Raw genomic sequence first — 230686 nt, forward strand, 5'->3', positions numbered from 1 at the left:
ACCCACGTCTTCTGCGCCGGCACCGACCTCGACCTGAAGCCTTTCACCGTCGCGGTCGCCTACGGTTACCAGTACTACGAGAACAGGAACAAGAACAACGCCATCTACGGCGTTCCCGGCGTCGCCGCCACCTCCGCCAACGGCAAATACCAAAGCGACGCCCACCTCGTGGCCGTCTCGCTGGGGTACAAGTTTTAGCCATCGGCAAGCCAGGATGCATGAAAAAGGCCTCTTCCGGAATGGAAGAGGCCTTTTTTAGATTGCTTCTTTGTGGGAAGTTTCCCCTCGCCCTCCGGGAGAGGGGGGCCGGAGGCCGGGTGAAGGCGCTGGCAGCTGCGACGATCCGCCCAAGCGGCAGAACATGGTCTACTTCTTCGCGAACCTAGGGTCCAGCGTGCGCGCCAGGTCGTCGTAGGCGACCAGGGCCTTGATCTGCGGAGCTGTCTTCTTCACCGTGGCGTCGAAGAGCTGCAGCTTGCCGTTGAAGACCTGCGCCTTGTTCCTGAGCGAGGTGGTGCTTTCGGCGAGGAAGCTCTTCTCGGCCTTCTCGTCGCTCTTCAGGAAGGACTTCGCCTTGCTGAGCGCCTCGTCGCCGGAACCCACGTAGTGGTTCACGCTCTCAAGAAAGGAGAGCGAGGAGGCGGAAAGCTGGGAGGTGGTGGTGAGCCGGTCCTGCACCTCGGTCATCCCCTTCAAAAGGTCCTGGTCGGCGAAACGCACCAGGTCGGAGACCTCCTGGTTGTAGGTCGGCTTGTTCGGGTCCAGCGCGTCGGCCCGGGACAGGAACTGCTGCGAGGTCCCCAGGTACTTGTTGATGGAGACCGAAGCTGCGCCGAGGGAGACCGCGGAGTCGGAGACGAACTTGGTGAAGAGCGAGGCCTGCCCGGCATAGGGAATCGGGAAGAACTTGACGAAACGGGCGGCGACGGAACTCGCCTGGATGTACTTTGAGTACCCCGCCACGTGGCCGGACATCCACTTCACGTAGCTCTCGAACTCCGCCATGGACTGGCGCTGGGCGCGCACGTCGGCGGTGATCTCCTTGAGCTTTTTGGAGTTGCGGACGGCAAGGTCGGTCGAACTGATGCTGCAGCTCTCCAGGGTCTTGATCTTCTCCTGCAGGAGCGCGTTCTCCTTGGCGAGAGCGGCGATGGCGGCAGCCTGGTCGGGGGCAGTCGCGGCGACAGGCGCCGGGATGGCCTGGACGGGAGGTGCCGTGTCGGCGGCATGGGCAAGCGGCGCTGCAATGCAGGCGGAAAGAAACGAAAGGGTGACAAGGGTGCGGATCTGCACGGGTAAACTCCTAAATTCTTTATGTCGGGCCGCAGGAAAGATACAACAATCGCCCCCGCGAGACAAGGCAAAAGAGCTGGAAGCCGCGCCTGCCGGGCCTTGGCGCAGGAAACGAAAAAAGGCCGCGCCTTGCGGCACGGCCCGGTCGGGTCGGTCTCCCCTCCCCTACTTTTCCTTGAAGGTGATGCGGTAGCTGAACCCCTTCGGGTCGTACCAGTCGAGCACCTTGCCGCCAACCTCAGCGTAGGGGTAGCCGAAGGTGTTGAGCGGCGCGCCGGCCTGCTGCGGGTTGAGCACCACGTCGCGCCCGGAGGCGATCTTGAAGCGGTACGGGTCGATGCCGCCCCAGAAGTAGTCACGGTATTCGCGGGTCTTGGCGTCCTTCAACTCGAGCTTTTCCACCAGCATGGCCTTTCTCACGTCGGCCGGGTCAACCGGCACCCACCCGGTGCCCGGGAGGAAGAACTCGACCCAGCAGTGCTGCCAGGTGGTGATGTCCTCCTCAGCCTTCTTGCCAAGGCGCAGGCCGAACACCTCGCGCGCCGGGACCCCGGCCGCACGCGCCAGCGCGATATAGACCGAAGAGATGTCGGTGCACTTGCCGCCGGGCTTTTTCAGCAGCTCGCAGACGTCGCCCTTGCCGCACCCCACGGTGGCCGGGTCGCGGTACATGTTCTCGCAGGCCCAGTCGTAGATCGCCTTCGCCTTCTCGAGAACCGTGGTCTTGCCCTTCACGATGCCCTCCGCCAGTTTCTTCACCTCGCCATCCACCGGCCCCAGCGAGGTCGGCTTCAGGTACTCGGCGTAGTCGGCCTTGTTCCACGCGGGTTCCTTTGCGGCAAGATCCTTGATCCGCTGCTCCTCGCGCTGCACGGTGAAGCTGTAGACCAGCTTCCGGCTCTTGGCGTCCTTGTCCCACTGCGCGTACAGGATGGGGGTACCGTTGGCCTGGTCGGTGTAGACCGCCGAGGTGGCGAAATCGCCGCTCACCTTGACGTCGGTCACCTTCTGATTCGCGTCGGAGACCGCGTAGGGGATCCAGAGCCTGGTCTCCTTGCCCGCCTCCTGCTTTGATAGATCGACCTCTACGCTCACCTGGCCGCTGCGGCTTTTGGCCCAGGCGGCAGGGGTGAGGCAGAGGGAAAACGCCAGCATCGTCAACAACAACCTCTTCATTCGTGCTCCTTTGTTTCCTGAAGTGATGGGATAAGAAACAGCTTCTACAGCTGCGATTTTACTACGGGGAAGCCGGCTTCCTTCCACTCGGCCAGGATGGCCTGGAAGATGGAGGGGTAGGCGAGCTTCATCAGCTTGCGGTAGGCCGAATAGCTGCGTCCGCCGCTGTTGCAGTAGACGATGATCCCCTTTTCCTTGGGGAGCACGCCGGACTTGGCGGCGAAGGTCTCAGCGGGGATGTTGATCGCCCCCTCGATGTGCCCCTCGGCGAACTCGAATTCGTCACGCACGTCCACGAGAACATAGGCGTCCTTTTTCTCCGCCAGGATCTCTTTGAGCTTGGCCGGGGAAAACTTGGTGGTCTCGATCTTCTTGGCGTATTCCGCGCCGGCCACGATCGGGTACCCTTTTTCCTCCCAGACGGGGAAGCCGTCGGGGTAGATGACCAGGTTGGTGTATCCGGCCTCCTTGGCCTTCGCGGCGACCTTCTTGCTCTTGCCGCACTTGACCCCGTTGCAGTAGAAGACGATCAACGCCCCCTTGTCCTTGGGGAGCAGCGCGATGTGCTTGTCGAACTCCTTGTCCGGGATGCTGATCGCGCTCACCAGGTGGGCCACCTGGTATTCGTCGCTGGTGCGGGCGTCAACCAGGGTGAACGCTCTTTTCTCTTCCAGCATGTCCCTCAAAGCCTCGCTGGAGACGGTTTTGAACTCGGCCTCCGCGGCAAAGAGCGGCATCGCTGCAGTCAAAACCAGAAAAAGCGCCAGCAGTGAAAGGACCGACGTGCCGATGAAACGGGTAAAGCTTTTCATGGTGACCTCCATTTGATTGAAATGACATGACAGAATCGACGTGGTACCCGCAGTCGTCGAACAGTTCCGCGTGCCGCGCCCCTCTCAAGGGCGCCCTCCCCGCCTGGTCCCTATCACCTCCAGGAACGCCTCGATGCGCACCTTCAGCTGCTCCGTGTCGGATTCGGAATAGTCGGTTTCGATCTGCAGGAAAGGAACCTGCGCCGTCTCCTGCAGGTGGCGCTTGACGGTGAACGATTCGACGTTGTAGGTATGGCACCCCTGCCAGGTAAGATCGATCACCCCGTCCGCCTGGAACTCCTGCACCAGCTTTTCCAGCAGCTGCAGGCGCCCGGTGTTGGGCGACATGCACGAACAGGGGACGCGCAGGTACTTTTCCGCGATGGAGCGCAGCAGGTCGTTGCCTGGCAAGACGGGGTCCACCTTCTTGTAAGCACCGCAACTCTCGAAGCAGACCACGCTCCCCCCCAGTTCCTCGACCAGGCGCACGACCTTTTCCGACCCGATCCCCACCGGCACGCCGGTCAGCAGGATGCGCGGGGTCCGGGTAGTGAAGGGAGAAAAGCCGTTATCGCTCAGCCCGGTCAGTTCCGCGGTCAGGCGGTCGATGAGCCCGATGGCCTCCCGCTTGTCCACGGTGAAGCCGCGGTTGTGCAAAACGGTCAGCAGGTCCATCCCCGAGATCGGGGCCGGCTTGCGTTTCAAAAGGTCCTGCAGGGCCTTGAGCGAGCGCCGCTCCTCGTTCAAAAGCAGCACCGCCGCGGCCAGTTTCTCAGGGGTGATCTTCACATCGAACGCCTGCTCCAGGCGCCTTATCAGGCGTTTGAGCTCAAGGACCCAGTATTCCAGCGCCGCCTCGTCCTGCACCTGCGGCAGCTGCATCAGGTGCAGCGGTTTCATCCGGCCCAGCAGCTCGTACATCTTCTTCTTGCCGTCGCAGGTGGTTTCGGCGAGCAAGAGGTCGGAGAAATGGAAGAAGGGACAGGTGTCGGTGAGCGCGAAACCGTAGCTGGACTTGATCAGCGGGCAAAGCGAACGCGGCAGCACCTTTTCCGCAGCGGGGATGGGCGTCGCGCTGGTGCCGCACAGCGATACCGGGATGGCACCGGCGGCGACGATCAGTTCGACCGGCGAGAACAGACAGTAGGTGCCGACCACCTTCCTGCCGCGGTCCTTGGCAACCTTGAGCGCGATGGCGTTTCGTTCCCTGAGGCCGGCGATCTCGTCGAAGCTGGCACAGATTTCCCTCATGCCTCGAACCCCATGATGGCGGCGCCCAACGCGCCGACCATCTGCGGCGCGTGCGGAACCCACATGTCGACACCGAGGCTCGCGCCTATGGCGCTGCAGAGTTCGCGGTTCAGTGCTACGCCGCCGCTGAAGGTGACCCGGTGCGACAGGGTGACTTTCCCGGCCAGCCCCTGGATCCTCCCGGCGATGGAATGAAAGATACCGGCTGCGATGCTCCCTTTGTCAGCCCCGCGGGCCAGCAGGCCGATCACCTCTGACTCGGCGAAAACGGCGCACATGCTGGAGATCTGTGCCGGCGTCGCGCCGACGGCGAGCTGCCCCAGCTGTTCCAGGGATACGTCGAGCACGCCGGCCATGACCTGCAGGAAACGCCCGGTACCGGCGGCACACTTGTCGTTCATGGCGAACTCTGCCACCCGTCCATGTTCATCGACGCTGATCACCTTGCTGTCCTGTCCGCCGATATCGATCACGCTGCGGGTTTCCGGATAAAGGAAGTGGGCTCCGCGGGCGTGGCAGGTGATCTCGGTGACTTTCCTGTCGAAGATGGGGAGGGAGACCCGGCCGTAGCCGGTCCCGACGATGCTGTGCACGTCGCCTTCGGCGATGCCTGCGCAGTCAAGCGCCTGGCGAAAAGCCTCGAGCCCCGCGGCCTTGGGGTCCCACCCCGTGGGAACCACGATGCTGGCGCGGATCTCTCCATCGAAGAGAACCGCTTTTGTCCCTGTCGAGCCTATGTCGATTCCTGCTGCAACCATATATGTGTCTCGCTGAAATGAGATGCCGGAAAAAAGCGGGAGATGTGGGAAAGGCTCTGACATGAATAACTAATTGACCGGCCGGAGTCAAATTGATAAATTCGATGAAATAAATAACAATGATCGCAATTCTTAATAGGAGGGGCGGTGAACCTGAAACAACTGGAGGTCTTCATCAAGGTTGCGGAAAGCGGCAGTTTTTCAAAGGGAGCCGAAGCCACCTTCATAACCCAGTCCACGGTAAGCCAGCACATCTCCGCCCTCGAGAGCGAATTCGGGATGAAACTTCTCGATCGCACCGGCAAGGGTGCCCTTCCCACCGAAGGAGGCAAGATCCTTTTGGACCGTGCGCGCAAACTGGTGGAGTACGCGAAAGAGATCCCGGTTGCGCTGGCGCGCTTCAAGGGGATCGAGGAAGCGGAACTGAACATCGCGGGGAGCAGCATACCGGGTGAATACATGATCCCGGCCGCCCTCCCCCTCCTGATCAGCCGTTTCCCCGGCGTGACCATCGTGCTGAGGCAGGGTGACAGCCGCGACGTACTCGGAAAGCTCATATCCGAGGAGGTGGAGTTTGGCGTGGTGGGCGGGCGTTTCGAGGAGGAGGCGCTTGAATTCGTCCCCTTTGCCGAGGACGAGCTGGTGCTGATAGCTCCCTACGGGCACCGCTGGGACCGGAAGAGCGCGATCAGCAAAGAAGAACTCCTTGGTGAGCCCGTGGTGCTGCGGGAAACCGGTTCCGGAACCGGCAAGGCCACGGCCCAGGCCTTGCGCGAGGCAGGGATCGATCCCGGCAGGTTGCGGGTGGCGGCGCACCTTGGGAGCAACGAGGCGGTGAAGCGTGCCGTCATCGCCGGGATTGGAGTCTCGTTCGTCTCGGCGGTGTCGGTGCAGTACGAGCTGGAACAGGGGACGCTGATCCAGGTTCCGGTTACCGGGGTCTCCATCAAGCGGCAGTTCTACCTGGCCAGCCGCAAAGGACGGGAGCTGTCACCGGCCGCCGTTGCCTTCAGGACGATCATGATGGAGATGTACAAGGCACCGAGCGATTAACAAATCTGTAGGGGCGAATAATCATTCGCCCAAAGGGGGGAAAGCTCTGCCGGCTACGGTAATCTTCTCCGTGGCAACGCCCTCACCCTCCCCCTCCCACGGAGGGGGAGGGGATCCTGACGTTGAAATTAATCGTCCACCGACGACCGCTGTCTCTTCCGCGCCGAAACCGCCTTCTTGTCGGAAAGCCGTTTCTCCTTCGCGCCACGCGGCACCTTGGTTGCGACCCGTTTCTTTCTTTTCTGCTCGCGCCGGCGCAAAAGCTCGGCCAGACGCTCCAGGGCCTTCTCCCTGTTTTGCGTCTGTGACCGGCTCTCGCTGGCCTGGGCAACGATACCCGTCGGGAGGTGCCGCACCCGCACCGCCGAGTCAGTCGTGTTCCGATGCTGCCCCCCCGGCCCCGAGGCCCGGTAAAACTCAATTTTTATTTCCGATTCTTTTATCTCTATCATTTCCCTTGTCCTCGTCATCTCAAAACCCGGTCACTATACCACGACGGCAGCGTACTCCATAGGATTGCCACTCTCATCCATGGCGCACAACCGATACTTACCTGTACAGGTACGGCGCTGAACGTCATGCCGAGTCGCCCCTGATCGAGATACCGCTGTTGATGTGACCAGTAATATTTGATACATTGACCCCTTCCGACATCCACAGCTGCCAAAAGGAGAAATTCCCATGCCCGTCATCACCATTGATCTCGGCACCATCGAGAACAAAGAGAAAAAGGGTCAACTGGTGCAGGCTTTGACCGAAGCCGCCAGTTCGGTCACCCAGATCCCGCCTGAGAAGTTCATCGTCTTCATCAAGGAAATGGAGAGGGAGAACATAGGGGTCGGCGGCAAACTGCTGTCGGACATCCTCAAGTAAAGGTCCAGGAGGCCATATGAAGAAGAGTTTGGGCAAAGGAACCCACGCCATGCCGACCCCGGTCTGGCTGGTGGGAAGTTACGACCAGGCGGGTAAGCCGAACCTGGCCACGGTCGCGTGGGGCGGCGTCTGCAGTTCCGATCCCGCTGCAGTGACCATTTCCCTGCGCAAGTCCCGCTACAGCTACGACTCGATCCTCAGGCACGGCGCCTTCACGGTCAACATCCCGTCGCAGGCGTTCGCGGTTGCGGCCGACTACGCAGGGATCGCCTCCGGGAAGAACGAGAACAAGTTCGCCCAGGCGGGACTTACCGCCGTGAAGAGCGACCTGGTCGATGCCCCGTACGTCGCGGAATTCCCGCTCGTCATCGAGTGCCGCCTGCTGCAGACGGTGGAAATCGGAGTGCATACCCAGTTCATCGGCGAGATCGTCGATGTGAAGGCCGATGAATCCGTTCTCGACGCCAACGGCCTTCCCGACCCGGCCAAGGTGCTGCCGCTCATCTACAGCCCGACCAACCGCATCTACTACGCCCTGGGGGAGCCGGTGGGAAAGGGTTTCGACATCGGGAAACAGTTGATGAAGTAACTGGATGGTTTCCGCTGCTACGGTATAATCGTTCCCGTCATTAAACCAAGAGGTGCTGGTCCCACCCTGACCGCCGGGAGACCCGCACCGGGGACGACCATGGACGACGAGACCTTCAAGAACGAGGTACTGGACCGGCTGCAACAGATCATGGATATGCTCGCCGGTCTCCTACCGGAGGCGTGCATCGAAGACCCGGAGGAAGCACCCGTGTCACCCGCCGCCCCACAGGTAAGCGACACCTACGGCATCCGCCAGGAACTGCAGGACGACTACGATTGCGCCCTGGAGAAATGGAAGCTGGAACACGGCAGCACCTGAACACGGTGCCGCAACTCACACCCCTGCCGGTGCATCCCGAGCGTGACATGCGCCGGGTGCACCGGCCTTTCTTTTTGGCCCTCACCCTATCCCCTCACGCTCCGCCCTTCCACAAACCGCGCCTCGAACAACAGGGTCACCCTCCTCAACGGCTCGTCCAGAAAGCGCAGCGCCTCCTGCGCGATATGCACCGGGACCCCGCCGTAGTACGCCTGCGCGATGCCGCCGGTGATACATGCCAGCGTGTCCGAATCCCCCCCAAGCGAGACGGCGAGGCGCAGGGCGCTTTCGAAATCCTCCGAATCGAAGAAGGCGGCCAGCGCCTGGGGGACTGTCCCCTGGCAGGAGACGTCGAAGCGGTAACCGGGGCGGATCTCGTCGCAGCTCTTCGTGAGATCATATCCGAAGCGGCCGGTGATGAAGCTGCGCATCTCCTCTTTGGTGGCGCCGGTACGCCCGAGGTAGACCGCCGCAGCCGCGGCCTGCGCACCTCTCACCCCCTCCGGGTGCCCGTGGGTCGGGAGGGTGAATTCCTCGGCCTTACGCAGCACCTCTTCCAGGGAATCAAAGGCCCAGGCCGCCGGGGCGATGCGCATCGCGGCGCCGTTGCCCCAGCTTTGGTAAGGGGCGGCCTCTTTGCTTGCGGCCCAGCGCGTGAAGTTCTTGCCGTACCCGGCCTCCGGGTAGCTGCGGTAGTAACGCCGCATCACCGCGGCATAGGGGGCGCCGCTCATGATCGCCTCGGCCAGCGCCACCGTAAGCACGGTGTCATCGGTAAAGCGGCAGCTCTCCTGGAACAGGGGGAATTCGGTCGTCTTTATGTTGCTCCATTCGTAGATGGAGCCGACGATGTCGCCGGTCAGCGCTCCAAGCATGTCACCCCCCTATCCCTCGCGCCGTGGTTTTGGTATCATCACCTGCCATGAACTACCTTTTCCATCTCTATCTATCCGGCGATGATCCCGCCATCCTCACCGGCAACTTCATGGGCGATTTCGTCAAGGGGCCCCTCGCGGACCGGTTTCCCGAGCGCCTGCGCCAGGGGCTCGAACTGCACCGGCGCATCGATTCCTTCGCCCAGGGGCATGCCTGCTTCACCAGCAGCCGCCTGCGCATCGCGCCGGAGTTCGGACTTTACCGCGGCATCCTCGTCGACCTGTATTACGACCACTTCCTCTCCCGCGGGTGGCGGCAGTGGCACGACGAACCGTTGCCGGAGTACCTCAGGCGCGCCAGGAGCATCGTCGAGGGAAACCGGGACCTGCTCCCCGAGCCCATGCGGAGACTGGTTCCGGTGATCTTCGAGGAGATGATCCCCTCCTACCTCACCTCAGACGGCGTGGCCGGCGCCCTGGAGCGGATGTCCAGGCGCGTACGCCGGTCCAATCCCCTCGCCGGCGGCGGCAGGGAGCTTACCCGCAACTACCACGCATTGCAAGAGGATTTCCTCGGTTTCCTCCCTGATGTACGCCGGTACGCGAGGGAGTTTTTGCGGGGGTGACCCCGCTTTGTTTCCCGCATGTTTCAATCAGCAAAGCGGCGCCACTCTGTTTCATTTTGTGCCGATTGTCACAGTCCCCACCACGCTCTATCATCTCCAGACCGGCTTTACAGGTGATCCTTTAACGAGCTCATGCTGTGACAGTACTCCAAGAAGAAGCTCCTGCTGCAAAAAATCACATGAACAGTCACCAAATCAGCACAATCCCCTTGAATAGAAACGCATCACGCGGTAAATTAGAGCGCTGTATTTAGACGCCGGACCTGGAGAAAACAGATAGAGACCGTCCACCTGCTCATCTTCGCCCTCGATGGCCAACGCTACGCCTTGAAGCTTGACCAGGTCACCAGGGTCATCAGGGCTGCGGCGCTCACCCCGGTCCCCCACGCCCCCGACATCGTTCTCGGCGTTCTCGACCTGCAAGGCGAGGTCATTCCCGTCATAAATCTGAGAAGACGTTTCCGGCTGCCGGAACGGAACATCGGTTGCGAGGATCAGTTCGTCGTGGCGCGAACCGGCAGACTCGCCCTGGCGCTCCACGTCGACGCGACGGAGGGTGTGTGCGAGCTGGCTGCCGGGGCGCTCCTGCCAGCGGACGACATCGTGCCGGGGACCGGATATCTCGCCGGCGTCACGAGGACCGCGGACGGCCTGGTGCTGATCCACGACCTCGACACCCTGCTCTTCCCCGACGAAGAGGCGCAGATCCGTGCCGTCCTGGAAAAGGGATAGCGTGAGCGAGGACCAGCATAACCATTGCCTGCGCAGTTTCTCCCGGTTCATCGCCATGAACATGGGACTGCACTTTCCCGAACGGCGCTTTCCGGAACTGGCCCAAAAGATGGCCGCTCTGGGACGCGAGTCCGGGTTCGTCGATCTGGACCACTACCTGTACCAGCTCATGGCCGCCCCGCTCTCCAGTGAACAGCTTAAAGCCTTAAGCGGGGCCTTGACCATCGGCGAAACCTACTTCCTGCGCGATCCAAAGAGCTACCGCGTGCTCGAAGAGCGGGTGCTCCCCGCGCTCATCGCGGCCCGACGCCGCGGCGGCAAGACCCTCAAGATCTGGAGCGCCGGCTGTTCCACCGGAGAGGAGCCCTACTCCATCGCCATCATCCTGACCCGGCTGTTGCGGGACCCCGGTGAATGGAAGATCACGCTCCTTGGAACCGACATCAACGAGGAAGCACTGGAGCGCGCCCGCAGAGGGGTGTACGGCAAATGGTCCTTCCGCAACGCCCCGGAATGGCTCATGGAATACTTCACTCCTCTTGGGGACGGCCAGTTCGAGATAATCCCGCGCATCCGGCAGATGGTGCAGTTCGGGCAACTGAACCTGGCCGGAGACGCGGCCGGAGCCGGTTCACTCACCAGCGGCATGGACGTCATCTTCTGCCGCAATGTGATGCTCTACTTCCATGCGGATCAGATCGAAAAGACGGTGGCCCGTTTGCACGGTGCACTCAAGCAGGGGGGGTGGCTTTTCGTCGGCCCGACCGAAGTGGACCACCAGAAGCTGAGCGGATTCAGCTGCCACCACTTCGACGGCGCCGTGCTTTTGAGAAAAGGGGAACCGCGACGCAAAAGCGTGCGCCCGGCGGTCCTTCCCGGCCCCGGGGAAGCGTTCGCTGCCGCGCCGAGCCCGGCCGCGCCCCCGGCGACCGGCGTCCCCCAGGCCCGATATACCGCCGGCGCCCCCGTACCGCCGGCGGATCAGCTCCCGGCAAGCGTCGAGCAGGCCCGCGCCGCGTACCGCGCGGGTGAGTACCTGGAGGCCGCCCGTCTTTCCCTGTCGGCGCCGCACCTCGCCGAATGCCTCACCCTGGCGGCGCGCTGCTACGCGAACCTCGGCCGCTACCAGGAGGCGCGTGAGCAGTGCGAAAAGGCCCTGCAGCTGGAGCGCCTGGACGCGCACAGCCACTACCTTTTTTCCATGATACTGGAGCAGCTGGGTGACGCGGAGGGTGCGGAGGCGTCGTTGAAGCGTGCGCTCTACCTGGACCACGACTACCTGCTCGCCTACTTCGCACTGGGGAACCTCTGCCGCAAGCGCGGTGAGATCCGGGAGGCCGAGCAGAGTTTCGCCAACGCCCTGCGCCTTCTGCAGCGCTACGATCCGGCCGAGGTCCTGCCGGAGGCCGAAGGGATCACGGCGGGGATGCTGTCACAGCTGATCAAGGGGATGAATGCCGGTTTGAGCCACAGGTAAGGCCGGCCGCACAACTAGTTTCAGGAGAAGGCGGATGTCGGTGAAGAGTTCGAGCATAGATTGGGCCCTCCTGCTCAAGCGCCAGGAGGCCGCCTTCGCAGCGACGGGTGCGCCCTCACGCGACCCGGAGCGCGAGCAGGCGCTGCTCGAGGAGCGGGCGCGCCTTTTAAGGCAGAGACCCGGGGGGGGCACGCACGCGACCGGCATCCACTGCCTGGAATTCCTCCTCTCCGGCGAACGCTACGCCATCGAACTTCCCTATGTCGCGGCGACCCTGCCGCTTACCGATTTCACGCCGCTTTTCTGCGCGCCTCCTTTCGTACTGGGGGTCACCAACCTGCGCGGACGCATCATTTCCATCGTCGACCTGCGCCGTTTTTTCGAGCTGCCGGCCCTTGGCCTGTCCGACCTCAACCGGGTGATCGTGGTCAGCGGCGATGAAATGGAATTCGGAGTCTTGGCCGACCGCATCGTCGGCACGACCTCGGTCCCGGCCGGAGACTTTCTCCCCACGCCCGACACCTTCACCGGCCCCAGGGAGGAATTTGTCGCCGGTGTCACCGCCGACCGCCTCGCCCTGCTCGACATGGGACGGATACTCGCCGACCCGAGGATGGTTGTGCACGAAGAAGTGGGGTAGGACAACAGCTCTCAACTCAACCTCAACCTGATTCTTAGGGGGTTCCATGCTGAACAACATGAAGATCCGTACCCGACTGGTTGCCGGCTTTTCCGTGCTGGTACTGTTCCTGATCCTGATCGGGGGGCTCTCCCTGAAAAACATCGCCGCCGAAGGCGACCTTCTGAGCGAGTTTTACGAGCACCCGTTCACCGTCACCAACGCCATCCACCAGGTGGACAGCAATATCGTGCGCATGCACCGCGACATGAAGGACGTCGTGCTCTACGCCCACGACTCGGCCGACCTGGAAAGCTCCCTCCTCGACATCGACAACTGCGAGCATACAGTCTACCAGCAGCTTGCAGTGGCCCGCGAAAAGTTCCTCGGCGAGAAGGGGAAGATCGACCAGATCAAGGAGTCCATGGACCAGTGGAAGGAGGTCCGGTCCCGGACGATCGCATTGGTGCGGCAGGGCAAGATAAATGAGGCCGTCGCGTTTCACAAGACCTACGCGCGCCGCACGGTTGCCAAGATCGACGCCCAGGTCAACGACGTACTCAAGTTCTCCTTTGGCAAAGCCCAGTCCTTCGCCCAGGAGTCCCGGCGCAACCAGAGTTCCACCTTCGCCATCACCGCCATCCTCGTCGCCCTCGCCGGCATTCTCGCCGCCGTCATCGCCTTCGCCATCACCGGGTCCATCACCACCCCGCTCAACGACGCCGTGCAGGCCGCAGAGCGACTGGCCCAGGGTGACGTCTCCGTGGAGATCGGCAGTGGTTCCGCCGACGAGCTGGGACAGCTTCTGAGGGCGATGGGCAAGGTGGTGCACGCCCTGCGCGGCGTCGGGGAGACCGCCAACCGGATCGCCCTGGGCGACCTGGACGTCGACGTGGTGCTTCTGTCCGAGCGCGACGTGTTCGGCTCCGCCTTGCGCAACATGGTGGCCTCGCTCAACAGCCTCGCCGAAAACGCCGACCGCATCGCTTCGGGGGATCTGACCATCGAGGTGCTCCCCGCCTCACCCAAGGATCGGCTGGGGAACTCGTTCCGGGTCATGACCTGCAACCTTAGGGAGCTCACCGAGGAGATCGCCCAAGTCGTCAACGTCCTCGCCGGGTCAGCCGCCGAGATCATGACCACCGTGAGCGAGCTCGCCTCCAGCTCGGCCCAGACCGCCACCTCCATCTCCGAGACCAACGCCACCGTGCAGGAGATCCGCCAGACCACCGACCTCACCTCCCAGAAGTCGCGCCAGGTGTACGAGGGCGCCCACCGCTCGGCCCAGATCGCCCGCACCGGAAGGGAATCCGTTAACAGCGCCATAGACGGCATGCAGGGGATCGACGAGCGCATGGGCTTCATCGCCGAGCGCATCGTCAACCTCTCCGAACAGAGCCAGGCCATAGGCGAGATCATCGCCACGGTCGCCGACCTCGCCGAGCAGTCAAACCTCCTGGCGGTGAACGCCGCCATCGAGGCGGCCAAGGCGGGGGAACACGGCAAGGGGTTCGCCGTCGTCGCGCAGGAGGTGAAGAACCTGGCCACCCAGTCCAAGCAGGCCACCTCCCAGGTCAGAAACATCATCGGCCAGATCCAGAAAGCGACCACGGCGGCGGTCCTCGCCACCGAACAGGGAAGCAAGGCGGTCGAGGCGGGCGTGAAACAGTCAAGCGAAGCCGGCGAGTCCATCCGACAGCTCGCCGCCAGCATCGAGGAATCCTCCAACGCCACCCTGCAGATCGTCACATCCACCCAGGAGCAGGCCATCGGCATGGACCAGATCGCCATCGCCATCCAGAGCATCAACCAGGCCAGCGACCAGAACGTCGAAGGGTCGCGCCAGATCGAGGCCGCCGCCCGCAACCTCTACGAGCTGAACCAGAAGCTGCAGCAGCTGGTCAGCGGCTACAAGGTGGCGTGATGACCAGGACCGCTGCAAACGTGGGGCCCTCGCGGCATGCTTGACAGCGACGCCCTGCTCAAAGAACTCCTGGCGACCTTCGAACTGGAGGCGCGGGAGCACCTCGGGGAACTCTCCTCCCTGCTCCTCTCGCTGGAGCGCGAGACGGAGGCGGCAGGACGCAACCCCCTGCTGGAGGCGATCTTCCGTCGCGTGCACACCCTGAAGGGGGCCGCGCACGCGGTGAACTTCCCGGACGTCGCCCTCGCGTGCCAGCGCCTCGAGGACGTGCTCGCCGGTCTCAAGCGTGGCGACCTCGCGCTCGGGCTGGAGCAGTTTGACTCGCTCCACGCCAGCGTCAACGCACTGAGCGACGGGCTGTTCCGGGGGCTGTCGGCTGCGGCGGCGCTGCCGGCGCCTTCCCCGGAAGAGTCCCCTCCCCTCCCCGCACCTCCCACCCGGGCGGTGCCGCACGAGGCGCCGGAGGTCACGGTCTCCCAGCGGCGGCAGGTGGCAACGCCTGTCCAGCCACGCCCCACCCCCCCTCCCCCGGCCCGGGTGCCGGGGGTAAACCTGCCGCGCCGCCCCCCGCGGCCACGCGCCCGCAGGGGGACGAGACGGTCCGTGTCTCGGCACGATTGCTGGAAGAGCTTCTCTTGCAGTCAGAAGAGCTGGTTTCCGCCAAGCTCTCCGCGTCGGCCCTCCACGAAGAGCTGGCGGCCGCCGCCGCCGAGCTCGCCCAGCGCCATGGTGAGCGCAGCCGCGCGCACGAGACCGCCCGACGCGGCGTGAAGGGAGCCGGGGGGCGGGAGGCCGCGCTCTGCGTCCTGCTGGAGCAGAGCTGCCACGCCGAGCGGCAACTGGAAGGGCGCCTGCGCCTCCTGGAAAAGAGCGCCGACAAGCACCTGAGGTCGCTGCAGTCCATGCTCGACCCTCTTCTCGAGGAGATGAAGAAGCTGCAGCTCCTTCCCGGCGCCACCGTCTGCGAACCGTTCGCGAAGCTCGTGCGGGATCTGTCACGCGAGTTGGGCAAGGAGGCGGATTTCACCTGTCTGGGGGGGGAGGTCGAACTCGACCGCCGCATCCTCGCCGAACTCAGGGAGCCGCTCCTGCACCTGGTACGGAACATGGTTGACCACGGCATAGAGGAGCCGCGGGAGCGAGAGGCCGCAGGGAAGCCTGCCAGGGGGTCCATCCGCGCCGAGATAAGGCTTCAGGATGCCAACCGCGCCGAGCTTATCCTCGAGGATGACGGCCGCGGCATCGACATCGACCGGGTGAAGGCTGCCGCTCTGCGGCTGGAGACGGCCCCGGCGGACCTTCTGGAGCGGATGTCCGACCACGACGCGCTGCAGCTCGTCTTCGAAAGCGGCCTCTCCACCAGCACGTCCGTCGGGAGCGTCTCCGGGCGGGGTGTCGGACTTGCCATCGTGCGCCAGTCGCTCGAGCGCCTCGGGGGGCACGTGACCGTCTCCAGCACGCCCGGCGCCGGGACCGCGTTCCGGCTCGTGTTTCCCCTCTCCTTCGCCCGGATGCGCGGGTTGCTGGTGCAGGTGAGCGGTCGTGACTGCGTGATTCCGGCCGCCAGCGTAGAGCTGAGCGCGAGGGTGGCGCCCGACGGGGTGAAGCGGGTGGAGAACCGCGACACGGTGCTCGTGAACGGCGAGCTGGTGGCGCTGGTTTCGCTGGGGCGGATCCTCGAGGTGCCACGCAGCGCGCCGGGACCGGAGCAGGGGCCCTGCTTCGTGGTGCTGCACGCCGGCGAGAAGAGGATCGCGTTCGCCGTGGACCAGGTGCTGGGGGTCCAGGAGATCCTGGTCAAGCCGCTGGGACGGCAGCTGTCGAGGGTCCGCAACGTGGCAGGTGCCACCATCCTCGGCAATGGGCGGGTGGTGCCTGTTCTCAACGTGGCCGACCTGTTCCGCTCGGCGCTCCTCGTTGATGCCCCAGCGCTCCCCTCCCCCACCCCCGTCGCGCAGGCGCGGCAAGTCTCGGTGCTCGTGGCCGAGGACTCCATCACCTCGCGCACGCTGTTGAAGAACATACTGGAATCGGCCGGCTACGATGTGCGCACCGCCGTGGACGGAATGGACGCGCTCTCCCAGCTCAGGGCCGGGTCCTGCGACGTGGTCGTCTCCGACATAGAAATGCCGCGCATGGACGGTTTCCAGCTCACCGCGGCGATACGCGCCGACGCGAAACTCTCGGCTCTTCCGGTAATCCTGGTGACCGGGCTCGAATCGCGCGGCGACCGGGAGCGGGGCATCGACGTAGGCGCCAGCGCCTACCTTGTGAAGAGCAGCTTCGATCAGGCCAACCTGATCGAGGTTATTCAAAAACTTAGCTGACGAGGAAGCATGTGATCAGAGTGCTGGTGGTTGAGGATTCCAAAACGGTGCAGCGCGCGCTGGTGGCCGCCTTCGAGGCCGATCCCGGGATCGAGGTGATCGCTACGGCGGAGACCGGCGAGGAGGCCGTCGAGGCCGCGAGGACCCTGCGCCCCGACCTGATAACCATGGACATCAACCTCCCCGGCATGGACGGCTTCGACGCCACCCGGGCCATCATGTCCAGCTGGCCCGTCCCCATCGTCATCGTCACCGGGAAGATGAACCCGAGGGATTCCGCCACACTGTTCCGGGTGATGGAGGCCGGAGCCCTCATGGTTCTCTCCAAGCCGGACCCGGTGGGGACGCCGGGGTACCAGGCCTCGGTGGACAACCTGGTCCGCCACCTGAAACTGATGGCCGAGATCAAGGTGGTGCGACGCACCTTCCCGTCCGGCAAGGTCCCCCCCCGCACCGACCGGCCGGTCCCCCTTCCCCCGGTGCATCCGGTCAAGGTGGTGGCGATCGGCGCCTCGACGGGAGGGCCGCCCCTCTTGCGCCAGATCCTCGCCGCGCTCCCCCCCCGCTTCCCCGCCGCGGTCGTGGTGGTGCAGCACATGGCGGTCGGTTTCACCGAGAATTTCGTGCACTGGCTGAACCGCAGCTCCACGCTCCCTGTAGAACTCGGCACCGACGGAGCGCAGTTGATCCCCGGCCAGGTCTACGTGGCGCCGGACAACTGCCACATGGAGGTGACCCCTTCCGGGAGGCTCCTCCTCACCGACGCCCCCCCGGAGTACGGGGTGCGCCCCTCGGTCTCGGCGCTGTTCCGGTCGGTGGCGCAAAGTTACGGCCGTCAGGCCATGGGGGTGCTCCTCACCGGCATGGGGAAGGATGGTGCGCTGGAGCTGAAGGCGATACGCGGGCGCGGCGGCATCACGGTCGCCCAGGACCGGGAAAGCTCCATGGTCTTCGGAATGCCGGGAGAGGCGATAGAGATCGACGCGGCCCAGCACGTACTGCCGCCGGTGGGGATTATCGAACTGTTACGCAGTGTGAACAGCAAGGGCGCGAGCGCCGTCTCAAGTTAAGGAACGAACGTGATGGAGATCGAAAACACGGCTGCTTTCACGCGGCACCACATACTGATCGTCGACGACAGCCCGACTCAGGCGAAACTATTGGAACAGATGCTGGCCGAACAGGGGTACCGGGTGCTGTGCGCCCGAAACGGCAGCGACGCGCTGGAGACGATCCGGTCCGCGCGCCCCGACCTGGTGATCAGCGACATCCTGATGCCGGAGATGGACGGCTTCGAGCTCTGCCGCAGGGTCCGGCAGATGCCGGAGGCGGGGCAGCTTCCGATCATCCTGCTCACCCACCTGAACGACCCGGCAGACGTCTTGCACAGCCTCGAGGTCGGCGCTGACTACTTCGTCTCCAAGCCCTACAGCCGCAAGCTCCTCCTCTCCCGTATCCGCGCGGTGCTCGAAGGGGAACGGCTGTGCCGCCAGGGGGAGGCCGAGGGTGAGGTGTCCGTTGGCTACCGCGGGAGACAGTACCGGGTCCACGCCGATTGCGCGCATACCCTGGAACTGCTTTTGGCGACCTACGAGATGGCCGCAGAAAAAAACCAGGAACTCCTCGGGGCGCAGGCCCTTCTCTCCAAACTGAACCGTGAACTGGAGCAGCGGGTTCTGGAGCGCACGGCGGCGCTCACCCAGGAGACGGCGGAGCGCCTGCAGGCGCTGGAGGAGCTGCGCAAGAAGGACGAAGTGCTCATGCAGCAAAGCCGGCAGGCCGCCATGGGGGAGATGATCGGCAACATCGCACACCAGTGGCGCCAGCCCCTCAACGCCGTCGGGCTCCTGGTCCAGGACCTGACCCTCTCCTACGAGTACGGCAACTTCACCCGGGAGTACCTCGAGTCCAGCACCGGCAAGATCATGCAGATGATCCGGCACATGTCCCAGACCATCGACGACTTCCGGAACTTCTTCACACCGGACAAGGAAAAGACCGAGTTTCACCTGGAGAAGGTGCTGCGGCGCACCCTGGCGCTGGTAGACGGCAGCCTCAACGACAAGGGGATAATCATAGAGCTGGAGGCGGGTGAGGTCCCCCCCGTGACCGGCCACCCCAACGAGTTTTCACAGGTTCTTTTGAACATCATCAACAACGCCATGGACGCCTTCTGCGAGAGGAAGGTACGGGCGCCACGGGTGAAGGTTACCCTTTCCAGCCACGACAAGAAGGCCGTGGTCACCATCGCCGACAACGCGGGGGGGATCCCCGACGGAGTCATCGGCCGCATCTTCGAGCCCTACTTCACCACCAAGGAGCAGGGCAAGGGGACCGGCATCGGCCTCTTCATGGCCAAGAACATCGTGGAAAAGAGCATGAACGGCTCCCTGACCGTCCGCAACACAGGGGAAGGCGCCGAGTTCAGGATAGAGGTTTGACATGACGACTGCGGCACCAGGTAGCGGATTCAAGTTGTTATACGTCGAGGACGACGACATCACCCGGCAGACGGTGCTCACCCTTTTGGAGCGGCGTTTCCCTGGGCTTGCCATCCAGGCGGCCCACAACGGAAAGGAGGCGATGGAGCTCTACGGCACCTTCGCACCCGACCTCATAGTCACTGACATCAAGATGCCGGTGATGAGCGGGATCGAGATGGCGCGCCGGCTCCTGGAGCGCAAGCCTTCCCTGCCGGTCATCGTCACCAGCGCACACAGCGACATGGAGTTCCTGCTGGAATCGATAGAGCTGGGTATCGCGCGCTACGTGCTGAAACCGATCGACAGCGGCAAGCTTTTCGCCTCGATCGACGCCTGTCTCACCACCTTGTCACTGGAGCGGGAGCTGCAGGAACAGCAGGCGTTCGTGCGCAAGCTGTCGCGCGCCGTGCAGCAAAGCCCGACCTCCATCGTCATCACCGATCCCCAGGGGATTGTCGAATACGTGAACCCGAAGTTCCGCGCATTCACCGGAGCCGCCGAACCTGAACCGCTGGGGCGCCCACTGGCCGCGCTCCTTCCAAACGGAGAGGAAATCTGGGCCCGCGTCAAGGCCGGCGGCACCTGGCACGGCGAGGTGGAAGGAGTGGGGAGGGACGGCCTCCCCTTTTACCAGTCGAGCTCGGTATCGCCGGTAATGGACGAGAGCGGCGCGATCGCCAACTTCGTTGCGGTCCAGGAGGACATCACGGAGCGGGTGCGCAACGAGCGGGAAATTGAACAGTTGAACCTGAGCCTCTCCGCCCGCGCCGAGGAACTGGAGATCGCCAACCGCGACCTTGAAGGTTTCAGCTACACCGTCTCCCACGACCTGCGCACGCCGCTCACCAATATCAACGGCTACTGCCAGGTCATCCTGGAGCTCTACGGCGCGACGCTCGAGGAGGGGTGCAAGGAGTTCATCAACGTCATCCTCAACGAGACCATCAGCATGAACCAGCTGATCAGGACCCTCCTGGAGTTCTCCCGGGTCACCCGCGCCGAAATGGCGAAATCCCCGGTAAACCTGAGCGAGATGGCGACGCTTATCGCGGCGGCGCGGCAGCTTGCCGCCCCCGGGCGCAAGATCTGCTTCACCATAGAGCCGGACCTGGACGCCTACGGCGACCCGGACCTCTTGAAGGTGGTACTGGAAAACCTCATTTCCAACGCATGCAAGTATTCCGGCAAAAGGGAGCAGGCAGTCATCGAATTCCGCCGCATGGAGCGCGACGGGGAAGCGGTGTACCTGGTGCGGGACAACGGGGCGGGGTTCGACATGTCGCAGGCGGACCGGCTCTTCAGCCCGTTCCAGCGTCTCCATTCCGAACGCGAGTTCAACGGCTTCGGCGTGGGACTGGCGACGGTCCAGCGCATCATACAGCGCCACGGCGGGCGCGTGTGGGCCGAGGGCGAGGTCGACCAAGGGGCGTGCTTCTACTTCACCCTTCCCGGGCCGCAGCCAAAGTGACGGCGGTCATGGGAGTTTCTACTGTTAGCGGGAGGTTTCAGCGGTGAAAGCAATAAACAAGCATTCGCAACGGATTTTACTGGTCGACGACGAGGTATTGATCCTGGAGGGGTGCCGCGCCTGCCTCAGCAACGCCGGCTGGAGTGACGTCATCGTCGAAAGCGACAGCCGCCTGGTGTTGCCGCTACTTGAGAGGGAAGAGGTCGACGTCATCGTGCTCGATTTGCGCATGCCCAACATCACCGGGCTGGAGCTGCTGCCGCAGATCGTGAAGCAGCACCCGGAAATCAAGGTCATCGTCGCCACGGCCAGCAACGAGGTAGAGACGGTGGTGAACTGCATGAAGGAAGGCGCCTTCGACTACATGGTGAAGCCGATCGACGTAAAACGGCTGCTTACCTCGGTGAAAAAGGCGCTGGAAATGCGCAGCCTCGCCAAGGAGCTCACCGCGCTGAAAAACTACATGTTCACCGACCGCCTGGACCACCCGGAGGCCTTCGCGGGGATCGTCACCGGCAACAAGGCGATGCGCGCGGTGTTCCAGTACCTGGAAGTCATCGCCGGGACCAGGCAGCCGGTCACCATCACCGGCGAGACCGGCACCGGAAAGGAGCTGATCGCCCGCGCCATCCACGACCTGAGCGGCTGCAGCGGCGACTACGTCGCCCTGAACGTGGCGGGCCTTGACGACAACATGTTCTCCGACACCCTGTTCGGCCACCGCAAGGGGGCCTTTACCGGCGCCGACCAGGCGAGGGACGGGCTGATCACGCGCGCCGCTGGGGGGACGCTCTTTCTCGACGAGATCGGGGACCTGAACGAGATGTCGCAGATCAAACTGCTCAGGCTTTTGCAGGAACAGGAGTATTACCCGGTGGGGTCCGACTTCGTCAAGAAGAGCGACGCCCGCATCGTGCTGGCCACCAACCGTAACCTTCAGGAGATGATCAAGCAGGGAAAGTTCAGAAACGATCTATACTACCGGCTGTGCGGGCACCGGGTGCACCTCCCTCCCCTGCGCGAACGGCGCGACGACATCCCGCTCCTTCTGGACCACTTCCTGGAAAAGGTGTCCGCGCGCCTGGGCAAGAAGAAGCCGACCCCGCCCCCCGAGCTGGCGGTGATGCTCACGCTGTACCCGTTTCCGGGCAATATCCGCGAGATGGAGGCCCTGGTTTCGGACGCCGTCCTGCGGCACACGTCCGGCGTGCTCTCCATGGAAACGTTCCGGGAGGTGATCGGGAACGAGCGCCCCGCCTCCAACGGCGCCGCAGCGGCCGGCCAGGCCGGTGACGAAAACCCGCTCTGCGGCATCTTCGGACATTTTCCGACCATCGACGAAGTCGAGCAGTACATGATAAACGAGGCGATGAAGATGGCGAAAGGGAACCAGGGACTGGCCGGCAAGATCCTCGGCATGGGGCGTCAGACCCTCAACAAGCGTCTCAAGACCCAGCCCTCATCCTAAAGGGCGACGCGAACAGAGTCTGAAGCGGGCAGAACCTGACAGGGGCTCACATGGGCAGAGCCTGACGCGCGCGGAACGCGACACGAGCAGAGCCTGACAAGAGCATCAACAACAAAACCGCCTGGAGCAGCTTGCCCCGGCGGTTTTTCATATCATCCCTCCCGTGAGGGATTTCCCCCTCTCCCCCTGGGAGAGGGTGCCCGCAGGGCGGGTGAGGGCCTTGCCACGAAGAGAGACCCTTGCCGAAGCGCGCCCTCGCCCCCCTCTCTCCCCGCAAAGAGGTAAGCAGTCAGGAGAGCTGGCGGTGTTCCCTCAGCTTCCTGCGTTGAAGTGTTTCGCCACGATCCCCTGGGCGAGGTCCATAGACGAGGTGAATGCGGGAGAAATGGGGTTGAGCACGTGCAGCGTCGCCCCATCGGCCACCACCAGGAAGTCCATCACCAGCTGTTTCGTGTCCCAGTCCACGAGTTGCGGCCGGATTCCCACCTTGGAGGCCGCAACCACGTCCCCGGGCTTGAGTTCCTTGACCAGCCGGGCGGCGTCCTTGAAGAAAACGGAGGGGATGTATTTGGCGGGCTCGGTGAGCGCCACGTTGCGGAAGGACTTGTTGGTCAGAAAGAGCACCAGGTCCTGGAACGCGATGGAGAAGGCCTCGGAATCGATCCCCTTGACGATGCCGTAGTTCTCCCTTCCGAAAGCGGGAATCGCCGTAGGCCCTAGGTAGACGTCGCCGTGCACGCTGCGGGTGAAATGGACGCCGAGAAACGGATTGCGGATGTCCGGGACCGGATAGATGCTGGAATTGACCGTGTAGGGGGCGTCTTTTTTGAGGAGCCGGTACACCCCCTTGAAGGGGATCAGGCGGTAGTTTTCTCCGACCCCGAAGAACCCCGCCACCTTGTTGCAGTACGCCCCCGCCGCGTTGACGAACCTGTTGAAGCGGATCTCCCCCTTGGTCGTGAGAGCCACCCCGCTTCCCTTGAGGCCGGTCATGCGGCACCCCATGACGAAGGTCACCCTGCCGCTCTCTTCGAGGTCCTTTTTCAGGCTCTTCAGCACCGCCTTCGGGTCGACCACGGCGGTGTAGTGGGAGAAGAGCGCCCGTTCCACGGTGCGGGCATTGGGCTCTATGGACGCGAGCTGATGTTGGTCGATCATGTCCACCTTGGCGCCGTTGGCGGTAGCGCGGCGGAACAGTTCGTCCAGCACCGGCAGTTCCGCCTGCGTGCGGGTCACGATCACCTTGCCGTTTTCCAGAAGTGGCAGCCCCTTCTCCTTGCAGTAGGCGCGCATCAGGAAGTTTCCGTTCAGGCAGGACTTTGCCTTGAGGCTGTCCGGCGAATAGTAGATCCCTGCGTGCAGCACGCCGGAGTTGCGGCCCGAGGCGTGCACCCCAAGCTCCGCCTCCTTCTCGATGATCACGATGTCGCCGTGCCCGGTCCTCACCAGTTCCCGCGCGATGGTAAGACCGATGATGCCAGCCCCGACGATCAGTATCTCCGCCTTGGTGTCGATGCTCATAGTGCCTCCGGATCTGCGGACTGGCTCCGCAGGTGCCTGTCCCTCTTAAAACCGAAAATCATTTGTAACGCAAAGCCGCAAAGACGCAAAGAAACGACAGGGGCCTTGCTTGCCCTAAAAGGTTTTCTTAGCGTCTTAGCGTCTTTGCGTTAAAAAATAGGTTTTACGGTGTTGTAGTTCTTATTGCCATTGCACGACGATTAGTGTCAGCATCTCGATGCTCGTATCAGAGACCTTTTTGTCACTTTAAAAACCGAAAATCATTTGTAACGCAAAGCCGCAAAGACGCAAAGAAACGACTGGATCCTTGCTTGTCCTAAAAAGGTTTTCTTAGCGTCTTTGCGTCTTTGCGTTAAAAATAAGTTTTACGGTGTTGTAGTTCTTATTGTCATTGCACGACGATTAGTGTCAGCATCTCGATGCTCGTATCAGAGACCTTTTTGTCACTTTAAAAACCGAAAAACATTTGTAACGCAAAGCCGCAAAGACGCAAAGAAACGACTGGATCCTTGCTTGTCCTAAAAAGGTTTTCTTAGCGTCTTTGCGTCTTTGCGTTAAAAATAGGGTTTACGGTGTTGTAGTTCTTATTGTCATTGCACGACGATTAGTGTCAGCATCTCGATGCTCGTATCAGAGACCTTTTTGTCACTTTAAAAACCGAAAAACATTTGTAACGCAAAGCCGCAAAGACGCAAAGAAACGACTGGATCCTTGCTTGTCCTAAAAAGGTTTTCTTAGCGTCTTTGCGCCTTTGCGTTAAAAAATAGGGTTTTACGGCTTCTAGCCTGTTTTTGTATCTCTTATTGCCATTCCACCTTGGTGTCTTTGCGTTGAAAGGCTTGGCCGCTATTCACGTACCGAGAACCTTGCATAGGCGTCGCAACGCATGATCTGCACCGCACCGGTGTTGCCGCGGGGATAGATCTCCCGCGCCAGGTAGGCAAGCTCCTCCGACTCCACGTCCGCGGGGACGTCGCGCCACCAGGCCTTGCTTCCCCCCTGCGACCCGTCACTCCAGCGGTACCCCCTCTCCTTGAGGACGTCCTTCTTGTCGAACGGAGCGGACACCGCGAAGATGCGGGAGGTCACTTCGTGGGCGCGTTTCAAGAGCGCCTGAAAGATCGATGCGCCGCTCACCGGCAGGCGCTCAAGCAACAGCCCCAGCACCCCCTCGGCGTCGTCCAGGGCGCGATGCGCGTTGATGGTGAGGGCGCCGGTCTTGAACAGGAGGAACTCCAGGGTGCGCGAAGAGAGGCGTTCGGCGCTCCAGTCGATCTGGCAGACGGTACAGGCCCAGGGGAGTTTCACGAAGGCGGGAAAGCGGGTCTCCACGAACTTGCGGTCAAAGGCGGCGTTGTGCGCGATGACCAGGTCGGATTTCTCCGCCAGGGCGTTGACAAAGGCATCGTCGAAGGCCTGGCCACGCACCATGTCGTCGGAGATGCCGGTTATCTCCTGTACCTCGGGAGGGATGGCGAAGCCGGGATCCTCGAAACCGGAATAGCGGTCGGTGATGCGGAAGATCTCGCCGCTGTCGGCGTCGAACTCGAAGGCAACGATTCCCAGTTCGATGACCTTGTCCTGCTTGTGATTCAAACCGGTGGTCTCCGTGTCGAGGCAAAGAGCGACCTTGGCGTGACCAGGGCCGGGGCGACCGAGCCTCGCATCGCGCGCCAGGTTCAAACGGCGCAACACCTGGAAATCCCCTGTGGAATGAAGGGCCGCAATGGCGACTTCTATCTCCAGCGGGTTCATCGGGCCCCCTTTTTGCTTCACAGCCATGTCGTCACCTTGTGCCTTTGGGTATGCACCGGGAAAAGATTGCGGCTGGCAGGCCATCCCGGTAGTCGGGCACGATATCACAGACTTAGCATGACAGGCAACAGTGAGCATTCAGGGGTGGAGAAAAACCGCCAGCCATGGTGCGCCGGGGGCGGCCCCGCTGCATGCAAAGGATAAACGAATGGACGAACTGAACAACTTTCTGGAGGCACACACGGAGATGGGGCTGATCGGCTGGGTGCACCAGGCCGAGGCGGCGCGCCGATTTGGCATCACCGTACATCAGGCGGAACGCGCCATCCTTGAGATGGGCCTGCTCCCGGCGCGTTACCAGCGTAACTGTGGCACCGCGTCCGTCGAGGGGCAGCTCGTACTGCACGGCAGCCGGGTCGCTGTGATAGGATGCGGCGGGCTGGGAGGCTACGTGGTGGAGCAACTGGCGCGGCTGGGAGTCGGCACTATCGTTGCCGTCGATCCCGATGTCTTCGAGGAACATAACCTCAACCGGCAGCTCCTCAGCAGCATCGAGGGGCTTGGGGCACCAAAAGCCGCGGCCGCCGCGCAGCGCGTCGCGGCGATAAACCCCGCGGTAACCGTCGTGCCGGTGCAGGACGCATTTTGCCCGGAGAACGCAAGCGTGCTTCTAGCCGGAAGCCGGGTGGCCGTTGACGCCCTCGACAGCGTGCAGACCCGGCTGGAACTGGCGGACGCCTGCAACAGATTACAGCTTCCACTGGTCCACGGCGCCATCGCCGGCTGGTACGGCCAGGTCGCCACGCAACTGCCGGGACACGCAACGGTTCGTCATATCTACAGCTCCTGGACCTCAGGTGCCGGGGTGGAGCGCGAACTGGGTAATCCCTCATTCACCCCCGCTGCCGTTGCCGGCGTCCAGACGGCCGAGGTGTGCAAACTGCTGCTCGGCCTGGAGCACCCCCTCTCGGGACGCAAGCTGCTGCTTGACCTGCTGCACATGGACATGGACCACTTCACCCTCCCCGCCTAGCCTTACCCCGCGCCGCAGACCGGATGTGCCGATGCATCCTTGATGCAGCGCCGCATCCGGTCTGCGGCGCCACAGCACTTCATTCGACGGCGCATGTCGACCGAATTCCCTCTGAAAACCCACGCCGTGAGCGGCGGGACTTCCATCCTGCCGCCCCCCCGGCCTCCCATGCCGCCGTGCGGGCAGGATGCGCGTCTGCATCACCCGATTCCGGCAAGGTAAGCGGAGCGGAGGGCGCGCCGTGGGCGCCCAAACAGCCGCTCCCCCCCTGACGCCCCTTCCAGGATGGTAAAACGCACGGTCCTACGCCGTGTTACACGCCTAACCACCGGGACCGGGCGCACGCTCCTCCGCCTATCCTTCAGCGGCGAAGAAGCGTGGCACAACCTGTGCTACCAGCAGGGCGCCGACGAAAGGGGCGCAGTCGCACGGATTCAGCTTCGGATCCGACAGCGCCCCCCCGATGCATCCAATCTTCGAGAGACGAATACGGGGTGAATATGAATCTTTACATGGGAAAGATGCTGGTGGTAGATCTAAGCGCTGAGTCGGTTACGACTGAGCCGTTGCGAGCCGAGTGGCTCCGTGAGTACTGGGGTGCGTGGGGGCTGGCGCTAGCCTACTACACCGATGCAGTCTCGCCCGAGGTCGATCCCCTCGCGCCGGAAAACGCCGTGGTCATCATGACCGCCCCCCTGTGCGGGACCCTGGTGCCGCTCGCCTCCCGCATGTGCCTGGTCTCCAAGTCGCCGCACACCGGGACCATTTTTGAGTCAAACGTGGGGGGATCCTTCGGCCCCGAGCTGAAGTACGCCGGTTACGACGGCATCATCATCAAGGGACGCGCCAGCTCCCCCGTCTTCCTGAAGATAGACGATGACCGGGTCAGCATCGAGTGCGCCGAGCACATGGCGGGCCAGGGGATCTTCGAGACCGAGAAACTGATGGAGGCGGCCATGGGCGCCCACGGCGCCAAGACCCTCGCCATCGGACCGGCCGCCGAGAACCTGATCACCTACAGCATGATCGGCTCCGAGTCCTACCGCCAGTTCGGCCGCGGCGGGACCGGCGCCCTCTTCGGGAGCAAGAACCTGAAAGGCATCGTCTGCCGCGGCACCGGCGGCGTCCGGGTTGCCGACATGGCCAGGTTCCTGGAGCGCACCGACCACTACACGAAGAACGACCTCCTTTGCGACGACAACCTCTGGGCCAAGACCGACGGCACCCCCATCCTGGTGGAGGTAACCAACGAAATGGGGATCCATCCCACCCGCAACTACACCAAGGGCTTCAACGGCAGGAAAGACCGGCTGAACTCCGACGCCATCCAGGCCGCCAAGCTCGGCAACCGCGCCTGCGCCTCCTGTCCCATGGCCTGCGGCAAGTTCACCCGCGTCAACTCGGCCGAGATCGAAGGGCCTGAGTACGAGACGCTCTGCCTGGGAGGATCCAACTGCGAGGTGCACGACCTCGAGGCGGTGATCCGCTTCAACCGCCTGTGCGACGACCTGGGACTCGACACCATGACCTGCGGCAGCACCATAAGCCTCGCCATGGAGATGACCGAGAACGGCGTCCACGACTTCAAGCTCCGCTTCGGGCAGGTGGACGAGTACCTCAAGGTCGTCTACGAGATCGCCACCCTCTCCACCGAGCGCGGCCGCGACCTGGCCAAAGGGGCGAAGCACCTGGCCGCCAAGTACGGCGCGGAAGACCTCAGCATGGAGGTGAAAGGGCTCGAGATGCCCGCCTACGAGCCGCGCGGCAACTTCGGCATGGGGATCGCCTACGCCACGAGCGAGCGTGGCGCCTGCCACCTGCGCGCGTTCCCCATCTTCGCCACCGATCCGCACGACATCGACGCGCTGGTCTCCGACGTGGTCGATGCGCAGAACGCCAACTCGATCAAGTGGTCGCTCGGCTTCTGCGACTTCTGGGGCACGATCAACACGACCATCGAGGCGGACCTCATGTCGGCAGGGCTGGGCGAGGCGGTGAGCGCCGAGGAACTGGACCAGGCCGGCGAGCGGATCTGGACCCTGAGCCGGCTCTTCAACCTGGCGGCCGGCTTCACGGCGGCGGACGATACGCTGCCCAAGAAGATCATGGAGCGCCCGCTTGAGGCGGGGCGCCACGAAGGGCGCGTTTTCAGCCGTCCCGACCTCGCCCGGGCCATTCAGTCCTACTACCAGCTGCGCGACTGGAGCGCCAAGGGGATCCCGTCGTCTCGCAAGCTGGCCGCCCTCGGCCTCGACAAAAAGACCTTATAGGAGACCTGACCTTGAAAAAAGAACTCTTCGCCAACCCGGACCTCTGCACCGGCTGCAACAGGTGCACCATCGCCTGCTCCGCAAAGAATGAAGGCGTCTTTCAACCAAGCAAGGCCAGGCTGCGCGTCACCAACTTCCCGCTGCGCGGCTTCTCGGTGCCGAACGTCTGCTTCCAGTGCCCCAAGGCCAACTGCCTGGAAGCCTGCCCCAACGACGCGATGTTTCGCGGGGCGGACGGGGTGGTCCGCCTGAACCGCGATCTCTGTTCCGGGTGCGGCAACTGCGTGAACGCCTGCCCCTACGGCATGGTCGAGCAAAACGCCAAGGGGATCCCCTACAAGTGCGACCTGTGTGACGGCGATCCCGCATGCGTCAAGGAGTGCCATGCGGAGGCACTGGTGCACGCCGCCGGGGACGCCGCACTGTTCCAGCTCAAGGCGGCGCAGATGAAAACGAGGCCCCAGTCGGGCACACCGCTCGAGAAGCGGCACAAGGTCGCCCAAACGATAAAAAGAAATTCCAGAGGCTAATCCTGCGGCGCGGAATGCAGTATCAAGCGCTCTACACCAGATGCTTCACCCGAAGCGACAAGGAGATTCAATAATGATGAGAGATGTAGCGTATGCGAAAAGCGAAGCCCAGAGGATGCTGAACCTGCTCATGACCCCGGAGCACGAGGTTCCTGCGGCCGAGCGCGAGAAGATCGAGCAGGAGACCGTGGAGAACTTCGTCAACCACATCAACAAGGGGTGGCTCAAGTACAGAAAATCGATGACCGAGGCCGGCGACTACGCCTCCGTCGAGTGGACCGGACAGGGCTCCATCCTCACCGACACCCGCGGCCGCGAGTTCATCGACATCCTGGGCGGCTTCGGCCTCTACTCAGCCGGGATCAGGCATCCCAAGATCGTCGCCGCCGCCAAGGCCCAGCTCGACCGCAGCCCCCAGTACAGCCAGGAGATGCTCGACCCGCTGCGCGCCCACCTGGGCAAGGTGCTCGCCCACCTGCTCCCCGGCGACATCCAGTACGGCTTCTTCATCAACTCCGGCACCGAGGCGGTGGACGGCGCCATGAAGCTCGCCAAGCTCTACACCGGCAAGGCAGGCTTCATCTCCACCGAGCGCGCCTTCCACGGCAAGACCCTTGGGCCGCTGACCCTCATGGGCAAGGCGATGTACCGCGAGCCGCTTCTGCCGCTTCTGGGCAACGTGCGCCACGTTCCTTACGGCGACGCCGCGGCGGTCGAGAAGGCAATCGTGTCTGCGCACCAGGTGGGTGACGGCATCGCCGCCATGATTGCCGAGCCGATCCAGGGCGAGGCCGGCGCCATCATCCCGCCGGACGATTACTGGCCGAAACTGCGCGAGATCTGCGACAAGTACGGCGTGCTCCTGATCGCCGACGAGGTGCAGACCGGTCTCGGGCGCACCGGCACCCTCTTCGGGGTGGACCACTGGAACGTGACCCCGGACATCATCTGCCTGGGCAAGGCCCTGGGGGGGGGCGTCATCCCCTGCTCCGGCTTCTTTGCCAGCAAGAAGGTGTGGGAATGCATGGAGCCGAACCCCTTCATGCACTCCACCACCACCGGCGGCAACCCGATCGCCTGCGCCGCGGCTTTGGCCTACATCAACGTGATGCTGGAAGAGGATCTGCCGCGCCAGGCGCGCGAGAAAGGGGAGTACATCGTCTCGAAGCTGGAGGGTCTGAAGGCGAAGTACCCGCAGGTCCTGAAAGAAGTGCGCGGCAAGGGGCTCCTGATCGGCATGGACTTCCCGACCGACGAGATGGGTTGGCAGGTCGCCTCCGGCATGTTCACCCGCCGCGTGCTGACCGCCGGCACCTTCATAAACGCGAAGAGCATCAGGATCGAGCCCGCCCTGACCATCGGCTACGACCTCATCGACGAGATGCTGGTCAGGCTCGAAGACGTCTTCAAGAGCATCGCCGGCAAGGCCTAGCCGATCCCTTGGGGGGACGAGGCTCCAGCGTCCTCGTCTCCCCGAAGATTTCTCGAACAACCGGTGCAGCCGGCGCTGTAGCCGACGCAACGATGCGCTGCCACTCGCGTCGCCCCCTTTGCGAAGGGGGGACAGGGGGGATTTGCATTCCATGACAAAACAATGAGAAGGGGGGTGTCGCTCACGCGCGCCCCCCTTCTTCGGTAACAGCGCAGCACCGGCCGTTTACCGCAACCACTTAAACCTCTGCCTTAAAGGTGAACCACCATGCTTTCCGTACTCTTCGGCCTCGCGACCGCCTTCTGCTGGGGAACCTGCGACTTCATAGGCGGGACCAGCAGTCGCCGCACCGGCGCCTTCTTCATGACCCTCGCAACCATCGCCTCAGGCCTCGCCATGCTGATCCCGGTTGCCTTGATGGTGCGGGAGACGCCGCCGACTGCAGCGGGATGGGCGCTCAACATGATTGCCGGCGGCTTCGACGCCCTTGGGATCCTCCTGCTGTACCGGTCCATGAAGCTCGGAAGGCTGAGCCTCGCAGCCCCCCTTTCCGCGCTCACAGCCGCCACCATTCCGGTCATCGTGGGGATGGCGACCCAGGGCGTTCCGGACCGGAAGGTGGTCCTCGGCCTGGCGCTGGTACTGGCCTCGGTCTGGTTGTTATGCCGCGAGCAGTCGGAGGGGCCGGCGGAGCCCCTAAGGCCCGTTCACGTCTGGCTACCGCTACTTTCCGGGAGCTGCCTTGGGCTCTTCCTGGTCCTCATGCATAGCGCGAGCAGCGGAGCCGTGCTCTGGCCGATGGTTGCGGTCCGCTGCGGCGGCGTCCTGGTGCTGCTGCTGTTTCTGGCTGCGGGCAGACAGGGGGGAGGCGACTGGGGCGCACTCCCCTGGAGAATGGTCCTCCTCAACGCCTTTCTTGACGTTTGCGGCAACGGATTTTATATCATGGCCGGGCATTCGGGACGGATGGACGTGGCCGCGGTGCTCAGTTCGCTGTTTCCGGGGGCCACCGTTTTTCTGGCCTGGCTGATTCTCAAGGAGAGGGTTTCCATGGTGCAGTTAGGGGGGGTCGCGACGGCGCTGGCAGCAATCGCGCTATTGACCTGAGGGGTCTAGGCATCATCCGCCGGAGACCAGCGGGAACAGTGCCAGGGTGTCGCCGTCCTTCAGCACGTGGTCGAGCGTCGCCGGCGCGCCGTTTATGAGGACCACGCCGGGGCCCGGATCGGCGAATTTCAGTTCGGCGATGCCGGTCCGTACCGAGGTTCCCGGGGCGTACTCGCGTACGGAGACCTTGAACCTGCCGATGCGGTAGTGGGCAAAAAGCTTTACGGTTACCTTCATGAGCGCTCCGGATGCTAAAGTGCAGCCGGCGGGAAAACCCCGCCGGCTGCGGTTCAAGCTACCCCCTCAACTCCTGCAGGGACTCCTCCATGATGGACATGCCGCGCTCGAGCTCGGCGTCGGTGATTACCAGCGGCATCAGGGTCCTGATCACGTTGCCGTGGTTGCCGCAGGAAAGAACCACCAGCCCTTTCTGGTAGCAGAGGTTGACCAGCTTTTTCGCCTCCGCCGCTGCCGGCTCCTTGCTCTCCCGGTCGCGCACCAGCTCCAGCGCCAGCATCGGCCCCTTGCCGCGCACCTCGCCGATGATCTCGTGGCGCTTTTGCATCTCGTCGAAGCGGGCGCGCATCTTGACGCCGAGTTCCTCGGCGCGCGCAAGCAGGCCGTCCTCGGTGAATATCTCCAGTACCGCCCGCGCCGCGGCCAACGCGATGGGATTCCCTCCGTAGGTCCCTCCGAGCCCACCTACGTGCGGCGCGCTCATTACCTCTGACTTCCCGGTTACGGCGGAGATCGGGAGTCCCCCTCCCAGGCTCTTGGCGGTGGTGACCAGGTCGGGGACCACATCCCAGTGATCGATGGCAAACAGCTTGCCGGTGCGCCCCATACCGGTCTGCACCTCGTCGATGATCAGCATGATCCCGTGTTTGTCGCAGATCTCGCGCAGCCTGGGGAAGTATTCGGGCGGCGGCGTGACGAAGCCACCCTCCCCCTGGATCGGCTCAGCGATGACGGCGGCAGTCTTCTCTGCGGCGACGTGGCTTATGAAGAATTCCTCCAGGTGCTCGGCACAAGCCGTGTTGCAACTGGGGTGCTTGAGCCCGAACGGGCAGCGGTAGCAGTAAGCGAAGGGCATCCGGTAGATTTCCGGCGCGAACGGGCCGAAACCTAGTTTGTACGGCTTCACCTTGCTGGTGAGGGTCATGGTGAGGTTGGTCCGTCCGTGAAAGCCGTTCTCGAAGGCGATCACCGAGGGGCGTCCGGTGGCGTGGCGCGCGATCTTGATGGCGTTCTCCACCGCCTCCGCGCCGGAGTTGAGGAAGATGGTCATCTTGTCCCCGTCGCCCGGCGCCAGCCCGTTCAACCTCGCCGCGAGGTCGATGTACAGGTCGTAGGGAACGATGTGGAAGCAGGTGTGCAGGAACTTTTCGGCTTGGTCCTTCACGGCGGCGACGACCTTCGGATGGCAGTGCCCGACGTTGGCGACGCCGATCCCACCGGCGAAGTCGATCAGCTCGCGACCTTCCGTATCCACGATAATGGCACCGCGGGCCTCCTTGACGAAGGACGGGGACAAGATGCTCACACCGGGCGGTACATGCTTGTTGCGCAACGCTTGCGACACTTCTGTGGTTCTCATCGATTCTGGCTCCTTTGACTGAAGTAGATTGCATGCGCGCCCGGTGCATGCGGCCGGGCACCAGGTAACCTGCGTTATCAAGGAACGTACCAAACATCTGCCGCCTCTTTTCACCCCTGCTTTTCCCCTTTTTCCCCCACCTTGCGTCGCATGGCCCATCCCCTCCCCTGCCAACTCTCCCATTAGCCGGCACCGGGTGATGCCCCGCTGCATCCCGGATGCGAATCCGCATCACCCCCGGCATCACGGTGAGCATCCTCTCAGGCTGCCCCAGAGGTTCAAGGGAGGAAAACCGGGGGCTCGACGAACGGGCCGACTCCCCCTCCAGCGTGGTCCGACGCAGCAAGTGTGCACTATTCTCACCCGGAGCCTTCCCCGTATACGGAATAGGCGCGGATCGTGAATATATCGGGGCGCGGCATTCCTTCTTGCATTTTTGATGCAGCTATGCATTTATTGGCACACCACGGCATCTAAACCGCCGTGGCAGGAGATCCAGATGACCATCATGGCCGATTTCGTGGGCGAAAACGCCCCGACCCCCGAGCAGACCCACCAGGACGCTTTTAATGCAGCGCAGTACAACGCCATGGGCGACGGCATCATCTCGGTAGACACATCCGGAACCGTGCTCCTGTCGGACCGGGTGAGCCGGGTGAGCCTCGACATCTACCCCGGGAGTTCGCTGAGCGGTCAGTACCCGTCGCTTTGGGGCAAGGTGGTCGAAACCATGCGCGACCGCAGGCCGCGCTTCGAGCTGTCGGTCCAGAGGGGCGAAACGAGCTTTTTGGTTACGGTGAGCCCGGTCATGGTCGACGACGAGGTCTCCGGCGCCATCTGCGTCTTCGTGGAGAACACCGATCTCGAAATCATGACCAGGCAGTTGCGCTCGTTCCGGGAACTGACCAAGGAACTGGCGGCCATCATCGACTCCTCTTCCGAAGGGCTCTGGGTCTTCGACGGCTACGGCGTGGTGCTGCGCATCAACCCGGCCGCCGAGCGCAACAACCGGGTCAAGAAGGAAGTGGTGGTCGGCCTGACCGCGCGCGAACTGATCGAGCAGGGGTACATGGAGCGCTCGCCTGCCCTGGAGGTGCTCGGGTCGAAGTGCGTGGTCAACATGCTGGTCAACGAGGGGAACAGGAAGCTGATCGTCACCGGCACGCCGGTTTTCGGCGACGAGGGGGGCATCATCAGGGTGGTGGTCTCGGAGCGGGACATCACCGAGATCGACAAGCTGCAGCGAGAGCTGGAGGACCAGGAGGCCATCAAGGGGCAGTTCTGGCACCACATGCTGGAGCAGCAGCAGGCCGAACTCGCCTCCCAGACCATCATCGCCAAGAGCCCGCGCATGATCACCGCCCTGCGCCAGGCGGTCAAGGTGAGCTCCGCCGACTCGACCGTGCTGATCCATGGCGAATCCGGCGTCGGCAAGGGGCTCTTTGCCGACCTGATCCACAAGAATTCGAGCCGCAGCGCCAAGCCCATCATCAAGCTCAACTGCGGCGCCATCCCGGAATCCCTCATCGAGTCCGAACTCTTCGGGCACGAGCGCGGTGCCTTCACCGGCGCCCAGACGGCCAAGCCCGGCTACCTCGAACTCGCAGACAACGGCATCCTCTTCCTGGACGAGATCGCCGAACTCCCGCTGGCGTCCCAGGTGAAGCTTTTGCGCTTTCTCGAGGACGGGCGGGTGACCAGGCTCGGCGGCACCACCGGTCGGACCGTCGACGTGCGCATCATCGCCGCCACCCACCGGGACCTGGAGAAGATGGTGGTGGAAAAGACCTTCCGCCTCGACCTCTACTACCGCCTCAACGTGATCCCGCTCTACATCCCCGCGCTGCGCGAACGCCAGGAATGCCTGTTGCCGCTCATCCGCCACTACATCGACTATTTCAGCCAGAAGGTCGGCAAGCAGAAGCGGCTGGCGCGCGCCGCCCTCGACGCCCTGCTCGCCTACGGCTATCCCGGCAACGTGCGGGAACTGATGAACCTGTGCGAGCGGCTGGTGGTCATGTCCGAGACCGAGGTGATCGACCTGCAGGACCTCCCCAAGCAGCTTTTCGGCAACGTCGAGGAAAAGCCCCTGTCGCAGTCCGAGCAGACCCTGCCGGTGTGGCCCGGGGACATGACACTGGAGCAGATCCTGGAAAGCGTGGAACGCTCCCTGTTGAGCGACGCCATGAAGGAGCACGGCAACCAGTACCGGATCGCGGAGTCACTGGGGATCAACCAGTCCACCGTGGCCCGCAAGCTCAAGAAGTACGGCATTTCCTAGCTCCCCACCGCCCTCTTCCCCACCGTGGCGGATGCCTCGCCGCATCCATGATTCCAATATGCATCAAACGGGGGTTGTTGACAGTCGTCTCGCCCCCTCGCCCGCCACCACGCAACGCCCACCGCCCCCCCTCTCGCACGCCTAACGCCTCCAAATCACCACTCAGACGACATTTTTTCCGGATTCCCCGGGTCACAGGCGCGGATCGCCGCGCTCCGTATACGCATCTGGCACACCTCGTGCTGATCATCCCGCCCAACAGTCTTTCATTAGTAATTTGCAGATGCAGGGCAGTCATAAAAAACTGTTGCACTTACCCAAAGGAGGAAGAAATGAGCAAAAGCGGTTTATTGGCAGCAGCGTTGGTACTCATGTTAGGCTCGGCGGTAATGGCGGCGGACGGCGATCCGCACGCGAAGGGGGAGGCGCCGGCCCTTCCGCCCGGGCCCAAGGTGAACGGCGACGTGTATATCGGGGTCATGAACAAATACCTGTTCCGCGGCAACCAGCTGAACGCCAACAGCTCCTTCGTCACCCAGGGGGGGATGGATCTTACCTACAACTCCTTCACCTTCAGCTACTGGTTCAACAACCAGAACCGCGCCAACGGGTATGCCAAGGCGAAGACCACCGAGAACGACGCCATCATCAACTACGCGCTCCCCGAGCTTTTGAAGGACGTCACCATCAACGTGGGTGCCCAGTACTTCTCGCTCGACGCAGCCGAGGATACCGCCGAGTTCTACGCGCGGGCGACCTACAACACCCTGCTCAACCCGACGCTTGGGATCTACTGGGACTTCCTGGAGGCGCGCAACGACGGTCTCTTCTATACCGCCTCGGTCTCCCAACCCGTCCCCATTATCCAGGACAAGCTGACCCTTAACCTGGGGGCACTCGTCTCCTACAACCAGCACAACCCCAGTGCCGCCTACACCGACCTAGATTCCCGCAGCGGTATCTACAGCGACTGGCACAACTACGAGCTTTCCGCCACCCTCGACTACAAGGTGTTGGACAACGTGACCGTCACCCCCTCCTACACCTTTTCCGACAACCTGAGCAGCAACGCCAAAGACGTCGGCATCGGCGCGAAGAACTGCTACGGCATCAAGGCCATGCTCTCCTTCTAAGCCGCTCCCCAATCCCGCAGGGGGTACTCCCCCCCCTGCCCTCACCTATCCCTGCCCTCACCTATCCCTGCCCTCACCTATCCCTGCCCTCACCTATCCCTGCCCTCACCTATCCCTGCCCTCACCTATCCCTGCCCTCACCTATCCCTGTCGACACCCCGGATGCAAACCCGCAGCTAAGATGCGGGAATGCATCTACCGCTCCCCCCATGGGCACCCGTCCATACCCCAACCGCAGCGCCACCAGGAACTCCGTAAAAAAAATTACTCTATCCGTGCCACCTCATTTCGCCCTCCGCGTATACAAAATGTGGTTTTATATCAGCCGTATACCCAAAAACCTTCAAGCTCCCCGGCAGTTGCATGCCACCATCCCGCCCCACTCCGGGACGAAACTCGTTTCGACGTGGCATGTCACGTGCAAAATTAGAATGCGATATCAGATCGCATTCTGCAGCTCAAAGGAGATTCAGTGATGATGAGAGACGTAGCGTACGCACAAAGCGAAGCCCAGAGGATGCTGAACCTGCTCCTGACCCCGGAGCACGAGGTTCCTGCGGCCGAGCGCGAGAAGATCGAGCAGGAGACCGTGGAGAATTTCGTCAACCACATCAACAAGGGGTGGCTCAAGTACAGAAAATCGATGACCGAGGCCGGCGACTACGCCTCCGTCGAGTGGACCGGACAGGGCTCCATCCTCACCGACACCCGCGGCCGCGAGTTCATCGACATCCTGGGCGGCTTCGGCCTCTACTCCGCCGGGATCAGGCATCCCAAGATCGTCGCCGCCGCTAAGGCCCAGCTCGACCGCAGCCCCCAGTACAGCCAGGAGATGCTCGACCCGCTGCGCGCCCACCTGGGCAAGGTGCTCGCCCACCTGCTCCCCGGCGACATCCAGTACGGCTTCTTCATCAACTCCGGCACCGAGGCGGTGGACGGCGCCATGAAGCTCGCCAAGCTCTACACCGGCAAGGCAGGCTTCATCTCCACCGAGCGCGCCTTCCACGGCAAGACCCTTGGGCCGCTGACCCTCATGGGCAAGGCGATGTACCGCGAGCCGCTTCTGCCGCTTCTGGGCAACGTGCGCCACGTTCCTTACGGCGACGCCGCGGCGGTCGAGAGGGCAATCGTGTCGGCACACCAGGTGGGTGACGGCATCGCCGCCATGATTGCCGAGCCGATCCAGGGCGAGGCCGGCGCCATCATCCCGCCGGACGATTACTGGCCGAAACTGCGCGAGATCTGCGACAAGTACGGCGTGCTCCTGATCGCCGACGAGGTGCAGACCGGTCTCGGGCGCACCGGCACCCTCTTCGGGGTGGACCACTGGAACGTGACCCCGGACATCATCTGCCTGGGCAAGGCCCTGGGGGGCGGCGTCATCCCCTGCTCCGGCTTCTTTGCCAGCAAGAAGGTGTGGGAATGCATGGAGCCGAACCCCTTCATGCACTCCACCACCACCGGCGGCAACCCGATCGCCTGCGCCGCGGCTTTGGCCTACATCAACGTGATGCTGGAAGAGGATCTGCCGCGCCAGGCGCGCGAGAAAGGGGAGTACATCGTCTCGAAGCTGGAGGGTCTGAAGGCGAAGTACCCGCAGGTCCTGAAAGAAGTGCGCGGCAAGGGGCTCCTGATCGGCATGGATTTCCCGACCGACGAGATGGGTTGGCAGGTCGCCTCCGGCATGTTCACCCGCCGCGTCCTGACCGCCGGCACCTTCATCAACGCGAAGAGCATCAGGATCGAGCCCGCCCTGACCATCGGCTACGACCTCATCGACGAGATGCTGGTCAGGCTCGAAGACGTCTTCAAGAGCATCGCCAAGGAGCAATGATCAACTGCCGCGGCCGGGAGCTTCCCGCCGCGGTTTTTTTATAGGCAGAAGATACGGTAAATGTTATTTAATCCCATTGAACGGAGAACCCTATGACAGATCAAGTTAAAGAAGTGCATCTGTTGGAAACTGGATTTGAATCGTTCGACGACGGCGGCCTTAAACGCGGGCTCAAGGACCGCCACGTCATGATGATCGCCCTGGGGGGCATCATCGGCTCTGCTTTCTTCCTCGGTACCGGTTCCATCGTCAAGGACGTCGGCCCCTCCGCCTTCATCACCTACGCCTTTGGCGGCCTCATCGTCTACCTCGTCATGATCGCCCTGGGCGAGCTTGCCGTCGCCATCCCCATCTCGGGCTCCTTCGTCACCTACGCCTCCGAATTCATCTCCCCCTCCTGGGCGGCCGGGGTCGGTTGGAGCTACGTCTTCAACTGGATGGCCTACATACCCGCGGAATGTATCGCGGGGGGCATCATCATGAAGACCTTCGTGCCCGGCACCAGCGAATGGATGTGGGCCGTCCTCTTCGGCATCATCATCACGGTGGTCAACATCTCCCATGTCGAGGCCTTCGGCGAGATCGAGTTCTGGCTCTCCATCGTAAAGGTCATGGCCATCGTCGTCTTCTGCGTCGTCGCCGTCCTCATCTACTTCAACGTGATCCCGAACCAGCACCCGGCCGGCATGGGCACAACCTACCTCACCGGCAACGGCGGCATATTCCCCAACGGCGGCTTCGTGCTGCTGACCACCATGGTCATGCTGCTCGTCAACTTCCAGGGGGTCGAGATCATCGGGCTCACCGCGGGTGAGGCGAAAGATCCCAGCAAGACCATCCCCACCGCCGTGCGCAGCATCACCATCAGGGTCATCATGCTGTTCATGGTCCCGGTATTCCTGCTGGTCACCATCTTCCCGTGGGCCAATGCCGGCGTGGAGGGGGGCTCCGTCTTCGCTGCTGCCCTTGAGCAGTACGGCCTGCATTGGGCGGCCGGCCTCTTCAGTTTCGTCGTCCTCACCGCGGCCCTTTCGTGCGCCAATTCCGGCCTCTACTCCACGGTCCGCGTCACCTGGGCCATGGCGCGCGAAGGGATGGCGCCGAAGTTCCTGGGCGCCCTGAACAAGCACCAGGTTCCGGGCAACGCGGCCCTCTTCGTCATCGCCGGCGTATGGTTCTTCCTGGCGGGCTCCTACTTCTTCGCAGCCTCCAAGGTATTCGTCGCCCTTCTCTCCATCTCCGGCTTCACCGGAACCATCGCCTGGATCTCCATCATCTGGTCCCAGATGAACTTCCGCAAGCGCCTGGTGGCCAATGGCTACAGCACCAAGGATCTCAAGTACGTGGCGCCCGGCTTCCCCTACCTCGCGCACCTGGGCATCTGGGGCATGGTCGGCTGCCTGGCCTTTACCGCCTTCAACGAGAGCCTGCGCATCGGCTTCTACGCCGGGGTTCCCCTGCTGATCCTGCCGATCGTCATCCACAAGATGCGCAAGGTCGACCACGAGTTGCTGGCCAAGCTGCACAGCAAGGTACGTTTCGACGACCTCTTCAAGCCGCGCAACGCCTGCGCCGTAGACTACGCCGCCGCCGAGACCGAATAACGCTGCGCAACTAACAGCGGCAGCGAAAAAAAAGGGGCCTCCCAAACGAGAGGCCCCTTTTCCATGCTCGCGCCAGCAATCCAGCGGACCGGCGGATGTGCTTCCCCGCAGTAACAGCAATGGACATACGTCCCCCCCCTTTGCGAAGGGGGGACAGGGGGGATTTGCTGCGTCACATCTAGGGATGCCGCTCCGCATCAGGAAATGCAACCGGGCATGAATCAGCCAAAAACAAAACTGACGTGTTTACGGCAACTTGAAAAACAGCACGGACCGATACATCCAGCTTCACCCTCAGCAAACCGCACAGGATGCTCCAGCATGCATGACCGCATCACGTTCAGAACGCGCCACGTGCAACCCGGCTGCCGCATCCCAATTGCCGCGCCCAGGTGCAACGATCAAAGGCACACAACTTCGGCGACTTAGCGAACGCCACGGTATCACAACATCACGGCCTTCTCTCCCCTCTTTCACCAGCCAAGATGGCACACCTTATGCTGTTTACACAAACGGCCACCCGGGTCCCGGTATCTTCAGCCCGGATCCAGGTGCGCGCAACGCCAGGCATCAAGATGGCAGAGCTGCCATTTCATCCCGGCCACTGGCCGTACTAGGGGAGTTACCGATGGATATTGTTGATGACCGCATCTCGGGAAAGGTACAGCGGGTCATGAAGCAGAGCCGCTCTCTCGCCGACCGGAACCTCGCATGGATTCACTCGCGAATCCATCCCTACTTCTTCATCACCATGCAGGAGGAGATCGACGCGATCGCCATCCTTGCCAGCGGGCTGCACAACCTGTCCCGCAACCGCCGCATGATCCTCGCCGACCGCGACCGGATGCTGATCCAGGCGGTGCTCAACCGCCCCGGTTCGCTCTACGAGACGCTGCGCACCCTCAAGGAACGCGAGATCTCCTACGCCCATTTCGCCGTCTCCAATGGCCCGCTCCCCGACTCGGAGCACCACCTCGAGCTGCAGCGCTTCGAATTCGACAGAAAGAGCCCGCAGGAGGTGAGCGCAAGCAAGGACAAGGCTCCCACCGCCATCAGGCGCCGCATCGCGGCAGCCCTCAAGCGCGACTATCCCGGCTTCGACCACAAGAGGCTCGACTACCTCCTCAACATACTCTGGATCAACAACCAGGACTACGTGCGCATCTCTCCTGCCACGCGCGTGGCGCGCACGCTCACGCTGTTCCAGCACACCAGGAACAACGGCGGGGTCTACCTCGACGCCGAGCCGGCAAACACCGGCGAAACCAGGCTCATGTTCGCGGTCGGGAACCCGCCCCAGCGCGACTTCCTGCAGCAGATCATGGAGGTGTTCAACCGCCTCGAGGTGAGCGTGAAGAGGGCCTACTGCCTCACCATCAGCAACGAGATCCACCCCTATTTCCTCGGCAACTTCTACGTGACCACACGCGACGGCTCCGAGGTCACCCGGGGGTCGGAGCTCTTTCTGCGGCTGCAGAGCGAGCTCTACAACACCCAGATTCTCTCCACCGCCTCACCCTCCTACGCCGAGCTCGTGGTCAAGGGGGTGATGAGCGGCGAGGACGCGCTCCTGGTGAACGCCATGATCGGCTTTTGCCACACCAACCTGGCGCACACCCATCCGGACAGCTTCGACCTGGAAGGGATCATGCGCGCCTTCCACAACCACCCCGACATCGCCCAGCAACTGGTGAAGCTGTTCCGCGCCCGCTTCGATCCGGCCGTATCCGACCGCGAGGCGCAGTACGCCGCGGTGCTGGAGGAGACCACGCGGGTCGTGGACAGCTACAACACCGGGCACGGCTTTTTGGACGAGTTCCGGCGCAGCATCTTCCGCTGCGCGCTCCTCTTCATCCGCTACACGCTGAAGACCAACTTCTACGTGCTGGAGAAAAGCGCCCTCGCCTTCCGCCTGGACCCCGGTTACATGTCAGAGCTGGAGCCTAAGTTCTCCGCCGACCTCCCCCCCGAGCGCCCGTTCCGCATCACCTACTTCCACGCCCGCTACGGGCTCGGCTACCACATAGGCTTCTCGGACATCGCCCGCGGCGGCTGGCGCACGCTGATCACCAACGGCCGCGACGACTACGTGACCTGCGCCAACTCCCTCTTCCGCGAGAACTACGTGCTCGCTCACACCCAGCACCTGAAGAACAAGGACATCTACGAGGGGGGGTCCAAGATGGTGGTCGTGCTGGACGCGGCGGGAATCCATGACCGCGACCTGGTCACCCAGCGCCTGTACAAGCTGCAGTACACGCTGATCAACGCCTTCCTCGACATCTTCGTCACCGATAAGGGAAAAGCCAAGGACCCGCGCGTGGTCGACTACTACGGCGAGGACGAGCCCATCGAACTCGGTCCGGACGAGAACATGCACGACGCCATGGTCGAGTTGGTAGCTGCCCAGTCGGTGCGTCGCGGCTACCTTCTCGGCATCGGGATCATGTCCAGCAAGAAGGTGGGGATCAATCACAAGGAGTACGGCGTCACCTCGGCGGGGGTGATCCGGTTCGCCGAGATCACCATGGCCGAACTCGGGATCGACATGCACCGCGACCCGTTCTCGGTGAAGTTCACCGGCGGCCCCAACGGCGACGTGGCCGGCAACTCCATGCGCCTTCTGCTGGAGCGCTGTCCCAAGGTGGCGATCCGGCTCATCATCGACGGCACCGGCGCGCTCTACGACCCGGCCGGGGCCGACCGCGACGCCCTGGGGAGGGTCGTGCTGCAGTCCGACATCGATGCCTTCGACGCCGGCGCCCTGCATCACGGCGGCTTCATCCTCTACCGCAACCGGACCCGGCGCGAGGGGATGAAGGAGCTCTACTGCAAGGTCGTGCGGGACCAGGATGGGCTCAAGGAGTTCTGGATCTCCAACGACGACTTCTACCGCGAATACAACTCGCTGGTCTTCACCGTGGCGGCGGACCTCTTCATCCCCGCCGGCGGCAGGCCCGAAACCGTCCGCGAACACGACTGCGGCCGCTTCTTCGCCGAGGACGGCACCCCGCTCACCCGCGTCATCGTGGAGGGGGCCAACTCCTTCATCACCCCCAAGGCGAGGGTCGAGCTGCAGCGGCGCGGCATCGTTTTGATGCGCGACGCCTCCGCCAACAAGTGCGGGGTCATCTCCTCATCCTACGAGATCATCGCCAACCTGCTCCTGTCCGAGAAGGAGTTCCTGGAACAGAAGGAGCCCTACGTCCGCGACGTGATCCGGATCCTGAACAAGAGGGCCGAGGACGAGGCTCGGCTCATCTTCCGCCGCCACCGGGAGGCGGGGGGCGCTCAGCTCTTCACCGAGATCTCGGACGCCATCAGCACGGAGATCAACGCCCAGTACGCGACGCTGTTCAACTTCTTCCAGAAGCACCCGCAGTTGTGCGACCGGCCGCTGTACCGAAAGGCGATTCTCGCTCACCTGCCCGGCATGCTTGCCGACAAACCGGGGTACCGGATGCGGACCAAGGGACTGCCCCCCAAGTACAAGTTCGCCATCCTCTCCAGCGAGATCGCCTCATCCATGGTCTACCGCGGCGAAAAGGAGAGCGACGGCTACCGGGAACTCCTGGAGGCCCACCTGAAACGGCTGTCGGCCTGACAACGCCGGGGGTGGCAACATGCACATCAATACATCGAAATGAGGTAAAGAGATGAGATTTACCACCACTACGCCGGGGAGCGACCCGTCCGCAGTGCTCTACAACCGCTGCACGGTCTCCCTCGGGGACGGCGCCATTACCATGGAAGAGATACCCTGCCGCAACCTCGAAGAGGTGCTGGGAGGTTTCGGAAGATCCTTCCAGATGCTGGCCGAGCGGCCGGTGCAACAGGTATACACGCCGGAGAACCCGCTCATCCTCAACACGGGGCTCCTGACCGGCAGCAACGTGATGACCGGGCTGCGCAGCTACTTTTCCGCCTACAGCCCGCTCAAGGAGTCCCGCAAAGGGCTTCCCGCCGCCATGTGGTCCGCCGCAAGCGGCAAGTTCGGCAGCAAACTGAAGTGGACCGGGATCGACGAGGTGGTCTTCGAGGGGCGCGCCGAGGAACCGGTCTACGCCGTCTTCCGCGCCGGAGAAAACGGGCCGGAAGCGGAACTGAAACCGGCCGGACACCTGCTCGGACTCAGCAGCCACGACAAGATCATGGCACTGCAAAAGGAGTATCCGGAAGCGCATTTCGCCGCCATCGGCCCGGCCGGTGAACACTACCAACAGGTGCTGATGGGCGCAGTCGCGCTCAGCACCGAAAACCAGCTGAAGTCGGGCGAGGACAAGTGCCGCTTTGCCGGTCGCGGCGGCATGGGGAGCCTGATGGGGTACAAGAACCTGATCGCCGTCGTGGCGCAGAGCGAGGACCGGCTCCCGCCGGTCGGCGTCGAGATGAGGGACGTGAACCGGGACGTGGTGAAGGGAGGGGGTTCCAACAGGTTCCAGCCCCTGGCGCAGGGGGGGGGCGGCGGGACCTGGGCCAATCTCGAGGTGCTGGACGTCTTCAAGGCGGTGCCGGAAAACAACTTCCGCTCCATAGCAGGCAAGCGAATCGAGGGGCTTTACCGCGACAGCGTGGAAGAGTCGCTCCACGTGCGCAGCGAAGCATGCTTTCGCTGCGGGGTGCGCTGCCACAACAACCTCTACCGCAAGAACGCGGACGGGAGCGCCGGGGATTTCGTCGCCAAGTTCGACTTCGAGCCGCTGAACCTCTTCGGCACCAACCTGGGGATTCACGACGGGGAGAAGGTCGCCGAGCTGATCCGGCTGTGCGACAACCTCGCCATGGACGCCATCTCCCTGGGCACCACCATAGCCTACGTACTCGACTACAACGCGCGCCACCCCGGGAACACCATCCTGAACGGGGCCACCTTCGGCGATTATGACAAGGTGCGCGAACTGGTGCTCGCCACCGGTACCGGCAGCTGCGACCTCATCGGCCACGGCGTGCAGCGGCTCTCCACAAGGCTTGGCGAGACTGGCTACGCCATGCAGGTGAAGGGGCTGGAACTCCCGGCCTACCTCCCGGAAACCAACCCCGGTTACGCCTTCGCCATCGCCGGCGGACACATGTCCATGGGGACCCACATGATGGTCGCCCGGGAGGGAAAAGTCGGCATGGACGAATGGGTGCAGGCGATCACGCAGCAGGGGCTGCTCCAAGTCGGCTACGACATGATCGGACTGTGCAAGTTCGTGGGGCTGGGTCTTGGGCACGATTTCGTGGTGCGGGCGGTAAAGGCCGCGACCGGCCTGGAGATCACTTCCGCGGAGATCGTCGCGGCGGTGCGCCGCGCCTACCTCAGGGGACTCGCCTTGGAGCTGAACCAGGGGTACCAGGACGACGAATACACCCTCCCGCAGCAGGTCTTCAGCGAAGCGAACCCGACCATCACCCTGCCTCGATTCGTCACGCGGGAGTTCCTGGACGAGATGAAGAAGCGGGTATGGGATGCATTCAAACCGGAAATGGCGGGACTTTTACCTGAGCCGGACGGGAAAACATAGAAAGAGAGGAGGGACGATGATAACTGAAATGAAGACGTCCTACCGGGTGGTGTCCGATGCGCGGCTGGCAGAACTCAGGGGGCGCGAGGACAGGCTCTTTCACGAGCGTACGCCCGCGTCCAGGAAGACCTTCGAGCGCGCCCACGAAATGCTCCTGAACGGGGTGCCTATGCCGTGGATGGGGGACTGGGGCACCTCCCATCCGATATTCGTAAAGCAGGCGCAAGGGAACAGGATCAGCGACATCGACGGCAACGAGTACCTCGACTTCTGCCTGGGGGACACCGGGGCCATGTTCGGCCATTCCCCCGAGCCGACCGCGGCGGCGGTGGCCGACCAGGTGCGAAACGGGATCACCACGATGCTGCCGTCGGAGAGCGCCCTCGCCATCGGCAGCGAGCTCGGTCGCCGGTTCGGCCTCCCCTTCTGGCAGGTCGCCATGACCGCCACCGAGGCGAACCGCTACGTCCTCAGGATTTGCCGCGCGCTCACCGGCAGGCACAAGGTCCTCGTCATGAACGAGTGCTACCACGGTTCCATCGACGAAACCCTGCCGCACATAGGCCCGACCGGAAAGCTGGAACTCCGCTCCGATTTCGACATGAACCCGGGGGTCCCCAAGGACGCGCTGACCCGCGTGGTCGAATTCAACGACATTGCCGCACTGGAAAGGGAGCTGGCCCACGGCGACGTGGCCTGCGTCCTCGCCGAGCCGATCATGACCAACTGCGGCATGGTGCTTCCGGCCGAAGGGTACCACGATGCGCTCAGGGCGCTTTGCACAAGGTACGGCAGCATCCTGGTCATCGACGAGACCCACACCCTCTCCACGGGCCCCGGCGGCTACACGGCGGCCTACGGCCTCAAGCCGGATTTCGTCACGCTCGGCAAATCCATCGCCGGCGGCATCCCGGTTGCTGTGTACGGGTTCACCAAGGAGATCGCGGACCGGATCAACGCCTCCTTCGGCAAAAAGAGCGTCTCCGACCCGATGGGGATAGGTGGGACCCTCTCCGGCAACATGTTCGCCATCCGGGCCATGGAGGCGACCCTGACGCACGTGGCCACCGACGATGCCTTCGGGCGGATGATCGCCGGGCAAAACAGGCTTTCGGACGGGCTCGACGCGGCGCTGAAAAGGCACGACATCCCCTGGAGCGTCACCAGAAGCGGCGCCCGTTGCGAACTGCAGTTCATGCCGCGCCTGCCCAAAAACGGCTCCGAGGCGAAGGCCCATTTCGACTGGGAGCTCATATACTACACCCACCTCTACCTGGCCAACCGCGGCGTGCTCATCACCCCGTTCCACAACATGATGCTGGTCCCCCCCATGGCGACCGACGCCCAGATCGACACCCTGGTACAGGTCTGGGGCGACTGCATGGCGGAACTGTCCGCCCGCTAGGGCGCGTTGGCGACAAAAAAAGGGCTCGCATTGCGCGAGCCCTTTCCTTTTGCTGATCACCTATTCCCCAGCCTACCCCAAATGCTTTTCCCTGAGGGCGACCTTGTTGATCTTGCCTACGCTGGTCTTGTCGATGGCGTCGACGAGTTTCACCTTGACCAGCACGACCTGCTTGCTGACCACCCCCTTGTCGGCGTATTCCCTGACGTAATGGGCCAGCTCCTTCTCGGAAATCTTCACCGAAGGCTTGGCGACCACCAGGGCCAGGGGGCGCTCGCCCCATTTCTCGTCGGCCTTGCCGATGACGGCGACCTCGGCAACCGCCGGATGGTGGGCGATTATATCCTCAAGCTCCAGCGAGGAAACCCACTCCCCCGCCACCTTGATGACGTCCTTGCTCCGGTCGGTGATGCGCAGGTAGCCCAACTCGTCGCGCACCGCGACATCGCCGGTGTGCAGGTACCCCCCTTCCCAGAGCCGCTCGGATGCCTTGTGGTCCTTCAAGTATCCCTGGGTGAGCCAGGGGGAGCGGACCACGACGTTGCCGGCGCTGACGCCGTCACGCGGCAGTTCCTGCAGGTCTGCATCGACCACGCGCAGGTCCACCAGCGGCAGGGTGAGGCCGGTCTTGCAGCGGATCTCGGCCTGCTCGGCATGCGACAGCTCCAGCATGGCCGGAGTGAGCTGCGAGACGGTCAATATCGGACAGGTCTCGGACATGCCGTAGCCGGTGAAGACGTCGATTCCCATCCTGAGCGCCTCGACGCAGAGGTTGCGCGACATCGCCGCGCCGCCGATGATGAGCTTCCAGCCGCGCAGGTCCATGCCTTCGGCGTGGGGGTGCTTCAGCATCATGTGCAGGATGGTCGGGACGCAGTGGGAGAAGGTGGCCCCTTCCCGCGCCTTTAATTCGAGCAGGGTCTCGGGCATATAGCGCCCCGGGTAGACCTGCTTCAGCCCCAGCATGGTGGCGACGTAAGGAAGTCCCCAGGCGTGAACGTGGAACATGGGGGTGATCGGCATGTAGACGTCGTCCCGGTGCAGACAGGCGTGCGCGGTGGCCGAGCCGAGCGTCACCATGAGCCCCATGGTGTGCAGCACGAGCTGGCGGTGGCTGAAGTACACCCCCTTGGGCATCCCCGTGGTCCCGGTGGTGTAGAAGGTGGTGGCACGGGTGTTCTCGTCCAGGTCGGGGAAGTCGAAGGAGGGGGATGCCTGCGCCAGCAACTCCTCATATTCGCCAGCGAAGGGGACGGTGCCGTCATGCTTTTGCCGGTCGTCCGAGAGGAGGACATAGGTGCGCACGTTGTCGATCCTGCCGCGGATCTGCTCCATGATAGGAAGGAATTCCGCGTTCACCAGCATCACGTCGTCCTCGGCATGGTCGATGGTGTACAGGATCTGTTCAGGCGACAGGCGCACGTTGATGGTGTGCAGCACCGCGCCGATCATGGGCACCGCGAAGAAGAGTTCGAGGTAGCGGTGGCTGTCCCAGTCCATGACCGCGACCGTCTGCCCGGGACGGACCCCGAGGCTGGTCAGCATGTTCGCCACCCGCCCTACCCTCTCCCTGAGTTGCCGGTAGTTGCCGCGATAGAGGTCGCGGTAGACGATCTCCTGGTCCGGGTTGTCGACCACGGGGTAGAGGAGCATGTTTTTGATCAGCAGCGGGTAGTCGTAAGCGGACGGGGTACGCGGGATAAGCAAATCACTCATCTATAGCCTCCTCTTTGAAGCGATGGTTGTACTTTTAATTCATGCCCGATCAGGAAACCCTCTGGCAGTCATCCAGGAAACTCTGCAAAACGTCCTCCTCGACCCCGGCCAAGGCGGCGATCCGGGACAGGCGCGGGAACGACCATGACGTGCGCCCCTCGGCCAGACGCTGACCGCCGGCGGCATCGTAGATCGCCATGACCACCTCCGCCTCCGGGGGATCGAACTTGAGCACCTGTCCGACCACGCGAAGCTCGGTTTCTGTGGGCACCGGCTTCAGAAAGCGGACGCTGATCTCACGAGTGACGCCCAGCCTGCCGTGGCGTGCGAAAAGCGCATATGCCGCCGCCTCGTCCATGAGCGCGGAGATGATCCCCCCGTGCACCATGCCGTCGAACCCGCAGTAGCTGGCGGGAACAGTGGTCAGGCAGGCGACACCGTCGGAAGTGTGGTGGAAGCGAAGCCCCAGGCCGTGGGGGTGCCCCTCGGAGCAGACAAAACAGGAACCGGGCCAGCGTCCCTGTACCGGCGGCAGGTTAAGAACGGACGCATGATGGTCCGCGTTACAGCACTCCTTCATCGATCCCTCCTGAAGATAAACGTGGTCCTGTGGATCTCAGCACCTCATGCAGCGGACATTTCCCTTTTCGCCCCAGCGGCGCAGTGCCTGGTTCAGTTGCTCCATCCCCTCTGCCATCGACCTGGCAAGGGCGAAACGAAACAGGGGCGCCAGCATCCCGCAAAACTCGGATTCCAGCCGGACCTTAAGACGCTCGTGATCAACAAGCTCGAGGCTGCAGGAAAAGGTCCAGGAAAGAAAAAACCGCCCCCCAAAGGTACTGCGCCACGACAGCACCCCTCCCCCTATAGTGACCAGGGTCGCCTGCACGGCGAAAGGATCTATCCCGGGGAGATGGACCACGAGTTCGTGGGCGCCTCCTACCGTCCCGGGTCCGGCAAACTTCGGGAACAGGGGATTCCACTGCGGATAAAGGGCAAAGTCGCTAAGGAGTTCCCACACCCTCTCCCTGGTCGTCTGCAGAACTGTTTCGGAATGGATAGGTTTCATGCAGCCTCTGAACCAGTCAAGTCACAAGACCTGCAACTTTACTATTTTTCGGCACCGGATGCCATATTTGTTTGTATACAAAGGGCAAAAAGTTTGGACTGGGCAAACAAAAAGCCGCCCATTTGGGCGGCTTTCGTGGAAACATTCTTTGAGCAGGCACTACCTTTGGAAGATGGATCCTTTTTCGATCTGGTTCTTGCGAATTTCGTATTCCTTCCTGTTGATCCTGCCTGCCCTGTAGTCATCCTCCACCTGCTGCATCTGCCGGTGGGCACTGTACTCGTAAGCGCCAACGCCTACCGCCGCGCCGCCCAGGGCACCGCCGACCGCGCTCCCTTCACGGGAGGCACACCCGGAGGCGAACGCACTCAACACCATGCTGATAAATAGAAGTATCCTTTTCATCTTGCACTCCTTTGGTCGTAGAATCTGGCATACCGCCCAAACCAGCATAGCACAAAGTTAAAATTTTCACATCCAATCCTGTTTAGGGCTCCTTCCCGGCAGGAGGTAGCTCTGGTGCCAGTGTGCTCACCCCGTTCTTCAGCGAGCATCAATAAGAGAGGCAGCCCGATGCCAAGGGTCGCATAGATGATGTGGAAGACAAAGGAAACGCCCATGAGGGCCCGGGCGGCGAGGAGGTTGTCCATGATGCCTCCGATTTAAAGGTTAAAAACCTTTTAAGTGTCCCGATCGGAGAGGCGTTGTCAAGAAACGGTCGCGGGCGTACCGCATCAATCTTTTTTTTCTTGCGCGCTGAAAAAATCATGGCAACATTAACGCACGCCAATCAATTCAAATCCTGAAAAGGAGGACGCCAATGCCTCATAACGACCTTCCGCACGCGGAGATGGTAGCGAAGTCAGAAGAGGTACGTCAGGTGCTGACGCCGGAACTGTACGCCTACCTTATCTCACTAATTCCGACACCGGACCGGTATGCCGCCCTGCACACCCGGTTTGAGTCCAGTCTCACGGGCTATTTGAAAGGCATCCCGGAACAGGTGAAGGAGTGTGAAGAGGCGCGTGTCGAACTGAACCAGGCTATCACAGTCATCAACGGGTTCAGTAAAGCGGTAAGCCCCATAGACCCCACCGTGATGAACAAATTCAACGTTGCCCCGAAACCGGCAACAACCGCAGCGGCCGCTCCCTTGGTAGCTGCAGAGGACTTCAAGATCCACTTTGACAAACAAGGACAGCCTTACAGTTCGGTTTCCAAGCTTGCAGGAGCCAAAGGGTACGAAGTATGGTTCTGCGAAAGTGACCCCAGCATCGAGAGCAACTGGAATTTTCTGACCTGGTCTACGAATTGCCAAGGAATCTACCTGACCGGGTTGAACAGGACTAAAACCAACTACCTGAGGCTTAGGGGCAAGCGAGGCAATTCCCTGGGCCCGTGGTCCAACTTGGTGGTTTTACCATCCGTCTGATTTGCCTCCTCCCCCCTGGTTTGCCGCCAGGGGGGAGGCTGCACGTCCAACGTCACCTCCCTTCTCTCTCCGTAAAGAACAAACGAACATTCCCCTGATAGAAGTCAGTCCTAACCGCTTTGAGGCCAGATCACCAGCCAGCCTTCCCCCCGTGCTCCCCCACCAACAACGTCCTTATCGGCGGAAATCAAATCAGTGCTGGATTCGTTGAATTGGGATCAGATTGGTCGACTCAGAATGAGATGCGCCGAATTTGAACGACATTCGTTGAATTGGAACGGGATTCTTCGAATCTGAATCAGATTCGTCGAATTGGAACGGGATTCTTCGAATTGGAACGGGATTCGTCGAATTTGAACGGGATTCGTCGAATTTGAACGGGATTCGTCGAATTGGAACGGGATTCGTCGAATTTGAAACGGGATTCGTCGAATTGGAACGGGATTCGTCGAATCTGAACGAGATTCGTCGAATTGGAACGAGATTCGTCGAATCTGAACGGGATCCGTCGAATTGGAGCGGGATTCGTCGAATTGGAACGGGATTCGTCGAATCTGAACGAGATTCGTCGAATTGGAACGAGATTCGTCGAATCTGAACGGGATCCGTCGAATTGGAGCGGGATTCGTCGAATTTCAACTGGATTCCACGCACCTGAGCCAGACTCGCCTTTACCGGACGATTCGCGGCAGATACACTCAAAGAATAAAGTGTCCCAAATCATTCGACATATGTCCCTCGGGCCACTGGCAGGACCTGAAGCAATTGATGATAATATCGCCATATCGACTAAAGGAGGCAACAGATGAAGTTCATGCAGGTTCGCAACGACACAGCCAGGATCGAATACGGCGGCAAGAGATTTCTGATCGACCCGGTTTTCGCGGATAAAGGCGCATACCCGGCCTTCGCGGGAACGGTCAACGGGCATCTGCGCAACCCGCTGGTGGACCTGCCGGTTCCCGTGGAGACGCTGCTCGATGTTGACGCCGTTATCGTCACCCACACCCATCTCGACCACTGGGATGATGCCGCGAAAAATCAAATACCGAAGCAGATGCCGGTCTTCGCGCAGAACGAAAAAGATGCCGCAGGACTCCGGGGGGCTGGCTTTACCGACGTCACCGTTATCACAGAGCAAACCGATTTCGCCGGCATCACTCTCATAAAAACATCCGGACAGCATGGCAGCGACGCGGCCATGGCGAAACTGGGAGATCGTTTGGGAGAGGTATGCGGAGTGCTCTTCCGTCATCCCGACGAGAACCCCCTCTATCTCGCCGGCGACACCGTCTGGAACCGGCATGTGGCTGACGCACTGCGGGAGTACAAGCCGGGCGTTATCGTCCTGAACTGCGGGGATGCCCAGATTATCGGGATCGGCTCCATAATCATGGGGAAGGAGGACGTATATGAAGTCTGGAAAGCAGCGCCGGACGCCACCATCATAGCAAGCCACATGGAGGCCATGAACCACGCGGTGCTGTCACGTAAAGAATTGCGTGACTTCCTGAAGGAAAATGGCATGATGCAGCGAGTGCTGGTGCCTGAGGACGGAGAGACCTGCGAGTTGTAAGCCGTGTCAGGCGCGGTTAATCTGGGAGCAGTGCGAGAGGATCACATGTCGGTTCCGTCTGTTGCAGTCGTCGCCATCAACCACTTCAGCCCCTTTCACTTCTCGGTGCCGTGCATCATCTTCGGCGACATTCTGCCCGGTCAGAAGCTCTTCGATCTAAAGATCTGCGCGGGTGAACCGGGCCCGCTGCACTCGCGCCAGGGTTTCAGCATCGAGACCTCCTTCGGGCTGGAAGCCCTGGAGCAGGCCGACATCGTCATCGTCCCCTACTGGCGCGATCCCGCAGAGAGGCCCAACCAGGGATTGCTCGACGCCCTTAGGGCTGCCTACAAGCGGGGCGCGCTAGTGGTGGGACTCTGCCTGGGGACCTATGTACTTGCCTATGCCGGTTTGCTCGATCAGCGCCGGGCTGGTACCCACTGGGAGTTCGAGCAGGACTTCGTCAGCCGCTTCCCGAACGTGCAGTTGGACACCAACGCCCTCTACGTCGAGGACGACAGGTTAGTGACCTCAGCCGGAACCGCGGCAGGTCTCGACTGCTGTCTGTACCTGGTGCACAGGGAGCATGGCCGGGCCATCGCCAACAAGGTGGCCAGGCGCATGGTCATCCCGCCGCACCGCGAGGGGGGGCAGGCGCAGTTCATAGAGCAGCCCGTCCCCCTTTCCACCCGCGACGCCAACGTCAACAAACTGCTCGAGTATCTGCGGAACAACCTCGGCAAGGCGTACAGCCTGGACGAGTTGGCCGATCACAGCCTGATGAGTCGCCGTACCTTCACGCGGCACTTCCAGAAGGCCACCGGCATGTCGTCGGCGCCTGGCTCATGAGCGAGCGCCTGCAGCGGAGCCAGGAGTTGTTGGAGACTACCGGCCACTCCATAGAAACAATAGCCGAGTTGGTCGGCTTCCAGTCCGCCGCTTACCTGCGCCAACACTTCCGGGCGAGGTTCAACGTCACCCCCACCGAATGGCGCAAAACCTTCCAGTCCGCCAGCCTCAATGCCTGACGTTGCAACGTTTCCTGGTCTCTAAGTAGGTACTTCGGAGGATCCGGCACCAACCGAACTGCTGCCACAAAGCACTGCACGAGCCCCAGCGTCCCCCCCCTTTAGCGAAGGGGGGACAGGGAGGATTTGTCTTACACCAGACCTTAAAATGAAAGCAGGTAACCCCATGTTCATAGGTCACTTCGCCGTCGGCCTTGGCGCCAAAGCAGCAGCCCCCAAGACATCGTTAGGCACCCTCTTTCTGGCATCCCAGTTCGTGGACCTACTCTGGCCCACCCTGCTCCTGTTGGGTTTCGAGCGAGTCCACATCGCCCCAGGCATTACCAGTGTCACTCCCCTCGATTTCGAATGGTATCCCATCTCCCACAGCTTGTTGGCCGTCACCGGCTGGGCGGTGCTTGTCGCCCTGGTTTACCAGGCAGCAAGAAAGTATACCCCTGGCGCGATTGTCTTGGGCTTGGCCGTCCTGAGTCACTGGTTCCTGGATCTCGTGGTACACCGTCCCGACCTGCCGCTTGTTCCCGGCGGCAGTATGAAAGTAGGCATGAACCTTTGGAACTCCCTGGCCGGGACCTTTATTGTCGAAATGGGACTCTTTGCTGTTGGGCTGGTGCTCTATCTGAGGAAGACCAACGCGAGGGATGCCGTCGGCAGGTGGGGACTATGGGCGCTGATAGTTTTGCTGATGGGTATTTACTTGGGCAACCTCTTCGGCCCTCCCCCACCCAGCGTCGCTGCCATCGCCTGGGTAGGTCAGTCCCAATGGTTGCTCGTCCTGTGGGGCTACTGGGTGGACAGGCACAGAACGGCGATCGAGCCAGCGCTTCGAAGTGCTTACACCTAATCGCCATCGAGATTGCAACCTTGCAAGCCCTGACCCCAGACTCCCACAGTCTTAACCGGATTCGAGTGGTTCCAGTAGCACAAACCAAAATAGCCTCGCGGCGGGAACCGAAAGGCTATTTAGGTGGAATAAAGAGATTATGGGTTACATCATTGATTGCGCACTTTCCAACATTGCAAGCTTGGCCTCAGTTTCCTTATTCCCAAGTCGCCATCAAGGTTTCACCAAGATAGGCTACTGAGATCGGTCCAATGGCAGAGATAATGTGGTCGCTGTTGAGTTTCCTCTCTGCACCGTCTTCATGACCGATGCAGTCACGAAGTCAGGCGACGATCCCCAGTATCATTGGGAGGCCTGCCCCACTTTCGGCTGGTTTACTGTTACCCCTGCCACCTTGCGCTGCAGCCAACTGCAATATTTTTCTTCAACCAGCCTGAACGCACGCGCTGCTCCGCTTGACTTGGTGAAATGGTGTATGGAGAAATCAGCGTCATCGAAAACTGCCTCTTCGACAGTGCCTGATTGTCTGTTCTCGAAGCGATTGGCTATGCTCAGGAATGCTCTTGGGTTTGAGCTGGAGGTAAAGGCCCCGGTCATTGCGGCAACTGCGGTGCTCAGCGCCCAGTATGGGTCATGAGTCCCCACATACACTTTGGTAAGGGAGCTATCAATCACTAAATCGGAGTCAGATGGCACATTTTCACCTACAGTCAATACAAGCCCAGATTGCGTCAAGCATTTTGAGATAGTTTCTTTCACGACATCGGCAGGTGGATTGGTTGAGACGTGATCCGTTTGCATTGTCCCTGTTGTAAGTAAATAGGTACCATCTTCCAATTTGGGAGTTCGAGCTACATCCACCAGCGGTCTGAGGTGAACCTTGCCGGTCAGCTTTACTACTGGCTTAAGATCATCATCGATAGGCTTCAGGGTGGTCTTTACGATGCAACCCGAAAGGGTTTGACTAACAGCTAGCAAGGTAACGAGAAGAAAATACAGCCTCATTGTAGACTCCTTTTTGTTAGCGTTTCTCATAATATAAAAGCAACATTCACCACAGTCACGCTTTAAATTGGTGCCGCCATTAGTTTGATTTCAGCTGCATCCCCACCGGCTGATGTAATTTTGAATTTAAAACCGGCAACTTCTACAGTTGAAGTCTTGTTAAGGTCCACTTCTATCGCTTCAACGTAAACAGGTTTTTCTGCATCTCCATCATAATTTTTGAACAGGAAAGACACAACAGCCCCCGCAGCTCCAGTGTACCAAAGGGATGACTTCTTTAGATTCAAGTATCCTCTCTCAAGCTTGAAGTCACCTTCGTTATTGAGTATCTTGTAAAAAATATGATCTTTCATTTGATCCATTTCCGTACGGTCTACATAAGATCTCAAAGCGTATGGTTTCAGTGTACTTTTTTCAAAAAAGAAAATAGTGTCCTGGATATTATAGGATTGATAAACCGAGGAAATTAAAGCAGTCGAAGGTAACATGCTTGAACCTCCTTGCTTTAAAATGCCATTCGAGTTCAAGCTTGGAGTGTCATTCATTACTTTTTCAGCTGAGGACATCAAAGCATTACCCTTGGCCCCGACTGTGACAACCTTGCCTAGTATGCCCCCCCCAACTAAGCCGGTCCCAACCCCACCAGCGGTGTCTATAGCAGCATTGTTAACCTTCTTTGCCATTTCCGGACTTAAACCGGAACCGACCCCACCACCGGTAGAAAACGACTGCCCTTTCGAGGTACCAGTAATCGCCGAATTGAGAGCACGTTCCCCTGCATATTGTGCTGCTGAGCCAATCAAAGACGACATAAATCCTGGTGAATCCGACTGCTTGATTTGCTTTGGCCGGTATCCGTCAAGGGGCCATCCAACATAATTCCCTTCATCTGTCAAAGCAACTATTTGGAACTTTGAACCCTGTTTAACCGGATGGTACAAACTTTTGAAGACCGTATCGACGTCAGGCTTGTATAATTGCTCAGCTTTGATAAGTACAATGTACTTGCTGTTATGCATCAGAACTTTCTCAGTTCCTCTATCAAGGCGGTAATTCTTGCCAACTTCCAAAGATGTATTTTCTGTATTAGTTGCAGAATATGGTGTGGCATGGATTGTAGAACAAGCAACAACTGGAATAACACACAAACACAACAATACAAAATGCAGTAATCTTTTCACTTGACCCTCCTCCTGGATAGCACATGCAGACTCGGCATCTGCATGACATAGTAGACAGCTAACGACTTCACGAGTACGGCGTCCGTGGTCAGACCCACGGTGCAATTATTTCCAATTTGCATTTGGGGGAAATTAACAGGCTGACATCCCTGAGCTTCAAGCAATCCGTTTCGCCCCCCTGCCCCTCATTATGAGTAGCAACCCTCATAAAAAAACGCCCCTCAAAACTCTGCTCCTAGCAGAGTTCCAACGGGCGCTTAAATTTCCGCTTCTTCGGTAACCGGCAATCCATTAAGCAAATGGACCCTTTGGTTTTGCGTCACCAGATTACTCTGGTTTTGCTCTTATCGGTAGCAGCCCTGGATTTTCGCTGTATAAAAAAACGGTCATTTTTATATCCCAATAATCACCAACAAAGCAAATATTTTTTATATAGAAACAACATTATTTTTGCGTCCCAGTGGGACGTCCGTGAAATCCTGACTAAGTCAACTGCTGCGCAGGATTTGAGGGACGTCGCCGCAAGGTGGCCCGGCGCATGGTCATCCCGCCGCACCGCGAGGGGGGGCAGGCGCAGTTCATAGAGCAGCCCGTCCCCCTTTCCACCCGCGACACCAACGTCAACAAACTGCTCGATTGTCTGCGGAACAACCTGGACAAGGCGTACAGCCTCGACGATCTCGCCGATTACAGCCTGATGAGTCGTCGTACCTTCACGCGGCACTTCCAGAAAGCCACCGGCATGTCAGTCGGCGCCTGGTTCATGAGCGAGCGCCTGCAGCGGAGCCAGGAGTTGTTGGAGACTACCAGCCACTCCATAAAAACAATAGCCGAGCTAGTCGGTTTCCAATCTGCCGCATCGTTGCGTCAGCACTTCCGCGCCCGGTTCAACGTCACCCCCACCGAATGGCGCAAAACCTTCCAAACCGGCTGCCTCGGTGCCTGATATTCGTATCACAGGCGTTTAATCCCTCATGACGTTCCCCTCTTTGGAGAGAAAAAGGGGACAGGCTACTTTTCCTTCTTTGGGCACTTATTGCATGCAGTGCTGATTCGTGCCGGAGTTAGTGTAATTCAATCAACGGAAAAGCCATAATGGGATGGTCCAGGGATTCCTCCGCAAGCGTTATTCCTTTGTAAAAGTAGCCTGTCCCCTTTTCTCCATGGCTATACCCGGGTCCGACTGATTCAGTTGACTTCTTTCAGCAAATCAGCCATATCAACAACACGACCCTTTTCACAATTTTGCACCCAACATCAGGATGAAACGATGACCACTCAATCGCCAAACGACCCGCTCCACGGCGTCACTTTGAAGATGATTCTCACCGAATTGGTGGAGGAACTCGGCTGGGAAGAGTTGGGAAGGCGAATCGACATTCGCTGCTTTACCCACACCCCCAGCATTTCCTCCAGCCTCAAATTTTTAAGAAGGACGCCTTGGGCCAGAGAAAAGGTCGAGGAGATGTATCTGAGGTTGAAGATGTAGAGGGTAACACCGCCTCCCTTTCAACGTTCACCTTCCAGCCCTACCCGCCCCTCCGGAGGGAAAGGTGACAGGCTACTTTTCAATTTGCAGCTGCCAGAACCCATAAAGTAGCCTGTCCCCTTTTGTCTGACTAAATCAGCTGCTGCGCAGGATTTCAGGGACGTCCCTCTGATATCCTTTCTTAACGGCCAAGATGGTTCTTAAATAACTTTGTAAAGGCATAATTGTTATCGAAAAAATTCTGTCCTGGGCAACCAGTGAGTTGGTGTGGGGATTGCGGTGTGTGGAGCAAAGAAAAAGCAATTTCATACATTAGAAGGAACATAAACCAGCAGTGCGCGTAGGTTTTTATGCTTGCATAACTACTTCTGAATGGGGCAATAGATTTTGCGTGAGCACGATCGTTCCTAAAAGCGTAACCAAGTCCACTCAGAAGGAAAAATACCAGATCGTCTGGAGTTAATTTGACTGAGCCCCCTGCGAGAGCAACCTGCTCGCGATGCAATATTTTACGTAACAGTGATGCTCCATTACGCCGTTGTGTCGTGTCTGCATAATCATAGCAGACTGATAGATGAGCCAGTGCAGTCTGAAGGGCAGTGCTAATTACTGGTGGATTACCATTGGCAAATAAAAGTCTTTTCGAATAAGACGTTAAATTGTTATGAGTTCCAGGTGCAAATGTATATGGGCCTGACTCAATTATTCTTTTAAGCAGATACTCACATGTTTGGATTGGAATATTTTCTATAAGATTATATAAGCCTGAAGCTGCATTACTGTTGCTGTTAAAATATGGACTTAAGACGTTTGCTGCAACGCTCCGCATTGAATTAGTGATGTTGCCATTGCCAAAGGATGTCGTAGCTAGATATTCGAAAGCACGCCACGTCCAATCAAAGGCATGGTCAGGTCGGCTAGGTAAGCTGTCTATGGCATCTAACAAGTATGAAATAACAATATGAATATCTTTGTTAGTGGTAGGTGGTATCTGATAAGGGAAAAATAGCTGGTTGGTTTCAAACTGTTCGAGTCGTTTCCTAAAATCAACCTCAGCTCGAAAATCCTGTAATTTTGGCCAATGATTGAAGTGATCAATTCTTAACTGCTTAGCCACTGACAAGCTCCTCCGATTTACACATATTTCGAATCGACCAACGCCTCAAGGCGCGCGACCTGTCTGTTGACGCCGAATGTTGGACCTTCAGTGAAAGGACCGTGCGGGACGTTGTTGTTATATTGACATTTGATAGTGACGGTTACCAACGTCCCCTCGGTGCCCCTACATCGGCAAGACCGTCATCCATCCGCCCCCCCCTATCGTATCTTCTGTTTCTAATTTTGTATGTCGGCAAACAGGAGCTAACTGTTTATCGCTTTGTGCAACTGGGCCTACGACGATGCGCCAGACGCTGTCGTGCAGCAGCCTGGTGTGAGCCAAAACGACCATCAATCTCTGCTAAAGTCTCGCACGCACCATACGCATCTATTTGTATCATGGCTTCAAAAATAGCAACACCCGATTGACGTGACGTTCCTCCCAGGCGATGAAGGGTAAGTGCAAGGTCAGTTAGCTGTGGCGCCGCAATTGCCGTCCCAGTCCGAATGTCTCCTAGCTCACTCCGCCAAGCCACTATAAGCTTCTCAGCTATGGTGGCAATAAGCTCGTCTTCATGCGGGAGTAGCGCTTGAAGACGCTCCACAACAAAGCTAGAGGGGGCGGCAGTCATGTCGCAGTTATCGTCGGCCAAAGCACGAAGGAGTCTGACAGTAAACTCATCTGGGACAAAGTCGTCAACCAGTCTAAAAACGTCCATAACCGCAGCAACAAGGTCCTTGCTGGCCCCTTTTAATAACGCAACAAGTGTCTCTGTTGACTTGAGACGCAGCGGCGCTTCAGTCCAAAGGTTTACAGAGGCGTAGGCAAGACCAATCTTTGCGCTTTCAGTGCCAACAACTATAATCTCCTCACGTGCGCACTCCCACCTTGGCGTACCTTTCGCTGTGGCAACCAAACCCACAAGTTCACCATACGCGCGTTGCAAAAAAGCACGGTCTGATTTGCTCCAGTCAATAATAAGGTCGAAGACAAGTTGGTCGTCCCATCGCTGCGCATGAGCAAGAAAGAAGACGGCATCTCGAGTAGCGAGGATCTCGGGGAAATAATTAAAGAGTTTACGAAGGAAGGCTGACACTCCCTCTGGCGTCGATCCGCCAGCATTGTTAAGGCAATGCAGAAGTCCTTTCCAAACCTTTGGATTCGTTTCCCGCGATAAATGGTCATTGAGTATGGAAAGGTAACGATCCCGCCCCTCTTCTTTCCTGCTAAGAAGTATCGAAGCGAGCGCCGAGAGCGAATTGTAATTACCGCCAGGGAGAAACGAGGTGTTACCGTAGCCCCAAAGGATGCTTCCGTCGCTGAGTTCCTCGTCTTTGAGAGCAGAATGTACTTTGAGTTCCTCGTTGTCAGTGCCCTCCTCCTGAGAGGGATGAAGGCTAAGCCATTCGATAAGTATATCTATCACATCATGACTGATGTAGCCCTTCCTGTTAGCAATTTTTTCTAGAGCTCGTGCCGCAGAGTCCCTGAAATCTTCAGACTTAAATCCTCGATCATGCAGATCACGAAAAGCGTCTAATAAACCTTTGTCATTCTGCGCATCCTCGGCCATCGCGTCAAGCGCGTAACCGGCGGCTCGCTCTTGCTGGAGCGGCTCGAACTGCTCCATCAGGCGCATTGCTCTGGCAGGATAAGTTTTGGCAAACTCTGCGAAAGCACGGGACAACTGAATATTGCCGCCTCGCATCCAATGCGTCGGATGATCCCAATGCGTCTTATCAGGAATCTCCCGGAAAATTTTAAGTATGTCCCGATCTTTGGCCTTAGCCATTGCGGATGAGTCCATAGGGGATCCTATACAGCAGACTTCACCCCTTTTAAAGGATCGACCGAACCGGTCGCCTAACGCTCGTTGTTCATTAGCCACTAACTCACGATTCTCAGGCGCCAGCCTGTCTAGCCCTACGGCTTCAAGAAGTTCCTTTTTGGATGCTCGAACAACATCTAAAAATGTTTTTCGTTGACTCGGCTCGTGGAGGTGATCTGGAGCGCTGGGCTTGTAACTACGCACTGACTCCTGAAAGCGGGTGATCTCGTCGGTCGACCAATGTGGTGTACAGGCGGACACAAGGTGGACAGTTGTGCTCCTATGGCCGTAGGAATTGCCGAGTTGGAATCGACGCTGGTCAGAAAGCAGCCAATCTAGAGCCCTCGATGCTAACACGCCTGCAGCTACTTCATAACCACGTGCAATCAACTGTTGCACAGCCAATATCTCAAGAGTGGAATTTTCGTCAGCCCACTCTAAAAAAGTTTCCGGCATTTCTTTCGCGAGTGTCTCGACAGCGATTTGCAGTGCCATCATCACCGGTTTTTCACGCGTTGGTGATTGAGGGCTCAGGCCTAACTCGACCTCCAGAATGTACCTTCCGGGGTAAACAAAATTGTCATCACTGCTGCAGCTATAGCCAAGGATTTCTGAAAAAACAGCGACGTACCACGACCAGACATGCTCCAGAAACAGGGACGGAACAGTTTCTGATAGAGATGGAATGTCGCCCCATTCCATCGTTTCGAGCAGACCCTCTAATGCCTTCAGTCGTGGACGGAGGACGTATTCGTACTCCACAGACTTCTCAGACTTAGATGGAGGTGGTTCCGGCTTGCCTTGCGCCTCAACAAGGAGAAAATCAAGTTTTGCACGCACCAAGCGCAGGGCTATAACGGGCTGGGTAACCGCAAGTGTCATCGCAGTATGCTCCACAGCCCATACGGAGATTGGAGCACGCTTAAGGGCAGTAATCGCAAGCTCTTCAACTTCGTCACTCCATTGTGGGCATCCCTGCACCGTCATCCACGTGAAATTGTCCTTCGCCGGGTAGGGCAACCAGCGGTCCTTGATGAGGCGAACAACCTGGTCACAATGGGTGTTCCAGTTTAAAGCAAGAATCCGGCTAGCTTGACCGGCTTCTGGATCTGTGCCAGACATTGCATCCCAAATCGCGGTTGATGCAAAATGGCTGAACCATCCTGTTCCGCTGCCGATAGCCTTGAGCCCAAATATGCGAAGGTCAGGGGAGTTCATCACATCTGACATAAACCTCTTTTCAGCCTGTTGTGGCTGGTTTACTTGCCCAAGGAATTCGATCAAAAGGAGACGGAGATGGCGTCGGAGATCCTTTGTCATCCAAATTTCGGTTAGTTCTCGTACATACGACGTAACTTCTGCCTCTCGCAGATAGTTTAATGCCGACCAAAGTTTTGCTCTGACAAACAGCGAATCCTGGCGCTCTTGAACATAGGTCGAGAGTAACCCCGTGTTTCTAACAAAGGACCTGGCCAGCACGTAATCGAAGACTGTCTGATGACTGAAGGCTACACTGAGGCTATTCTCCGATCTAACAAGGAATCCTAGAGCTTCCAAGCGATTCAGCGAGTTTAGACGGTTATCAAAGCGTGAAGCAGCTAGCCAAAGAGACTCTTCCTCCGCCATTTGACCTGCAAGGTCTGAAGCTAGCAGGATAAGTGGCTCGCTATCATCGGCTGACGCTATCCTATCATGCCACAACTGCTCTAGCATTGCCTGATAAGTACTGAAGGGCTCTGTTCTCCCAGCCCCCACCAGACCGATGAAAGTCTTTAAAGCCTGCGGAATGCGTACGACATCCCGTGCGCTCTCAGGCCATGTATCAGAATCAATACCAACCTCAGCAAGACGCTCCTTCACTTCATGCCAAGGTGGGAGGGACAACCTCACTGCTTCTGCTTCAATGGTACGCAGTCTGACGTCATGATTAAATTCAAAGGTTCGGGCAGAAAGGATAACATGAATATTCGTAACATTGCTGATCCGACGGACTAGGTTGAGAAGGACGTTCAATCGTCCGCTTCGAAGGTCTAGCTGGCTTGCAAGCGCGTCCAATTGGTCAATCAAAACGTAAACGGGCTGCAGCGCTGCTAAGCGAAGGACCAGATCGCTAGGAAGCGCCGGTAAATTTAACTCCCGTTGTAAGTCGAGTTCGGTTCGCACCTCGGTCGAAATAAAATCCGCCTTCAGTGCGAATACGGTCGCACCTTGTCCCAGTAGTTCAGATGTAATTTTAGAAAGCAGAGCCGACTTACCCGATCCTGGTTCGCCAAGGAGGACAGTAGAACTCGTGTCAAGCTGAAAACGGGTTTCGATATTTTCCCGCTCGGGTCTCTCAATCCACCTTCCGTTAGGAAGAGTTTTTTCCCAAGCTAGAAGATCAACAGAAGCTGTGGCCAGAGCGACTTTTGCCTTATCCGCTTCTCCGACCGATTCAATAGATGTCGCCCCTAGAAGGAAAACTCCGCTCTCCGATGCGACTTCACGGAGCGTGGCCAGGTTCATGCTTCCGAGGTCACTTTCACGGACGCTCATGACGAGCCGAACAGAGCCGACATCAACGCGCACAAGGGTCAGCTTCTCGTCGTCAAACGCTACCTTGAGACGCTCGACAACAGCATCGACTTTCTCCTTCGGCCAATCCTCAATCGACCCAGCAAAGTTGAACACGAAGTCTGTACGACTCTCTGCAGGACCATGCCCGTCATAATTCTGCTCATTTCCCGTTGTTTTCGTATCCTCAACTGAGGGATTTCCCTGTGTAGGAACCTTACTCCGAAACGAAAGGATGCTGAAGGCAAAGGCAGCCGCATGGGCGGCCGCGATGGGTTGATGCATCTTGTCATTTGCTTGATCCTTGCCGGCACACATATCCGAGATACCGCGGACAATAATGGCTGAAGCGTTCTCATGGTGGGCAGCATTCATGACGCCCCAGCCTTCCATCTCAACAGCACCGCAATCATTGAAATGCACTCGCAGCCAGGCAAAGCGCGGAGATTTATCACCAGCAACTACTTCCTCACCCGAAACAATACCCTTAACAACAGCTGACGGGGGGAATTCGCAGGGATAGCAGTTCTTGTCTGGTAGACTTGTTCCAACAGGAGGCCGCACCAGGTCCCACCATTCATCATCATAGATGAGCCCTTGGGCAGCTGTCAGGAGTTCTCGTGCGGAGGGTAGGCCATGCGGCCTGCTGAACGTTTCATTATCTCCAACTTTCGCAGCATGCCCATTGTAGACATAATCACCGACAACGACGCTGCCGATAGGGATATCTTCTTTCAAAGACCCGGCTACTCCAACAAACATAACAGCATGGAAGCTTCCAAATTCCTGGAACGCCTTGCCCGTAACTAGGCCTGCGTCACTATTGCCCTGCGATGTAATCGCATGTACGACAAGCCAATCCCCAGCTGGATCGGAAAAATAACCATACTCATAAAGCGCGCCTTTCTCCCCGACGAGTCTTTCAGGTTTGGCTAAGTGAGCTTTCACAGCTCGGCTTTCGCAAACAACCGTCGTTAGAATGAGTGCGCGTCGCGGGTGGTCGCGAAATTCTATTTTGATATCGGCTGGAGTTTGAAATGCCATTTTTCCCCTATGAGGTGCAGCGTCATTTGACGATCGTATTAAATGAGATCTTTCATTTAAATATCAGAAAATCACTGTAAGGGCTACGGAATACCGCCGCCCCCAATATTACAATACACCAGTTCAAAGGACAGGTTCTGGTGCCTTGTAGTACAAGGGGGACACGCATAAGATTATAAGTTTCTCGGAAGGCTCGACAGCCGCCCCTCAACCAACCACTTCCATCAATCTTATACGTGCACTGCCTACTCCTAGCTCTTCTCGGGTCTTATATATCAGAGTGACGCCCCTGAAATCCTGACTAAGTCAGCTGCTGCGCAGGATTTCAGGGACGTCCCTCTGCCTCCTGGATCGGCCATTGCCGTCTCTGGGCCGAGTTGCTTCACATCTTTCGTTACTTGACAGATCTGGAAACAGGTTGGCAGTACCACACAACCTGACTAAATCCCCCATCTGACGAAGTTGCAATCGGGATAATGGCGGCAAACAGCCGCTTCTTGCCCCTGTCTTTGTCCTGACAGTGTTCTAATTCTTCTCATCGGCTGCCCACAGAGCTCACATCGACCTAGATCCTTTCCTCCAATCCCATCTATCCTGCGGTCTTGCAACCAACGTCCTACATCTTTTCGTCGGTATGCTAAATACGCTCCTACAATCGAGATAAACGGGCCAATCATCCAGGCTTGTCCCTTAATCATTCCGACCTCCTACAACCACTCCCTATGCCCCCCTGTATCTCTTACGCCTTCGGTAGCGCCGCCTGCTTATTCACCAGCGCGGTGAGATCGACGCCGGGCAACAGCCGGCTTAACTGGCCCATCAGGCCGTCTCCTGCATTGCCGCCGCCGGTTACCAGGACGTCGGGGACTATCTTGATCTTCCCTTCCTGGATGGCTGCGGCGATCAGTTCGACGATCTTGATCTGCTTGATGGCTTCCTCGCCGATAGCTTCCTGCTGCTTGTTGTAAGCCTGGGCGGTCGCCTCACCGATGGCGGCGATCTTGGAGGCCTCGCCATCGCCTATGGCCTTCAACCGCTTCCCTTCACCTGCCCCTTCCAGCGCTTTGGACTCTGCGTTGCCTTCGGCCAACGTGATCATCTCGGCTTTCTTTTGGGTCGCCACCTTCACGGCGATCTCCGACGCCACCAGGGTCGGCTGCTGGTCGGCGGTTGCACGCATCTTCTCCATCTCGGTGCGCTCCGCCTGACTCTTCTGCTCCATCTTGTACATCTCCTGCTGCTGCTCGGCGATGATCCTCTTGGTCTGGGTCTGCATCAGATCCTCGGGGAGCTTGATCTGGCAGATCAACACGGAGACACACTCAACGTGATACTTCTCCAGGTCGATCCGGGCGCGGGTTTCGGCCTTGGCCTGCTCTTCGGAGCGGCTCTGCAGGAAGTTCATGGCGGAGGCGGTGGAAGCCTGATTGCGGAAGGAGGAGTCGATCATTGGATGGATGACGTGCTGGATCAGGTTGTCGATGGAGCCCACTTTGGCCACCATGTAAGGGGCCTGGTCCGGACGGACGCGGATGACTACCTTGACGGAGACCTGGATCGGGAAACCGTCCTTGGAGATGACGGTCAACTGGTCGAAACGGGTGTCTTCCTGGTCGTCCCAGTCGATGGTGATGTTGGTGGTGTCGATGATGTAGGCCATGAAGGCGCGACGGTTGAGATAGTAGCGTCCCGGTCCGGCCACTTCTTCCTGGATGCCGCGGAACCCCTTGGGGACGACGTACTTCTCCTTCCCCTCTTCTTCCGAGGCGCCGGTCTGGGACGAGCCGAGACGTTTCTTCATCTCTTCGGTCGGATCTTCCCCCACGTTGGATACGATGACTCCGACCTGCCCTCGCTCGACTACGGCCACGTCGTCGATGGCGACACTGAACATGAGCGGGTTGATGTAATAGGTTCCGGGCCTCAGCACGTCGAGCTGCGGGCCGCGCTGGCCGTGCTTCAACAGGAAGGCGGAGCCATCCTGGTAGTCGTTATGCCCGGTGATGGGCGACGCCACGTATTCGCGCTCGGGGAGCGGAATGCCGTCGAGGGCGGTGACCAGACCGATCTTGTTCGCCTCGACTACAGCCGCCGGCGCCACCTGGATGTTGAAAAGGTTCAGGTTGATACGGTAGGTACCCGGGAGCAGCACGTCGATCTGCGGCCCTTTCTGGCCGCCGTTTTTGAGGAAGGCTTCGCCGTTCTCATAGTTGGAGTGCCCCGCCACGCTCTGGGCCAGGAGACGTCCCATGGGGATGGGAGCACCGTCCTGAGCGGTGACCATGCCGACCTCCCCTTTCGCGATGATCACGGCCTCGGCCTTGGTCACCTTGAAGAGGTTGGGATGGATGCGGTACACGCCCGGCGGCAGGATCTCGGTCTGCGGGCCCTTCTGCCCGCCGTTTATGATGAAGTCCTGGCCGGACTGAAAGGAGTTGTGGCCGGAAACCACGGCGGCGAAGATGCGCCCGGCGGGAATGGCCGAACCGTCGGCCGACTCCACCAGTCCGATCTCGCCGTCCCCGATCTTGGTCGCGGAACTCTTGGTCACCTTGAACAGATAGGGGTTGATGCGGTAATTGCCCGGAGGGATGATCTCGATCTGCGGGCCTTTCTGGCCGCCGTTGTTGATGAAGGCGTCTCCGTTTTGGAACGAGGCATGCCCTTCCACCGCCTGGGCGAAGATCCTTCCCTCGGGGATGGCGACGCCGTCCACCGACTCTACGATGCCGATCTCGGAGTCCTTGATCTCGGTCACGTTCCCCTTGGTCAGCTTGAAGAGATAGGGGTTGATGCGGTACTTGCCCGGAGGGAGCACCTCGATCTGCGGTCCCTTCTGGCCACCGTTTCGGATGAAGGCTTCGCCGTCCTGGAATGAGTTATGGCCGGCGACGACGGCGGCGAAGATGCGTCCCGACGGGATGGATGTGCCGTCCACCGATTCGATCAGGCCGATCTCGTTTTCGAGGATCTCGGTGAAGACGCTTTTGGTTGCCTTGTAGATGAACGGGATGAGGAAGTGCAGTCCCGGGCCGAGGGTACGGGCCTGGATACCGACTTCGTTCCCCAGGGCCACGACCCGCCCCTGGGGCATCTTGCTGCCGAACCAGCGCCGCTCGATGAGGGCGATCTCGTTGCCGCCGACGATAACCACCGAGTTCCAGAGCAGAATGACGAGAGCGGCGAAGGCGAGAAGGTAGAGATAGTGATTACCAATCCAGATGAAGATGTTTGCGGGGTCGGACATGGTGCCTCCTGGTGGATGTGCCGCGTTAGTTGTGACGGCGGTAGCGGGTAAAGCCCGGCTGCGATAAGCGTGTGCCCATTAAAAAAGCCGCCAGTGCGGGTACGTTGCACTGGCGGCTTCAAAATTGAACGGGTTTCCTCTTCATGCTGTCATGCTACCCTCTTAGAAGATTCGGTACAGGCTTTAATTTATACTCCCAGTTGCGCCTCGGCGTCAATGAGAATGGGTCAAGGTAGGGAAAATCCCGATATTCCGACTCAGATAACCCAAAGAAAGGCAAATCCCCCCTGCCCCCTCGGAGAACTTTGGTTCTCCCGAAGCGCTTCGTGGCGACATCCTACTGGCTTCCAAAAGGGTTTGGAGGAACTGCAAAATAAGGTATGACTGGCGGAAGAAGGAGGCACTTGCGGGGACAAAGAAAAAGGGCAGAAAAGGGGACAGGCTACTTTTCCTTTTTTGAGCACTGCTTGCAGAATGGGTCAAGGCGGTGATTTTTGTTGTTGCGGGAAGAGTTTTTGTGATGGGGCAAAATGTCGCTGGGCGGCGGACCGGGCCATCCTCTCATCTTAGCTGTCGCGTTCGGCGCAGCAAGGCAACAACACGCTGAACGTACTCCCCTTGTCCGGCTCACTATTGACACGGATTGCCCCTTTGTGACCGCGCACTATGCCTTGTACTGCAGGAAGCCCCAATCCCCTCCCGGTAAACTTGGTGGAAAAGAACGGGTCAAAAATCTTCTCTTGCGTCTCTTTGTTCATGCCACAGCCGGTGTCTCTTATCTCCAGCAGCACATACCGCCCTTCCGGAACGGCGCCACCAAACCCGCCATCATCCAGGCAGTGCCGGTCGCAATCCCGCCAACTGGTAGACACGGTGATGGTTCCAGGCTGATCTCCAATGGACTCGGAGGCGTTGAGCACCAGATTCGTGACGATCTGGGATATCTGGCTGGCATCTGCTTCCATCAGAGGAATCGGCTTGGTCAGATTCAATATGAGTTCCGCCTTGGATGTGATGGAGGACATCAGGACGCGCCCCTGTTTCTCGATAACCCCATTCAGGTCAACCGACTCGACGACGAATTTCCCTTTGCCCGAGTAGGCCAGCATCTGTCTGGCGAGGTCAGCGGCTTTCTCTGCAGATTTCTCGATCCGCTTCAGGTTTTCCCGAACGGAGGAACCGATATCCGCCTGCAATAGTGCAAGTTCGGCATTGCCAATTATGGCTGTGAGAATATTGTTGAAGTCGTGTGCGATGCCTCCAGCCAGAATCCCCAGGCTTTCCATCCTCCTGGCGTCCTGCAGCTGACGTTCAAGCTTCAGGTGCTCTTCCTGGGCCATTTTACGTTCTGTTGTTTCCAGCAGGGAGAACACCAGCCCTATGACGTTACCTGTGGAGTCGCGAACAGGGATAAGCGACCAGTCCCAGTACGTCACGCCCCGCTCTGGCTGATCGGGAAATTCGAAAGGCCGCTCCTTGATGTACGCCGGTATGCCGGTGTCGCGCACCTGACGAAAAAGCGCTTCTACTTCGCCCCCCGGGTAGAGAGAAAAGTGGTTCCTGCCGACCATCTCTTCCGGCCTCAGCCGGCAGGTGGCGGCATACGCGCTGTTGACGGCCACGAAGTTGAAATCCAAATCGAGGTAGACCAGACAAACATCGGTCGCGTTTATAATTTCCATCATCATCGCATGTTGACGCTCAGCCTCATCCTGCACCTTTTTCAGCTCAGTGACATCGACTCCCAGGCCGCCAACGAACCTTTTTCCTGCGGCATCCTTGAACAGGAACTTGGTGGTAAGCCACCAGGATGTCATCCCTGTCGCGTCCACTACGGGCTCTATGGTTTCCAGCGAAGTCCCGCTGGCAAGGACCTGGTGATCGTGGATGCGAAATACTTCAGCAAGATCCTGCGGCCACAGTTCGTAGTCTGTCTTGCCGTACCAGTTTTTCGATTCTGCGGCAAACCTTTTACAGAAGGTATCATTTCGGAACACGTGCCGACCATCCTCATCCTTCATCCAGGAGACGATGGAATTATTGCTGAGATATGACTGCAGCAAGCGTTCCGATGCCCTGGATTCCGCTTCAGCCTGCAACCGCTTGCGGCGATTCCACACCAGGAAGACGATCAGGGCGCCCTCCCCCGCCATCAACAGGATGGCGATGCCAATGTACCCCCAGTACTGTTCCCAAAATCCCGGACGGTAGTTGATGAGAACGCTGCCTTTAGGGAGTCGGGATTTGTCCACCCCCCAGCGCCGTATTTCATTCCAGTCAAACATCGGAGCGTGCTTCAGAAAACTGACCTCTTTCACGTAACCTGCTTTGCCGGCTATGAGTTCCCCGGCAAGGCGGGCAGTCTCCTCTCCAAGTTTTCCAAAAGAGAGGAGATCACCGCCGACGATACCTGAGCCCAGTAGCGAGTCGTAGAGACCGAATACCGGTGATTTTGAGGCACGGGAAATGTCGGACACACCAGCTGTCGGGAGATAGCTGTTTCCACTGGAGTCCTTTGTCAGTCTGGTATAAAGGATGATGGTATGGTCGCGCCTCTTTCCAACCTCCTGTAAAATCCCGGGCAAGGAATTGTTTGTCAAATAGCGAACGGAAAGCGTCCCTGTGAAATTTTTCAGCGCATCCTGCGCGGCCTCCAGGTAGGGTGCATCGTCCATCGTCGGGCCTGACACGACAATGATCTCCTTGGTATCTGGAAGCAGCGCCAAGGCATAGCGGAGAGTGTGCAATGCATCGAGGCTGTAGACGAGCTGTATGACCTTTCGTCCCAGGCCAGGCGGCGTTTCCGTCTCTTTCGGAACCACAGCCACCATCGGTACGCCGCGAAAAAGGTCCTTCCCTTCCGACTTCATGAAGTTCCACGCATCCCCATGAAACACGACTATCGAATCGAATTTCGTGCCGGAATATTTACGGCTCAGAAACCTGGCAAGTTCTCGCGGGTACGCAGGGTCAGGGTGACGCTGAAGATCGAGGTACTCCTGGTACTGATCAGCATCATCAAAGCCTGCTTTTTTCAATGCCGGCAGCAATCCGTTATTGATGATTTGGTGGGCATGGAGCTGGCTGACTCTGCCATATATGATGAGAACTTTTGGCGGATGCGGGGCTTGTTCGTTATAGGCAGAAGCCTGGTGAATCCCCAGTACGAGCAGAATTAAAACGGAAGGCAGAAGGCGGCATAATGGGGAGTGGAAAAAGACAGGGAAATACAAGGGATGTTTGTGCATCTCGCTGGTCATGACAAAGCCCCCCTTTGTACGTGATCTACTATAGCATTTGAGAGTTGCGCGGCAACCGAGCAATGGCACACAGCTATAAAAGCAGAGCGATCCTGGGGTCCTTTGAGAGTACGCGTAAGCTGAGAGTAAGAAAGTTGAAGCCCCACAAATGGCTGCCTGAAGGCCTGCATATTGTGACAAGGTGGGACGGCACGGTGCCGGATCATTGTGTGGGGAGGAGGCGACGGGAGTCGCCAGGGGGGGGAGAGCGGAAAACGAAACAGCCCCCCGGCAAGAACCGGGAGGCTGTTTTTTTAATGGTGGCGGTGCAGGGACTTGAACCCCGGACAACACGGATATGAGCCGTGTGCTCTAACCAGCTGAGCTACACCGCCGAGCTCTATAATGTAATAATGTCAGATACCTACTGCAGTCTCAAGGACTCTTTCGCGCCGCCTCAAGAGACACTCTTTATATTCTAGAGCGCATTTTTTGTCAATAAAAAACTGTGCTAAAACTTTTTCATCTGTATCATCCACAACAACGATGCAATCTACTTCACGATATCCAGAAGCTCGACCTCGAATACCAGTGTCGCATTAGGGGGAATCATCCCGGCACCACGTTGGGCATAAGCAAGGTCGGGAGGACAGACCAACTGGGCCTTCCCACCAACCTTCATCTTCTGCAAACCTTCGGTCCAACACTTGATCACCTGGTTCACACTAAATTCCGCAGGAGCACCCGACTTATATGAGTTGTCGAATTCCTTGCCGTCGACAAGAGTACCGCGATAGTGCACCTTCACCTTGTCGGTAGCTGTTGGGCTCGCACCGGTCCCTTCCTTGAGCGGCTTATAGATGAGACCGGAGGGAGTCTTCACTGCGCCTTTCTCACTCGCGGCCTTCTCGATGAATTCCTGGGATTTCGCAGCAAGCTTATCGCTCTGTGCGGCACGGCGGGCTGTTATCAGTTGCTGAGCTTTCACCCCGTACGGGGCGATGTCAAAACTCGGGGCCTTCCTTTCAATTCCATCCTTAAGCCCTTTCAGCACCTGGTCGGTCTCATCCTGGGACATATCGATCCCGCCAAGCTGCCGGGAGAGGAACTGTCCAACCGCATAAAATGTTTTCTGTTCGTCCGCTTTCTTCTCGTCGGCCGCATAGGCGGGCAGTGCGAATAGTGCTACTAATGCAATGATCAAAAGTCTGCTCATGGTACTCCTCCTGTAATGTTTTTCACGAAGGTACAACTATACCAGCATTCGCATGGTGTGCACCTGACACTTTCACAGATCAACAAACGAAAAACAGCACCCCGATCGAGGTGCTGTTTGTTGTGACTGTGGAGAGAGGGTTACTTCTTTGCCTTGGGTGCAGTTGTCTTTGCCTTGGCGGCTTTGGGGGCCGCTGCGGTCTTTGCCGGCGCCTTGGCTGCCTTTGCGGGTGCCTTGGCGGGCTTGGCTGCCTTGGCGGGCTTCACCGGCTTGGCGACGCCTTCTTTCTTGGCCTCTATGTTGGCCATGCGAACTTCACGGGCCTTGGCAAGGTTATCGGCCAGACCACGGTCCTGAGCCATCTTGCGGCGCGCCTCGGAATAGCTTTTCGCGGAAAGCGCCTGTTTGCTGGAGATGCCGAACTGCTTCTTGTAGGCACCGGGTTTCATGCCGTGGGCGGTGCTCAGGTGACGCGCGAGGGTCTTGAACCCACCCTTGCCGCAGATGAGGCAGACAACTTCATTCTTCTTGAAAGCCTCCTTGACTGAGACAGAAGAACGCGTTTCTTCTACACCTTCGATAGCCTGCCCGGCTTCGAGGTTTTTGAGTGCTGCATGAACCTTGGCTATTTCCGCAAGAAGCTCGTCCGATGTCATCGGCGTGCTGGAGGCGTGCGATGAGACGAGTTGTGCCGCTATTTCCACCAATGTCGCCATTAATCATCCTCCTTGGTATATGATGGACTGATTAATAGCAGAGACAAAAATATTGTCAATAATAAAGTACAAATAATGTTGGTCCTAACTTTGTATTTCTACATGCTTGATGTTAGGTTTGACGTTCGAAGAGTACATCAAGGAAGGTAACAGCAGATGAAATGATCGAAGAGGCAACAACGGTAAACTATCGGCAAGGGTCTCCGGTGAAGAAGCTATTACGAAGGACTGTGTTCAAAATAGATCATGGCCGTAATAAGCTGCACGCCCCGCGCCTAGAAGCGCGGTATCCTCGTTGAGGATCACGTGCACCGGGATCGACTGTACCAGGGGGCTCAGCCTCCCTTTGGCTGTGAAGGCGACCATGAAGGTGGCGCCTTTGAGCAGGTCAAGGATCTTCGGAGCGATGCCGCCCCCAAGGTAGACCCCGCCGGTGGCTAGAAACCTGAGCGCAGCGTTGCCAGCCTCGGCGCCGTAGACGCCGATGAAGAGTTCGACCGCCTTGACGCACATCGGGCAGCTCCCCTTGAGAGCGGCCTTGGTAATGACGGCGGGGGGATCCTCGCTCCCCATGGCCTGGACGACGCCGGGCTGCTCGCTGAAGTGGCGCCTGTCACGAAGGAAACGGTAGATGTCGTGCAGACCTGGGCCAGAAAGCACCCGTTCGTAGCTCACGCGGCCGTGCTTTGCCTGCAGGTACAGTAACAGTTCCGTTTCGAGGTCGTTACGCGCGGCGAAATCGGCGTGACCAGCCTCGGAGGGAAGCGGCCGGTGGGTGTCGCCGTCCCAATAGGCGAGCGATTCGCCAAGGCCGGTCCCGGCGGAAACGACGGCGATGGTTCCCTGAGGATGGGGGGTGCCGGGGTTGAGGGTGAAGAGGTCCTCCTGTTTCAACGCGGCGATGCCGTAAGTGTTGGCCTCGAGATCGTTGATCAGTCGGACATGGGAGAGCCCCAGGGTCTGGGCGAGGTCGGTGCTTTCGATGGTCCATGGCAGGTTCGGGGTGCGTACGCGCCCTTCGATGATGGGTCCGGCGATCCCGAGGCAGGCGCGCTCGGCCACGAGGCCATGCTGCAGGGCGAAGTGGCGCAGTATGTCGGTAAGGCTGCCGTGCGCGGAGCTTTTGTACTGCGCCTGAGCGAGCACGGTGAGACCGGCGGCGTCCGCCTCGAAGTACGCAAGCCGCGTGGAAGTCCCTCCAACATCTCCCGCCAGGATCAGCATACCGCCTCCTTCCGGCTCGGCACCGGCCACGCCTGAGAATACCAGCCGCGCTCGACTGGCGCTACTTGATGCCGCCCGTGTCTTCGCTCCGTGGCTTCACGATCAGGCGTGATCACCGCCATCTCCGCCACTGTCCACTTGCCACAAAGAGAAATCCGGGTGAGACGGCCAGGGACGAAATGACAACGGCCGGCAGAGCCCTCACCCGCCCTTCGGGCACCCTCTCCCGGAGGGAGAGGGGCTAGAGAAAGCAACCCTATCCCCGGGGCCGGCAGAGCCCTCACCCGCCCTTCGGGCACCCTCTCCCGGGGGGAGAGGGGACTCAAGGAAAATCATCGAAGATCACCCGCCGGACGCCCTCTCCCGGGGGGAGAGGGGACTAGAGGAAAGCAACCACTCGGGCACCCTCTCCCGGAGGGAGAGGGACTAGGGTAAATCATCGAAGATCGACCACGCTTTTGGCGACCTGCGCGCTCAACGCGGAGAGGGCCCGGCTGAAAGCGTCGGCGACGGCATCGTAGTCGGAACCGGTCACCTTCTCACGAATCTCGCCCCGCCCTTCCCTTCTGGCTGCTCCGGGGCCGCGCACCACCCAACTTGCCTCCACGGTGACGCTGTCACCGGGTACCGCTTCCAGGCGGACGATGTCCACCAGCACGCGGTATTGCGCGGCGGCGCCGGAAACCTGGTCATAGGCGAAGACGCGGCTCGATCCAAGCGCACCCCCCAGGTCCTTGGCCAAAAGACGCGGCATCTCGTTTTTCAGGGGCTCGGCCCAGCGATGGGACTCCAAAACGGCCACGCGGTTAGGCGCAAGGCGCACCACCAGTTGCGGCCGGTTCACCAGTTCGGGGATGGTCACCGGGCCGACGGCGACCGCGCTGGAGAAGGTTTGCTGCACGGCACTGGCGGGTGTTGCCGGAGTGAGGGTGTAAAAGCTGACCCGGGGCGACCTGCTGCAGGCGGAGCAAGAAAGCACGGCAGCTATGATTACCAGGGCGGATGTCCTGCGCATGGTCATTTTTCCTCCTTCTTGCCGCGAATCAGCGCTTCGGGGTGCTGCTCGAGGTAATCCCCGAGCACCCGCAGCGACTGGGCCGCCCGGGACACTTCGCGCATGGTGTCGCGCAGGTCGACCTGCACCGGCGCATCGGCGGAGAGGACCTGGCTGGCGCCTCCCAGGGTGCCTCTCGCCTCGGTCAGGGTCTTTCTGACGTCCTCCAGTGTGGTCCTGGTATCGGTCAGGACCGACTTCGCTTCCGGCACCAGGGAGCGGTCCATGTTCTTCAGAAGCTGATCGGCGCTTTTCAGTGTGTCATCCAGGCTCCGCAGGGTGCGTCCGGCATCCCCGGTGAGTTTCTCAAGGGGGAGCTTCTCTATCTTCTGGACGATCTCGATCAGGTTCTTCTGCAGCTTCTCCATGGAGCCGGGGACGGTCGGGAAGCGCGGCGGCGAGGCGTTCCAGTCGATTTTCGATGGACGCGCGCCGGGGACGAAATCGAGGGCGACGTAGAGCTGGCCGGTCAACAGGCTCCCGCTCTTGATCTGGGCCCGGAATCCGTGCGATACCAGGTCGTCGAGGAGTCTGCGTGTCTGCGCACCGCCGGAAGGGGGGAGTTTACCGTCGCTGCCCCGGTGCAGCAGGGTAAGAAGGTGTTCGGGGTAGAACTGGATCTCAACCGGCACCGTGAAATCCCTGCGGGAGGGGTCCAGCGCGACGTCGATGTTGGTGACCTCACCGACGGTTACCCCGCGCAAATCGACCGGCGCGCCGACGGCGAGCCCCCGGACCGACTCGCCGAACATGAGTACGAATTTTTCGGAGGCGGCGGCGTTCTTCAGTGCCTCGTCGCGGGTGCCGTAGAGGGTGTACGCGGTGTTGGCGGGGGCCGCCTGGCTTTCGGAGGCGTTCGGGGACTGCTCGAAGGAGATGCCACCCAAAAGGACGGCCAGCATCGATTCCGTGTTCAGCTTCACGCCGCCCGGTGTCACGGTGAGGTCGACGCCGCTGGCATGCCAGAAGAAGGTGTTGGTGGTGACGAAGCGGTCGTACGGGGAACGGATGAACACCCTGACCGAGACCCCCTTGCCGTCGCTGTCCAGATCGGTGGCGATGACCTGCCCCACCTGCATGCGGCGGAAAAATACCGGCGAACCGGTGTAGAGCGAGCCGACGTCCTCGGTGTGCAGCACGTACTGGCGCCCGGGAACGTCCATGGAGACCGCCGGCGGGGATTCCAGCCCGACGAACTGGTCACGCGGTTCGGTGGATGTGCCCGCCTCGACTCCTATGTAGGAGCCCCCCAGAAGCGTGGTGAGGCCGGTGACGTTGCCGCCGGAGATGCGGGCGCGCACCACCCAGAAGCGGGTGTCCTTGACCATGAGCCCCTTGGCGTCCTTGGAGACCTCGGCGGTCACGACAACGTGGGAGCGGTCGTTGGAGATGGCGATGGACTTCACCTCGCCGATCATGACGTCCTTGTACTTGAGCTTGGTCTTCCCCGCTTCCAGCCCCTCGCCGGTCTTGAAGGAGATGGTGATGGTCTCGCCGCGGTCGATCCAGGCCTTCGCAGCGATGGAAAGGCCGATGATGGCGGCGACGATGGGGATGATCCAGACCAGCTGTATCGAGAAGCGGCGTCTGGGTTCGCTGACCGCTTCCGGCACGTCCTGCATATCGTCTTGTCTGTCAGTCATGAAACTCCTCTTTCTGCAGCGGGTCCCAAATCAGGCGCGGTTCGAACTCCATGGTCGCGAACATGGTGAGGACCACCACGGCGCCGAAGGCGACCGCCGCTGGACCCGCCTTTACCGTGGCCATGGAGCCCAGTTGCACCAGCGCCGCCAGCAGGGTCACCACGTAGATGTCGAGCATGGACCAGCGCCCCACCGCCTCCACCAGACGGTACAGGCGGGTACGCTGACGCGGGTTCCAGGTGGAGCGCCGCTGCACGGAAATGAGCAGCAGGGTCAGTGAAAACAGTTTGAGCAAAGGGATGGCCACGCTCGCTATGAATACGATGACCGCGATCATCCAGGAGCCGGTCTTCCAAAGGTGCACCACCCCGCTTACGATGGTGTCCTTCCGGTAGGTGATCAGGGAACCGGTCTCCATCATGATGAGGGCGTTGGCCGGGATATAGAGTATGTACGAGGCGATCACGAGCGCCCAGCAGCGCTGCACGCTCCCGGGCCTGCGGAAATGAAGCCTCGCCCCGCAGCGCGGGCAATGCGCCACGCGTCCGTTGCCGGTGCGCCGGGAGACGAGCTGGCAGACATGGCAGGAGCACAGGCCGCGCGCCGCGGCGATGGGAGCGCCGGCCGTCACTGCGGGGCCTGCTCTTTCCACCTCGCGTCCATCTGCCCCCATATGTCGCGCGCGTTAAAGGAAGCGGCAGCGGCGGCAAGGAGCAGGGTAAGGACGGCGAAGGACCAAAGGGCCATGCCGGGAATGACCCGGAAGTTATGGGTCAGTTTCACCAGCGAAACCAGCACCCCGAGCATGAGTACCTCGACCATGCCCCAGGGTTCGATGAACTGGAGGACGCGCATGAAAAGCGGATAGCTGGGCGGCACCTTGCCAAGCTTCAGCGGGAGCAAAAGATAGGTTATGGAGACGAGTTCCACGGCGGGAGCCACCATCGCGGTGAGGAACACGAGAAGCGAGATACTCCGCATCCCCTGGTCCCACAGGGAGAGGACGGCCCCGAACAGGGTGATGGCGCTGCGGTCTCCCTGCACCTCTATGCTGAAGATGGGGAACACGTTGGCGCCCAGGAACACCATGGCGGCGGCCAGGGTATAGGCGAGAGTCCGGTCGACGCTGTCGGTGGCGTTGCGGTACAAGACCGCCCCGCAGCGCGGGCAACTGGCATAGCAGCCGGGATTCAACTGTATGTCGCGCTGCAGCAGATCGCATTCATGGCAGGCGATGAGTTGTGCGGTTCTATCGGTCATCAGGAGAAGAGCTCCCTGTTTCAGGGGGACTGTGCCTTAAAGGGGACAGCCACCTGGCGGAGCCAGTCCCCTTCAGTCAAAATGACAGATGAAAACATACCACATTTGCGGCCTGAAATTAAATCAGCCGCCCAGGAAGTCTCCCAAGCGGCTGATTGAAATGGTCGGTGCGACTGGATTCGAACCAGCGACCACTAGACCCCCAGTCTAGTGCGCTACCAGGCTGCGCTACGCACCGATTAAACCTGATAATTACAACTGATCCCTCAAACTGGTCAGTTCCAGCTTCACGTCATGAAGCAGCGCGGCGAGCGCTTCGCTGGAAAGGTCAGATTTCCGGTACTTTTTCTTTTGTCCCAGACGCTTTCTTGCTCCCTCTATGGTGAGCTTTTCCGCGTACAGAAGTTCTTTTATTTCCGCTACCAGCTCCACGTCCTTCCTGGTGTAGAGCCTCTGGCCGCTGCTGCTTTTCCTGGGTGCCAGCGAGGAGAACTCGGTCTCCCAGAAGCGAAGCACCGAGGTGGGGAGTCCCGTCAGGGCGGAAACCTCGCCGATCCTCAGGTAGTGCTTGTCCGGGATCCCGGTAATCATGACTACTGGCTGTTGATCGCGCTCTTGAGAACCTGGCTCGGCTTGAAGGTGAGGATCTTGCGAGCCACGATAGTGATCTCCTCGCCGGTCTGCGGGTTCCTGCCACGACGATCGGACTTCTCTTTCACTACGAAGTTGCCGAAGCCGGCAATCTTAATTTTGTCGCCTTCTTCAAGAGTGGACTTAATCAGGTCGAAGACCGTCTCAACGAGTTCGGCGGATTCTTTTTTGGAGAAACCGACCTTCTCATAAATTTTTTCTACGATGTCCGCTTTGGTCATAATCCCCTCAACAGGTGAAGCATTTCAGTGTGTTCTCAACAGCGGCTTAATCTAATACCATAGCGTTTTCGATTTCGCAACCGTTTTTATCTGAACGAAACATTTAATTTTTTCTGCAGTGCATCGATGACCCGCTGGTGCAGACGAGTTACTTCGTCGTCGGTCAAGGTCCTTTCCTTGGAACCATAACGGACGCGAACGGCCACACTCTTTTCATGAGCGGCGATGTTGCCACCCATGTAAAGATCGAATATCTCCACCCCCTCCAGCTCGGGCGCCTTGGTGCCGTTGACGCAGGAAATCACGTCGGCGACCGGGAGCTCCCTGGGGAGCAGCATGGCGATGTCGCGGAAGGTGGAGGGGAAACGCGAAGGCACCTGGGCCGCCCCCTGCTTCTTGCGGCAGGAAAGCAGCGCCTCGAAGTTGAGTTCGAGGTAGTACAGCGGTGTGGAGATGCCGTAGTTCTCCTGCACCGTCGGGTGCAGTTCACCCAGGGAGCCGAGCACCTTCTTGCCGCTGAGGATGCGGCAGGCCTTCCCCGGGTGGTAGTACGGGTCGAGCTCGTCGGTGCTGAAGTTCACGCCACCCACGTTCAGTTCGCCGAGGATGTTTTCCGCGATCCCCTTCACGTCGAAGAAGTCGATCTCGTCCTTCCCCTGGTTCCACCCTTCCAGATCGCGCCTGCCGGTGAGCAGCGCGGAAACGTAGAGCGGCTCCCGGGGGAGTTCCTCCCCCTCCACGGGGAGATAGATGCGGCGCATCTCGAAGATGCGCAGGTTCAGCGTGCGGAAGCTGATGTTCTTGACCGCCGTTTCCAAAAGCCCCGGCAGCATGGTGGTGCGCATGACCGAGAGCTCGTCGGAGATCGGGTTCAGAAGCACCATCCCGTTGCTGCGCGGGTCCTCCTGCGGGAGCAGGATCTTTTCGCACGAGGAAGGGGCCACGAAGCTGTAGTTGATCACCTCGTTGAGCCCGTGGGCGACCAGGAGGTCTTTCACCTTGGCGGCGAGCCGCTGGGCGTCGGAGGGAAGGTCGGAGAAGACCGAGGCCTGCGGGAGGGTCGCGGGGACCTTCTCGAAGCCGTTCATGCGCACCACTTCCTCGACCAGGTCGATCTCGCGCTCCAGGTCGACCCTGAACAGCGGCACCTTGACCCGGAACACGCCCGGTTCGGCCTGGGTCACCTCGAATTCGAGGCGCTTGAAGATCTCTTCCACTTCAGCCGCGGTGAGCGAGAGGCCGGAAACGGCGTTGATGCGGGCAAGACGGGCGCCGATCACGCGCGGCTCGACCGGCGCGGGGTAGACATCGATGACGCCCTTGGCCACCTTGCCGCCGGAAAGCTCGGCGATGAGCTGCGCGGCCCGGTCGAGGGCGCGGGTGAGTCCGGCGATGTCGGCGCCGCGCTCGAAGCGGTGCGAGGACTCGGTGTGGATCCCCAGGCGCTTGGAGGTCTTGCGGATGGCGGAGGGGTTGAAGTAGGCGCTCTCCAGGAGCACCTCGGTGGTCCCCTCCCCTATCTCGGAGTTGCCCCCCCCCATGATGCCGGCCAGCGCCACGGCTTTCTCGCCGTCGCGGATGGTGAGGTCGTTCGCGGTCAGCTCGCGCTCCTGCCCGTCCAGCGTGCCGAATTTCTCACCCTCCCCTGCAGCGGCGACCACGATCTTGCCGCCGGCGAGGAGCTTGAAGTCGAAGGCGTGCAGCGGGTGCCCGTACTCGAGAAGCACGTAGTTGGTCACGTCGACGATGTTGTTGATGGAGCGGATGCCGGCGGCCATGAGCCGGTTGGCGAGCCAGGCGGGGGATTCCGCCAGGGTGCAGCCGGTGATGTGGCGCGCGGTGTAGCGCGGGCAGAGTTCCGGCGCGAGGATCTCGACGCTGGCGATCCCCCCGATGGGGGCGCCGGTCTCGTTCACCTCGAGCCCCGGGTAGTGGACCTTCGTGCCGAGCTTCGCGGCAATCTCGCGGGCGACACCGACCACGCTCAGGCAGTCGGCGCGGTTGGGCGTGAGGCCGATCTCGAAGATGACGTCCTTGGTGCCGAGCGCGTCGAAAAGGGGCGTGCCGATCTTGAAATCCTCGGGAAGGATCATGATGCCGGAGGACTCGGCGGAGAGTGCCAGTTCCTTCTCCGAGCAGAGCATGCCGCAGGACTCCTCACCGCGGATCTTGGAGCGCTTGATCTTGAAGTCTCCGGGAAGCGTGGCGCCGATCTGGGCCAGGGCGACCTTGTCGCCCGCCTTGAAGTTCTGCGCGCCGCAGACCACGTCGAGGATCTCCTTGCCGTTGTCGACCTTGCACAGGGAGAGCTTGTCGGCGTTGGGGTGCTGGTTTTTTTCCACCACCTGGGCCACCACCACGTCGTCCATGCCGCCGCCCACCTCTTCCATCCTCTCCACTTCGAGGCCGAGCATGGTGAGCAGGTGCGACAGTTCCGCAGCCGGCAGGTCGCAATCGACGAATTCTTTCAACCAGTTATAGGTAACTATCATATGAGTTCCTTCAATTGGAAAATCAATTAACAGGGATAAAAGGGATGCAGGGGATAAAGGCTAAAAGCTCAAAGGTTTAAAGCTCTTGTTTATATCCCTTTTATCCCCTTTATCCCTGTTCAATGCCTTTTAAAACTGCTTCAGGAACCTGAGGTCGTTCTCGAAGAGCAGCCGCATGTCGGCGATGCCGTACTTAAGCATCGCGATCCTCTCGATCCCCATGCCGAAGGCGAACCCGGTGTACTGCTCGGAGTCGTAGCCGACGTGACGGTAGACCTCCGGGTCGACCATGCCGGAACCGAGGATCTCGAGCCAGCCGGTCTCCTTGCAGACCCGGCACCCCTTGCCGCGGCAGATGACGCAGGCGATATCCACTTCCGCGGAGGGTTCGGTGAAGGGGAAGAAGGAAGGACGCAGCCTCACGCCGATGTCCTTGCCAAAGAGCTGGCTGATGAACAGGGTCAGGATACCCTTCAGGTCGGCGAAGGTGATCCCCTTGTCGACCATGAGCCCCTCGATCTGGTGGAACATGGGTGAATGGGTGGCGTCGGAGTCGCAACGGTACACGGTGCCGGGAGCGATGATGCGCACCGGCGGCGGCTGCTTCAGCATGGTGCGGATCTGCACCGGGGAGGTGTGGGTCCGCAGGAGAACGCTCTCGCCGAAGTAGAAGGTGTCCTGCATGTCGCGCGCGGGGTGATCCTTGGGAAGGTTCAGCGCCTCGAAGTTGTAGAAATCGAGCTCGATCTCGGGGCCTTCGGCGACGGCGAAGCCGAGCGCTGCGAAGATGGAGCAGATCTCCTCGGTGACCAGGGTGATCGGGTGCTTGGAGCCCAGAGGGCGCTTGCGCCCCGGAAGGGTCACGTCGATCTTCTCGGCGGCGAGCCTCTGCGCCTTGGCAGCCTCGCGCACCGCGACGCTGCGCGCGTCGAGCGCCTCCTCGAGCTTCGCCTTCACGGTGTTCACCACCTGGCCCACCAGCGGCCGCTCTTCGGGGGAAAGCCCCCCCAGCCCCTTCATGATGCCGGTCAGCGCGCCCTTCTTGCCCAGGTACTTGACCCTCAGTTCCTGCAGCCCCTCTTCAGTGGAGGCCTGACCCAGCTCGGAGAGAGCCTCTTGTAAAAGTGCTTCCAGTTTATCCTTCATCGCAATCGCCCTATTGCGGAAAAAAAAAGAAATGGGACATCGCTATCCCATTTCTTCTTTATGCCCGCGGTATGTATTAAAATTTTGCTTTTGCTGCCGCCGCGATAGCTGCGAAACCTTTCGGGTCGGAAACGGCCAGGTCGGCCATCACTTTCCTGTCGATCTCGACGTTGGCAAGCTTGAGACCGTGGATCAGTTTGCTGTAGGAGAGGCCGTTGATCCTCGCCGCTGCGTTGATCCTGGTGATCCAGAGAGCCCTGAAGTCCCTCTTTTTCACCCTTCTGTCCCTGAACGCGTAGTTCAGCGCGCGGTCCACCGCTTCGGTGGCGCTCCTGAACAATTTGCTCCTTGCGCCGCGGTAGCCCTTGGCAAGTTTCAACACCTTGTTTCTTCTCTGTCTCGCTTTAAAACCGCGCTTTACTCTTGGCATACGAACTCCTTCTGGTTTTTAAATTAGCCGGATCCGCAAGGGGAGACGTTTCCTCACGGTTCTCGGACTTCGGCAAACCAGGGACTAGGGCTGGGGGCTGGGGGCTGGCAACATCACAGCGTACTTCGCACCGCCTCGTCCTATTCCTTGGTCATATGTGTTATTCAGTCTCCGGTCCTAGTTCCCGGTTACCAGGTTTAACTAGCCCCTAGTCCCTAGTCCCTGGCCCCGGTTACTTATAGGGGATGAGGCAGCAGATGTTCTTGTGATCGGAAGCCGCTACGATGCCGCTCTTGCGGAGGTTGCGCTTGGTCTTCCTGGTCTTGGAGGTCAGGATGTGGCTGGTGAAGGCGTGAGCCATCTTGATTTTGCCTGTGCCGGTCTTGCTGAAACGCTTGGCGGCGCCCCTATGGGTCTTCATTTTAGGCATTGTTTTACTACTCCTTTGTGGTGGTGTTTATTTTTTCACTTTGGGGGCGACGATCATGAACATGCTGCGCCCTTCCATTTTCTGCCTCACCTCGACGAGCGCGATGTCGGCAAGCTCTGCTGCGACTTTTTCCAGGGCGGCCATGCCGAGTTCCTGGTGCGTGATTTCGCGCCCGCGGAAAACGACGGTGATCTTCGCCTTGTTCCCTTCTTCGAGGAAGCGGCGTACGTGCTTTACCTTGAACTCCAGGTCGTGCGTGTCTGTCTTCGGGCGAAGTTTGACCTCTTTGAGCTCGACCTGCACCTGTTTCTTCTTTGCCTCGGCCAGCTTCTTGGCCTGCTGGTATTTGAACTTGCCGTAATCCATGATACGGCAGACAGGGGGGACGGCTGTCGGCGAAACCTCTACCAGATCCAGTTGCAGACTCTCAGCCAACGCCAGAGCCTCGCGAAGCGGAAGAATACCAAGCTGCTCACTATCGGCACCTACTACCCTTACCTCTTTGGCCCTGATGGTCTGATTGATGTTGACTGTAGGTTTAGCTATGACGCCACCTCCTATTTGTAGGTTTTGACTTCGTTTTCTATGAACGCGATGAACTGCTCGGGGGTCATCGCATCGAGGTTCTTGCCGTCGCGGAAACGGGGTGCGAGCAGGCCACCTTCGACCTCTTTGTCCCCCACGACGAGCATGTACGGTATCTTCTGCAGCTGGGCTTCGCGGATCTTGAAGCCGAGCTTCTCGTTTCTGAAATCCTTCTGTACCCTGACGCCTGCGGCGCGCAGCTTGTCGAACGCTGCCTGGGCGTACGGTATCTGATTGTCGGTAACCGTGAGAACGGTCGCCTGCACAGGTGCCAGCCAAGTCGGGAAGTTTCCGGCGAAGTGCTCGATGAGGACACCGATGAAGCGTTCGATGGCACCAAGAATAACCCTGTGCACCATGACGGGACGCTTTTTCTCACCGTCAGCGTCCACATAGGTGAGGTCAAAACGCTCCGGAAGGGTAAAATCGCACTGGATAGTAGCACATTGCCATCTTCTGTCAAGTGCGTCGCGCAGCTTGATATCGATCTTGGGGCCGTAGAAGGCGCCGTCCCCCTCGTTGATCTCGTAGGGGCGGCCGGAATCTTTCAGGGCGCTCAGGAGCGCGCTGGTGGCGAGTTCCCACGCGTCGTCGGAGCCGATCGACTTTTCGGGACGGGTGGAAAGCTCCATCTCGAACTCGAAACCGAAGATCCCCATCACCTCGGTGACGAACTGGATGACACCCTTGATCTCGGCGTCGAGCTGGTCCGGGGTGCACAGGATGTGCGCGTCGTCCTGGGTGAAGCCGCGCACGCGCAGAAGCCCGTGCAGAACGCCTGCCCTCTCGTGACGATGCACGGTGCCCAGCTCGAAGTAACGCAGCGGCAGGTCACGGTAGGAGCGGAGCTGCGAACGGTAGATCATCATGTGGGCCAGGCAGTTCATCGGCTTGACGCCGTACCCCTGCTCGTCCACGGTGGTGAAGTACATGTTCTCGCGGTAGTTCTCGTAGTGACCGGAACGCTGCCAGAGCTCGGTCTTCAGGATCTGGGGACCGAGAACGATGTCGTAGCCGCGCTTCAGGTGTTCCTTGCGCTCGAAGTCCTCGAGGATGGTGCGCAGCATGGCCCCTTTGGGGTGCCAGATCACCAGGCCCGCGCCGACCTCGTCGTTGAAGGAGAAGAGATCGAGCTCCTTGCCGAGTTTCCTGTGGTCGCGCTTCTTGGCTTCCTCGATCCGCTCCAGGTAGGCTTCCAGTTCCTTCTTGTCGGCGAAGGCGGTGCCGTAGACGCGCTGCAGCATGGCGCGCTTCTCGTCGCCGCGCCAGTAGGCGCCGGCGATGGAGGTGAGCTTGAACGCCTTGCAGAAGGAGGTCTTGGGGAGGTGCGGGCCGCGGCAGAGGTCGGCGAAGTCGCCCTGGGTGTAGAGGGAGACCTGGTCGGCGCCGAGATCCTCGATCAATTCGACCTTGTAATCCTCACCCATCTTCCTGAACAGCTCGATCGCCTCGGCGCTGGAGAGCTCGGAACGCTCGATCTTCAGATCGGCCTTGGCGAGCTCGCGCATCTTGGCCTCGATCTTCTCGAGGTCCTCCGGGGTGAAAGGATGATCGACATCGAAGTCGTAGTAGAAACCGGTCTCGATGGCGGGACCGATGGTCACTTTCGCCTGCGGGAACAGCGCCTTGACGGCCTGGGCCATGAGGTGCGAAGTGGAGTGCCTGATGATCTCCAGCGCCTCGGGGCTCTTCTCGGTGATGATCTCGACCTTCGCGCCGTCGGCGAGCGTGGTGTTCAGGTCAACCAGGTTGCCGTCGATCTTGCCGGCGATGGCAGCCTTGGCGAGACCCGCTCCGATGGAAGCGGCCAGATCGAAGATGGAGGAGCCTGCTGGCAAGGGCCTTTGGGAACCGTCCGGAAGCGTGACCTTAATCTCGTTCATGCAAGACCCCTTTGTGGAAAACTGGTGACAAAACAGAAAGAGGCATCGAAACTCGATGCCTCCGTCGAACCTCGTACTGAAGGTCTCTTTTGATTGGTAGGCGCGGGCGGTTTCGAACCGCCGACCCCTAGCGTGTCGAGCTAGTGCTCTACCCCTGAGCTACGCGCCTGTTTTGTTGCTGCTTCGTGGAACTCGGACTTTGTACCAATTCGGCATTTCAAAGTCAAGGATTTTGTTTCGTGCACATGAATTTTTCTCATTGGAGAGTTGCGGTGTCCGGCTCACTCCGCCCTAAGCATCTGAATTAGCGTCCGTGCCACCTCCGCGGGATCGGCGTCGATACAGCTCCCCTGGTGGTCACAGGGGGGGATGGTTCCCCATGCGGCGCAGGGGGCGCAGGGAAGCGAGGAGGCGAAGAAGCGGTGACCATCCCCCTTCGGGGCCCATTTCGCCGGGTCGCTCGGGCCGAAGAGCGACAGGGCCGGCGTGCCGAGACCGGCCGCTATGTGCAAGAGTCCCGAGTCCCCGGTAAGGAGAACCTTGGCGGCTCCGATCACAGCCGCGGTCTCGACGAGGCTCGTCCGGCCGGCAAGGTTGACCGCTCCGGTCGCCCGTGCGATGGCGTCGGCGACGTCATCATCATCGTTGCCGCCAACGACGACCACCGCGTGTCCCGCCAGGGCCACCGACGCCGCCACCTGACGGAACCGCGCCCCCCCCCACTCCTTGCGCGGCACGCTCGCACCAGGAAAAATCGCCGCGAACGGCTGTTCCCCGAGGCGGGCCAACAGGTGCGAGGCACGCTCCCGCGCCGCGGGGGGCAGCTCCAGAAACGGGACGTCAAGCCCGGCCGGCGCCTCGATCCCAAGCGGAGCCAGCAGCCTGAAGAAGGAAAAGGGCTCGTACTCCTTCATGTCGTAGGGGACGGGATCGGAGAAGAGCCGCTTGCGCTCGTTGGTGGCGAAGCCGATGGAGCGTCGGGCGCGGACCAGGCGCGCGACCAGGGCGGAAAGCCGGTACCACTGTTCGGTGTCGATGACCAGGTCATAGCGGCCGCGCAGGACGGCGCGCAGTTCCCCCGGCTCGTCGTAGCGGTACACGGCATGGAGCCCGGGGCAGAAGTCGAAGGCGGCGGCGTTTCTTTTCTCGGCGAGGATCTCGATCCGGCATGAGGGGTAGGCCCCCTGCAGGGCGCGCAGCGCCGGAATGAGCAGGATGGCGTCGCCGATGCCGCCGGGGCGGATGACGAGCACGGAGCCGGGTGCCGCTGCCGTGGCCGGCTTTTTCCTGCGCGGGAGCAGCCGGACGAGGAGCGGACCGGCAAGCGAGTCGAAGCGTTTCAGATCTTTTGCCTGCACAACAGCTCTCCTTTTGATGTAGTGAGCATCAACGGATGCGCCGCATATCTATACAAAAAAAGGGAACGGGTGGCAACAAAAGAGAACACCCGCTGTAGGGGCGAATAAATATTCGCCCAGCGATGATGAACAAGCGGAGGTCGCTGCTCTTGTGAAAACGAAGGAGATCACCATCGAGGGGTAACAGTTACCGACCCTTGTAGGGGCGAATAAATATTCGCCCAGCGATGATGAACAAGGGGAGGTCGCCGCTCTTGTGAAAACGGAGGAGATCACCATCGAGGGGTAACAGTTACCACCCCTTGTAGGGGCGAATAAATATTCGCCCAGCGATGATGAACGAGGGGAGGTCGCTGCTCTCGCGGAAACTTCCCCGATAACGGTGAGGGGTGTGAGAAAGGCGAAGGATGCAGATCCGGATCCTAGCGCCCGGGCAGCTCCAGCTCCTTCATCTTCCTGTAGAGGGTGTTGCGCGCTATCCCCAGTGCCTTCGCGGCCTCGGTGATGTTGCCGTCGTACTGCGCCAGCGCCTCCTTGATGGTCTCTGCCTCGGAGTCCTTCAGGGCGTTCAGCGGCGGTACGATCTTCTTCTTGCGCATCACGGCCAGGAGGTTCGACTGGGCCTGGCGCAGGGAGGCGAGCATCCCGTTCAACTCGTCGGCCCCCAGCCGCTCCAGACAGTCACAGCTTCTGCACTGCTCGACAAGGTCGGTGGCGGCCGGCAGCGGCCCGGCATCTGCATAACGCTGGGCCGGCTGCGCACCGTAGCGCACCGGCGCGGAAGGGCCGGCGAGGAAAGTCCCCCCCAGATGCTCCGGGAGGATGGTGTCGCCGGTACAGATCACCACGGCGCGGCGCATCACGTTGGCGAGCTCGCGGATGTTCCCCGGCCAGGAGTACCCCTGCAGCAGACGCACGGTGCCGGGGGAAAGCCTCAGGTCGCGGTTCAACTGCTGCACGAAGTGCTCGGCCAGAAGCGGGATGTCCTCGTGACGCTCGGCAAGCGACGGTATCTCCAGGCGGACCACGTTGAGCCGGTAAAAAAGATCCTCGCGGAAGGTCTTCTCCCTGATGGCCTGCTCCAGGTCGACGTTTGTGGCGGCGATGACACGGACGTCGGTCTTAATGGGGCGCTCCCCCCCTACCCTCATGAACTCGCCGGTTTCCAGCACGCGCAGGAGCTTCACCTGGATCTGGGGCGTGGCGTCCCCGATCTCGTCCAGAAGGAGGGTCCCGTTGTTGGCGAGCTCGAAGATGCCGCGCCGGGTCTGGTTGGCGCCGGTGAAGGCCCCCTTCTCGTGGCCGAAGAGTTCACTTTCGAGAAGGTTCTCGGGAAGCGCACCGCAGTTGACCGGGATGAAGGGCTGCCCGGCCCGCGCGGATGCGGCGTGGATGAAGCGGGCCAGCACCTCCTTGCCGGTGCCGGTCTTCCCCTGGATCAGGACGGATATATCCTTCCCCGCCACTTTGTAGGCCAGCGAAACCATCCGCTTCATCGGGGGGGAGACGCCAACGCGGAAGCCGACCCCCTGGGCCACCTCGGCCCACTCGTCTGCGGCTGCGCCCCCCCTGCCGTGCACGGCGCCCGCCCCGGCGGCCCTTTCGATCATCTGCTCGATCTGGTCGATGTCATCGAAGGGTTTTTCCAGGTACTCGTAGGCGCCCAGCTGCATGGCGGTCACCGCCGTCTTGACCGTCGAGTAGCCGGTCATGATGATCACCTCGCAGGAGGGCTGCCTCGACTTGATGATCTCAAGAAGCGTTATGCCGTCCGTGTCCGGAAGCTTCAGGTCGACAAGGGCGACGCTGAAGCGCCCCGCCTCCAGCGCGGCCAGGGCCTCGGGCTCGTTGGCCGCGGTGACCACCTGGTACCCCCTGCGCGTCAGCAGGCGGCGGAAAAAGGTGCACACGTCCCTCTCGTCATCGATTATCAGTATTTGCGTTTGCGATTCTGTCACGGCCTGCCCCCGACTACTTGTCGTTACTTTCATCTACCGGCAGGACGAGGCTGAAACAGCTCCCCTGCCCCAAGGTGCTCTCCACCTCGATGGTGCCGTGGTGCGACTCGGCGATACCCAGACTGACCGAGAGACCGAGCCCGGTCCCCTTGCTGGCCTCCTTGCTGGTGTAAAACGGCGTGAAGATCTTCGAGACGTTCTCGGGCGCGATGCCGACGCCGTTGTCGCTGACACTCAGGACGGCCCAGCGTTGCCCCCCCTCGCTCCGAAGCGAGGTGGCCACCTCGATGACCTTCTCCTTGCCGTCGACCTCGGTGAGGGCATCGCGCGCGTTGATGAGGAAATTGGTCAACACCTGCTGGATCTGCGGGCCGTTGGCGTTGATCCTCGGCAGGTCGCGGTCGAAGTGCTCGAAGATGGCGATCTGGCTGCGGTTGATCTGGTACTGGATCATGTCCAGGACCCGCTCGGCCTCCGCGTTCAGATCCACCGGCGAGAAGGGAGCCTGGTCCTGGCGCGAGAAGGTAAGGAGGTTCTGGATGATGCGCTTGCAGCGCAGCCCGCAATTGATGATGTCGGAGAGCGCCTCGCCATGCTCCGAATCCTCCTCCCCCTGCAGGTCGCGGGCGAGCATCTGCGCCGTTCCGATGATCACGGTCATCGGGCTGTTCAGCTCGTGGGCGACGCCCGCCGCCATCACCCCCAGCGCCACCATCTTGGCGGACTGCACCAGTTGCGCCTCCATCTTCAGCTTCTTGGTCACATCCTTCATGATGATGGTGACGGCGGCGAGCTGCTTATCCTCGTTGAAGACGGGGTAGTAGGAGAGGTCCAGAAACTCCCCCTCGGGGGTATGCCACTGCTGGAATACCGGCTTTCCGGTCTCCTTGATCTCCTGGATCGGGCAGTTCTTGCAGGGGCCGGTCCCTCCCCGGAGCTTGGCGAAGCACTTGTTGCTGATGGCCTGGTTGAAGGTGTCGCTCATGCCGGGGGGGAGCTGACCGTTGTGCAGCAGCACGTTGTATTCGGTGTCGATGAGGAAGATGGGATCGGTCACGGCGCGGAAGGTCGCTTCCCACTCCTTCTTGGCCCGAGAGACCTGCTTGTACAGCCGCGCGTTCTGCATGCTGATGGCGAGCTGGTCGGCCAGGTGCTGCACGAAGTTCAGCTCGGCCCGCTCGTAGGCCGCGTCGATGGTGCTCCCCAAGAGCAAAAGGCCGGTCACCGAGGAACGCTCGAACAGGGGCGCGGCGGCGAGGGAGCGCAGCGGCTCGGCGTGTTTCTTCGTCGCCTGGGCCAGGCAGAGCGGATCCTGCATCGGGTTGTAGCTGGTGGCCCCCTTGTCCCGGAACGCGTTCCAGAGGATGGACTGCTTCGGGATGTAGCCAAGGTCGGTGAAGTCGCGGGGGGCAACGGCGATCAGCTTGAGCTTCCCTTCGGTGAGCTTCGCGAGCGCGAGGAAGTCGCAGGGAAGCGCCTCGGGGAGCTTGCGGAAGGCCCTCTCGATGATGTCGCCGATGGACATGTCGATATTGATGTCGCGGGTGAGCTGCTGCAGGATCTCCAGACGGCTGTTTTGTTTCAGCACGTCCTGGTTCCTCTTCTTGAGCTCCACGTAGTAGTTGAGCTTCGAAGAGTCGACACCCGTCAGCTGTTCGAGGAGTTTGCCCCTGTTTTTCACGGCACTTCCTTTGTGGCCCCAGGCCTACATGGCATTGCGGTAGATCTGCTCGATCTGTTCGCGGGTTGCGTAGCGCGGGTTGGTGACCAGGCAGGCGTCCTTGGTGGCGTTCTCACTCAAAAGCGGGATGAATTCCTCCTTGAGCCCGAGCTCCGAGAGCCCCTTGGCGAGCCCGATATCCTCGATCAGGCGCTGCACCGCCTCGATGGAGCGCCCGGCCGCCTCCTCAAGCTCAAGCCCTGCGACGTCTTCCCCCATGGCAACGGCGATGTCACGGAACCGCTCCGGGCACGCCTGCAGGTTGAAGCGCATCACGTGCGGCAGGATGGAGGCGTTGGTCTCGCCATGGTGCTGGTCGAGGAGCCCGTCGACCTGGTGCGTCATGGCGTGGGCGGCGCCGAGGATGGCGTTGGAAAAGGCGAGGCCGGCGGTGAGGCTCGCCATGGCCATGTTGGTGTTGGCCTCCATGTCGCTTCTCTCGGCGACAGCCCTCCTCAGGTTCCTTGAGATGAGCTGGATGGCCTTGAGCGCGTGGATGTCGGTGAGGGGCGTCGCGGCTAGCGAGACATATGATTCTATCCCGTGGGTGAGCGCGTCGACCCCGGTGGCGGCCGCGAGCTTGGCATCCTTGGTCTTGAGCAGTTCCGGATCGACGATGGCGATGTCCGGGATGAGGGAGCGGGAGATAATGGACATCTTCAGCTTCCGGTCGGTGTCCACGATGATGGTGAACTGGCTCACCTCCGACCCCGCCCCGGCCGTCGACGGAACGATGACCATGGGCGGAAGCGGCGTGGAGATCTTGTTGATCCCTTCGTAGTCCTTCAGTCTCCCCCCGTTGGAGGCTATGGTGGCGATGGCCTTGGCCACGTCGGTCGGGCTGCCGCCGCCGACCGAGACGATGCCGTCACACCCAGAGGCGAGATATTTGGCTGCGCCCTCGGTGACCTCGCAATCCTTGGGGTTGGTGGTGAGGCTGGAGAAAATGACAGTATCGAGCCCGGCCGCACGCAGGTAGTCGACCGCGATGTCCACCCAACCGGCGGATATGACGTCGTCATCGCTGACCAGGAACACCTTGGAAACGCCAAGGCGCACGACGCTCTCGCCGATCTGGCTCAGAGAGCCCCTGCCGAATATGATTTCGGGTGCAACGAACTTGCTTATTTCCATCTCTGTGACTCCTGAAACTGATTGTCGCCACGGGCCTGCCTGCACCCACGGATAACGTATACACAGGCAAGATCGGTACCAAATCCGGCTCAAAGGGACGCAGGCGGGACGGGATCTCTAATGAGGACCGCTGGTAATACCTTGAATACAAAACAATGAGACGGCTTTTTACGATCTGCGAAAAAAAGTGGCTCGATTTGGAACAGTCCCCGGGAGGAGGGGCGAACAGTGTCACTATATCTAACAAGCGTCATTTTTTGGAACAGAAAAAACGTCTCGTTTTGAGACAGGGCGAGTTTTCTTCGGAAGCAGACGGTGGCAGAGATTGAACTAAGTCTAATGGCGAAGGGACTTTATGCCTGCGGCATGGCGCCCCCCGGACTAACCGGCGCTGGCGGCAACCATTTTATTCTATTTCGTTGTAAACGTGGTGCGAGAAGGAGGATGGACAATGAACACCAGGGAATCCCCGGCGTACTGTCGCTTGGGGTGGCGGCGGGGCTTAGTTCTGCTTGGTCTTTAGCTTCACGTGCGGCTTGAACTCCCAGGGGGGCTGTGGGTTGTCCTGGATCCAGAGGCCGCTGCGCCTGGCGCGAGCCATCCGCTCGATCCCGATGTAGTGGGGGTGATCCCCCCTGGTGAGAAGCCTGCGATATGCCCAGGCCCAGCCGTCGTTGAGCATCTCGAGGTTGATGTTGCGGTCGTCCAGATAAACGACGGCCACGGCGACCTGCGTGGGTTCGGTCTTGAAGACAAGGGTCTCGCGGATCTCGAGGCGCACCACCTGGTGCAACACCTTGAGAGACAGGGCGCGGAAGGCGTCCTCCGAGTAAGGCTGGCCCGGCTTGTACCAGCCGGTGAACTTGTCGATCTTGGCCGTTTGGGGAGCGGCGATACCGTAGAGACGCACGGGTATTTCGGTACCGTAGGAATTGACGGTGAGGCGGTCCCCTTCGCTGACCCCGACCACCAGTCCTGCTATCATGTGCCCCGGGTGATGGGGATCGTTCTGGGCATGGGCCGGTACCACGAATAGCAGCAAAGACGACCACAGCGCCAATAAACAGCCCGCTTTTCTCAACAACAGCCCCCTTCCCACCGCCACGTCCGGTTGATTTGCTAAACCGCGCGCCATGTTAGCAAAACAGTTCAGGCAAAGCAATGCTCAATACCGCAACTGCTGCGCCGGAAGCGGTGGCAGAAGCTTGATCAGCAACTGATACGCCAGTATCTCCACCGAAACGATGCCGACGGCGATCATCACTTCGGCGAAAGAAGGGAAGTAGTGCCAGCCGTTGCCCGGATTGAACCCGATCAGGTAAACGTTGAACCGGTACAACCCGCCCCCCGAGAGCATCACCACGGCGGCGATGAACAGACGGCGAGGGGAGTGCTTTTCGCCGACGCGGAAAAACGGGATGGCGCCGATGCCCATAAGGAAACACTCGGCAAGGAAGAAGATGGAGTAGAAATCGCCGATCGCCGTGGCCACGATGGTCCCGGCGCATCACGTCCCCGATACGGATCACAAGCCATGCCGCGGTGAGCCAGGGAATGACCCGCCCCACCGCCGCGAGCTGTGAGTCGTGGAAACCGCGGTTCAGGACGAAGGAGGAAAGAACGGAAACGAAGATGACGATGGCATAGCCGAAATAGATGCAGTTAATCAGGAACAGCAGGGGGAGAAACGGGCTGTGCCAGAGCGGATGCAGCTTGGTGGACGCGATCAGCATCAGCGAACCGAGCGCGGACTGGTGCATGGTGGGAAGGATGATGCCGGCCGTGGCGGAGCAGATCAATACCCTGTTGATGATGGTCCACAACCGGGGTAAGGCGACCGGGCACCTCCCCTTCCCTGCCGGTTGCCAGGCCACCAGCCCCTTGCGCAACAGGAAGTTCAGCGCCAGGGTGCGCATGGCCGTGGGCGTGCCGCGCCCCATCAGGGCGAGCAGGTTGGGAAGGTACTCCAGACACAGGGCGATCAGGTAGCCGAAGAGGCAGAGCACGAGCTCGAAGAAGGCGGAACTGGGTTGCCAGCTGGTGGCGGAGAGGAGCCCGTGTGCGTTCCAGGGGCGGCCGATCTCGACCACGATGGAGGATGCCGCCAGGAAGGAGCCGAACAGGCTGGTAAGGATGGCGGACTTGACAAGGGTGTTGTAGTGGCCGCGGTTGATGATGTAGCTGAGAAGCGCCACCGTGTAGCCGCCGCAGGTGACGGCGGTGCCGATGGCGACGTCGTAGGCGACCCAGATGCCCCACGGGTAGCCGTCGCTCAAGTTGGAGACGGCGCCTATTCCCTTGGTGAAACGGACCGCGGTGAAGAACAGGCCGACCAGGGATAGGGACAGCAAAACGAAAAAAGATTTGGTGAAGATATTCCCCTTGCCACCGGGTGGGCGTGTACTGACACCGATCATCTCTGTCCCTGTCGCCTTGCGCTGATGAAGCGCGGCAAGTGTAAGGGGTGGAAGGGGCAGCTGTCAACATTTCCCTACTTTGGTTGCGCGGCGGCGGAGGGGCGAGTCGGGGTCGGGGAATGTCGGGGGTAAATCCCCCCTGTCCCCCCTTCGCAAAGGGGGAACGTGAGGGCGGGCAAAAAAAAGCCCCGGGGGGGGACCCGGGGCGAGGGACAGACGCGAGGTTGTGACGGCTAGGCTTCTTCGAAAAGTGCCGTGGAGAGATAGCGCTCGGCCAGGTCCGGGAGTATCACCACGATGATCTTGCCGGCGAACTCGTCCAGGTTGGCGAGGCGTACGGCTGCGGCAACGGCGGCACCGCTCGAGATCCCTACCAGGAGCCCTTCTTCCTTGGTCAGACGCTTGGCGAACTCGAGCGCCTCGTTGCTGTCGACCGCTTCGACACGGTCGATGAGGGAGAGGTCGAGGGTCTCGGGGATGAACCCGGCACCGATGCCCTGGATCTTGTGCGGACCGGGCTTGAGCTCCTGGCCGGCGAGCTTCTGCGCGATGACCGGGCTTTCCTTAGGCTCGACGGCGACCGAAATGACCGCTTTCCCCTTGGTGTGCTTGAGGTAACGAGAGATACCGGAGATGGTGCCGCCGGTTCCGACGCCGGAAACGATGACGTCGACGGCTCCGTCGGTATCGGCCCAGATCTCGGGGCCGGTGGTCTTTTCATGAATAGCGGGGTTCGCGGGGTTCTTGAACTGCTGCGGCAGGAAGTAGCGCGCAGGATCGGAAGCCGCGATCTCCTCCGCCTTGGCTACGGCGCCCTTCATCCCGGCGGAACCGGGGGTGAGGATCAGGTTTGCCCCCAGGGCGGCCAGCACCCGGCGGCGCTCGATGCTCATGGTTTCCGGCATGGTCAGGGTCAGCTTGTAGCCGCGCGCGGCGGCGACGTAAGCGAGAGCGATGCCGGTGTTGCCGCTGGTCGGCTCGACGATCTCGACCCCGGGTTTCAACACGCCACGTTCCTCGGCGTCCCAGATCATGTTGGCGCCGATACGGCACTTCACCGAGTAGGCAGGGTTGCGCCCTTCGACCTTGGCGAGGACGGTGGCCTTGGCCCCCTTGGTCACATGATTCAGCCGCACCAGCGGTGTGTTGCCAATGGATTGGGAGTTATCTTGGTAGATACGGGACATGGTGGTTGTTCTCCTTTCGGTGGGTTGCCTTTCGTTGGCCAGGCCAACGATAACATCTGCTAAATAGTCGGCAATTCCTCTTCGTTTTGGACATTTTTATATTTAACCTGCAACATTGTCAACTATTTTATTTGCGTACTTGATTCCGCTGATGTGTTTTGAAGCAAAAAGGCGCCTCTCGGTCTCTATCCAGCAGGCGACCTCCCCCTTTACGTCCGCCGTGCCGCCCCGACGTATCCCGCCTGCAATTCACGCACTGTCACGTCAATTAACGCCCGCGCAGCGGAATCAAACATCACAGTTACAAGATCAACTACACGATCTAAACCGCCAGTAGATGGCCATTTTGCTTCATGTCAACTGCCGATGCGCGAGCAGAGGTTCCAGATGGCAATAGCCACGTCTTTGCCAAAAAATGCCACGCCGCATACAACAGCTGCCAACTGTGACAATACATATTTATTTCTTGACAAATTGAGTTTCAAAAACTACCCTCCCCGCAATCGAATGACATGAGAGCAGCATCAATGTTGTGCAGGCACACCCTGTGCTGTCAAACGGAGGAGATGTGGCAGAGGCGGAAAAGGAACTTGGATTCGACACAAAACTTATCCACGGAGGGATCGTGCCCGGTCCGTCCGGCGCCACCAAGTCCGCCATCGTACAGGCGTCGGCCTTCGCCTACCAGACAGCCGAGGAACTGGAGGACGTCTTCAAAGGGAGGGCGGTCGGCCAGGTCTACACGAGGATCGGAAACCCGACCCTGGAGGGGCTTGAAAAACGGCTGGCGGTGATCGAGAACGGCATAGCAGCTGTGATCACCTCTTCGGGTATGTCCGCCATCACCACCGCGGTCATGGCCGTGGTGAGAAACGGGGACGAGATACTTTCCTCGGCGTCCCTTTTTGGCGGCACCTACTCGCTGTTCCACGACACGCTTGCCAACTACGGCATCAAGACGCGCTTTTTCGATCCCACCGACCTGGGCGCGCTGGAAGCCGGGGTCAACGAAAGCACCCGCCTCATCTTCGTCGAGACCATCGGCAACCCGAAGATGGATATTCCCGATATCGCGGCGTTTTCGGCGGTCTCCAGGAAGTACGGCATTCCGCTCATGGTCGATGCCACTGTTTCCACACCGTACCTGGCGCGGATGCGGGACCTGGGCGCGGACATCATCATCCATTCGACCAGCAAGTATATAAACGGCACCGCCAACTCCATCGGCGGCGCTATCGTCGACACGGGGAGCTTCGACTGGCACAGCGAGAAGTTTCCCCATTTCGAGCCGTTTCATCGCAAGTACCGCAACTTCGCCTTCACGGCTCGGGTGAGAAAACTGATCCACAAGGATTTCGGCGCCTGCGCCGCCCCTCTCAACGCCTTTTTGTCCGGAGAAGGGCTCGACACGCTCGCCCTCAGGATGGAACGCCACTGCTCCAACGCACTCGCACTGGCGCGCTTTCTTAAGGCCCACCCGAAAGTGGCCTGGGTCAACTACCCGGGACTTCCTGACTCTCCGTTTCACGAGGTGGCCGGGCGCCAGTTCGGCGGCCGCTTCGGCGGGCTGCTTACCTTCGGCCTCGCCGACAAGCCCGCGGCGTTCCGGCTGATCAACGCGCTCAGGCTCGCCAAGAATCTCGCCAACATCGGTGACACCAAGACCCTGGTGATCCACCCGGCCAGCACCATCTGCGCCGACTACACCCCTGAGGTGAAAGCGCTCATGGGGGTAAGCGAGGAACTGGTCCGGGTCTCGGTTGGGATCGAGGATCCGGCAGATATCGTGGAGGATTTCCGTGCCGCACTGGACCGGGTTTAAGGCTGTTCTTTACCAATCATCTATGCTACTAAACGAGGAGCGCATCTAATGAATCTGACAGTGAACGGTAAACCCGCCACCATCGACGGGGAGACCCCCGTCTCCATCACCATCCTGCTCAAAGCGTTGCAGGTCGAGCAGCGTGAGTATGTCACCGTGGAAGTAAACGGAGACATCATGGATCGCGGCGAGTTCGAGGCCACCACGGTCAAGGACGGCGACAGCGTCGAATTTCTTTATTTCATGGGCGGAGGTAGATAGTGAAGCTCACCGAAGAGCAGATTAACCGCTACTCGCGGCACATCCTTCTCAAGGAGGTCGGGGGAAAGGGGCAGCTGAAACTGATGAACGGCCGGGTGCTGGTGATCGGCGCTGGAGGCCTGGGCTCCCCCATCGCGCTGTACCTGGCCGCCGCCGGGGTGGGGACCATCGGCATCGCGGATGCCGACCAGGTCGACCTCTCCAACCTGCAGCGTCAGATCATCCACAGCACCCCCGACGTGGGCAAGGCGAAGGTGCTTTCAGCGAAGGAGAAGATGCTTGCCATCAACCCGGAACTGAACGTGGTCACCTACGAGACCTGGGTCAGCGCCGGGAACATCATGTCGATGATCGCCGACTACGACTTCGTCATTGACGGCACCGACAATTTCGCGGCGAAGTTCCTGATCAACGACGCCTGCGTCCTGGCAGGCAAACCCTACTCCCACGGCGGCATCCTGCAGTTCGACGGACAGACCTTCACCGTGGCCCCTGGCGAGTCTCCGTGCTACCGCTGCATCTTCCCGGAGCCGCCGCCCAAAGACGTGATCCCGACCTGCTCGCGGGCCGGGGTAATCGGCGTTCTCCCCGGCGTTATCGGCACCCTGCAGGCCACCGAAGCGATCAAGTTCCTGCTCGGCGCCGGGGACCTCCTGCATGGCCGTCTGCTCACCTACAGCGCGCTCCGCATGCGCTTCAGGGAGGTTCCCATCAGGAAAAACCCGAAATGCCCGATCTGCGGCGAGAACCCCACCATCACCGAACTGAAGGACGAGTTGGACGCCATGACCGTCTGCGACCTGGGGCACTGACATGCTGGAGATCCCCCGGGAGATACTGGACGCGGTCATCACGCAGGCGCAGGAAGGGTTCCAGCTCGAAGTGTGCGGCATCATGGGGGGGACGGGAAACCGCGTCGCGAGCCGCTACCCGATGACCAACACGGACGCGAGCAACGAGCACTTCATGATGGACCCGAAGGAGCAGTTCGCGGTGGTGAAGGCGATGCGTGCCGCCGGCGAGGAGATGCTGGTCATCTATCATTCCCACCCGGAATCCCCCGCTCGCCCCTCGCAGGAGGATATCCGCCTCGCCCTGACACCCAACGTGTGCCACCTGATCGTGTCGCTGGAAAACCGGGAAGAGCCGGTGGCGAAGGCGTTCAGGATCGCGGCGGGGGTGGTCGAACCGGTGGAAATCAACATCATTTAACAGGGATAAAAGGGATACAGGGGATAACGGCAAAAAGGCTGGTTAAACCCAATAACTCTTCAGATCTTTGGTTTTATCCCTTTTATCCCCTTTATCCCTGTGAATCTTTTTGTCTTTTACCCTTAGGAGAGAAACGTGGCAGAGCAGAAAGTCGATCTGAAAAACCTGAAGGCCGGCGGCTTCATCAAGGAGCGCGGCAAGGACCTGTTCACGGTACGCCTGCGCGTGCCCGGCGGCAGGATGAGCGTGGACCGCCTGTCCAGGATCGCAGCCGTGGCGCAGAAATACGGCAAGGGATACGTGCACTTGTCGGTGCGCCAGTCCATCGAGCTGATCAACATCAACTTCGCCGACTTCGACGCCGTGGTCGCCGAACTGGGCGAGGAACAGCAGAAGGTCGCCTCCTGCGGCGCCCGCGTGCGCGTCCCGACCGCCTGCGGCGGCTGCGAGTACAACCCCAACGGCCTGGTGGACACGCAGAAATCCGCGCTGGACGTGGACCAGAAGCTGTTCGGGACCGCCACGGGGCACCACAAGTTCAAGGTCTGCTTCGCCGGCTGCCCCTTCGACTGCCCCAAGTCGGCCATCAACGACGTCGGCTTCCAGGGCGCGGTTTGGCCCAAACTCGACGCAGACGGCTGCATCAGTTGCGGCCTGTGCGCGAAATCCTGCACCGAGGGGGCCCTCTCCATGGGTGCCGGCAACAAGCCGGTCTTTGATGCCGCGAAGTGCATCTACTGCGGCGACTGCATCAAGGTCTGCCCGACCGGGGCCTGGAGCGCCGAGAAGAAGGGGTACACGGTCCGCATCGGCGGCAAATGGGGGCGCCGTCCCCTGGTCGGGACCCTCTACGCGACATTCGTCCCAGAGGAGCGCGTGGTGGAGTTCATCGCGACAGTCCTCTCCTGGTACCAGGAGAAGGCGGAGGGTGCCGGGCGCGTGCGTCTGGGCGACATCATCATCCGCGAGGGATGGCAGTCGCTGCTGGAGCGCCTGCGCGTCGACTTCCCGGAGTACGTGGTGAAGGAAACCATCGCGCCGCAAGTGGTCCAGACCCAGCTGCCGCTTCCCGGGGTGCAGGCTTAAAAAAAAGCGAGAGGTAACAACATGCAAAGCATCGATCTCAGGGGCGTCACCTGCCCCACCAATTTCGTGATGGCCAAGCTGGAACTGGAGGACATCGAGGCGGGGACCACCGTCGAGTTTCTCCTCGATGACGGCGAGCCGGTCAAAAACGTGCCGAGAAGCCTGAAGGACGAAGGGCACAAGCTGCTCGGCCTGCAGGAAAGGGACGGCTACTACGTCCTGACGCTGGAGAAGGGCGAAGAGTAAATTCCACCTTCGCCGATGCGCCTGCGGATGATTTAACTATCCATTCCCTCGCCCTCCGGGAGAGGGTGCCCGGAGGGCGGGTGAGGGCTGGGCAACGGAGATAGGTCACTTCGCCTACCGCGACGCCCTCACCCCAACCCTCTCCCAGGGGGAGAGGGAGTGAACGACACCCTCACCCCAACCCTCTCCCAGGGGGAGAGGGAGCGAACGATGTCCGAATGAACGGAAAAAGAATGTCTGATAAGAAACGTGTAGTTGTGGCAATGAGCGGCGGCGTCGATTCATCGGTGACCGCCGCTCTTCTCAAGGAGCAGGGGCACGACGTCATCGGCGTATCGCTCCAGCTCTACGAGCGCCCCGAAAAGACGCCGTCCGGCGGTAAAACCTGCTGCTCGCTCACCGACGTCATGGACGCCGCCCGGGTCGCGAAGCGGCTGGGGATCCCCTTCCAGGTGGTGGACCTGCGCCAACGCTTCCAGGAGCTGGTGATCGACGATTTCGTCTCCGAGTACCGCGCCGGCAGGACCCCGAACCCCTGCGCCCGCTGCAACGAGAGGATCAAATTCGGCCTGCTTCTGGAGATGACCGCCTCCTTTGACGCCGACCTCCTCGCCACCGGGCACTACGCCCGCATTGAGGCCGACGCCTGCGGGATCTACCGCCTGCGCAAGGGGCTTGATCCCCGCAAGGACCAGACCTACTTCCTGTTCGGCATGAACCAGCAGCAGCTGGCCCGCACCATCTTTCCGGTGGGGCACCTGGAGAAGCCCGAGGTGCGCCAGCTCGCCGCGCACTTTAACCTCCCGGTGGCGCAAAAGCAGGAAAGCCAGGAGATCTGCTTCATCCCCGACAACGACTACATCCGCTTCCTGGAAGAGAGTGGCGTCGCCCCCCGCGCCGGAGAGATCGTGGACCGCGACGGCAACAGGCTCGGGCTCCACGACGGCATCCACAGGTACACCGTGGGGCAGCGGCGCGGCCTCGGCATCGCCTGGAAGGAGCCGCTTTACGTTACCGCGATCGACACGGCCAACGCGCGGGTGGTGGTCGGCCCCAAGGAGGAGCTGGAGAGAACGTCGCTGCTCGCGGACCAGCTCACCTGGACCAACGCGCCCATTTCCGGCTGTTTCCGCGGTACCTGCAGCATCCGCTACCGGCAGCAGCCGGTGCCGTGCCACGCCGAGTTGTGCAAGGACGGCAGACTCCGGGTGGAATTCGACACGCCGCAGACCGGCGTCACCCCCGGACAGGCGGTGGTCCTCTACGACGGAGATACGGTTGTCGGAGGGGGGTGGATCCTGTAGGCGCTCCCTCGAACTCAGCTCAGGCGCCGGAAAGACGACGCCTTGATCACCGCATACACCTCGTTTCTCGCCTGAATGGCCAGATCGTCGGCAGCCTGCACCACCACTTCCGCGATCAGGGTCTCATGGCCGCAGCGCAACTCCACCCCCACCTTGTTTCCCGACGGGAAGGTATCCATCACGGTGCACTTCAGGAGGTTGCGGGCGCTGACCGCCTCGGGGTGCCTTGTGAACAGGATGATGTCCCTGGAGGAAAGCTCCAATACCGCCATCGGCTCGTCGTTCCCCGCCGAGACGAAGATCTCCTCCATCCCCCACCGGTACACGTACAGCCCCCCCATCTTGCGCAGCTTCTCCACCTGCAAAAGGTTGATGTAACCCACCTGGCTCTGCCCCATCCGGTCGCGCGCCAGCTGCTCGGGCGTGGTCTGCCCCAGCACTCTCCCTCCCCCCATCGCCAGCACCTGGTCCGTCAGAAGCCGTATCTCCAGGAGCGAATGCGAGATGAAAATGTAGGGAATACCGAATTTTTCACTGGCTCGTTTCAAGTAATGGATGATCTGCAATTTGAGACCGTCGTCCAGCGCGGAGAGGGACTCGTCCATGAGGAGCAGGCGGGGGTTGGACAAGATCGCCCGCCCCAGCGCAACCCGCTGCTTCTCCCCTCCGGAGAGCCGGTTCACGCAGCGGTCGAGGAATCCGTCCAGCTTGAGGACTGAAACGAGGCTCTTCACGTCGATGCGCCGTTGCCGGGCCGGGCAGCGCCGGTAGCCGTAGAGGAGATTCGCCTCCACGGTGAGATGCGGGAACAGGCAGCTGTCTTGGAACACGATCGCGATTCTACGCTCCTGCGGCGGGAGATTGATGCCGCGCTCGCTGCTGAAGAGGCAATCGCCGTCGAGCAGAATCTCTCCCTCGTCCGGGGCGAGGAGGCCGGCGATGAGGCTGACCAGCGTCGATTTGCCGCTGCCGGAAGCACCGAACACACCTATCTGCTCCCCCGCCACCCGGAAGCCGGTCTTGAGATCGAAGGCGCCGCCGTAACTCTTGGATACCTCCATATGCAGTTCCATCATTTCCTCCCAAGCTTCCTGGCGAGACTCTCGTGAACCAAAAGCACAACCGTGGAAATGGCGATCGCGATACCGCACAGGAGCAGCGCCGCCCGCTCCTCGCCCGGCGCCCCGGCATAATCGTAGATGGCCAGCGGTATGGTCCGGGTGACCCCGGGTATGCTCCCTGCAACGATGATGGTGGCGCCAAACTCCCCCATGCTGCGCGCGAACATGAGCGAGGAGCCGGCGACGATGCCGGTGCGGGACAGGGGGAGGATCACGGTCGCCAGCGAATCGAGGGAGCTGGCGCCCAGGGTCCGCGAGGCCTGGACGAGACGAGGGTCGATGGATTCCATGGCGATGCGGATGGAACGCACCAGCAAGGGAAAGCCGACCAGGGCGGATGCCAGCACGGCAGCCTTCCAGGTGAAAATGAGACGCAAACCCAGAGGCTCCAACAGGGGGGCGAGCCAGCCACCGTTACCCAGCGCGAGCAGGAGCAGGTATCCCATGACCACCGGGGGAAGGGTAAGCGGCAGGTTCACCAGGACCTCGAGGAGCACCTTGGCCCTGAACCGGAAGAAGGTCATCAGGTACGCGTAGAGAAAGCCGAAAGGGAGACTTATCAGCGTCGCGGTGAGCGCCACCTTCATGGAGAGAACGATGGCATCGAAATCGGAACTGCTGAGGACGGGCATGGGTCACCTCGCTGTGGTGCCACTACCGGTAGCAGGTTTCATTCCCGGATACGGTAAACGCCCCAGATCCTTAAATTGCTGGACATTTGGCGCAAATACGACACGCGGAACAGCAGACGGCACGGGCCGTTCTGCCGTTTTTTAAGGCATATGGAGCGCATCAGAGGCAGAGGGGGGAGGTGGATACGGGAGGGGGCCGGGGGGGTGGGTGAAGCCGCATGCTGCGGAATCAATGCAAGGGGAGGGAGTAACGCTGGTCCTAGATGCTGCGGTCCGGATTCCGAAAGGTACACGCGAAAAGGGCGGCTTTGACTACGGCCGCCCTTCCCTCTTTCTGCCAGACGATGCCTGCTGGTTACCCCGCTACCTTGAACTGACTCATGATCTGCTCCAGATCCTTAACACAGACGGTGAGCTGGGCGGCCTGTCCGGCGCAGTGGTGCGATCCTTCGGCGGTGCTCTGCACGAGATCGGTGATCTGCCGTATGTTGCCACTGATCATTCCGGTGGTGGCCGTCTGCTCCTCGGCAGCCTGCGCTATCTGCACGATCTCGCCGGCGACGACATTCACCTGGTCCAGGATCTCACGCAGCGCCGCACTCGACTTGGTGGCCTCGCTGGTGCCGGCCTCTACCTCGTGAACACCTTCCTCCATGGCGACGACGACCGCCCTTGTCTCCAGCTGAATGGTCTTGATCATATCCCCGATTTCGCGGGTGGCCCTGGTTGTGCGCTCGGCGAGCGCCCGGACCTCGTCGGCGACGACGGCGAAGCCGCGCCCCTGTTCGCCGGCGCGGGCAGCCTCGATGGCCGCATTCAGCGCCAGGAGGTTGGTCTGGTCGGCGATATCCTCGATGGTGCCGATGATCTGCCCGATCTGATCGCTGCGCTGCCCCAGTTGCTCCACGGTACCGGACAGTCCCTTGACCCGCTCTGCGATTTGCTCCATCACGTTGATGGTCCCGGCTACCACGGTGACACCGGTCTCGGCTATGGAACTGGTGCAGCGCGAGTTTTCTGCTGCATGCTGGCAGTTGCGGGAGATCTCGTGCGAGGTGGCCGCCATCTCCTCGCTCGCGGTGGCCATGGTGACCGACTCGGTGGCAGCATTGCCCGCGTTGGTGGCGATCTGTCCGGAGGCGGCGGAAAGCTCGTCGGCAGCACCAACGAGGGTTGCCGAAGTTGCGTGCAATTGCCGCATCACCTCGTTAAACCTCTCCACCATCGTCTTGAGGCTGATCATCATGCTCCTGACACCACCCCCCCCCTGAACCTGTACCGCGACCGACAGGTCCCCGGCGGCAACTCTGTCCATGACGGAGGTGCACGCGAGGAAGGTATGGTGGACGTTCCTGATGATGAAGACACCCAAAATGATGCAGCCGACAGTTACCGTCAGACAGAGCGCGACCAGCAGCAAGATGGAGCGGCTGAGCTCGGCGTCGGTGCTTTTTTCGAGCGCTGCTCCGCGGGCATTGGCCAGCTTGACCAGCTTGTCGATGCTGGCGCGGTGCTGGTCATAGAGCCCTGAGAGCGTGGCGACCACCTGTTTGCCCCTCGCCTGATCGCCGGAAAGGAGCGCCGGGAAAAACTCCTTTTGAGCTACCTGGTAAAACTGCAGCGCAGGACGGTAGGACGACTCCACCATGAGCTGCTTTTCCTCGCCCTCCTTGAGCTCTTTGTTCCAGTAGGCGTGCCGCTCGTCATATTCCCCCTTTAACTTTTTGAAGGAGTCCTGCAGCGTCCTGATCTTGGCCGGATCGGTCTCCCCCGCGGCCTGGAGCACCACAAGGTAGGACTCGACGATATACTCCGGCGGGGGCAGGATGTCGGCCACCAGGTCCTTGCCCTGCACGAGTTCGTTATAAATCGGCCCGTTCACCTTGACCCGGTTGATAATGGAATACGCCGTGACGGACACGAAGGTCAGGCCGATGACGCAGACCAGCGCCAGGAAAACGATCTGCTGCAACACACTGAACCGCGAAATGGAGGATTGCCTCATCGCACACCTCTAGATGGGAATTTGAATCTGCATCCCTGTTCGTATCGGCGTGTTTGCATGCGGCTTTAGCGAGGTTCATCGGAGGATTCTGGGAGCACCCCCTTTGACACCTCCCCCTCACGTAAGGGGAGGGAGACGAAAGGCCCCTTCCCTAAAATTTCCGGATGAACCATTAGCGGGATGGAGGATCAAGATTGCGCGGCGGGATGTGAAGCCAGGAAGCGGGCGTGAAGCCAGAAAGCGGGTGGGAAAGTCAGGCGCCGTTGTCGAGTTGGGTACCGCGCAGCAGGTCGTGGGTCGCGGCTTCGCCTAGCACCGATTCGACCACTGCGTACCCGGCCACCAGCATGTCCCACAGCTTCTCGCCGCTGTGGGCATCGGTGCCAAGGCAGGAATAGAGGCCGTGCCTCAGGAAGAGCAGTGCGCGCTCGCGCACCTCGTAACCGTAGTACCCGGCGAAACTCCCCAGGTTGCCCTGGAACCTGCACCCCGACCGCTTGAGCTCGACGATCCCGGAGTCAGCGAGGTCTGGCTCAGATTCCTTGCCCAATGCCAGGGATAGGGCGCCCCACAGTCCCCCTTTTTTTGCAGCAGGATCGAAGGCGCGGCAGCGCTCTGGGTGCGCGATGAGGGGGGCGAGGCCGTGTTTTGAAAAGGTCTGGACGATGGGACGAAGCAGTTCAGGCCCGGCCTGAAAGGGGACTTCGACCAGCAGGTAGCGTGAGTTCCCGGCTCTCAGTCCTCCCGGTAGCAACTCCGGCAGGTACTGGTCCAGGTAGTGCTCGTTGCCGGGAACCAGGCGGAGGGAAATCCCCTCTTCGTCGAGCCGCCTCTGCATGAGCTGTACGGCCCGGATGACGCGGGGAGGATCATTCTCATAGCCTCCACGGATCAGGTGCGGTGTGCAGTGAACCGTCGCGAAGCCGAAGCTTGAGAGCGTGCGCGCCATGTCCAGGGACTCTCTCACGTCGACGGCGCCGTCATCGAGCGCTGGCAGCAAATGGCAATGATAATCGGTGAAGTAGTTGCCCATGCTACATTCTGTAGCACCGGTACGACGTGAAGTCAAAGATCCACTACATCGCATCATGCTGACACTATACATCCCGGCATAATTGAATCGCCCCGTCACCTTGCCATCAGCGGCGCCCCCGGTAGAATTGACCTTTGTTCGAGGAGGTACTGTGACAAGAAACTTCCTGAAAACCTCGAGACTGGACCAGTTCCTGGAGACGCTGCGCCTCTTCGGCGAGTTGCACGCCCCCACCGTCTCCGAGAGCGGAGTGCACAGGTTCGCGCCCCTGGAGGACCCAGGCGATTTGTTCCTCGACTACCGCCGCACCCAGATCCCCCCCAAGAAATACCTGCTCCCCTTCCGGGAGGAGATCCTCCGCTACACGGGTGGCGTGTACCGCGAAGGGCACTCCGGCGCCGGGGACATCGTCCTCTTCGGCATCCACAGCTGCGACCTGGAAGGTATCGCCTACCTCGACCGCGTGTTCCTGGCCGACCCGGCAGACCCCGGCTACTCCGCGCGCAGGTCGAGGCTCACGCTGATCGGTGTATCCTGCGAACCCGACGATTTCTGTTTTTGCCCGGAGAAAAGGGAATCGACTGCCTGCGACCTCTTCCTGACCCAATCGGACCAAGGCTTCCATCTCGCCAGTCACAGCGTCAAGGGAGAGGCGCTCCTGTCCGCGTCGGGTCACCTGCTGGAGAAGGGGCCGAAACCCTCACCTCCGCCGCGCGCCTCCGGCTACTGCTTTCCTCCCCAGGACCCGCAGCTGCGCTTTTCAGATCATCCGCTTTGGAAGAAGTTCGCCTCGACCTGCGTCTCCTGCGGAGCCTGTTCGGTCTGCTGCCCCACCTGCTACTGCTTCGACGTCCGGGAGTATCCCGCCCTTCCCGAAGGGGGGACCCGGATGAGGGAGTGGGACAACTGCCTGTTCGCAAGTCACGGCGAGGTCGCCGGAGCCAACTTCCGCCCGGAGAGGCTGGACCGGCTGCGCTTCCGCTTCCTGCACAAGTTCTGCGGTTTCACACCGCTGCAGGGGGTCAATTCCTGCGTCGGCTGCGGCCGTTGCAAGGAGGTCTGTCCGGTCGGAATCGACCTGCGGGAACTGACCGCCCAGCCCGCGCGGGAGAAACCATGAGAGAGCTTCAGCATTCGCCCCATGTCCCATTCGCGGCGCACCTGCTCGAGCGCAAGGACCTCTCCGAGGATACGGCGCTGTTTCGCGTAAGTCCCGAGGATGGCGCGCTGGCTACGCTATCTACCTTCGTCCCCGGACAATTCCTGCAGCTCTCGGTGCCGGGAGCCGGGGAAATCCCCATCTCACCGGCAGATCTCCTCACCCCGGACGGCACCATGGAGCTATGCGTGCGCCGCGTCGGGCACGTCACGGACCTGTTGCACAAGTCTAAGCCGGGCGCCGTCCTGGGAATTCGCGGCCCCTTCGGCAGCGGGTTTCCACTGCGGGAAATGGCGGGCAAGCCGGTCCTGCTTCTGGCCGGTGGGCTCGGCATCGTTCCGCTCCGCTCGCTTCTCATGTACCTTTTGCGGCAACGAAGCAGCTACGGCGAGATCACCCTCATGTACGGGGCCAAACAGCCCAAGCTCATGCTGTTTAGGGAAGAGCTTTCCGCTCTGGCCGCAGCCGGGGGGATGCGGCTCTACCTGACCGTCGACTTCGCGCCCGAGACGCTGGACGGCGGATATTCCTGTGCGGTCGGCCTGTTGCCCGACCTCTTGAAAGGTTTCCATTTCGATGCCGTCAACACCTATGCCGCGGTCTGCGGCCCCCCTCCCCTCTACCGCTGCCTGGTGACCGACCTGGAGAGCGCCGGTGTCGACGCCACTCGCATCCTGCTGAGCCTCGAGCGCCGGATGCGCTGCGGGGTGGGGCGCTGCTGCCACTGCGCGTTGGGGCAGAAGCTTTGCTGCCTGGACGGGCCCGTGTTCCGGGCCAGCGAACTGAAAGGGATACCGGAGGCGCTGTGAAACGGATGAAAGTCGCCATAACGGGGCTCACCGCATGTTCCGGGTGCCAACTCACCTTGTTGAACTGCGAGGAGGAACTCCCGGAACTGCTGGCACACTGCGAAATCATCTATTTCCCCCTTGCTGAAAGCGGCAACGTGCTCGACGCGCAATTCGATGCCGCCATCGTGGAGGGGGCCGTCTCCACCCCCAAGGACCTGGAGCTGCTGTTCAAGCTGAGAAATGCCAGCAAGCTCCTGGTGGCCTACGGCACCTGCGCCCTGTTTGGCGGCGTCGCAGCCATGAACAACGGGATCAGCACCAGGGAAGAGCTGCTCAGGGTGGTGTTCGGTCAGGGTGGTGAAATCCCGGAAAGCTTCCCGCCTGCCCCGCTGGTGAACTTCGTCAGCGTGGACGCGACCATCACCGGTTGCCCCCCAGAAAAGCAGGAGATACTGGAGCTCATGGCCGCACTCGCGGCCGGCGCCCTCCCCCCCACGCGCGCCTACCCCGTTTGCACCGAGTGCCGCAGCCGCGAGAACCTTTGCCTGCTGCTGGAAAAAAGGGAGCTCTGCCTGGGGCCCGTGGTGCAGGGAGGATGCAATGCCCGCTGTCCTGCCACCGGCATCGTCTGCGAAGGATGCAGGGGACCGGTACGCGAGGCGAACGTGGCCCAGGAGCTTGAGCTATTGCTGGAGCGGGGATTCGGCAGGGAAGAGATCGAGCGGAGGATGAGACGATTCAAACCGGAGTGGAACTATGGGCAGCGTAGTTGAGATAGCGCCTCTGACCAGGCTGGAAGGTCACGGCAGCGTCCGGGTCTACCGGGAGGGAAGCCGGGTGGAGCGGGTCGAACTGCGGTTCAGCGACTCCCCCCGCCTGTTCGAAGCGCTCCTCCTGGGGAAGAGCTTCACCGAGGTGCCGGAAATCATCTGCCGCATCTGCTCGCTTTGTTCCACGGTGCACAAGGTGACCGCGCTCCTGGCGGTGGAGGATGCCCTGGGGATCGAGGTCTCTGAGGTGACGACCCTCACGCGGGACCTGATGCTGCAGGCGGGGATGATACAGGACCACGCCCTGCATCTGTACTGCCTGGTGCTTCCCGACCTGTTGGGGGTGAGGGGCGTGGCCGAGCTGGCACGGGTCGCGCCGGACCTGCTGAAAACCGGGCTCGCGATCAAGAAGGCCGGCAACCAGATCCTCGAAACGGCGGGAGGAAGGCTCATCCATCCGGTCAACATCCGCCTCGGGGGGCTCGGACGCTGCCTGAACAAGAAGGAACTGCTGCAACTGAGGGACGAGCTCCTGAAGGTGCTCCCGGCCGCGCAGGAGGCGCACCGCCTCTTCAGCACGCCCTTCCCCTTCCCCGACCTCGCCGGACCCGATTTCGCAGCCCTGCAACCGTCCGCCAGCCGGCTAAGCGCACCTCTTTGCCGCATGAGCGACGGCAGCACCTTTGCAGTGCGGGATTACCGTCAACACATGGAGGAGACGGTGGTGAGCCATTCCAACGCCAAACTCTCCACGGTGCGCGGCAGGCACGCCACCGTTGGCGCCCTGGCCCGGCTCAACCTGAGTCCCGACTTGGAGAAGCACGCGTCGGAACTGTTCAGCGCCCACAAAAAGGAACTGGTGGGCAAAGACATTCGAGGCAACAACCTGGCCCAGGCGGTTGAGATGTGCCACGCCACGGAGCGGGCGTTGCGCCTGATCGACCGCCTCATCGAGCTGGGGGCACGGGGAGAACAAGGAACGGACACCTCACCGCGGGAGGGAACGGGTTGCGCCGCCTGCGAGGCCCCCCGCGGCATCCTCGTTCACAGCTATGCATTCGATTCCCGCGGGATCTGCACCTGGGCAGACGTGATCACCCCCACCGCCCTGAACCAGGGCGCCCTCGCCCGTGACCTCTTGATCCTTGCCCGCGCCATGGAGGGAGAAGAAACCAACCGCATGACCACGGCCCTGGAACGGCTCATCCGCTGTTACGATCCCTGTATCTCCTGCTCGGTTCACGTATTGTCACTCTAGCGGCTGCACCTGCCAGGGCACAGTTTCACTACCTCGCGCCACTCACGCCCCTCGCCGCAGCAACTTTCGTTGCACCTCATGGCTTACTCCTGGAAAGAAAAAGAAGGCAACTGTCATACCAACAATCGCCGAAAATGGTCTGACAGGCGTTGACCATTCCTCAGCCAACGCATCGAAGAGGGCGAAATAACAGCAGCTTTTTCAAAACTGACGCAGGCAAAAAAGTTGCTATTTATCAACACGTTATATCAGATGAAATTAATTTCATGTCTTTCTTGACAGTCATAGAGGGATTGTTAGACTTGGGGCAAGCTTTCGCATGTGAATGCGGGCGGCTCTGGAATACTCGTTACGCATCCGTTTGGGTCCCTGACTACCTTTTTTATCAAGATGTCCCTGGTTTCAGTCGTGGTGAGCAAGCCCTCAACAAGGCAGAGGGAAGCCTAAAGCGTCTCACCGGGGTATGTTGCGACACCGGTCAGTAATCCAATCTCCACCGTGGCGGTATTCCGGAGCAATTAAAAAATTGGCGTTAGTCGGGACAACGCTGAAAGCGACTTATCTCATCCGCCAGGCGGCTGCGCTTGAAAAAGGGAAGCCGACCGGAACGTACTGCGGGGAGGCACCGACCGCGCAGGCCGGCCGAGACGCTTTACCGACGGATTGGTAGAAAGTGCCCCGATCTAACGCCAATGCAGGGAAAAGGCCCATGGTTATCCATGGGCCTTTTTTAGTTTTTCACGCTCATCCAACAGGATGGAAGGATGCCGGGGGCGCGGATATACTCGACTTATCTAAGTAGTTATATTCTTACGAAAAAAGATGTCACACATCTTCCACAACAGCTGTGGAAAACTCTGTGGGTAAAGCACCCCGGAACGGAAAAAACCGTCGTACCGATCGCTAATGATAGCATTTTGCCTACTTTTTAAGCACCGCTCCTGCTACCCCTTCAGCCCGGCCTCGAGGTTTGGGTAGAGCAGGGTGATGCCCAGTTCCTTCCGCATCTTGCTGCTGTCGACGATGCGTCCCTCTGAGAAGTAGGAGATCATCAGCGGGGTCATGAGTTGACGTGCCTCCGCCATGGTCACCTGCCGTGGTCTGGGGAGGCCGAGTTTTTCCGCCGCCGCGTTGAAATAGGCGGTCATGGTGCTCGGGGCCCCGTCGCTCACGTTGAAAACCGCCCCGTCCTCCCCCCGTTCCAGCGCCGCCAGGCAGATGCGGGAAAGATCGTCGGCATGGATCCTGTTGCTGGGAAGCGCCTCCTCTTCCAGGAGCACCGGCTGGCCGGTGGTGAGCTGGGTGACCGGCAGGCGGTCCGCAGCGTAGATAGCGGTAACCCTGAGGACAACCACGGGGACCCCGTGCTCGCGCCCCCAGGCCTGCATCAGGCGCTCGGCGTGCAGCCGCCTTTTGCCGCGCGCGGTCTGCGGGTCGGGTTCGGTCTCCTCGGTAACCACCTCGCTCCCCGCGCCGTAGACGCCACTGGTGCTGATGTACACGACCTTGGCCGGTTCGTCCCCGGACGCGATGACGGAGAGGAAGTTGCGCATCCTGGTGTCCTCGTGCCCCCCTCCCGGCGGCGGAGCGAGGTAGATCATCCACGCGCCGCGGGTCGGCAGCCCGCGTAGCGTTTCGGGTTCATCGAGGTTGCCGCTGTAGTGAGACACACCGGACAGCGGCGCCTCCCCCCTGGTGAAGGTGCAGACGTTCTTTCCCTGCGCGAGTGCCAAAGCGGCGACACGACGGCCGACGGCACCGCACCCGACGATGAATACTGGTTGCATGTAGAGACCTCTTCGCACGAATTCCGCTGCGGCGGGCGCCGCAGGCCCTCCCTTTCTACCAGAAAGCCCGCGGCGGTGTCAGCAAAAAATGCCCCCATTCCCTCGCCCTCCTTATTTTGTAAACATATTTTAATATGCTATGGTTTTGCTTTCCCCGGAGGTGATGCCCATGGGACACCGCACCAGCACTTGTCTCGCGCTATTGCTTTTCACAGGGGTGGCCACCGGCGCGCTGATCCCCAAGCAGCACCCGGTCCACATCGAACAGGAGGAATACCTGGAAGCCGATGACTGGTTCCAGGCGGGGGTCGAACTTAACAGCGAGGGCAACTACCGGGAAGCCACCGAGGCGTTCAGCAGGAGCGTCGCCCTGGCTCCGGGCAACTCCCTCGCCTGGCTCAACCTCGGGACGACCCAGGCCCTGAGCGGCGACTACAGCCGCGCCATAGATTCTCTCAAGAAGTCCGTGTTGCTGGACAACTCGCTCGCTCTGGCCTATTCGAACCTGGCCGAGGTCTGTTTCAAGGCGGACCGTTTCAAGGAAGCAGTCGAGGCTTACACATCCTTACTCAAGCTGTGGCCGGGAAACGCCAATGCGCTTTACAAACTGGGACTGTCACATCTGCTGCTCGGCCAATCGGAAAAGGCACAGGGAGAGTATCTTTCCCTCAAATTAGTAGATCCGGAACTGGCGGAAAAACTGCATCATGCGATAATTCAAGGTGCTGGTAAATGAAGGGAGGGCACCATGTCTTATTCGCCGCTGCTTACCGACCTGTACGAACTGACCATGCTGGCGGGGTACTTCGACCAGGGGATGCACGAGCGTCCCGCCGCCTTCGACCTCTTTTTCCGCCAGAACCCGTTTCGCGGCGGCTACGCGGTCTTCGCCGGGCTCGACACCGCCCTCTCCTACCTGGAGGCGCTCTCCTTCAGCGGCGAGGAACTCGCCTACCTGGAGAACCTGAGGATCTTCAAGCCCGACTTCCTCGCCTACCTCGCGGATTTCCGCTTCACCGGAAGCATCACGGCGCCTCCTGAAGGAGCGGTGGTCTTTGGCGGCGAGCCGCTCATCACAGTGGAGGGGGGACTCGCCGAGGCGCAGTTCGTGGAGACCGCGCTCCTCAACATCATCAACTTCCAGACCCTGGCGGCCACCAAGGCGGCACGCATCAAGCTCGCGGCGGGCGACGCAACCGTGCTCGAGTTCGGGCTGCGCCGCGCGCAGGGACCGGACGGAGGTCTCTCGGCGGCCAGGGCCGCTTTCATCGGGGGGGTGCGTTCGACCAGCAACGTCCTGGCCGGGATGCGCTACGGCATCCCGGTGCGTGGCACCCATGCCCACAGCTGGATCATGGCCTTTCCAGACGAGCTCGCGGCCTTTCGCTGCTACGCCAATGAGTTCCCAGACAGCTGCGTCCTGCTGATCGACACCTACGACACCTTGAAGTGCGGCCTCCCCAACGCGCTCACGGTGGCACGCGAACTCAAGGAACGCGGCCACGACCTGGCCGGCGTCCGCATCGATTCCGGCGACCTCGCCTACCTTTCGCGCCAGGTGCGTGCGGCGTTCGACGAGGCCGGCTTCCCCGGCGTAAAGATCGTCGCTTCCAACGAGCTGGACGAAAACGTGATCGAGTCGATGCGCCGGGAAGGGAGCAGGATCGACATCTACGGCGTCGGCACCCGCCTGGCGACCTGCGCCGGCGAGGGGGGCGGTGCCCTGGGCGGCGTCTACAAGCTGGTCTCCATGGACGGGGAGCCGAAGCTCAAACTCACAAGCGACGTTGCCAAGGCGACCCTCCCCGACCGCAAGAAGGTGTTGCGCGCCCTCGCCCCGGACGGGTCCTTCATCCTGGACCTGATCGCGCTGCGGGACGAGGAGATACTCCCGGGAGCGGTGGTGTTCGACCCGGCCAATCCGGTTCAGCACGTCCGGATCCCGGAACAGGCACGGCTGGTCGAACTGCGGAGCATGGTGATGAGAGACGGCGCCAGATGTGTTCCGACGCCGGATCTGGAAAGGAGCGCCGATCTGGCCTCGCAACAGCTCCAACTCCTGCCCGACGGATGTCTGCGCCTGGTAAACCCGCACATCTACAAGGTGTCGATCAGCTCCGGACTCAACACGCTGCGCCTGAAGCTGATGAACCACATCCAGAGCAAATACCGCACCTAGCGCCGGGTCCGCCGCAGGCGGGGAAGACTGGCAAAGGAGGCCCGCGATGCAGCGCAGAGCTGCCCTTCTCGTGATCGACGTACAGCTCGACTTCTGCCCCGGCGGTGCGCTCCCCGTCCCCGATGGCGACCAGGTGGTGCTGCCGCTCAACCACTACCTGGAACTCTTCACCATGAGGAGCGTACCTGTTTTCGCGTCCCGGGACTGGCACCCGGAGCAGAGCAAGCACTTCAAGGCGCAGGGTGGGATCTGGCCCCCCCACTGCGTGCAGGGGTCGCCGGGCGCCGACTTTCACCCGGGTTTGAGGCTGCCGGAAGGGACCATCGTCATCTCGAAGGGGATGTCCAGTTGGGACAATGGCTACTCGGCGATGCAGGGGGTCACGGAAAACGGCACGCCATTGTCCATGCTGCTGCGCCGCATGGACTTGGACCGGCTCTATGTGGGGGGGCTGGCAACGGATTACTGCGTGAAGGAGTCCGTGCTGGAGGCGCTCAATGAGGGGTTCGCGGTGACCGTGCTGACCGACGCGATACGTGGTGTCGATGTGAATCCGGGTGATTCGGAACGCGCGCTGCGAGAAATGCTGGACGCCGGCGCCGGCCAGGCCACCCTCCCCTCGGTCCGCAGCGCCCTGCTCTCCGATGGGGAGCCGCGCCCCCCTGCCAGAACGGGGTGAAGTGCCCAGTCCGGCGAGGCTTTTTATACCTGCGCCATACAAAAATATGCTCCCGGCAAAATTCAGTGCCGACGGGGCATTTTTTTTTGACAGCGTGCCGGAAACGCGCTAGATTACGCCACATTAAAAACTGCTAGCGCGGGAGCGAACCATGATTAAGACGAACAACCTCAAGGTAAAAAGCATCACCCCGATCATCGCACCGACCGATCTCAGGCAGGTCTTTCCGATCTCCGTGCAGTCCGGGACCTGCGTGAGCGAAAGCCGCGAGGCCATCGCCAAGATACTGAGGGGCGAGGACAAACGGCTCATGGTGGTGGTCGGCCCCTGTTCCATCCACGATCCCAAAGGAGCACTGGAGTACGCCGGGAAACTGGCGGCCCTCGCCAAGGAAGTTTCCGGGGAACTCCTCTTGATCATGCGGGTCTACTTCGAGAAGCCGCGCACGACCGTCGGCTGGAAGGGGCTCATCAACGACCCCGGCATGGACGGCACCCACCTCATCTCCAAAGGGCTCGGCATCGCCCGCGACCTTCTGTGCAAGGTGACCGAGATGGGGCTTCCTGTGGCCACCGAGATGCTCGACCCCATCACCCCCGAATACCTGGCCGATCTCCTCTCCTGGGGCGCCATCGGCGCGAGAACCACCGAGTCCCAGACCCATCGCGAGATGGCGAGCGGCCTCTCCTTCCCCATCGGCTTCAAAAACGGCACCGACGGGAACCTGCAGATCGCCATCGACGCCATGAAGGCGGCGCTGCACCCGCACAGCTTTCTGGGCATCAACCGCGACGGTCTCACCTCCATCCTTCAGACCACCGGAAATCCCGACGTGCACATCGTACTGCGCGGCGGCAACAAGAAGCCCAACTACTCGCCGGAGGACATCGCCAAGTCGGAGGAGATGCTGTCCAAGGCGGGGCTCAATCCCACACTGATGGTGGACTGCAGCCACGGCAATTCCGAGAAGAAGTTCGAGCGCCAGACCGAGGTGCTGAAAAGCGTCATCGACCAGATCGTGGCGGGCAACCGCTCCATCTCCGGCGTCATGATCGAGAGCTATCTGAAGGAAGGGAACCAGCCGCTCCCGAAGAACCTTGCCGACCTGACCTACGGCGTCTCCATCACCGACAGCTGCATCAGCTGGGAGACCACCGAAAAGGCACTGCGCGAGGCGCACCAAAGGCTGAAGGCCTGTGGCGGGAGAAAGATCGCCTAAAGGGCACGCCCCCCTCATGCGCGCCGGCAACACCGCCGATCCCTGCGACGGTATCCCGGCATCACCGGCGCTGGGCGAATGATTATTCGCCCCTACAGATCTCACCAATACGAAAAAAGGCCCCCGAGCTTGCGCCGGGGGCCTTTTTTTATTCCTGCTTATGTACCGCCCTATTTCGCGGTGACCAGGTAGAGCGGTTTCACGAAGGTCGCCTCGGTGGCTGCCCTCACCTCTTCCACCACGTCCGCACAGACGGCGGAGTCGAGGGAGAGGATGACCATCGCCTCACCCTTCTTCTCGCGACGGCCGAGGTTCATGGCGGCGATGTTGATCTCGTGCTTGCCGAGGATGGTGCCGATCTTGCCGATGATGCCGGGACGGTCGCCGTAGGCCAGGAGGAGCATATGCTCTTCCGGACGGAAGTCCATCTGGTAGTCACGCAGCTTGACGATGCGCGGTACCCCCTCGAAGACGGTGCCGGAGATCAGACGTTTTTCGCCGGGGCCCTCGATGGTGACGGTGATCAGGTTGGAAAAGTCCTCGGAGTGGGTGGACTTCACCTCTTCGACCACGATCCCCATGTTGTCCGCCACGAGCTGAGCGTTCACCATGTTCACCTCCTGCTCGACCCTGCGGTTCAGCAGCGAGGCGAGGCCGCAGACGGTGATCGGGGTGCAGTCGTACTGCGCCAGGCCGCCGGTGTAGGTGAAGGTGATCTTGTTCAGGTTGGTGTCGACCAGCTGGATGATGAAGTCCGCCAGCACGTTCACCAGGTTCAGGTAAGGACGCATCTGCCCCATGAGGGAAGCGTCGAACTTGGGGATGTTGATGGCGTTCTCGATGGGCTGTTCGTCCATGTAGCGCAGGATTTCCTTGGCCACGTCGACAGCGACGTTCACCTGCGCCTCGAAGGTGTTGGCGCCCAGGTGCGGGGTGACCACCATCTTCTCGTGACCGATCAGCTTCTTGAGGATCTCGGAATCGGGCGGCTCCTGGCTCCAGACGTCAAAGGCGGCACCGGCGACGCGGCCGGAGTCGAGCGCTTCCAGCATCGCCTCCTCGTTGATGATGCCGCCGCGCGCTGCGTTGATGATGATGACACCGTCCTTCATGGCCGCCAGTTCCTTCTGGCCGATCATGTTGTGCGTCTCGCTGGTGAGCGGGGTGTGGACGGTGATGATGTCGCAGTTCTTGATGATCTCGTCGAGGGTGACCAGCTTGACGCCAAGGTCATGAGCGCGTTTCTCGGCGATGTACGGGTCGCAGGCGAGCACCTCGCATTCGAAGGCCTTGAGACGGGTGGCGACGCGGCCGCCGACCTTGCCAAGGCCGATGACGCCGGCTGTCCTTCCCTTCAGCTCGTAGCCGGTGAAAGGAGCGCGCTTCCAGGCGCCCCCCTTGAGGGAGCCATTGGCCTTGGTGACGTTGCGGCAGAAAGAAAGCAAAAGCGCCATGGCGTGCTCGGCCGCGCTATTGGTGTTGCCGAAAGGTGCGTTCACCACGATGACACCCTTGGCGGAGGCGTAGTCGACATCGACGTTGTCGACGCCTACGCCGGCGCGGGCGACGAGCTTCAGGTTGGTCGCATGGTCGAGCAGGGGCTTGTCCACGGTGGTGCCGCTTCTGGTGATGATAACGTCGTAATCACCAATGATCGAGTAAAGCTCCTCCTTCTTAAGTCCCAGCTTGATGTCCATCTGCACGCGCGGGTCGCGCTGCAAAATCGCCAGTCCTTCCTGAGCCACTTCATCGGTTACGATAATCTTCATTGCCACTCCTTTGTTTTGGTTAGAAACGAGTTCTGCGTTCAGCGTTCTACGTTCGAGTTGCCTGCTTCAGACCGGGTGCGGGTGCTTCGCCAGTTGGATGAAGCGGCGCACCTTGCCGGGGTCCTTCCTGCCGGGGGAAACTTCGACGCCGCTGGAGACATCCACCCCGTACGGGCGCACCCGCATCACCGCCTCGGCGATGTTGTCGGGGGTGAGCCCGCCTGCCAGTATGATGCGCCCCTGCTCTTTGGCGGCGACGGCACAGTCCCAGTCGAACACCTCGCCGGTCCCGCCATGGGCGTTGGGCGAATAGGCGTCGAGCAAATAGGCGGCCACCCGGTATTCGGAAAGCGGGGTCAGGCTCTCAGGCCCGCGCACCCGAAAGGCCTTCATCACCCTGCGCCGCACCAGGCGGCAGTATTCGGGGCTTTCCTCTCCGTGGAGCTGCACGATGTCGAGACCGCAACAGTCGGCGGTGCTGTTCACGACGTCAATATCTGCATTGACGAAGAGACCGACCACCTGGACGAAGGGAGGGAGCTTGGCGATGATCTTCTGCGCGGCCTCCGCGCCGATGAAGCGGGGCGACTTTTCGAAGAAGACGAAGCCGAGCGCATCGGCCCCGGCATCGACGGCCATCAGAGCATCGTCCTCCGATGTTATGCCACAAATCTTCACCTTTGTCATGCGCGTATACCCTTAAAATTACTCAACTTCCCGACAGCAAACCATCAGCCACGGAGAAAATCTGAGAACTTCGGAGAAAACCCAAAAACCCTTCTTTTGGGGACCCCCCTCAGAATCCTCTCCGCCGGCTCCCCTCAGTTCCATCGATCTTCTTCTTTTACAGGCAGACCTTGGGCAACCGCTCCAGAGACTGGCGGATCAGCTCCTCGGGGTACTCGAAGTCCTCGAGCCGGCCGGAGAGGTAGGCGTCGTAGGCACCCATGTCGAGCTGGCCGTGCCCGGAGAGCCCGAAGAGAATGGTCTTCTCCTTCCCCTCCTCCTTGGCGAGGACCGCCTCGTCAATGGCGGCGCGCAGGGCATGGGAGGATTCCGGAGCGGGGACGATCCCCTCGGTCCTCGCGAAAAGGAGCGCCCCCTCGAAGCAGGCGTTCTGCTTGTACGACTTCGCCTCGATCTCGCCGGCATGGTAGAGCTGCGAGATGAGCGCGGACTCGCCGTGATAGCGGAGACCGCCGGCATGGATCCCCGGCGGCATGAAGTCGTGCCCCAGGGTGTACATCTTGGTGATGGGCGCGAGCTTCGCGGTGTCGCCGTAGTCGAATGCGTAGATCCCCTTGGTGAGGGTCGGACATGAGGCGGGCTCGACGGCCAGGCAACGCACCTTCTTGCCGTTGGCGCGATCCATCAGGAACGGGAACGCGAGCCCGGCGAAATTGGAACCGCCTCCGCAACAGGCTATGACCACGTCGGGATAATCCTGGGCCAGCGCCATCTGCTCCTTCGCCTCGAGGCCGATCACGGTCTGGTGCAGGCAGACGTGGTTCAAGACGCTCCCCAGCGCATAGTTGGTGTCATCGTGGGTGGCGGCGTCCTCCACCGCCTCGGAGATGGCGATGCCGAGGCTCCCCAGGTTGTCGGGGTCGTGGGCCAGGATGCTGCGCCCGGCGTTGGTGAACTCGGACGGGGACGGGATCACCGTCGCGCCCCAGAGCTGCATCATGCTCTTGCGGTACGGCTTCTGCGTGCAGGAGACCTTCACCATGTAGATGGTGCACTCCAGGCCGAACATGGAGCACGCCAGGGCGAGGGAGCTTCCCCACTGTCCCGCGCCGGTCTCGGTGGCCAGCCTGCGGATGCCGGCCTGCTTGTTGTACCAGGCCTGCGGGATCGCGCTGTTGGGCTTGTGGGAACCCGCCGGCGAAACGCCTTCGTACTTGTAATAGATCTTGGCCGGGGTCTGCAGCGCCTGCTCGAGCCTGTGCGCCCGGAACATCGGGGACGGACGCCAGATCCGGTATTTCTCGCGCACCTCGTCCGGGATATCGATCCAGCGCTGGGTCGACATCTCCTGCTCGATGAGGGACATCGGGAAGATCGGTGTCATGTCCTCCGGGGTGACCGGCTTCAGGGTAGCGGGGTTGATCACCGGCTCCAGCGGCCCGGGCATGTCGGGAATGATGTTGTACCACTGTTTCGGGATGCGGGACTCGTCAAGCAAGAACTTGGTATTCATAGCCACTCCTTTGTCAGTTGGAACATTGAATCATATCAGTTCTAAATCCCCCTCCCCTGGCGGGAGGGGGTTAGGGGGTGGGGGAAGGTGCAAAGTACCACGCTGTGGCGGCCTCACCCACCCCCCTGCCCCCTCCCGTCAAGGGAGGGGGAGTGAGACCTGTTTATCCGAGCAGTTCGGCGAGTTTCGCCCCCACGTCCGGCTCGCGCATCATGGACTCGCCGATCAGGAATGCGTGCAGCCCCTTCCCGGTGAGGCGCACGATCTCGGAGCGGGTGTTGATGCCGCTCTCGGCGACGATGATCCTGCCGGGCGGGATCCGGGCAGCCAGGCGCTCCGAGGTCGCGATGTCCACCTGGAAGGTGCGCAGGTCGCGGTTGTTGATGCCGATCATGCTGCAGTCGGTCTGCAGGGCCATCTCCAGCTCCTTCTCGTCGTGCACCTCGAGGAGCACGTCCATGGAGAGCTCCTTCGCGAGACTGTGGAAGTCGCGCAGTTGCGGCACGTCGAGCATGGCGGCGATCAGGAGGATGGCGTCGGCGCCGGCGGCGCGGGCCTGGTAGATCTGGTAGGGATCAAAGATGAAGTCTTTGCGCAAAAGGGGAAGCGAGACCTGCTCGCGGATCAGCGCCAGGTAGCTCAGGTGCCCCATGAAGAAGTGCTCGTCGGTGAGCACCGAGAGACAGGAGGCGCCGTGGTCCTGGTAGGTGGTGGCGATCTGCAGCGGGTCGAAGTCCGCCCGGATCAGACCCTTGGACGGGGATCCTTTTTTGACCTCGGCGATGATGGGGGTCCAGCCGGAGCCGAGCGCGTTGAGGATGGCGTTCTGGAAACCGCGGGGAGTGTCTTCGAGGTCGGCCAGGCGGTCCATGATCTCGGTGAGCGGGACCGCCCGCACGGCAGCCTCCAGCTCGCCCTGCTTGTAGTCGACTATCTTCCTGAGTACGTCGGGTACCTGGGTCATCTGCTATTGCACCTCGTTGGTGAGCGCCACCAGCCGCTCCAGTTGCTTCAGGCCGCGCCCCGAGTCGATGGTCTCGGCGGCGAGCCTGATCCCGTCCTCGACGCTTGCGACCTTGCCGGTGGCGAGCAGCGCGAAGGCGGCGTTCAAAAGAACGATCCTGCGCTTGGCGCCGTTCTTGCCGGCCAGGATGTCCCTGACGATGACGGCGTTCCCCTGGGCGTCGCCGCCGTGCAACTCGGTGAGCGGGGCCCGCTCCAGGCCAAACTGCTCCGGGGTGACCTTGTAGACCTTGACGCCGTCGGGTCCGACCTCGCCGATGGTGCTCTCGCCGGTCAGCGTCACCTCGTCCATGCCGTCGCAGCCGTGCACGACGTAGCCGCGACGGCAGCCGAGCTTTTTCAAAACCTGTGCGAGCTTCTCGACCAGGTCCTCGCGGTAGACCCCGAGCACCTGGCAATCGGCACTGGCGGGGTTGGTGAGCGGACCGAGGATATTGAAGATGGTGCGGACGCCGATCTCGCGGCGGGGGCCGATGGCGTGTTTCATGGCGCCGTGGAGCGCGGGGGCAAACAGGAAGCCGATGCCGATCTCGGAGATGCAGCGCTCCACCGTCTCGGGGGTGACGTCGAGGTTGACGCCCAGCGCCTCGAGGACGTCGGCGGATCCGCAGGAGGAGGATACGGCGCGGTTGCCGTGCTTGGCGACTTTGACGCCGCAGGCGGAAACGATGAAAGCGACGGTGGTGGAGATGTTGAAGGAGTTGGTGCCGGAACCGCCGGTGCCGCAGGTGTCGAGGATGGTCTCCCGGTCGAGGTTGATGTCGTCGCGGTCGATGCCGAGGACGCTCTTGCCGACCCGGATGGGGAGGGCCCTGTCTCGCATGACCCGCGCCGCGCCGGTGATCTCGTCGACGGTCTCCCCCTTCATCCTGAGGGCGGTGATGAAGGCCGCGATCTGGGCCGGGGTGGCCCCGCCGGACATGATCTGATCCATCACCTCGATCATCTCCGCTTCGCTGAGATTCTCCCGCTCCACGACACGTGCAATGGCCCTGCGAATCATAGCAACTCCTTCCAAACGGAATTCAAAGATACAAAGGTAAAAGGGTGTAAGACAACTCTCCCTCCCCGGACTGGAGAGGGTGCCCGAAGGGGCTGGTGAGGGATATCCTGCACGCCTGGCGCAGATGCGGGCGCCCTCACCCTAACCCTCTCCCGGGGGGAGAGGGGACTCTCGGCACTACCTGGACATCTTCAAGAAGTTCCCCAAAAGATCCATCCCCCCCTCGGTGAGGATCGACTCCGGGTGGAACTGCACCCCCCAGATGGGGAGCGTGCGGTGCCGCATTCCCATGATCTCCCCTTCCGCGACCCAGGCGGTTATCTCAAGCTCGGCCGGAAGCGTGTCGCGCTCAACGATGAGGGAGTGGTAACGGGTCGCGGCGAACGGGTTCGGGAGCCCCTCGAAGAGCCCCTTGCCGTCGTGCAGGATCGGTGAGGTCTTGCCGTGCATCAGCGTCGCGCTCTTGACGATAGTGCCGCCGAAGGCGTACCCGATGGACTGGTGACCAAGGCAGACGCCAAGGATGGGGATCTTGCCTGCGAAATGGCGGATGACCTCGACCGAGATGCCCGCCTCCGCCGGAGAGCAGGGACCGGGGGATATGACGATACGATCGGGGGCAAGAGCCTCGATCTCGGCGATGGTGATCTTGTCGTTGCGATAGACCTTGACCTCCTCACCCAACTCGCCCAAATACTGCACGATGTTGTAGGTGAAGGAGTCGTAGTTGTCGATCATGAGGAGCATAGCTTGGACCCGCCGCAGTCGGGGGGCCGGCAGGAAAGCGACCGGAACCCCACTCATTTGCTGTTAATTGGAAAGAGGAAAATATAAAGGTTTCGTCCCGAAAACTCAAGAAAATCCGACAGGAAAAGCATAAAAAGGGGTGGCGTACCGGGGCCGGGAAGGAGAAAAGGGGCATTACCCCAGCGGCGTGAGAGGAAACTTTTGTCATGGTCAAAACAATATTTACCGAGGCTAGCTCGTCGGACGCCTGTTCCAGGCGAGCCAGTAGAAGCCAAGGTCGCGCAGCAGGTTGCTGAAGGAGTCGAAATCGACCGGTTTGGTGAGGTAGGAGTTGGCGTAGTGATTATAAGCCTGGGCCAGATCGCGCTCCGCGGCTGAGGTGGTCAGTATCACGACCGGAATGGACTTGAGTTGATCCGATCCCTTCACCTGCTTCAACACCTCGATGCCGTCGACCTTGGGGAGACGCAGGTCCAGGAGCACCAGGTGCGGGCGGGGATAGGCGGTTGCGTCAGCGAACCGGCCGCGGTTGTAGAGGTAGTCCAGGGCGGCTTCTCCGTCCTCGACGTGGAACAGGCGGTTGACCAGACCGGCGTCGCTCAGGTTGCGCATCGCCAGTTCGGCGTGGTCCGGGTTGTCCTCGACGAGCAGGATGCACAGCGGTTCACCTTCAATCATATTTCGCTCCTTTCAACGGGGACCGGATGCGGAATCCCTTTCATCCCCTTCATCCCTGTTTGTTCGGCTCGGGAGGGCGGGTACCCAGCGTGAAGCAGAAGGTGCTCCCCTGCCCCACTCCTTCCGATTCCACCCAGAGCTTGCCGCCATGAAACTCAACGATGCGCCGCGCGAGGGCCAGGCCGATCCCGGTCCCTTCCGAGCGCGCGTCCAACTGGTTGAAGAGCCCGAAGATCGTTTCGTGGTACTGGGCCGCCACCCCGACGCCGTTGTCCCGCACCGTGAACACCGGCCCGTCCGCCCCCTCGCGCACACCGATGTCGATGCGGGGCTTCTGCTGCTCTCCCCTGTACTTGATGGCGTTCTCCACGAGGTTCTGGAGCACCTCACCAATGCGGGGCTGGTCCCCCCACACCCTGGGGAGGTCAGGCTGCAGCACCACCTCCACGCCGGCCTGCTGGATGGGCCCGGAAAGCTGGCCAAGCACGTCCCCTGCCAGATGGTTCATATCGATGAGCGAGGGGGCGTTGACGATCCGTCCGATGCGGGAAAGTTCGAGCAGGTCGCCCAAGAGGGCGGACATCTTGTCGGCAGCCCCCATGATACGACGCACATCGCCGTCGAGCCTCTGCAGGTTACCCCCCTCGATGTCCTTCAGCACCGCGCCGGCGAACCCTTTGATGGTGATGAGCGGACTTTTCAAGTCGTGGGATACGGTGTAGGTGAAGCGCTCCAGCTCGGCGTTCTTGGCCTCCAGCTCCGTTTCGCGCTCGACCCGCTCGCGCACTTCCTTCTCCAAAAGTTCGGCCTGCTCGAGCAGGGCCTGGCTGGCGATCTTGCGGTCGGTGATGTCGCGGTTACTGCCACGGATACCGTTTTCTGCACCGCTTGAGGTATAGACCAGCCGGCAGACGTGGGCGATCCAGCGAACCTCGCCGTCCTTCCTGATGATGCGGAAGTCCAGTGGCTTTGGGGTGCCGCGAAATGATTCGCGGACGTGGCTTTGGTAGTGCGGCAGGTCTTCGGGGTGGACGATGCGGTGCAAAAGTTCGGGATCGGAGTAAAACTCCTCCCGGCTGTAGCCGGAAAGCTCCAGGCAGGAGGGTGATACGTAACGGAAGGCGTGGTCCGGCCCCTGCCAGTACTCCCACCCCTCCGTGTAGTCCGCCACGGTCCGGTAACGCTCCTCGCGCTCCTCGATCACGCGTGAGCTGCGGCTGAGAACACGAGCCCCGGTACCGATCAGCCCCACCCCCAAAAGCCAGATGAAGCCGTGGCTCGCCGCTGCCCCGGTAATCACGTCGCCCATCACCGCCGCATCAACCTCCAGCGGCACCGAGGCGCTGACCCCGCCCCGGATGTCGCCGACACGGTATCCCTGGGCGGCGTGGCACTTCAGACAGGGGGGCTCGGTCACGAAGGGGCGCATCAGCCTCATGTAGGAGCGGCCGCCCATCTCCTGGACCTCGCTCACCTCCGTCACCCCGGTTTCGAAGAGCTTTAACGCCTTGGCCTCCCACGGGTCGGGCAGGTTTTCGGGCCGGATCGGCTTGAGGCTCGTTATGTGACCGCGCACCAGGTTCTTCTGGCTGTCGGCCAGTTCGAAGACCTGCCGGGTCATGTACGCCGGGTTCACCAGCGTCAACTCCTTACCCGACGGGGTGGTGACGTCGCGCTCCGGAATATGGTTCAGGTAAGGGTTTGGAGGACTGAGGTCGGAGGCGGGAACGTAGACGCCGCCATGCAGCGTGGCCCAGCGCCGGTAGAGAGTGTCTTTCTCGAAGGTGGCACGCGCCTCGGCGCGGGCGATGGCCAGCACCGTTTGCTGCTCTCCGCGGTAGAACCAGTAGAAGGAAAAGGCGATCCCCGCACTCCAGAAAAGCACGAGGACCAGGGCGAAGCGGCGTATCTTGTGGAACTGGGTGACCATGCCGGCTATCTCTCCATGCGGGGCCGGTCCCGGCTAGGGCCGGTCCAGCATCTCCCGAATCTTTTTCAAAAGCACCATGGGCTTGACCGGTTTCATCACCAGTTCGGCGCCTTCGTCCAGGTCGCTCCTGCTGCGAATGATGTCTGCCGTGTAGCCGCTGGTGAAAAGGATCCTGGCGCCTGGACGATACTCCCTGATGGTCTCGGCGGCCTCCTTGCCGTTCATGACCGGCATGATGATGTCCATGAGCACCAGCTTGATCTGCGGGTTTTCCTTGAACCTCTGTACCGCCTCGAGGCCGTTGGCGGCATGTATGATGTAGTAGCCGTATTGCCTGAGGATCGAGGCCACCAGGTCGAGGACATGCAGATCGTCCTCCGCGACCAGTATCGTTTCGGTTCCCCGCACCTCCGGCTCCACTGACGGCAGACTCTTCTCCGGCTCGGCAGCGCTGATGGCGGGGAGGTAGACCCTGAAGGTGCTCCCGATGCCCGGCTCGCTGTAGACGTTCACGAACCCCTTGTGCTGCGTGACGATGCCGTAGACGATGGCGAGTCCCAGTCCCGTCCCCTTGCCGACGACCTTGGTGGTGAAGAAGGGATCGAATATCTTCTTGCGGGTGGCCTCGTCCATTCCCTCGCCGGTGTCGGAGATGGTAAGCAGGGCGTACTGTCCCGGCGTGCCGAAACCGTGGGCGTGCACGAAGGCCTGGTCGATCTCCTGACGTTCCGTCTCGACGAAGAGCTTGCCCCCCTTGGGCATGGCGTCGCGGGCGTTGGCGGCCAGGTTCATCAGTACCTGTTCGATCTGCCCGCTGTCGACGATGGCCCAGAGCGCACCTTCGGCGAACGAGGTGGTGAGGGCGATGTCCTCGCCGATGATGCGGCGCAGGAACTTCTCGACCCCCCGTACGATGTCGTTCAGGTTCGCGGGAGCGGCCTTCACCTCCCCCTTGCGGCTGAAGGCGAGCAGGCTGCGGGTAAGGTTCGCGGCCCGGTCCGCCGCCGCCGAGATCTGCATCACCTTGTCGCGGACCGGGCTTCCCTCCGCCAGGTCCAGCTTGAGCAGCTCGCAGTACCCCCCGATCACGGTGAGGATGTTGTTGAAGTCGTGGGCCACCCCGCCGGCCAGCACCCCCACCGCCTCCAGCTTCTGCGAGTGACGCAGCTGCTCCTCGAGCTTCACGCGCTCGGTGATGTCGAGGGCGATGGCCAAAAGGCGCTCGCAGCCGTCCACGGTGATCCGTTGACAGTAGTACTCCCCCTTGAGGGTCCGGCCGTCCTTGGCGTGCAGCGTCACCACCATCCCGGTGACCTGACCGTCCTCATCCAGCTTGTCGATCATGGCCTTGCGGTCGAGGGGGTTGATCCAGCCCAGCGAAGTGGAGGTGCGCCCCAGCACCTCGTCCCTGCTGTAGCCCGAGAGTTCCACGAACTTCCGGTTCACGTCGAGAAAGACTCCCTCCTCGATGTCGGTGATAACCATTATGAGCGGCGCGCTGTCGAAGGCCTTGTGGAATTTTTCCTCGCTAAGACGCAGGGTCTCCTGGGCCAGTTTCCGTTCCGCGATCTCGTTTTTCAGGAGCAGCGCCTGCTCCTGCAGGGCCTCCTGGGCCAACTGCCGCTCGCTTACCTCGTGTTCGAGCCGGTGGCTTTGCAGCTTGAGCGCCTCTTCCGCCCGCTTGTGCTCGAGCATGTGGTCCCATTCCCGAAGCGCGCGCTCCACGATGCGGGGCATGGCGTCGAACACCTCCGGCATCTTCACCACGTAGTCGATGGCACCGGACTTCATCGCCTCCACGGCCACCTGCTCGCTGCCGTGCGACGTCATCATCACCACCGGCGCTATGTTCGCGGAATGCGCCACCAGGTCCCCCCCCTTGCCGTCGGGAAGGAGGTAATCGGTGAGCACGATGTCATAGTCACGGCTGCGAATGCGGTCCACCGCCTCCTTGATGGTGGCGGCTACAGTCAGCTCGTATTGGCCGGACAGGTCGCTGAATCCCCGCCGGATCAGCTCCGCGTGGGCGTCATCATCCTCCACTACAAGTATCTTCTTTACCGGATCTGCAGCACCCATTGGGTCAACTCCTACATTCCATCAAATTGTGGCCCATCTCTATCACCACCCGGAAGTGTACTACCAATTCCGGAAATGTGTACTTTCAGCGGGACATTTTTGAAATCGTGTCTGTCATAGAATCTTCGCGGCAACGCACGGTGGCGACACAAAGCTTTTCGACACACAGTCACGGCACGAGGAACTCTGTCAGGTGCGAGTATAGCGAGGTGATATGACACTAAAAGTGTTTGAACTGGTTCTGCCGAAATACAAGGATAGATGCTAGGACGGAGGAATCATGAGGAAGCCGACACTTCTGGAGTCTTTTGGCGCGACCAATCTGAGAAGGGAAAATATCTGCGGCGCATTATCCTCATCAACGAAGATACCGAGACAGCCGCCGTGGTGGCGGAGAAGCTGCGCGGGGCGGTCGCCGGGATGGCGACCGCGTGGGAAAGGGAGCAGCTGAGGGGGCCAGGAGCCTGTGCGTGCCCCCGCGCCTCCCCCCTCACCCGCAGGGGCCGCCTAGTCGAGACCCCGCTCGGCCATCTCGATGGCCTTGACCACGGCCTTGGCCTTGTTGACGGTCTCGATGTACTCGGCGGCGGGATCGGAGTCGGCCACGATGCCGGCGCCGGCCTGCAGGTGCACCTTGCCGTCCTTGATCACCAGCGTCCTGATGGCGATGGCCATGTCCATGTTCCCCGAGAAGGAGAAGTAGCCGACCGCCCCGCCGTAGACCTCGCGCCGTACCCCTTCCAGCTCGTCGATGATCTCCATGGCCCGCACCTTCGGGGCACCGGACAGGGTCCCCGCCGGGAAGGTGGCGCGCACCACGTCGAAGGCGTCGTGGCCGGGGGCCAGTTCCCCCTGCACGTTGGAGACGATGTGCATCACGTGCGAATAGCGCTCGATCACCATGAGCTCGGAGACCTTCACACTGCCGGTCTCACAGACGCGCCCCAGGTCGTTCCTTCCCAGGTCCACCAGCATGACGTGCTCGGCACGCTCCTTGGGGTCGGCAAGGAGGTCGCGCGCGAGTTCCTCGTCGGCGGCGGGGGTCGCTCCGCGCGGGCGGGTGCCGGCGATGGGACGCAGTTCCACCAGATCCCCCTCCTTACGCACCATGACCTCGGGCGACGCGCCCACCACCATGGTCTCGTCCAGCCGCAGGAAGAACATGTAGGGGGACGGGTTCAGCGTCCGCAGCACGCGGTAGATGTCGAAGGGGTCGACGGTGAGATCGCCGGAGAAGCGCTGGGAGAGGACCACCTGGATGATGTCGCCGCTTCGGACGTACTCCTTGGCGCGGGTCACCCAGGACTCGAATTCCTCGCGCTTCACGTTGGAGGTCAACTCCACCTTTCCCTGGGCGGGCTTCTTCGCGGCCGCCGCAAGCGGCTTCTTCAGGCGCTCGATGAGCCCCTCGATCTTCCCCACCGCCTCGGCGTAGGCGGCCTCGGGGGTGCTGGTTCCGTCCAGGTGCGCGTTGGATACGACCTTGATCTTCTGGCTCAGGCTGTCGAAGATGACGATGGTGTCGGTGATGATGAAGTAGGCGTCGTAGGTGTTGATGACGCTCGGGTTCTGATCCGGCAGCGTCTCGAAGTGGCGCACCGCGTCATAGCCCAGGTAGCCGACCGCGCCGCCGAAGAACCTCGGGATCCCCTCGACCTCGACAGGCCGGTAGCGCGCCATGTAATCCCGGACGTAGTTCAGCGGATCCGGAACCTCCATGCGGCACACCTCGCCCCCCTCCACGATCTCGACCCAGTTGTCCTTGCCGCGGATGACCACCGCCGGGGAGGAGCCGAGGAAGGTGTAGCGTCCCCACTTCTCGCCACCCTCGATACTCTCCAAAAGGAATCCGAAGCGGCCGTCGTCGATCTTCTTGAAGGCCCCAACGGGGGTATCCAGGTCGGCCAGGATCTCACGGTAAACCGGGATCAGGTTGCCTTGTGCGGACAGGGTCTGGAACGTCGAAAAATCGGGGAAGTACATGAGGCTCCTTTTTTTGGCGCGCGAGGTGTTCGGTAGGGCTATCCCCTTGCCGGGAAAAGAGTTTTAGCCGGACCTTAGTAACATAACGACGAAGGGGTGTCAAGGAAGGGGGAGTCTGGTAGAATCTAGGGCTAATGAAAACTCCACAGACACTCGTCATAATAAGGGAACGTTTCACGGTCTTCGCGCTGAAGGTGGTGGAGCTGATCGTCCGCTTCAAGCGGACCACCGAAAAGATGTTCCTCTCCTGGGAAAAATGGGTGAAACCCGAGGGGAACATCGCGCTCGAGAAGCTGGTCTCCCGTTTCCCGCGTTACCTCAATCCGCCGTCCGGGAGCGTGCGCTGCGGCGCCGGCTGGTATCCGCTGGTCTGGGACCTCTGCACCGCCATCGAGGCGATGGAACACCTTGGTATGCCAAGGATCGGCCACTTCAAGGCCGAGGCCCGGCTGGGCGGGCTGTTCGTCAGGATCGAATCGGGATCCTTCATCGTCAAGGAGCTGGCCAGGGATACCGAGCACAAGGCGGCGGCCGTCTGCGAGGAATGCGGCGCGGCGGGGTCGCTGCAGTTGGGGCATGGCTTCGCCAAGACGCTCTGCCCGGTCCACGCGAGAAAGCGCAAGCCGCAGAAGGCGAAAGCGGTCACCGTATCGCAGGGGATGGGCGACGGCGACCCGATGCTGCTTTTCCTTGACACCGAGTTCACCGACTTCGATTATCCCCAGCTGATCAGTATTGCCCTGGTCTCCGCGAGCGGCGAGAGCTTCTACGCCGAACTCGCCGACGGCTGGAGTCCCGAAGGGTGCTCGCCGTTTGTAACTGCCAACGTCCTGCCGCAGCTGACCGGTAGCAACTTTTTCCAGGAGCGGAACTACGCCAGACGCAGGCTCGCCGAGTGGCTCAACTCTTTCGTTGTCCCGGTACGGGTGGTATGCGACGCGCCGGGGTTTGACTGGGTGCTCATGGTGGACCTGCTGCACGACGTCTTCCCGAAAAACCTCTACCCCGCACCGATCCACTACTACAGCGAGAGTTTCCCCGGGCTCTTCGAGCTGTTGCAGAAAGCCCACGCCGAGGCCTACAACGAGTTCCCGCCGCACCACGCCCTGCACGATGCCGAGGCCCTGCGCGAGGCCTGGGAGGTCATGAAGGAGCACCTGCACCCCGCCATATTGAAGCAGTATCTGAAGCTTTAAGCCCCACACTCCGGGGCGGCCTTTCCTGTAGGGGCGAATGATTATTCGCCCAAGGCCGGTGCCTCGAGATATTCCTCACGCGGTGGTACACGGTGCAACCAAGGCGGGCGAATGATTATTCGCCCCTACAGTTTTCTTAGCCGCTCCCCCTTGAAATTTCCCATCTCCGTGATTATGTTCCCCTGACCATTCACTAAGACCAAAGGAGACCACCCAGACATGGCCAAAACCGTCAAGAAGTTCGAGACCGAGGTCCAGCAGCTTTTGGACCTGGTGATCCACTCCCTCTACTCCAACAAGGAAATCTTCCTCAGGGAGCTCATCTCCAACGCGTCTGACGCCATTGACAAGATAAAGTTCGAATCCCACTCCAACATGGAACTGCTGGAAGGGAACGCCGACTGGAAGATCAAGCTGCACGCCGACAAGGACGCCGGCACCCTCACCATCACCGACAACGGCATCGGCATGAGCATGGACGAGGTCGCCGACAACATCGGCACCATCGCCAAGTCCGGCACGAAGAATTTCGTCGCGGCGCTGAAGGAGCAGAACCTCGCCGACAACCCGGAGCTGATCGGCCAGTTCGGCGTCGGCTTCTACGCATCCTTCATGGTGGCGGACAAGGTGGTCCTCACCACCCGCAGGGCGGGCGAGAAGCAGTACGGCTGCCGCTGGGAGTCCACCGGCGACGGCTCCTACTCCATCGAGGAGTGCGAGAAGGAGACCCGCGGCACCGAGATCGTGCTGCACCTGAAAGACGAGATGAAGGAATTCCTGGACGAGTGGAAGATCCGCTCCATCGTCAAGAAGTACTCCGACTACGTGCAGTACCCGGTCGTGATGGACATCACCCGCTCCGAGCCGGTCAAGGACGCCGAAGGAAAGGTGATCGAGGGGGGCGGCACCATCGACAAGACCACCGAGGAGACCTTGAACTCCATGAAGGCGATCTGGACCCGCTCCAAGAGCGAGATCACCGAGGAGGAGTACGAGGAGTTCTACAAGCACATCTCCCACGACTACGACAAGCCGCTCTCCACCATCCACTACTCCGCCGAAGGGGTGAGCGAGTTCAAGGCCATCGTCTACATCCCGTCACACAAGCCGTTCGACCTGTTCCTGCGCGACCACAAAAAGGGCGTTCACCTCTACGTGAAGCGGGTCTACATCACCGACAACTGCGAGGCGCTGCTCCCTGACTACCTCCGCTTCATCAAGGGTGTCGTCGATTCTTCCGACCTGCCGCTCAACGTATCGCGCGAGATCCTGCAGGAAGACGTGCAGATCAAGCGCATCCAGAAGTCCCTGGTGGGGAAGGTCCTCTCCACCCTCGCCGAGATGAAGGAGAAGAACTTCGAGGACTACCTGAAGTTCTACGGGGAGTTCGGTCCGGTCCTGAAAGAAGGGATCCACTTCGACTACGCCAACAAAGAGAAGCTGCAGGACCTGCTCCTCTTCGAGAGCTCCAAGACCGAGAAAGGGAAGTTCGTCTCCCTGAAAGAGTACGTCGAGCGCATGCCCGAGGGGCAGAAGGAAATCTACTTCATCACGGGGATGTCCCGCGAGTCGGTGGAGAACTCCCCCTACATGGAGGCGCTGCGCAAGAAGGACTACGAGGTCATCTACATGACCGACCCGGTCGACGAGTGGGTGGTGCAGGCGATCCACGAGTACCAGGAGAAGCACCTGAAGGCGATCGACAGGGGCGACCTCGAGCTCGACACCGAGGAGGAAAAGAAGGAGAAGGAGGCCAAGAAGGAGGAGGCCAAAAAAGAGTTCGGCAGCGTCATGGAGTACATCCAGGAGACCCTGAAGGACCGCGTCAAGGAGGTCCGCCTCTCCTCGCGCCTCACCGAAAGCGCCTGCTGCCTGGTGGCCGACGAGATGGGTCTCAACGCCAACATGGAGAAGATCCTGAAGGCGATGAACCAGGAGGTCCCGGAAGGAAAGAGGATCCTCGAACTCAACCCGGAGCACCAGATCATGCAGGTCATGACGGCGATGTACGAAAAGGACAAAAACGATCCCAAACTCGCCGACTACAGCGAACTCCTCTTCGACCAGGCCCTCCTGACCGAAGGCTCCCCCATCAAGGATCCGCTCCGTTTCACCAAACTCGTCAGCGAACTGATGGTCGCCGGCGGTAAATAAAGCACGCTTTTCATAGCGCTCAAAGCCGGGAGGATACCATTCCTCCCGGCTTTTTTGTGCTTAGCCTCACAAAATCAACACTTTTCAAGCTGCTCATTAGTTTTTGTAATTTACAGCGCTGAAATTTTAATTTATATTTTCCTACACCAGCATGGGAAGTTCGTGGTGGGAAATGCTATGACATTGCTTTGCATGCAAAAGGAGGAAACAGATGACTAAAGGACTTTTCGCCTCAGTGGCGGCTTTGTTGCTCGTTTTGGCTTCTTCAACCCTCGTCCTGGCCCAAGACCTCGATACCCGCTACGGCAAGATCTCCATCGTCGCTTTCGACCGGCAGGGAACCCCCATCGTGGGGGACGGTATGAAGGCCGACTACAAGAAGATCCAGTACCTTTTGAACGACAAGCTCATCACTGAAGAGATCGATGAAAGGGTCGGCAAGCCGGTTCCTGAACTGGTCAGGGTGTTCCAGCAGAGCAAGTCGGACGCCGTGCTGGTGCTGGCCGACCCCGGTGAGACCGCCGGTACCAGCGCCATCCGCTTCATCGACGTGACCGCCGCCGGCGCCAAGCTCTCCAACGTCTTCACCGACTGCAAGGGAGAGCCCCGCTACTCCCGCAAGGGTGACGTGATCCGCGTCGTCTTCAAGGAGGCCAAACCGCTCAAAGTGGCAACCTACAGCAACGGCTACATCCGCTAGCATCCGCAACCGCACATGAATGGAAAAGGGGCGTCCCGCACGGGTCCGCCCCTTTTTTTGCGCCTCCTCTTCACTGCGGGGCGGCGCTCCCTTTTCCTCCCAGCACTTCGGAGAGCTTCCTGCTCATCTCGACCACCTTGTACGGCTTCTGTATGAAGCCGGAAAGACCTGCCCCGGCGAATTTCTGGCTCACCTCCTGCTCGTTGTAGCCGCTGGACATGATCACCTTGACGTCCGGTTTGATGGCGCGCAGCGCCCGGAAGGTCTGCTCGCCGTCCAGGTAGGGCATGGTCAGGTCGAGCAGCACGCAGACGATGTCGTCCATCCCGGTCTTGAAGAGTTCCACCGCCTCGCGTCCGTCGCACGCCAGCGTGACGTCAAATCCGAGAGCCCGCAGCATATCGCTCCCCAGCACCCGGATACTTTCCTCGTCGTCAGCCAGCAGGACCGTTCCGCTACCGCGCCAGAGCTCCCGCAGGGGAGATGGCTCGGGGTGGTCCGCGGCGCCATGGACGCAGGGAAGAAGCAGCCTGAAGGAGCTCCCCTTCCCTTTTTCGCTGTAGACCTTGATGGCCCCCTTGTGCGCGCGCACGATGCCGAGCACCGCCGCCATGCCGAGCCCGCGCCCGGTGAACTTGGTGGTGAAGAAAGGATCGAAAATCTTGGGGATGACCTCACGGTCGATGCCGCACCCGGTATCGGACACCTCCAGGACCACGTACGCCCCTTCGGGAAGCCGGTCGTCGACCCAGGATTCGGAAAGGTAGGCACGGTCGCACTCCGTGAGTTTGGTGCTGATCGAGATGACACCCGTCCCGTCTCCGATGGCCTCGGAGGCGTTGATGACGAGGTTGAGAATCACCTGGTGCAGCTGGGTGGCATCGCCGCTGACCGGCGGCAGGTCGGGAGCGAGGTCGTAGCGCAGCAGCGCCTTCTTCGAGATGGAGACCTCCAGCATCGGGGCCATTTCCTGGACCACCCTGGTCAGGTCCAGGTTCTCGATGACGAACTTCCCCCTCCCCGAGTAGGCCAGCATCTGGCGCGCAAGGTCAGCGGCGCGGCTGGCCGCCTGCTCGATCTGGACCAGGTTCTCGCAGGCGGGTGAGCCGGGAGGTAACCGCAGCAATGCCAGGTCCGCGTTCCCAAGCACCACCATGAGGATGTTGTTGAAATCGTGGGCGATGCCGCCGGCAAGCACACCGAGGCTCTCCAGCTTCTGCACGTGCAGCATCTGGGCTTCGATCAGGCGCTTCTCGTTCTCCAGCTGCTTTCTCTCGGTCAGGTCCACCGAGATGAACATCAGGTGGTGTCTCCCTTCCACGTCGAAACGGGACAGGAACACCTCCACCTCGAAGCTCTTACCGAAGGAGGTATTGATATCGACCTCCATGGCCCTCGTCTGGCCATCGTCCAGAACCAGTTCGCCAAGGGCGTAGATGCCGGTTTCCTTGAAGGAGGCTATGCTCCTGAAGTTCTGGCTGAGCAGCTGTTCTACGGTCCCACCCACCATAGTGGCGATGGCCTGGTTGGCCTTGACGCAGGCGCCGCTTTCGCCATCGTAGACCAGGATGCCGGTAGGCGAAGATGCCAGGAGCGATTCGAGCATGGCCAGGGCGCGGTCGCGCGCCTCCTCGATCGCTTTCCTTTCGGTGATGTTGTCGTAAATCCCCAGTACGCCGACAACCGCCCCGGTTTCGTCGCGAAGCGGTACCTTGGTAGTGTCCACCCAGTAACGCTCGCCGTTGGCCTGCAACTGCTGTTCGATGATGTGGTACTTGGCGATATCGCGGTCCATGACGCTGCGGTCGTCGGTGCGGTAGGCGTCGCTCTCCTCCCGCAGCCAGGGGAGGTCGTAGTCGCTCTTGCCGCGGATGGAGACGGGATCTTCCAGCCCTGCGGCCCTGGCGAAGACGATATTGCACCCCTGATAGATGCTGTCCTTATCCTTCCAGAAGACGAACTGAGGGATGGTGTCGATGATCTGCTCCAGCATGTTGCGCCCCTGGCGCAGTTCCTCCTCGACCCGCATCCGTTCCGCGAGTTGCTGTTTCAACTGTTCATTGGCATGGTGCAGCGCATCGGTCCTCTCGGCGACCCTCCGTTCGAGTTCCTCCTTCGCGGCGCGCAACTCCTCTTCGACCCGGCGGTGCCGCAGGGATCTCTGCCGGAAGACCCTGACCACGATCACAGTGACGGCCAAAAGGAGCGCAAGCGCGGCGGCTAAGCGGAGAGAGACGGGAAGCCAGGCGAACAGAAGGTCGCAGGGCATCAGCGCGGCGCCGTAGCACGAGGTGCCGCCGAGGCCGGAATCGCAGGGGTTTACCGGTGAAAGGTTCATTGGTTTGTGCATCTGCTCTCCAGGTTGGCCGGAACAGGCATACTAAGAGTTTTATTGCGGAAAGGGAAAGGTATCACTTCGGCCCGGGGATTCTTTTCGGCGCGAAGCAGCTGATTCATTAGCGAAAAGAACCGGCGACGGTCGTGCAAGGTGCAAGGGGGGGAAAGGAAAGTGGCCGCCCTTCGCAGGGAAGCGGCGGCCGACTGGACGGAAGGCAGATACGGATAGTTCAGGCGGTCTTGCCGTAGAGGGCTTCCCTGCTGGCGAAGGCCCTCTTCACACGGGTGAGCAGGCCGATCTCCTTGACCGGCTTCAGCACGAAGTCGAAGAACCCCTTCTCCAACGCTTCCTTCTCCTCGTCAGGCGTGGCCGCAGCGGTCATGAGGATCACGGGCATGTAGCGGAACTCGGGAATGTTCTTGATGGCGAACAGGAACTCGTACCCTCCGAGCTTGGGCATCACCTTGTCGGTGATCACCAGCTTGGGCTTCAAGGTGAAGATCTTGCTGAAGGCGTCCATGCCGTCAATCGCGGTCTCCACGGCATACCCCTGGCGGGTCAGGATCTTCGCCACCATCTCGCGGGAAAGCTGGTCGTCCTCGACCAGGAGGATGGACTTGCCTGCGGGTCCGGCGATGGTCTGGCCCAGGTAGTGCCGCGCGATGGCACGGTTTATCTCCAGCCGCGTGGAAACGTAGAGGACCAGCTTCACGTCGTGCTGCGCCGCGATGGCGGCGAAAAGGTCGTCCGTAGTCGGGTCGGCCACGGCAAGGCCCAGGCGCCCGTCATCCAGCTTGAGGGGGAAGATGCTGTGCTTTACCGCCATCTCCAGCGGGATCAGCTTGAGCACGTTGGGAGGATAGCTGTATTTGGCGAAGTCGACGATTTTGCGGACGCGGTACTGGATCGCAAGCGCCTCGGCGAGTTCCTCCGGGGTGACCAGGCCGATCACCTCGAGCAGTTCGCCCAGACGGATGTTTTTGCTCCTGGCGTGGGCGATCAGACGGTCTACCGACGACTTGGTCAACAGGCCGCGCTCGACGAAGATCTCGCCCAGCGGTTTGCGGATTGGTTGCGGTACGGCTATCGGTTTGATATCTGCGGTCATGCGATTCTTCTCCTGCGGACGGTGTGGCGGCCGGCCGCGGTTACTGCTATTACGAAGCGGGACGTGATCCCGCAGGGGGATGTTCAAACGGTGTGGAACCGGTGCGCCGGCAGGCGGGCGCGAACGTCAATAATGAAATCGGAACAGGCGGAAAGTCAATGACTTTATCGGCAGGAACGACAAAAAGTTGATCAGGAAATGATGATCTCGTCGGCGAGTTCGTTGCGGTCGTCTTCGCCTCGCGGAAAATGCCGCTCGAGCTCGGTGCCGCACGCCTCGATCACCTCGCAGACCGCCTCTGCGCCGCGCCCGGTGCGCAACCCCTGCGCCAGCCGCTCAGCCAGGGACTTCCAGTACCCCGGGGGAATCTTCTCGTTGATGCCCCGGTCGCCGACGATCCAGACCTTGCGCTCCAGAAGGGAGATGAAGATGAGGACGCCGGTCTCCATGCGGGTCCGGTACAGTCCCTGCTGATAAAACGCCACCAGCGCCCGCTCGCTCACCGCCTCGGCAAGGCGCCTGGGGCCGACGAAGGAAAGCTTCAGATGCGGGAAGCGCCGCAGAAAGAGAAGCACCGGGAAATAGAGCAGGAACACCACGGGGATGTAGGTCCAGATGGTGACATGGTGCGAAAGGACGGCGACCGCGACGCCGATGAAACCGGACAGAAGCAGCGCCCCGAGCGCCTCGGCCTCGCGGTACCGGTCGCTCTCGGACACCACCATGGTGGCGATCTCGCCGCTGGAACGGGCCTCGGCCCGGGCTACCGCCTGCCTGATCGCCTCCTTGTCCGAGGCGCTGAAGTAGTCCTGTGCTGTCGATGTCTGTGCAAGATCCATTACCAGTCTCCCGAGGCTCCGCCCCCGCCGAAACTCCCCCCCCCGCCGGAGAATCCTCCCCTCCACCGCCGAAGCCGCCGAATCCTCCCCCCCCTCCATAGCCTCCGAAGAAGGGGGGGCCGCCCATGAATCCGCCGCGACCACCCGAGGAGAAGAGGAACGCGATGAAGAGCCCGGCCAGGAAGCCGACCACGGCCAAAAGCCCCATCAGCAGCATCGATATCCCCGAGAAGGAGATGAACGCGGCCACCGGGAGTCCCACGGCCCCGGCGATCCCGCCGAGGAGGCGGGAGATGCCCCCCAGGAATACCGAGGCGACCAGGACGAAGAGGAGCAGCGTGAGAATGGGAGGAGCCCCCTTCTTGCCGTGCCGCAGGTCGCTGGGCTGGGCCTGGTATTCGCCCCGCACCGTCGCCATGATGGCCCCCACGCCGCGTGCGATACCGAGATCGTACTGCCCCCGCTTGAAGGCGGGGGTGATCTCGTTGCGGATGATGCGTCCCGACATGAGGTCGGTCAGTTTCCCCTCCAGTCCGCGCCCCGCCTCGATGCGGATCTTGCGGTCGTTTTTCACCACCAGCAGCAGCGCGCCGTTGTCCTTCCCCTTCTGACCGAGCTGCCACTTCTCAACCACCTTTATGGAGTACTGTTCCAGCACCTCCCCCTCAAGGCTCGGGATGGTGAGAACCACGATCTGGGTCGAGTCGCTGCTCTCGAAGGCGGCGAGCTCGCTCTCCAGCTGCTGCGCCACCTGCGGCGACAGCATCGAGGCGTAGTCGTTCACGTGGCTGCGCAGCGGCGGGACTTCGGCCGCGGCGCAGACGTGGACGGTAACAAGCAATGTCAGGAGGAAAAACAGCTTTTTCATAGGGTCAGAACTTGATCTTGGGCGCCACCTTGGCCCCCTCTTCCGCCTTGAACGGCTCCTTGCGCTGCAGATGCAGCATCAGGGAGTTGGTGAGCGAGTTTGGGAAGGTCCTGATGGTGGTGTTGAAATCCTGCACCGCCTGGTTGTAGCGGACGCGCGCCACGTTGATCCGGTTCTCGGTCCCTTCCAGCTGGTTCTGCAGGTCCATGAAGTTCTGGTTGGCCTTCAGATCCGGGTAGCGCTCCACCACGACCATGAGCCGCGACAGGGCGCCGCTCAACTGCGACTGGGCCTGCTGGAAGTTCTGCATGGTCTTGGGATCGTTGATGGCGTCCTTGGAGACCTGCATGGAGCCCACCTTGGCGCGCGCCTCGGTGACCGCCTTCAGGGTGTCCGCCTCGTGCTTGGCGTACCCCTTGACGACTTCGACCAGGTTCGGCACCAGGTCGGCACGGCGCTGGTAGGAAGCCTCGACATCGCCCCAGGCCGCGAAGACGGCCTCTTCCTTGGCCTGCATGGTGTTATAGCCGCAGCCGGAGAGGGCGGTAAGGGTTAGCAGGGACAGCAACAGCAACGTCAAGCGTTTCATGATCTCATCCTCCTTGAATGGCATGTGCACAATAATAATCATCGACTGGCCAAATGTCACCTGTTGATAGCGTAAAAATACAAGTAATTTCAGGGAGCAGTCAAAACCATGCGGGGTGACAGAGTGAGGAGCGCAGCATAGGGAAGAAAAAGGTCGGCGACGGGGGGTAAAGAGAGAGGGCCAGCGGCGAGGTATTCACACTCCGACCGGGTCAGCCTTGCGGGAAGATCCTGGTGCCGTCGGCCATGACACGATAGGCGAGGAGGTACATCGCGGCGTTCCATGACTGCCGTGGCATACCCATCGGCTCGCCGGTTTCACCTTGAAACCATTCGTTGAACTCCCACCCGTTAACCCTGTTGGTTACCGCCAGTTTCACCAGTTCGGCGCGCGCCAGGGCGCGCTCCCCCAGCAGCGACAGGAGGATGACCCAGAACCCGCCCACGAAGGGCCAGGCGCCGCCGTTGTGGTATTGCCAGGGAAGGTTTTGCCGGTGACGCTGCATGTACGGGCGCCAGCGCGGCGACCCGACGGCGATCGGCTTTCCCACCACGCGCACCGGGTGAGGCCGGTTGGCGTTAAGCGCGGTGACTCCAGCCACCATCTTGCAGGCGTCGGAGGGTGCCCCGAGGCCGGTCAAGTAGGCAAGGATGTTGCCGAAGATGTCGATCTCCTCACCCCAGAACGAGAAGTTCACGTAGCTCAAAAGAAAAGGGGCCGGCCGGCAGCCGTTGCGGATGTAGTGACGCATGAGCCGGATCCGCTTCTGCTGCGGCACCAGGTTGTCGAAGGGGTTGAAAATCAGGCGGGCGAAGCGACGGGTCTCGCGGGCGGTCGGGTGCTGGTACACCCTCTTGACCCAGTACCAGAGCGCGTTGGTATAGAGCACAAAGCCGGAACGCGGCATGATGTCGGCCCAGTCCGAACAATCGTTTTGCTGCAGCAGGAACCACCCCTGGTGCTCCTGGCACTCGAGCCAGTTGAGGGCGCGCACCACATGGGCGGAGAGCCGCCCGGCGAGGGCGAGTTCCGGCGCCGCCCGGTCCAGGAAGTGGACGGCGATGAGCCACCATAGCGTCGCGTCCACGCATCCGGCGTACCAGAAGTCGACCTCCGCGAGTTCCGGTTTAACGAACTTCGGGATCTGCCCGTTGCGCGCCTGGTGCCGCGCCAGCGTGAGCAGTCCCGCTTGGGCCGCTTCGAGCAGTTCGGGGTCACCGGACAGGGCCATGCCAAGGGCGCAGATGGCGGCGTCGCGGCCGAAGATGGAATCGTAGCTGCGCCCGGAAGCTCTCGGATTGCGGGCCGAGGCGAGCACGCCGGCCGGGGTGGAGTTCTCCCGCAGCAGGAGCAGGGCCTCACGGTAACACTCGTCCAGCAGGGCATGATCCCCCTGCCCCGCCGCCCAATCTCCCGCGTTTTCCGGATCGTGAGTCACGTAAGCGGCACCAGCTGGAAGCTCGCCACGCCGTTTTTGACCCGGACCACGATGATGTGGTAGATCCGCTCGCCGTGGCGGCTGACCCAGACCAGGGGGGCGCCGGCGCCGCCGGAAATGAAGGCGGGCACGCCGCCGAAGACGCTGCGGTCGTAGAGGTGGGAATGCGCGAAGAAAAGTCCCTGCACAACCCGCGACGCGGCCACCGTCTGTTCCAGCTCGGCGCTTCCCCGGGTGAAGGTGTGACCGCGCCAGCGACTGGTTTCGGGGGGGACGTGCATCGCCACGAAGGTGGCGCGGGGTGCTGAGGCGAGTTCGGTTTTGAGGAAATCGAGCTCGGCGGGATACAGCGCCTCCCAGGAGTTATCCAGGGCGACGACCTTGAGCCCCAGGCGGGGCACGGAAAGGGCGAAGCGCTGAGGACCGACCTCCCGGACGAAGACCTTCTGGTTCTCGTGGTTGCCGAACACCACGAAAACGGGGATCCCCGGTGCGAATCTATCGAGCAGCGACAGGAAGTTTCCGGTCTCCTCCTCGCCCCCTTCGTTGGAATAGTCCCCCCCGTGCAGGATGAAGAGCGGCTTGAAGCGGGCCGCAGTCCGCAGCGCCTTCGCGAACATGGCGTCGTTGGAGCGGCTGTCCCCCATCACCACGAAGCTGTAATCATCAGGCGCGGCCTGGCGCGCCCTCTCCTCGAGCCGGATGCTTGAGCGCTGATAGAGGGTACCGGCGTGGGAGATAGTGACAGGAAGCAGACAGAGGAGCAGCAGGAGACCAGCCAGCGGTCCCCTGCGCAGGGGTGTGGTTCTAGCTGTTGGCGACATACTGCCGGTTGCTCTCGATACAGAGCTTGCACAATTTTTCAATGCTGGCTACCTGGCTGTCGCTGAGTCCGGTGGTCTCTGGCAGCCGGAACGTCCGGCAGTCACAGCAACGGCAAAGAATCCCCAAGTCGAGTTCAAGATCATTGTCGAGCATGACTGAGCCCCCCAAGGAAAGATTTACACAATTTAATGTCGGAGATGCTATCACACCTGGAGACAGCAGGCAACAAACTTCGCAGGGGGGTATGAGATTAAGCTGGACCGTTCAGACAGGGTTCAGCTTTTCGCCAGCGAACGGTGCTTCTTCGCCGTAGCGCGCACCTTTCCGGCATCGTTTCTGGCGACCTTGCTCACCTTGGCGCCGCGGTGGCCGGCACGGGCCTGCAGGACGCGGCGCCCCGGCTTGACCGAGCACTTGGCGGCGCGCCGCTCCTCACGCCATTTGAGCGAGGCGATCCGGCCGCGGCGCGGCGGGTTGATAAGCGCGGCGGACGCCTCGATCACCTGCGCCCTGATCTTCTCGACTTCGGCCACAGGAGCCAGCTCACCAGCCACCCCCTTGACGTCGGCGGCGGCATAGGTGGAAACGTTCCTGCGCAGCTGGTTGAAGTTGTGCACGTTGCGGTAGTCCATCCGCCTGGTCAGCATGATGACGAACATGTCCTGCTGGGGATCGATCCAGATGGAGGAACCGCTGTAGCCGGTATGGCCGAAGGAGGCGTCGGAGAAGTAAGTTCCCTTGGGCGCCGAGAAGGGAGAGGCCATGTCCCACCCCAGTGCACGCTTGATCCTGCCGTTGTTACAGGCGTAGGGGGTGGTCATCTGGGTGATGGCGTTGTCGGAGAGGATACGGGTGCCATCGAGGGTGCCGCGCCCGAGTATAAGCCGCGCGTAACGCGCCAGGTCGTAGGCCGAACTGAAGAGACCGGCGTGTCCGGCGACGCCCCCCAGGCGGCGGGCGTTCTCATCCTGCACCACACCACCCTGTGTGCCGGAAGTGGGCGCGATGTCGGCGCCGTCCCGGGAAGGGAGGAAGGAGGTGTCGCGGGTCCCGAGCGGTTCGTAGATCTCTTCGCGGCAGAACTTGTCAAGCCTCTCGCCGGAAACCCGGTGCACCAGCTCTCCCAGCAGTATGAAGTTGATGTCGGCATACTCGAAACCGGAACCAGCGCCGCGGAAGCGCTGCGCCGCGACCTTGCGCACCAGCCCCTCGACGGAGCGGTCCTGCCCCACCATGACGTCGGAGAGCCCGGAGGTATGGGTCAAAAGGTGCAGGACGGTGATGTTCCCCTTGTCGCTGCCTGCGAGTTCGGGGAACCAGCGGGAGAGCGTGTCGGTCAGGGAGATGCGTCCCTCGTCCAGGAGCTTGATGACCGCCGGGGTCGTGGCGATCACCTTGGTGAGCGAGGCGACGTCGAAGAGGGTCCGGTCGGTGATGGCCGGGGCGCCGGGGGCGGCGCTGAGTTGGCCGCGAGCGGCGGTTGCGAGGATCCCCTCGTGGTTGCCGACCACGACGACGCCGCCGGCGATGAGGTTTTCGGCCATGGCCCGTTCCAGCAGCAGGTCGAGATTGGCGGTGGAGACGGCCGCCGAGGTGGCGGGATCAACCATGGCCTGGACTTTAACGGGGGACATGAGCGGGAACAACATGAGTATCAGGAGAATAACGCGCACGAGCTTCCTTTTAAGATCTGTGCTGCCACAGATTTCAGTTAGGACTGCGGTTGATGTTCTGGGTGAGCAGCCGGTGTGGAAGGGGCTGACGCTGCCGTCCGGTAAGCACGACAGGAGCAAGGATACAGGATAAGCCGCTTAACTTTTGTGACCGAGGTCACCATTTCGCCAGCCAAACCCGCGATTCGCCGTGAGAAATGCCGCGTCAAACCCAAAGCAGTTTACAGTGACTGCGGCAGTGGAGGCAAGAGATCTTTGCAGCGCCCCCCTGTCCCAAGGCTCATCAAGAACTCCAGCAACATGGTGCCTCTGGTCCCCCTCCCCTTGCGGAAGGGGGTTAGGGGGTGGGGAAGTGGCCGTCAAGGGAGGGGGAGAAGACCAGTCAGACGGCGGAGGAACGAAAAAAGGCCCCGGGATATCTCCCGGGGCCTTTTCGGTGCAGATGGTTGCAGCAGGTCGTGCGCTTACTTCATGCTGGGTAGGTCATGGACGTCGAGGTGGCAGCCCAGGCAGTTCGGGAAGCGGGTCAGGATCGACTGCGGGTGCGGAGCCTTGTGGCACTCGGTGCACTGCGGGATGTAGCCGTGCTTGGACTTGTGGCACGAAGCGCAGGCGACCTTGGAGTGGCGGGCCTTGGAGTTGAACAGTTTCGCGGCCACCTTGCTGTGGCAGGAAGCGCAGGTCTGGTTCCAGTCGGTGCCCTGGTAGGTCACCTGCTTCGGCTTGTGCACGGAATGGCACTTGGCGCAGGCTTCGACCGGCTGATCCTTGAAGTGCGGCTTGTGGCACATGAAGCAGGAAGGCTTGAAGCCGTGCGAGGTATGGCAACGGTCACAGGAGACGTTGGTGTGCTTGCTCGGGAACTTGACCAGCTCGGCTTTCTCGTCGGCATGGCAGGTGGCGCAGGTGGTGGCGAGCCTCTGGGTCATGGCGACTTTGCGCGGGGTGTGCGGGTTGTTGTGGCAGCTCGCGCAGTCCTTGTTGGCCGGGCCGTGGACGTCGGTGTGGCAGGAGGCGCACTTAGGCATCACTTCGTCGTAGTTGCCCTTCTTCGGGTTGTAGGCGTGGATCACGGTGTGGCAGGCCTGGCAGTCGAAGCGGTGCTTGCCGCCGGCGTTCTTGAGCCCGTTGAACGCACCGGTGTGGCACTGGGCGCATTGCTGCGGGGTGAGCGCAGCCGGGGCCGTGGCGTAAAGCTCGGCCTTCACCGGGATGTCAACAGTCGCCATCTTGGCGGCAAAGGCCGTGGAAGCGACGAGAATCAAGGTCGCTACCAGCAGCGACAGGGTACTCTTTTTCATCATTCCTCCCCAAATAACAGTGTATTCACAACAATCGACTGGTTTTAATACTACCTATGGCGACTGTCTGTCAAGAAAGTTGTGATTAAAAACACACGGAGGGACCGCAGGATACGGCGACGGGAAGGAACAAAGAGAAGCGCTAAAGGCGTATCAGGTCTTCGTGAGGTTCGTCCGATGGGTTTATGTGTATCATCACGTCCCCCACGTTGTTGAAATGGTCGAAGATGCGTCGTTTTACCTCGGTGGCGATGTCGTGGGAGCGCTTCACCGTCATCTCCGGGGGCATGTCGAGCTTCAGGTCCACGATCAGGTACTGCCCGGAATGGCGCGCCCTGATCTCGTGCACCTGGTCCACCCCCTCCACGCCGCGCGCAATCTGCGCGATGGCGTCGAGTAGCGACTGCTCGGGCTGCCCGTCCATCAACTCGTGGGCGGAGGTGCGGAAGGTGTGGTAGCCGATGTGGAAGATGAAGAACGAGGTGAGCCCGGCGGCGATGGGGTCCATGATGCGGAACCCGAAATAGGCGCATCCGACGCCGATCAGAGTGGCGACCGAGGTGATGGCGTCTTTGCGGTGATCCTTGGCGATGGCGAGAATAGCCGGGCTCCCGAGGCTTCCCCCCACCTTCATCGAGTAACGGTACAGCGCCTCCTTGGCGACGATGGTGCCGGCGGCGGCCAAAACGGCGACCAGCGCCGGGGAGGAGTAACGCCCCTCCAGCATGGTGGTGACCGCGCCGTAGAGGATCCAGCCACCGGTGGCGGCGATCACCAGCGAGACGAAGATGGCGGAGAGGCTTTCCACCTTGCCGTGACCGTAGGGGTGATCCGAGTCGTAGGGCTTGCGTCCGACCTTCAAGGCGATCAGGGTCACGCCGATGGCGATGAAGTCGCATGCGCTTTCCACGCCGTCGGCGAATACCGCCTCAGAATGGCCGTAGTGCCCGGCGGCGAGTTTCAGCACCATGAGCACGGCGTTGGCCCAGAAGCCGATGCGGATGACGCGGTCGGCCTTGTTGAAGCGGTCCGTCCTCAGCACGTTCCCTCCGCGCGCAGGTCCTTCACGGTGAGCTGCAGGGAGCTCCTGCCGTTCCAGACGTTGATCCCCGGGGAGAAGAGGAGGTCGACCCTCCCCTGCGGCACCCCTGCCTCGGCGAGCCCGAAGCCGATGGCGTCGAAGGTCTTTCCCCCCTGCCCTACCCTCAGCTTCAGGTGTCCCCCCTTGAGCACCCGGCTTTCCAGCACCTCGGCTCCCCTGAGCACGAAGAGCGGCTCGGGGTTCCCCATGCCGAAGGGCTTCATCTGCTCCAGTTGCCGCACCAGCTCCGCGGTGATCTCGCCGGAGCCAAGCTCCAGGTCGTAGGCGAGCGTCGGGGTGAGAGCGTCGGCGTCGAGCGCCTCCTGGGCCGCCTCGTCGAAGCGCAGCGCGAAGCGCTCCAGCTCGTCCTGGGCGATGGAGAGGCCGGCCGCGTGGCTGTGACCGCCAAAGCGCAGCAGGTGGTCGGCGCATTCCTTGATGGCGTCCAGGAGGTGGAAGCGCGAGATGCTGCGCCCCGAGCCCCGGCCGGTCTCCCCGTCGAAGGCGAACAGGATCACGGGGCGGTGGAAGAGTTCGACGATGCGGGAGGCGACGATGCCGATGACGCCGGGATGCCAGAGTTCGGAGCCGAGCACGATGCTCTTCCTGCCGCTGCAGGCACCCTGTTCGAGCATGGCGCGCGCCTCCTCGAAGGTGGCCCGCTCCAGGGCCTGTCGCTCGGCGTTCGCCTCGTCCAGCTCGCGGGCGATCTCCTTGGCGCGTCGGGGGTCCCGGCAGAGCAGGAGCTCCAGTCCAAGGGAGGCGTCCTCGAGCCTTCCCGCCGCGTTGATGCGCGGGGCGAGCCGGAAACCGACCGCGCCGCAGCCGACCTCGCCCGTGACCCCGGCCACCTCCTTGAGCGCCTCGATCCCGACGCGGGTCCCGGCGCAGAGCTGCTTCAGACCGTAGCTCACCAGCACCCGGTTGATGCCGAGCAGGGGGACCACGTCCGCGATGGTCCCGAGGGCAACCAGATCCAGGTACTCCCTGAGATCGGGCTGCCCCCCCGGCGGGAAGAATCCGTCGGCACGAAGCCGGGAGCGCAGCGCCACCACGAGGTGGAAGGCGACTCCGACGCCGGCCAGGGACTTGAAGGGAAAGGAACAGGAAGGCTGCAGCGGGTTGATGACGGCGCAGGCGTCCGGGAGCTCCTCACCCGGGGAGTGGTGGTCGGTCACGATGAGATCGATCCCCGCCTCACGGCAAAGCTTGGCTTCGGCGACCGCGGTAATGCCGCAGTCCACTGTCACCAGCACCGTGGCTCCGGCGCGTTTCGCGCCCTGCACCCCCTGCCCGGAGAGCCCGTACCCCTCCGTGAGGCGTTTCGGTATGTAGTGGCAGCAGTCGAGACCGATCCTTTGGAAGAAGCTGATCAGAACGGCGCAGGAAGTGACGCCGTCCACGTCGTAATCGCCGTGCACGCAGACGCGCTCACCCGCTTTGAGCGCCCGGACCAGCCGGGACACGGCCTGCGGCATGCCGGCGAGAGCGGTGGGATCTTGAAGCCGGGACAGTACCGGGTTGAGATAGGCTTCGGCGTCGTCGGGGGCGCAGACGCCGCGGTGGGCCAGAAGGCGCGCCAGAAGCGGGTTTACCCCGGAACCGGCAAGCGCGTCGACCGTACCGGCATCGGCCTCCCTGGCCCGCCAGCTTCTATGTGTGACTGGTTTCATCCCTCCTCCACAAGCGAAAAAAATCAGGGTGCAATCATAGCATAAGGAGCAGCACCCGGCGAATCTAATGTGCAGGTCGATGTTCACCTGCGGGTGGAAGCAAAAGCCCCTCTATCCCCCCCTCCCTGGACGGGAGGGGGACGGGGGGTGGGTGAAGCCGCAAGGTGAGGAAAGCATGGCTCCCCGCAGGTGGAGGGAGAACTGAGGCAGCAGGCCCCTGACCGGGCGCAAAAAAAAACCCGCCGTAAGCGGGTTTTTTTCTTTCTCTTTCTCGTGCTCTACTTCTTGAACGATGTCGGCATCTGGTTCAGGCCCGCCATGTCGTTCTTGATCTGCTGGGCCGTGGGGCTGGTCGAATCGAACTGCAGGTACTTGGTCCAGACCTCCTTGGCCTTGTCCGGCTGCTTCAGGTCCTGCAGGTAGACGACGCCGAGGTTGTAGAGGCTTTGCAGGTGCTTGGGGTCGATGGACTGCGCCAGCTCGAAGTTGGCGATCGCCTTGTCGTACCAGCCGATCTTGCGGTACATGATCCCCTGGTCGGTCATGACGTTCAGGTTTTTCGGGTCGAGTTCGAGCGCCTTGCCGTAGGCGTTGACCGCTTTCTGTGCCTGATCGGTGTCGAAGTAGTCGTTGCCGAGCTGGATCCAGGCCTGAAGATTCTTGGGATCCGCGGCCACGATCTTCTCGGCCTCGACGATGCGACGCTGGTAGTCGTTGGGGGAACCCGCGCCCTGGGGTACCGACATGGCCACCTGGGGCTCCTTGTTCTGCCCGGCGATGTTGAAGATCAGGTAGCCACCCAGAAGGCCCACGATCAGCGCAACCACGACGGTAAGTACGTTCTCTTTGTTCACGAATCCTCCTTAGGCGGCTTCGGCCTTGGTTTCGACGGCGTGCTTCTCCCAGAGTGCCACGATCGGGCTCGCCACGAAGATGGAAGAGTAGGTCGCCACCACGACGCCCACGACCAGCGCGAAGGCGAAGTCATGGATCACCTCTCCGCCGAAGAGAAAGAGGGAGACTGCGGCAAGGAAGGTGGTTACCGAGGTGATGATGGTACGGGACAGGGTTTCGTTGATGCTCTTGTTGAAGATGGTGATCATCGGGTCCTTGAGGCTCTTGTGCATATTCTCGCGGATACGGTCGAAGACGACGACGGTATCGGTGAGCGAGTAGCCCGCGATGGTGAGGACCGCGGTGATGAACAGGATGTTGACCTCGCGGTGCATCACGTAGAACACGGCGATCATGGCGAGCACGTCGTGCATGGTGGCCACCACCGCCCCCACGCCGAACTTGAAGTCGAAGCGCCAGGCGATGTAGAGGATGATCCCCAGCATGGAGAGCGCCACGGCCACCAGGGTGTCCTGCTTCAGCTTCTCGCCGATGGAAGGGCCGATCTCGGTGGAGCTTTCCACGGAGAAGGTGTTGCCGGGGATGCCGGCCTTGAGCGCGTCGGCCACCTGGTCGGCGGACTTGCCGGTGGACTTGTGCATCTTGACGAGCACCTGGTTGCCGCCGGTGATTTCCTGCAGTTCCACTTCCTTCACGCCTGCCTTGGCGAGCGCGTCACGGATGGACTGGGTGCTGGCCGCCTGCGCGAACTTGATCTGCATCTCGGTGCCGCCGGAGAAGTCGATACCCATGTTGGCGGTGCCGCGGGCGATGGCGATGATGCCGAGGAGGCCGATGATGGCCATGATGCCGGAGACGAGGAAGGAGACCTTCCTCATCCCGATGAAATCTATGTTGGTCTTCTTGAGCAGTTCCATTGGTCTCCTCCCTTATACGCTGAGTCGCTTCACGTGGACGCGGTCCAGGAAGGCGTCAAAGAGCACCTTGGTGGCCACAAGCGACGTGAACAGGTTGATGATGATACCGAGGCTCAGCGAGACGGCGAAGCCCTTGACCGGGCCGGTGCCGAACTGGAACAGCACCGCAGCGGTGATGAGGGCGGTCACGTGCGAGTCCATGATGGTGAGAAACGCCTTGTCGTAGCCGGCGTCGAGCGCCGCGTGCGGCGTCTTGCCCAGGCGGAGCTCCTCCCTGATCCTCTCGAAGATGAGGACGTTGGAGTCGACCGACATACCGACCAGGAGGACGATAGCGGCGATGCCCGGCAGGGTGAGGGTAGCACCCAGCGCGGAGAGAGCGCCCATCAGGAACAGGATGTTCAGCACCATGCCGAGGTTCGCGACCATGCCGGAGAGCTTGTAGTACAGCGCCATGAAGCTGACGACCAGAAGGACGCCGATCAGGCCGGCCATGAGCCCCTTGTGGATGGAGTCACGCCCCAGGGAAGGTCCGACGGTGACGTTCTGCAGGATCTTGACCGGTGCGGGAAGCGAACCGGCGCGCAGCACGATGGCGAGGTCGGCGGCTTCCTTTTCGGTGAAGGAGCCGGAGATCTGGGCGGAACCGCCCGAGATCCTCTCGCGGATCACCGGTGCCGAGTAGATGTTGCTGTCCAGCACGATGGCGAAGCGCTTGCCCACGTTGGCGGCGGTGACCTGGTCGAACAGGCGCGCGCCGGTGGAGTTGAACTCGATGGCCACGTAAGGCTGGTTGTACTGGGAGTCGATCCTGATCTGGGCGTCGGTCAGAAGCTCGCCGGTGATGATCGCCTTCTTCTTCACGACCAGCGGGGTCTCGGAGACGGCGCCGGTCTGGGGATCGGTCCTCTTCTCGAAGAGGAGCTCGTCATCCTCGGGAAGCGAGCCTGCGGCCGCGGTGGCCGCGTTGACGGACTCGTCGACGAGCTTGAACTCGAGGCGCGCGGTCTTGCCGATCAGCTCGATGGCGCGCTTGGGATCCTTGATGCCGGGGAGCTGCACGACGATGTTGTTGAGTCCCTCGCGCTGGATCACCGGCTCGGAGACGCCGAACTGGTCAATCCTGTTGCGGATGGTCTCGAGAGCCTGCGCCACGGCGCGGTCCTTCCTGACCTGGGCCTCTTTCTCGTTGATGCGCAGCTGCATGTTGACGAAGCCACCCTCGTCGAAGACCGGGAGGGTCTCGAGGTCGGGGTACTTCTTCTTGATCAGTGCCTGCACCTTGTCGGCCGAGCCGCGGTCATACAGGGTGAGCTGCACCTTGTCGCCACCCAGGCGCCCGATCTTCTTGAAGCGCAGGTTCTGCGAGGTGAGGGAGTCCTCGAGGTCGGTGGCGATCAGGTCCAGGGACCCTTCCACGGCCTTCTGGGTCTCGACCTCCATGACCAGGTGGGTCCCCCCCTGCAGGTCAAGACCCAGGTGGATCTTGTCCTTGGGAAGCAGCCCGCTCCACCATTTGGGGAGCGTGTCGACCAGGGTCGGCGTCAGGTAGACGCACGATGCGATGATGAAAATGAGGATAAGAGAAATGCGCCAGGTATAACCCTTCATGGGAAAAGCTCCTTTCGGAAAAATTCGATCAATGCACTAGTCCTGCTTCACAGACGCAATGTACCCTTTGTTGATCCTGACGTTGACGCCGGGAGCGATCTCCAGGGTGACCACCTGGTCGTCCAGTGCGGTCACCTTGCCGTGCATCCCGCCGGCGGTGACGACCTGATCGCCTTTTTTGAGCGCGTCCAGAAGCGCCCTGTGCTCCTTGGCCTTTTTCTGCTGCGGCCTGATGAGCAGGAAGTAGAAGATGGCGAACATGAAGACCAGGGGAATCAGCCCCTGGAACTGCGCCATCATCCCTCCGCCCGCCGGCGCGCCGCCCTGCGCGGGAGCAGCCATTGCAAACGCCAAACCTAACATTTAGTTACCTCCTGGGTTGTATTTCCATCCCTTATTGAATTCAAAGCTTCGAGTAAAGCTTCAGCTCGACCGTGTTAACCGTTTCCCCTCGCGGCGTAAAAATCCTGCCTGAACTTCACGAACTCGCCCCTGGCGATCGCCTCCCGGACCTCTTTCATGAGATTTAAGAAGAAGTGCAGGTTGTGCCAGCTGTTCAGCCGCGATGCCAGGATCTCCTGGCTGCGGTACAGGTGCCTGAGGTACGCCCTCGAGTAGTTGCGGCAGACATAGCAGCCGCAGGCGGGGTCGATGGGACCCTGGTCCTCGGCGTAGATGGCCGCCTTGATGTTGATCCTGCCGAAACTGGTGAAGAGCGCCCCGTTTCTGGCGTTCCTGGTGGGCATGACGCAGTCGAACATGTCAAAGCCGTTGTAGACCGCCTCGACCAGGTCCTCCGGGGCACCGATCCCCATGATGTAGCGCGGCGAGTTTTCCGGAAGGATATCGCTGCACTCCTGCATCATGCCGTGCATGATTTCCTTTTCCTCGCCCACCGACAGCCCCCCAAGGGCGTAGCCGTCGAAGCCGATGTCGGTGATCTGGCGAGCGCTCTCGCGCCTCAAGTCGGGGTGCATGCCACCCTGCACGATGCCGAAGAGCGCCTGGTCGGGACGGCTGTGCGCCTCCTTGCAGCGCCTGGCCCAGCGCGTGGTCAACTCCAGCGACTTTTGCACGTAGGAGCGTTCGGCGGGGTACGGGGGGCATTCGTCGAAGCACATGGCGATGTCGGCGCCCAAGGCCTCCTGGATGGCGATGGAGACCTCCGGCGAGATGAAGTGCCGGGAGCCGTCGATATGGGAGCGGAACTTGACCCCCTCTTCGGAGATCTTCCTGAGCTCCCCGAGCGAGAAGACCTGGAACCCGCCGGAGTCGGTCAGCATGGGGCGGTCCCAGTGCATGAAGCGGTGCAGCCCCCCCATCCGCGCGACCAGCTCGTGCCCGGGGCGCAGGTACAGGTGGTAGGTGTTGGCGAGGATGATCTGCGACCCCACCTCGACCAGTTCCTCCGGGGTCATCGCCTTGACCGTCGCCTGGGTGCCGACCGGCATGAAAATCGGGGTTTCGATCCTGCCGTGCGTGGTTGTCAGAGAGCCTAAACGGGCCGCGCAGCCCGGGTCCTTCTTGATGAGTTCAAACGATATGGCTGACAAAGCACTCCCTACATGTTCTCTTTACATCCCCCTCCCGCCTTCGCGGACCGTAGCGCTTCGGCGCGCGGGCCCGCCGCGGGGGGGGAGGAACGTCTTCTCAATCCAAATTTTAGCGGTCCACTGTAGGGGCGAATAATCATTCGCCCGCCCCCTCGCCCTCCGGGAGAGGGTGGCCGCAGGCCGGGTGAGGGAGGTGCCGCAGCGGGCTGGAAGGTCATCGCTGATGTTCAGCGCCCTCACCCCGCCCCTCTCCCATAGGGAGAGGGAGGTTAATACCCCGTCCCTCCCCGCCCTTCCTCAACCGATAAACATCGCGTCGCCGTAGCTGAAGAACCTGAAGCGCCGCTCGACCGCCTCGCGGTAGGCGTTCAGCATGACCTCTTTCCCGGCGAAAGCGCACACTAACATAAATAGTGTCGATTTGGGGAGATGAAAATTCGTTATCAACGCATCAACCACCCGGAACCGGTACCCCGGCAGGATGAAGATGTCCGCCTCGCGCTCCCCCGCCTCCAGCTCGCCGGAGGCCGCGGCATGCTCCAGGGCCCGCAGCGACGTGGTTCCCAGCGCGATCACCCTCCCCCCCGCCTTCCTGGTGCGGCGGATGGCCCCGGCGGTCTCGTGCGGTATCCGGTACAGCTCCCGGTGCATGGTGTGCTGGGAAAGGTCCTCGACCCGCACCGGCATGAAGGTCCCAAGCCCCACATGCAGGGTGACCGGCGCGATCTCCACGCCGCGACCCCGGATCTCAGCAAGGATCTCCGGGGTGAAGTGCAGCCCCGCGGTCGGGGCGGCGACGGCGCCTTTCTCGCGCGCGAACACGGTCTGGTAGCGCTCCAGGTCCTCACCTTCGGGGGGGCGCTTGATGTAGGGGGGCAGCGGCATGCTGCCGGCCCCCTCCAGCCAGGCCATGAAGTCGTCGCTCCCCTGAAAGAGCACCTGCCATTCCCCGGCGTCACGGGAAACGACGGTCGCGGCGACCCCGCCGGGGAGGATGATACGGGTGCCGGGGCCAGGGGACTTGGAGGCCTTGATGAGGCAGCTCCAGATCTCGCCCGCGCCGGGGATGCGGCGCACCAGGAACACCTCGACCGCCCCGCCACTCTCCTTGTGCCCCTTGAGCCGCGCCGGGATGACGCGGGTGTCGTTCAGGACCAGGAGGTCGCCGGGGCGAAACTGGGCGGCGATGGCCGCCACCGTGCTCTCCCCGACCGCCCCGGTGGCGCGGTCCAGGGTCAAAAGCCTGGAGGCGTCCCTGCGGCTGGCCGGGTGCTGTGCGATCAGCTCCGGCGGGAGTTCGTAATCGAAATCTGAAAGGCGCATGCTATCGACCGTACCCGCCCGAGAGCTTGACGCCCGGATAGTAGTAAGAAAGTATTTCGCGGTAGTCGAAACCTTCGATGGCGCGCCCCTTGGCGCCCCACTGGCACAGCCCGACGCCGTGACCGGAACCGGTCCCCACCACCTGCACCTCGTCGCGGCCGCCGCGGATCTCGAAGTTGGTGCTCTTCACGGTGCCGTACCCGAGGGCCTTCCTGAAGGCGACCGCCGGGATGACCACGCTCCCCCGGGAGCATTCAGCGACCACGTCCTGCGCCCTGCCACTTGCGTTCCTGCCGCGCACGCGCAGCTCCTTGAGCCCCGTCACCTGGAAGCCCGCGTTGCGAAGCGACGTCTCCACCTTCCGCAGGGGAAGGTTCAGCTCCCAGCGGATGGGGTTGGACTCGCCGCAGTAGCGGCAGGCTACACCCTTAAGGTACGGGATGGAGAGGCCCCAGACGTTCCTGGAGGACTCGGTATGCCCGGCGCAATTGGAATGGTAGAAGGCCTGGATGGTCCTGCCGTCGTAGGTGAGCACCTCGCCGGCGGTCTCACGGACACCGTAGGCGGCGCGGCTGTCCTCGACGTCGGCACCCTCGTACACCTGGTCCATGACACTGGATTCGAGCTGGTAGCTCTGGCCGCGGCGGGCCTGCATCTGGTACACCGCGTAGGAGCGCGCGATGACGGCCTGGGCCTTGATGGCCTCGATGGGCCATGCGGAGCTGATCTCGCAGTTGATGAGTCCGACCAGGTACTCCTCGAGCGGCAATTCGTTCACCACCAGGAGCCCCTTGTCGGCGGCGGAGACCTCGATCAGGGCGCGGTAACCCTTTCCGTTCACCGAGATGCGCGAGAAGGCGGAAGCGATCAGCCGGTTCACGGGCTTGCCGTTCACACTGAGCCCGCTGCCGGAGCGGCGCACCTCGAGCGGCATCTCCACCCTGAGCGGTTCGCCGCGGCCGTCGGTCAGGAGCACGCCGTCGCCGTCGATCTTAAGCGTCTCGGTCCCCTTCAACAGGGCCACCCGCACCATCTCCGGTCGCATCGCCGCGGTACTCCCCCCGGCAGCGAGGCAGATGGTGATTAATATGATCAACGTCCGAAAGCAGCTCATCTATTCCATGTATGAATGGGTGTAATCGTCCCAGAAAAGCCCTAGATATAAACCATGGAACCACTTGCAAAGTCAATAATTTTGTCGCTCTAATCAGAGCCTGCTCAGTTTAATGAGTTGGCAAGCGATTTGCTTTGATTCTCATTAAACATGCGATCGCGAGGGGGGGAGCCAGAGGGGGTCCGCCCCGGGGAGTCAAGCTAACCTCCCGATCTCAGTTGGTTTGACGGAAACGAAGTCGAACACGAAATCCTAAATAAGTGTTGCCAGAAGTACAAAAAAAGGCTATATCGCTGTAGGACGTAGCCATTTAGCGTGATCTGTGACACCGTACGGAGCTGTATGAGCATCTCGCTTAAAACAAAGATCCTCACTCTGATCACCGCGATCCTGGTCGTCGTCATCTCTACCGTCGCCTACCACAATTACCGGCAGCAGAAGGAAATGCTGCACGAGATCGCCAACCGCAACACTTCCGTTCTCATCGAGACCATCAAGAGCTCCGTCGCGAACGCGATGCTTTCCGGTCGCTCCGACGAAGTCGCCAGCATCTTCGCCAAGATAAAGTCCCGTGAATTCGTGAAATCCATCCGCATCGTCGACGCGGAAGGGAAGATACTCAACTCCGCGGACCGCGACGAGATCGGCACGACCATCCCGCAACAGGGACGTCCCAAGCTCCCCAGCCGCAACCTTTCCCTGCTTCCCGAAGAAGGCGTTTTCCTCTCCTACGCGCGCATCTTCAACGCGCCCCAATGCTACAAGTGCCATCCCGCCAGCAAGGAAACCCTCGGGCTTCTCGAGATAAAGCTCTCCCTCGGCTACATGAACGGCTTCATCTCCCGCGAACGCGAGCTCGCCATCGTCTCCGCCGTCTTGATGGTGTTGCTCACGATGGTCACCATCTTCATCTTCCTGGTGGCGTACGTCGAGCGCCCGATCCGCAAGATGATGCGCTGCATGGAGCAGGTGGAGCAGGGCAACTTCGACCAGGAGATCAACCTCACCTCCAGCCAGGAGATGCGCTCGCTCGGCAACAGCTTCAACCATATGGTGGGCACCATCGCGAACCTGATGGAATCGACCGTGCAGCATGAAAGGGAACTGGCCCGCGCCCAGGAAAAGCTCGCGCACCACCGCGAGACCCACCTGATGAACGGCAGGCTCGAGGAGCAGATCCGCGAGATCGAAAACCTGAACGTGACCCTGGAGGAGCGGATCGAGGAGATCGAGGAGGCTAACTACAAGATCGCCGATCTCGCCGGGGAGCTGGAGGACAAGAACACCAACCTCGAGAAGGCGGTGGCGAAGCTCTCCACCCTGTACCGGCTGGGGCTGGCCATCAATTCCACCATCGAGGTGGAAGACCTGTACCAGCTGGTCGTGAAGACCACCATGGACACCATGCAGGCCCAGGTCGGCTACGTGGTCCTGTACGACGCCGAGCACGGCGAGCTGCGCATCACCAACCTCATCGGCTACCGCGACCCCAACCCCCAGCACCTGCGCGTCCCCATGAAGCCCTCCAGCGTCTCGAGCTGGGTGATCCAGAACAGCAAGCCGCTTTTGATAACCGACATCACCCTCACCCCCGAGTTCGACCGGGTGAGCCCGATCGGCTTCGAGAGAAAGACCCTGATATGCGTCCCGCTCATGGTGAAGGACGAGATCATCGGCACCCTCACCGTGGTCAACAAGCTGAACAACACCGTCTACAACCACGAGGAGCTGGAGCTCCTCTCCACCATCGCCGCCCAGGCCTCCATCGCCATCAAGAACGCCATGCTCTACGACGAGCAGCAAAAGACCTACCTGAACACCATCCAGGCGCTGGTTTCGGCGATCGAGGCATCCGACAGTTACACCCGCGGCCACTCCGAACGGGTCACCAGGTTCTCGCTGGCCCTGGCCCGCAAACTCGAACTTCCCGCCAACCGCCTCAAGGTGATCGAGCGCGCCGCCATCCTGCACGACATCGGGAAGATCGGCATCGATCTTTCCCTGCTGCACAAGGAGGCGACCCTCACCAGGGACGACGTGGCGGAACTGCAGCAGCACCCCACCATCGGCATGAAGATCCTCGAGCCGATCGAGTTCCTGCACGACGTGCGCCTTTGCATCGGTCAGCACCACGAGCGCTACGACGGCAAGGGGTATCCAAACCGCCTCGCCGGACAGGAGCTCCTCCTGGAGTCCCGCATCCTGGCCATCGCCGACAGCTTCGACGCCATGACCTCGGACCGCCCCTACCGCAAGGCGCTCAAGCTCGAGGTGGCCATCCAGGAACTGGCCGAGAACGCGGGGACACAGTTCGACCCGGAACTGGTTCCCATCTTCATCAAGCTCCTGAAAACGCCCAATTTCCTGCCGCAGCGCGAGGAATACCCGGGGCTGCACGTGGTCCCCTCCCCGTCCAAGGCCGACGCACCTCACTCCTGCATTGCCCAGTAATCCGAATAGTGGTATAAGATAAACCTTTGCAGCGCGGCCGGCAGTGCCGGTCCGCGCCGTTTTTGTGCCCCAAGGGGGGCACCGGGAGCCCCAGTGCCGGCACTTCTAGAAATAACAGGACTGCGCACCGAGTTCCGCCTGAAAAGCGGCGTGCTCAAGGCCGTGCGCGGCGTGGACCTCACCGTCGACGCCGGCGAGACGCTCGCGCTCGTGGGGGAGTCGGGGTGCGGCAAGAGCATCACCGCCGCTTCCGTGTTGAGGCTCGTCCCCCCCCCGGGTCGCATCGTCTCTGGTTCCATCCGTTTCAAGGGGGAGGACCTCCTCGCACTCTCCGAGGAACGGATGCGCGAGATCAGGGGGAACCGGATCGCCATGGTGTTCCAGGACCCGATGACCTCGCTGAACCCGGTGTTCACGGTCGGCTTCCAGGTCGCCGAGGGGCTCAGGATCCACCGCGGCCTCTCCAGCCAGGCGGCGGAGCGCGAGGCTGTCGAGCTCCTCACCCAGGTGGGGATCCCGGCGGCCGGGGACCGGGTCAGGGACTACCCGCACCAGCTCTCCGGCGGGATGCGCCAGCGCGTCATGATCGCCATGGCGCTCGCCTGCGGCCCCGAGCTGGTGATCGCGGACGAGCCGACCACGGCGCTGGACGTGACCATCCAGGCGCAGATACTCGAGCTTTTGGACCGGCTCATGGCGGAAAACCGCATGGGGCTGATCCTCATCACACACAACCTCGGCATCGTGGCCGAGCGCGCCCACCGGACCGCCATCATGTACGCCGGCGAGATCGTGGAGAGCGCGCCCACCGCGGAGCTCTTCGAGAACCCCTTGCACCCCTACACCAGGGGGCTCCTCGCCTCGCTCCCCGAATTCGGGACACCCGGCGAGAAGCTTGCCACCTTCGCGGGAGGAGTCCCCGACCTGCGCGGCGACCTGGCCGGCTGCCCCTTCCGGGAGCGCTGCCCCATCGGCGACGAGGCCTGTAGCAGGGAAACCATCCACATGAGGGAGGTGGCGCCGGGACACCTGGTGCGCTGCCGGAAGGTATCATGACGCCGCTTCTGACCGCCGAAAACCTGGTGAAGCAGTACCCCGTGCGCGGCGGGATGTTCGCCGAGAAGCGGATACTCACCGCAGTGGCCGGCATAGACCTCGAGCTCCACCCCGGGGAGACGCTGGGGCTCGCCGGCGAATCCGGCTGTGGCAAGTCGACCGTGGCGCGGCTTCTCACCGGGCTCACCCCTCCCACCTCGGGAAGCATCCGCTACGCCGGGCGCGAGCTGGCGGCGATGAGCAAGGCGGAACTCGCCCAGTACCGCAAAGAGGTGCAGATGGTGTTCCAGGACCCGTTCTCCTCGCTGAACCCGCGCATGCGGGTCGCGGAGATCGTGGGGGAGCCGCTGGAGATCCACGGCATCGGGGACGCGGCCGGACGGCGGGGCAAGGTCGCGGAACTGCTCGGGAGGGTCGGCCTCTCCCCCGGGCACATGATGCGCTTTCCCCACGAGTTCTCGGGTGGGCAGCGCCAGAGGATAGGGATCGCGCGCGCACTGGCCGTCTCGCCGAAGCTGATCATCGCCGACGAGCCGGTCTCGGCCCTGGACCTCTCCATCCAGGCCCAGATCATCAACCTGCTGCAGGACGTGAAAAAGGACCTGGGGCTCTCCTTTTTGTTCATCACCCACGACCTCTCGGTGCTCAGGCACCTGAGCGACCGGGTGGCGATCATGTACCTGGGAAGGATCGTGGAGACGGGGAGACGGGACCAGGTGCTGAACCGCCCGCTGCACCCCTACACCGAGGCGCTCCTCTCGGCGATACCGAGCATCGATCCGAAGAGAAGGACCCGGCACGTGATCGCCAAAGGGGAACTCCCCTCGCCCGTTTCACCCCCTGCCGGCTGCCCGTTCCACCCCCGCTGCCCCTACGCGCAGCCGGTGTGCAGCGAGAAGCGCCCCGAACTGCTGGAAAAAGTTCCGGGACAACGGGCAGCCTGCCACTTCAGCGAGGAAATCTTCCTCGCCAAAGAAAAGTAAATCAGTTGACAATTCCTATTAGCATATATAGATTATGTTTAGCCCAAACCGGAGGATACAACGTTGGCATTTGACAAGACCAAGGATTACGGAAAAGAAGCGGAAATGCTGAAGGTGCTCGGTCACCCGATCCGCCTGAAAATAGTGGCAGGGCTTTGCACGCAGGAATGCAACGTGAAGCACATCTGGGAGTGCCTGGGGCTCCCCCAGGCGACCGTGTCGCAGCACCTGGCGCTGTTGAAGAACAAGGGGATCATCGAGGGGACCCGCGACGGGGTCGAGGTGCACTACGCTGTGGTGAGCCCGTTCGTGCGCAGGCTCATCGAGATCCTGGACGCGGAGTCCTGACAGAAGAAAACGCAAGGGCTGAGGACCGCTCCCCCCCGGGGCGGTCCTAGGTCCCGCTGACAGCGAGCTCGGCGATCCTCAGAGAAGGTGACCCCGTCGGGCCGAAGAAACGCAGGTCGCTTCCCACCTGGTCCACCCTTCCGAACAACTCAAGCAGGTTTCCCGCCAGGGCGAGCCCCTTCACCGGGTACCTGATCTCTCCATCCTCGACGTAAAAGCCGGCAGCCCCCACAGAGAAGTCACCAGAGATGGGGTTCGCGGTATGCATCCCCATGACCTCGGTGATGTACACCCCTTTGCCCACCCCCGACAAAAGCGACGCGGGACCGGCGTCACCCGGCTCAAGGTGCAGGTTGTGCGTGCCGACCCTGGGCGGGTTCTTGATGCCGCCGCGCACGGCGTTGCCGGTGGAGCGCTCGCCCAGGCGGCGCCCCCAGTAGCTGTCGTAGAGGTATCCCTGCAGCACGCCCGAAACCACCAGCGCGGTGTCCCGCTGCGGCACCCCTTCGCCGTCGCAGGGAGCGCTCCCCATGCCGCCGGGAAGCAGGCCGTTGTCGCGCACGGAGATGAACTCGGGGAAGAGTTTCTCCCCTACCCTCCCGGCCAGAAGAGACTTCCCCTTGTGCACGTTTTCGGCGAGGAAGGAACCGGCCAGGACGTCGAGCAGGTCGGCTGCCACGCGGTTGTCGAGTACCGCCGGGCAGCGCATGGTGGTGAGGGTGCGCGCCCCGAGGAGCGCGGTCGCCTTCCGCCCCGCACCGCGCGCAACCGCGGCAAGATCGACACCCGCGAAAGATGGTGAGAAGGCGTAATCCCATCCGGTCTGGGCGTCGCCGCCGGACTCGGCCACGGCCGAGACGCTGCAGGTGTTGTACGTGCCGCTGTAGGCCGCGTTCAGCCCCAGGGAATTGCGGACCAGCGAGTGGTAGATCGACTCGCCGTAGCTGCATTTGCGTACCCGTTTCACCCGGGGATCGACGTCGAGCACCAGGCGCTCCAGTTCCAGCGCGCGCCTGACCTTGAGCGACTCGTCCAGCGCGGGGAGTTCCGGATCGAAGAGCCAGGGGGTGTCCGGGTAGGAGGGGGAGGATTCGGGGAAGGCGAGGAACTCGTCCGGGGTCTGCACCTGGGCGGCCACCAGCGCCCCCTCCACCATGCGGGAAAGGGAGGCTTCATCAAGCGCCGTCGAGTAGGAAAACCCCATCCCCTTTCCGGACAAAAGCCGCAGCGAGACCCCCAAGGGCTCCGCGACGCGGAAGGCGTCCACCTTCCCCTGCTTCACCTCGATGGCGAGGTCGCGCGAGCCGGCGACGGCTATCTCGTAGGCGTCGATCTGACGCCCCTTGAGGAGGCGCTCCACAGCGTCGGCGTGTTGTGTCAGTTCCATGGTGCCTCGGATATTTTTGGGGTGTTGTAGGGGCAAATAATTATTTGCCCAGCCGCCGGCGCCCGAACCAGTGCCGGGGGCAAGAGAGGTTACGTCGGGGGCAAGGGGGGGCGAATGATCATTCGCCCCTACAGGTGATCCGTGAAGAAAGCAAATCGTCCGTCGTCAACTGTCAGTCGCCCAGCGCCTCTACAGCTCGAGGATCATGGCGATCTCGTCGCAGTCGGGGAACTTGACGCACTTGATGCAGTCCCCCCAGACCTTGTGCGGCAGCTCGGACTTGTCCGCGATTTTGAAGCCGAACTTGGCGAAAAAATCGGGCTTGTAGGTGAGGCAGAAAAGCCTCTTGAGCCCCAGGGAGCGCGCCTCCTCGATGCAGGCGCCCACCACCTGGCTCCCGATGCCACGCCGTCCGGCGCTCTCGGCGACCGCGACCGAACGGACTTCGGCGAGGTCTTCCCAGACGATGTGCAGCGCGGAGGTGCCCAAAAGGCGCCCCTCCTCCTCGAAAACGTAGAAGTCGCGCAACGCCTCGTACAGCTCGGAAAGCGAGCGGGAGAGCATCTCGCCGCGGCTCGCGAAATTGGTCAATAGTTTCTGAATCTCTTTTACGTCGCCAATCCTGGCTTTTCTGATCATCTCACTGCCTCCTGAATCAACTCCCTGGCGTGCTCCAGGGTCTTTTCCGTGACGCGCGCGCCCGAAAGCATGCGCGCCACCTCTGCCACCCGCTCCTCCCCTTCCAGGAGTTCCACGCCGGTGGCGGTGCGCCCGTCTGCCACCCTCTTCTCCACCTTGAGATGCCGGTCGGCGAAGGCGGCCACCTGCGGCAGGTGGGTGATGGCCAGCACCTGCTGCTCGCGGGCAACGCGTTTCAGCTTCTCGCCCACGAGCGCACTGGTCGCCCCCCCGATTCCGGTGTCCACCTCGTCGAAGATGAGCGTGGGGACCTCGGAGTCGGGATGGAGCTGCTTCAGCGCCAGCATGAGCCGGGAGAGCTCGCCGCCGGAGGCGATCTTCGCCAGCGGTTTCGGGGGCTCGCCCGGGTTCGGGGAGAAGAGGAACTCGGCACGCTCGAAGCCGAAGCTGCGCGCCTCGGCGCTCTTCTCGAAGGAGGTCTCGAAGACGGCGTGCTTCATGGCAAGCTCCGCGAGCTCGCGCTCCATCCCCTCCTTGAGCTTTCCGGCGCCGTCCTGGCGCGCCTTGCCGAGCCTGCCCCCCAGAACCGCCAGTTCCTGCTCCAGCCGCGAGATCCGTGTCTGCAGCTCGCCGCGGCTCCCCTCCAGGTTGGAGAGGAGCGACAGCTCCTGGTCCACCTCGCGCTGGTACTCGAGGATCTCCGCGATGCTGGCGCCGTACTTTTTCTTGAGGCGGCCGATGGCGTCGAGCCGGTCCTCGATCTCCTCCAGCCGGGCCGGGTCGGACTCGACGCGGGCGGCGTAGTCGCGCAGGGTGAGGGAGGCGTCCTCGAGCTGGGCGTAGGCCGCCTGGAGCGCCTCGGTGACCGGGTTGAGCGCGGGATCGATGCGACCTGCGTCGGCGACCCCTGCGATGATGCCGGAAAGGTTCCCGAGGATGGGTGCGTCGCCGCCGTAGAGGGCGTCGAAGGCGCCCTGCGAGGCCCCCATCAGTTTCCCGCTGTGCGCGAGCCGGGTGCGCTCCTCGGCCAGGTCCTCTTCCTCGCCGGGGGTGAGCTTCGCCTCGGCGATCTCGTTACTCTGGAAGGAGAGCAGGTCGAGCCGGCGCGCGGCCTCGCGCTCCCCCGCCTCGAGCGCCTGCAGCTCGTGCCTGGCCCCCTGGCACTCCTCGTAGCGGGCGGCGAACTCGGCGCGCAGGGGGAGCGTCCCGGAAAAGCCGTCCAGAAGGAGCAGGTGCTGATCGGTCTTCAAAAGGCTCTGCGCGTCGTGCTGGCCGTAGATGTTGATCAGGTTGCGGCAGATCTCGGAGAGAAGCGAGGTGGTGGCGAGCCCGCCGCCGATGAAGACGCGGCTCTTGCCGCCGGCAGCGACCACGCGCCGCACCAGGAGCTCACCGTCGCACTCGATCCCCGCCTCGGCGAGCGCGGTGAGGAGCGCGTCGCGACCGGAGAGGTCGAAGAGCGCCTCCACGGAAGCCTCCTTGGCGCCGGCCCGGATCAGGTCGGCGCTGCCGCGCCCGCCAAGGATCAGGTTCACCGCGTCGATGATGATCGACTTGCCCGCCCCGGTCTCGCCGGTCAGGATGTTGAGCCCGGGACTGAACTCCACGTGCAGCTTGTCGATGATGGCGAGGTTGGTTATCTGGAGCTCTCTCAGCACTTAGCGTTCACCCCACTTGAGCTTGGTGCGGAGCACCTCGAAGTAGTCCTTGCTGCGGGACTGGATCAGGCGGGTGACGTGGGGGGCCTTCCGGATCTGCACCACGTCGCCTGAAAGAAGCTTCATGCCGACCTGCCCGTCCAGGGTGAGGAACACCGACTCGTCCGGGGCGTAGTTCAACTTGATGTCGATCTGCGCGCCCGAGTCGACCACGAGCGGCCGGTTGGTCAGGGTGTGCGGGCAGATGGGGGTGATGGAGATGCATGCCAGCTCGGGGTGGATGATGGGGCCGTTGGCGGAAAGCGAGTAGCCGGTGGAACCGGTCGGGGTCGACAGGATCAGGCCGTCGGCCTTGAAGGTGGTGAGGTAGCGCCCGTTGACCGAGGTCTCCATGTCGATGATCCTGGCCAGGGCCCCCTTGTTGATGACCACGTCGTTCAGCACCCGGTGCAGTTCGATCACTTCGCCCGCGCGCTCGACACTGGCCAGGAGCATCATGCGCTCGGTGACCTCGAAGTCGCCGGCCAGGCAGCGCTCCATGGAGGGATAGAGCTCGTCCAGGGTGATCTCGGTGAGAAAACCGAGGCTCCCCAGGTTGACCGCCAGGATGGGGACGTCCTGCTCGCCGATGAGGCGCGCGGCCGCGATCAGCGTGCCGTCGCCGCCAAGCACCACCACCAGGTCGGCGTCACGCGCGACCTCGGAGCTCTCGGCGCTCTCGGCGAGCGTCGTGCGCCGCAGCCTCCGGGAGAGATGCTCCTCGACGTGTGCGGTCACGCCGCGGGCCGCCAGCCACTCGATCAGCTCTTCGGCGACCCCGAGGCAACGCGGATCGTGCACTTTGGCAAAAATGGCGATTTTTTTCATCACGAGCCCTTTACTTGTACTGTAATCTAGGATTAACTAGCACAGTTGGTGTATCATGTCCAACGGAAAACTGGCGCCTCCCGGGTACTCCAGCAGACACCTTTCCCACAATAACTACATGCAGATGCAGGGTGACTCATGACTGAAGAGCAGATAGGGATGAACGAAGAGCTCGATAAGCAGATGCTCATTATCAAGTCCTTTCTGGAACACCTGGAATACACGCTGGGTAAGGACAAATACTCCGCCACCGCATACGACAGGTTCAACGCTTTGGCCTATGCCGTCAGGGACCACCTGGTTGAGCGTTGGCTCGACACCCAGCAGGCCTACTACAATTCCGACAACAAGCGAGTCTACTACATATCGATGGAATTCCTGATGGGAAGGACCCTCGCCAACAGCCTCATCAACCTGGGGCTTTGGGACGACTTCAAGGACGCCATCACCTCGCTTGGCAACGATTTCCAGCAGATCATCAACGAGGAGCAGGATGCGGGGCTCGGCAACGGCGGTCTCGGGAGGCTCGCGGCCTGCTTCCTCGACTCCATGGCAACCATGTCCATCCCCGCCTACGGCTACGGCATCCGCTACGAGTACGGCATCTTCAGGCAGCACATCATCGACGGAGCCCAGGTGGAGATACCGGACAACTGGCTGCGCTACCGCAACCCCTGGGAGCTCGACCGGCAGGAACACCTGCACACGGTGAAGTTCTACGGCCGCGTCATTTCCACCTTCGACAAGAACGGCAAACTCGTGCGCGAGTGGGTCGACACCGACGACGTCATGGCCATGGCCTACGACACCCCCATCCCCGGCTACGAGACCAACAGCGTCAACACGCTCCGCCTTTGGAGCGCCAAGTCCAGCCGCGAGTTCGACCTGAAGTTCTTCAACGAGGGGAACTACATCCGCGCGGTGGAAAAAAAGATGCAGTCGGAGACCATCTCCAAGGTGCTCTACCCTGCCGACAACGTGGTGGAGGGAAAAGAGCTCCGCTTCAAGCAGGAGTACTTCCTCGCCTCGGCCACCGTCCACGACGTGATCTACCGCTTCAAGAAGAAGCACCAGGCCATGCGTCTGTTGCCCGAAAAGGTCGCCATCCAGTTGAACGACACCCACCCCACCCTCGCCATCCCCGAACTGATGCGCGTCCTCATGGACGTGGAGGGGGTCGAGTGGGAGGACGCCTGGGACATCACCAAGAAGACCTTCGCCTACACCAACCACACCATCCTCCCCGAGGCGCTGGAACAGTGGCCGGTCTGGTTCTTCGAGCAGATCCTCCCCAGGCACCTGCAGATCGTCTACGAGATCAACGAGCGCTTCCTGAAGGAGATCAGGGAGCGCTTCCCCGACGAGCCGGAGCGCCTGGCCCGGATGTCCATAGTGGAAGAGCACTGGGAAAGAAAGATCCGCATGGCGCACCTGGCCATCGTCGGGAGCCACTCGGTGAACGGGGTCGCCGCGCTGCACACCGAGATCCTGAAGAACGAGCTGTTCCGCGACTTCTACGAGATGTACCCGGAACGCTTCAACAACAAGACCAACGGCATCACCCAGAGGCGCTGGCTCAAGATGTCCAACCCCGCCCTTTCCGGGCTGATCGACGAGTACATCGGCGGGGGGTGGACCCGGAACCTCTACGAGCTGGAAAAGCTGCGCGCCATCGCGGCCGACCCCGAGTTCGTCGGGCGCTGGCGGCAGGTGAAACGGAGCAACAAGGAGTCGCTGTGCCGCTACATAATGCAGCACAACGAACTCGACGTCGACCCGGACTCGCTCTTCGACGTGCAGGTGAAACGGCTGCACGAGTACAAGCGGCAGCTTCTGAACGTCCTGCACATCATCACGCTCTTCAACCGCATCAAGGACAACCCCGCAGCCGAGGTGGTGCCGCGGACCTTCATCTTCGCCGGCAAGGCGGCACCCGCCTATGCCGCGGCGAAGCTGATCATCCGGCTCGTAAACGCGGTGGCCGCCGTGGTGAACCACGACCCCGAGGTCGCGGGAAGGATCAAGGTGGTCTTCCTGGCCAACTACGGCGTGTCGCTGGCGGAGAAGATCTTCCCCGCCTCCGACCTCTCCGAACAGATCTCCACCGCCGGCACCGAGGCCTCGGGAACCGGCAACATGAAGTTCGCCTTGAACGGCGCCCTCACCATCGGCACTCTCGACGGCGCCAACATCGAGATCATGGAAGAGGTGGGCCGGGACAACATCTTCATCTTCGGCATGACCGCGGCCGAGGTGTCGCAGCTGCGCGTGCGCGGCTACAACCCGCGGGAATACTACAACGGCAACCGGGAACTCAAGCGGGTTCTGGACATGGTCTCGTCCGGCTTCTTCTCACCCTGGGCTCCCGAACTATTCACCCCGCTCACCGACTCGCTCCTCAATCTCGGGGACAGCTACATGCTCCTGGCCGACTACGCCTCCTACGTAGCCTGCCAGGAACAGGTCGCCGAATTGTTCAAGCACCCCGACGAGTGGGCCCGGCGCGCGATACTCAACTGCGCCGGCATGGGCAAGTTCTCCAGCGACAGGACCATAGACCAGTACGCCCGCGAGATCTGGGGCATAAAACCTGTCGACATCCTCCCGGGAGCCGTGGAACTACAGAGGCATTGATTGGATCTTTTCAACGGAACTGACGAACGATTCGCGCCGCTAGCCGAACGCATGCGGCCCCGCACCATCTCCGAATACCTGGGACAGGGGCACCTTCTGGGTGAAGGGAAGCTCCTGAGAAGCCTGATCGAAACCGACCGGGTCACCTCCCTCATCTTCTGGGGCCCTCCGGGCTCCGGCAAGACCACCCTGGCCCGCATCATCGCGGGCGCCACGAAGAGCCACTTCATCTTCTTCTCGGCGATCATGAGCGGCATCAAGGAGATCCGCGAGGTGGTCAAGGAGGCCGAGGACATCCTGAAATTCCAGGGGAAGCGGACCATCCTCTTCGTGGACGAGATCCACCGCTTCAACAAGAGCCAGCAGGACGCCTTCCTCCCCTACGTCGAGCGCGGCACCTTCACCATGATCGGCGCCACCACGGAGAACCCCTCCTTCGAGGTGATCGCCCCGCTTTTGTCGCGCTGCAAGGTGCTGGTCCTGAACCCGCTCTCCGACGAGGACATCAGGGAGATCCTGGCCAACGCCCTCGCGGACCGGGAACGGGGGCTCGGGGAGTTCGAACTGGCCGCCTCCGGGGACGCGCTCGATTTCATGGCCGAGCAGGCGGGGGGGGACGCGCGTATCGCGCTCAACACGCTGGAGACGGCGGCGCGCCTTTGCCGTGACGGGGAGATTTCACTGGAGCTCGCCCGCGAGGCGACCCAGAAGAAACCCCTTCTCTACGACAAGGGGGGGGAGGAGCACTACAACGTCATATCGGCCTTCATCAAGTCGATGCGCGGCTCCGACCCCGACGCCGCGCTGTACTGGCTCGCGCGCATGATCGAGGCCGGGGAGGACCCGATCTTCATCCTGCGCCGCATGGTCGTCTTCGCCTCCGAGGACGTGGGGAACGCCGACCCCCGCGGCCTGCAGATGGCGGTCTCCGCGCTGGAGGCCTTCCGGCTGGTCGGGATGCCCGAGGGAAGGATCATCCTCGGGCAGGCGGTGACCTACCTCGCCACGGCCCCGAAGTCCAACGCGAGCTACATGGGGATCAACGAGGCGCTGGCCGAGGTGAGGAAGTCCGGAGGGCTCCCGGTCCCCATGCAGATCAGGAACGCCCCCACCAAGCTCATGAAGGGGCTCGGCTACGGCAAGGGGTACCTCTACCCGCACGACCACCGCAACGGCATCGTGGCGCAGGGGTACCTCCCCGAACAGCTCTCGGGGAGACGCTTCTACACTCCCAAGGAAAGCGGTTACGAGAAGAGCATCAGGGAGCGCATGGAATGGATCCGCGGGCAGCGGGAAAAGGCGAATGATCCCGAGCGATAAGCCCGTGTTGAAAATGCGCCCCCCCATGATATATTCAACCTTGCTTTTCCCCCCGGGCTGACGCGGCGCGGGGGGTACAACCTCCACCGGAGTCAGAGCATGAAAAAGATCGGAATTCTCACCAGCGGCGGAGACTGCTCCGGCATGAACGCGGCGATCAGGAGTGCCACCCGTACCGCGCTCGGACACGGGGTGCAGGTGGTCGGCTTCAGGAAAGGTTACGCCGGGCTTCTGAAGGGCGACCTGCTGGAGATGACGACCAAGGACGTGGCCGGGATCCTGCACCGCGGGGGGACCTTCCTGCAGTCGGCCCGCAGCGAGGAGTTCCGCACCGTACTCGGCCGGGAGAAGGCGGTGCGGCACCTGCAGGACCTCGGAATCGAGGGGCTGGTCGTGATCGGCGGGGACGGCTCGTTGAACGGCGCCCTCGCGCTGCACCGCATGGGGGTTCCGGTAATGGGAATCCCCGCCAGCATCGACAACGACATCCCCTACACCGACATGGCACTGGGGGTGGACACCGCGCTTAACAACATCATCTACGCGGTCGACTGCATCAAGGACACGGCAAGCTCGCACGACCGCGCCTTCGTGATCGAGGTGATGGGGAGAAACTCGGGGTACCTGGCCAGCATGAGCGCCATAGCCACCGGCGCCGAGTACGCCATCGTCCCCGAGGTGGAATGCGACGTGACGGATCTCTGCAACCAGCTCAGGAAGCGCTACGAGGAAGGGCGCAGCAACGCCATCATCATCCTCGCCGAAGGGGCAGGGCGCGCCCAGAACATCGCCGACAACATCAAGGACGCCATCGGCTTCGAGACCCGCGTCACCGTGCTCGGCCACTACCAGCGCGGCGGCGCGCCTTCGGTCTTCGACCGTCTTTTGGGGAGCCGCTTCGGCCATGCCGCCGTCGAGCACCTGCTCGCGGGCGAAAAAGGGATGATGGTGGGGCTTTGCTGCGGCGAGATCTGCCTGACGTCGCTGGAAACCGTGGTCGTGAGCGAGAAGGCGCAGCAGGACGAGTTGCACGACCTTTCCATGATCCTCGGGATCTAGACCAGGCAGGGTGGCGAAACGGAAGCGATAACCGGCGAAAACATCCCTCACCCGCCCTTCGGGCACCCTCTCCCAGGGGGAGAGGGGATGGACGGAAGATCCTGAAATAAAGAGGCCGCGCACCGGTAGACCCGGGCGCGGCCTTTGACATTTGACAGGTTGTATCGACAATTACGGGCGGCAGTAGGTGATCGCGGTCAGGACTGCACCCTGCGGGTCCTGGAGCACGCAGAAACGACCGACACGCGGGATATCCGTCGGGGGAACCAGTACCCTGCCCCCCAGCTCCTCGGCCCTGGCGGCGGTCTGGTCCACATCGGTCACCGTCACGTACACCCCCCATCCGGGAGGTTTGCGGTGGCCGGGCCCGGCCGCCGCTATCCCTGCGACCTCCCTGGCTCCGACCTTGATCAGGGTGTAGTCCACTTCCCCGTCCCAGCGCTCCATACTCCAGCCGAAAAGCCTGCCGTAGAAGGACTGGGCGGCGGCGACGTCATCCGTCGTCAGTTCGAACCAGCTGAAAGCCCCCTGCTCCCTGAATCGATCGGTCATCTGCAACCTCCTCACGCTCTGGATGAGCAAACGAGGAAAAGTATACTACCGATCGCATTTTTTTTCGTCTAGCGAAGACCGAAGCGGGAGAGAGCTATGCCGAGCCACTTGTTCAGCACATGATCGCGGGACAAAAACCTCAGCGGCGGCGGCTTCCGTGTGCCGAGGGTGGCCAGCAGGGCCAGGATCTCCTCGCTCCCGCCGGCGGCCATCCCCTTTCTGAGGACATCCAGTGCCTGCGGCTTGTCACCCGCGACCTGGTACACACGCGCCAGATTCAGGTAGTGAACCGGATTGTCGGGCTCGAGATCCAGGGATGCCTGGCAAAGCTCCCGTCCCTTCTTCACCTGCCCCCGCTCCTTGGCGATGCACAGACCGAGGTAGGAGTGCAGCAACGGGTTGTCTTCCAGCTTCAGCGCGCGCTCCAGTTGGGCCAGGGCAGCCTGATACTCGCCGGCGGAAAAGGCGGTGAGGGCGCGGTGGAACAGCTTCTCTGCATCTTCCTGCGGCACAGGCTCCATGGATACAACCCTCCGGTGTCTAAAGCAGTAACAGCAGATCCTGGTGTCTATCTATCTTCGTGGCGCAGTCGAGCTCGCCGCGGTAGGCAACGAAAGGGACTCCGGCCCCTTGGGCGGCGCGGCGGTCGACGTCCGAGTCCCCGACGAAAAGGGCCTCTTCCGGCGCGAGGCCGTACTGCTCCAGCACCTTGAAGAGCGGCTCCGGATGCGGCTTGGGGTTTTTGACCCGGCCGGCGGTCATGACGCAGCTGAAGTAACCGTCCAGCCCGAAGGAGGAGAGCAGGATATCCATGGAGCTCGCCCGGTTGGTGCAGACGGCCAGTTCCACCCTCCCCTTCAACGCGTCCAGGGTCTCGCGCAGCCCCTGTTCCATGACCATGAGCGGGAAGAGCTTGCGGTAGTCGATGCCGGCGGAAAAGGCGCGCACCTCGTCCATCCGGCTGTCGCCGGCGAAAAGGTATTCCAGCACGTCCCTGTTGCAGTGGGTGTGCAGGATGCGCATGGTATCCAGGTCCGCCCGGTCGAGGGCGGGCTTGCCGAAGCGCTCCAGTATCAGGTGATAAAAGGCGTAGTTGGCCTCGAAGGAGTCGAACAATACGCCGTCGCAATCGTAGATGACCGCCTTGATCTTTTGGCTCAAAACTCTATCTCCGCGGCGGCCTCAGCTAGGCCTCGGTGTCGCCGTCACGTCCCATCCCTTCGAGGTATTCCTGCCACTCGATAGGGAGCATGTGCTTCTTCTTGTTGTTGCATTCCTTGCAGCAGGGGACCACGTTCCCCTTGGCGGACTTGCCGCCCCGGATCACGGGAACGATGTGGTCCATGGAGAGTTCGGCGGGAGGAAACTTCCCCTGGCACCAGTGGCAGACACCCTTGGCCAGGCGGTTTTTCCACCACTGGCTGCGCCGCAGCTCGCGCGCCTTCTCACGCTCGCGCCTGACCTCCTCCTCGGAGACCTCGATGATAAAGTAATCCACTACACCCTCGTATCGCCGGGCCTACGCCCCTTACCTGCCCGCGCCGGCCCGGTAGCTGTCGATGGCCGCGCGCGCCAATTCGTCGCAGCGCTCGTTTTCCACGTGGCCGTTGTGGCCGCGCACCCAGACCCACGTGATCCGGTGCACCTTGGCCAGGGCCTGCAGTTTCTCCCAGAGGTCGCGGTTCACGACCGGCTCCTTCTTGGAGTTAACCCATCCCCTTTTCACCCAGCCGGAGAGCCACTCGGTCATCCCCTTGGCCAGATACTGGGAGTCGGTGGTGACCACCACCTCGCAGGGGCGGGTCAGGGCCTCCAGCGCCTGGATCGCGGCGCTCATCTCCATCCGGTTGTTGGTGGTGTCGCCCTCGGCGCCGGAGAGTTCCTTCACCTTGTCGCCGTAGCGCAGGATGCTCCCCCAGCCGCCGACCCCGGGGTTGCCGCTGCAGGCGCCGTCGCAGAAGATCTCAACCCGCATGCGGCCGTCCCCCCTGCTGCGGCAACTGCGCGGCGATGGCGTCCATGACGCGGTCCACGATCATCTGGTGAGTCTCCTTGCAGTCCTCGAGCTGGTACAGGTCGCTGAAGTCGAGCGGCGCTCCGAAAACAACGCCCCCTTCCAGCCCGACGCCCGGGAACTTCCAGCGGTTGATGCCGGTAAGCGTCGTGGGAATCACGTGCGGCCTGGTGTCATAGATGATCTTGCCCACGCCGCGGTTGCCCTTGCCGAGCACGCCGTCCTTGTGCCGGGTCCCCTCGGGGAAGAGCATCACCTTCTGGTCGGCCAAAAGTGTGTTGATCTGCTTGCCGGCGCGCACGTCGCGGCCGCGGCGGACCGGGAAGGCCCCCCAGGAACGGTAGACGAGCCCCATGAGCCCGGCGAAGAGTTCCTCTTTCGCGGGGGCCCAGAGCATCTGCAGCGGATGGTGGCGGATGACGGCCCAGGGGAGGAACACGGTGTCGTAGGCGGAGATGTGGTTGGAGGCGATGAGGACCCCACCGGTGGCGGGGATGTGCTGGGCTCCCACGACGCGGAACCGGTTCAACAGTGAGGCGTAGCTGCCGATTACCCAGACGGAGAAAGTAACCCAGAAGCGGCGTAGCAGTGAAACCTTCAAGAAGAAAACCTCTTCATCACGTGGATTTTATTGGAAGAAAGTTGATGTATAGCATGAATGGCGATCCCGGGGCAACCGTTTCCACGTTTTAGCTGGGGAGGGTGAAGTAGAAGGTCGCACCGCGGCCGGGCTCCCCCTTCCCCCAGACGCGCCCGTTGTGACGGCGCACGATGCGGCGTACGGTGGCGAGGCCGAGGCCGGTACCGGGGAAATCGCGGTAGGTATGCAGCCTCTTGAAGGGCTGGAAAAGCTGACCGGCCCGCGCGCTGTCGAAACCGGCCCCGTTGTCGCGAACGAACACCGCTATCTCACCCTTTTCAGTGACCCGCGATCCGAGTTCGACCACAGGAGCCGCCACCTTGTTGCTGTATTTCCAGGCGTTGGACAGGAGGTTCTCCAGGACCACGCGCAAAAGCTGGGGGTCGCCGTACACATCGAGCCGCTCGGGGGCGATGAAGGAGACGGGGATTTCCGGTTGATCCTGGCGCAGCTGCGCCGCTATCTCCTGCGCGGCGGGAACAAGGTCGAAGGTGGTGCAGGACAACTCGACCTCGGTGACGCGGCAGAGCACCATGAGCGAGTCGAGCAGCGCCTCCATCTGGATGCAGCCGTCATGGACCAGGTCGACGAAGAAACGGCCGTTATCGTCCAGTTGCTGGCGATACCCCCTGAGCTCCTGGGCTGAGCTGTACACCCTGGTGAGCGGGGCGCGCATGTCGTGTGAGATGGCATGGCAAAACGCCTCCAGCTCCTGGTTGACCTGCTGCAGTTCGGTGGTCTGGTGGGTAAGTACCGCGTTGAGAGCGGCGGTTTCCTGCTCGGCGAGCTTGCGGGCGGTGATGTCGCGGACGATCTCGATGCCGTAAAGGGGCTTTCCATCCTTTCCCTTCAGGGAGGAGCCGATCAACTCGACGTACCCCCCGGTGGCGGAGGCTTCCGGCCCCAGTTCGGCGCGATGAACTTTGCCGTCCTCGAAGGAGGCCAAAAGGTGGCACCCGGCGCAGGCCTGGCTCTCCTTGCGGTAGGCCTCGTAGCAGTAACGTCCGACATTGACGCCGGTCATGCGCTGGTGGGCGGGGTTTTGATAGAGTACCTTGAGATCGGGGTCCTGGATGGAGACCGCCTCACCCAGGGCCTCGAAGATTCCCTCCATTTTGGCCCGCTCCCTTTGGGCCTCCTCAAGCGCCGCCTGCAGGGCCTTCTCGAGCGCGGCTTCGTTACGATGGGCGCGGCGGCTGTAGAGGAGCAGGCCGCAGACCAGAAAGAGCACCAGGGCGAAGTCCTCGTGGCTGTCCGAAGCGAGCAAAAAGTCGCTCAAGGGTCTCCCGCCAAAGAGCAGGTAGTCGATCAGGCCATCGAGAACCCAGAACAACAGGACGATTACCGCACCCAGGAGAATCTGAAAGAGAAAAGAGATGAATCCGGGTTCGGAGAGCTTGGCCCACCGGGCCATCCGCCGCGTTACGTCCATACACCCTCGATGACCGCCCCGCAGCCGGGACAGGTTCCATTGCAAAGAAGATTCTTTTCCACGAGGTAGCCGAGCCTCTTAATTAGCAGGGAGCCACAGAAAGAGCAATAACTGTTTTCGCCCCCCTCGCCCGGAACATTCCCTTCGTAGACGAAACGAAGCCCCGCCTCCAGGCCGATACGCCTGGCACTCCGCAGGGTTTCCACCGGCGTGCGCGGCTGGTCGGTCAGCCGGTGGGTCGGATAGAACTGGGTCACGTGCCACGGCGTCTCCACCCCCACCTCGGAGGCGATGAAGCGGGCGAGATCGCGCAGCTCCGTCTCGGAATCGTTGCGGTTTGGTATCACCAGGGTGGTGAGCTCGACCCAGATACCGTGCCGCTTGTAGTCGCGGATGCAGTCCAGGACCTCGCCCAGCGCCGCCCCCACCACCTCGCGGTAAAAGGATTCCGTGAAGCCCTTGAGGTCGATATTGGCGGCGTCGAGGTAGGGGGCGATGGCGGCCAGGGCCTCGCTGGTGATGTAGCCGTTGGTGACGAAGATGTTCTTGAGCCCGGCGGCCTTCGCCAACTGCGCGGTCTCGTAGGCGTACTCGAAGAAGATGGTCGGTTCGGTGTAGGTGTAGGCGATGGAGCGGCACCCCGTCGCCAGCGCGCGCTCCACAACGGTGCGCGGCTCCACGAAGGTGCCGGAGCGCTCCACGCTCCCGGGATCGGGCTGGGCGATGGTGTAGTTCTGGCAGTGCAGGCACCGGAAATTGCAGCCGACGGTCGCCACCGAGTAGGAACGGCTCCCCGGCAGCAGGTGAAAGAGCGGCTTCTTCTCGATGGGGTCCACGTGCTCCGCGACCAGGTTGCCGTAGACCAGCGTGTAGAGCACGCCTTTACGGTTCTCACGGACCCGGCAGCGGCCGCGTTGCCCGGAACTGATCAGGCAGCCGAAACGACACAGACCGCAGCGCACCCGCTCCCCGTCCAGCTTCTGGTAAAACAAGGCCTCTTTCATGCCGCACCTCCGATCCATCGGGACAGCAAATTAGCGAGCGCAAATATACCATTTGCCGAAAAAAATTTCCAGCGAAATTTTAGGGAGATGGAAGATTGCGCCAGATACCGTATACGCACTCCCAAACCATTGTTCGACCAGTGCGGGAGTGATTTTTTTTTGCCGCAGGGGTCCCATCTTACGCAAAGGTCAACGTGATTCCGGCAAAAAAGCATACCTTTGTTTGATAGTCGGAAATAGGAAGAAAAATCGGAATGTTACAAAGCAAAGAGGCCTGCTGGATTACGCGAGCGGAGGAAATGTTTTAAAATCGAGGCTCAGGAATGAACCGTGGCACAAAAGCTAAACTACTGTTTTAGGTGACTTTTTCGAAAAAATAGCACTTGACCAACTGGATACGTTCTATATATTGTCAAAATCAAAATACCGCCTGGGGAGAAAACAAAACATGAAATGCCCGCACTGTGACAACAAAGTAGGAATCGAGATCGACATGCATTCCGACGGCTACGCCAAGGACCTTCTGGAATGCACCTCCTGCGGTACCGTCTGGCTGGAGAAAGCCTCCCAGATCATCACCGTGAACAAACAGGCCGCCTAAACGGGAACGGGGGCGCCTCCGGCGCCCCCCCTCCGCAGCTTTCGCCCCCGCTAGCCGAAAGAAACCTCAGGCACGCATCCTTCCCCGCTCCCGACCAGACCTGAAAAGAAGTCATCGTAGACCGGCGCCAGCCGCTCCCAGTCGTAGCGCGCTACGTGTCCGTCCAGCACCCCCCGCCCCTGACCGTTCCCCAGCAGCAGATTTCTCAACCGGTCCACAAGCGACTCATCGTCCCGGTACAGCACCGCCTCGGAAGCCCCCTGCGGCACATGCTCCGGGTAGGCGAGCCGGTCCGGCAACAGCGCCTGGCAGCCGCAGTAGAGCGCCTGCACCACGCTGGCGCCGAAAAACTCCTGCCGCGAGGTCACCGGCAGGATATCCGCGCGCCACAGCCACTTCGCGTACTCGGCGAAGCTCTTCTGGTACCCCCACTCCACCACGCGCGCGCCGAGCCGTTCCCGGGCCTGTTTGAACACGGGGGGGACCCGGCCGAAGGATTCCCCAAGCACCGCCACCCGGAACTCCACCCCCTCATCGGCAAGCCGGTACAGCGCCTCGAAAAAAGCGTCCGGCGCCTTGTCGTATTCCCAGCGATGGTTCCAAAGGAGCAGCGGTACGTCGTTCCCGGCCGGTTCGGCCGGCCGTGCTGGCTCGAGTTTCCGGAGGTCCAGTCCCAGCGGGAGCACGCGGCTCTTGGCGGCGATCAGCTCCACCGTGGAGACGTCGACGGCGTCAGGAAAACGCTTCAGAAACGCGGGAAGCTCGCCGAGGAAGGAATCCATGTGGTAGCGCGAGTTGAAGAGCACGGCGTCGGCGGCCAGAGCGCTCACGTAGTTGATGAAGGCGTAGTGGAGGTCGCGCTGTTCCCCGGGATCTGGATCGCCCGGGGACCAGGGATAGGTGAGCTGGTTCTCGTGGAAGTAGATGGCGCTGCGGCAGCGGTCACTGAGCGGCCTGGTCAGCGCGAGGAAGGTGGTCAGGTCGAGCATGTCCGTGGCGAGGATGAGGTCGGGGCTCTTCCCCGCGGCCAGGAAGCGGGTGGCGAGGGTCACCGCGCCGCCGTGCATGCGCCATTTCCAGTTGCGGCCCGCCAGGGTGAAGAGTTCCACCTGGTGTCTGGAGTGGGCGGCGTACTCGGTGGCCCAGGCGGCGTGCGACCCGGTGCAATACGGCTCGACGAGGGCGATCTGCATGTCGTGCGCTCCTAAAGAGGGAAGGACCGGGTGGCGGTCAGAACATGAAGCGGCGCATGCTGATGTTGAGCAGGATGCCAATCCCGACCATGGAGGTGACCATGGAGGTCCCCCCGTAGGAGAAGAAGGGAAGCGGCACCCCCACCACCGGCATCAGGCCGATCACCATCCCCATGTTGATGGCGATGTGCCAGAAGAGCATGGCGGTGACCCCGACGGCGAGCAGCGAGCCGAAACGGTCGTTGCAGCGCTTGGCGATCCCGAGTCCCCAGAGGATCAGGAACAGGTAGAGGGTGAGCATGAGCAGACACCCCAGAAAGCCCCATTCCTCGGCGAAGACGGAGAAGGCGAAGTCGGTGTGCTGCTCCGGGAGGAAGCGGAGCTGGGACTGGGTCCCCTGCATGAACCCCTTGCCGAAGGTGGCGCCGGAGCCGACCGCGATCTTGCTCTGGATGATGTGATAGCCGCTCCCCAGCGGGTCCAGGTCGGGGTTCAGGAAGTTGTAGATGCGCTTTTTCTGGTAATCGTGGAGCAGGAACTGCCAGGCGACCACCACGGTGGGGACGGCGGCGGCGAAGATGGTGGCGAGGGCGGTCCAGCGCACCCCGACGAACAGGAGCATGCTCCCGGCGATCAGCGACACCAGTATGGCGGTGCCGAGGTCGGGCTGTTTCATGATCAGCACGGCGGGTATCCCCAGAAGGAGCAGCGGCTGCAAAAGCTCCTTCAGGGTGAGCCCCTTGAAGACCGGGTAACGGCTGAAGAAGCGGGCGAAGGTCATGATGATGACGATCTTCATCGGCTCGGAGGGCTGCATGTTGAAGAAGCCCAGGTTGATCCAGCGGGTGGCCCCCATGCTGGTCTTGCCGGCGACAAGGACCAGCACCAGCAGGATCAGCACGCCGCCGTAGAGCCAGTAGGCGAAGTCCTCCAGCATATGGTAGTCGAGGCTGCAGACGGTAAGGCACAGCCCGAGTCCCGCCACGATCCAGTAGAGCTGTTTCAGGTAGTACGGGGTGCCGACGTCCCGGTAGGAGGACGATGCGCTGTATATGTTGATGACCCCGAAGGCGGTGATGAGGAGCACCACTCCCAATAGGGTCCAGTCGAAGTTGGTGAATAGCCGTCTATCGAACATCTCTTCCTCGTTATCTCACGTACTCGCGGCGCCGGGGGCGGCCGCGTCGCGTCGGGTCATTGCTGCGGCTGCGCCGGCGGAGTGTCGGGCTCGGCCACCCCTTCGCCCCCCTCCTCTTCCTTGGGGACGGCCTTGGGAACCGGCTTTTTGATGACGCCCTTCCCTTCGAAGTAGGCACGCAGAATCTTTGCGGATACCGGCGCCGCGGCGGAACCGCCGTGCTCGCCGTGCTCGACGATCACCGCGATGGCAATCTCGGGTTTTTCGTAGGGGGCGAAGGCCACGAACAGCGCGTGGTCCCGGAAGCGGTACGGCACACCTCCCTTGCTGTCGCGCAGCTTGACGACCTGGGACGAACCGGTTTTGCCTGCCACCTTGACCTCCCACAGCCGCGAACTGCCGCCGGTGCCGTGCGCCTCGTTGACGACGGCCAGGAGCCCTTCCTTGACGAAGCGGTAGGTCGCGGGTTTCAGGCCGGTCTTCCCCAACGTCTGCGGGGCGAAGTCCTGCAGCACCTTGCCGTCGGAGTCCACCACCCGCCTCACCAGGTGGGGGCGGTAGATGGTCCCCTCGTTGGCCACGGTGGCGATCATGGAGGCAAGCTGCACCGGCGTGGTGAGCACGTACCCCTGCCCTATGCCGACGGGGAGCGTCTCGCCGGCGTACCACTTCTTGCCGAAGCGTTTGAGCTTCCACTCCTGGGTGGGGATGACCCCTCCCTTCTCGTTCTCGAGGCCTATGCCGAGCGGCGCTCCCAGGCCGAAGCGTTTGGCATACTTGGCGATCCGGTCGACACCGAGGCGCTCGGCGAGCTTGTAGTAGTAGACGTCGCAGGACTCCCGAAGTGACTTCTTGAGATCGACCGTGCCGTGCCCTTTGTGATCCCAGCAGCGGAAAGTGGAGTTACCGAACTTGTAGGAACCGGAGCACTGGATCGTGGTGTGTTCGTCGATCAGCCCTTCCTCGAGTCCGGCGATGGCGGTGATGATCTTGAAGGTGGAACCCGGCGGGTACATCCCCTTCAGCGCCTTGTTCTCCAGCGGATGGCGCTCGTCGTCGAGGTACTTCTTCCAGATATCGGGCGGCATCCGGCCGGTGAAGAGGGCGGGGTCGAAGTCGGGGCTGGAGACGAAGGCGAGGATCTCGCCTGTGTTGACATCCATGGCCACGGCGGCGCCCGCCTGGTCTCCCAGCGCCTGCTCGGCGGCCTTCTGCATCTCCAGGTCGATGGTCAGCATCACGGTGTTGCCGACGCTGGAACCGGTCTCTGCGACGGTGCGCAGGAAGCGCCCCCGGGCGTCCACCTCGATCTGGCGGCCGCCGTCGGTGCCGTGCAGGTAGGACTCCCAGCTCCGCTCGATCCCGCTTTTGCCCACGTAGTCGCCCGCGTTGTAGTCGCGGTAGCGTTCCGAGCCGAGCTCGTCCTCGGAGACCTCTCCCAGGTAGCCGAGCAGGTGCGACGCGAGGGAGCCGTTGGCGTAGGCCCGGACCGGCTTCATCTCGATGTTGACCCCCGACAGGGCGAGACGGTTCTCCTCGAGAAATTCCATCTGGTCGCGGGAGATCCCGGAGGCGACCACCAGCGGGTAGTACTTGGCCCTCCCCTGCCCCTTGTTCCACTTGGTCTCGATCTCCTTGCGGTCCAGGTTCAGGTAGCGGGACAGGTTGTCGATCAGCTGCTCCTTGTTCTTGACGTCCTGCGGGATGACCGCGACCGAAAAGGAGGGGGTGTTGGAGACGAGCACCTTGCCGTTGCGGTCCAGGATGGCGCCGCGCGGCGCCGCCACCGGGACGAAGCGGAGCCGGTTGTTCTCGGACTGGTCGATGAGGTCCTCGGCGCTGATCACCTGCAGGTACCAAAGCCTCGCCAGGAGCAGGAAGAAGACGGCGCAGGCGCCCAGCGACAGCCCGATGATGCGGCGGCCGCCCCCGTCGTCGTCGGGAAGGATGTTGTTGAGCGTCTTCATCGCGCCTCCTCGACCGGGAGCCTCATCCCGAAAACCAGCGAGGCGATCAGCGCGTTGATCAGCGCCTGCGGCAAGAGCGCGGGCAAAAGCGAGGCGTAGAGGCCGTTGCCCACCGAGAAGACCAGTAGCAGCAAAAGGTTCAAAAGTGCACTCATGATGGTGGCGATAAAGACGACCAGTACGAACAGGGCGCGGTTGTCGGTGTAAAGCCTGTCGGCGAGTTCGGACAACAGGGTGTAGATGCAGAGATAGGAGAAGGCGTGCAGCCCGAGGTAAATGCCGCTGAAGCTGTCCTGCAGAAGCCCCAGGGCGAATACGGTCACCCCGGCGAACCGGTGCGGCAGCTTGAGCCCCAGGTAGACCACCAGGATGATGATCAGGTTGGGCTGGAAGGGATCCAGAAGATACCTGGGGAGCAGCGTCATCTGCAGGACAAGCGCGGCGAGGAGCACAGCCGCTATTTTAAGAAAGGCGATCACTGGACGGACCCGTGTTGAATGACTCTACTCATCGCGCTGCCTGACCAGCACCAGCGCCTCTTCCAGCTTCCCGATGTTGACCAGCGGGCGCACCTCGATGGTCTGGAACACGCCGTACTCACCCTTTTTCACCATGGTGACCTCACCGATGGGAAGCCCCTTGGGGAAGACCCCGCCGATGCCGGAGCTGATCACGGTGTCGCCGACCTTGACGTCCTCGTCCTTCACGGTGAATTCCAGGGAGCAGCGCCCCCCCCCGGCGCCGCGCACCACCCCGCGGGCGCGGGAGCGCTGCACGATGGCGGCGATGGCGCTGGCGTGGTCGGTCAAGAGGAGCACCCGGGACGAATGCGGCGCCACCTTCACCAGGCGTCCGACCACCCCACCCGTGGCCACGACCGGCATCCCCTCGAGGAGGCCGTCGGCGCTGCCGCGATCGACCACGAGGGTCTTGAACCAGGCCGAGCTGTCCTCGCCGATGACTGAAACGGCCAGCGAGGGGATGGCGACGCTCTCCTTCAGGTCGAGGAGCTGCTTGAGCCGCATGTTGGCGGCGACCGCCTCGTTGTCGGCGATGATGCGCGCGTTGAGGCGCTTCACGCTCTTTCTCAGTTCGATGTTCTCGCGCCGCACGTCGATCAGGTCGATGTAGTTGTTCCAGATGTCCCCGAAAAAGCCGCTCGCGCTGGCCGCGGAACCCGCAACGGGCGCGGTGATGCTCATCACCGTGCGCTCCACGGGGTTGGCGTGCTCCTTGTTCCTGAGGTTCATGGCGTAGGTCAGGAAGGCCGCCAGCAGGATCAGGGCGGTCATCAGGAAGCGCCGGTAGCGAATCAGAAAGTTTTTCATCGGCCTCAAAAATGGTTTAGGGGGCACGGTGCCCCCTATCGGAAAATGTCGATTTCAGTCAATCGCGGGCTGCGGACAGCCGGCTTCAGTCCAGCTGGAAGGGGGAATCCGTCAGCTCCTCGTGGCGAATCTCGTCGACCGTCTCGCTCTTGCCTTGACCGGCGTAGAGCCGGTTGGGGGCGTTGAACACGATGCCGTTCTCGTTCCCTATGTTGCGGTACGCATGCACGACCCCGGGGGCGACCACCACCATGGCCGGGGCGTCCGCCCCCGCGTAGAACACCTGCTTCACCCCGAAGCTCGGAGAGCCGGGGCGGGTGTCCCAGAGGTAGACCTTGAAGTTGGAGGGCCCCAGGAAGCAGAAGTAGTCCGTCTGTTCGACGTGCTCGTGCGGGCCGCGGGCGACGCCCGGCTGGGTCATGGAGATGTAGGACATGACCGGCATGATCTCCGGCTCCAGCTCGTCGGAGCGGAACAGCTCGGTGAGCCATCCCCTCTCGTCGAGGAACTTCCTGAGCGGCCTGCTGGTTACGTCGTGGATGCGCCCCTTGGTGAACTGCTGAACTGCGCTCATCTAGTGGGTACCTCCGCCGCAAAGTTCGGTCTCGTTGTAAACCCGCAGCAGATAGTCGCGGTACGATGATTTCGGTGTTTCGTCTATGACCCTGGCCATCGCCTTGCAGTCCAGGTATCCCATGCGCAGGGCGATCTCCTCGAGACAGGCGATCTTCAGCCCCTGCCTCGCCTCCAGCGTCCCGATGAAGTGGGAGGCCTCCAGGAGGCTTTGGTGGGTGCCGGTGTCGAGCCAGGCGATGCCGCGCCCCAGGCGCTCGACCGTCAGCTCGCCGCGCCCCAGGTACTCCTTGTTGATGTCGGTGATCTCAAGCTCCCCGCGGGGCGACGGCTTGAGCGCCTTGGCGATCTCCACCACGCGCGAATCGTAGAGGTAGAGACCGGGAACCGCGTAGTTCGACTTCGGGGAGGTCGGCTTCTCGACGATGTCGAGCACCCGGCCGTCCTTGTCGAAATCGACGACGCCGTAACGCTCGGGGTCCTGCACGTAGTAGCCGAAGATCTTGGCGCCGGTGCTAAACTGCGCGACCAGCCGGTCCAGCTCCATCTTGCCGTAAAAGATGTTGTCCCCAAGGATCAGGCAGACCGGGTCGCCGTTGATGAACTCCTCGCCGATGAGAAAGGCCTGGGCGATCCCCCTGGGCTCGGGTTGCACCGCGTAGCTCAGCCGGATGCCCCAGCGCGAGCCGTCCCCCAAAAGCGCCTGGAAGCGGGGTGTGTCCTGCGGGGTGGAGATGATGAGGATGTCCGAGATACCGGCCATCATCAGGGTCGCCAGCGGGTAGTAGATCATCGGCTTGTCGTACACCGGCTGCAACTGCTTGCTCGCCACCATGGTCAGCGGGTAGAGCCTGCTCCCGGCGCCGCCGGCCAGCAGTATTCCCTTCTTTATCCCTTGCGACATAACACCCCTTCCAAAGCAGAAAAATCACAATAACAAAAGGTCTTTACTATCACACCGGCGTGCCTTGCGTCAAACAGATTATCCCCTGCGCAGGGAGCCTGCCGGGCCGGGCGCGCCTACAGCAACCGCGCCTTCACCCCCTCGTCGATGAAGCTCTCCTCGATGGCCTCCCTGACCCAGGACTCCTTGCAGCGGGAGAGGACCACGGCCGCCCCTTCGGCAACCGCCGGGATCTGGCTCCAGAGTGCGTTTCTGAGCGAGCGGAGCCGCCTGGGGTCCGGGTTCTTCACCCCGACCAGCTCGCGGCAGGAGCCGCACAAAAGCGCGAGGTTATCCTCGCTGGGCTCCTGGTCGGGCTGGTACTCCCAGAGGCGGAGCTCCTGGTCCCCTTCGCACCACTCGCAGCGAAACCCCGCCCTTTTGCTGATCGTCTTACCCAAGAGCTGCACCGCGGCCAGATGGTCCCGGTTCTGCTGCGCCCCTTTCGCCATTAACGTCCCTCCTGTCGGTCAAACGGCCGGCGACCCGGCACTTGAGTGTAGCAGAATGGCTAACCAGATCAATACTTTTCTCCGCCGGCGGGTGCCGCGCCGCAACCAATTCTAACTGGACAGCGACCGCCAGTTGCGGGTAAAGTCTGGCGCCCGGCTGTAACGCCGAAGTGCAGCACCTCAACCGCAAAGGACCCAGCATGAAACTCCCGCAGCCGCTCTACCAGGGAACCCTGATCCGGCGCTATCAGCGCTTTCTCGCCGACGTCGAACTCGACGACGGCACCGTGGTCACCGCGCACACCCCCAACACCGGGAGCATGATGGGGTGCGCCCTCCCCGGCAACCGCGTCCTGCTCTCGGTCAGCGCCAATCCCGGGAGGAAGTACCCGCACAGCTGGGAGCTGGTGCAGGCCGACGGCGTCTGGGTGGGGATCAACACCATGCTCCCGAACCTCCTGGCCCGGGAGGCGATCCTCGACGGGACCATCTCCGAGCTCTCCGGCTACGACACGATCAGGATGGAGGTCCCCTACGGCACCGGGAGCAGGATCGACCTGCTGCTGTCCGGGGAGCGGGGCCTTTGCTACGTGGAAACCAAGAACGTCACCCTGGTGCGGGAGCGTTGCGCCCTCTTCCCCGACGCGGTGAGCGCGCGGGGGCAGAAGCACCTGCGGGAACTAATGGAGATGGTGCGCCAGGGACACCGCGCCGTGAACCTGTTTGTGGTGCAGCGTGGCGACGGGGACGCACTATCCCCCGCCGACGCCATCGATCCCGCCTACGGATCGACGTTGAGGGAGGCGGCGCGGGCGGGGGTGGAGCTCCTCGCCTACCAGGCGAGCGTGACCAGAAGCGAGGTGCGCCTAAGCCACCGGGTGCCCGTACTCTTGTAGGTCGTTGACATCCTTGGGAAGGACGCTAAAGTTATAGGCGCTGCCCCGGGGGACCAATGAGAACACCCAAACTCACCATCTTCGCCAAGCAGACCGGCGTCGAAATAGCTCCCAGCGAGAAGAAGCAAAACGGCAAACCCGAAGAGGGGCGCGTCGCCTTCCGCTTCTTCCGGCTCGCCACCGGCCAGTCCCACATCCGCTTCGTGGCGGAACCGTGCGAGGCCTTCGAGGTATCCCGGAAGATCGCCGAGTTGCAGGGGACGGCGGGGAAAGCGACCTTCACCCACCGCTTCGAGTCGCCGCAAGGGGAAACCGTGACCAGACTCAACGTGGAGAGCTACCAGCGTAACGGCAAGAAAGGGTACGCCCTCTCCATCCAGCGCGGCGAGGAGAGCATCAACGTCCCGGCGCCGGAAGGGGAGTTCCTCTTCGCCGCCGAGTTTCTCAAGCAGCTCTCCGTGGCGCAGTCTTGGGTGGCATGGACGGAGCCGGAAGCCCACAGCCAGGAGTAGACGAGACGCCCCGGAGGGGGACGAAACCAGTGCCCGGCGAGGGGCATCGAAGCGGCGGCGACAGCCGGGCGACCGGCGAAAGCGGGACAGCGTGATCACTCAACCAAGGAAGACCCTCTATCTCAGCATCGAAAGCAGGCTCTGCGACGTGGCCCTGGTCGGGCACGCGGTGCGCGGCGTCTGCGCCTGCTCGCCGCTCAAGGAGGAAGCCTACGGCGAGATGGAAGTCTGCGTGGTGGAGGCTCTCAACAACGCCATCACCCACGCCTACCGGCGCCAGGAGGGGTACCGCGTCGATACCGCCATCACCCTGCACCACGACCGGATATCCTTCGAGGTTTCCGACGAGGGGAAGGCGATCGAGGAGTTCGCCCCGAGAAGCCTCGAATTCGACCCCGAGGTGATCGGCTCCATCCCCGAAAACGGCATGGGGCTCTTCATCATCGAAACCCTCATGGACGAGGTCAGCTACAGCTCCAAAAACGGCAGAAACACCCTCTCCTTCTGCAGGTATTTCACCCAGCCCCAGGCCTAACCCCCCAGCAGGTACTCGAAGTCCTCCCGCCCGATCGCCACCGCGCCTTCGTTTTCCGCGTCATCCAGGAGCGCGCGGTACAGCTTCAGCTTGCGCTTTTTCAGCTCCATCATCTTCTCCTCGATCGAGTGCCGCATCAGTAGCCTGGTGATGGTGACCTGCCGCTTCTGCCCGATCCTGTGGGCGCGGTCCGACGCCTGGCTCTCCACCGCCGGGTTCCACCAGGGATCGAGATGGAAGACGTAGGAGGCGCGGGTGAGGTTGAGCCCCTTCCCCCCAGCCTTCAGGCTCAAAAGGAACACCCCAGGCTCGGTAGACTCCTGGAAGTTCTGAACCAGCTCCTTTCTGCGGGCAACCGGGGTGGAGCCGTCCAGGCGCGAGGAGACGATGCCGCGCTGGGAAAGCCCCTGCTGCACGATGTCCAGAAACGAGGTGAACTGCGAGAACACCAGCACGCTGTGACCTTCAGCGAAGAGTTCATGCAGCTGGTCGACCAGGAACTCCACCTTGGGAGAGCGGTCGGCGGCGTCGGGGAGGATGAGCCGGGAGCAGAGGCAGATCTGGCGCAGCTTGAGGATGGCGGTAAGGGCTATGATGCGCGCCTGTCCCGCGGAGTTGGAGCTGTACGCCCGCGCCACCGTCTCCCGGACCTCGGTCACGGTACGGGCGTAGAGCGCCTTCTGCCTGGGGCTCATCTCCAGGTAGATGTCGGTTTCCACCTTGGGGGGGAGCTCGGCCGCAATCATGTCCTTGGAGCGCCTGAGGATGAACGGATGCGTGCGCCTGATCAGCGTCTCCAGGAACTCCCCACCCTCGCGCCCCATCTGTCTGCGGAACTGCTCGTAGGACCCCAGAAGGCCGGGAAGGGCCAGGTCCATGACGGAGAAGTACTCCCCCAGGTGGTTTTCCACCGGGGTGCCGGTCAGGGTGACCTTGAACCTCCCCTTGAGCCTGCGCACCGCGCCCGTCGTCTCCGCGTGGATGTTCTTCACCGCCTGGGCCTCGTCGAAGACGATGACGTGAAAGGGGATCTTGCTCAGGATCTCGACATCGCGCTGGATGACGCCGTAGCTCGTGAGGACGATGTCGAAGCCGGAGAACTCGGCGCGGCGTCCCTGGCCGCGGTAGACGCCGACCTTGAGCGCGGGATAGAAACGGGCCAGCTCGCTCTCCCAGTTGAAGATCAGCGTCGGTGGGACCACCACCAGGTGCGGCACGTCGGCCGGGAGCTGCGCGGCGATCCCCCCCTCCTTCAGTCCGGCGAGGAGCGCAATGGCCTGGATGGTCTTGCCAAGCCCCATGTCGTCGGCGAGACAGGCGCCGAAGCGATGCTCGTACAAAAAGGCGAGCCAGCTGTAACCCTCGAGCTGGTAGTTGCGCAGGGTGGCCTTCAGCTCCGCCGGAGGCGAGCGCCGCGGGATGCTCTCGAACCGGGTCAGGCTCTCGAAGATCCGCTCGTCCTCCAGGGAAAGGAGCACCCGTACCCCGTTTCTTCTGAGTGTGATCCAGTCAAGGATCTGCAGGCGGGGCACCCGCACCACCTCGCGCTTGGCGTGGGGGGCGAAGAGCGCCAGGGTATTGCAGGTCACCGGATCGAGCACGAACAGGGAATTCCCCCTGCGGAAGACGCCACCCCCCTGCAAAGCGTCCAGCAGTGCCGCCTCGTCCACCAGTTCACCGTCGGCGCGGATCTCGGGGCGCAGCTCGAACCAGTCGATGCTGGAGCGGGTGGCGTCCAGCGTGAAGGTCCAGGAGGCGGTCTGCAGGTCTTCCCCGGCCAGGGCCAGGGCGAAACCTTCGGCGGCGAGGGCGCTCTTCAGTTCCGAGAGCTGGCGCATCAGGGTCTTTCGTTCAACAGAAAAGCCCCCCGCCTCCCCGGCCTGCCAGAATACGTCGAAGCCCAGGTGCCCCGCCAGAAGCTCCAGCAGTCTCCCCTGGCGCTCGACGGCGACGGCCACCGAAAGCCATTCCCCCTCTTCCGAGAGCTGCAGCATCGTGGTCGGCCGCGACACCTCCTGGGTGAATTCCGTGATCACCGCGCGCGCCTCGGATTTCACCCCGCGTTTGTAGAACTCGGCCCCTTCCAGCGCCTGGCGCACCACCCGGTCCCGATCGCCCAGGGTGGCGGCTCCCAGCGCCGCGAAACAGGCCCTTATGATGGCCGCCACCCGTTTCTTCGCCTTGAGCGGCTGCGGGAATGACGCGCGTCCGGCGGCGTTGAAGAAACGGAAGGCCGTGGGGGAAAGGGGGAAGATGATTCCCCCGGCGACCCCCTCCGCGGCAAGCGACGAGGGGTCGGAAAGGTCAACGATGTTCAGCCGGTAGCGCGGCTCCACCGGCGCGGGGAGAACCGGTGCGCCGGACCGGGAAACGACCACCCGGCGGGTGAGCTCTTCATCACTGCCGCCGCCGAGATCGAAGTGAACGGCGTTGAAGCCGGAGGCGGGGAACCGGAGCGTGCCGTCATCATCCGCAGACGGGACCACCCCCTGCTGTGCCAGCCGCTGGGCGAGAGCCGCGTGGAGGAGGGAGGCTGTATCGTCGACCTTCTGGATGACGCCGCGCGCGAGGTCGAAATAGTACCCCTGGTGGATGAAAGATTCCTCTCCCTCGAAGGTGGCGCCATCCTCCAGCGAGAGCCTGGCCGTGACCTCATCCTGGTGCAGGTCGAGGTGCAGCAACACCGTGCGCTGCAGCGACGGGTCGAAGTACAGCGGCAGCGGGGCGTTCGGGGCGAGGTACACGATGGGGAACCTGCCACGGAAACGGGAGAGGAATTCCTCGATACAGCGGCCGCGCAGCGCCGAAGAGTTGAGCAACCGCAGGAACTCGCGGATCGAGGCGGGAAGCGCCACGTCGTACAGGGCGACAGGGACCTGGTCCAGCATGAGGCGCATGCGCAGCGTCCCCTGCTGCCGGTCCAGCACCAGGGCATAGCCGCTCTCGGTCACCGGCGCCCCCTCCTCGTCCGGGGCGCACTGCACCGGCGCGGCGGCGAGGGTGGCGCGAATCCCCTGCAGGTAATCGTGGGGGAGTTGCAACATCGGAAAGGACGCGGGAGCGAGGGCTTTTTTCAGGGTGGCGAGGGCGGCGACCAGGTGGGGGCAACGGCCGTGGGGGCTCCAGGCGCCGCAGTCGCAGGCGCTGGAGAATTCGCCCTGTGCCAGGGAGAGAGAGACACGGCAGGAGACATCCGCATCGCGGAGCTCGACCTCGAGGACGTTGCCGTCCTTTTGCCAGCTCACCCCGCAGACAGGTTTCCTCTTGCACAGCTCGAAGCCGTTGAAGAGGTGCACCTTGTCCGCGAGCGCGTAGATACCCGCCGCAGGCATCTGGAAGAGGTGCCGCAGCAGGGGGATGCCCATGATGTCGATCAAGTCGTCTTCTCCCGGCAGGGTGAACAGTAACGGATCGTTCAAGTTAGCAGAAAGAGATGCCAAATACAACCACGCCATGTGCAGGAATCAACAAGGAGCCGCGCGAGCCGGCGCCGGGACCGGTACGAGGACGACGATTCGTATGGGCTGAGGGGGGTTATGGGAGCGGGGAGCGATGCGAAGAAGGAGCGGCGCGGGACAAAAAAAATGGGGGACGGTCTCGAATCCGTCCCCCTAAAAAGGAGACCCAGGAGTGTGTTCCGGGGTGTTAATTAACAATATCGGACACAGATCCCGGGACTTTAATTATTTTTTTCACCCGAGGGAGTCACCCAGGGCGAAGTTGTCGATGATCCAGCGGGCGATGCTCCGTTTTGGGGGAAGCGCCGGAGGCATGCGCTCCCTGGTGAACCACCGGGCGTCCTCGAGTTCGTCCTCCTCGACGGCGATCTCGCCCGACTCGTAGCGCGCCACGAACCCGGCCATGAGCTGGCTGGGAAAGGGCCAGTTCTGGCTCCCCACGTAGCGGACGTCGCTCACCTTCAGCCCGGTCTCCTCGAACACCTCGCGCGCCACGCACTCCTCGAGTGACTCGCCGAAATCGACGAAACCGGCGACAAGGCTGTAGCGCCCCTCCGCCCACTCCGGCTTGCGGGCCAGCAGGAATTCCTCTCCGCGCCTGATCAGCACTATCACGCAGGGATGGATATGGGGATAATGCTCGTGGCCGCAGCCGCCGCAGCGCTTGCCCCAGGTGGGGGCGATGCGGGTCATGTCGCCGCTGCCGCAGCGCGAGCAGTGCCGGCTCAACTTCTCCCAGTGGAGGATCTGCCGGGCGACCCCGTACAGGGTCGCCAACTGGTCGGGGAGCTCGGTCCAGGAGACGGCCTGCAGCCCCTGCGGCACGGCCTCATCCCTGGCGAGGGTGAAAACCCGCACCGGAGCGCCGTCCCACGCGCCGAAACGCAAGGCCCGACCGTCATCCGAGAGCGGTTCGGGAAGCTCGCCGCGGTGCAGATCCCCTTCCCGCAACAGGAGCGTGTCCCCCTGCAGCAGCACCCAGTATCCCGGGCCGTCCGCGGACGCGGCGTCGGGCTTCATCTGGGTGAACCTGGTCCTGATGATCTCACCGTTGAACGGGAGGTTGACGGTCTCGGGGTATGACATGCTTCGGCTCCTGTACCTGGCTTGTTGCTTGACTGGCGTGCATCATACAGGAACCGTTCGAGGAAGCAATCCCCCTTTTCTTTCAAACCATTTAACTTGATTGGCTTCGCGCGCTATGTTACTTTTTTCGTTCGCCAATACCCCGGCCGCGGCGCGGCCGAAAGCAGGAGATCACGTGACTCAGAATAGGAGATTACCGGCGGAGTGGGAACTCCAGGACGGCGTGCTGATGGCATGGCCGCACGAAGCCAGCGACTGGCTCCCCTACCTGGACCAGGTCCGGCCCGTCTTCGCCGCCATCGCAAGCACCATCAGCCAGTTCGAGAGAGTCGTGATAGCCGCCGACGATCCCGACCAGGTCCGCGAGGAGCTGCAGGCGGCGGGAGCCGACCTGGAACAGGTCAGGATCCTCCCGGTTGAAACCAACGACACCTGGGCCAGGGACTTCGGCCCCATCACCGTGCTGGAGGAGGGCGCCGCGAGGCTGCTCAACTTCGGCTTCAACGGCTGGGGCCTCAAGTTCCCCTCCGACCTCGACAACCGCATCAACAAGACGCTGCAGGGACAGGGCGTATGGAACGCCCCGCTCGACACCGTCGGGCTGATCCTCGAGGGTGGGAGCATCGAGAGCGACGGCAAAGGGACCATCCTCACCACCGAGGAGTGCCTGATGAACGACAACCGCAACCCGCACCTGACCCGCGAGGAGCTCGAGGAGGAGCTGCACGGCCTGTTCGGCAGCGACCGGTTTCTGTGGCTCTCCAACGGGTACCTGGCCGGCGACGACACCGATTCCCACGTCGACACCCTGGCGCGCATCTGCCCCGACGACACCATCGCCTACGTGCGCTGCGATGACCCGGAGGACGAGCATTACCCGGCCCTGAAGGCCATGGAGGAGGAGATCCTCGCCTTCCGCACCCGGGGCGGCCGGCCGTACCGCGCCATCCCCCTCCCCTGGCCGAGCGCGGTGTACGACGAGGAGGGGCAGAGGCTTCCGGCCACCTACGCCAACTTCCTGGTTATCAACGGCGCCGTGCTGGTGCCGACCTACCAGGACAAGAACGACGCCGCCGCGCTGGTCGCGGTAGGCGAGGCGTTCCCGGGATACGAGATCATCGGAATCGACTGTCTTCCGCTCATCCTGCAGCACGGCTCGCTGCACTGCGTGACCATGCAGCTCCCCAAGGGGACGCTCAGGTAGGAGCGCGGCCGGTCGCACCCATTGCGCTGCCAGCCTGCCTGCGCAGGAGAAAAACCGGGCGAATGATTATTCGCCCCTACAGGTCGGTGTCGCACTCAGGTAGAGGGGAAGCAGGGCGAATATTATCCCCCCTACGAGCGCCAATGTTGCACCCGCCTCCCCACAGGACAACTGTAGGGGCGAATAATCATTCGCCCCCCTCGACAGCAGCACCGGTAATTAAGGACGGAGAGAAGAACATGAACCAACTGAAAGTAGCCCTCGTACAGCAGGCCCTGAAGGCTGGGCGCGACCAGATGGTGGCCGCCACCATCGACAGGATCCGCGAGGCCGCCGCGCGGGGAGCGCGGCTCGTGGTGCTCCAGGAGCTGCACACCGGCAGCTACTTCTGCCAGACCGAGGACACCGCCTGCTTCGACGTCGCCGAGACCATCCCCGGCCCCTCCACCGAACAGTTCGGCGCCGTCGCCCGCGAACTCGGCATCGTCATCGTGACGTCGCTGTTCGAGCGCCGCGCGCCGGGGCTGTACCACAACACGGCGGTCGTGCTGGAGAAAGACGGCAGCATCGCCGGAAAGTACCGCAAGATGCACATCCCCGATGACCCGGCGTTCTACGAGAAGTTCTACTTCACTCCCGGCGACCTCGGTTTCGAGCCGGTCCAGACCTCGGTCGGCAAGCTGGGCGTCCTGGTCTGCTGGGACCAGTGGTATCCGGAAGCGGCGCGCCTGATGGCGCTTGCCGGCGCCGACCTCCTCATCTACCCGACCGCCATCGGCTGGGACCCGCGGGACGAGGCGGCCGAGCAGCAGCGCCAACTGGACGCCTGGGTCACCGTGCAGCGCGCCCATGCCGTCGCCAACGGCATCCCGGTGGTCAGCGTTAACCGCGTCGGCTTCGAGGCCGATCCGAGCGGCGCCGGCGCCGGCATCAAGTTCTGGGGCTCCAGCTTCGCGGCCGGCCCGCAGGGTGAATTCCTGGTTCGCGCCGGCGAGGAGGAGGAACTCCTGGTGGTCGATCTCGACATGCGCCGCAGCGAGGATGTGCGCCGCATCTGGCCGTTTTTGCGCGACCGCCGCATCGACGCTTACGGCGATCTGGTCAAACGCTACCGGGACTAGCCGGGGGAACCACGTCCCCCGCCCTGTCTGCTCCCCTCGCCCGCCGGGAGAGGGGCCGGGGGTGAGGGCGCCGCACCAGGCGAGATGGTGCCATACGGCACCCCCCTCCCCTCCCTTCGCGCTCCCTCTCCCATCGGGAGGGAGCGCATTTCCAACCGGCACGCAGAGGTCCATAGGTGACTCACCCCAGAACACCACACCCCCAGCCGCGTGACCTCCTGGCCCGCTGCACCCCTGAACAGTCGGCGCTGGTCCAGCTTCTCTCGGTCATCCACGCGCCTCTCTCCAAGCACGTACTGCTCAACATCATCAAAAAGACCGGGCTTCCCGCACCTCCCGGACGAAGCTACACCGGCCTGGTCCTCGCCGAGATGCTAGAGGAGCTGAAGAACCAGAACCTGATCCGTCACAGCGGCGAAGGAATCTCCTGCTCCCCCGAGGTGGCGCACGCCGCCACGCTGCAGGCCATATGTGCCGGCCGCTTCGAAACGTTGGTCCACACCGTCCTCGCCGAGATCCCCATGGTCTCCAACTGGGGGAGCAACTTCTACCGGCTGTCGGCCCACGCCATGCGCGACGTGCGCATCGGCGTCTACCGCAAGGACGCCCGCGCCGCCCTGGAAGCGGCGGAGCGCTACCTGCGCCAGTTCCCCTACGAGGCCCAGCGCTGCCACCCCCTCGACGCGGCCTGCTTCCACCCCTTCGACGAGACCTGGTTCCGCTCCCTTCCCATGGCCTTGCAGGCGGCCGCCCTGGCGGCGCACCTGCTCTCGGCCCGGGGGGCGCTCACCCCCGCGCAGGAACCTTTCCAGGTGCTGGCGGACCTGGCGGCTCGCCCCGATGCCCCGCTGTTCCTGCTTGACCTCTATTGCCTGGAACTGTTATGGCGGGACCGCGCTGACGACGCCGAGGCCGCCGCGGCCGAGCGCTGCAGTTCGACCCAGATCGCCGTACTGGCCTGCTGTGCGCTGCAGCGTGGCCTCTACGACCGCTCCGTGGAGCTGTTCCGCGCCGCCCTGACCGCCCTGCGCAAGGAAACCGGGAAAAGAAAAGCGTACCTGGACGACGGCACCGGCCCCTTTTTCATCCTGGCCCTCCTCGCCACCGAGCACCCCAAACACCTCGAAGAAGCGGCGGAACTGTGCGGCTTCATCGTCGCCAAGCGGGAGTGGCCCGACCAGGAGGTGTACCACGTCCTGCACGGCGTGATCGCGGAACGGCAAGGCGGACGCAGCAGCAAGGAGTTACAGGAGGCGTCGCTGCAGCGCTCCCCGCAAAGTCCGCTGCACGCCCTGTTCCGGCTGATGGCGCTGTACTGGTGCGCCAGCGACAAACGCCCGGCGGAGGCGCGCAAGCTGGGCGCCCTGGTGCAGCGGCTGAAGGATGCCGGCCAGCTCTGGCTCGCCCGCGAGATCGAGCAGGCCGGCGCGGCGGAACCCTCCCCTGGCGCGGCGCCCTCGACTGCAGCGGCACGGATTCCTCTTTGTGACTCCCTCGCCCCGGTCGAGTCCTGGCAAAGTGCGATCTCCGCCCTCTTGCGCCTGAACGCCGACGACGCCGTCGACGCGGAAGGGCCGCAGTCGCGCCTGATCTGGCATTTCGAAGAGCTGCGCGGCTTCTTCCAGATCACCCCCAGGGAACAGAAGCAGGGGCCCAGCGGCAAGTGGAGCGCCGGACGCAACGTGTCGCTCAAGCGGCTGGTGGAAGAGACCGAGAGCCTCGATTATCTCACCCCGCAGGACCTGCTCATCTGCGGCTGCATCAAGAAGGAGCGCGGCACCGGCTACTACGGCCGCGAAAGCTACCAGCTGGACCAGGACCAGGCGGTGCCGCTCATGATCGGTCACCCGCACGTTTACCTGGATGCCGCCGCGTCGGTGCGCCTGGAGCTGGTGCATGGCGAACCGGAACTGCAACTCACCACCCAGGGGGAGTTCCTGCAACTGCAGCTCTTCCCCCCTTTCCAGCAGGATCAAAAGCTCTACCTCCAGAAAGAGACGCCGACCCGCATCAAGGTTTACCAGGCCAAAAACGAGTACAAGAAGATCGCGGCCATCATCGGCGCCGGTCTCAGGGTGCCGGTACGGGCCAAGGACCAGGCACTGGCGGCGATCAACTCCCTGGCATCGGTTCTCACCGTCCACTCGGACGTCGGCATCGAATCGACCGGGCAGGTAAGCGGCGATGCCACCCCGCACTTCCACCTGCTTCCCTACCAGGCAGGGTTACGGCTGCAGATCCTGGTGCGCCCCTTCTCCGATGCCGGCCCCTACTTCCGCCCCGGCACCGGTGGCGAGACCGTCCTCGCCGAGGTCGACGGGAAACGGCTGCAGTGCAAGCGGGACCTGAAGCTCGAGGAGGAGCGCGCCGCTGCTGCCCTCTCACCGTTGACCGCGCTGGCGGAGAGCGACGAGAACGAGGGAGAGTGGCTGGTCCCCGGGACCGAGAGCGCGCTGGAGCTCTTGCTGCAGTTGCAGTCGCTTGGGGAGACGATCCGGGTCTCCTGGCCGCAGGGGGCGCGCTTCAAGATAAAACAGACGGTTACCCCCGGACAGTGCAAGCTTTCCGTGAGACAGGCCAAGGACTATTTCGAGATCGAGGGAGAGGTGAAGATCAACGAGGGGCTGGCGCTCGATCTGCGCCAGTTGGTGGATCTCGCCCGCAACGCGCAGGGACGTTTCGTGGAACTGGGCGACGGCGAATTCCTCGCCCTCTCCTCGCAACTGCGACGCTATCTGGACGACTTGACCGCCTGCGCGGACCCAAGCGGCGCCGCCTTCCGCTTCCATCCCCTCGCCTCGTCCCTGTTCGAGGATTTCACCGCAGCGGCGGGCGAATTCCAAGCCGACCGCTACTGGCGTGACCAGGTGCAACGGATACGCGAGACGGAATCGTTTCGGCCGCAGTTGCCGGCCACCTTGCAGGCGGAACTGCGCGGCTACCAGGTGGAGGGCTTCAACTGGCTCAACCGCCTTGCCTACTGGGGCGTGGGCGCCTGCCTCGCCGACGACATGGGGCTGGGAAAGACGGTCCAGGCGCTGGCCCAGATCCTCAGCATGGCGCCGCAAGGCCCATCCTTGGTGGTCGCGCCCACCTCGGTCTGCCTGAACTGGGACAGCGAGGCGGCGCGTTTCGCCCCCACGCTGAACTGCATCGTCTACGGCGGGCCCAAGCGATCCGAACTGCTGCAGGGGTTGCAGCCGCTGGACCTGGTCATCTGCAGCTACGGACTGCTGCAGCAGGACGCCGAGCTTTTGGAGGCGGTGCCTTGGCAGGCCGTCGTCCTGGACGAGGCACAGGCCATCAAGAACATGGCCACCAAGAGGAGCCAGGCCGCCATGAAGCTCCAGGGGAGGTTCAAGATGGTGGCGACGGGAACGCCCATCGAGAACCACCTGGGGGAACTCTGGAACGTGTTCCGCTTCATCAACCCGGGGCTGCTCGGCTCGCTCAAACAGTTCAACGTGAGGTACGCCGCCCCCATCGAGAAAAGCGAGGACAAGAAGGCGCGCCAGCGCCTGAAGAGGCTGATCCAGCCTTTCATCCTGCGGCGTACCAAGAACCAGGTGCTCGAGGAGCTTCCCCCGAGAACCGAAATCACCATACCGGTGGAGCTCGGGATGGAGGAGGCCGCGCTCTACGAGGCGATCAGGAAGAGCGCCCTGGACAACCTGGCCGGCGTCGACAAGGTGGAAGGCAAAGGCGAACTGCACCTGAAGATCCTGGCCGAGATCATGAGGCTGCGCCGCGCCTGCTGCAACCCGCGCCTGGTGCTCCCGGACAGCGCGATACCGAGCTCGAAGCTGGCCGCCTTCGCCGGGATCGTCGACGAGTTGAGGGAGAACCGCCACAAGGCGCTGGTCTTCAGCCAGTTCGTGGGGCACCTGGAGATCATCCGCAACTACCTCGATCGCGCCGGCATCCCCTACCAGTACCTGGACGGCAGCACCCCGGCACCGGAGCGTAAAGTACGGGTGGACGCCTTCCAGTCCGGCGCGGGGGACCTCTTCCTGATCAGCCTGAAGGCCGGCGGCGTGGGGCTCAACCTTACCGCCGCCGACTACGTGATCCACATGGATCCCTGGTGGAACCCCGCAGTCGAGGACCAGGCGTCGGACCGGGCCCACCGCATCGGACAGCAGCGCCCCGTGACCATCTACCGTCTGGTCGCCAAGGGGACCATCGAGGAGAAGATCGTCGCCCTGCACCAGCAAAAGCGCGGGCTCGCGGACAGCCTGCTCGATGAAAGCGATCTCTCCGGCAAGGTTAGTGTGGAGGAACTCCTCGCGCTGTTGCGGACCGGCTCCTAGCTCGTCGACAACACCATGTCATCCCTTTCAGCATCCCTTCTTCCCATTCTCCCGCCATAGCATATAATCATGATGTTCCCAATTTGACTCGGCACGAGGCACAAGGTGAGTTACCTCAACCACTCTCACAAACGTCTCAGAACCATCGACATCACGTTCTCGGCCGCATTGCTGCTGCTGACTGTGATGCTCTTTCTGTCATATTTCATCAGGACCGAACTGGCCAAGACCAACGTGCTGACTCAGCATACCTACGACGTCATCATGGCCGTCGACAACCTGAACAATTCCATGCTTCAGGCCGAAAGCAGCAGGCGCGGTTATATTCTCACCGGAAACGTGCAACAGAAATCGCGCTGCGAGATTTTCGCCCAGAGCGCGCAGGAGAATCTGAGGGAAGTAAAGGAACTGACCGTCGACAACCAGAGCCAGCAACGGCGGCTTGCCAGACTTGACGAACTGATGCAGCGCAAGATCGCCGTCTTCAAGCTCTCCATTTCCCACTACGACAGAATGGGGTTCCGCGGCCCCGAGCAGGCCCAACTGACCGAAGAGGGAACGTCCCTCATGACCGCGGTCCGGACCGGGATCGACGAGATCAAGAGCCACGAGAAGACCCTGCTGAGCGAGCGGCGCGCCCGCGAACGCACCACCCTCCTGATCCTGACCGTGGTGGTCCTCTCCGGTATCCTGATCGCCATCATCCTGCTGAGCCTCAGTTACTACATCGCGCGCCACGAATCACGCAGCCACATCATCGCCGCCGGACACCTGCAAGCTGCCAACAGGGACATCTCCGACCTGAGCAGCATGACGCAACTGCTGCAATCGTGCGCCGATTTCGAGGAGGCGCGCGGCATCCTCTCCTGCTACGGGGAGAAGTTCTTCCCCAAGGACCCCGGCGGGATCTACTTGCTCAACCCGTCAAGGACGCTGATGACCGACGCGGCGACCTGGGGGGGGGCGGACCGCAAGCCGTTCAACCCTGACCAGTGCTGGGCCATGAGGCTCGGCCAGACCCACCTGAGCGCGGCTGCGTCTGACGTCCAGTGTCAGCATGTCGAGGTGGGTGGCTCGAGGGCGCACCTGTGCATCCCGCTGGCCGCGCACCACGAGACGTTGGGGACGCTCTCTCTGGACCTTGGGCTACCGCAGGGAACGGACGAGGAGTTCCTGGAGAGAAAACGGCTGAAAGCCGGGGCGTTCGCGGAACAGGTGGCGTTGGCGGTCCGGAGCCTGCAACTGCGTGAACAGTTGCGCGAGCTTTCCATCCGCGACCCTCTGACAGGCCTGTTGAACAGGCGCCACATGGAAGAGTCGCTGCTGCGGGAGATCAGCCGCGCGACCAGGACCAGGCAGCCGCTCAGCGTGGTCATGCTGGACGTGGACCATTTCAAGAATTTCAACGACACCTTCGGACACGAGGCGGGCGACCATGTGCTGAAGGAAGTTGGCCAGGTGCTGCAGAAAAACGTCCGCGACAGCGACATCGCCTGCCGCTTCGGAGGCGAGGAGTTCACCCTGATACTTCCCGAGGCGGACTGCGACACCGCCCTTGAGATCTGCAACCGCATCAGGAGTTCGGTCAAGGAGCTGCAGCTGGTCATGGGAAGACAGCACCTGGGGCACATCACCATCTCGGCCGGGATCTCGGTCTTCCCGTCCGACGGCGACACCATCCAACAGTTGCTCGCCACGGCGGACGAGGCGCTGTACGAGGCCAAGGAAAAGGGTCGCGACCGCGTCATAGGGAGCTGCACCGCGCTAAGCACCACCGAAACCGACTCAAAGACCTGATCCCGCTTTCCAGCCCGGGCCAGCCCCTGCCGCACCAGGCATCACTCCCATCACTCCCATCACTCCCATCACTCCCATCACTCCCATCACTCCCATCACTCCCATCACTCCCATCACTCCCATCACTCCCATCGCCGTCAACTACCGCCCAACTAGCCAGCTATTCTCATTGACTTTGAAGCAGCGACAGGTGTATTAAGACCAAATTCTTAAGGCTGTCCCATGGAGGTTCTCATGCGCATTCACCGTAAGGGAGCAGGTGCCACGGCCGTGCTCGTTGCCTGCACTGCGCTGGCGGGTTGTACATGCCGCCTGAAGGGCCCGCCCGCTACCGGCGCGCGCTACTACCGGACTCTCGGCTCTCTGCAATGCACCGGCGGCGGCAGCAGCCCGGCGGAACTTGCCCAGGAACTGCGCAAGGCCGGCATCGCCGTCAACCGGACCGCCTGCGGCGTGGATGGCAGGATGCACGCGGCGGTGTGCGGCGCACCCGACGGGCGCATCGCCGTCTTCGAGATCCCGCCCGAACAGGCGGGTGCCGCGACGGCCCTCGGCCTGCAACCGCTCGCCACCCTCCCCGACGCCGCCGAGACTCCCTGCCCAGCGCCTTAATTCAACTCTGGAGACGAGCATGACATCAACGAGCCAACATAGCGCAACTACGCTGCGGCAGGTGCTGGGCCTCCCGGTCATCGTGGCGGCGCTGGGGTATTTTGTCGACATCTACGACCTGGTGCTGTTCAGCATCGTCCGGGTGCCGAGCCTGAAGGGGATCGGACTGGCCGGGCAGGAGCTGATCGACCAGGGGGTCTTCCTGCTCAACATGCAGATGGCCGGGATGCTTTTGGGGGGCATCCTCTGGGGGATCCTCGGTGACCGCAAGGGGCGGCTGAAGATCATGTTCGGGTCGATCTTCATCTATTCGCTGGCGAACCTCGCCAACGCCACCGTGCACTCCATCGAGGCCTACGCCGCGCTCCGCTTCCTGGCGGGAGTCGGGCTGGCCGGAGAGCTCGGCGCCGGGATCACGCTGGTGTCCGAGGTGCTGCACCGCTCCATCAGGGGGTACGGCACCATGATCGTCGCCACGGTCGGCGTCTCAGGCGCGATCCTGGCCAACTTCGTGGCCAAGCAGTTCGACTGGCGCACCGCCTTCGTCATCGGCGGGGTGCTGGGGCTGATGCTCCTCGTGCTCAGGCTCAGCGTGGCCGAATCCGGGATGTTCAAGGGGATGGAATCCAGGGAGATGTCCAAGGGGAACTTCCTGGCCCTGTTCACCTCGCGCGACCGTTCCGGGCGCTTCCTGCACTCGATCCTCATCGGCCTCCCCTCCTGGTTCGTGGTCGGCGTGCTGATCACCTTCTCGCCGGAGTTCGCCAAGGTCCTCAACGTGCAGGGGAGCGTGAGCGCCGGCAACGCCGTCATGTACTGCTACCTGGGGCTCGTGGGGGGAGACCTGGCGAGCGGGGTCTTGAGCCAGCTCCTGCAAAGCCGTAAGAAGGTGGTTTTCCTGTTCCTGCTGATCACGGTCGCCGCCGTGGGGGTCTACTTCTCCGCCGCCGGGGTGAGCGCCGGCGTCTTTTACGCCATCTGCTGCCTGCTCGGCTTCGGCATCGGTTACTGGGCCATCTTCGTCACCGTCGCGGCGGAGCAGTTCGGCACCAACCTGCGCGCCACCGTCGCCACCTCGGTCCCCAATTTCGTGCGCGGCATGACCATACCCATCACCATGCTGTTCCAGGTGGCGCGCAAGAGCCTCGGCATCGAAACCGGGGCCATCGTGGTCGGGGTCCTCACCCTGGTCATCGCGCTCTTCTCCCTGTCCCGGCTGCAGGAGACCTTCCACAAGGATCTCGACTACTTCGAGGAGTTCATCTGACCAAACCGGCGACACATCAGGGTGGACAGGGCATGACCACAGACCAGAACCGGCACCTGCTGCGCACCTCCCTCGTCACGGCGATCGCCCCCTGCATCTGGGGAAGCACCTACATCGTGACCACCCAGTTGCTCCCCCCAAACCACCCGCTCACTGCGGCGTTGCTGCGCGTGCTCCCGATCGGTCTGATCATGATCGCCCTGCAGCGGCGCGCGCCGTGGGGGGAGTGGTGGGGGCGGCTGGTGTTTCTGGGGCTCTTGAACATCGGGGTGTTCCAGGCGCTGCTCTTCATCGCCGCCTACCGGCTTCCCGGCGGCGTGGCGGCCACCGTGATCGCGACCCAGCCGTTGGCGGTCATCGTGCTCGCCAGACCGCTCCTGGGAAGCACCCCTACGCGGCTGGCCTGGATCGCTGCCGGCACCGGCGTGGTCGGCGTGGCCCTGCTGGTGCTCACCCCGGCCGCCCGGCTCGACGCCATCGGCCTCGCGGCGGCGTTTGCCGGGGCGGGGTGCATGGCCCTGGGCACGGTTCTCACCAAGCGGTGGGCGGCGACGCCCCTCCCCATAGCGGCCTTTACCGGCTGGCAGCTGGTCTTCGGCGGCCTGTTTCTGCTCCCCTTCGCGCTGTTCTTCGAGGAGCCCATCACCGGTCTCACCGTCAAAAACGTGATCGGCTACGCCTACCTGGGCATCTTCGGCACCGGCATCACCTACATGATTTTTTTCTGGGGGATCCGGCGGCTGCAGCCGTCCGCCGTCTCGCTGCTGGGGTTGTTGAGCCCGGTGATGGCCACGGCCCTGGGTTTCCTGGTGCTGGGGCAGAGCCTCACGCCCCTGCAGATCGTTGGTGGGGTGCTGGTTTTGTGGAGTATCTGGGCGGGACAGCGGCCGGCGCCGGGGAGGCGCTAGCCTCGGGCGGCGATGAACGATTCCAGCTCCGCCAGGGTGGGGAGTGCGGCCCGGCCGCCGAGGGCGCGGGTGTTGAGGGCGCCCGCAGCGGAGGCGTAGCGGGCCGAATCCTCGAGGGAGAGTCCGCGGGCCACGGCGAAGAGAAAACCTCCATGGTAGGCGTCACCGGCGCCGGTGGTATCAACCACCCCCTCCATCTCATATGCGGGCTGATGGAACGCCTCGCCCCCGTATGAAAGGATGAAACTCCCCAGCGTCCCGGAAGTGACCGCGACCAGTTGCGGGCCGTAGCCAAGGAGCGCCTCGGCGGCCACTTCCGGCGAGGAATTCCCGGTGCAACTCGCGGCGTACTCCTGCGCGACGATGCAGATATCCACCAGAGGTAACAGCTCGCGGTGCTCCGGCCGGAACCTGTGCGAGCCCCCGTCGAAGGAGACCAGCACCCCGGCATCACGCGCAACCCGGGCAGCCGCCAGGCAGGCCTGCCAGTGCCGCCCGTTCAGGTGCAGGATCCTGGCAGACCGGATCATCGTCTCGTTCATCATGCGAGGGGAAAGTTCACCGGAGGATCCCGGCGCAAAGGCGATGGCGCGGGCACCGTCACCTTTCCGGACCAGTACGCTCGCCTGTGAAGATGTGCTTCCGGCGTCGATCACCATGCCCGCCGTGTCCACCCCTTCCGCGCCGAGCTCGGTCAGGATCATCCGGCCGATGAGGTCGCCGCCGACCAGGTCGAGCATCGCGGCGCGCGCCCCCAAGCGCGCCAGGGCGACCAGCGCGGTTGCCACCGGCCCTCCCCCCGCCAGTGCCGAGGCATGAGCCCGCTGCACCAGTTCCCCTCCCGGCAGTTCATCCACCACCATGAGCAGATCCATCGTGCAGACGCCCAGCCCGACCACGTCGTACTTCATAACACCGCCTCTCGCAATGAGCCCATATTGCCCGTTACATCCCCTCTCCCGGTACATCCCCTCTCCCCCTGGGAGAGGGTGGCTAAAGGCCGGGTGAGGGGTGCTGCCCGCTGCTGTATCGTTGCCCATGGCAACGCCCTCCCCTTCCCCCGGTACCTCCCCTCTCCCCCTGGGAGAGGGTGGCCAAAGGCCGGGTGAGGGTGCTGCTCGCTGCTGTTACGTTGCCCGTGGCAAGGCCCTCACCCTCCCCCTCTCCCGGTACATCCCCTCTCCCTCTGGGAGAGGGTGGCCAAAGGCCGGGTGAGGGGTGCTGCCTGCTGCTGTATCGTTGCCAATGGCAAGGCCCTCACCCTGACCCTCTCCCAGGGGGAGAGGGGATGTGGGCGAAGGGTGTTGGCTGGCCAGTGTAAAACGCCTGCCTCGGGATCAGATGCAGAAATCGAGCACGTCTTCCTGCCGCGCGCCGGCCTCGTCGATCTTCCTCAGGACATCGGCGAGCGACGTCCCGTCCAGAATGCGCGCCATCTCGTCACGTACGTCCTTCATGACCAGCCTGATGCCGCAGGTCGCCTCGTTGCCGCACTCGGTGCACCTGGCGTAGGCCATTTCGCTAACACAGGGGACCGGCGCCAGCGGGCCTTCCATGATCCTGATCGCCTGCCCGAAGGTTACCTTCTGCGGCGGCCGCCCCAGGTAGTACCCCCCGCCCCTCCCCTTCCGGCTCTGCAGGATGCCGCTGTTCTTAAGGTTGAGCAGGATATTTTCCAGGAACTTCTTGGGGATGTTTTCGTCCCGGGCCAGGTCCGCGATCAGAATCGGCCCCTGGTCGTACTTGCGCGCCAGGTAAATCAAGGCCTTGAGGCCGTATTTCGTTTTCTTGGATATCATGCTTTCCTCTTTTATATCTTCAGCCCGAGCACGGGCCAGACGAACACCACGCTTCCCATGAACAGCAGCCACGAGATGGCCATGACCACGGCGCCGGCCACGATGATGTCGCGGCTTTTCAGGTACCCAGAGGCATAGGCGATGGCGGTGGCCGGGGTCCCCATGGGGAGGCAGTAGGCAAGACCCGCCGGAAGCGCGATGGAGAGCGTCATCACCTTGGGGTCCATCCCCGTGGTCTGGCACAGCCCCATCCCGACCGGCATCAGGATCGCGACCACCGCCGCGTGGCTGATGCACTCGGTGACCAGGATGGCCACCAGCGAGATGACCGCAATCACGGCCAGCGGCGCGTGCGCGTGATCACCCATCCCTTTTTTCACCACCCACACCGCCGCGCCGGTCTTCTCCAGGGCGGAGGCGAGGGCGATGGTGCCGCCGTACATCAGGATGATGCCCCAGTTGACGTACTCCTCGATCATCTGCCAGGAAATGACCTTGAAGGTGAACAACGCGGCGGCCCCCAGGATGGCGATGGCGGCGAGCCCGGTCTTCTCCCCCAGGAACATCCAGCACCCGACGGTGGCGATCATGACCAGGGCGGTGAGAATCTCGTCGTAGCTGATCTTCCCCATTTCCAGACGCTTGCCGTTGAGGAATTTAAGCCCCACTTCAACGTCGTCGATGTCGGGGGGAAAGAACCGGAGCAGGATGGCGAACCCGAGAACCAGCAGCGGCAACACGATCATGCAGGCGGCGGTGGACCACTCGATGAAGGAGAAGTGAAGCCCGGTCGCCTCCCTGAGCAGCCCCGCCGCAAGCGGCGCCCGCGCCCCCCCCAGGAAGGTGGCGATGCCGCCGATGATGCACCCCCATGCCATGGACATGAACAGCAGGCGGCCGAAACTGCTCTTCCCCTTCTCCAGCCTCAAGGCGGTCGCCAGTTCGGTCACCACCGGGAACAGCATGGCCGCCACGGCGTGTTCGCTCATCACGAAGGAGAGAAAGGCGGACAACAGGAAGACCGTCAGGGCAAGCCGGGCCGGCGTCCTGCCGAACCTGGCCAGCATGGCGCGTGCGATGCGGGCAGAGATGCCGGTCGCGGTGAGGGCGGCGGCGAGGATGAAGGCGCCCAGGATGAAGAAGACCGACTCGTTGCCGAACATCGAGTAGGTTTTCTTGGCATCCATGATGCCCAGAAGCGGCAGCATCACCATGGAGAGGAGCGCGGTGACCGCGATGGGAAGAAGCCCCGAAATCCAGAAAAAAACGGTGGCCCCGAAAAGGACCAGCGAGCGGTACCCTTCGACGGAAAGCCCGTCGGGGGGCGTCAGGCGGATCAGGAAGCCGATCACCAGGGCGACGGCGGCCATCACCTGGTAACGCGCGGTGCGGTCCAGCACGATGAGCCACAGGGGACGGTTGTCGATCTTTAGCGGTTTGTCCAGGAAATGCTTTGATTCCATCTGCGGCGGGTGCCCTCGTTGTTAGGCTTCAGTGACAAGGCCCCTAATTAGAGGCCGGAAGATTCGTATGATTCTGCCACTTCTTTCACGCGCAGCAAGCGCCTTAGATCGGAACTGGCCAAAAGCCTGCGGTCCTCGATGCTGTCGATGAAACCGCGCAGGATTCCTTTGGGTGCGGCGGGCACGAAGGGGGAGATCAGAAAACCAGCGGCAGCAGCGGTTTGAGCACCACCCTGTTCTGCTGCCACCCACGCTGAAGGTGGTTGAAGATCCTGGTCAACTGCTCGGGCGGCACCCCCGCTGCTTCCTCGGAAAGCTCGACCAGCGGTACGATGTCCCGTTTGAGCAGGAGATCGATGCCTTCCACCGTGGACCCCGCCGGCTCACTCCCCGCGTCGAGCGACGATACGACGGACCACCGTGGGAAGACGGCACGTGCGTGATCCAGAGAACGCAGGCGATCCTCCATCTGCCACCCGTGCCCGGCGGAGCGCGCGCGGTCACAGGCGTGCAGCGGGATGTCGACAATGTCGACACCGGCGGCGTAGGCACGCTGAACCAGGTTGAGAGAGGGGCAGAAATCCAGCCTCCCCACCAGGTGGGCGTTGAAGTTCTTCTTGATCATCCGGGCGAGGTTCTCGGCATTGGCAAATCTTTCCTCGTCGCCGAAGGTGAGGTGAAAGAGGGCTGCGTTGCTCTGAAAATGGCTATCGTAGAGCGTCTCTGCCGTTTGCCGTTCGGGGAGCTCCCCCCCCACGTAGAAGACGTTTTCCTCCCGCCGCAATTGGTCGTGCGAATATGGGGAGGTCCGGGCGACAAGTTCCCGTATTTTCTTCTGATCTATCCTCATGGGTGTTACAACTCCCCCCGGCAGTAAATGAATACATCATGACGCTGTGCGATTTTAGCCACCATACGGAAACTAACCAAAACAGTCAACAAAAATCATGCCATTGCCCACCATACTACTAGAGTAAAGAAAAGTTGAAGCGAATTCAGGCCATTACCCTCATTCAGCAGGTGAGATCCCTTTACATTCCCCCTACTCATCGGCCACACGGCGCCCGGCCTCAAGAGCTGAGGCCATTCTCATTGACTTGCCGTCACGGACGCGCTATAGAAAGTGAGTCCCGGGTGAGCCGGAGCACATGGAAAGCAGGGCCGCGCCAGCTTTGTCCGGTCAGGATGCTGCAATGCCGCCCCCCCTCTCCCGGTCCGGGGGGAGAGCTGGCAACGGGCCGGTCATTTGCTATGGCAACTGGCCAGGCAACGCGGTGACAGCCCCCGTTGCGAAACGCGGAAAGGTTGTTATCCTCATTAACACCCCGGGTCGGCCAACCGCCGCCACGGCGCGCATAATCCCCTCTCCCTCCGGGAGTGGGTCAGGGTGAGGTTTCATATCCCTCCCTTGTCCGCAGGTCATCAATCCACTCCCGCCGCCGCAGAGCCGGCGGCCGACAAGGTCACCATGATAACTCGCATCGATCATCTCAACATCGTGGTCCGCGACCTCGAAGCGGCCACCGCCTTCTTCGCGCTCCTCGGATTCACCCCCGGCATCAGTTCCCAGCTCGACACGGACTTCCTCGAGAAACTGACCGGTGTACGCTGCGCTGGGGGGAGGTTCACGGCCCTGCACCATCCCGGATCGGACCTTTCCATCGAATTACTGCAATTCGATGCGGGCGGGGCCGCTGACGCCGGGACCGGCATCGCCAACCGGATCGGCCTGCGCCACCTGGCGTTCGCGGTGACCGACATCGAAGCCGAGGTGACGCGACTGCGCGACCATGGCGTCGAGTTCATCGGCGAGGTGCAGGTCTGGCAAAAGACAGGGAAGAAGCTGATCTACTTTCATGGGCCGGAAGGGATCCTGCTGGAGCTCGCCCAATATCCCACGCCGTAACACACATAACACGAGGGCTGCCACCGGCCATGCCGATCAAGAACAAGACCCCGCGCCATCTCGCCGAATTCGTCTGTGCCGAACTGCGCAAGCGCAAAGCCGCAGTGCCGGGCGACGAGATCATAGCCGAACTCATGGAGACCATGTACTACTCCAGCCTCCGCACCGAGGAGTCGGAGCCGGTGCTGTTCCACATGGTATTCCTCGACCCGAGCCAGCCCGACCCGAAGCCTCCGCGCAATCCCGCCCGGGACCGCTGGAGCTACATCCCGTTCGCCGACCCGATCCCCTTCACCGTCTCCAACGTGGTGAAGATCGCCAAATCCACCGACCTGCGCACCTCCTCCTTCGTGATCTGGCCCGACCAGCTGGGCCAGCTCTACATCTGGGGACTGGTCGACCAGCAAAACCGCTTCCACAAGTTCCTCAACCGCAGCGCCGAGGTCGAGGTCGAGCGCCCCGGCGTCTTCCAGGCGAGCGTGGAGGGGATCGGCATCATCGTGGTCTACATGCGCTACGAGAAGGTTGCGGAACTGAGGGTGAACGAGTTGATCCGCCACTCCCTCGACCTCTTCCGCGCGGGCCCGGTGCGGGACCTCCTCGCGTCCGGCATCGACCGTTTCCTCGAGGGGGTGCGCGGCCACATTCCGGACGACATCTATGAACGGCAGGGAGCCGGCGACGAGCTGCACGCCCAGCAGTGGATATCGGTCCTGTGCCGGATTCTGCTCCGGATCCAGAAGATCAAAAACGGCGGCGCCCTCCTGATTTCGCCGCGGATCACCCCGGACGACTTGAACGTAAAGTACGGCATCAACTACGACAGGCTCCCCACCTCGCTGCAGTCCAACGCGGTCACCAAGATCAAGTCGGATTACCTGGAGCAGCTCCTGCTCGGGCCCGGCGAATCCCGCCCGAAAGAACTGTCCACGGATCAGTTCCAGCAGTTGCGGCGCCTGGAAAAGGAACTGCGCGCCAACAAGAACGAGATCGACGGCGTGATCTGGTTCATCGCCCTGCTGACGCGGGTGGACGGTTTGGTGGTCATGGACCCCAACCTGGTGGTGCGCGGCTACGGCGTCGAGATCAAGAATTGGCGGGAGCCGGACCAGGTCTTCATCGCCACGGACCGGATGGGGAGCGAAGCCAAGCTGCGCCCCGTCAGCTACAACCACTTCGGGACCCGGCACAGGTCGATGATGCGGTACTGCTGGCAGAACCCGGGCAGTCTCGGCTTCGTCATTTCCCAGGATGGCGAGGTACGCGTCATGACCATGCTGGGCGAACGTCTGGTGATGTGGGAAAACATCAAGCTCAAGTACTACAGCTACGCATCAAAGAAAAAGGGCTGAACAACAACGCCGAGGTACCCATGAAAATCATGACTTTACCACTTTCCCTGTTGCTGCTCCTTGGCTCTTCGCTCGCGTTCGCGGCCGAGACCACCAGCCAGACCGCTTCGTCGCGGATCACCGCCGTGACGGTCTTTTCCGACAGCGCGCAGGTGACCCGCCGGGCGAGCATCCCCCTCAAGGCGGGCGCCAACCTGGTGACGCTCGAGAACATGCCCCAGCTCATGGCGGAGGAATCGCTGCGCGCCGAGGGGAGAGGGGCCGGGCGCGCCCGCATCGCGGGGATCACGGTCAAGAACGTCTTCCTCGATCGCAGCAAGGACCAGCGCGTGCGCGAACTCGAGGACGAGATCACCCGGCTGAACCGGAAGGTGGAAGGTATCGAGGCACGCCGCAAGGCCCTCTCTGCCCAGCGTGCCTTCGTGGACTCCATTCGCGTCGGCTGGGGGGAAAGGATCTCCAAGGAACTCTCCGCCGGCAAGCCCACCTCCGCCGAACTGAACGAGGCGGTGCGCTTCGTCGGTGACAACACCGGCAAGATCGAGGAGGAACTCTACGACGCGGAAGGGGCCAGGAAGCCGCTCCTGGAAAAGATCGCCGCGCTCAAGAAGGAGCTGGAGCAGTACCGTAGCGAGGCCATGAAGGAGGTGCGCTCGGTACAGGTGGCCATCGAGGCGGAGCGGGACATGAGGTTCGACCTCGACCTGAGCTACCTCGTCCCCCAGGCGAGCTGGGTCCCCGCCTACGACGTGAGGCTCGCGCCGGACGGAAAGGACGCCGCCCTCACCTATCGCGCCCAGGTCTGGCAAAAGACCGGCGAGGACTGGCCGCAGGTGAAACTGACCCTCTCCACCGCGAGCCCAGCCTCCGGCGGCGGCGCACCCGAGCTCTCCCCCTGGCGCGTCTCATTTTTCGAGCCTCCGCGCCCCATGCCGTATTTAAGCCGCAGCAAAATGGAGATGGCGGCGCCCGCGGCCGCGCCTGCGCCCCCGGAAAAAGGCTATGGTGCCGCCCCCGCCGAGGATCGCATGGAACCGGCGGGGTTCGTCCCCGCCGACGTCGCCCAGGGGCAGACCTCGGTCCAGTTCCAGGTGGCGCAGCCGATGGACGTGCCAACCGACGGTACCCGTTCGGTCAGCGTCATCGCCTCCGAGACCGTTCCCGTCGCCGCCGAATATGTGACCGTGCCCAAGCTCTCCCCCCGGGTCTACCTGAAATCCACCGTGGTCAACCGCACCCCCTATCCGCTTCTGGCCGGGGAAGCCAGCATCTTCAACGACGCGACCTTCGTCGGTAAAAGCCATTTGAAGACGGTCGCTTCCGGCGAGGAGTTCGACCTTTACTTCGGCAGTGACGACCAGGTGAAGGTGAAGCGCGAAGTGGCGCGGGTGAAGAAGAAAGGCGGCATCATCGGCGGCAGCAGCGTCACCTACCACGTCACCATGGAGCTTGAGAACTACAAGCAGCGCCCCGTGACCGTGTCCCTCAAGGACCAGCAGCCGCTGCCGGGGAACGCCGAGATCAAGGTCGCCGTTGAAGATGCCGCGCCCAAACCCGCCGAGACCAGGGAAGACGGGACCCTGGTGTGGAAGGTCGAACTGGCCCCGTCTGAGAAGAAGAGGGTTTCCTACGACCTGGTTATCGAATATCCCAAGGGGAGGGAGCTGGTCGGGCTCGAATAGCCTCCCCTCCCCCCGGCAACCTCAAACGTGTTAGCAAAGGACCTGCATGAAATCGTTATGCCTTGCCGTCGCTGCGCTGCTATGCCTCGTATCCGTCTCTCATGCCGCCCGAATTGACACCGCGTTCCGGTACTCGACCGTTGAAACACGACATTTCGCCATCCATTACCACCAGGGGCTCGAGGGGGTGGCCCGCAGGGCGGCCGGGATGGCCGAGGAGATCCACGACAAGCTGACCCGGGAGTTCCAGTGGCACCCCGCCGGAAAGACCCAGGTGGTGCTGATCGACGACAGCGACTTCACCAACGGCCTCGCCATCACCATCCCCTACAACACCATCTACCTCGAGGTGGTCCCCCCCACCCTCACCTCGACACTCGGAGAGTACGACGACTGGCTGAAGACGCTGTTCACCCACGAGTACGCGCACATCGTTTCCGCCGACCCGGCGCGCGGCTACTCCAAGGTCACCCGCGCCATCTTCGGAAAGCCGCTCCCCTGGATGGACCCGCTCTCCGCACTCCTCTTTCTTTCGACGGCGCCTCCCAACACCTTCCTCCCCCGCTGGTGGCACGAAGGGATGGCGACCTGGGCGGAAACCAAGTACACCGGACAGGGACGCGGCAAGAGCAGTTACTACGACATGATCTTCCGCACCGCCGTCGCCGAGGACAACCTCCCCACCGTGGACCAGATCAACGGCGACGTGCCGGAATGGCCGTCCGGGCACTTCCCGTACATCTACGGCTACCGCCTGCAGCGCTATATCGCCGAAACCTACGGCGACGACGTTGCCGGGAAACTGACCCTGGGGCACGCGGGGCGCTTCCCCTACACCATCACCGGCCCGGCCAGGGCGAATTTCGGGGGGAAGAGCTACCGCGAGGTCTACCGGGACATGATCGCGTCGCTCAAGGACGAGCAGTCCCGGCGCGTCGCCGCCCTGGCCCTGCAACCCTTCACCCCGCTCTCCACCATCTACGACGCGGGGGAGAACCTGACGTCGCCGCGCTTCTCACCCGATGGGAGCCGCATCGCCTTCTCCAGGCGCGACCCGCGCGACCACACCACGGTGATCGTCACCGACGTCTCCGGGAATAAGGTGGCCGAGTTCAGGCGTCAGCTGTCCGACGGCAGCCTGAGCTGGTCGCCTGACGGAAGGAGCATTTATTTCACCCAGGCCGAGGTGAACAGCGGCTTCAACCTGTACCAGGACCTCTACGTCTACGATCTGGACCAGGGACGCAGCACCCGGCTTACCGAAGGGGAGCGGCTTGGCGATGTCCAGGTTTCCCCGGACGGCAAACACTTCGCCGCCGTTGCCAGCAGCCGCGGCAGCCAAAACATCGTCCTGATGGCCGCCGGAACTCCGGGAGGATACTCCCCCGCCGCCGCGATCACCTCCTACACCGAAGAGCGGGTCTCCGGGCCACGCTTCTCCCCCGATGGTCGCAGCATCTGCTACGTCCTCACCGACAACGCCGGAACCAGCAGCTTAAGGATCTACGACCTCGCCACGAAGACCGACACCCCCCTCCTCAGCGCGGGCAGCACCCTCGCCTACCCCGCCTGGGCCCCGGACGCATCGATCATCTACTACGTGTCCGACGAAACCGGCGTCTTCAACGTCTTCGCCTACGACCTGCGCGACCGGAAGAGTTACCAGGTGAGCCACCTTCTTTCCGGCGCGCTGCAGCCAGACCCTGCACCGGACGGGAGCCGCCTGCTGGTGGCGAAGTACACCTCGCGCGGCTTCAAGATCGCCCAATTGGGGGTGGACCGCGCCCAGTGGCGCGAGCGGCGCGGTCCCGCGCTGCCGCTCACCCGCACCCTTCCGGCAGCAGTGGGGCAGCCAGCCGGCGCGTCTTCAGCACAACCGGTGCCCTCCCCCGCTCCCGCAGCCGGCGCGCTGTCGCTTGATAGGCCGTCCCAGACCTCCCAGGGGGGCCAGGTTTCCACCCCCGCCCCCTACAACGCCCTCGACACGCTGGCGCCCCGCTTCTGGCTCCCCCGCATCTACGCCGATGGTCCCGACGGCATCGTGCTCGGTGCCTTCACCGCCGGCGCCGACGCTGTCGGCTATCACAGCTATGCCCTGAGCGCCGCCTACAGCAGCGAACGCAAGAGGGGGTACTACAGCCTCCTTTACAACAACGACTCCTTTTACCCGACCCTGACCCTGCGGGCCCACGCCGAGCCCTTCCTGTACGCGGACCTCTACCAGAACGGCAACGACTACTGGGAGTTGAACCGCGGCGTCTCCCTGCAAGCCTCCATCCCGATCAACCGGCTCGAGTCCCACTACCGCCTGCTGGCAGGCTACGAGATCGTGGACCAGGAGGCGCTCACCCCCCTGCGGCCCGACGGCACCCTCTACGGCGTCCCCGTCTTCCAGGGGCGCCGGGACAACCTCTTCGCGGGTATTGACTTCGACAACGTGCTCAAGTACCCCTACTCGGTGAGCTCGGAGGAGGGAAGGAGGATCTCGCTCCTGTACCGTCACTACGCGCGCGACCTCGGAAGCGACATCAACCTCTCCGAGTACAGCGCCACCTACCAGGAGTACCTGCGGCTCCCCCTGAAGACACCCCGGCACCAGGTGGTCTATCTGCGCTTTTCGGGCGCTCTCGCAGATGGCGACCTGCAGTTCGGCCAGCAGGCCTTCCAGATGGGGGGGCCACCTTCCGACCTGAACAAGTTCCCCCTGCGCGGCTACCCGGTCCGCTCCATGGCCGGGAAATACGTCGCCACCGGAACCCTGGAGTACCGGTCTCCCATCATGTACCCGCTGCACGGTATCGGCACCGTCCCCGCCTTCGCCGAGAAACTCCACGGCGCGCTCTTCGTCGATGCCGGCCAGGTGTGGGATGACCACAGGTCCTTCCATGGCGACGAGACCCGCGTCGGCGCCGGCGTGGAGCTGCGCGCCGACGTGACCCTGGGGTACTGGGTCAAGGTCACCCCGGCTCTCGGATTCGCCCACGGCTTCAACAAAGGGGGGGAAGATCAGATATACTTCACGCTGTACCTCGGCCTCTAGCGGCGCTTCCGCCCGTCGAGCCCGGGGAAGACAAGGCCAATACGAAAGGAGAGGCTCATGAGGATCATAGTGATAGGAGCGACAGGGACCATTGGCAAGGCCGTGGCGAAACAGCTGGCAACCGAGCACGAGGTGATCAAGGTCGCCTCCAAAAGCGGCGATCACCGGGTCGACATGTCCAGCAAGGACTCCATAGAGAACATGTTCCGCGAGGTCGGGCCGTTCGACGCACTGGCCTGCGCCGCAGGGGTGGCCCGCTTCGCTCCCCTGGCGGAACTCTCCGACGAGGACTTCCAGACCGGCCTCTTCGGAAAACTTATGGGACAGGTGAACCTGGTCCGGGTGGGAATGAACTACATCAACGACAACGGCTCCTTCACCCTCACGAGCGGCGTCTTGAGCCATCAGCCCATGCCGGGGAGCGCCTCGATCAGCATGGTCAACGCCGGGCTGGAAGGGTTCGTGCGGGCCGCGGCGCTTGAGTTGCCGCGCGGCATCAGGATCAACGTGGTGAGTCCCCCGTGGGTGAAGGAAACCCTGGAAGCGTTGGGGATGGACAGCTCTGGTGGTATGCCCGCCCAGCAGGTAGCCCAGGCGTATTGGGCCAGCATACACGGCACGCGCAGCGGCGTCGTCATCAACGCCAAAGATTTCGCATAACCTCTCCGGCCTGTGCCGGAGTCCCGCGCATAACGGCCGCTCCCCCACGGGACGCGGCCGTTTTCATTTACGCAAGGAACCCGCAGTTACGCCAGCGCCCCGCGAGCCACCGGAGAGGGACCGGCGGTCCGGGGCGTGCAGGACCTTCTGTCAGGATGCGGACTTCTCCACCGGTTTTGGTTTGTTCTTTTCGTGCAGGTACCTGTGCAATTCCTCCAGGGTCGCCGCTTTCCCCAGTTGAGCGAGCATCTCCTGCTGGTCTATGGTGTTAAGCTTCTTCACCAAGGCAGCCTCGATATGCCCCCCCACGTGCACCGTGTTGTCCACAGCCTGGGGAGGCTTCTCCCCCCGGTCCCCCACTATGTAGAAGAACTTCAGATAGGGGTTGAAGCGGATCGCTTCGGGAAGCACCACGCGCAGCATCTCGAGCGGGACGTTCTTCCCGATCCACACCCCGCAATTGCTCTGCTGGTCGGTCACCCACATGTTCTTCGGGGGGATCACCGTGCTGTACCCTTTCCCCTGCAGCACGGAGACGAAATCCCTGCTGTTGCCGACATCGGCGACCTCCACCGTGTAGCCGGTGTCGGCGGCTGCCCGGGACAGGGACGAAGCGGCGCAGATCAAGGCGACCGCCATGACAAGACAGAGACGAGCAGCAAATCGGGACATCATTTCCTCCCTTTACCGGGTAATCGGACAACTGACGCGTCCCCCCTGCAGTCAGGGCAGAAGGCGAGTTCGCTACGGCTTTCACCGCGCGCTGCAAGAAGTGGCGGGCGCCCCTTGGGAGCGCCCACCTTCGTTGAATCATTCCAGGAACCTGGATTACCTCGGCATGGTGAGCCCCTTCTCCGGACGGGAGAAGGAGTGGCACCAGGAGCAGTCGTTGCCGCGGGTGTCCACGTGGCGGCCATGGAAGGATACATAGTCGCCGGAGTAGGTCTTGACCACGTGGCACTGACCGCAGACGACAGATTGGGCTGCCTTCAGGGCGTAACCCATGTTGGTGGTCAGCTTGAGCTGGGTGGCGCTGGCGTTGGGGTGGCAGGCCGCGCAGGCAAGCACGTTGCCGGTTGCCGGCGGGACCTGGTGGTTCAGCGCCTGCAGTTCGTCGGTGATCACGGTGGTGTACGCGGTGGTGCTCGGGATGCCCATGTAGGTCATGCCGTCCTTGACCGCCTGATCGTAGTTACCGGTCGCGAAGAAGGTCGAGGTGGAGATGGTCACCACTTTGCCGTTCACCAGCGCCTGGTTGGCGGTCTTGTACTTGAAGGGGTAGAGCTTGGTCCCGGCAGGATCGGTGATGGCGCCGACCGGGCGGGAGATCTTGTACGCGTTGGTGGCCGGGTCGAGGACGGCCGCGTTGAAGGCGTTGTTGCCCCAGCTGGTGCCGTTCCAGAAGGCGTATTTGGGGATCAGGTCGTTGGCCTTGGTCGGCATCGGCTCGTAGCGGGAAAGCGTTGCGTTCCACTCAGCCACCTGCCAGTTGCGGTTGGTCTCGGTGGCTTCGGTGTTGGCGGTGTCGTTAGCGTTCTTGCCGTACTTATTGATGTGGCAAGCCTGGCATGCGACGCGGGAGATGTGGTCATTGACGGCCGCAGTGACGTGGCCGGTCACGCCGGTCTTGGTCGGGTGGCAGGCGGTGGTGGAGCAGGTCACCTCGGCGGTGCTGTCCTCGGGGCGCAGGTCGGAGCCGCGGCCGGCGACGCGATGGCCCACGAAGCTGTGGCACCCCTGGCACTGGATGTTGCCGCCGCTCCCCATGGCCATGTGCGTGTCGTACAGGACGTCGGAGGTGGTGCCGGAAGCGAGAGCGATGTCGCCCCGTTTGACGGCGTCGCCGCCGCCCGCCTTGGCATGACAGCCCAGGCAGTTCTTGCGGGTCGGTTTCTGTCCCGCCTTCTGGACCACGAGGTTCATGTCGAGACCGGCGGCCGGCTCGAACAGGCCGGTGGTGGCGTTACGCACGCGGTTGTAGGGAGCGTTGGTGGCATCGGCATGGCACATGAGGCAGTCGATGGAAGCGAGTTGTGCGGAAGTCGGGTTGCTGGTGGCTACCGGTTTGGCACCGGTGCCGGCGTGGCAGGCGCCACAGGGGCCCCAGTTGCCCTGGATGTTGATGCAGTATGCGTTCAGCGCGGACGAACCGTCGGTAGCGTCCATTTTACCCTGGGTCGCAGGCCCGGTGGTCATCTCGGCAGCGGAGCCTCTCCACTGGTAGTGCACGCCCTGGTACATGGCCTGCGCCTGGCTGGTGTGGCAGGAGGAGCACATGGCGTAGCCGGTCCAGGTCAGGGTGGCATGGGTGGAGGTGCCGCCACCGGAGATGGTGTAGGTCTGGGACTTCACGGTCTCCAGGTTGCCGGCGGTGTCCTTCGAGAAATACTTCAACGTCTTGGTGGTGCTGAAGGTGAGGGGGGCGCTGTACACGGTCGAACTGGTGGTCGGGGTGGAGCCGTCCGTCGTGTAGTAGGTGGTTGCCGGTTCGTTGACCGAAAGGGTCACGGTGACCGCGCTGGTGAAGGTCCCCCCCAGGGGTGAAGCGGTGGTCGTCGGAGCGGTTCTGTCCGCGACCGGTTTGCCCGCCATCGCTACCGGCACGCCAAGTGCCAGGAGCATGGCGAGGCAGGTGAGTGCTACCAACAGTTTTTTCATCTTTCCTACCTCCTTTGAGTGATGCTGAGGGAAATATCCCACCCATTGGGGTAAACCACTCAGCTTGAAAACGGTCCGCAGCCTCAGGGGTTCATGGAACTGGCAGGAACACCTTTCTATTTCGGCTGTGATCTCCAGTGGTTAACCGTTACCATCCCGCCCCGCCGGGCTGAACTCCGACCGGACTGGTGGGCAGTTACCCCCAATATGAGCATCATCCGTTCCACTCAAAAATCTCAGTTTCTGCATGTAAAATAAAAAATCCACCCCCGGTCATGAGGATGGATTCAGTAGAAATCATTCAAAGCCACATCGTTAGGTATATTATTAACGACGGCCAGACGCACCTATTCACGCATAAACAATGCGAAAATAAAATAAGAATAAATTATTTTAATGGCAGCAACACTTATAACATGTGGGGCATTTAACGCTCCAGCACCTCCCTCACCTTGCGCAAAAGCTCCATCGGCTGCACAGGCTTCATGATCAGTTCTACCCCTTCCTGCATCCCCCGGCTCTGGATGAAGTCCGCGGTATATCCGGAGGTGAAGAGCACCTTCGCACCGGGCTGGATCTTCTTGATCTCCGCATACGCCTCTATCCCGTTCTTACGGGGCATGATGATGTCCATCAGCACCAGCTCTATCCCCTCCTGCTGGGTTTGGAACCGCTGCACGACCTCCTCGCCGTCTTCCGCCAGGATAACCTGGTAGCCGTGCCTGGACAGCACCATGTCCACCAGGCTGCGCACGCTGGGGTCATCTTCGGCGACCAGTATGGTCTCCGTGCCGTGCCGGGGCAGAGGCTGCGACGCGAGGGCCGGTTCCAGCGCGTCAGCTCCCTCGATCAGCGGAAGTTCTATGGTGAACACCGTCCCCTCGCCCGGCTTGCTGCTGACCCTTATGTTCCCCTTGTGCTGCTGTACGATGCCGTACACGATCGCCATGCCGAGCCCGGTTCCCTTCCCCACCTCTTTGGTGGTGAAGAACGGCTCGAAGATCCTGCGGCTGGTATCCTCGTCCATCCCCTCCCCGGTGTCGGCGACGATGATGACCGCGCGGGGGCCGGCGGCTTCGCCATGTCCGTGACCGGTTCCATCGCGCAGACCGGTGGCGATGGTGATGGCGCCCCCTCCAGGCATGGCGTCGCGCGCGTTGGCCGCGAGGTTTATGAGGACCTGCTCGATCTGGGCGAGATCGACCTGCACCGGCAGCGGCTCCGGGAGGATCTCGGTCTTGAGCTGTATGTCCTCGCCGATGACGCGCCCCAAGAACTGCTGGACGCGGCGCACGATGTCGCCAAGGTCGCAGCGCTGCTGGCTCATGGCCTGCTTGCGGCTGAAGGCGAGCAGTCCCCGGGTCAACTGCGCGGCGCGTTCGGCGGCGGCCGCTATCTGGTCGGCCAACCCGTACTGCGCGCTCTCGGAGGTGAGATCCATTTTGAGGATGTTGGCGTAGCCGGCGATAACGGTGAGGACGTTGTTGAAATCATGGGCGACCCCACCCGCCAGCTGCCCGATCGCCTCCATCTTCTGGGCCTGGCGCAGCTGCTCCTCCATCAGTTGCCGTTCGGTGATGTCCGTTATGGCTCCCGACATCCGCACCGGCTTCCCGGCGCCATCCCACTCCGCCTGTCCGCGGCAGCGCACGCGGAGGTACTCCCCTCCCCGGGTCCTGAGCCTCAGTTCCAGGTCGAAGGGGGTCTGGCCGAGAAAGTGCGCGTTGAGGGAGTCCTGCACGTGGAGAAGGTCGTCGGGGTGCACCCTGGAAAAGAAGCTGTCCGGGCGGTTTGCCAGTTCGTCGTCGGCGAAACCCAGGAGCTCCTTCCAGCGGGGTGAGTAGTAATAGTCGTCGCTCACCAGGTCCCAGTCCCACAAACCGTCGCTCGTGCCGCGCACGGCGCGCGAATAGCGGGCCTCGTTCTCCACCAGCCGCTCCAGGTTCTCCTGCAGTTCCAGGTTCGCCTGGGAGAGCTGCGAGGTGCGTCGCTGCACCAGCGCCTCGAGGGAATCGCGTTCCTGGCGCAGGGCGTCCTCGGAGCGCTTGATCCGGACCATCGCCCTGATCTGGGCCACCAGTTCCGCCTCGTCGAAGGGCTTGGAGAGGAAGGCGTCGGCCCCGCACTCGAGCCCCATGACGCGGCAGGCGGAGTCGCTTCTGTGGGCGGTGACCAGGATGACCGGGATGTGCTGGGTCGCGGGGGACGCCTTCAGGCGCCGCGTCGCCTCGAAACCGTCCATTCCCGGCATCTGGATGTCGAGCAGGATGGAGTCGGGAGCCTCCATCCCGGCCCGGCGTATGCCGTCCTGCGCGGACTGCGAGGTGATCAGCTGAGCCTCGGGCAAAAAGGTCTTCAGCAGCGCGCTCAGGGTGAGAAGGTTATCCTGGTTGTCGTCGATGGCGAGAAGCTTCATGCTCACTGGGTCCTTTCAGGATGTCTGCGACAGCGCGTTCTAGGCCGGGGTGGTGCCCTGCGGAGCCACGAAGCCCGCCACCAGCTCCTGGAGTTCCTCGGGCTGGTAAGGTTTTGAGAGGTAGGCAGCGCACCCGGCCGCCAGCACCTTCTCACGGTCGCCAGCCATGGCGCTCGCCGTCAGCGCCACCACCGGGATCGCGGCCGTGGCCGGGTCCTCCTTGAGCCTTTGCAGGACCGCGAACCCGTCCAGCACCGGCAGGTGCATGTCCAGAAGGATCAGAGACGGCGCGGAACTTCTGGCGGCGTCGAGCCCAGCCGCTCCGTCGCACGCCTCGATGACCCGGTAGCGCCCGCCGAGGGCGGCCTTCAGCGTGACCAGGTTGTCCGGGTTGTCCTCCACCACCAGCAGGGAACCGTCCCCCTCCCACGCGGCCGGCGGCGTCAGGGTGGCGGGGGCTGCGCTCGCGCTTGGTGGGCGGAACAGGCTCACGCTCCCCAGCATCTCGTAGACCCGCTGCAAGAGGTCCTGGAGCTCCACGTCCCCCTTCTGCACCAGCTGGTGAACCTTCAAATCCCTGAGCCGGTCGAACTCACCCGGCGAGAGCGTCTTGGCCGTCATCACCATCACCGGCACGCCGGCGGTGAGGCTGCTGGCACGGACCGCCTCCAGCACCTGGAAACCGTCCACCTCCGGCATCATCAGGTCGAGCACGATACCGTCGGGGACGTGGGACTTCAGATAGGTGAGCGCGTATCTGCCGCCGGAAACCGCGTCGACGCGATATCCGGCCGATTCGAGGGCAAAGCGAAGCTGCACCGTGGCCGCCTCGCTGTCCTCGACGATCAGGATTCTCGCCCCCTGGCTCTCCTCGCGCCCGGGGAGCCGCCACCCCAGCCGCTCCAGGCTCCCCACCAGTTCATCGAGGACCTTCCGGCGCTCCATGCCGTTTTTGGAGATAATGGCGCTCACCCCGCTGGAGAGCCGCTGCAACTCGGCGTGGGTGAGTTCCTTCGAGGTGATCACCACCACCGGGATGTCCGCCGTGAGGGAGTTCGACCTAAGCCGGTCGAGCACGGCGGCGCCGTCCATCCCCGGCATGAGGAGATCCAGCGTGATCAGGTCGGGGTGATCCGAAACGGCAAGCTCGAGCGCCTCCGGGCCGCTTTCCGCCAGGAGCACGTCGAGCCCCTTCTCCTTGAACAGGGAGGCCAGGAAGCAGCGATCGTACTCGTTGTCGTCGACGACCAGCACCAGCCGGCATCCCGCACCGGTCAACCGCGCGAACGCCTCCATGAGCTGATGCTGGCCGACCGGCTTGCTGATCACCCCGACCGCCCCGAGCGCGATGCCGGTGGCGCGGTCCTCGGAGAGGGAGATGATCATAACCGGTATATCGGCGGTTTCGGGATGTTCCTTGAGCTCCCTCATGACCTCCCACCCGTCCATCTCGGGCATCATGATGTCCAGGGTGATGGCGAAGGGGCGGTTGGCGCGGGCGAGCCGCAGCGCGTCCGGGCCGTTGAGTGCGCTCAGTGTGCCATAGCCGGCCTGGCTCAGGTGGGTTGTGATAAGGGAGACGGCCTCCGGGTCATCATCGACAACGAGCACCGATCTTCCCGGAACCTGCACCGCCGCTGCTCCCGGTCCCGGTCCCGGCGCCGCTCCCGGCGCAAATCCGGCTCCCCGTGGCGCCCGCTCCCCCAGCGCCTGCGCCACGGGGAGAACTTGCTCCCTCGCGCCAGCGGCCTTGCCGCAGTCCAGGGGGAGGCGCAGGGTGAATACCGAGCCCCGGCCCAGCTCGCTGCTGACCGCCACATCACCTCCAAGGAGGAGGGCGCTCTTCTTGACTATGGCGAGCCCCAGCCCCGTCCCCTCGTAGGAGCGGGAGGTGGAGCCGTCGGCCTGGCGGAACTCGTGGAAGATACTCTCCAGGTACTGCGGCGCGATGCCGATCCCCGTGTCCGCCACCTCGAAGACCAGTTCCTGCGCCTGCACTTCCAGCCGCACGGTAACCGCCCCCTGCGCCGTGAATTTGACCGCGTTCCCCACCAGGTTCTGCAGCATCTGGCGCAGCTTCTTCACGTCGATCAGCATGCGAGGAACCGTCGCCGGTGCCGAGAACGACAGAGCAATCCCCTTCTCCCGGGCCAGCACCTCGAGGCCGTCCACGACCTCTGCTGCAACCTTCGCCGGGTCCACCGACTCCATGAAGAGGTCCTGGCGCCCCGACTCGATCTTGGCCAGGTCCAGGATGTCGTTGATCAGGGAAAGGAGATGCTTGCCGTTTCTCTCGATGATGCCCAGGTACCCCCGCTCCTCCTCGGTCAGCCGGTCGCCCCCCTGTATCGCCAGTACGCGGGAGAGGGCCAGAACGGAATTGAGGGGGGTGCGCAGCTCGTGGCTCATGTTGGAGAGAAACTCGCTCTTCAGGCGGGTCGCCTCCTCGAGGAGCTGCTTTTGCTGGTCCAGGACGCGGTTGCGGCGGGCCAGTTCGTCGGACTGGTGGGCAAGCTCGGTGGACTGCTGCACCAGTTCCTCGGACTGCTGCACCAGCTCGGCGTTCTTGACCGCGAGCTCGGACGCGAGCCGGCGCACATCCTCGGCCGCCAGCACCCTGGAGTATGCGGACCCCAGCTGCACCCGGACCATCTCCAGCGTGTCGTGCACCCAAAGCGGAAAAGGGTGCTCCGATGCCAGCGACACGAAGGCGCGCAGCTCACCGTCCGCCTCGACCGGTACGGTAACCACCTCGGCGGGAGCTATCTCGCCAAACGGGGTGACAAAGCGCAGCCCCTCCCCCGCCATGCCGGGGGCGAAGCGGGAGATGCCGCGCGAGGTAAGGAGAATCCCCAATTCCCCCTCGAGCCGGGAACGGCTGTAGCGCTGCATGCGGCCGGAGTCGGCGCCGATGGCGTGGGCGGGGACGAAGTGATCCTCGCCGTCCTCAACGAAGGCCGTGGCCATCCTGGCTCCGGTCACTTCCACGAAGGCCGGGAGCAGCTTTTTGAAAAAGTCGTCCAGGCTCACCGCGTCGACCAGTCGCTCGGAGAGCCGCGCCACACCCTGCTTCGCCGCCATCTTAAGCTGCAGGGTGTCCGCCATGGCGTTGAAGGAGCCGGCCAGTGATATCTGCTCCAGGGTCCCTTCCGGTGCGAGCCGCGCCTCGTAGTGACCGGCACCGAGCTCGGTGGCGGCTTCGGAGAGCTTCACCAGGGGCGCGCTGATGCCACGCGCAAGCCTCAAGGCGAAGACCCAGGCGAGCAGCGAGATGAGGGCGGCCATGCCGTAGGTGAGGTAGAGCGCCTGCCTGATCGGGGCGAACACCTCCGCCGAATCCTGCTTGCATACCAGTCCCCACCCGGTTCGCGGGATGTGGGAGTAGGCGGAAAGAACGCTGGCGCCGCGGTAGTCGACGGTCTGGGCTATTCCGCTTTGACCGCCAGCCGCGAGCAGCGCGGGTTTACCCGTGAGCTTCACCTTGAGCACCGCGTTGGGGAGGCCGCGCAACTCGAGAAGGGGGCGCACGTTCCGGTCCACCAGCACCACCTCTCCGGTTTTGCCCATCCCGGTGCTGTTCTCCAGCATGACGGAGAGGAGTTTGCGCAGGTTGTACCGCACCACCACCGCGGCCCTGCCTGCACCTCCGCTTCCCCCCTTCACCGGCGCGGCCAGGTCCAGGCTGGCGTTCCCCTCGGCGCCAAAGAGGTATGCCTCACCGATGACCGGCGCGGCGTCGTTCAGGGCGGTGACCACCATCTCGGGCCTCGCGATCCGGTTCCCTCTCCTCCCCTGGTCGGTGCTGAGCAGGATGGTGCCGTTTTCCGCGACGATGGAAACATCGGCTGCCGATTCGAACTCGTCGCGGTAGCCGCGCAGCAGCTGCAGACCATCCGTGGCGGACGCGCCGGACCATTCAGCCGGGGTGGCCGCCAGCGACCGCGCCGCGAGCTGCACCGACTTCCCCGACCCGAGCGTGGAGACGTCGCTCATCAGGTTGTCCAGCGTGGCGTTGATCTGGTCCTGGCGCAGCGCCGTGACCGCCGAGAGCTTGTCCAGCATCAGCGACCGGGCCAGTTGCACCCGCTGGAAGTAGATGGCCGTGGTGAGAACCGCCAGGGGGACCAGGCAGATCGTGGTGAACCAGAAAGCCAGACGCCCCTTCAACGTCGGCAAAAGCTTCAATTTCATTTAGCACCGTCCGATGGGTCAGAGTTGCGGTAGTCGAAGCGTTGCAGGGCCAGCGTGTCCCCCTCGGCCATGACCTGCCGCATCATGTCAATGTCAAAAGAGTCGCGCACCTTGGCCCACGGCGTCGCCTCAGGGATCTTGCCGGTACGCTTCAGGAAGGTGAACTTCTTGTAGAGCAGCCCCTCCTCGTTCAGGAGCGCAGCCGGGATGCGCGGCGCTCCGGGGACGTTGAGGAGGTCGTTGCGGATGATGGTGGTCATCGCCCGCCTGGTCACCTGGTATGGCGCCCCCTGCAGCCTCGCGGCCGACCCGGCGGTCCAGCCGGCGGCCTGCTCCAACTCCTTGGGTACGCGCATCCGCGCGCAGGCGCGCGCCACGGCGGCGGCGACCTCCCGGGCACGCCCGGGGTGGGACCGGACGAAGTCCCGGCGCAGGCAGAGGAAGCCGTAGCTCACCCCCTTGTGCACCAGGTGGTATTCGGGGTGCGCGGCAATGGCCAGGGTCGGCGTCGGTTCCCACGCGGCGAAGGCGTCTATCTTCCCCTCCGCGAGCGCCTGGGGCATCCCGCTCACCTCCATCGGTACCAGCTCGATGTCCTTTTCGGTCAGCCCCTCGTTTTGCAGCGCGCTCAACAGCGTGAAATGGGCGGCCGACCCCACGCCGGTTGCGATCCGTTTACCCTTGAGGTCCCGCACCAGCATAGGCTTTTTGGAAACGATGCTGGCCGCGCCCTCCTTCAGCAGCGCGACACAGACGAATTCGCCGGTGGCGGCAGCGGTCAGGGCCGGCATGTCCGCGAAGATCCCCCCTTGCAGCTTGCCCGAGGAGAGAAACCCGGCGATGTCCTTCCCCTTGAAGAAAGGATGAATCCTGACCGAACACCCCCTCTCGGCAAGCCGGGAGGCGAGGATGGAGTCGCGGGAGAGGAGTTCCGCCACCGCCCCTTCCGGCAGGGTGAGCGGCTGTGAACCGAGGTCGATCACCTCCTCGCCGCCGAAACTGTAGCCTGCGTAGCGCTGCGCGGCGGCCCCTTCCTTGGCGGCTTGTGCGTTATTTTCCTTGCGGGAACACCCGAACAGGAAAAAGGAGATCAGCAGGGTTGTCGCCAGGCATCTCACCACGCTACGCATCAGGCCCTCCCGGTCTGCAGCTTGCGGTACAGGTTGCCGCATTCGAAGATCCGCGCCAGGTGCGCGTGGTAGCGATCAGGCACGGCTTCGGCCTTTCCCAGGAGCAGGACGCCGCCCGGGTTCAGGGCGCGGAACAGGTTGTCGAACACCCTCAGGTACGCCTGCGGGTCGAGGTACATGAGAAAATTGCGGCAGGAGATGAGATCGAATCCCCCGAACAACGATTCGGGCGGGGCGTAGGTATTGGGGTCGAGGAGGTCATGGCGGCAGTAGCTGATCATGGAGAGGATCTTCGGCGAGACGCGGTACCCACTCCCCTCGGGCGTGAAGTAGGCGCCGAGTTGCCGCAGGGTGACCCCCCCCAGGCTTCCCGGCGCATAGTATCCGGCACGCCCAATCTCCAGCGCATCCTCGGCCACGTCGGTGGCGAAGATCTGTACCGTGGGGCAGACCTCGAGCAGTTGCATGGTTTCGTCGATGACGATGGCGAGTGAGCAGGCTTCCTCTCCGCCGGCGCAGGCAGCGGACCAGCAGCGCAGGAACCCGCCCTGCGACTGGGTGGAGCTGAGGCTCGTCATGATCTGCGACCTGAGCAGTTCGAACTGGAGCGGGTCCCTGAAGAAGCTGCTGAACCTGATGCGCAGCATGCGTGCCAGGCAGGCGGGCTCGCCGGGGTCGTGCCGCAGGAACTGGTGGTACTCCGTCTGACCTGGAAGACGAAGCTGTTTCACCCGTTCGGCGATGCGTTTTTCGGCAAGGGATTGGGAATAGGACTGGAAATCTTCCCCGAAATAATCGGTGAGAAAACTCAGTATTTCGACTACCGGCTCACCCAAGCAGGCCCTCCAGGAAGGTGCTGAACCTCAAATGCCACATTGAACTGGTCGGCATAGTCCCAGAGAACTTGAGGCTCATAATAGGCAAATTCCAATTACACCTTTTCACTATCTTAAGTCAATGAGAAACAGCTTTTCAAATCGAAACATAAATATAAGATTTGTAAACATTTATAATAGGCGGAGCCGTTGTCAGTGACCTGATAGGAGGAGCGGCGTCAGTGACATAATAGGCGAAGCCGTTGTCAGTGACACAATGCGCGGAGCGTCAGAGTATTCCCCTCTCCCTATGGGAGAGGGTGCCCGGAGGGCGGGTGAGGGAAAGAGGGAAAGAAGGAAAAAGGGAGAGGTCGGGATCCGCGGTGGGAATCACGGCACGATCAGGAAGGATGAGGATACGGCGCAAGCGCCCACGCGGCGGGCGGAGTGCGCCGAATCAATCTTCTTCGGGGCACCGGGCGAAGCGGGGCACCGGTTTGCCGTCCACGAGGACGGTCTCCATGAACATCGCCTCGGGGCGCACCCAGAGTCCCCCCTCGCCGTAGAGCGGGCGATACACGACCATGGCCTCATCGGTCTCGCTATGCCTGGCCGTGCCGATGACCTGGTAGTAATTCCCTTTGTAGTGACGGTAGCGTCCCGGTGCTACGGCCATGTGTTCCCTCCTGTAAGTTCCTAGAACGTGCTGTGCTCGGTCCTGGTGATGATCTCGTCCTGCAGCTCCGGCGAGAGGTCGCAGAAGTAATCGCTGTACCCGGCGACGCGCACGATGAGGTCGCGGTGCTCCGAGGGGTTTGCTTGCGCCTTCTTCAGGGTGTCCACGTTGACCACGTTGAACTGCACGTGGTGCCCGTCCATGCGGAAATAGCTCCGCACCAGGCTTGCCACGCCGTCGAGGCCGCTAGCCTGCGCGAGGAGCGTCGGGGAGAACTTGAGGTTCAACAGCGTGCCACCGCTTCTGATATGATCCATCTTTCCCGCCGAGCGGATCACGGCGGTCGGGCCGCCGCGGTCAGCCCCCTGCACCGGTGAGATTCCCTCCGAGAGCGGCGTCCCGCGCTTGCGCCCGTCCGGGGTGGCGCCGGTGACGGAGCCGAAGTAGACGTGGCAGGTGGTGGGGAGCATCTCGATGCGGTACACGCCGTTCTTGGTGTTGGGTCTTCCGTCAACCTCCTGGAAGAAGGCGTCGAACACCTGCCGCATCAGGTCGTCGGCGTAGTCGTCGTCGTTGCCGTACTTGTGGGTCTTGTTCCACAGGCGTTGCCTGAGCGGTTCGTCGCCGGAGAAATCGGCGTCGAGCTTGGCCACCAGTTCCGGGAGTGAGAGGGTAGCGCGCTCGAAGACGTGGTCCTTGATGGCCGACAGCGCGTCGGTGATGCTCCCGATGCCCACCCCCTGGATGAAGCTGTTGTTGTAGCGTGCCCCCCCGGCGTTGTAGTCCACGCCCCGGCTGATGCAGTCATCGGTCAGGACCGACAGGAAGGGAGCCGGCATCTGGGAGGCGTAGATCATCTCTATGAGGCGGTTCCCCCGGATCTTGATGTCCAGAAAGTGGGAGAGTTGGGAGCGGAACGCCTCGAAAAGTTCATCGAAGCTGTTAAAGCTCTCCGCACTCCCCGTCTTGGGTCCCAATTGCACCCCGGTCAGCGGGTCCACGCCGTCGTGCAGGGCAAGCTCCAGCATCTTCACCAGGTTGAAGTAGCCGGTGAGGATGTAGGCCTCCTTGCCGAAGGCGCCCACCTCGACGCAGCCGCTGCAGCCGCCGGCGCGGGCATCGACAAGCGTTTTCCCCTGGCGCAGCTGCTCCTCCACCACGGCGTCGGCGTTGAAGATGGAGGGGAAGCCGTACCCGTTACGCACCACCTGCAGGGTATGCTTCAAGAAGACGTCCGGGGACTTGCGCGACAGCTGGACGTTGCTGGAGGGCTGCAGCAGGTGCATGTCGTCGATCACGTCCAGAAGCAGGTGCGATACCTCGTTGGAGCCGTCGGAGCCGTCCGGCAGCAGCCCCCCCAGGTTGATGTTTGCGAAGTCGGTGTAGGTGCCGCTTTCCGCCGCGGTCACCCCCACCTTGGGGGGCGATGGGTGGTTGTTGAACTTGACGAAGAAGCATTCGAGCAGCTCGCGGGCACCTTCCCTGGTGAGCGTCCCCTTGTTCAGTTCGGTCTGGTAGAAAGGGAACAGGTGCTGGTCCAGGTGTCCCGGGCTGAAGGCGTCCCAGCCGTTCAGCTCCGTGATCACCGCCAGGTGGCAGAACCAGTAGGACTGCAGCGCCTCCCAGAAGTCCCCGGGAGCGTGCGCCGGCACCCAGCGGCAGTTGGCGGCGATCTTCAGGAGTTCCTGCTTGCGCACAGGATCCGTGCAGGCTGCGGCCATGCTCTCCGCGAGTTTCGCGTGACGCTCGGCGAAGAGGATCACGGCGTCGCAGGAGATGTCCATCGCGGTCAGTTGCTCGCGGCGCGCCCAGGCGCCGGCGTCGGAGGCGAAATCGAGTGCCTCGATGGCCTGTGCGATCTCCTTCTTGAAGTCGAGGAGCCCCTTTCGGTAGATCTTGTCGTCCAGCACCGTGTGCCCGGGGGCGCGCTGCTCCATGAACTCGGTGAAGATGCCGTAGCTGTAGGCCTGGTGCCACTCCGCGGGGAGGGCGCCGAAGATCTTGTCGCGCAGGCTGCGGGTGCCCCAGTACGGGATCACCGTCTCCTGGTAGGCCTTGAGGCAGGCGTCGTCAACGCGGTAGGAGGTCAATTCGCGCGAGTTGAGGATGCGCAGGTCCTCGACGGAATGACAGGTCAGCTCCGGGTAGGTCGAAACCAGCTTCGGAGCCGGCCCCCTCTCCCCGACCACCAGTTCGCCTTCCCCGATGTAGATGGTCTTCTTCTCGCACAGGTAGAGAAAGGAGTTGGCCCGCATGACCGGGACCGACCAGCGCCCTTCGTTTTCGCGGTAAAACTCGGTGAGCAGCAGCGCGCGTTCCGCGGAGATGGCGGGCTCGGCGGTAAGGCTTTCCTGGCGCAGTCGTTGTGTCCGTGCGTTCATCTATGCTCCCCCTCCTATCTGCGTGTCCAATCCCCGGGCTGTGAACAGCCGGGCGAAATCTTCCATGGTTTCCCGTGCGGGAGTCCGCGCCGCCACGGCCTCGGCGGCCGATTCCTTCCCAAGGCGCGCGGGCTTCGCGGTCCAGCTGCCGTGGTAGGGGAGGAGCCAGACCTGGCGCACTCCGGCGGCACGTGCGGCGAGGCCGGCCAGCGCCTCCATCTCTTCGGTCGTATCGTTGAAGCCCGGGACAACCGGGATCCGGATCCAGATGTTGCGGTGCACACGCCCCAACTGCTCAAGGTTGTCGAGGATGAGCCCGTTGCCCACGCCGGTCCCCTGATGGTGCAGGGTGTCGCTTGCGCACTTTAAATCGAAGAGGAAGAGGTCCACCAGCGGGGCGAGATCGAGCAGCGTCTCGGTCGGGCAGAGAGCGGCCGTATCGACGGCGGTGTGGATGCCCTGGGCGCGGCAGGCGTTCAAGAGAGTTTTCAGGAAGGCCGGTTGGCAGAGAGGTTCACCGCCCGAGAAGGTAGCCCCGCCGCCGGAATCCTCGAAAAACATGCGGTCCTTGAGGATGTTGTGCAGCACCTGTTCCGCAGTCATTTCCGAACCGAGGAGTTCGCGTGCCCCGGTTGGGCAGGCCTCCGCGCAGTCCCCGCAGGCCCGGCAGGCCTCCCTTGGCTGCAGTCCCTCGTGGCAGGCCAACAGGCAGGCGTCGCAGGAGATGCAGCGGTTCTGCGACCAGGCCGTTTGAGGAGAGGAAGTTTGGCTTTCCGGGTTATGGCACCACCAGCAGCGCGCCGGGCACCCCTTGAGAAAGACCGTAGTGCGAATCCCCGGCCCGTCGTGCAGCGAGTAGCGTTGCACGTTGAAGACGATGCCGCTATCCATGTCGCGTAATTCCCCTGCGTCCCATGGTTGGGTTACAACTCCGAGCCCCGGTTTTCATCCCCTTTATCCCTTTCATCCCTGTGAATCCCCTACACCACCCTGATCATGAACTCCGGGCATGCCGCCCCGCAGTACCCGCAGAGGATGCACTCCGCGTCGTCGACCTTGGCCTTGCCATCCACCAGCGCCAGTGCGTTGTTGGTGCAGGCCGGCACGCAGGCGCCGCACCCCTTGCAGAAGGCCTCCATGATGGTGAGCTTGCGCCGCCTCCCCTCGAGGGTGGTCCAAAGCGCCGCGTCGGCGCGCCCCTCCTGGAAGAGCGCCAGGTTGCCGTCAATCTCGGCCTCCGAGAGCATCCCAAGGGCGATGCCGTGAACCCCCTGGAGCCCCAGCACGAAACGGAGGCTTTCCCGGGCCGAGGAGATGAGGTTCCCCCCAGCGAGCGCCTTCATCGCGTACACCCCCTTCCCCGCCGCGGCGCAGGCCGCGATGGCGGCGGCCATCTCCTCACGGGTGCCATCGATGATCCCCATGCCGGTCCGGTTGATGAGCGGATGCACCACCTCGATCTCCGGGTGCAGCACCGACTTCTTCATGGCACTGACGAAATGCGAGGAGAGCCCGACGTGTGCGATCTTCCCCTCCTCCTTCATCCGGACCAGCGCCTCGATCACCTCGGGGCGCTCCACGAACGGGTCGGCCACCCGGGCGCCGTGCAGGTGCACGATGTCCAGCCGCTCCACCCCCAGTTCGGTCAGCGCCCTTTCCACGTGCCCGCGTGCGGCCTGCGCCGTGTTGGCGTGCGTCTTCGAGGCGAGCAGCACCTCTCCGTCGAAGCCCGTCAGTGCGGCGCGGATGTGCGGATAGGTCTGGTACAGTTCGGCGGTGTCCAGGAGGTTCACGCCGCGCTCCAGCGCATAGCGGATCAGGCGTCCCCCCTGTTCAGGGGAAAGCGAGGCCTGCAGGGGACCAAGCGGAAGGGTGCCGAAAACGAGGGGATTGATGCTGAGGCCGGTACAACCGAGTGCGACTGTCTTCATGTAATTCCTGTTCCGGGGTCAGTAATGGGGCGGAGGCTCTTCTTCGGAGGGAAGCCTGTTTTCGGAAGCGCTCAGGCCGCGCAGGTGTTCCTTGATGATTCTAAGTTCCTTGCTGAGCTGGTCGATGAGAGCCTGGTGCCCCGTAACGACCTCGTTCAGTTGATCGATGATGTGACCCTGGTGCATGATCAGCATCTCCATGTCAGTCAGACGCTGTTCCATAGTGAGCTCCTTGTGGTGCGGTTGTGAAGCAGGCAAAAGTTTAACCTGATTCAGTGCGATAGCCAAGATAAAAAACTTCAAAAACCGGACGGATTCTGATAATTTCGCTGACGCTTTGAGCACGTGAAGTGCACGGCACTGGAGGTAGCGATGCAGGAAACACCGAAGTCGAGCAGCGAGCGTCACATCGAGGCCATCATGCAGCACCTGGAGCCGGGGAGCGACCGGTACGAGGTGCTGGACAAGGCCAAGCGGTTCAAGTCGTCGTGGGTCGAACTGGGCGAGAAGCTGCTGGACGTCAGCAAGAGGGGGCGTTTTCGCGAGTGGGGTTACGGGACCTTCGAGGAGTACTGCGTTCAGGAGATACGCATCAAGCGCGGCACCGCCGAGAAGCTCACCATGGCCTACCGTTTCATGGAGAAGGAAGAGCCGCAGCTGCTGGACCGGCGCGAGGAGTTGCGCCCCCTCCCCGACTTCAGGTCGATAGACCTGTTGCGCCAGGCCAAGGAAGAGAAGGGATTTTCCGCCGAAGAGTACGGTGATCTGAGAAAGCGCGTGGTGGAGGACGAGAAGAGTCACCCCACCGTGTTGAAGAAGTTCAAGGAAGTAGCCGCGCTGCGTGAAGAGCCAAACCCGTTGGTGCCGTTGAAGGCCGCCGTCTCAGCCGCGAAAAGGTTGGACAACGCCTTGCGTCTTTTGGAGGGGGTACCGCAGGTCTATGTGCAGCAGGTGACCGAGCTGTTGAACCACCTGGAGCAGGACCTGAACGCCCGCGATACCGGAGCCGAAACCGAAGCCGGCAACCTGCGCGAGATCTGACCGCAGGCACCCCTGCCTGACGTTTCCCTGCAGCGGTTTTCCGGGTTCTCCGTCCCCCGGGTCCACCGCGTCCACCGGGTCCATGTGATCCACCAGCCGTAGCGTCCGGCCGCGGACTTGCCGGCTCCGCCGCCCTGTACACCGGGGGTCGCAGCCGGCGTTACCGGTAGCTGTCCCAGAACAGCTTCGCCGTCACCGCCAGCACCGAGCAGATGAACACCGGCCTCACGAACCGGGTCCCCTTGTGAATCACGAGCCTCGCGCCGATGCGCGCGCCGGC

At 62.2% G+C, this 230686-nt stretch carries 191 protein-coding genes, 3 tRNA genes, 1 other RNA gene, 1 pseudogene and 1 riboswitch (2 of these 197 cut by a window edge); of the genes and pseudogenes, 78 read left to right on the top strand and 118 right to left on the bottom strand.

All coding sequences use genetic code 11. The features are described from left to right. Positions 1-198, top strand: the 3' portion of a protein-coding gene (locus KP001_RS05950) for an OmpP1/FadL family transporter (protein WP_217288636.1). The gene continues 1080 nt to the left of window position 1, outside the view; the window shows 198 of its 1278 coding nt (coding positions 1081-1278); the start codon falls outside the window, past its left edge; the stop codon is at positions 196-198. A 168-nt stretch (positions 199-366) separates the two neighbouring features. Here the strand turns inward: KP001_RS05950 and KP001_RS05955 are convergent, their stop codons facing one another. From KP001_RS05955 to KP001_RS05975, 5 genes are all read right to left on the bottom strand, one after another. Continuing rightward, entirely contained in the window at positions 367-1293 is a 927-nt protein-coding gene (locus tag KP001_RS05955) for a hypothetical protein (protein WP_217288637.1), read from the bottom strand. Positions 1294-1458: 165 nt separating this feature from the next. After that, positions 1459-2469 carry a transglutaminase-like domain-containing protein gene (locus tag KP001_RS05960; RefSeq protein WP_217288638.1) on the bottom strand — a complete coding sequence of 337 codons (1011 nt, stop codon included), beginning with the start codon at positions 2467-2469 and terminating at the stop codon, positions 1459-1461. 44 nt (positions 2470-2513) lie between these two features. After that, the gene (locus KP001_RS05965) at positions 2514-3281 is read right to left on the bottom strand and encodes a rhodanese-like domain-containing protein (protein WP_217288639.1); all 768 of its coding nucleotides are present in this window, start codon (positions 3279-3281) and stop codon (positions 2514-2516) included. A gap of 84 nt (positions 3282-3365) precedes the next feature. After that, positions 3366-4532: a double-cubane-cluster-containing anaerobic reductase gene (locus KP001_RS05970; protein WP_217288640.1), complete on the bottom strand. Its 1167-nt coding sequence runs from the start codon at positions 4530-4532 to the stop codon at positions 3366-3368. After that, a complete protein-coding gene (locus KP001_RS05975; RefSeq protein WP_217288641.1) occupies positions 4529-5290 on the bottom strand; it encodes an acyl-CoA dehydratase activase in 762 nt (253 codons plus the stop codon). The genes KP001_RS05970 and KP001_RS05975 overlap by 4 nt, the downstream gene beginning before the upstream one ends. 147 nt (positions 5291-5437) lie before the next feature. Here KP001_RS05975 and KP001_RS05980 point away from each other — a divergent pair, with 147 nt between their 5' ends. Next, a complete protein-coding gene (locus KP001_RS05980; protein WP_217288642.1) occupies positions 5438-6343 on the top strand; it encodes a selenium metabolism-associated LysR family transcriptional regulator in 906 nt (301 codons plus the stop codon). A gap of 128 nt (positions 6344-6471) precedes the next feature. On the opposite strand, the gene KP001_RS05985 is transcribed toward KP001_RS05980, so the two are convergent. Next, entirely contained in the window at positions 6472-6795 is a 324-nt protein-coding gene (locus KP001_RS05985; RefSeq protein WP_224962879.1) for a peptide chain release factor family protein, read from the bottom strand. Positions 6796-7024: 229 nt separating this feature from the next. On the opposite strand from KP001_RS05985, the gene dmpI reads away from it, so the two are divergent. The 3 genes from dmpI to KP001_RS06000 all read left to right on the top strand — a co-directional run bounded on the left by dmpI (position 7025) and on the right by KP001_RS06000 (position 8126). Further along, positions 7025-7216 carry a 4-oxalocrotonate tautomerase DmpI gene (dmpI, locus tag KP001_RS05990; RefSeq protein ID WP_217288643.1) on the top strand — a complete coding sequence of 64 codons (192 nt, stop codon included), beginning with the start codon at positions 7025-7027 and terminating at the stop codon, positions 7214-7216. Positions 7217-7232: 16 nt separating this feature from the next. After that, positions 7233-7805 carry a flavin reductase family protein gene (locus tag KP001_RS05995; protein ID WP_217288644.1) on the top strand — a complete coding sequence of 191 codons (573 nt, stop codon included), beginning with the start codon at positions 7233-7235 and terminating at the stop codon, positions 7803-7805. A 99-nt stretch (positions 7806-7904) separates the two neighbouring features. Next, positions 7905-8126 carry a hypothetical protein gene (locus KP001_RS06000; protein WP_217288645.1) on the top strand — a complete coding sequence of 74 codons (222 nt, stop codon included), beginning with the start codon at positions 7905-7907 and terminating at the stop codon, positions 8124-8126. Positions 8127-8212: 86 nt separating this feature from the next. On the opposite strand, the gene KP001_RS06005 is transcribed toward KP001_RS06000, so the two are convergent. Continuing rightward, positions 8213-9001, bottom strand: coding sequence for an ADP-ribosylglycohydrolase family protein (locus KP001_RS06005; RefSeq protein ID WP_217288646.1), 789 nt, complete (start codon positions 8999-9001; stop codon positions 8213-8215). A 47-nt stretch (positions 9002-9048) separates the two neighbouring features. Here KP001_RS06005 and KP001_RS06010 point away from each other — a divergent pair, with 47 nt between their 5' ends. From KP001_RS06010 to KP001_RS06055, 11 genes are all read left to right on the top strand, one after another. Beyond that, a complete protein-coding gene (locus KP001_RS06010) occupies positions 9049-9627 on the top strand; it encodes an acyl carrier protein phosphodiesterase (protein ID WP_217288647.1) in 579 nt (192 codons plus the stop codon). 297 nt (positions 9628-9924) lie between these two features. Continuing rightward, positions 9925-10359, top strand: coding sequence for a chemotaxis protein CheW (locus KP001_RS06015; RefSeq protein ID WP_275423375.1), 435 nt, complete (start codon positions 9925-9927; stop codon positions 10357-10359). A 1-nt stretch (position 10360) separates the two neighbouring features. Then, positions 10361-11836, top strand: coding sequence for a CheR family methyltransferase (locus tag KP001_RS06020; RefSeq protein ID WP_239027912.1), 1476 nt, complete (start codon positions 10361-10363; stop codon positions 11834-11836). A 34-nt stretch (positions 11837-11870) separates the two neighbouring features. Then, positions 11871-12476: a chemotaxis protein CheW gene (locus KP001_RS06025; protein ID WP_217288648.1), complete on the top strand. Its 606-nt coding sequence runs from the start codon at positions 11871-11873 to the stop codon at positions 12474-12476. A gap of 46 nt (positions 12477-12522) precedes the next feature. Then, a complete protein-coding gene (locus KP001_RS06030; protein ID WP_217288649.1) occupies positions 12523-14379 on the top strand; it encodes a HAMP domain-containing methyl-accepting chemotaxis protein in 1857 nt (618 codons plus the stop codon). Between the two features lie 36 nt (positions 14380-14415). Further along, positions 14416-15150, top strand: a complete 735-nt coding sequence (locus KP001_RS21910) for an Hpt domain-containing protein (RefSeq protein ID WP_239027913.1) — start codon at positions 14416-14418, stop codon at positions 15148-15150. 335 nt (positions 15151-15485) lie between these two features. Next, entirely contained in the window at positions 15486-16706 is a 1221-nt protein-coding gene (locus tag KP001_RS21915) for a hybrid sensor histidine kinase/response regulator (RefSeq protein WP_239027975.1), read from the top strand. Between the two features lie 11 nt (positions 16707-16717). After that, a complete protein-coding gene (gene cheB / locus KP001_RS06040; RefSeq protein ID WP_217288650.1) occupies positions 16718-17776 on the top strand; it encodes a chemotaxis-specific protein-glutamate methyltransferase CheB in 1059 nt (352 codons plus the stop codon). Between the two features lie 12 nt (positions 17777-17788). Then, the gene (locus KP001_RS06045; protein WP_217289564.1) at positions 17789-19147 is read left to right on the top strand and encodes a hybrid sensor histidine kinase/response regulator; all 1359 of its coding nucleotides are present in this window, start codon (positions 17789-17791) and stop codon (positions 19145-19147) included. Position 19148: 1 nt separating this feature from the next. Next, a complete protein-coding gene (locus KP001_RS06050) occupies positions 19149-20657 on the top strand; it encodes a sensor histidine kinase (protein ID WP_217288651.1) in 1509 nt (502 codons plus the stop codon). Between the two features lie 43 nt (positions 20658-20700). Next, positions 20701-22125, top strand: a complete 1425-nt coding sequence (locus KP001_RS06055; RefSeq protein ID WP_217288652.1) for a sigma-54-dependent transcriptional regulator — start codon at positions 20701-20703, stop codon at positions 22123-22125. A 312-nt stretch (positions 22126-22437) separates the two neighbouring features. Here KP001_RS06055 and lhgO read toward each other — a convergent pair whose 3' ends face one another. Together lhgO and KP001_RS06065 are read right to left on the bottom strand one after the other, a co-directional pair. Then, complete coding sequence (gene lhgO, locus KP001_RS06060; protein ID WP_217288653.1) at positions 22438-23646, bottom strand: L-2-hydroxyglutarate oxidase; 1209 nt, start codon at positions 23644-23646, stop codon at positions 22438-22440. 846 nt (positions 23647-24492) lie between these two features. After that, positions 24493-25428: a 3'-5' exonuclease gene (locus tag KP001_RS06065; RefSeq protein WP_217288654.1), complete on the bottom strand. Its 936-nt coding sequence runs from the start codon at positions 25426-25428 to the stop codon at positions 24493-24495. A gap of 181 nt (positions 25429-25609) precedes the next feature. On the opposite strand from KP001_RS06065, the gene KP001_RS06070 reads away from it, so the two are divergent. From KP001_RS06070 to KP001_RS06090, 5 genes are all read left to right on the top strand, one after another. Beyond that, positions 25610-26434 (top strand): HesA/MoeB/ThiF family protein, encoded by an 825-nt coding sequence (locus KP001_RS06070; protein ID WP_217288655.1) that lies wholly within the window; start codon positions 25610-25612, stop codon positions 26432-26434. Between the two features lie 500 nt (positions 26435-26934). Further along, positions 26935-28704 carry an aldehyde ferredoxin oxidoreductase family protein gene (locus KP001_RS06075; protein ID WP_217288656.1) on the top strand — a complete coding sequence of 590 codons (1770 nt, stop codon included), beginning with the start codon at positions 26935-26937 and terminating at the stop codon, positions 28702-28704. A gap of 11 nt (positions 28705-28715) precedes the next feature. Continuing rightward, positions 28716-29234, top strand: a complete 519-nt coding sequence (locus KP001_RS06080) for a 4Fe-4S dicluster domain-containing protein (protein ID WP_217288657.1) — start codon at positions 28716-28718, stop codon at positions 29232-29234. A gap of 73 nt (positions 29235-29307) precedes the next feature. After that, a complete protein-coding gene (locus KP001_RS06085; protein ID WP_217288658.1) occupies positions 29308-30666 on the top strand; it encodes a putrescine aminotransferase in 1359 nt (452 codons plus the stop codon). A gap of 267 nt (positions 30667-30933) precedes the next feature. After that, positions 30934-31773, top strand: coding sequence for an EamA family transporter (locus tag KP001_RS06090; protein WP_217288659.1), 840 nt, complete (start codon positions 30934-30936; stop codon positions 31771-31773). A 12-nt stretch (positions 31774-31785) separates the two neighbouring features. On the opposite strand, the gene KP001_RS06095 is transcribed toward KP001_RS06090, so the two are convergent. Beyond that, positions 31786-32010 carry a MoaD/ThiS family protein gene (locus KP001_RS06095; protein WP_217288660.1) on the bottom strand — a complete coding sequence of 75 codons (225 nt, stop codon included), beginning with the start codon at positions 32008-32010 and terminating at the stop codon, positions 31786-31788. Positions 32011-32068: 58 nt separating this feature from the next. Beyond that, positions 32069-33370, bottom strand: coding sequence for a 4-aminobutyrate--2-oxoglutarate transaminase (gene gabT / locus KP001_RS06100; RefSeq protein ID WP_217288661.1), 1302 nt, complete (start codon positions 33368-33370; stop codon positions 32069-32071). Positions 33371-33869: 499 nt separating this feature from the next. Between gabT and KP001_RS06105 the strand changes: the two genes are divergently transcribed. The 7 genes from KP001_RS06105 to KP001_RS06135 all read left to right on the top strand — a co-directional run bounded on the left by KP001_RS06105 (position 33870) and on the right by KP001_RS06135 (position 47134). Continuing rightward, complete coding sequence (locus tag KP001_RS06105; RefSeq protein WP_224962391.1) at positions 33870-35651, top strand: sigma 54-interacting transcriptional regulator; 1782 nt, start codon at positions 33870-33872, stop codon at positions 35649-35651. Positions 35652-35983: 332 nt separating this feature from the next. Beyond that, entirely contained in the window at positions 35984-36784 is an 801-nt protein-coding gene (locus KP001_RS06110) for a hypothetical protein (RefSeq protein ID WP_217288662.1), read from the top strand. Positions 36785-37259: 475 nt separating this feature from the next. Then, positions 37260-38618, top strand: coding sequence for a putrescine aminotransferase (locus tag KP001_RS06115; RefSeq protein ID WP_217288663.1), 1359 nt, complete (start codon positions 37260-37262; stop codon positions 38616-38618). Between the two features lie 92 nt (positions 38619-38710). Further along, positions 38711-40222: an amino acid permease gene (locus tag KP001_RS06120; protein WP_217288664.1), complete on the top strand. Its 1512-nt coding sequence runs from the start codon at positions 38711-38713 to the stop codon at positions 40220-40222. Between the two features lie 628 nt (positions 40223-40850). Next, positions 40851-43826, top strand: a complete 2976-nt coding sequence (locus KP001_RS06125; protein WP_217288665.1) for an NAD-glutamate dehydrogenase domain-containing protein — start codon at positions 40851-40853, stop codon at positions 43824-43826. A 52-nt stretch (positions 43827-43878) separates the two neighbouring features. Further along, positions 43879-45729, top strand: a complete 1851-nt coding sequence (locus tag KP001_RS06130) for an aldehyde ferredoxin oxidoreductase C-terminal domain-containing protein (RefSeq protein WP_217288666.1) — start codon at positions 43879-43881, stop codon at positions 45727-45729. 16 nt (positions 45730-45745) lie between these two features. Then, positions 45746-47134, top strand: a complete 1389-nt coding sequence (locus tag KP001_RS06135) for an aspartate aminotransferase family protein (RefSeq protein ID WP_217288667.1) — start codon at positions 45746-45748, stop codon at positions 47132-47134. A gap of 72 nt (positions 47135-47206) precedes the next feature. Here the strand turns inward: KP001_RS06135 and KP001_RS06140 are convergent, their stop codons facing one another. The 5 genes from KP001_RS06140 to KP001_RS21920 all read right to left on the bottom strand — a co-directional run bounded on the left by KP001_RS06140 (position 47207) and on the right by KP001_RS21920 (position 50569). Next, positions 47207-48850 (bottom strand): fatty acid--CoA ligase, encoded by a 1644-nt coding sequence (locus KP001_RS06140; RefSeq protein ID WP_217288668.1) that lies wholly within the window; start codon positions 48848-48850, stop codon positions 47207-47209. A 49-nt stretch (positions 48851-48899) separates the two neighbouring features. Beyond that, a complete protein-coding gene (locus tag KP001_RS06145) occupies positions 48900-49430 on the bottom strand; it encodes a PaaI family thioesterase (protein WP_217288669.1) in 531 nt (176 codons plus the stop codon). Positions 49431-49466: 36 nt separating this feature from the next. Continuing rightward, entirely contained in the window at positions 49467-49919 is a 453-nt protein-coding gene (locus KP001_RS06150) for an SRPBCC domain-containing protein (protein WP_217288670.1), read from the bottom strand. A 159-nt stretch (positions 49920-50078) separates the two neighbouring features. Beyond that, positions 50079-50324 (bottom strand): hypothetical protein, encoded by a 246-nt coding sequence (locus KP001_RS06155; protein WP_217288671.1) that lies wholly within the window; start codon positions 50322-50324, stop codon positions 50079-50081. Further along, positions 50321-50569 carry a cytochrome ubiquinol oxidase subunit I gene (locus KP001_RS21920; RefSeq protein WP_224962377.1) on the bottom strand — a complete coding sequence of 83 codons (249 nt, stop codon included), beginning with the start codon at positions 50567-50569 and terminating at the stop codon, positions 50321-50323. Before KP001_RS21920 ends, KP001_RS06155 begins: the two co-directional genes overlap by 4 nt. 170 nt (positions 50570-50739) lie before the next feature. Between KP001_RS21920 and KP001_RS06165 the strand changes: the two genes are divergently transcribed. The 5 genes from KP001_RS06165 (at position 50740) to KP001_RS06180 (ending at position 54778) form a co-directional block, all read left to right on the top strand. After that, positions 50740-51351 carry a hypothetical protein gene (locus KP001_RS06165; protein WP_217288672.1) on the top strand — a complete coding sequence of 204 codons (612 nt, stop codon included), beginning with the start codon at positions 50740-50742 and terminating at the stop codon, positions 51349-51351. Positions 51352-52156: 805 nt separating this feature from the next. Then, complete coding sequence (locus tag KP001_RS06170) at positions 52157-52927, top strand: MBL fold metallo-hydrolase (RefSeq protein WP_217288673.1); 771 nt, start codon at positions 52157-52159, stop codon at positions 52925-52927. A 45-nt stretch (positions 52928-52972) separates the two neighbouring features. Continuing rightward, positions 52973-53755, top strand: a complete 783-nt coding sequence (locus KP001_RS06175) for a GlxA family transcriptional regulator (protein ID WP_239027914.1) — start codon at positions 52973-52975, stop codon at positions 53753-53755. Then, positions 53752-53934 carry a helix-turn-helix domain-containing protein gene (locus KP001_RS22450; RefSeq protein ID WP_239027915.1) on the top strand — a complete coding sequence of 61 codons (183 nt, stop codon included), beginning with the start codon at positions 53752-53754 and terminating at the stop codon, positions 53932-53934. Before KP001_RS06175 ends, KP001_RS22450 begins: the two co-directional genes overlap by 4 nt. A gap of 166 nt (positions 53935-54100) precedes the next feature. Continuing rightward, the gene (locus tag KP001_RS06180) at positions 54101-54778 is read left to right on the top strand and encodes a metal-dependent hydrolase (RefSeq protein ID WP_217288674.1); all 678 of its coding nucleotides are present in this window, start codon (positions 54101-54103) and stop codon (positions 54776-54778) included. Positions 54779-55120: 342 nt separating this feature from the next. On the opposite strand, the gene KP001_RS06185 is transcribed toward KP001_RS06180, so the two are convergent. Beyond that, complete coding sequence (locus KP001_RS06185; RefSeq protein WP_217288675.1) at positions 55121-55783, bottom strand: hypothetical protein; 663 nt, start codon at positions 55781-55783, stop codon at positions 55121-55123. A gap of 62 nt (positions 55784-55845) precedes the next feature. Next, on the bottom strand, positions 55846-56964 hold the full coding sequence (locus KP001_RS06190) for a hypothetical protein (protein ID WP_217288676.1): 1119 nt from the start codon (positions 56962-56964) through the stop codon (positions 55846-55848). 272 nt (positions 56965-57236) lie between these two features. Then, positions 57237-57317: riboswitch (cyclic di-GMP riboswitch) on the bottom strand. Positions 57318-57502: 185 nt separating this feature from the next. On the opposite strand from KP001_RS06190, the gene KP001_RS06195 reads away from it, so the two are divergent. Then, the gene (locus KP001_RS06195) at positions 57503-57910 is read left to right on the top strand and encodes a GlxA family transcriptional regulator (protein WP_239027916.1); all 408 of its coding nucleotides are present in this window, start codon (positions 57503-57505) and stop codon (positions 57908-57910) included. A gap of 324 nt (positions 57911-58234) precedes the next feature. Next, positions 58235-58453 carry a VF530 family protein gene (locus tag KP001_RS06200; RefSeq protein WP_217288677.1) on the top strand — a complete coding sequence of 73 codons (219 nt, stop codon included), beginning with the start codon at positions 58235-58237 and terminating at the stop codon, positions 58451-58453. 181 nt (positions 58454-58634) lie between these two features. Here KP001_RS06200 and KP001_RS06205 read toward each other — a convergent pair whose 3' ends face one another. The 29 genes from KP001_RS06205 to cysK all read right to left on the bottom strand — a co-directional run bounded on the left by KP001_RS06205 (position 58635) and on the right by cysK (position 96188). Then, positions 58635-59570: a hypothetical protein gene (locus tag KP001_RS06205; RefSeq protein WP_217288678.1), complete on the bottom strand. Its 936-nt coding sequence runs from the start codon at positions 59568-59570 to the stop codon at positions 58635-58637. Between the two features lie 253 nt (positions 59571-59823). Continuing rightward, positions 59824-64977, bottom strand: coding sequence for a phosphorylase family protein (locus tag KP001_RS06210; RefSeq protein ID WP_217288679.1), 5154 nt, complete (start codon positions 64975-64977; stop codon positions 59824-59826). Between the two features lie 739 nt (positions 64978-65716). Next, complete coding sequence (locus KP001_RS06215; RefSeq protein ID WP_239027917.1) at positions 65717-68224, bottom strand: SPFH domain-containing protein; 2508 nt, start codon at positions 68222-68224, stop codon at positions 65717-65719. 566 nt (positions 68225-68790) lie between these two features. Continuing rightward, on the bottom strand, positions 68791-71484 hold the full coding sequence (locus KP001_RS06220; protein ID WP_217288680.1) for a PAS domain-containing sensor histidine kinase: 2694 nt from the start codon (positions 71482-71484) through the stop codon (positions 68791-68793). Positions 71485-71781: 297 nt separating this feature from the next. Further along, positions 71782-71858, bottom strand: a tRNA-Met gene (locus tag KP001_RS06225). A 158-nt stretch (positions 71859-72016) separates the two neighbouring features. Then, the gene (gene bamJ, locus KP001_RS06230; RefSeq protein WP_217288681.1) at positions 72017-72679 is read right to left on the bottom strand and encodes a BamJ family beta-barrel-assembly machinery protein; all 663 of its coding nucleotides are present in this window, start codon (positions 72677-72679) and stop codon (positions 72017-72019) included. Between the two features lie 140 nt (positions 72680-72819). Further along, positions 72820-73395: a Ros/MucR family transcriptional regulator gene (locus tag KP001_RS06235; protein WP_217288682.1), complete on the bottom strand. Its 576-nt coding sequence runs from the start codon at positions 73393-73395 to the stop codon at positions 72820-72822. A 234-nt stretch (positions 73396-73629) separates the two neighbouring features. Next, entirely contained in the window at positions 73630-74619 is a 990-nt protein-coding gene (glk, locus tag KP001_RS06240; RefSeq protein ID WP_217288683.1) for a glucokinase, read from the bottom strand. A 436-nt stretch (positions 74620-75055) separates the two neighbouring features. Beyond that, positions 75056-75640, bottom strand: coding sequence for a PqiC family protein (locus KP001_RS06245; protein WP_239027918.1), 585 nt, complete (start codon positions 75638-75640; stop codon positions 75056-75058). Then, entirely contained in the window at positions 75637-77316 is a 1680-nt protein-coding gene (locus KP001_RS06250) for a PqiB family protein (protein WP_217288684.1), read from the bottom strand. Before KP001_RS06250 ends, KP001_RS06245 begins: the two co-directional genes overlap by 4 nt. Next, positions 77309-77968 (bottom strand): paraquat-inducible protein A, encoded by a 660-nt coding sequence (locus tag KP001_RS06255; RefSeq protein WP_224962348.1) that lies wholly within the window; start codon positions 77966-77968, stop codon positions 77309-77311. The genes KP001_RS06250 and KP001_RS06255 overlap by 8 nt, the downstream gene beginning before the upstream one ends. Next, positions 77944-78576 (bottom strand): paraquat-inducible protein A, encoded by a 633-nt coding sequence (locus tag KP001_RS06260; protein ID WP_217288685.1) that lies wholly within the window; start codon positions 78574-78576, stop codon positions 77944-77946. The genes KP001_RS06255 and KP001_RS06260 overlap by 25 nt, the downstream gene beginning before the upstream one ends. A 161-nt stretch (positions 78577-78737) precedes the next feature. Next, positions 78738-78814, bottom strand: a tRNA-Pro gene (locus tag KP001_RS06265). Positions 78815-78828: 14 nt separating this feature from the next. Further along, a complete protein-coding gene (locus KP001_RS06270; protein WP_217288686.1) occupies positions 78829-79167 on the bottom strand; it encodes a MerR family transcriptional regulator in 339 nt (112 codons plus the stop codon). A 2-nt stretch (positions 79168-79169) separates the two neighbouring features. Beyond that, positions 79170-79448, bottom strand: a complete 279-nt coding sequence (locus KP001_RS06275) for an integration host factor subunit alpha (RefSeq protein WP_183346967.1) — start codon at positions 79446-79448, stop codon at positions 79170-79172. A gap of 86 nt (positions 79449-79534) precedes the next feature. Then, positions 79535-81940 (bottom strand): phenylalanine--tRNA ligase subunit beta, encoded by a 2406-nt coding sequence (gene pheT / locus KP001_RS06280; protein ID WP_217288687.1) that lies wholly within the window; start codon positions 81938-81940, stop codon positions 79535-79537. Between the two features lie 129 nt (positions 81941-82069). Beyond that, positions 82070-83086 (bottom strand): phenylalanine--tRNA ligase subunit alpha, encoded by a 1017-nt coding sequence (gene pheS / locus KP001_RS06285; protein WP_217288688.1) that lies wholly within the window; start codon positions 83084-83086, stop codon positions 82070-82072. Between the two features lie 76 nt (positions 83087-83162). After that, positions 83163-83516 (bottom strand): 50S ribosomal protein L20, encoded by a 354-nt coding sequence (gene rplT / locus KP001_RS06290; RefSeq protein ID WP_015720525.1) that lies wholly within the window; start codon positions 83514-83516, stop codon positions 83163-83165. 232 nt (positions 83517-83748) lie between these two features. Then, positions 83749-83946 carry a 50S ribosomal protein L35 gene (gene rpmI, locus KP001_RS06295; protein ID WP_129128247.1) on the bottom strand — a complete coding sequence of 66 codons (198 nt, stop codon included), beginning with the start codon at positions 83944-83946 and terminating at the stop codon, positions 83749-83751. Positions 83947-83973: 27 nt separating this feature from the next. After that, positions 83974-84492 carry a translation initiation factor IF-3 gene (infC, locus tag KP001_RS06300; protein ID WP_216500734.1) on the bottom strand — a complete coding sequence of 173 codons (519 nt, stop codon included), beginning with the start codon at positions 84490-84492 and terminating at the stop codon, positions 83974-83976. An 11-nt stretch (positions 84493-84503) separates the two neighbouring features. Further along, positions 84504-86414 carry a threonine--tRNA ligase gene (thrS, locus tag KP001_RS06305; RefSeq protein WP_217288689.1) on the bottom strand — a complete coding sequence of 637 codons (1911 nt, stop codon included), beginning with the start codon at positions 86412-86414 and terminating at the stop codon, positions 84504-84506. Positions 86415-86508: 94 nt separating this feature from the next. Beyond that, a tRNA-Val gene (locus KP001_RS06310) sits at positions 86509-86583 on the bottom strand. A gap of 112 nt (positions 86584-86695) precedes the next feature. Next, positions 86696-87772 carry a glycosyltransferase family 9 protein gene (locus KP001_RS06315; RefSeq protein ID WP_217288690.1) on the bottom strand — a complete coding sequence of 359 codons (1077 nt, stop codon included), beginning with the start codon at positions 87770-87772 and terminating at the stop codon, positions 86696-86698. Between the two features lie 422 nt (positions 87773-88194). Continuing rightward, positions 88195-89682 (bottom strand): sigma-54-dependent transcriptional regulator, encoded by a 1488-nt coding sequence (locus KP001_RS06320; protein ID WP_302467785.1) that lies wholly within the window; start codon positions 89680-89682, stop codon positions 88195-88197. 61 nt (positions 89683-89743) lie between these two features. Beyond that, the gene (locus KP001_RS06325) at positions 89744-91411 is read right to left on the bottom strand and encodes an ATP-binding protein (protein WP_217288692.1); all 1668 of its coding nucleotides are present in this window, start codon (positions 91409-91411) and stop codon (positions 89744-89746) included. A 24-nt stretch (positions 91412-91435) separates the two neighbouring features. Further along, on the bottom strand, positions 91436-92584 hold the full coding sequence (locus KP001_RS06330) for an iron-containing alcohol dehydrogenase (protein WP_217288693.1): 1149 nt from the start codon (positions 92582-92584) through the stop codon (positions 91436-91438). A gap of 502 nt (positions 92585-93086) precedes the next feature. Next, complete coding sequence (locus KP001_RS06335) at positions 93087-93665, bottom strand: thermonuclease family protein (protein WP_217288694.1); 579 nt, start codon at positions 93663-93665, stop codon at positions 93087-93089. Positions 93666-93720: 55 nt separating this feature from the next. Further along, positions 93721-95001, bottom strand: a complete 1281-nt coding sequence (nrfD, locus tag KP001_RS06340) for an NrfD/PsrC family molybdoenzyme membrane anchor subunit (RefSeq protein WP_239027919.1) — start codon at positions 94999-95001, stop codon at positions 93721-93723. 233 nt (positions 95002-95234) lie between these two features. Beyond that, positions 95235-96188, bottom strand: coding sequence for a cysteine synthase A (gene cysK, locus KP001_RS06345; protein WP_217288695.1), 954 nt, complete (start codon positions 96186-96188; stop codon positions 95235-95237). A 568-nt stretch (positions 96189-96756) separates the two neighbouring features. On the opposite strand from cysK, the gene KP001_RS06350 reads away from it, so the two are divergent. From KP001_RS06350 to mnmA, 7 genes are all read left to right on the top strand, one after another. Next, positions 96757-98010: an O-acetylhomoserine aminocarboxypropyltransferase/cysteine synthase family protein gene (locus KP001_RS06350; RefSeq protein WP_217288696.1), complete on the top strand. Its 1254-nt coding sequence runs from the start codon at positions 96757-96759 to the stop codon at positions 98008-98010. A gap of 48 nt (positions 98011-98058) precedes the next feature. Next, the gene (gene thiS / locus KP001_RS06355) at positions 98059-98271 is read left to right on the top strand and encodes a sulfur carrier protein ThiS (RefSeq protein ID WP_217288697.1); all 213 of its coding nucleotides are present in this window, start codon (positions 98059-98061) and stop codon (positions 98269-98271) included. Continuing rightward, positions 98271-99083 carry a HesA/MoeB/ThiF family protein gene (locus tag KP001_RS06360; RefSeq protein ID WP_217288698.1) on the top strand — a complete coding sequence of 271 codons (813 nt, stop codon included), beginning with the start codon at positions 98271-98273 and terminating at the stop codon, positions 99081-99083. The genes thiS and KP001_RS06360 overlap by 1 nt, the downstream gene beginning before the upstream one ends. 1 nt (position 99084) lies before the next feature. Next, positions 99085-99483: a M67 family metallopeptidase gene (locus KP001_RS06365; protein WP_217288699.1), complete on the top strand. Its 399-nt coding sequence runs from the start codon at positions 99085-99087 to the stop codon at positions 99481-99483. Between the two features lie 135 nt (positions 99484-99618). Next, positions 99619-100569 (top strand): ferredoxin-like domain-containing protein, encoded by a 951-nt coding sequence (locus KP001_RS06370; RefSeq protein ID WP_217288700.1) that lies wholly within the window; start codon positions 99619-99621, stop codon positions 100567-100569. A gap of 21 nt (positions 100570-100590) precedes the next feature. Then, on the top strand, positions 100591-100815 hold the full coding sequence (locus tag KP001_RS06375; protein ID WP_217288701.1) for a sulfurtransferase TusA family protein: 225 nt from the start codon (positions 100591-100593) through the stop codon (positions 100813-100815). A 233-nt stretch (positions 100816-101048) separates the two neighbouring features. Continuing rightward, positions 101049-102119: a tRNA 2-thiouridine(34) synthase MnmA gene (mnmA, locus tag KP001_RS06380; RefSeq protein ID WP_217288702.1), complete on the top strand. Its 1071-nt coding sequence runs from the start codon at positions 101049-101051 to the stop codon at positions 102117-102119. A 14-nt stretch (positions 102120-102133) separates the two neighbouring features. Here the strand turns inward: mnmA and modC are convergent, their stop codons facing one another. The 4 genes from modC to KP001_RS06400 form a co-directional block, all read right to left on the bottom strand. Beyond that, positions 102134-103192: a molybdenum ABC transporter ATP-binding protein gene (gene modC, locus KP001_RS06385; RefSeq protein WP_217288703.1), complete on the bottom strand. Its 1059-nt coding sequence runs from the start codon at positions 103190-103192 to the stop codon at positions 102134-102136. After that, positions 103192-103872: a molybdate ABC transporter permease subunit gene (gene modB, locus KP001_RS06390; RefSeq protein WP_217288704.1), complete on the bottom strand. Its 681-nt coding sequence runs from the start codon at positions 103870-103872 to the stop codon at positions 103192-103194. The genes modC and modB overlap by 1 nt, the downstream gene beginning before the upstream one ends. Before the next feature lie 355 nt (positions 103873-104227). Continuing rightward, positions 104228-105877, bottom strand: a complete 1650-nt coding sequence (locus KP001_RS06395; protein WP_239027920.1) for a HAMP domain-containing methyl-accepting chemotaxis protein — start codon at positions 105875-105877, stop codon at positions 104228-104230. 253 nt (positions 105878-106130) lie between these two features. Next, complete coding sequence (locus tag KP001_RS06400; RefSeq protein WP_217288705.1) at positions 106131-106910, bottom strand: tyrosine-protein phosphatase; 780 nt, start codon at positions 106908-106910, stop codon at positions 106131-106133. Positions 106911-107061: 151 nt separating this feature from the next. On the opposite strand from KP001_RS06400, the gene KP001_RS06405 reads away from it, so the two are divergent. The 5 genes from KP001_RS06405 to ssrS all read left to right on the top strand — a co-directional run bounded on the left by KP001_RS06405 (position 107062) and on the right by ssrS (position 111408). Next, the gene (locus KP001_RS06405; RefSeq protein WP_217288706.1) at positions 107062-108030 is read left to right on the top strand and encodes a 4Fe-4S dicluster domain-containing protein; all 969 of its coding nucleotides are present in this window, start codon (positions 107062-107064) and stop codon (positions 108028-108030) included. Beyond that, positions 108027-108878, top strand: coding sequence for an FAD/NAD(P)-binding protein (locus KP001_RS06410; protein WP_217288707.1), 852 nt, complete (start codon positions 108027-108029; stop codon positions 108876-108878). The genes KP001_RS06405 and KP001_RS06410 overlap by 4 nt, the downstream gene beginning before the upstream one ends. 5 nt (positions 108879-108883) lie before the next feature. Further along, the gene (locus tag KP001_RS06415) at positions 108884-109633 is read left to right on the top strand and encodes an NADH-quinone oxidoreductase subunit B family protein (RefSeq protein WP_224962414.1); all 750 of its coding nucleotides are present in this window, start codon (positions 108884-108886) and stop codon (positions 109631-109633) included. Further along, positions 109617-110888 carry a Ni/Fe hydrogenase subunit alpha gene (locus KP001_RS06420; RefSeq protein ID WP_217288709.1) on the top strand — a complete coding sequence of 424 codons (1272 nt, stop codon included), beginning with the start codon at positions 109617-109619 and terminating at the stop codon, positions 110886-110888. Before KP001_RS06415 ends, KP001_RS06420 begins: the two co-directional genes overlap by 17 nt. Positions 110889-111219: 331 nt before the next feature. Next, a non-coding RNA gene (gene ssrS, locus KP001_RS06425) (6S RNA) lies at positions 111220-111408 on the top strand. Positions 111409-111832: 424 nt separating this feature from the next. On the opposite strand, the gene KP001_RS06430 is transcribed toward ssrS, so the two are convergent. Beyond that, entirely contained in the window at positions 111833-112675 is an 843-nt protein-coding gene (locus KP001_RS06430) for an NAD-dependent epimerase/dehydratase family protein (protein WP_217288710.1), read from the bottom strand. 169 nt (positions 112676-112844) lie between these two features. Between KP001_RS06430 and KP001_RS06435 the strand changes: the two genes are divergently transcribed. The 4 genes from KP001_RS06435 to KP001_RS06450 all read left to right on the top strand — a co-directional run bounded on the left by KP001_RS06435 (position 112845) and on the right by KP001_RS06450 (position 116752). Next, on the top strand, positions 112845-113411 hold the full coding sequence (locus KP001_RS06435; protein WP_217288711.1) for a tetratricopeptide repeat protein: 567 nt from the start codon (positions 112845-112847) through the stop codon (positions 113409-113411). Positions 113412-113423: 12 nt separating this feature from the next. After that, on the top strand, positions 113424-114854 hold the full coding sequence (locus KP001_RS06440) for a nicotinate phosphoribosyltransferase (RefSeq protein WP_217288712.1): 1431 nt from the start codon (positions 113424-113426) through the stop codon (positions 114852-114854). A gap of 46 nt (positions 114855-114900) precedes the next feature. Beyond that, positions 114901-115533, top strand: a complete 633-nt coding sequence (locus tag KP001_RS06445; RefSeq protein WP_217288713.1) for a nicotinamidase — start codon at positions 114901-114903, stop codon at positions 115531-115533. A gap of 151 nt (positions 115534-115684) precedes the next feature. Beyond that, positions 115685-116752: a 3-deoxy-7-phosphoheptulonate synthase gene (locus tag KP001_RS06450; RefSeq protein WP_217288714.1), complete on the top strand. Its 1068-nt coding sequence runs from the start codon at positions 115685-115687 to the stop codon at positions 116750-116752. Positions 116753-116922: 170 nt separating this feature from the next. On the opposite strand, the gene serA is transcribed toward KP001_RS06450, so the two are convergent. The 10 genes from serA to trpE form a co-directional block, all read right to left on the bottom strand. Next, a complete protein-coding gene (gene serA, locus KP001_RS06455) occupies positions 116923-118521 on the bottom strand; it encodes a phosphoglycerate dehydrogenase (protein WP_217288715.1) in 1599 nt (532 codons plus the stop codon). A gap of 66 nt (positions 118522-118587) precedes the next feature. Beyond that, entirely contained in the window at positions 118588-119208 is a 621-nt protein-coding gene (locus KP001_RS06460) for a phosphoribosylanthranilate isomerase (RefSeq protein ID WP_217288716.1), read from the bottom strand. A 157-nt stretch (positions 119209-119365) separates the two neighbouring features. After that, a complete protein-coding gene (locus tag KP001_RS06465; RefSeq protein ID WP_217288717.1) occupies positions 119366-120721 on the bottom strand; it encodes a TrpB-like pyridoxal phosphate-dependent enzyme in 1356 nt (451 codons plus the stop codon). A 163-nt stretch (positions 120722-120884) separates the two neighbouring features. Then, a complete protein-coding gene (gene trpC, locus KP001_RS06470) occupies positions 120885-121685 on the bottom strand; it encodes an indole-3-glycerol phosphate synthase TrpC (RefSeq protein WP_217288718.1) in 801 nt (266 codons plus the stop codon). A 3-nt stretch (positions 121686-121688) separates the two neighbouring features. Continuing rightward, entirely contained in the window at positions 121689-122747 is a 1059-nt protein-coding gene (gene trpD, locus KP001_RS06475; protein ID WP_217288719.1) for an anthranilate phosphoribosyltransferase, read from the bottom strand. A gap of 177 nt (positions 122748-122924) precedes the next feature. After that, on the bottom strand, positions 122925-123494 hold the full coding sequence (locus KP001_RS06480) for an anthranilate synthase component II (RefSeq protein WP_217288720.1): 570 nt from the start codon (positions 123492-123494) through the stop codon (positions 122925-122927). A gap of 231 nt (positions 123495-123725) precedes the next feature. After that, positions 123726-124172, bottom strand: a complete 447-nt coding sequence (locus tag KP001_RS06485) for a response regulator (protein ID WP_217288721.1) — start codon at positions 124170-124172, stop codon at positions 123726-123728. A 49-nt stretch (positions 124173-124221) separates the two neighbouring features. Further along, positions 124222-126102, bottom strand: a complete 1881-nt coding sequence (locus tag KP001_RS06490; RefSeq protein WP_217288722.1) for an ATP-binding protein — start codon at positions 126100-126102, stop codon at positions 124222-124224. A 33-nt stretch (positions 126103-126135) separates the two neighbouring features. After that, positions 126136-128181 (bottom strand): response regulator, encoded by a 2046-nt coding sequence (locus KP001_RS06495; RefSeq protein ID WP_217288723.1) that lies wholly within the window; start codon positions 128179-128181, stop codon positions 126136-126138. Between the two features lie 507 nt (positions 128182-128688). Beyond that, a complete protein-coding gene (trpE, locus tag KP001_RS06500) occupies positions 128689-130164 on the bottom strand; it encodes an anthranilate synthase component I (protein ID WP_217288724.1) in 1476 nt (491 codons plus the stop codon). Positions 130165-130298: 134 nt separating this feature from the next. Here trpE and KP001_RS06505 point away from each other — a divergent pair, with 134 nt between their 5' ends. The 3 genes from KP001_RS06505 to KP001_RS06515 all read left to right on the top strand — a co-directional run bounded on the left by KP001_RS06505 (position 130299) and on the right by KP001_RS06515 (position 134214). Further along, complete coding sequence (locus tag KP001_RS06505; protein ID WP_217288725.1) at positions 130299-131360, top strand: 3'-5' exonuclease family protein; 1062 nt, start codon at positions 130299-130301, stop codon at positions 131358-131360. A 219-nt stretch (positions 131361-131579) separates the two neighbouring features. Beyond that, complete coding sequence (gene htpG / locus KP001_RS06510) at positions 131580-133514, top strand: molecular chaperone HtpG (protein WP_217288726.1); 1935 nt, start codon at positions 131580-131582, stop codon at positions 133512-133514. 211 nt (positions 133515-133725) lie between these two features. Beyond that, positions 133726-134214 (top strand): hypothetical protein, encoded by a 489-nt coding sequence (locus KP001_RS06515; protein WP_217288727.1) that lies wholly within the window; start codon positions 133726-133728, stop codon positions 134212-134214. 70 nt (positions 134215-134284) lie between these two features. On the opposite strand, the gene KP001_RS06520 is transcribed toward KP001_RS06515, so the two are convergent. The 18 genes and pseudogenes from KP001_RS06520 to KP001_RS06605 all read right to left on the bottom strand — a co-directional run bounded on the left by KP001_RS06520 (position 134285) and on the right by KP001_RS06605 (position 155320). Continuing rightward, positions 134285-136564: an ATP-binding protein gene (locus tag KP001_RS06520; protein ID WP_217288728.1), complete on the bottom strand. Its 2280-nt coding sequence runs from the start codon at positions 136562-136564 to the stop codon at positions 134285-134287. Between the two features lie 217 nt (positions 136565-136781). Beyond that, positions 136782-137660 carry a response regulator gene (locus KP001_RS06525; RefSeq protein ID WP_217288729.1) on the bottom strand — a complete coding sequence of 293 codons (879 nt, stop codon included), beginning with the start codon at positions 137658-137660 and terminating at the stop codon, positions 136782-136784. Between the two features lie 191 nt (positions 137661-137851). Next, positions 137852-138499, bottom strand: a complete 648-nt coding sequence (locus KP001_RS06530) for a TPM domain-containing protein (protein ID WP_217288730.1) — start codon at positions 138497-138499, stop codon at positions 137852-137854. A gap of 472 nt (positions 138500-138971) precedes the next feature. Then, positions 138972-139367 (bottom strand): annotated as a pseudogene (locus KP001_RS22455) (TPM domain-containing protein); the annotation flags it as partial. A gap of 4 nt (positions 139368-139371) precedes the next feature. Next, positions 139372-139956, bottom strand: a complete 585-nt coding sequence (locus KP001_RS06540; RefSeq protein WP_217288731.1) for a LemA family protein — start codon at positions 139954-139956, stop codon at positions 139372-139374. Positions 139957-140167: 211 nt separating this feature from the next. Continuing rightward, positions 140168-141394 (bottom strand): amylo-alpha-1,6-glucosidase, encoded by a 1227-nt coding sequence (locus tag KP001_RS06545; protein WP_217288732.1) that lies wholly within the window; start codon positions 141392-141394, stop codon positions 140168-140170. After that, the gene (locus KP001_RS06550; protein ID WP_217288733.1) at positions 141391-142218 is read right to left on the bottom strand and encodes a metallophosphoesterase family protein; all 828 of its coding nucleotides are present in this window, start codon (positions 142216-142218) and stop codon (positions 141391-141393) included. The genes KP001_RS06545 and KP001_RS06550 overlap by 4 nt, the downstream gene beginning before the upstream one ends. A 276-nt stretch (positions 142219-142494) precedes the next feature. After that, positions 142495-143892 (bottom strand): serine hydrolase domain-containing protein, encoded by a 1398-nt coding sequence (locus KP001_RS06555; protein WP_217288734.1) that lies wholly within the window; start codon positions 143890-143892, stop codon positions 142495-142497. 464 nt (positions 143893-144356) lie between these two features. Then, the gene (locus KP001_RS06560) at positions 144357-145193 is read right to left on the bottom strand and encodes a cytochrome c3 family protein (RefSeq protein WP_224962276.1); all 837 of its coding nucleotides are present in this window, start codon (positions 145191-145193) and stop codon (positions 144357-144359) included. Between the two features lie 142 nt (positions 145194-145335). Then, on the bottom strand, positions 145336-146235 hold the full coding sequence (locus tag KP001_RS06565) for a cation diffusion facilitator family transporter (RefSeq protein WP_217288736.1): 900 nt from the start codon (positions 146233-146235) through the stop codon (positions 145336-145338). Beyond that, on the bottom strand, positions 146229-147947 hold the full coding sequence (gene recJ / locus KP001_RS06570; protein WP_217288737.1) for a single-stranded-DNA-specific exonuclease RecJ: 1719 nt from the start codon (positions 147945-147947) through the stop codon (positions 146229-146231). Before recJ ends, KP001_RS06565 begins: the two co-directional genes overlap by 7 nt. A 278-nt stretch (positions 147948-148225) precedes the next feature. Beyond that, on the bottom strand, positions 148226-148801 hold the full coding sequence (locus tag KP001_RS06575; protein ID WP_217288738.1) for a tetratricopeptide repeat protein: 576 nt from the start codon (positions 148799-148801) through the stop codon (positions 148226-148228). A gap of 9 nt (positions 148802-148810) precedes the next feature. After that, complete coding sequence (gene secF / locus KP001_RS06580) at positions 148811-149719, bottom strand: protein translocase subunit SecF (protein ID WP_217288739.1); 909 nt, start codon at positions 149717-149719, stop codon at positions 148811-148813. A 12-nt stretch (positions 149720-149731) separates the two neighbouring features. Continuing rightward, positions 149732-151330, bottom strand: coding sequence for a protein translocase subunit SecD (secD, locus tag KP001_RS06585; protein WP_217288740.1), 1599 nt, complete (start codon positions 151328-151330; stop codon positions 149732-149734). 36 nt (positions 151331-151366) lie between these two features. Further along, positions 151367-151693 carry a preprotein translocase subunit YajC gene (yajC, locus tag KP001_RS06590; protein ID WP_183347036.1) on the bottom strand — a complete coding sequence of 109 codons (327 nt, stop codon included), beginning with the start codon at positions 151691-151693 and terminating at the stop codon, positions 151367-151369. Positions 151694-151767: 74 nt separating this feature from the next. Continuing rightward, complete coding sequence (gene tgt / locus KP001_RS06595) at positions 151768-152883, bottom strand: tRNA guanosine(34) transglycosylase Tgt (protein ID WP_217288741.1); 1116 nt, start codon at positions 152881-152883, stop codon at positions 151768-151770. Between the two features lie 297 nt (positions 152884-153180). Further along, positions 153181-154206, bottom strand: coding sequence for a tRNA preQ1(34) S-adenosylmethionine ribosyltransferase-isomerase QueA (gene queA / locus KP001_RS06600; protein WP_217288742.1), 1026 nt, complete (start codon positions 154204-154206; stop codon positions 153181-153183). Between the two features lies 1 nt (position 154207). After that, complete coding sequence (locus KP001_RS06605) at positions 154208-155320, bottom strand: SpoIID/LytB domain-containing protein (RefSeq protein ID WP_217288743.1); 1113 nt, start codon at positions 155318-155320, stop codon at positions 154208-154210. Between the two features lie 342 nt (positions 155321-155662). Between KP001_RS06605 and KP001_RS06610 the strand changes: the two genes are divergently transcribed. From KP001_RS06610 to KP001_RS06625, 4 genes are all read left to right on the top strand, one after another. Continuing rightward, complete coding sequence (locus KP001_RS06610) at positions 155663-157771, top strand: HD domain-containing phosphohydrolase (RefSeq protein ID WP_217288744.1); 2109 nt, start codon at positions 155663-155665, stop codon at positions 157769-157771. A 93-nt stretch (positions 157772-157864) separates the two neighbouring features. After that, positions 157865-158827 carry an ABC transporter ATP-binding protein gene (locus tag KP001_RS06615; RefSeq protein ID WP_217288745.1) on the top strand — a complete coding sequence of 321 codons (963 nt, stop codon included), beginning with the start codon at positions 157865-157867 and terminating at the stop codon, positions 158825-158827. Next, positions 158824-159810, top strand: coding sequence for an ABC transporter ATP-binding protein (locus tag KP001_RS06620; protein ID WP_217288746.1), 987 nt, complete (start codon positions 158824-158826; stop codon positions 159808-159810). The genes KP001_RS06615 and KP001_RS06620 overlap by 4 nt, the downstream gene beginning before the upstream one ends. 63 nt (positions 159811-159873) lie before the next feature. Then, positions 159874-160158, top strand: coding sequence for an ArsR/SmtB family transcription factor (locus KP001_RS06625; protein WP_216509496.1), 285 nt, complete (start codon positions 159874-159876; stop codon positions 160156-160158). 46 nt (positions 160159-160204) lie between these two features. Here the strand turns inward: KP001_RS06625 and KP001_RS06630 are convergent, their stop codons facing one another. The 4 genes from KP001_RS06630 to KP001_RS06645 all read right to left on the bottom strand — a co-directional run bounded on the left by KP001_RS06630 (position 160205) and on the right by KP001_RS06645 (position 164709). Next, the gene (locus KP001_RS06630) at positions 160205-161545 is read right to left on the bottom strand and encodes a TldD/PmbA family protein (protein ID WP_217288747.1); all 1341 of its coding nucleotides are present in this window, start codon (positions 161543-161545) and stop codon (positions 160205-160207) included. A 189-nt stretch (positions 161546-161734) separates the two neighbouring features. Continuing rightward, positions 161735-162184: an N-acetyltransferase gene (locus tag KP001_RS06635; RefSeq protein WP_217288748.1), complete on the bottom strand. Its 450-nt coding sequence runs from the start codon at positions 162182-162184 to the stop codon at positions 161735-161737. Then, entirely contained in the window at positions 162181-163842 is a 1662-nt protein-coding gene (gene recN, locus KP001_RS06640; protein ID WP_217288749.1) for a DNA repair protein RecN, read from the bottom strand. Before recN ends, KP001_RS06635 begins: the two co-directional genes overlap by 4 nt. Then, complete coding sequence (locus KP001_RS06645) at positions 163843-164709, bottom strand: NAD(+)/NADH kinase (RefSeq protein ID WP_217288750.1); 867 nt, start codon at positions 164707-164709, stop codon at positions 163843-163845. Positions 164710-164847: 138 nt separating this feature from the next. Between KP001_RS06645 and KP001_RS06650 the strand changes: the two genes are divergently transcribed. From KP001_RS06650 to pfkA, 3 genes are all read left to right on the top strand, one after another. Next, positions 164848-167343, top strand: a complete 2496-nt coding sequence (locus tag KP001_RS06650) for a glycogen/starch/alpha-glucan phosphorylase (RefSeq protein ID WP_217288751.1) — start codon at positions 164848-164850, stop codon at positions 167341-167343. Positions 167344-167394: 51 nt separating this feature from the next. Then, positions 167395-168663, top strand: a complete 1269-nt coding sequence (locus KP001_RS06655; RefSeq protein WP_224962257.1) for a replication-associated recombination protein A — start codon at positions 167395-167397, stop codon at positions 168661-168663. A gap of 99 nt (positions 168664-168762) precedes the next feature. Next, positions 168763-169722 carry a 6-phosphofructokinase gene (gene pfkA / locus KP001_RS06660; RefSeq protein ID WP_217288753.1) on the top strand — a complete coding sequence of 320 codons (960 nt, stop codon included), beginning with the start codon at positions 168763-168765 and terminating at the stop codon, positions 169720-169722. A gap of 171 nt (positions 169723-169893) precedes the next feature. Here pfkA and KP001_RS06665 read toward each other — a convergent pair whose 3' ends face one another. The 8 genes from KP001_RS06665 to amrS form a co-directional block, all read right to left on the bottom strand. Then, positions 169894-170274, bottom strand: coding sequence for a VOC family protein (locus KP001_RS06665; protein ID WP_217288754.1), 381 nt, complete (start codon positions 170272-170274; stop codon positions 169894-169896). A 68-nt stretch (positions 170275-170342) separates the two neighbouring features. Further along, entirely contained in the window at positions 170343-170795 is a 453-nt protein-coding gene (locus KP001_RS06670) for a tetratricopeptide repeat protein (protein WP_217288755.1), read from the bottom strand. Positions 170796-170814: 19 nt separating this feature from the next. Then, positions 170815-171435, bottom strand: a complete 621-nt coding sequence (locus KP001_RS06675; RefSeq protein WP_217288756.1) for an HAD family hydrolase — start codon at positions 171433-171435, stop codon at positions 170815-170817. A 25-nt stretch (positions 171436-171460) separates the two neighbouring features. Beyond that, positions 171461-171772, bottom strand: a complete 312-nt coding sequence (locus KP001_RS06680; protein ID WP_217288757.1) for an HNH endonuclease — start codon at positions 171770-171772, stop codon at positions 171461-171463. A gap of 30 nt (positions 171773-171802) precedes the next feature. Continuing rightward, a complete protein-coding gene (rnhA, locus tag KP001_RS06685; RefSeq protein ID WP_217288758.1) occupies positions 171803-172249 on the bottom strand; it encodes a ribonuclease HI in 447 nt (148 codons plus the stop codon). After that, positions 172239-172889 (bottom strand): lysophospholipid acyltransferase family protein, encoded by a 651-nt coding sequence (locus tag KP001_RS06690; protein WP_217288759.1) that lies wholly within the window; start codon positions 172887-172889, stop codon positions 172239-172241. Before KP001_RS06690 ends, rnhA begins: the two co-directional genes overlap by 11 nt. Before the next feature lie 88 nt (positions 172890-172977). Continuing rightward, positions 172978-174360: a sensor histidine kinase gene (locus KP001_RS06695; RefSeq protein ID WP_217288760.1), complete on the bottom strand. Its 1383-nt coding sequence runs from the start codon at positions 174358-174360 to the stop codon at positions 172978-172980. Beyond that, positions 174351-175364: an AmmeMemoRadiSam system radical SAM enzyme gene (amrS, locus tag KP001_RS06700; RefSeq protein WP_217288761.1), complete on the bottom strand. Its 1014-nt coding sequence runs from the start codon at positions 175362-175364 to the stop codon at positions 174351-174353. The genes KP001_RS06695 and amrS overlap by 10 nt, the downstream gene beginning before the upstream one ends. Before the next feature lie 448 nt (positions 175365-175812). On the opposite strand from amrS, the gene KP001_RS06705 reads away from it, so the two are divergent. Next, positions 175813-175965, top strand: coding sequence for a TFIIB-type zinc ribbon-containing protein (locus tag KP001_RS06705; protein WP_199389622.1), 153 nt, complete (start codon positions 175813-175815; stop codon positions 175963-175965). Positions 175966-176015: 50 nt separating this feature from the next. Here the strand turns inward: KP001_RS06705 and KP001_RS06710 are convergent, their stop codons facing one another. The 8 genes from KP001_RS06710 to KP001_RS06745 all read right to left on the bottom strand — a co-directional run bounded on the left by KP001_RS06710 (position 176016) and on the right by KP001_RS06745 (position 183559). Further along, complete coding sequence (locus tag KP001_RS06710; protein ID WP_217288762.1) at positions 176016-177158, bottom strand: tRNA-queuosine alpha-mannosyltransferase domain-containing protein; 1143 nt, start codon at positions 177156-177158, stop codon at positions 176016-176018. A 37-nt stretch (positions 177159-177195) separates the two neighbouring features. Continuing rightward, positions 177196-178296, bottom strand: a complete 1101-nt coding sequence (gene rodA, locus KP001_RS06715; protein WP_217288763.1) for a rod shape-determining protein RodA — start codon at positions 178294-178296, stop codon at positions 177196-177198. A 56-nt stretch (positions 178297-178352) separates the two neighbouring features. Further along, a complete protein-coding gene (gene mrdA, locus KP001_RS06720; RefSeq protein WP_217288764.1) occupies positions 178353-180263 on the bottom strand; it encodes a penicillin-binding protein 2 in 1911 nt (636 codons plus the stop codon). Continuing rightward, positions 180260-180742, bottom strand: coding sequence for a rod shape-determining protein MreD (mreD, locus tag KP001_RS06725; protein WP_217288765.1), 483 nt, complete (start codon positions 180740-180742; stop codon positions 180260-180262). Before mreD ends, mrdA begins: the two co-directional genes overlap by 4 nt. Before the next feature lie 24 nt (positions 180743-180766). Continuing rightward, entirely contained in the window at positions 180767-181591 is an 825-nt protein-coding gene (gene mreC / locus KP001_RS06730; protein WP_217288766.1) for a rod shape-determining protein MreC, read from the bottom strand. 85 nt (positions 181592-181676) lie between these two features. Next, the gene (locus KP001_RS06735; protein ID WP_217288767.1) at positions 181677-182165 is read right to left on the bottom strand and encodes a dTDP-4-dehydrorhamnose 3,5-epimerase family protein; all 489 of its coding nucleotides are present in this window, start codon (positions 182163-182165) and stop codon (positions 181677-181679) included. Continuing rightward, the gene (gene rfbA / locus KP001_RS06740; protein ID WP_217288768.1) at positions 182166-183068 is read right to left on the bottom strand and encodes a glucose-1-phosphate thymidylyltransferase RfbA; all 903 of its coding nucleotides are present in this window, start codon (positions 183066-183068) and stop codon (positions 182166-182168) included. It abuts the gene before it with no gap. A gap of 116 nt (positions 183069-183184) precedes the next feature. After that, positions 183185-183559, bottom strand: coding sequence for a hypothetical protein (locus KP001_RS06745; protein ID WP_217288769.1), 375 nt, complete (start codon positions 183557-183559; stop codon positions 183185-183187). Between the two features lie 200 nt (positions 183560-183759). On the opposite strand from KP001_RS06745, the gene sfsA reads away from it, so the two are divergent. The 3 genes from sfsA to KP001_RS06760 all read left to right on the top strand — a co-directional run bounded on the left by sfsA (position 183760) and on the right by KP001_RS06760 (position 185502). Further along, positions 183760-184455, top strand: a complete 696-nt coding sequence (gene sfsA / locus KP001_RS06750; RefSeq protein ID WP_217288770.1) for a DNA/RNA nuclease SfsA — start codon at positions 183760-183762, stop codon at positions 184453-184455. A gap of 56 nt (positions 184456-184511) precedes the next feature. Beyond that, entirely contained in the window at positions 184512-184967 is a 456-nt protein-coding gene (locus KP001_RS06755) for a hypothetical protein (protein ID WP_217288771.1), read from the top strand. A 91-nt stretch (positions 184968-185058) separates the two neighbouring features. Further along, positions 185059-185502, top strand: coding sequence for an ATP-binding protein (locus KP001_RS06760; RefSeq protein ID WP_217288772.1), 444 nt, complete (start codon positions 185059-185061; stop codon positions 185500-185502). Here the strand turns inward: KP001_RS06760 and KP001_RS06765 are convergent. Together KP001_RS06765 and nudC are read right to left on the bottom strand one after the other, a co-directional pair. Beyond that, positions 185499-188879, bottom strand: a complete 3381-nt coding sequence (locus tag KP001_RS06765) for a DEAD/DEAH box helicase (RefSeq protein ID WP_239027921.1) — start codon at positions 188877-188879, stop codon at positions 185499-185501. The two genes, KP001_RS06760 and KP001_RS06765, sit on opposite strands and share 4 nt — an antisense overlap. A 315-nt stretch (positions 188880-189194) precedes the next feature. Beyond that, on the bottom strand, positions 189195-190046 hold the full coding sequence (gene nudC, locus KP001_RS06770) for an NAD(+) diphosphatase (RefSeq protein ID WP_217288773.1): 852 nt from the start codon (positions 190044-190046) through the stop codon (positions 189195-189197). A 175-nt stretch (positions 190047-190221) separates the two neighbouring features. Here nudC and KP001_RS06775 point away from each other — a divergent pair, with 175 nt between their 5' ends. From KP001_RS06775 to KP001_RS06805, 7 genes are all read left to right on the top strand, one after another. Beyond that, the gene (locus KP001_RS06775; RefSeq protein WP_224962244.1) at positions 190222-191250 is read left to right on the top strand and encodes an agmatine deiminase family protein; all 1029 of its coding nucleotides are present in this window, start codon (positions 190222-190224) and stop codon (positions 191248-191250) included. Positions 191251-191489: 239 nt separating this feature from the next. Beyond that, positions 191490-192371, top strand: coding sequence for a carbon-nitrogen hydrolase (locus tag KP001_RS06780; RefSeq protein WP_275423358.1), 882 nt, complete (start codon positions 191490-191492; stop codon positions 192369-192371). Between the two features lie 176 nt (positions 192372-192547). Continuing rightward, positions 192548-196681: an SNF2-related protein gene (locus KP001_RS06785; protein ID WP_217288775.1), complete on the top strand. Its 4134-nt coding sequence runs from the start codon at positions 192548-192550 to the stop codon at positions 196679-196681. Positions 196682-196786: 105 nt separating this feature from the next. After that, positions 196787-198478: a diguanylate cyclase gene (locus tag KP001_RS06790; RefSeq protein ID WP_217288776.1), complete on the top strand. Its 1692-nt coding sequence runs from the start codon at positions 196787-196789 to the stop codon at positions 198476-198478. 234 nt (positions 198479-198712) lie between these two features. Beyond that, positions 198713-199090 carry a hypothetical protein gene (locus tag KP001_RS06795; RefSeq protein WP_217288777.1) on the top strand — a complete coding sequence of 126 codons (378 nt, stop codon included), beginning with the start codon at positions 198713-198715 and terminating at the stop codon, positions 199088-199090. A gap of 19 nt (positions 199091-199109) precedes the next feature. After that, entirely contained in the window at positions 199110-200357 is a 1248-nt protein-coding gene (locus tag KP001_RS06800) for an MFS transporter (protein WP_217288778.1), read from the top strand. A 32-nt stretch (positions 200358-200389) separates the two neighbouring features. Further along, positions 200390-201265, top strand: a complete 876-nt coding sequence (locus tag KP001_RS06805; RefSeq protein ID WP_217288779.1) for an EamA family transporter — start codon at positions 200390-200392, stop codon at positions 201263-201265. On the opposite strand, the gene KP001_RS06810 is transcribed toward KP001_RS06805, so the two are convergent. The 4 genes from KP001_RS06810 to KP001_RS06825 all read right to left on the bottom strand — a co-directional run bounded on the left by KP001_RS06810 (position 201262) and on the right by KP001_RS06825 (position 205377). Next, positions 201262-202176 carry a carbohydrate kinase family protein gene (locus KP001_RS06810; protein ID WP_217288780.1) on the bottom strand — a complete coding sequence of 305 codons (915 nt, stop codon included), beginning with the start codon at positions 202174-202176 and terminating at the stop codon, positions 201262-201264. The genes KP001_RS06805 and KP001_RS06810 overlap by 4 nt on opposite strands. Before the next feature lie 426 nt (positions 202177-202602). Further along, positions 202603-203064, bottom strand: coding sequence for an RrF2 family transcriptional regulator (locus KP001_RS06815; protein ID WP_217288781.1), 462 nt, complete (start codon positions 203062-203064; stop codon positions 202603-202605). Positions 203065-203075: 11 nt separating this feature from the next. After that, positions 203076-204527, bottom strand: coding sequence for a DASS family sodium-coupled anion symporter (locus KP001_RS06820; RefSeq protein ID WP_217288782.1), 1452 nt, complete (start codon positions 204525-204527; stop codon positions 203076-203078). 196 nt (positions 204528-204723) lie between these two features. Further along, the gene (locus KP001_RS06825) at positions 204724-205377 is read right to left on the bottom strand and encodes a hypothetical protein (RefSeq protein WP_239027922.1); all 654 of its coding nucleotides are present in this window, start codon (positions 205375-205377) and stop codon (positions 204724-204726) included. 618 nt (positions 205378-205995) lie between these two features. Here KP001_RS06825 and KP001_RS06830 point away from each other — a divergent pair. The 5 genes from KP001_RS06830 to KP001_RS06850 are packed head-to-tail and all read left to right on the top strand — an operon-like array spanning position 205996 to position 213167. Continuing rightward, a complete protein-coding gene (locus tag KP001_RS06830) occupies positions 205996-206433 on the top strand; it encodes a VOC family protein (protein ID WP_217288783.1) in 438 nt (145 codons plus the stop codon). Between the two features lie 29 nt (positions 206434-206462). Continuing rightward, positions 206463-207785, top strand: coding sequence for a putative sensor domain DACNV-containing protein (locus tag KP001_RS06835; RefSeq protein WP_217288784.1), 1323 nt, complete (start codon positions 206463-206465; stop codon positions 207783-207785). Between the two features lie 20 nt (positions 207786-207805). Beyond that, positions 207806-209467: a mucoidy inhibitor MuiA family protein gene (locus tag KP001_RS06840; protein WP_217288785.1), complete on the top strand. Its 1662-nt coding sequence runs from the start codon at positions 207806-207808 to the stop codon at positions 209465-209467. A gap of 46 nt (positions 209468-209513) precedes the next feature. After that, positions 209514-212507 (top strand): BamA/TamA family outer membrane protein, encoded by a 2994-nt coding sequence (locus tag KP001_RS06845; protein ID WP_217288786.1) that lies wholly within the window; start codon positions 209514-209516, stop codon positions 212505-212507. 57 nt (positions 212508-212564) lie between these two features. Next, a complete protein-coding gene (locus tag KP001_RS06850) occupies positions 212565-213167 on the top strand; it encodes a short chain dehydrogenase (RefSeq protein WP_217288787.1) in 603 nt (200 codons plus the stop codon). Positions 213168-213317: 150 nt separating this feature from the next. Here the strand turns inward: KP001_RS06850 and KP001_RS06855 are convergent, their stop codons facing one another. The 11 genes from KP001_RS06855 to KP001_RS06905 form a co-directional block, all read right to left on the bottom strand. Then, positions 213318-213839 carry a hypothetical protein gene (locus tag KP001_RS06855; protein ID WP_217288788.1) on the bottom strand — a complete coding sequence of 174 codons (522 nt, stop codon included), beginning with the start codon at positions 213837-213839 and terminating at the stop codon, positions 213318-213320. A 156-nt stretch (positions 213840-213995) separates the two neighbouring features. Next, the gene (locus KP001_RS06860) at positions 213996-215825 is read right to left on the bottom strand and encodes a chitobiase/beta-hexosaminidase C-terminal domain-containing protein (protein WP_217288789.1); all 1830 of its coding nucleotides are present in this window, start codon (positions 215823-215825) and stop codon (positions 213996-213998) included. Positions 215826-216252: 427 nt separating this feature from the next. Beyond that, complete coding sequence (locus tag KP001_RS06865) at positions 216253-218241, bottom strand: PAS domain-containing hybrid sensor histidine kinase/response regulator (RefSeq protein ID WP_217288790.1); 1989 nt, start codon at positions 218239-218241, stop codon at positions 216253-216255. 39 nt (positions 218242-218280) lie between these two features. After that, positions 218281-222432: a response regulator gene (locus KP001_RS06870; RefSeq protein ID WP_217288791.1), complete on the bottom strand. Its 4152-nt coding sequence runs from the start codon at positions 222430-222432 to the stop codon at positions 218281-218283. Beyond that, positions 222429-223562, bottom strand: a complete 1134-nt coding sequence (locus KP001_RS06875; protein ID WP_217288792.1) for an NrtA/SsuA/CpmA family ABC transporter substrate-binding protein — start codon at positions 223560-223562, stop codon at positions 222429-222431. The genes KP001_RS06870 and KP001_RS06875 overlap by 4 nt, the downstream gene beginning before the upstream one ends. Next, a complete protein-coding gene (locus KP001_RS06880; protein ID WP_217288793.1) occupies positions 223562-224398 on the bottom strand; it encodes a CheR family methyltransferase in 837 nt (278 codons plus the stop codon). The genes KP001_RS06875 and KP001_RS06880 overlap by 1 nt, the downstream gene beginning before the upstream one ends. Positions 224399-224834: 436 nt before the next feature. Continuing rightward, positions 224835-225053, bottom strand: coding sequence for a DUF1653 domain-containing protein (locus KP001_RS06885; protein ID WP_217288794.1), 219 nt, complete (start codon positions 225051-225053; stop codon positions 224835-224837). A 20-nt stretch (positions 225054-225073) separates the two neighbouring features. After that, a complete protein-coding gene (gene hypD / locus KP001_RS06890) occupies positions 225074-227434 on the bottom strand; it encodes a trans-4-hydroxy-L-proline dehydratase (protein WP_217288795.1) in 2361 nt (786 codons plus the stop codon). Then, positions 227435-228325: a glycyl-radical enzyme activating protein gene (locus KP001_RS06895; RefSeq protein WP_217288796.1), complete on the bottom strand. Its 891-nt coding sequence runs from the start codon at positions 228323-228325 to the stop codon at positions 227435-227437. An 89-nt stretch (positions 228326-228414) separates the two neighbouring features. After that, positions 228415-229365 (bottom strand): aldo/keto reductase, encoded by a 951-nt coding sequence (locus tag KP001_RS06900; RefSeq protein ID WP_217288797.1) that lies wholly within the window; start codon positions 229363-229365, stop codon positions 228415-228417. Positions 229366-229383: 18 nt separating this feature from the next. Next, entirely contained in the window at positions 229384-229587 is a 204-nt protein-coding gene (locus KP001_RS06905; RefSeq protein WP_217288798.1) for a SlyX family protein, read from the bottom strand. Positions 229588-229737: 150 nt separating this feature from the next. Here KP001_RS06905 and KP001_RS06910 point away from each other — a divergent pair, with 150 nt between their 5' ends. Then, on the top strand, positions 229738-230406 hold the full coding sequence (locus KP001_RS06910) for a hypothetical protein (RefSeq protein ID WP_217288799.1): 669 nt from the start codon (positions 229738-229740) through the stop codon (positions 230404-230406). A gap of 160 nt (positions 230407-230566) precedes the next feature. Here KP001_RS06910 and KP001_RS06915 read toward each other — a convergent pair whose 3' ends face one another. Then, positions 230567-230686, bottom strand: the end of a protein-coding gene (locus KP001_RS06915) for a TSUP family transporter (protein ID WP_217288800.1). 639 nt of this gene lie beyond the right edge of the window; only the last 120 of its 759 coding nucleotides appear in the window; the start codon falls outside the window, past its right edge — the gene reads right to left on this strand; the stop codon is at positions 230567-230569.

Source organism: Geomonas subterranea (genome assembly GCF_019063845.1).
In the GTDB taxonomy this organism is placed as follows: Bacteria; Desulfobacterota; Desulfuromonadia; order Geobacterales; family Geobacteraceae; genus Geomonas; species Geomonas subterranea.

Excerpts from the sequence above, each read along its gene's own strand:
- KP001_RS06850 (WP_217288787.1), top strand. The coding sequence starts at position 212,565 with ATGAGGATCATAGTGATAGGAGCGACAGGGACCATTGGCAAGGCCGTG.
- thiS (WP_217288697.1), top strand. The coding sequence starts at position 98,059 with ATGAATCTGACAGTGAACGGTAAACCCGCCACCATCGACGGGGAGACC.
- KP001_RS06655 (WP_224962257.1), top strand. The coding sequence starts at position 167,395 with ATGCGGCCCCGCACCATCTCCGAATACCTGGGACAGGGGCACCTTCTG.
- KP001_RS06855 (WP_217288788.1), bottom strand. The coding sequence starts at position 213,839 with ATGTCCCGATTTGCTGCTCGTCTCTGTCTTGTCATGGCGGTCGCCTTG.
- KP001_RS06795 (WP_217288777.1), top strand. The coding sequence starts at position 198,713 with ATGCGCATTCACCGTAAGGGAGCAGGTGCCACGGCCGTGCTCGTTGCC.
- KP001_RS06070 (WP_217288655.1), top strand. The coding sequence starts at position 25,610 with ATGGACGAACTGAACAACTTTCTGGAGGCACACACGGAGATGGGGCTG.
- dmpI (WP_217288643.1), top strand. The coding sequence starts at position 7,025 with ATGCCCGTCATCACCATTGATCTCGGCACCATCGAGAACAAAGAGAAA.
- KP001_RS21915 (WP_239027975.1), top strand. The coding sequence starts at position 15,486 with ATGGTTGACCACGGCATAGAGGAGCCGCGGGAGCGAGAGGCCGCAGGG.
- KP001_RS06235 (WP_217288682.1), bottom strand. The coding sequence starts at position 73,395 with ATGGCGACATTGGTGGAAATAGCGGCACAACTCGTCTCATCGCACGCC.
- rodA (WP_217288763.1), bottom strand. The coding sequence starts at position 178,296 with ATGTTCGATAGACGGCTATTCACCAACTTCGACTGGACCCTATTGGGA.
- KP001_RS06735 (WP_217288767.1), bottom strand. The coding sequence starts at position 182,165 with ATGAGCGCAGTTCAGCAGTTCACCAAGGGGCGCATCCACGACGTAACC.
- pheS (WP_217288688.1), bottom strand. The coding sequence starts at position 83,086 with ATGAAGGATAAACTGGAAGCACTTTTACAAGAGGCTCTCTCCGAGCTG.
- KP001_RS06195 (WP_239027916.1), top strand. The coding sequence starts at position 57,503 with ATGGTCATCCCGCCGCACCGCGAGGGGGGGCAGGCGCAGTTCATAGAG.
- nrfD (WP_239027919.1), bottom strand. The coding sequence starts at position 95,001 with ATGATCGGTGTCAGTACACGCCCACCCGGTGGCAAGGGGAATATCTTC.
- KP001_RS06260 (WP_217288685.1), bottom strand. The coding sequence starts at position 78,576 with ATGACCGATAGAACCGCACAACTCATCGCCTGCCATGAATGCGATCTG.
- gabT (WP_217288661.1), bottom strand. The coding sequence starts at position 33,370 with ATGAGAACCACAGAAGTGTCGCAAGCGTTGCGCAACAAGCATGTACCG.
- modC (WP_217288703.1), bottom strand. The coding sequence starts at position 103,192 with ATGGAACTGCATATGGAGGTATCCAAGAGTTACGGCGGCGCCTTCGAT.
- secD (WP_217288740.1), bottom strand. The coding sequence starts at position 151,330 with ATGAAGGGTTATACCTGGCGCATTTCTCTTATCCTCATTTTCATCATC.
- secF (WP_217288739.1), bottom strand. The coding sequence starts at position 149,719 with ATGGAACTGCTCAAGAAGACCAACATAGATTTCATCGGGATGAGGAAG.
- KP001_RS06245 (WP_239027918.1), bottom strand. The coding sequence starts at position 75,640 with ATGACCATGCGCAGGACATCCGCCCTGGTAATCATAGCTGCCGTGCTT.
- KP001_RS06800 (WP_217288778.1), top strand. The coding sequence starts at position 199,110 with ATGACATCAACGAGCCAACATAGCGCAACTACGCTGCGGCAGGTGCTG.
- glk (WP_217288683.1), bottom strand. The coding sequence starts at position 74,619 with ATGCTGATCCTGGCGGGAGATGTTGGAGGGACTTCCACGCGGCTTGCG.
- KP001_RS06865 (WP_217288790.1), bottom strand. The coding sequence starts at position 218,241 with ATGAAGCTTCTCGCCATCGACGACAACCAGGATAACCTTCTCACCCTG.
- KP001_RS05985 (WP_224962879.1), bottom strand. The coding sequence starts at position 6,795 with ATGATAGAGATAAAAGAATCGGAAATAAAAATTGAGTTTTACCGGGCC.
- KP001_RS06520 (WP_217288728.1), bottom strand. The coding sequence starts at position 136,564 with ATGCACAAACCAATGAACCTTTCACCGGTAAACCCCTGCGATTCCGGC.
- rplT (WP_015720525.1), bottom strand. The coding sequence starts at position 83,516 with ATGCCAAGAGTAAAGCGCGGTTTTAAAGCGAGACAGAGAAGAAACAAG.
- KP001_RS06840 (WP_217288785.1), top strand. The coding sequence starts at position 207,806 with ATGAAAATCATGACTTTACCACTTTCCCTGTTGCTGCTCCTTGGCTCT.
- KP001_RS06895 (WP_217288796.1), bottom strand. The coding sequence starts at position 228,325 with ATGGATAGCGGCATCGTCTTCAACGTGCAACGCTACTCGCTGCACGAC.
- KP001_RS06050 (WP_217288651.1), top strand. The coding sequence starts at position 19,149 with ATGACGACTGCGGCACCAGGTAGCGGATTCAAGTTGTTATACGTCGAG.
- KP001_RS06250 (WP_217288684.1), bottom strand. The coding sequence starts at position 77,316 with ATGACTGACAGACAAGACGATATGCAGGACGTGCCGGAAGCGGTCAGC.
- mnmA (WP_217288702.1), top strand. The coding sequence starts at position 101,049 with ATGTCTGATAAGAAACGTGTAGTTGTGGCAATGAGCGGCGGCGTCGAT.
- KP001_RS06825 (WP_239027922.1), bottom strand. The coding sequence starts at position 205,377 with ATGAGGATAGATCAGAAGAAAATACGGGAACTTGTCGCCCGGACCTCC.
- KP001_RS06135 (WP_217288667.1), top strand. The coding sequence starts at position 45,746 with ATGATAACTGAAATGAAGACGTCCTACCGGGTGGTGTCCGATGCGCGG.
- KP001_RS06810 (WP_217288780.1), bottom strand. The coding sequence starts at position 202,176 with ATGAAGTACGACGTGGTCGGGCTGGGCGTCTGCACGATGGATCTGCTC.
- KP001_RS06550 (WP_217288733.1), bottom strand. The coding sequence starts at position 142,218 with ATGTCGCCAACAGCTAGAACCACACCCCTGCGCAGGGGACCGCTGGCT.
- KP001_RS06410 (WP_217288707.1), top strand. The coding sequence starts at position 108,027 with ATGAGAGAGCTTCAGCATTCGCCCCATGTCCCATTCGCGGCGCACCTG.
- KP001_RS06830 (WP_217288783.1), top strand. The coding sequence starts at position 205,996 with ATGATAACTCGCATCGATCATCTCAACATCGTGGTCCGCGACCTCGAA.
- KP001_RS06860 (WP_217288789.1), bottom strand. The coding sequence starts at position 215,825 with ATGAAAAAACTGTTGGTAGCACTCACCTGCCTCGCCATGCTCCTGGCA.
- KP001_RS06905 (WP_217288798.1), bottom strand. The coding sequence starts at position 229,587 with ATGGAACAGCGTCTGACTGACATGGAGATGCTGATCATGCACCAGGGT.
- KP001_RS06705 (WP_199389622.1), top strand. The coding sequence starts at position 175,813 with ATGAAATGCCCGCACTGTGACAACAAAGTAGGAATCGAGATCGACATG.
- KP001_RS06505 (WP_217288725.1), top strand. The coding sequence starts at position 130,299 with ATGAAAACTCCACAGACACTCGTCATAATAAGGGAACGTTTCACGGTC.
- KP001_RS06465 (WP_217288717.1), bottom strand. The coding sequence starts at position 120,721 with ATGAATACCAAGTTCTTGCTTGACGAGTCCCGCATCCCGAAACAGTGG.
- KP001_RS05960 (WP_217288638.1), bottom strand. The coding sequence starts at position 2,469 with ATGAAGAGGTTGTTGTTGACGATGCTGGCGTTTTCCCTCTGCCTCACC.
- KP001_RS06025 (WP_217288648.1), top strand. The coding sequence starts at position 11,871 with ATGTCGGTGAAGAGTTCGAGCATAGATTGGGCCCTCCTGCTCAAGCGC.
- KP001_RS06445 (WP_217288713.1), top strand. The coding sequence starts at position 114,901 with ATGCAGCGCAGAGCTGCCCTTCTCGTGATCGACGTACAGCTCGACTTC.
- KP001_RS06515 (WP_217288727.1), top strand. The coding sequence starts at position 133,726 with ATGACTAAAGGACTTTTCGCCTCAGTGGCGGCTTTGTTGCTCGTTTTG.
- cysK (WP_217288695.1), bottom strand. The coding sequence starts at position 96,188 with ATGTCCCGTATCTACCAAGATAACTCCCAATCCATTGGCAACACACCG.
- KP001_RS06010 (WP_217288647.1), top strand. The coding sequence starts at position 9,049 with ATGAACTACCTTTTCCATCTCTATCTATCCGGCGATGATCCCGCCATC.
- htpG (WP_217288726.1), top strand. The coding sequence starts at position 131,580 with ATGGCCAAAACCGTCAAGAAGTTCGAGACCGAGGTCCAGCAGCTTTTG.
- KP001_RS06185 (WP_217288675.1), bottom strand. The coding sequence starts at position 55,783 with ATGAGGCTGTATTTTCTTCTCGTTACCTTGCTAGCTGTTAGTCAAACC.
- KP001_RS05995 (WP_217288644.1), top strand. The coding sequence starts at position 7,233 with ATGAAGAAGAGTTTGGGCAAAGGAACCCACGCCATGCCGACCCCGGTC.
- KP001_RS05970 (WP_217288640.1), bottom strand. The coding sequence starts at position 4,532 with ATGAGGGAAATCTGTGCCAGCTTCGACGAGATCGCCGGCCTCAGGGAA.
- KP001_RS06150 (WP_217288670.1), bottom strand. The coding sequence starts at position 49,919 with ATGAAACCTATCCATTCCGAAACAGTTCTGCAGACGACCAGGGAGAGG.
- KP001_RS06820 (WP_217288782.1), bottom strand. The coding sequence starts at position 204,527 with ATGGAATCAAAGCATTTCCTGGACAAACCGCTAAAGATCGACAACCGT.
- KP001_RS06030 (WP_217288649.1), top strand. The coding sequence starts at position 12,523 with ATGCTGAACAACATGAAGATCCGTACCCGACTGGTTGCCGGCTTTTCC.
- nudC (WP_217288773.1), bottom strand. The coding sequence starts at position 190,046 with ATGTCATACCCCGAGACCGTCAACCTCCCGTTCAACGGTGAGATCATC.
- KP001_RS06090 (WP_217288659.1), top strand. The coding sequence starts at position 30,934 with ATGCTTTCCGTACTCTTCGGCCTCGCGACCGCCTTCTGCTGGGGAACC.
- KP001_RS06330 (WP_217288693.1), bottom strand. The coding sequence starts at position 92,584 with ATGGAAATAAGCAAGTTCGTTGCACCCGAAATCATATTCGGCAGGGGC.
- KP001_RS06210 (WP_217288679.1), bottom strand. The coding sequence starts at position 64,977 with ATGGCATTTCAAACTCCAGCCGATATCAAAATAGAATTTCGCGACCAC.
- KP001_RS06000 (WP_217288645.1), top strand. The coding sequence starts at position 7,905 with ATGGACGACGAGACCTTCAAGAACGAGGTACTGGACCGGCTGCAACAG.
- KP001_RS06780 (WP_275423358.1), top strand. The coding sequence starts at position 191,490 with ATGAACCAACTGAAAGTAGCCCTCGTACAGCAGGCCCTGAAGGCTGGG.
- KP001_RS06180 (WP_217288674.1), top strand. The coding sequence starts at position 54,101 with ATGTTCATAGGTCACTTCGCCGTCGGCCTTGGCGCCAAAGCAGCAGCC.
- KP001_RS06845 (WP_217288786.1), top strand. The coding sequence starts at position 209,514 with ATGAAATCGTTATGCCTTGCCGTCGCTGCGCTGCTATGCCTCGTATCC.
- KP001_RS06095 (WP_217288660.1), bottom strand. The coding sequence starts at position 32,010 with ATGAAGGTAACCGTAAAGCTTTTTGCCCACTACCGCATCGGCAGGTTC.
- KP001_RS06450 (WP_217288714.1), top strand. The coding sequence starts at position 115,685 with ATGATTAAGACGAACAACCTCAAGGTAAAAAGCATCACCCCGATCATC.
- KP001_RS06085 (WP_217288658.1), top strand. The coding sequence starts at position 29,308 with ATGATGAGAGATGTAGCGTATGCGAAAAGCGAAGCCCAGAGGATGCTG.
- KP001_RS06610 (WP_217288744.1), top strand. The coding sequence starts at position 155,663 with ATGAGCATCTCGCTTAAAACAAAGATCCTCACTCTGATCACCGCGATC.
- KP001_RS21910 (WP_239027913.1), top strand. The coding sequence starts at position 14,416 with ATGCTTGACAGCGACGCCCTGCTCAAAGAACTCCTGGCGACCTTCGAA.
- KP001_RS06630 (WP_217288747.1), bottom strand. The coding sequence starts at position 161,545 with ATGGAACTGACACAACACGCCGACGCTGTGGAGCGCCTCCTCAAGGGG.
- thrS (WP_217288689.1), bottom strand. The coding sequence starts at position 86,414 with ATGAACGAGATTAAGGTCACGCTTCCGGACGGTTCCCAAAGGCCCTTG.
- KP001_RS06440 (WP_217288712.1), top strand. The coding sequence starts at position 113,424 with ATGTCTTATTCGCCGCTGCTTACCGACCTGTACGAACTGACCATGCTG.
- KP001_RS06415 (WP_224962414.1), top strand. The coding sequence starts at position 108,884 with ATGAAAGTCGCCATAACGGGGCTCACCGCATGTTCCGGGTGCCAACTC.
- KP001_RS06215 (WP_239027917.1), bottom strand. The coding sequence starts at position 68,224 with ATGTCCGACCCCGCAAACATCTTCATCTGGATTGGTAATCACTATCTC.
- KP001_RS06420 (WP_217288709.1), top strand. The coding sequence starts at position 109,617 with ATGGGCAGCGTAGTTGAGATAGCGCCTCTGACCAGGCTGGAAGGTCAC.
- KP001_RS06175 (WP_239027914.1), top strand. The coding sequence starts at position 52,973 with ATGTCGGTTCCGTCTGTTGCAGTCGTCGCCATCAACCACTTCAGCCCC.
- KP001_RS06875 (WP_217288792.1), bottom strand. The coding sequence starts at position 223,562 with ATGCGTAGCGTGGTGAGATGCCTGGCGACAACCCTGCTGATCTCCTTT.
- KP001_RS06275 (WP_183346967.1), bottom strand. The coding sequence starts at position 79,448 with ATGACCAAAGCGGACATCGTAGAAAAAATTTATGAGAAGGTCGGTTTC.
- KP001_RS06900 (WP_217288797.1), bottom strand. The coding sequence starts at position 229,365 with ATGAAGACAGTCGCACTCGGTTGTACCGGCCTCAGCATCAATCCCCTC.
- KP001_RS06835 (WP_217288784.1), top strand. The coding sequence starts at position 206,463 with ATGCCGATCAAGAACAAGACCCCGCGCCATCTCGCCGAATTCGTCTGT.
- KP001_RS06365 (WP_217288699.1), top strand. The coding sequence starts at position 99,085 with ATGCTGGAGATCCCCCGGGAGATACTGGACGCGGTCATCACGCAGGCG.
- yajC (WP_183347036.1), bottom strand. The coding sequence starts at position 151,693 with ATGTTAGGTTTGGCGTTTGCAATGGCTGCTCCCGCGCAGGGCGGCGCG.
- KP001_RS06560 (WP_224962276.1), bottom strand. The coding sequence starts at position 145,193 with ATGAAAAAGAGTACCCTGTCGCTGCTGGTAGCGACCTTGATTCTCGTC.
- KP001_RS06165 (WP_217288672.1), top strand. The coding sequence starts at position 50,740 with ATGCCTCATAACGACCTTCCGCACGCGGAGATGGTAGCGAAGTCAGAA.
- KP001_RS06540 (WP_217288731.1), bottom strand. The coding sequence starts at position 139,956 with ATGAAACGCTTGACGTTGCTGTTGCTGTCCCTGCTAACCCTTACCGCC.
- KP001_RS06005 (WP_217288646.1), bottom strand. The coding sequence starts at position 9,001 with ATGCTTGGAGCGCTGACCGGCGACATCGTCGGCTCCATCTACGAATGG.
- trpC (WP_217288718.1), bottom strand. The coding sequence starts at position 121,685 with ATGACCCAGGTACCCGACGTACTCAGGAAGATAGTCGACTACAAGCAG.
- KP001_RS06525 (WP_217288729.1), bottom strand. The coding sequence starts at position 137,660 with ATGACCGCAGATATCAAACCGATAGCCGTACCGCAACCAATCCGCAAA.
- KP001_RS06200 (WP_217288677.1), top strand. The coding sequence starts at position 58,235 with ATGACCACTCAATCGCCAAACGACCCGCTCCACGGCGTCACTTTGAAG.
- KP001_RS06805 (WP_217288779.1), top strand. The coding sequence starts at position 200,390 with ATGACCACAGACCAGAACCGGCACCTGCTGCGCACCTCCCTCGTCACG.
- KP001_RS06490 (WP_217288722.1), bottom strand. The coding sequence starts at position 126,102 with ATGGTCACCCAGTTCCACAAGATACGCCGCTTCGCCCTGGTCCTCGTG.
- trpE (WP_217288724.1), bottom strand. The coding sequence starts at position 130,164 with ATGTACTTCCCCGATTTTTCGACGTTCCAGACCCTGTCCGCACAAGGC.
- KP001_RS06105 (WP_224962391.1), top strand. The coding sequence starts at position 33,870 with ATGACCATCATGGCCGATTTCGTGGGCGAAAACGCCCCGACCCCCGAG.
- KP001_RS22450 (WP_239027915.1), top strand. The coding sequence starts at position 53,752 with ATGAGCGAGCGCCTGCAGCGGAGCCAGGAGTTGTTGGAGACTACCGGC.
- rnhA (WP_217288758.1), bottom strand. The coding sequence starts at position 172,249 with ATGCGGGTTGAGATCTTCTGCGACGGCGCCTGCAGCGGCAACCCCGGG.
- KP001_RS06430 (WP_217288710.1), bottom strand. The coding sequence starts at position 112,675 with ATGCAACCAGTATTCATCGTCGGGTGCGGTGCCGTCGGCCGTCGTGTC.
- KP001_RS06045 (WP_217289564.1), top strand. The coding sequence starts at position 17,789 with ATGGAGATCGAAAACACGGCTGCTTTCACGCGGCACCACATACTGATC.
- KP001_RS06270 (WP_217288686.1), bottom strand. The coding sequence starts at position 79,167 with ATGATTACCGGGATCCCGGACAAGCACTACCTGAGGATCGGCGAGGTT.
- sfsA (WP_217288770.1), top strand. The coding sequence starts at position 183,760 with ATGAAACTCCCGCAGCCGCTCTACCAGGGAACCCTGATCCGGCGCTAT.
- KP001_RS06635 (WP_217288748.1), bottom strand. The coding sequence starts at position 162,184 with ATGATCAGAAAAGCCAGGATTGGCGACGTAAAAGAGATTCAGAAACTA.
- KP001_RS05965 (WP_217288639.1), bottom strand. The coding sequence starts at position 3,281 with ATGAAAAGCTTTACCCGTTTCATCGGCACGTCGGTCCTTTCACTGCTG.
- KP001_RS06435 (WP_217288711.1), top strand. The coding sequence starts at position 112,845 with ATGGGACACCGCACCAGCACTTGTCTCGCGCTATTGCTTTTCACAGGG.
- hypD (WP_217288795.1), bottom strand. The coding sequence starts at position 227,434 with ATGAACGCACGGACACAACGACTGCGCCAGGAAAGCCTTACCGCCGAG.
- KP001_RS06695 (WP_217288760.1), bottom strand. The coding sequence starts at position 174,360 with ATGGACGTAACGCGGCGGATGGCCCGGTGGGCCAAGCTCTCCGAACCC.
- recJ (WP_217288737.1), bottom strand. The coding sequence starts at position 147,947 with ATGAAACCAGTCACACATAGAAGCTGGCGGGCCAGGGAGGCCGATGCC.
- queA (WP_217288742.1), bottom strand. The coding sequence starts at position 154,206 with ATGCGCCTTTCAGATTTCGATTACGAACTCCCGCCGGAGCTGATCGCA.
- lhgO (WP_217288653.1), bottom strand. The coding sequence starts at position 23,646 with ATGAGCATCGACACCAAGGCGGAGATACTGATCGTCGGGGCTGGCATC.
- pfkA (WP_217288753.1), top strand. The coding sequence starts at position 168,763 with ATGAAAAAGATCGGAATTCTCACCAGCGGCGGAGACTGCTCCGGCATG.
- KP001_RS06220 (WP_217288680.1), bottom strand. The coding sequence starts at position 71,484 with ATGACCAGCGAGATGCACAAACATCCCTTGTATTTCCCTGTCTTTTTC.
- KP001_RS06115 (WP_217288663.1), top strand. The coding sequence starts at position 37,260 with ATGATGAGAGACGTAGCGTACGCACAAAGCGAAGCCCAGAGGATGCTG.
- KP001_RS06075 (WP_217288656.1), top strand. The coding sequence starts at position 26,935 with ATGAATCTTTACATGGGAAAGATGCTGGTGGTAGATCTAAGCGCTGAG.
- KP001_RS06400 (WP_217288705.1), bottom strand. The coding sequence starts at position 106,910 with ATGGGCAACTACTTCACCGATTATCATTGCCATTTGCTGCCAGCGCTC.
- KP001_RS06815 (WP_217288781.1), bottom strand. The coding sequence starts at position 203,064 with ATGATATCCAAGAAAACGAAATACGGCCTCAAGGCCTTGATTTACCTG.
- KP001_RS06395 (WP_239027920.1), bottom strand. The coding sequence starts at position 105,877 with ATGAGGCAATCCTCCATTTCGCGGTTCAGTGTGTTGCAGCAGATCGTT.
- KP001_RS06530 (WP_217288730.1), bottom strand. The coding sequence starts at position 138,499 with ATGGATCTTGCACAGACATCGACAGCACAGGACTACTTCAGCGCCTCG.
- KP001_RS06170 (WP_217288673.1), top strand. The coding sequence starts at position 52,157 with ATGAAGTTCATGCAGGTTCGCAACGACACAGCCAGGATCGAATACGGC.
- KP001_RS06125 (WP_217288665.1), top strand. The coding sequence starts at position 40,851 with ATGGATATTGTTGATGACCGCATCTCGGGAAAGGTACAGCGGGTCATG.
- KP001_RS06650 (WP_217288751.1), top strand. The coding sequence starts at position 164,848 with ATGACTGAAGAGCAGATAGGGATGAACGAAGAGCTCGATAAGCAGATG.
- KP001_RS06910 (WP_217288799.1), top strand. The coding sequence starts at position 229,738 with ATGCAGGAAACACCGAAGTCGAGCAGCGAGCGTCACATCGAGGCCATC.
- KP001_RS06710 (WP_217288762.1), bottom strand. The coding sequence starts at position 177,158 with ATGCAGATCGCCCTCGTCGAGCCGTATTGCACCGGGTCGCACGCCGCC.
- KP001_RS21920 (WP_224962377.1), bottom strand. The coding sequence starts at position 50,569 with ATGGACAACCTCCTCGCCGCCCGGGCCCTCATGGGCGTTTCCTTTGTC.
- KP001_RS06130 (WP_217288666.1), top strand. The coding sequence starts at position 43,879 with ATGAGATTTACCACCACTACGCCGGGGAGCGACCCGTCCGCAGTGCTC.
- KP001_RS06480 (WP_217288720.1), bottom strand. The coding sequence starts at position 123,494 with ATGCTCCTCATGATCGACAACTACGACTCCTTCACCTACAACATCGTG.
- KP001_RS06620 (WP_217288746.1), top strand. The coding sequence starts at position 158,824 with ATGACGCCGCTTCTGACCGCCGAAAACCTGGTGAAGCAGTACCCCGTG.
- KP001_RS06120 (WP_217288664.1), top strand. The coding sequence starts at position 38,711 with ATGACAGATCAAGTTAAAGAAGTGCATCTGTTGGAAACTGGATTTGAA.
- KP001_RS06645 (WP_217288750.1), bottom strand. The coding sequence starts at position 164,709 with ATGAAAAAAATCGCCATTTTTGCCAAAGTGCACGATCCGCGTTGCCTC.
- KP001_RS06375 (WP_217288701.1), top strand. The coding sequence starts at position 100,591 with ATGCAAAGCATCGATCTCAGGGGCGTCACCTGCCCCACCAATTTCGTG.
- KP001_RS06065 (WP_217288654.1), bottom strand. The coding sequence starts at position 25,428 with ATGGCTGTGAAGCAAAAAGGGGGCCCGATGAACCCGCTGGAGATAGAA.
- rfbA (WP_217288768.1), bottom strand. The coding sequence starts at position 183,068 with ATGTCGCAAGGGATAAAGAAGGGAATACTGCTGGCCGGCGGCGCCGGG.
- KP001_RS06870 (WP_217288791.1), bottom strand. The coding sequence starts at position 222,432 with ATGAAATTGAAGCTTTTGCCGACGTTGAAGGGGCGTCTGGCTTTCTGG.
- KP001_RS06460 (WP_217288716.1), bottom strand. The coding sequence starts at position 119,208 with ATGACAAAGGTGAAGATTTGTGGCATAACATCGGAGGACGATGCTCTG.
- modB (WP_217288704.1), bottom strand. The coding sequence starts at position 103,872 with ATGCCCGTCCTCAGCAGTTCCGATTTCGATGCCATCGTTCTCTCCATG.
- mreC (WP_217288766.1), bottom strand. The coding sequence starts at position 181,591 with ATGAAAAACTTTCTGATTCGCTACCGGCGCTTCCTGATGACCGCCCTG.
- KP001_RS06110 (WP_217288662.1), top strand. The coding sequence starts at position 35,984 with ATGAGCAAAAGCGGTTTATTGGCAGCAGCGTTGGTACTCATGTTAGGC.
- KP001_RS06745 (WP_217288769.1), bottom strand. The coding sequence starts at position 183,559 with ATGGCGAAAGGGGCGCAGCAGAACCGGGACCATCTGGCCGCGGTGCAG.
- pheT (WP_217288687.1), bottom strand. The coding sequence starts at position 81,940 with ATGATAGTTACCTATAACTGGTTGAAAGAATTCGTCGATTGCGACCTG.
- KP001_RS06670 (WP_217288755.1), bottom strand. The coding sequence starts at position 170,795 with ATGGAGCCTGTGCCGCAGGAAGATGCAGAGAAGCTGTTCCACCGCGCC.
- KP001_RS06885 (WP_217288794.1), bottom strand. The coding sequence starts at position 225,053 with ATGGCCGTAGCACCGGGACGCTACCGTCACTACAAAGGGAATTACTAC.
- amrS (WP_217288761.1), bottom strand. The coding sequence starts at position 175,364 with ATGAAAGAGGCCTTGTTTTACCAGAAGCTGGACGGGGAGCGGGTGCGC.
- KP001_RS06665 (WP_217288754.1), bottom strand. The coding sequence starts at position 170,274 with ATGACCGATCGATTCAGGGAGCAGGGGGCTTTCAGCTGGTTCGAACTG.
- KP001_RS05975 (WP_217288641.1), bottom strand. The coding sequence starts at position 5,290 with ATGGTTGCAGCAGGAATCGACATAGGCTCGACAGGGACAAAAGCGGTT.
- KP001_RS06495 (WP_217288723.1), bottom strand. The coding sequence starts at position 128,181 with ATGGGTGCTGCAGATCCGGTAAAGAAGATACTTGTAGTGGAGGATGAT.
- KP001_RS06485 (WP_217288721.1), bottom strand. The coding sequence starts at position 124,172 with ATGATTGAAGGTGAACCGCTGTGCATCCTGCTCGTCGAGGACAACCCG.
- rpmI (WP_129128247.1), bottom strand. The coding sequence starts at position 83,946 with ATGCCTAAAATGAAGACCCATAGGGGCGCCGCCAAGCGTTTCAGCAAG.
- bamJ (WP_217288681.1), bottom strand. The coding sequence starts at position 72,679 with ATGAGCAGACTTTTGATCATTGCATTAGTAGCACTATTCGCACTGCCC.
- KP001_RS06140 (WP_217288668.1), bottom strand. The coding sequence starts at position 48,850 with ATGAGTGATTTGCTTATCCCGCGTACCCCGTCCGCTTACGACTACCCG.
- KP001_RS06145 (WP_217288669.1), bottom strand. The coding sequence starts at position 49,430 with ATGAAGGAGTGCTGTAACGCGGACCATCATGCGTCCGTTCTTAACCTG.
- KP001_RS06755 (WP_217288771.1), top strand. The coding sequence starts at position 184,512 with ATGAGAACACCCAAACTCACCATCTTCGCCAAGCAGACCGGCGTCGAA.
- serA (WP_217288715.1), bottom strand. The coding sequence starts at position 118,521 with ATGAAGATTATCGTAACCGATGAAGTGGCTCAGGAAGGACTGGCGATT.
- trpD (WP_217288719.1), bottom strand. The coding sequence starts at position 122,747 with ATGATTCGCAGGGCCATTGCACGTGTCGTGGAGCGGGAGAATCTCAGC.
- KP001_RS06155 (WP_217288671.1), bottom strand. The coding sequence starts at position 50,324 with ATGAAAAGGATACTTCTATTTATCAGCATGGTGTTGAGTGCGTTCGCC.
- KP001_RS06605 (WP_217288743.1), bottom strand. The coding sequence starts at position 155,320 with ATGAGCTGCTTTCGGACGTTGATCATATTAATCACCATCTGCCTCGCT.
- mrdA (WP_217288764.1), bottom strand. The coding sequence starts at position 180,263 with ATGAAGACGCTCAACAACATCCTTCCCGACGACGACGGGGGCGGCCGC.